Origin of the sequence: Halarchaeum sp. P4 (assembly GCF_051195175.1) — an archaeon.
Classification (GTDB): Archaea; Halobacteriota; Halobacteria; order Halobacteriales; family Halobacteriaceae; genus Halarchaeum.
The window spans coordinates 108,593-326,962 of the sequence record NZ_JBNTKC010000001.1; the positions used below are offsets into that span (position 1 = coordinate 108,593).

Annotated in this window: 231 protein-coding genes, 5 tRNA genes and 1 pseudogene (2 of these 237 only partly in view); 128 read left to right on the forward strand and 109 right to left on the reverse strand. The window is 69.1% G+C overall.

Going from position 1 to position 218,370, the window contains the following annotated elements; genetic code table 11:
- Positions 1–1,503, reverse strand: partial view of a hypothetical protein gene (locus tag ACQUS8_RS00575; RefSeq protein WP_435095354.1) — the beginning only. 1,668 nt of this gene lie to the left of the window's left edge; the window shows 1,503 of its 3,171 coding nt (coding positions 1–1,503); its start codon is at positions 1,501–1,503; its stop codon lies off the left edge, out of view.
- A gap of 232 nt (positions 1,504–1,735) precedes the next feature.
- Here ACQUS8_RS00575 and ACQUS8_RS00580 point away from each other — a divergent pair, with 232 nt between their 5' ends.
- Positions 1,736–2,629, forward strand: a complete 894-nt coding sequence (locus ACQUS8_RS00580; protein ID WP_435095357.1) for a bifunctional methylenetetrahydrofolate dehydrogenase/methenyltetrahydrofolate cyclohydrolase — start codon at positions 1,736–1,738, stop codon at positions 2,627–2,629.
- Positions 2,630–2,697: 68 nt separating this feature from the next.
- Entirely contained in the window at positions 2,698–2,916 is a 219-nt protein-coding gene (locus tag ACQUS8_RS00585) for a hypothetical protein (protein ID WP_435095360.1), read from the forward strand.
- Positions 2,917–2,931: 15 nt separating this feature from the next.
- Here the strand turns inward: ACQUS8_RS00585 and ACQUS8_RS00590 are convergent, their stop codons facing one another.
- Together ACQUS8_RS00590 and ACQUS8_RS00595 are read right to left on the reverse strand one after the other, a co-directional pair.
- The gene (locus tag ACQUS8_RS00590) at positions 2,932–4,047 is read right to left on the reverse strand and encodes a glutamate-cysteine ligase family protein (RefSeq protein WP_435095363.1); all 1,116 of its coding nucleotides are present in this window, start codon (positions 4,045–4,047) and stop codon (positions 2,932–2,934) included.
- A 159-nt stretch (positions 4,048–4,206) separates the two neighbouring features.
- Positions 4,207–4,926 (reverse strand): DUF7117 family protein, encoded by a 720-nt coding sequence (locus ACQUS8_RS00595; protein WP_435095366.1) that lies wholly within the window; start codon positions 4,924–4,926, stop codon positions 4,207–4,209.
- Positions 4,927–5,028: 102 nt separating this feature from the next.
- On the opposite strand from ACQUS8_RS00595, the gene dhaK reads away from it, so the two are divergent.
- The 4 genes from dhaK (at position 5,029) to ACQUS8_RS00615 (ending at position 7,738) form a co-directional block, all read left to right on the forward strand.
- Positions 5,029–6,027 carry a dihydroxyacetone kinase subunit DhaK gene (gene dhaK / locus ACQUS8_RS00600; protein ID WP_435095369.1) on the forward strand — a complete coding sequence of 333 codons (999 nt, stop codon included), beginning with the start codon at positions 5,029–5,031 and terminating at the stop codon, positions 6,025–6,027.
- On the forward strand, positions 6,024–6,722 hold the full coding sequence (gene dhaL / locus ACQUS8_RS00605) for a dihydroxyacetone kinase subunit DhaL (RefSeq protein ID WP_435095372.1): 699 nt from the start codon (positions 6,024–6,026) through the stop codon (positions 6,720–6,722). Before dhaK ends, dhaL begins: the two co-directional genes overlap by 4 nt.
- A complete protein-coding gene (gene dhaM / locus ACQUS8_RS00610; RefSeq protein WP_435095375.1) occupies positions 6,722–7,102 on the forward strand; it encodes a dihydroxyacetone kinase phosphoryl donor subunit DhaM in 381 nt (126 codons plus the stop codon). The genes dhaL and dhaM overlap by 1 nt, the downstream gene beginning before the upstream one ends.
- Before the next feature lie 360 nt (positions 7,103–7,462).
- A complete protein-coding gene (locus ACQUS8_RS00615; RefSeq protein ID WP_435095378.1) occupies positions 7,463–7,738 on the forward strand; it encodes a PadR family transcriptional regulator in 276 nt (91 codons plus the stop codon).
- A gap of 1 nt (position 7,739) precedes the next feature.
- Here ACQUS8_RS00615 and ACQUS8_RS00620 read toward each other — a convergent pair whose 3' ends face one another.
- Both ACQUS8_RS00620 and ACQUS8_RS00625 read right to left on the reverse strand, forming a co-directional pair.
- Positions 7,740–9,305, reverse strand: a complete 1,566-nt coding sequence (locus tag ACQUS8_RS00620; RefSeq protein ID WP_435095381.1) for an SLC13 family permease — start codon at positions 9,303–9,305, stop codon at positions 7,740–7,742.
- A gap of 55 nt (positions 9,306–9,360) precedes the next feature.
- The gene (locus ACQUS8_RS00625) at positions 9,361–9,615 is read right to left on the reverse strand and encodes a hypothetical protein (protein WP_435095384.1); all 255 of its coding nucleotides are present in this window, start codon (positions 9,613–9,615) and stop codon (positions 9,361–9,363) included.
- Positions 9,616–9,689: 74 nt separating this feature from the next.
- On the opposite strand from ACQUS8_RS00625, the gene ACQUS8_RS00630 reads away from it, so the two are divergent.
- Complete coding sequence (locus ACQUS8_RS00630; RefSeq protein WP_435095387.1) at positions 9,690–9,974, forward strand: hypothetical protein; 285 nt, start codon at positions 9,690–9,692, stop codon at positions 9,972–9,974.
- Here the strand turns inward: ACQUS8_RS00630 and ACQUS8_RS00635 are convergent.
- On the reverse strand, positions 9,971–11,125 hold the full coding sequence (locus ACQUS8_RS00635) for an AI-2E family transporter (RefSeq protein ID WP_435095390.1): 1,155 nt from the start codon (positions 11,123–11,125) through the stop codon (positions 9,971–9,973). The genes ACQUS8_RS00630 and ACQUS8_RS00635 overlap by 4 nt on opposite strands.
- 95 nt (positions 11,126–11,220) lie before the next feature.
- Between ACQUS8_RS00635 and ACQUS8_RS00640 the strand changes: the two genes are divergently transcribed.
- Together ACQUS8_RS00640 and ACQUS8_RS00645 are read left to right on the forward strand one after the other, a co-directional pair.
- Positions 11,221–12,552 (forward strand): MgtC/SapB family protein, encoded by a 1,332-nt coding sequence (locus tag ACQUS8_RS00640; RefSeq protein ID WP_435095393.1) that lies wholly within the window; start codon positions 11,221–11,223, stop codon positions 12,550–12,552.
- Between the two features lie 48 nt (positions 12,553–12,600).
- Complete coding sequence (locus tag ACQUS8_RS00645; protein WP_435095396.1) at positions 12,601–13,986, forward strand: aminotransferase class III-fold pyridoxal phosphate-dependent enzyme; 1,386 nt, start codon at positions 12,601–12,603, stop codon at positions 13,984–13,986.
- A 49-nt stretch (positions 13,987–14,035) separates the two neighbouring features.
- Here ACQUS8_RS00645 and ACQUS8_RS00650 read toward each other — a convergent pair whose 3' ends face one another.
- The 3 genes from ACQUS8_RS00650 to ACQUS8_RS00660 are packed head-to-tail and all read right to left on the reverse strand — an operon-like array spanning position 14,036 to position 15,929.
- Positions 14,036–14,689 carry a DUF7504 family protein gene (locus tag ACQUS8_RS00650; protein ID WP_435095399.1) on the reverse strand — a complete coding sequence of 218 codons (654 nt, stop codon included), beginning with the start codon at positions 14,687–14,689 and terminating at the stop codon, positions 14,036–14,038.
- The gene (locus ACQUS8_RS00655) at positions 14,682–15,566 is read right to left on the reverse strand and encodes a GAF domain-containing protein (protein WP_435095402.1); all 885 of its coding nucleotides are present in this window, start codon (positions 15,564–15,566) and stop codon (positions 14,682–14,684) included. Before ACQUS8_RS00655 ends, ACQUS8_RS00650 begins: the two co-directional genes overlap by 8 nt.
- 39 nt (positions 15,567–15,605) lie before the next feature.
- A complete protein-coding gene (locus tag ACQUS8_RS00660; protein ID WP_435095405.1) occupies positions 15,606–15,929 on the reverse strand; it encodes a hypothetical protein in 324 nt (107 codons plus the stop codon).
- Between the two features lie 88 nt (positions 15,930–16,017).
- Here ACQUS8_RS00660 and ACQUS8_RS00665 point away from each other — a divergent pair, with 88 nt between their 5' ends.
- The 4 genes from ACQUS8_RS00665 to ACQUS8_RS00680 all read left to right on the forward strand — a co-directional run bounded on the left by ACQUS8_RS00665 (position 16,018) and on the right by ACQUS8_RS00680 (position 21,620).
- Positions 16,018–16,974: an A/G-specific adenine glycosylase gene (locus ACQUS8_RS00665; RefSeq protein WP_435095408.1), complete on the forward strand. Its 957-nt coding sequence runs from the start codon at positions 16,018–16,020 to the stop codon at positions 16,972–16,974.
- Between the two features lie 53 nt (positions 16,975–17,027).
- On the forward strand, positions 17,028–17,672 hold the full coding sequence (locus ACQUS8_RS00670) for a thymidine kinase (protein WP_435095411.1): 645 nt from the start codon (positions 17,028–17,030) through the stop codon (positions 17,670–17,672).
- A 150-nt stretch (positions 17,673–17,822) separates the two neighbouring features.
- A complete protein-coding gene (locus tag ACQUS8_RS00675; protein WP_435095414.1) occupies positions 17,823–19,889 on the forward strand; it encodes an OB-fold nucleic acid binding domain-containing protein in 2,067 nt (688 codons plus the stop codon).
- 72 nt (positions 19,890–19,961) lie between these two features.
- Positions 19,962–21,620: a tRNA uridine(34) 5-carboxymethylaminomethyl modification radical SAM/GNAT enzyme Elp3 gene (locus ACQUS8_RS00680; protein WP_435095417.1), complete on the forward strand. Its 1,659-nt coding sequence runs from the start codon at positions 19,962–19,964 to the stop codon at positions 21,618–21,620.
- 33 nt (positions 21,621–21,653) lie between these two features.
- Here the strand turns inward: ACQUS8_RS00680 and surE (ACQUS8_RS00685) are convergent, their stop codons facing one another.
- Both surE (ACQUS8_RS00685) and ACQUS8_RS00690 read right to left on the reverse strand, forming a co-directional pair.
- Complete coding sequence (gene surE / locus ACQUS8_RS00685; RefSeq protein ID WP_435095420.1) at positions 21,654–22,430, reverse strand: 5'/3'-nucleotidase SurE; 777 nt, start codon at positions 22,428–22,430, stop codon at positions 21,654–21,656.
- Between the two features lie 47 nt (positions 22,431–22,477).
- Positions 22,478–23,425 (reverse strand): ketopantoate reductase family protein, encoded by a 948-nt coding sequence (locus ACQUS8_RS00690; protein ID WP_435095423.1) that lies wholly within the window; start codon positions 23,423–23,425, stop codon positions 22,478–22,480.
- Between the two features lie 233 nt (positions 23,426–23,658).
- Between ACQUS8_RS00690 and rqcH the strand changes: the two genes are divergently transcribed.
- The 3 genes from rqcH (at position 23,659) to ACQUS8_RS00705 (ending at position 28,081) form a co-directional block, all read left to right on the forward strand.
- Positions 23,659–25,830: a ribosome rescue protein RqcH gene (gene rqcH, locus ACQUS8_RS00695; protein ID WP_435095426.1), complete on the forward strand. Its 2,172-nt coding sequence runs from the start codon at positions 23,659–23,661 to the stop codon at positions 25,828–25,830.
- A 166-nt stretch (positions 25,831–25,996) separates the two neighbouring features.
- Positions 25,997–26,935 (forward strand): DUF4013 domain-containing protein, encoded by a 939-nt coding sequence (locus tag ACQUS8_RS00700; RefSeq protein ID WP_435095429.1) that lies wholly within the window; start codon positions 25,997–25,999, stop codon positions 26,933–26,935.
- A gap of 78 nt (positions 26,936–27,013) precedes the next feature.
- Positions 27,014–28,081 carry an mRNA surveillance protein pelota gene (locus ACQUS8_RS00705; RefSeq protein WP_435095432.1) on the forward strand — a complete coding sequence of 356 codons (1,068 nt, stop codon included), beginning with the start codon at positions 27,014–27,016 and terminating at the stop codon, positions 28,079–28,081.
- On the opposite strand, the gene ACQUS8_RS00710 is transcribed toward ACQUS8_RS00705, so the two are convergent.
- Positions 28,078–28,818 carry an MBL fold metallo-hydrolase gene (locus ACQUS8_RS00710; RefSeq protein ID WP_435095435.1) on the reverse strand — a complete coding sequence of 247 codons (741 nt, stop codon included), beginning with the start codon at positions 28,816–28,818 and terminating at the stop codon, positions 28,078–28,080. The two genes, ACQUS8_RS00705 and ACQUS8_RS00710, sit on opposite strands and share 4 nt — an antisense overlap.
- A 112-nt stretch (positions 28,819–28,930) precedes the next feature.
- Here ACQUS8_RS00710 and ACQUS8_RS00715 point away from each other — a divergent pair, with 112 nt between their 5' ends.
- Positions 28,931–29,620: a hypothetical protein gene (locus ACQUS8_RS00715; RefSeq protein ID WP_435095438.1), complete on the forward strand. Its 690-nt coding sequence runs from the start codon at positions 28,931–28,933 to the stop codon at positions 29,618–29,620.
- On the opposite strand, the gene ACQUS8_RS00720 is transcribed toward ACQUS8_RS00715, so the two are convergent.
- Positions 29,587–32,232 carry an AAA domain-containing protein gene (locus tag ACQUS8_RS00720; RefSeq protein WP_435095441.1) on the reverse strand — a complete coding sequence of 882 codons (2,646 nt, stop codon included), beginning with the start codon at positions 32,230–32,232 and terminating at the stop codon, positions 29,587–29,589. The genes ACQUS8_RS00715 and ACQUS8_RS00720 overlap by 34 nt on opposite strands.
- A 111-nt stretch (positions 32,233–32,343) precedes the next feature.
- On the opposite strand from ACQUS8_RS00720, the gene ACQUS8_RS00725 reads away from it, so the two are divergent.
- Complete coding sequence (locus tag ACQUS8_RS00725) at positions 32,344–32,898, forward strand: hypothetical protein (protein ID WP_435095444.1); 555 nt, start codon at positions 32,344–32,346, stop codon at positions 32,896–32,898.
- 147 nt (positions 32,899–33,045) lie between these two features.
- Here ACQUS8_RS00725 and ACQUS8_RS00730 read toward each other — a convergent pair whose 3' ends face one another.
- Together ACQUS8_RS00730 and ACQUS8_RS00735 are read right to left on the reverse strand one after the other, a co-directional pair.
- Positions 33,046–33,993, reverse strand: a complete 948-nt coding sequence (locus tag ACQUS8_RS00730) for a zinc-dependent metalloprotease (protein ID WP_435095447.1) — start codon at positions 33,991–33,993, stop codon at positions 33,046–33,048.
- A gap of 57 nt (positions 33,994–34,050) precedes the next feature.
- The gene (locus ACQUS8_RS00735; RefSeq protein ID WP_435095450.1) at positions 34,051–34,359 is read right to left on the reverse strand and encodes a hypothetical protein; all 309 of its coding nucleotides are present in this window, start codon (positions 34,357–34,359) and stop codon (positions 34,051–34,053) included.
- Between the two features lie 133 nt (positions 34,360–34,492).
- Here ACQUS8_RS00735 and ACQUS8_RS00740 point away from each other — a divergent pair, with 133 nt between their 5' ends.
- The 7 genes from ACQUS8_RS00740 to ACQUS8_RS00770 all read left to right on the forward strand — a co-directional run bounded on the left by ACQUS8_RS00740 (position 34,493) and on the right by ACQUS8_RS00770 (position 41,057).
- Positions 34,493–35,554, forward strand: a complete 1,062-nt coding sequence (locus ACQUS8_RS00740; RefSeq protein WP_435095453.1) for a M20/M25/M40 family metallo-hydrolase — start codon at positions 34,493–34,495, stop codon at positions 35,552–35,554.
- Between the two features lie 171 nt (positions 35,555–35,725).
- Positions 35,726–35,920, forward strand: a complete 195-nt coding sequence (locus ACQUS8_RS00745; protein WP_435095456.1) for an LSM domain-containing protein — start codon at positions 35,726–35,728, stop codon at positions 35,918–35,920.
- Positions 35,917–36,090: a 50S ribosomal protein L37e gene (locus tag ACQUS8_RS00750; protein WP_435095459.1), complete on the forward strand. Its 174-nt coding sequence runs from the start codon at positions 35,917–35,919 to the stop codon at positions 36,088–36,090. Before ACQUS8_RS00745 ends, ACQUS8_RS00750 begins: the two co-directional genes overlap by 4 nt.
- Positions 36,091–36,486: 396 nt before the next feature.
- Positions 36,487–37,974, forward strand: coding sequence for an amidophosphoribosyltransferase (gene purF / locus ACQUS8_RS00755; protein WP_435095462.1), 1,488 nt, complete (start codon positions 36,487–36,489; stop codon positions 37,972–37,974).
- A 447-nt stretch (positions 37,975–38,421) separates the two neighbouring features.
- Positions 38,422–39,603, forward strand: coding sequence for an orc1/cdc6 family replication initiation protein (locus ACQUS8_RS00760; protein WP_435095465.1), 1,182 nt, complete (start codon positions 38,422–38,424; stop codon positions 39,601–39,603).
- Between the two features lie 458 nt (positions 39,604–40,061).
- A tRNA-Leu gene (locus tag ACQUS8_RS00765) sits at positions 40,062–40,146 on the forward strand.
- Between the two features lie 374 nt (positions 40,147–40,520).
- Positions 40,521–41,057 carry a helix-turn-helix domain-containing protein gene (locus ACQUS8_RS00770; RefSeq protein WP_435095468.1) on the forward strand — a complete coding sequence of 179 codons (537 nt, stop codon included), beginning with the start codon at positions 40,521–40,523 and terminating at the stop codon, positions 41,055–41,057.
- Between the two features lie 383 nt (positions 41,058–41,440).
- Here ACQUS8_RS00770 and cysE read toward each other — a convergent pair.
- Positions 41,441–41,953: pseudogene (gene cysE / locus ACQUS8_RS00775) on the reverse strand (serine O-acetyltransferase); the annotation flags it as partial.
- Between the two features lie 158 nt (positions 41,954–42,111).
- Here cysE and ACQUS8_RS00780 point away from each other — a divergent pair.
- Positions 42,112–42,675, forward strand: a complete 564-nt coding sequence (locus ACQUS8_RS00780) for an HAD family hydrolase (protein WP_435095471.1) — start codon at positions 42,112–42,114, stop codon at positions 42,673–42,675.
- A 15-nt stretch (positions 42,676–42,690) separates the two neighbouring features.
- Here the strand turns inward: ACQUS8_RS00780 and ACQUS8_RS00785 are convergent, their stop codons facing one another.
- Positions 42,691–42,948 carry a DUF5822 domain-containing protein gene (locus ACQUS8_RS00785; RefSeq protein WP_435095474.1) on the reverse strand — a complete coding sequence of 86 codons (258 nt, stop codon included), beginning with the start codon at positions 42,946–42,948 and terminating at the stop codon, positions 42,691–42,693.
- 69 nt (positions 42,949–43,017) lie between these two features.
- On the opposite strand from ACQUS8_RS00785, the gene panB reads away from it, so the two are divergent.
- The 5 genes from panB to ACQUS8_RS00810 all read left to right on the forward strand — a co-directional run bounded on the left by panB (position 43,018) and on the right by ACQUS8_RS00810 (position 49,184).
- The gene (gene panB, locus ACQUS8_RS00790; protein WP_435095477.1) at positions 43,018–43,830 is read left to right on the forward strand and encodes a 3-methyl-2-oxobutanoate hydroxymethyltransferase; all 813 of its coding nucleotides are present in this window, start codon (positions 43,018–43,020) and stop codon (positions 43,828–43,830) included.
- 246 nt (positions 43,831–44,076) lie between these two features.
- A complete protein-coding gene (locus ACQUS8_RS00795) occupies positions 44,077–44,328 on the forward strand; it encodes a DUF7127 family protein (protein WP_435095480.1) in 252 nt (83 codons plus the stop codon).
- Entirely contained in the window at positions 44,325–46,595 is a 2,271-nt protein-coding gene (locus ACQUS8_RS00800) for a CDC48 family AAA ATPase (protein ID WP_435095483.1), read from the forward strand. Before ACQUS8_RS00795 ends, ACQUS8_RS00800 begins: the two co-directional genes overlap by 4 nt.
- A gap of 210 nt (positions 46,596–46,805) precedes the next feature.
- Positions 46,806–47,819, forward strand: a complete 1,014-nt coding sequence (locus tag ACQUS8_RS00805) for a ring-cleaving dioxygenase (protein WP_435095486.1) — start codon at positions 46,806–46,808, stop codon at positions 47,817–47,819.
- 69 nt (positions 47,820–47,888) lie between these two features.
- Positions 47,889–49,184 carry a 5'-deoxyadenosine deaminase gene (locus tag ACQUS8_RS00810; protein WP_435095489.1) on the forward strand — a complete coding sequence of 432 codons (1,296 nt, stop codon included), beginning with the start codon at positions 47,889–47,891 and terminating at the stop codon, positions 49,182–49,184.
- A 107-nt stretch (positions 49,185–49,291) separates the two neighbouring features.
- Here the strand turns inward: ACQUS8_RS00810 and ACQUS8_RS00815 are convergent, their stop codons facing one another.
- Together ACQUS8_RS00815 and purD are read right to left on the reverse strand one after the other, a co-directional pair.
- The gene (locus tag ACQUS8_RS00815) at positions 49,292–49,744 is read right to left on the reverse strand and encodes a ferritin-like domain-containing protein (protein ID WP_435095492.1); all 453 of its coding nucleotides are present in this window, start codon (positions 49,742–49,744) and stop codon (positions 49,292–49,294) included.
- 54 nt (positions 49,745–49,798) lie between these two features.
- Positions 49,799–51,088 (reverse strand): phosphoribosylamine--glycine ligase, encoded by a 1,290-nt coding sequence (gene purD / locus ACQUS8_RS00820; protein ID WP_435095495.1) that lies wholly within the window; start codon positions 51,086–51,088, stop codon positions 49,799–49,801.
- Between the two features lie 148 nt (positions 51,089–51,236).
- Between purD and ACQUS8_RS00825 the strand changes: the two genes are divergently transcribed.
- A complete protein-coding gene (locus tag ACQUS8_RS00825) occupies positions 51,237–53,366 on the forward strand; it encodes a thioredoxin domain-containing protein (RefSeq protein WP_435095498.1) in 2,130 nt (709 codons plus the stop codon).
- 6 nt (positions 53,367–53,372) lie between these two features.
- Here the strand turns inward: ACQUS8_RS00825 and ACQUS8_RS00830 are convergent, their stop codons facing one another.
- A complete protein-coding gene (locus tag ACQUS8_RS00830; protein ID WP_435095501.1) occupies positions 53,373–53,765 on the reverse strand; it encodes a TlpA family protein disulfide reductase in 393 nt (130 codons plus the stop codon).
- A gap of 114 nt (positions 53,766–53,879) precedes the next feature.
- Between ACQUS8_RS00830 and ACQUS8_RS00835 the strand changes: the two genes are divergently transcribed.
- Positions 53,880–54,791, forward strand: a complete 912-nt coding sequence (locus tag ACQUS8_RS00835; RefSeq protein ID WP_435095504.1) for a PLP-dependent cysteine synthase family protein — start codon at positions 53,880–53,882, stop codon at positions 54,789–54,791.
- A 51-nt stretch (positions 54,792–54,842) separates the two neighbouring features.
- On the opposite strand, the gene ACQUS8_RS00840 is transcribed toward ACQUS8_RS00835, so the two are convergent.
- The 5 genes from ACQUS8_RS00840 to cyaB form a co-directional block, all read right to left on the reverse strand.
- Positions 54,843–55,778, reverse strand: coding sequence for a lamin tail domain-containing protein (locus tag ACQUS8_RS00840; RefSeq protein WP_435095507.1), 936 nt, complete (start codon positions 55,776–55,778; stop codon positions 54,843–54,845).
- 108 nt (positions 55,779–55,886) lie between these two features.
- A complete protein-coding gene (locus tag ACQUS8_RS00845; RefSeq protein ID WP_435095510.1) occupies positions 55,887–56,336 on the reverse strand; it encodes a DUF5804 family protein in 450 nt (149 codons plus the stop codon).
- Entirely contained in the window at positions 56,333–57,550 is a 1,218-nt protein-coding gene (locus ACQUS8_RS00850) for a tRNA sulfurtransferase (RefSeq protein WP_435095513.1), read from the reverse strand. The genes ACQUS8_RS00845 and ACQUS8_RS00850 overlap by 4 nt, the downstream gene beginning before the upstream one ends.
- Positions 57,551–57,587: 37 nt before the next feature.
- Positions 57,588–58,808 carry a methionine adenosyltransferase gene (locus ACQUS8_RS00855; protein ID WP_435095516.1) on the reverse strand — a complete coding sequence of 407 codons (1,221 nt, stop codon included), beginning with the start codon at positions 58,806–58,808 and terminating at the stop codon, positions 57,588–57,590.
- A 119-nt stretch (positions 58,809–58,927) separates the two neighbouring features.
- Positions 58,928–59,461: a class IV adenylate cyclase gene (gene cyaB, locus ACQUS8_RS00860; protein WP_435095519.1), complete on the reverse strand. Its 534-nt coding sequence runs from the start codon at positions 59,459–59,461 to the stop codon at positions 58,928–58,930.
- Between the two features lie 125 nt (positions 59,462–59,586).
- Between cyaB and ACQUS8_RS00865 the strand changes: the two genes are divergently transcribed.
- Both ACQUS8_RS00865 and ACQUS8_RS00870 read left to right on the forward strand, forming a co-directional pair.
- Positions 59,587–59,790 carry a DUF7511 domain-containing protein gene (locus ACQUS8_RS00865; RefSeq protein ID WP_435095522.1) on the forward strand — a complete coding sequence of 68 codons (204 nt, stop codon included), beginning with the start codon at positions 59,587–59,589 and terminating at the stop codon, positions 59,788–59,790.
- Positions 59,791–59,843: 53 nt separating this feature from the next.
- On the forward strand, positions 59,844–60,779 hold the full coding sequence (locus ACQUS8_RS00870; RefSeq protein WP_435095525.1) for an FKBP-type peptidyl-prolyl cis-trans isomerase: 936 nt from the start codon (positions 59,844–59,846) through the stop codon (positions 60,777–60,779).
- 96 nt (positions 60,780–60,875) lie between these two features.
- Here the strand turns inward: ACQUS8_RS00870 and ACQUS8_RS00875 are convergent, their stop codons facing one another.
- Together ACQUS8_RS00875 and ACQUS8_RS00880 are read right to left on the reverse strand one after the other, a co-directional pair.
- Positions 60,876–61,502, reverse strand: coding sequence for an RAD55 family ATPase (locus ACQUS8_RS00875; protein WP_435095528.1), 627 nt, complete (start codon positions 61,500–61,502; stop codon positions 60,876–60,878).
- Between the two features lie 27 nt (positions 61,503–61,529).
- Positions 61,530–62,141, reverse strand: a complete 612-nt coding sequence (locus ACQUS8_RS00880; protein ID WP_435095531.1) for an AAA family ATPase — start codon at positions 62,139–62,141, stop codon at positions 61,530–61,532.
- A 73-nt stretch (positions 62,142–62,214) separates the two neighbouring features.
- Here ACQUS8_RS00880 and pyrB point away from each other — a divergent pair, with 73 nt between their 5' ends.
- From pyrB to ACQUS8_RS00905, 5 genes are all read left to right on the forward strand, one after another.
- Positions 62,215–63,120: an aspartate carbamoyltransferase gene (pyrB, locus tag ACQUS8_RS00885; protein WP_435095534.1), complete on the forward strand. Its 906-nt coding sequence runs from the start codon at positions 62,215–62,217 to the stop codon at positions 63,118–63,120.
- 3 nt (positions 63,121–63,123) lie between these two features.
- Positions 63,124–63,588 carry an aspartate carbamoyltransferase regulatory subunit gene (gene pyrI / locus ACQUS8_RS00890; RefSeq protein ID WP_435095537.1) on the forward strand — a complete coding sequence of 155 codons (465 nt, stop codon included), beginning with the start codon at positions 63,124–63,126 and terminating at the stop codon, positions 63,586–63,588.
- Between the two features lie 285 nt (positions 63,589–63,873).
- Complete coding sequence (locus tag ACQUS8_RS00895; protein WP_435095540.1) at positions 63,874–64,704, forward strand: hypothetical protein; 831 nt, start codon at positions 63,874–63,876, stop codon at positions 64,702–64,704.
- 110 nt (positions 64,705–64,814) lie between these two features.
- Positions 64,815–64,997 (forward strand): DUF1918 domain-containing protein, encoded by a 183-nt coding sequence (locus ACQUS8_RS00900; RefSeq protein ID WP_435095543.1) that lies wholly within the window; start codon positions 64,815–64,817, stop codon positions 64,995–64,997.
- 100 nt (positions 64,998–65,097) lie between these two features.
- Positions 65,098–65,511 carry an RNA-binding protein gene (locus ACQUS8_RS00905; RefSeq protein ID WP_435095546.1) on the forward strand — a complete coding sequence of 138 codons (414 nt, stop codon included), beginning with the start codon at positions 65,098–65,100 and terminating at the stop codon, positions 65,509–65,511.
- Here ACQUS8_RS00905 and ACQUS8_RS00910 read toward each other — a convergent pair whose 3' ends face one another.
- On the reverse strand, positions 65,512–65,700 hold the full coding sequence (locus ACQUS8_RS00910) for a DUF7501 family protein (RefSeq protein WP_435095549.1): 189 nt from the start codon (positions 65,698–65,700) through the stop codon (positions 65,512–65,514).
- A 135-nt stretch (positions 65,701–65,835) separates the two neighbouring features.
- Here ACQUS8_RS00910 and ACQUS8_RS00915 point away from each other — a divergent pair, with 135 nt between their 5' ends.
- Together ACQUS8_RS00915 and ACQUS8_RS00920 are read left to right on the forward strand one after the other, a co-directional pair.
- Complete coding sequence (locus tag ACQUS8_RS00915; RefSeq protein WP_435095552.1) at positions 65,836–66,552, forward strand: RNase P subunit p30 family protein; 717 nt, start codon at positions 65,836–65,838, stop codon at positions 66,550–66,552.
- On the forward strand, positions 66,524–67,126 hold the full coding sequence (locus ACQUS8_RS00920; protein WP_435095555.1) for a class I SAM-dependent methyltransferase: 603 nt from the start codon (positions 66,524–66,526) through the stop codon (positions 67,124–67,126). The genes ACQUS8_RS00915 and ACQUS8_RS00920 overlap by 29 nt, the downstream gene beginning before the upstream one ends.
- Here the strand turns inward: ACQUS8_RS00920 and ACQUS8_RS00925 are convergent, their stop codons facing one another.
- Positions 67,127–68,047: a WD40/YVTN/BNR-like repeat-containing protein gene (locus ACQUS8_RS00925; RefSeq protein WP_435095558.1), complete on the reverse strand. Its 921-nt coding sequence runs from the start codon at positions 68,045–68,047 to the stop codon at positions 67,127–67,129. It abuts the gene before it with no gap.
- A gap of 54 nt (positions 68,048–68,101) precedes the next feature.
- Here ACQUS8_RS00925 and ACQUS8_RS00930 point away from each other — a divergent pair, with 54 nt between their 5' ends.
- The 6 genes from ACQUS8_RS00930 (at position 68,102) to ACQUS8_RS00955 (ending at position 72,824) form a co-directional block, all read left to right on the forward strand.
- Entirely contained in the window at positions 68,102–69,121 is a 1,020-nt protein-coding gene (locus ACQUS8_RS00930; protein WP_435095561.1) for a hypothetical protein, read from the forward strand.
- Positions 69,122–69,126: 5 nt separating this feature from the next.
- Complete coding sequence (locus tag ACQUS8_RS00935; RefSeq protein WP_435095564.1) at positions 69,127–69,639, forward strand: hypothetical protein; 513 nt, start codon at positions 69,127–69,129, stop codon at positions 69,637–69,639.
- Positions 69,636–70,568 carry a hypothetical protein gene (locus ACQUS8_RS00940; RefSeq protein WP_435095567.1) on the forward strand — a complete coding sequence of 311 codons (933 nt, stop codon included), beginning with the start codon at positions 69,636–69,638 and terminating at the stop codon, positions 70,566–70,568. Before ACQUS8_RS00935 ends, ACQUS8_RS00940 begins: the two co-directional genes overlap by 4 nt.
- Positions 70,569–70,651: 83 nt before the next feature.
- A complete protein-coding gene (locus ACQUS8_RS00945; RefSeq protein WP_435095570.1) occupies positions 70,652–71,131 on the forward strand; it encodes an Rpp14/Pop5 family protein in 480 nt (159 codons plus the stop codon).
- Positions 71,132–71,137: 6 nt separating this feature from the next.
- Positions 71,138–71,908 carry an archaeal proteasome endopeptidase complex subunit alpha gene (psmA, locus tag ACQUS8_RS00950; protein WP_435095573.1) on the forward strand — a complete coding sequence of 257 codons (771 nt, stop codon included), beginning with the start codon at positions 71,138–71,140 and terminating at the stop codon, positions 71,906–71,908.
- A gap of 190 nt (positions 71,909–72,098) precedes the next feature.
- The gene (locus ACQUS8_RS00955; protein WP_435095576.1) at positions 72,099–72,824 is read left to right on the forward strand and encodes a ribosome assembly factor SBDS; all 726 of its coding nucleotides are present in this window, start codon (positions 72,099–72,101) and stop codon (positions 72,822–72,824) included.
- Between the two features lie 43 nt (positions 72,825–72,867).
- On the opposite strand, the gene ACQUS8_RS00960 is transcribed toward ACQUS8_RS00955, so the two are convergent.
- Entirely contained in the window at positions 72,868–73,188 is a 321-nt protein-coding gene (locus ACQUS8_RS00960) for an FUN14 domain-containing protein (RefSeq protein ID WP_435095579.1), read from the reverse strand.
- A 111-nt stretch (positions 73,189–73,299) separates the two neighbouring features.
- Here ACQUS8_RS00960 and hflX point away from each other — a divergent pair, with 111 nt between their 5' ends.
- Positions 73,300–74,604, forward strand: coding sequence for a GTPase HflX (gene hflX, locus ACQUS8_RS00965; RefSeq protein ID WP_435095582.1), 1,305 nt, complete (start codon positions 73,300–73,302; stop codon positions 74,602–74,604).
- Between the two features lie 41 nt (positions 74,605–74,645).
- Positions 74,646–75,272, forward strand: a complete 627-nt coding sequence (locus ACQUS8_RS00970) for a DUF1405 domain-containing protein (RefSeq protein WP_435095585.1) — start codon at positions 74,646–74,648, stop codon at positions 75,270–75,272.
- A gap of 2 nt (positions 75,273–75,274) precedes the next feature.
- On the opposite strand, the gene moaC is transcribed toward ACQUS8_RS00970, so the two are convergent.
- From moaC to ACQUS8_RS00995, 5 genes are all read right to left on the reverse strand, one after another.
- Positions 75,275–75,784: a cyclic pyranopterin monophosphate synthase MoaC gene (gene moaC, locus ACQUS8_RS00975; protein ID WP_435095588.1), complete on the reverse strand. Its 510-nt coding sequence runs from the start codon at positions 75,782–75,784 to the stop codon at positions 75,275–75,277.
- Positions 75,777–77,219: an NAD(P)H-hydrate dehydratase gene (locus tag ACQUS8_RS00980; RefSeq protein WP_435095591.1), complete on the reverse strand. Its 1,443-nt coding sequence runs from the start codon at positions 77,217–77,219 to the stop codon at positions 75,777–75,779. The genes moaC and ACQUS8_RS00980 overlap by 8 nt, the downstream gene beginning before the upstream one ends.
- 81 nt (positions 77,220–77,300) lie before the next feature.
- A complete protein-coding gene (locus ACQUS8_RS00985) occupies positions 77,301–77,585 on the reverse strand; it encodes an acylphosphatase (RefSeq protein ID WP_435095594.1) in 285 nt (94 codons plus the stop codon).
- Positions 77,586–77,691: 106 nt separating this feature from the next.
- On the reverse strand, positions 77,692–78,576 hold the full coding sequence (locus ACQUS8_RS00990) for a DNA-3-methyladenine glycosylase family protein (protein ID WP_435095597.1): 885 nt from the start codon (positions 78,574–78,576) through the stop codon (positions 77,692–77,694).
- Between the two features lie 122 nt (positions 78,577–78,698).
- A complete protein-coding gene (locus ACQUS8_RS00995; RefSeq protein ID WP_435095600.1) occupies positions 78,699–78,941 on the reverse strand; it encodes a UPF0058 family protein in 243 nt (80 codons plus the stop codon).
- 156 nt (positions 78,942–79,097) lie between these two features.
- Between ACQUS8_RS00995 and ACQUS8_RS01000 the strand changes: the two genes are divergently transcribed.
- Entirely contained in the window at positions 79,098–79,496 is a 399-nt protein-coding gene (locus ACQUS8_RS01000; RefSeq protein WP_435095603.1) for a translation initiation factor IF-2 subunit beta, read from the forward strand.
- A 2-nt stretch (positions 79,497–79,498) separates the two neighbouring features.
- On the opposite strand, the gene ACQUS8_RS01005 is transcribed toward ACQUS8_RS01000, so the two are convergent.
- Positions 79,499–79,684, reverse strand: a complete 186-nt coding sequence (locus ACQUS8_RS01005) for a hypothetical protein (protein WP_435095606.1) — start codon at positions 79,682–79,684, stop codon at positions 79,499–79,501.
- Positions 79,685–79,836: 152 nt separating this feature from the next.
- Positions 79,837–80,229, reverse strand: coding sequence for a DUF2267 domain-containing protein (locus ACQUS8_RS01010; protein WP_435095609.1), 393 nt, complete (start codon positions 80,227–80,229; stop codon positions 79,837–79,839).
- Positions 80,230–80,354: 125 nt separating this feature from the next.
- Here ACQUS8_RS01010 and ACQUS8_RS01015 point away from each other — a divergent pair, with 125 nt between their 5' ends.
- Positions 80,355–81,569, forward strand: a complete 1,215-nt coding sequence (locus tag ACQUS8_RS01015; RefSeq protein ID WP_435095612.1) for a hypothetical protein — start codon at positions 80,355–80,357, stop codon at positions 81,567–81,569.
- On the opposite strand, the gene ACQUS8_RS01020 is transcribed toward ACQUS8_RS01015, so the two are convergent.
- Positions 81,566–81,850 (reverse strand): DUF357 domain-containing protein, encoded by a 285-nt coding sequence (locus tag ACQUS8_RS01020; protein WP_435095615.1) that lies wholly within the window; start codon positions 81,848–81,850, stop codon positions 81,566–81,568. The genes ACQUS8_RS01015 and ACQUS8_RS01020 overlap by 4 nt on opposite strands.
- Positions 81,851–81,985: 135 nt before the next feature.
- Between ACQUS8_RS01020 and ACQUS8_RS01025 the strand changes: the two genes are divergently transcribed.
- Positions 81,986–83,311, forward strand: a complete 1,326-nt coding sequence (locus tag ACQUS8_RS01025) for an FAD-dependent oxidoreductase (RefSeq protein WP_435095618.1) — start codon at positions 81,986–81,988, stop codon at positions 83,309–83,311.
- A gap of 22 nt (positions 83,312–83,333) precedes the next feature.
- Here the strand turns inward: ACQUS8_RS01025 and ACQUS8_RS01030 are convergent, their stop codons facing one another.
- Positions 83,334–83,909 (reverse strand): DUF2391 domain-containing protein, encoded by a 576-nt coding sequence (locus tag ACQUS8_RS01030; RefSeq protein WP_435095621.1) that lies wholly within the window; start codon positions 83,907–83,909, stop codon positions 83,334–83,336.
- A 73-nt stretch (positions 83,910–83,982) separates the two neighbouring features.
- Between ACQUS8_RS01030 and ACQUS8_RS01035 the strand changes: the two genes are divergently transcribed.
- A complete protein-coding gene (locus ACQUS8_RS01035) occupies positions 83,983–84,186 on the forward strand; it encodes a DUF2196 domain-containing protein (protein WP_435095624.1) in 204 nt (67 codons plus the stop codon).
- 161 nt (positions 84,187–84,347) lie between these two features.
- On the opposite strand, the gene ACQUS8_RS01040 is transcribed toward ACQUS8_RS01035, so the two are convergent.
- Entirely contained in the window at positions 84,348–84,473 is a 126-nt protein-coding gene (locus ACQUS8_RS01040) for a hypothetical protein (protein ID WP_435095627.1), read from the reverse strand.
- Between the two features lie 42 nt (positions 84,474–84,515).
- Positions 84,516–86,516 (reverse strand): glycoside hydrolase family 2 protein, encoded by a 2,001-nt coding sequence (locus ACQUS8_RS01045; RefSeq protein ID WP_435095630.1) that lies wholly within the window; start codon positions 86,514–86,516, stop codon positions 84,516–84,518.
- A gap of 112 nt (positions 86,517–86,628) precedes the next feature.
- On the opposite strand from ACQUS8_RS01045, the gene ACQUS8_RS01050 reads away from it, so the two are divergent.
- The 6 genes from ACQUS8_RS01050 to ACQUS8_RS01075 are packed head-to-tail and all read left to right on the forward strand — an operon-like array spanning position 86,629 to position 91,775.
- On the forward strand, positions 86,629–87,963 hold the full coding sequence (locus ACQUS8_RS01050; protein WP_435095633.1) for a glycosyltransferase: 1,335 nt from the start codon (positions 86,629–86,631) through the stop codon (positions 87,961–87,963).
- Positions 87,964–88,011: 48 nt separating this feature from the next.
- The gene (locus tag ACQUS8_RS01055) at positions 88,012–88,875 is read left to right on the forward strand and encodes an NOP5/NOP56 family protein (protein ID WP_435095636.1); all 864 of its coding nucleotides are present in this window, start codon (positions 88,012–88,014) and stop codon (positions 88,873–88,875) included.
- Positions 88,872–89,507, forward strand: coding sequence for a fibrillarin-like rRNA/tRNA 2'-O-methyltransferase (locus ACQUS8_RS01060; protein ID WP_435095639.1), 636 nt, complete (start codon positions 88,872–88,874; stop codon positions 89,505–89,507). The genes ACQUS8_RS01055 and ACQUS8_RS01060 overlap by 4 nt, the downstream gene beginning before the upstream one ends.
- A gap of 48 nt (positions 89,508–89,555) precedes the next feature.
- Entirely contained in the window at positions 89,556–90,629 is a 1,074-nt protein-coding gene (locus ACQUS8_RS01065; protein WP_435095642.1) for a glutamate--cysteine ligase, read from the forward strand.
- Between the two features lie 59 nt (positions 90,630–90,688).
- Positions 90,689–91,252: a helix-turn-helix domain-containing protein gene (locus ACQUS8_RS01070; RefSeq protein ID WP_435095645.1), complete on the forward strand. Its 564-nt coding sequence runs from the start codon at positions 90,689–90,691 to the stop codon at positions 91,250–91,252.
- Positions 91,253–91,292: 40 nt separating this feature from the next.
- On the forward strand, positions 91,293–91,775 hold the full coding sequence (locus tag ACQUS8_RS01075) for a phosphopantetheine adenylyltransferase (RefSeq protein ID WP_435095648.1): 483 nt from the start codon (positions 91,293–91,295) through the stop codon (positions 91,773–91,775).
- 1 nt (position 91,776) lies between these two features.
- On the opposite strand, the gene ACQUS8_RS01080 is transcribed toward ACQUS8_RS01075, so the two are convergent.
- A complete protein-coding gene (locus ACQUS8_RS01080) occupies positions 91,777–92,085 on the reverse strand; it encodes a transcription initiation factor IIB family protein (RefSeq protein WP_435095651.1) in 309 nt (102 codons plus the stop codon).
- Between the two features lie 83 nt (positions 92,086–92,168).
- On the opposite strand from ACQUS8_RS01080, the gene ACQUS8_RS01085 reads away from it, so the two are divergent.
- Positions 92,169–92,253: transfer RNA gene (locus tag ACQUS8_RS01085), tRNA-Leu, on the forward strand.
- A gap of 155 nt (positions 92,254–92,408) precedes the next feature.
- Here ACQUS8_RS01085 and ACQUS8_RS01090 read toward each other — a convergent pair.
- Together ACQUS8_RS01090 and ACQUS8_RS01095 are read right to left on the reverse strand one after the other, a co-directional pair.
- Positions 92,409–92,792, reverse strand: a complete 384-nt coding sequence (locus tag ACQUS8_RS01090) for a DUF2267 domain-containing protein (RefSeq protein ID WP_435095654.1) — start codon at positions 92,790–92,792, stop codon at positions 92,409–92,411.
- Between the two features lie 54 nt (positions 92,793–92,846).
- Positions 92,847–93,254 (reverse strand): PPOX class F420-dependent oxidoreductase, encoded by a 408-nt coding sequence (locus ACQUS8_RS01095; protein ID WP_435095657.1) that lies wholly within the window; start codon positions 93,252–93,254, stop codon positions 92,847–92,849.
- 108 nt (positions 93,255–93,362) lie between these two features.
- On the opposite strand from ACQUS8_RS01095, the gene dacZ reads away from it, so the two are divergent.
- Both dacZ and ACQUS8_RS01105 read left to right on the forward strand, forming a co-directional pair.
- Positions 93,363–94,181, forward strand: a complete 819-nt coding sequence (gene dacZ / locus ACQUS8_RS01100) for a diadenylate cyclase DacZ (RefSeq protein WP_435095660.1) — start codon at positions 93,363–93,365, stop codon at positions 94,179–94,181.
- Entirely contained in the window at positions 94,181–94,957 is a 777-nt protein-coding gene (locus ACQUS8_RS01105) for a mechanosensitive ion channel domain-containing protein (protein WP_435095663.1), read from the forward strand. The genes dacZ and ACQUS8_RS01105 overlap by 1 nt, the downstream gene beginning before the upstream one ends.
- A 6-nt stretch (positions 94,958–94,963) precedes the next feature.
- Here ACQUS8_RS01105 and ACQUS8_RS01110 read toward each other — a convergent pair whose 3' ends face one another.
- Positions 94,964–95,533 (reverse strand): acyltransferase, encoded by a 570-nt coding sequence (locus ACQUS8_RS01110; protein ID WP_435095666.1) that lies wholly within the window; start codon positions 95,531–95,533, stop codon positions 94,964–94,966.
- A gap of 83 nt (positions 95,534–95,616) precedes the next feature.
- Here ACQUS8_RS01110 and ACQUS8_RS01115 point away from each other — a divergent pair, with 83 nt between their 5' ends.
- Positions 95,617–95,841: a TrmB family transcriptional regulator gene (locus ACQUS8_RS01115; RefSeq protein WP_435095669.1), complete on the forward strand. Its 225-nt coding sequence runs from the start codon at positions 95,617–95,619 to the stop codon at positions 95,839–95,841.
- On the opposite strand, the gene ACQUS8_RS01120 is transcribed toward ACQUS8_RS01115, so the two are convergent.
- From ACQUS8_RS01120 to ACQUS8_RS01135, 4 genes are all read right to left on the reverse strand, one after another.
- Positions 95,822–95,998, reverse strand: a complete 177-nt coding sequence (locus ACQUS8_RS01120) for an HEWD family protein (RefSeq protein WP_435095672.1) — start codon at positions 95,996–95,998, stop codon at positions 95,822–95,824. The two genes, ACQUS8_RS01115 and ACQUS8_RS01120, sit on opposite strands and share 20 nt — an antisense overlap.
- 78 nt (positions 95,999–96,076) lie before the next feature.
- Positions 96,077–98,452 (reverse strand): ATP-dependent DNA helicase, encoded by a 2,376-nt coding sequence (locus ACQUS8_RS01125; RefSeq protein WP_435095675.1) that lies wholly within the window; start codon positions 98,450–98,452, stop codon positions 96,077–96,079.
- A 39-nt stretch (positions 98,453–98,491) separates the two neighbouring features.
- Positions 98,492–99,499, reverse strand: a complete 1,008-nt coding sequence (locus ACQUS8_RS01130; RefSeq protein ID WP_435095678.1) for a DUF5784 family protein — start codon at positions 99,497–99,499, stop codon at positions 98,492–98,494.
- A gap of 80 nt (positions 99,500–99,579) precedes the next feature.
- A complete protein-coding gene (locus ACQUS8_RS01135) occupies positions 99,580–99,726 on the reverse strand; it encodes a hypothetical protein (RefSeq protein ID WP_435095681.1) in 147 nt (48 codons plus the stop codon).
- Between the two features lie 120 nt (positions 99,727–99,846).
- Between ACQUS8_RS01135 and ACQUS8_RS01140 the strand changes: the two genes are divergently transcribed.
- Positions 99,847–101,190 (forward strand): MFS transporter, encoded by a 1,344-nt coding sequence (locus ACQUS8_RS01140; RefSeq protein WP_435095684.1) that lies wholly within the window; start codon positions 99,847–99,849, stop codon positions 101,188–101,190.
- Here ACQUS8_RS01140 and ACQUS8_RS01145 read toward each other — a convergent pair.
- The 4 genes from ACQUS8_RS01145 to ACQUS8_RS01160 form a co-directional block, all read right to left on the reverse strand.
- Positions 101,187–102,050, reverse strand: coding sequence for a VOC family protein (locus tag ACQUS8_RS01145; protein ID WP_435095686.1), 864 nt, complete (start codon positions 102,048–102,050; stop codon positions 101,187–101,189). The genes ACQUS8_RS01140 and ACQUS8_RS01145 overlap by 4 nt on opposite strands.
- Before the next feature lie 106 nt (positions 102,051–102,156).
- Positions 102,157–102,230: transfer RNA gene (locus tag ACQUS8_RS01150), tRNA-Thr, on the reverse strand.
- 5 nt (positions 102,231–102,235) lie between these two features.
- Positions 102,236–102,751, reverse strand: coding sequence for a GNAT family N-acetyltransferase (locus tag ACQUS8_RS01155; RefSeq protein WP_435095688.1), 516 nt, complete (start codon positions 102,749–102,751; stop codon positions 102,236–102,238).
- 38 nt (positions 102,752–102,789) lie between these two features.
- Positions 102,790–103,344 (reverse strand): CBS domain-containing protein, encoded by a 555-nt coding sequence (locus ACQUS8_RS01160; protein ID WP_435095692.1) that lies wholly within the window; start codon positions 103,342–103,344, stop codon positions 102,790–102,792.
- A gap of 89 nt (positions 103,345–103,433) precedes the next feature.
- Here ACQUS8_RS01160 and udk point away from each other — a divergent pair, with 89 nt between their 5' ends.
- Entirely contained in the window at positions 103,434–104,069 is a 636-nt protein-coding gene (gene udk, locus ACQUS8_RS01165; protein ID WP_435095694.1) for a uridine kinase, read from the forward strand.
- Between the two features lie 33 nt (positions 104,070–104,102).
- Here udk and ACQUS8_RS01170 read toward each other — a convergent pair whose 3' ends face one another.
- The 7 genes from ACQUS8_RS01170 to aroA form a co-directional block, all read right to left on the reverse strand.
- Complete coding sequence (locus ACQUS8_RS01170) at positions 104,103–104,429, reverse strand: DUF5785 family protein (RefSeq protein WP_435095696.1); 327 nt, start codon at positions 104,427–104,429, stop codon at positions 104,103–104,105.
- Between the two features lie 137 nt (positions 104,430–104,566).
- A tRNA-Ser gene (locus ACQUS8_RS01175) sits at positions 104,567–104,649 on the reverse strand.
- Positions 104,650–104,693: 44 nt separating this feature from the next.
- Positions 104,694–104,834: a rubrerythrin-like domain-containing protein gene (locus ACQUS8_RS01180; protein WP_435095698.1), complete on the reverse strand. Its 141-nt coding sequence runs from the start codon at positions 104,832–104,834 to the stop codon at positions 104,694–104,696.
- Positions 104,835–104,891: 57 nt separating this feature from the next.
- The gene (locus tag ACQUS8_RS01185; RefSeq protein ID WP_435095701.1) at positions 104,892–105,650 is read right to left on the reverse strand and encodes a DUF2064 domain-containing protein; all 759 of its coding nucleotides are present in this window, start codon (positions 105,648–105,650) and stop codon (positions 104,892–104,894) included.
- A 601-nt stretch (positions 105,651–106,251) separates the two neighbouring features.
- Positions 106,252–106,884 (reverse strand): uracil-DNA glycosylase, encoded by a 633-nt coding sequence (locus tag ACQUS8_RS01190; protein ID WP_435095703.1) that lies wholly within the window; start codon positions 106,882–106,884, stop codon positions 106,252–106,254.
- A 43-nt stretch (positions 106,885–106,927) separates the two neighbouring features.
- On the reverse strand, positions 106,928–108,106 hold the full coding sequence (aroC, locus tag ACQUS8_RS01195) for a chorismate synthase (protein ID WP_435095705.1): 1,179 nt from the start codon (positions 108,104–108,106) through the stop codon (positions 106,928–106,930).
- A 252-nt stretch (positions 108,107–108,358) separates the two neighbouring features.
- A complete protein-coding gene (aroA, locus tag ACQUS8_RS01200; protein WP_435095708.1) occupies positions 108,359–109,645 on the reverse strand; it encodes a 3-phosphoshikimate 1-carboxyvinyltransferase in 1,287 nt (428 codons plus the stop codon).
- Between the two features lie 102 nt (positions 109,646–109,747).
- Here aroA and ACQUS8_RS01205 point away from each other — a divergent pair, with 102 nt between their 5' ends.
- Positions 109,748–110,926: a M24 family metallopeptidase gene (locus ACQUS8_RS01205; RefSeq protein ID WP_435095711.1), complete on the forward strand. Its 1,179-nt coding sequence runs from the start codon at positions 109,748–109,750 to the stop codon at positions 110,924–110,926.
- On the opposite strand, the gene ACQUS8_RS01210 is transcribed toward ACQUS8_RS01205, so the two are convergent.
- The gene (locus ACQUS8_RS01210) at positions 110,899–111,852 is read right to left on the reverse strand and encodes a PAS domain-containing protein (protein WP_435095714.1); all 954 of its coding nucleotides are present in this window, start codon (positions 111,850–111,852) and stop codon (positions 110,899–110,901) included. The genes ACQUS8_RS01205 and ACQUS8_RS01210 overlap by 28 nt on opposite strands.
- 52 nt (positions 111,853–111,904) lie before the next feature.
- Complete coding sequence (locus ACQUS8_RS01215) at positions 111,905–112,474, reverse strand: HalX domain-containing protein (RefSeq protein WP_435095717.1); 570 nt, start codon at positions 112,472–112,474, stop codon at positions 111,905–111,907.
- A 95-nt stretch (positions 112,475–112,569) separates the two neighbouring features.
- Here ACQUS8_RS01215 and ACQUS8_RS01220 point away from each other — a divergent pair, with 95 nt between their 5' ends.
- From ACQUS8_RS01220 to ACQUS8_RS01245, 6 genes are all read left to right on the forward strand, one after another.
- Positions 112,570–113,313 (forward strand): prephenate dehydrogenase dimerization domain-containing protein, encoded by a 744-nt coding sequence (locus tag ACQUS8_RS01220; RefSeq protein WP_435095720.1) that lies wholly within the window; start codon positions 112,570–112,572, stop codon positions 113,311–113,313.
- Entirely contained in the window at positions 113,300–114,691 is a 1,392-nt protein-coding gene (locus ACQUS8_RS01225) for a small ribosomal subunit Rsm22 family protein (RefSeq protein ID WP_435095723.1), read from the forward strand. Before ACQUS8_RS01220 ends, ACQUS8_RS01225 begins: the two co-directional genes overlap by 14 nt.
- Before the next feature lie 62 nt (positions 114,692–114,753).
- Positions 114,754–115,518, forward strand: a complete 765-nt coding sequence (gene surE, locus ACQUS8_RS01230; protein WP_435095726.1) for a 5'/3'-nucleotidase SurE — start codon at positions 114,754–114,756, stop codon at positions 115,516–115,518.
- A gap of 93 nt (positions 115,519–115,611) precedes the next feature.
- Positions 115,612–116,082 (forward strand): Lrp/AsnC family transcriptional regulator, encoded by a 471-nt coding sequence (locus ACQUS8_RS01235; protein ID WP_435095729.1) that lies wholly within the window; start codon positions 115,612–115,614, stop codon positions 116,080–116,082.
- Between the two features lie 155 nt (positions 116,083–116,237).
- Entirely contained in the window at positions 116,238–117,731 is a 1,494-nt protein-coding gene (locus tag ACQUS8_RS01240; protein ID WP_435095732.1) for a proton-conducting transporter transmembrane domain-containing protein, read from the forward strand.
- The gene (locus tag ACQUS8_RS01245; RefSeq protein WP_435095735.1) at positions 117,721–120,252 is read left to right on the forward strand and encodes a DUF2309 domain-containing protein; all 2,532 of its coding nucleotides are present in this window, start codon (positions 117,721–117,723) and stop codon (positions 120,250–120,252) included. Before ACQUS8_RS01240 ends, ACQUS8_RS01245 begins: the two co-directional genes overlap by 11 nt.
- Before the next feature lie 3 nt (positions 120,253–120,255).
- On the opposite strand, the gene ACQUS8_RS01250 is transcribed toward ACQUS8_RS01245, so the two are convergent.
- A complete protein-coding gene (locus tag ACQUS8_RS01250) occupies positions 120,256–120,531 on the reverse strand; it encodes a chorismate mutase (RefSeq protein ID WP_435095738.1) in 276 nt (91 codons plus the stop codon).
- Positions 120,528–121,376, reverse strand: coding sequence for a shikimate kinase (locus ACQUS8_RS01255; protein ID WP_435095741.1), 849 nt, complete (start codon positions 121,374–121,376; stop codon positions 120,528–120,530). The genes ACQUS8_RS01250 and ACQUS8_RS01255 overlap by 4 nt, the downstream gene beginning before the upstream one ends.
- A 114-nt stretch (positions 121,377–121,490) precedes the next feature.
- Here ACQUS8_RS01255 and ACQUS8_RS01260 point away from each other — a divergent pair, with 114 nt between their 5' ends.
- Complete coding sequence (locus tag ACQUS8_RS01260) at positions 121,491–121,922, forward strand: DUF5796 family protein (RefSeq protein ID WP_435095744.1); 432 nt, start codon at positions 121,491–121,493, stop codon at positions 121,920–121,922.
- A gap of 5 nt (positions 121,923–121,927) precedes the next feature.
- On the opposite strand, the gene ACQUS8_RS01265 is transcribed toward ACQUS8_RS01260, so the two are convergent.
- Entirely contained in the window at positions 121,928–122,062 is a 135-nt protein-coding gene (locus ACQUS8_RS01265) for a DUF7128 family protein (protein WP_435095747.1), read from the reverse strand.
- Between the two features lie 84 nt (positions 122,063–122,146).
- On the opposite strand from ACQUS8_RS01265, the gene ACQUS8_RS01270 reads away from it, so the two are divergent.
- The gene (locus ACQUS8_RS01270; RefSeq protein ID WP_435095750.1) at positions 122,147–124,240 is read left to right on the forward strand and encodes a CDC48 family AAA ATPase; all 2,094 of its coding nucleotides are present in this window, start codon (positions 122,147–122,149) and stop codon (positions 124,238–124,240) included.
- 68 nt (positions 124,241–124,308) lie between these two features.
- Positions 124,309–124,965 (forward strand): HAD family hydrolase, encoded by a 657-nt coding sequence (locus tag ACQUS8_RS01275; protein ID WP_435095753.1) that lies wholly within the window; start codon positions 124,309–124,311, stop codon positions 124,963–124,965.
- Position 124,966: 1 nt separating this feature from the next.
- Here the strand turns inward: ACQUS8_RS01275 and ACQUS8_RS01280 are convergent, their stop codons facing one another.
- Complete coding sequence (locus tag ACQUS8_RS01280) at positions 124,967–125,983, reverse strand: sensor histidine kinase (protein WP_435095756.1); 1,017 nt, start codon at positions 125,981–125,983, stop codon at positions 124,967–124,969.
- Between the two features lie 99 nt (positions 125,984–126,082).
- Here ACQUS8_RS01280 and ACQUS8_RS01285 point away from each other — a divergent pair, with 99 nt between their 5' ends.
- Positions 126,083–126,646 (forward strand): hypothetical protein, encoded by a 564-nt coding sequence (locus ACQUS8_RS01285; protein WP_435095759.1) that lies wholly within the window; start codon positions 126,083–126,085, stop codon positions 126,644–126,646.
- Positions 126,647–126,677: 31 nt separating this feature from the next.
- Here the strand turns inward: ACQUS8_RS01285 and ACQUS8_RS01290 are convergent, their stop codons facing one another.
- On the reverse strand, positions 126,678–129,524 hold the full coding sequence (locus ACQUS8_RS01290; protein WP_435095762.1) for a DEAD/DEAH box helicase: 2,847 nt from the start codon (positions 129,522–129,524) through the stop codon (positions 126,678–126,680).
- A gap of 88 nt (positions 129,525–129,612) precedes the next feature.
- Between ACQUS8_RS01290 and ACQUS8_RS01295 the strand changes: the two genes are divergently transcribed.
- The 3 genes from ACQUS8_RS01295 to ACQUS8_RS01305 all read left to right on the forward strand — a co-directional run bounded on the left by ACQUS8_RS01295 (position 129,613) and on the right by ACQUS8_RS01305 (position 133,463).
- Entirely contained in the window at positions 129,613–130,389 is a 777-nt protein-coding gene (locus ACQUS8_RS01295; RefSeq protein WP_435095765.1) for a creatininase family protein, read from the forward strand.
- Between the two features lie 95 nt (positions 130,390–130,484).
- A complete protein-coding gene (locus tag ACQUS8_RS01300; RefSeq protein ID WP_435095768.1) occupies positions 130,485–131,843 on the forward strand; it encodes a WD40/YVTN/BNR-like repeat-containing protein in 1,359 nt (452 codons plus the stop codon).
- A gap of 60 nt (positions 131,844–131,903) precedes the next feature.
- Positions 131,904–133,463, forward strand: coding sequence for a WD40/YVTN/BNR-like repeat-containing protein (locus tag ACQUS8_RS01305; protein ID WP_435095771.1), 1,560 nt, complete (start codon positions 131,904–131,906; stop codon positions 133,461–133,463).
- A 3-nt stretch (positions 133,464–133,466) separates the two neighbouring features.
- Here the strand turns inward: ACQUS8_RS01305 and ACQUS8_RS01310 are convergent, their stop codons facing one another.
- Genes ACQUS8_RS01310 through ACQUS8_RS01320 form a run of 3 tightly spaced genes read right to left on the reverse strand, consistent with a single transcriptional unit; the run spans position 133,467 to position 137,134 of the window.
- Entirely contained in the window at positions 133,467–134,204 is a 738-nt protein-coding gene (locus ACQUS8_RS01310; protein WP_435095774.1) for a metallophosphoesterase, read from the reverse strand.
- Positions 134,205–135,863 (reverse strand): hypothetical protein, encoded by a 1,659-nt coding sequence (locus ACQUS8_RS01315; protein ID WP_435095777.1) that lies wholly within the window; start codon positions 135,861–135,863, stop codon positions 134,205–134,207. It lies immediately after the preceding gene.
- Positions 135,860–137,134 carry a Single-stranded DNA binding protein gene (locus tag ACQUS8_RS01320; protein ID WP_435095780.1) on the reverse strand — a complete coding sequence of 425 codons (1,275 nt, stop codon included), beginning with the start codon at positions 137,132–137,134 and terminating at the stop codon, positions 135,860–135,862. Before ACQUS8_RS01320 ends, ACQUS8_RS01315 begins: the two co-directional genes overlap by 4 nt.
- A 107-nt stretch (positions 137,135–137,241) precedes the next feature.
- On the opposite strand from ACQUS8_RS01320, the gene ACQUS8_RS01325 reads away from it, so the two are divergent.
- Together ACQUS8_RS01325 and ACQUS8_RS01330 are read left to right on the forward strand one after the other, a co-directional pair.
- Positions 137,242–137,754 (forward strand): DUF6149 family protein, encoded by a 513-nt coding sequence (locus ACQUS8_RS01325; protein WP_435095782.1) that lies wholly within the window; start codon positions 137,242–137,244, stop codon positions 137,752–137,754.
- A 101-nt stretch (positions 137,755–137,855) separates the two neighbouring features.
- Entirely contained in the window at positions 137,856–138,518 is a 663-nt protein-coding gene (locus ACQUS8_RS01330; protein WP_435095785.1) for a 2,5-diamino-6-(ribosylamino)-4(3H)-pyrimidinone 5'-phosphate reductase, read from the forward strand.
- On the opposite strand, the gene ACQUS8_RS01335 is transcribed toward ACQUS8_RS01330, so the two are convergent.
- Together ACQUS8_RS01335 and ACQUS8_RS01340 are read right to left on the reverse strand one after the other, a co-directional pair.
- Positions 138,503–139,288 (reverse strand): nucleotidyltransferase domain-containing protein, encoded by a 786-nt coding sequence (locus tag ACQUS8_RS01335; protein WP_435095788.1) that lies wholly within the window; start codon positions 139,286–139,288, stop codon positions 138,503–138,505. The two genes, ACQUS8_RS01330 and ACQUS8_RS01335, sit on opposite strands and share 16 nt — an antisense overlap.
- A gap of 7 nt (positions 139,289–139,295) precedes the next feature.
- Positions 139,296–139,589: a DUF7545 family protein gene (locus ACQUS8_RS01340; protein WP_435095791.1), complete on the reverse strand. Its 294-nt coding sequence runs from the start codon at positions 139,587–139,589 to the stop codon at positions 139,296–139,298.
- A gap of 107 nt (positions 139,590–139,696) precedes the next feature.
- On the opposite strand from ACQUS8_RS01340, the gene ACQUS8_RS01345 reads away from it, so the two are divergent.
- A complete protein-coding gene (locus tag ACQUS8_RS01345) occupies positions 139,697–139,870 on the forward strand; it encodes an HVO_2753 family zinc finger protein (protein WP_435095794.1) in 174 nt (57 codons plus the stop codon).
- 2 nt (positions 139,871–139,872) lie between these two features.
- Positions 139,873–140,139, forward strand: coding sequence for an elongation factor 1-beta (locus ACQUS8_RS01350; protein ID WP_435095797.1), 267 nt, complete (start codon positions 139,873–139,875; stop codon positions 140,137–140,139).
- A gap of 88 nt (positions 140,140–140,227) precedes the next feature.
- On the opposite strand, the gene ACQUS8_RS01355 is transcribed toward ACQUS8_RS01350, so the two are convergent.
- Positions 140,228–140,899, reverse strand: a complete 672-nt coding sequence (locus ACQUS8_RS01355; RefSeq protein WP_435095800.1) for an MBL fold metallo-hydrolase — start codon at positions 140,897–140,899, stop codon at positions 140,228–140,230.
- Between the two features lie 112 nt (positions 140,900–141,011).
- Between ACQUS8_RS01355 and ACQUS8_RS01360 the strand changes: the two genes are divergently transcribed.
- From ACQUS8_RS01360 to ACQUS8_RS01400, 9 genes are all read left to right on the forward strand, one after another.
- On the forward strand, positions 141,012–141,302 hold the full coding sequence (locus tag ACQUS8_RS01360; RefSeq protein WP_435095803.1) for a 50S ribosomal protein L21e: 291 nt from the start codon (positions 141,012–141,014) through the stop codon (positions 141,300–141,302).
- Positions 141,303–141,304: 2 nt separating this feature from the next.
- Complete coding sequence (locus ACQUS8_RS01365; protein WP_435095806.1) at positions 141,305–141,664, forward strand: RNA polymerase Rpb4 family protein; 360 nt, start codon at positions 141,305–141,307, stop codon at positions 141,662–141,664.
- A gap of 92 nt (positions 141,665–141,756) precedes the next feature.
- Positions 141,757–142,329, forward strand: a complete 573-nt coding sequence (locus ACQUS8_RS01370) for a DUF655 domain-containing protein (protein ID WP_435095809.1) — start codon at positions 141,757–141,759, stop codon at positions 142,327–142,329.
- A gap of 38 nt (positions 142,330–142,367) precedes the next feature.
- The gene (locus tag ACQUS8_RS01375) at positions 142,368–143,201 is read left to right on the forward strand and encodes a 16S ribosomal RNA methyltransferase A (RefSeq protein WP_435095812.1); all 834 of its coding nucleotides are present in this window, start codon (positions 142,368–142,370) and stop codon (positions 143,199–143,201) included.
- The gene (locus tag ACQUS8_RS01380; RefSeq protein WP_435095815.1) at positions 143,198–144,424 is read left to right on the forward strand and encodes a mechanosensitive ion channel family protein; all 1,227 of its coding nucleotides are present in this window, start codon (positions 143,198–143,200) and stop codon (positions 144,422–144,424) included. The genes ACQUS8_RS01375 and ACQUS8_RS01380 overlap by 4 nt, the downstream gene beginning before the upstream one ends.
- Positions 144,417–145,001 carry a HemK2/MTQ2 family protein methyltransferase gene (locus ACQUS8_RS01385; protein ID WP_435095818.1) on the forward strand — a complete coding sequence of 195 codons (585 nt, stop codon included), beginning with the start codon at positions 144,417–144,419 and terminating at the stop codon, positions 144,999–145,001. The genes ACQUS8_RS01380 and ACQUS8_RS01385 overlap by 8 nt, the downstream gene beginning before the upstream one ends.
- 31 nt (positions 145,002–145,032) lie before the next feature.
- On the forward strand, positions 145,033–145,407 hold the full coding sequence (locus tag ACQUS8_RS01390) for a hypothetical protein (protein WP_435095821.1): 375 nt from the start codon (positions 145,033–145,035) through the stop codon (positions 145,405–145,407).
- Positions 145,408–145,523: 116 nt separating this feature from the next.
- Positions 145,524–146,522 (forward strand): 5-methyltetrahydropteroyltriglutamate--homocysteine methyltransferase, encoded by a 999-nt coding sequence (locus ACQUS8_RS01395; protein WP_435095824.1) that lies wholly within the window; start codon positions 145,524–145,526, stop codon positions 146,520–146,522.
- Positions 146,519–147,580 carry a methionine synthase gene (locus tag ACQUS8_RS01400; protein WP_435095827.1) on the forward strand — a complete coding sequence of 354 codons (1,062 nt, stop codon included), beginning with the start codon at positions 146,519–146,521 and terminating at the stop codon, positions 147,578–147,580. The genes ACQUS8_RS01395 and ACQUS8_RS01400 overlap by 4 nt, the downstream gene beginning before the upstream one ends.
- A gap of 387 nt (positions 147,581–147,967) precedes the next feature.
- On the opposite strand, the gene ACQUS8_RS01405 is transcribed toward ACQUS8_RS01400, so the two are convergent.
- Positions 147,968–148,041: transfer RNA gene (locus ACQUS8_RS01405), tRNA-Lys, on the reverse strand.
- A 135-nt stretch (positions 148,042–148,176) separates the two neighbouring features.
- On the opposite strand from ACQUS8_RS01405, the gene ACQUS8_RS01410 reads away from it, so the two are divergent.
- The gene (locus tag ACQUS8_RS01410; protein WP_435095830.1) at positions 148,177–149,640 is read left to right on the forward strand and encodes a DHH family phosphoesterase; all 1,464 of its coding nucleotides are present in this window, start codon (positions 148,177–148,179) and stop codon (positions 149,638–149,640) included.
- Here the strand turns inward: ACQUS8_RS01410 and ACQUS8_RS01415 are convergent.
- Genes ACQUS8_RS01415 through ACQUS8_RS01430 form a run of 4 tightly spaced genes read right to left on the reverse strand, consistent with a single transcriptional unit; the run spans position 149,637 to position 154,183 of the window.
- Positions 149,637–149,927: a PRC-barrel domain-containing protein gene (locus ACQUS8_RS01415; protein WP_435095833.1), complete on the reverse strand. Its 291-nt coding sequence runs from the start codon at positions 149,925–149,927 to the stop codon at positions 149,637–149,639. The two genes, ACQUS8_RS01410 and ACQUS8_RS01415, sit on opposite strands and share 4 nt — an antisense overlap.
- Before the next feature lie 26 nt (positions 149,928–149,953).
- The gene (locus tag ACQUS8_RS01420) at positions 149,954–151,075 is read right to left on the reverse strand and encodes a pyridoxal phosphate-dependent aminotransferase (protein WP_435095836.1); all 1,122 of its coding nucleotides are present in this window, start codon (positions 151,073–151,075) and stop codon (positions 149,954–149,956) included.
- A 45-nt stretch (positions 151,076–151,120) separates the two neighbouring features.
- Positions 151,121–152,044, reverse strand: coding sequence for a DUF7544 domain-containing protein (locus ACQUS8_RS01425; protein ID WP_435095839.1), 924 nt, complete (start codon positions 152,042–152,044; stop codon positions 151,121–151,123).
- A 51-nt stretch (positions 152,045–152,095) separates the two neighbouring features.
- Positions 152,096–154,183, reverse strand: a complete 2,088-nt coding sequence (locus ACQUS8_RS01430; protein WP_435099240.1) for an acetate--CoA ligase family protein — start codon at positions 154,181–154,183, stop codon at positions 152,096–152,098.
- Between the two features lie 171 nt (positions 154,184–154,354).
- Here ACQUS8_RS01430 and ACQUS8_RS01435 point away from each other — a divergent pair, with 171 nt between their 5' ends.
- Positions 154,355–155,203: a ZIP family metal transporter gene (locus ACQUS8_RS01435; RefSeq protein WP_435095842.1), complete on the forward strand. Its 849-nt coding sequence runs from the start codon at positions 154,355–154,357 to the stop codon at positions 155,201–155,203.
- A 12-nt stretch (positions 155,204–155,215) separates the two neighbouring features.
- Positions 155,216–155,395 (forward strand): hypothetical protein, encoded by a 180-nt coding sequence (locus ACQUS8_RS01440; protein ID WP_435095845.1) that lies wholly within the window; start codon positions 155,216–155,218, stop codon positions 155,393–155,395.
- Here the strand turns inward: ACQUS8_RS01440 and ACQUS8_RS01445 are convergent.
- Positions 155,377–156,927 (reverse strand): uracil-xanthine permease family protein, encoded by a 1,551-nt coding sequence (locus ACQUS8_RS01445; RefSeq protein ID WP_435095848.1) that lies wholly within the window; start codon positions 156,925–156,927, stop codon positions 155,377–155,379. The two genes, ACQUS8_RS01440 and ACQUS8_RS01445, sit on opposite strands and share 19 nt — an antisense overlap.
- Before the next feature lie 117 nt (positions 156,928–157,044).
- Here ACQUS8_RS01445 and ACQUS8_RS01450 point away from each other — a divergent pair, with 117 nt between their 5' ends.
- Positions 157,045–157,791 carry a carbon-nitrogen hydrolase family protein gene (locus ACQUS8_RS01450; protein ID WP_435095851.1) on the forward strand — a complete coding sequence of 249 codons (747 nt, stop codon included), beginning with the start codon at positions 157,045–157,047 and terminating at the stop codon, positions 157,789–157,791.
- Between the two features lie 46 nt (positions 157,792–157,837).
- On the forward strand, positions 157,838–158,134 hold the full coding sequence (locus ACQUS8_RS01455) for a hypothetical protein (RefSeq protein WP_435095854.1): 297 nt from the start codon (positions 157,838–157,840) through the stop codon (positions 158,132–158,134).
- A 4-nt stretch (positions 158,135–158,138) separates the two neighbouring features.
- On the opposite strand, the gene ACQUS8_RS01460 is transcribed toward ACQUS8_RS01455, so the two are convergent.
- Positions 158,139–158,867 (reverse strand): DUF7504 family protein, encoded by a 729-nt coding sequence (locus tag ACQUS8_RS01460; RefSeq protein WP_435095857.1) that lies wholly within the window; start codon positions 158,865–158,867, stop codon positions 158,139–158,141.
- Positions 158,868–159,009: 142 nt separating this feature from the next.
- On the opposite strand from ACQUS8_RS01460, the gene ACQUS8_RS01465 reads away from it, so the two are divergent.
- The 4 genes from ACQUS8_RS01465 to ACQUS8_RS01480 all read left to right on the forward strand — a co-directional run bounded on the left by ACQUS8_RS01465 (position 159,010) and on the right by ACQUS8_RS01480 (position 162,495).
- Positions 159,010–160,116 (forward strand): NADH:flavin oxidoreductase/NADH oxidase, encoded by a 1,107-nt coding sequence (locus ACQUS8_RS01465; protein ID WP_435095860.1) that lies wholly within the window; start codon positions 159,010–159,012, stop codon positions 160,114–160,116.
- Positions 160,117–160,282: 166 nt separating this feature from the next.
- On the forward strand, positions 160,283–160,960 hold the full coding sequence (locus tag ACQUS8_RS01470; protein ID WP_435095863.1) for a DUF7547 family protein: 678 nt from the start codon (positions 160,283–160,285) through the stop codon (positions 160,958–160,960).
- Positions 160,961–160,999: 39 nt separating this feature from the next.
- Positions 161,000–161,230 carry a hypothetical protein gene (locus ACQUS8_RS01475; RefSeq protein WP_435095865.1) on the forward strand — a complete coding sequence of 77 codons (231 nt, stop codon included), beginning with the start codon at positions 161,000–161,002 and terminating at the stop codon, positions 161,228–161,230.
- Entirely contained in the window at positions 161,227–162,495 is a 1,269-nt protein-coding gene (locus ACQUS8_RS01480) for a hypothetical protein (RefSeq protein ID WP_435095867.1), read from the forward strand. Before ACQUS8_RS01475 ends, ACQUS8_RS01480 begins: the two co-directional genes overlap by 4 nt.
- A 7-nt stretch (positions 162,496–162,502) precedes the next feature.
- Here ACQUS8_RS01480 and ACQUS8_RS01485 read toward each other — a convergent pair whose 3' ends face one another.
- The gene (locus ACQUS8_RS01485) at positions 162,503–162,871 is read right to left on the reverse strand and encodes a Zn-ribbon domain-containing OB-fold protein (RefSeq protein ID WP_435095869.1); all 369 of its coding nucleotides are present in this window, start codon (positions 162,869–162,871) and stop codon (positions 162,503–162,505) included.
- Positions 162,868–164,022 carry a thiolase C-terminal domain-containing protein gene (locus ACQUS8_RS01490; RefSeq protein ID WP_435095871.1) on the reverse strand — a complete coding sequence of 385 codons (1,155 nt, stop codon included), beginning with the start codon at positions 164,020–164,022 and terminating at the stop codon, positions 162,868–162,870. Before ACQUS8_RS01490 ends, ACQUS8_RS01485 begins: the two co-directional genes overlap by 4 nt.
- 150 nt (positions 164,023–164,172) lie before the next feature.
- Between ACQUS8_RS01490 and ACQUS8_RS01495 the strand changes: the two genes are divergently transcribed.
- On the forward strand, positions 164,173–164,793 hold the full coding sequence (locus ACQUS8_RS01495) for a VOC family protein (protein WP_435095873.1): 621 nt from the start codon (positions 164,173–164,175) through the stop codon (positions 164,791–164,793).
- A gap of 147 nt (positions 164,794–164,940) precedes the next feature.
- Here ACQUS8_RS01495 and ACQUS8_RS01500 read toward each other — a convergent pair whose 3' ends face one another.
- Positions 164,941–165,720, reverse strand: a complete 780-nt coding sequence (locus ACQUS8_RS01500; RefSeq protein WP_435095875.1) for a helix-turn-helix transcriptional regulator — start codon at positions 165,718–165,720, stop codon at positions 164,941–164,943.
- A gap of 317 nt (positions 165,721–166,037) precedes the next feature.
- On the opposite strand from ACQUS8_RS01500, the gene ACQUS8_RS01505 reads away from it, so the two are divergent.
- The gene (locus ACQUS8_RS01505) at positions 166,038–166,760 is read left to right on the forward strand and encodes an ArsR/SmtB family transcription factor (protein ID WP_435095877.1); all 723 of its coding nucleotides are present in this window, start codon (positions 166,038–166,040) and stop codon (positions 166,758–166,760) included.
- Here ACQUS8_RS01505 and ACQUS8_RS01510 read toward each other — a convergent pair.
- Both ACQUS8_RS01510 and ACQUS8_RS01515 read right to left on the reverse strand, forming a co-directional pair.
- Positions 166,757–166,984 (reverse strand): helix-turn-helix transcriptional regulator, encoded by a 228-nt coding sequence (locus tag ACQUS8_RS01510; protein ID WP_435095879.1) that lies wholly within the window; start codon positions 166,982–166,984, stop codon positions 166,757–166,759. The two genes, ACQUS8_RS01505 and ACQUS8_RS01510, sit on opposite strands and share 4 nt — an antisense overlap.
- 2 nt (positions 166,985–166,986) lie before the next feature.
- Complete coding sequence (locus tag ACQUS8_RS01515; protein WP_435095881.1) at positions 166,987–167,379, reverse strand: DUF2178 domain-containing protein; 393 nt, start codon at positions 167,377–167,379, stop codon at positions 166,987–166,989.
- A 91-nt stretch (positions 167,380–167,470) separates the two neighbouring features.
- Between ACQUS8_RS01515 and ACQUS8_RS01520 the strand changes: the two genes are divergently transcribed.
- The 10 genes from ACQUS8_RS01520 to gfo6 all read left to right on the forward strand — a co-directional run bounded on the left by ACQUS8_RS01520 (position 167,471) and on the right by gfo6 (position 180,650).
- Positions 167,471–167,653: a hypothetical protein gene (locus tag ACQUS8_RS01520; RefSeq protein ID WP_435095883.1), complete on the forward strand. Its 183-nt coding sequence runs from the start codon at positions 167,471–167,473 to the stop codon at positions 167,651–167,653.
- Between the two features lie 75 nt (positions 167,654–167,728).
- On the forward strand, positions 167,729–169,591 hold the full coding sequence (locus ACQUS8_RS01525; RefSeq protein WP_435095886.1) for a DEAD/DEAH box helicase: 1,863 nt from the start codon (positions 167,729–167,731) through the stop codon (positions 169,589–169,591).
- A gap of 312 nt (positions 169,592–169,903) precedes the next feature.
- Entirely contained in the window at positions 169,904–172,084 is a 2,181-nt protein-coding gene (locus ACQUS8_RS01530; RefSeq protein ID WP_435095889.1) for a WD40/YVTN/BNR-like repeat-containing protein, read from the forward strand.
- A 60-nt stretch (positions 172,085–172,144) separates the two neighbouring features.
- On the forward strand, positions 172,145–173,182 hold the full coding sequence (locus ACQUS8_RS01535; protein ID WP_435095892.1) for a zinc-dependent alcohol dehydrogenase family protein: 1,038 nt from the start codon (positions 172,145–172,147) through the stop codon (positions 173,180–173,182).
- A gap of 48 nt (positions 173,183–173,230) precedes the next feature.
- Entirely contained in the window at positions 173,231–175,351 is a 2,121-nt protein-coding gene (locus ACQUS8_RS01540; RefSeq protein WP_435095895.1) for a beta-glucosidase, read from the forward strand.
- A 58-nt stretch (positions 175,352–175,409) separates the two neighbouring features.
- Positions 175,410–176,519 (forward strand): PAS domain S-box protein, encoded by a 1,110-nt coding sequence (locus tag ACQUS8_RS01545; RefSeq protein ID WP_435095898.1) that lies wholly within the window; start codon positions 175,410–175,412, stop codon positions 176,517–176,519.
- The gene (locus ACQUS8_RS01550) at positions 176,516–177,115 is read left to right on the forward strand and encodes a response regulator transcription factor (RefSeq protein ID WP_435095901.1); all 600 of its coding nucleotides are present in this window, start codon (positions 176,516–176,518) and stop codon (positions 177,113–177,115) included. The genes ACQUS8_RS01545 and ACQUS8_RS01550 overlap by 4 nt, the downstream gene beginning before the upstream one ends.
- Positions 177,116–177,300: 185 nt before the next feature.
- Positions 177,301–178,269 (forward strand): sugar phosphate isomerase/epimerase family protein, encoded by a 969-nt coding sequence (locus tag ACQUS8_RS01555; RefSeq protein ID WP_435095904.1) that lies wholly within the window; start codon positions 177,301–177,303, stop codon positions 178,267–178,269.
- The gene (locus ACQUS8_RS01560; RefSeq protein ID WP_435095907.1) at positions 178,266–179,378 is read left to right on the forward strand and encodes a Gfo/Idh/MocA family protein; all 1,113 of its coding nucleotides are present in this window, start codon (positions 178,266–178,268) and stop codon (positions 179,376–179,378) included. The genes ACQUS8_RS01555 and ACQUS8_RS01560 overlap by 4 nt, the downstream gene beginning before the upstream one ends.
- Positions 179,379–179,570: 192 nt before the next feature.
- On the forward strand, positions 179,571–180,650 hold the full coding sequence (gfo6, locus tag ACQUS8_RS01565; RefSeq protein ID WP_435095910.1) for a D-xylose 1-dehydrogenase Gfo6: 1,080 nt from the start codon (positions 179,571–179,573) through the stop codon (positions 180,648–180,650).
- 17 nt (positions 180,651–180,667) lie between these two features.
- On the opposite strand, the gene ACQUS8_RS01570 is transcribed toward gfo6, so the two are convergent.
- The 8 genes from ACQUS8_RS01570 to ACQUS8_RS01605 form a co-directional block, all read right to left on the reverse strand.
- Complete coding sequence (locus ACQUS8_RS01570) at positions 180,668–181,705, reverse strand: tyrosine-type recombinase/integrase (RefSeq protein ID WP_435095913.1); 1,038 nt, start codon at positions 181,703–181,705, stop codon at positions 180,668–180,670.
- Entirely contained in the window at positions 181,702–182,100 is a 399-nt protein-coding gene (locus tag ACQUS8_RS01575) for a DUF5805 domain-containing protein (protein ID WP_435095916.1), read from the reverse strand. The genes ACQUS8_RS01570 and ACQUS8_RS01575 overlap by 4 nt, the downstream gene beginning before the upstream one ends.
- 443 nt (positions 182,101–182,543) lie before the next feature.
- Entirely contained in the window at positions 182,544–183,527 is a 984-nt protein-coding gene (locus ACQUS8_RS01580) for a hypothetical protein (protein ID WP_435095919.1), read from the reverse strand.
- A 63-nt stretch (positions 183,528–183,590) separates the two neighbouring features.
- Entirely contained in the window at positions 183,591–185,294 is a 1,704-nt protein-coding gene (locus ACQUS8_RS01585; RefSeq protein ID WP_435095922.1) for an ABC1 kinase family protein, read from the reverse strand.
- 198 nt (positions 185,295–185,492) lie between these two features.
- Entirely contained in the window at positions 185,493–186,368 is an 876-nt protein-coding gene (locus ACQUS8_RS01590; RefSeq protein ID WP_435095925.1) for a type IV pilin, read from the reverse strand.
- Positions 186,369–186,421: 53 nt separating this feature from the next.
- The gene (locus tag ACQUS8_RS01595; RefSeq protein WP_435095928.1) at positions 186,422–189,331 is read right to left on the reverse strand and encodes a bacterio-opsin activator domain-containing protein; all 2,910 of its coding nucleotides are present in this window, start codon (positions 189,329–189,331) and stop codon (positions 186,422–186,424) included.
- A gap of 299 nt (positions 189,332–189,630) precedes the next feature.
- The gene (locus tag ACQUS8_RS01600; RefSeq protein ID WP_435095931.1) at positions 189,631–191,730 is read right to left on the reverse strand and encodes a hypothetical protein; all 2,100 of its coding nucleotides are present in this window, start codon (positions 191,728–191,730) and stop codon (positions 189,631–189,633) included.
- 90 nt (positions 191,731–191,820) lie between these two features.
- Complete coding sequence (locus ACQUS8_RS01605; RefSeq protein WP_435095934.1) at positions 191,821–192,351, reverse strand: phosphoribosyltransferase family protein; 531 nt, start codon at positions 192,349–192,351, stop codon at positions 191,821–191,823.
- Between the two features lie 194 nt (positions 192,352–192,545).
- Here ACQUS8_RS01605 and trkA point away from each other — a divergent pair, with 194 nt between their 5' ends.
- Both trkA and ACQUS8_RS01615 read left to right on the forward strand, forming a co-directional pair.
- Positions 192,546–193,883 (forward strand): Trk system potassium transporter TrkA, encoded by a 1,338-nt coding sequence (gene trkA / locus ACQUS8_RS01610; protein WP_435095937.1) that lies wholly within the window; start codon positions 192,546–192,548, stop codon positions 193,881–193,883.
- On the forward strand, positions 193,880–195,421 hold the full coding sequence (locus ACQUS8_RS01615; protein WP_435095940.1) for a TrkH family potassium uptake protein: 1,542 nt from the start codon (positions 193,880–193,882) through the stop codon (positions 195,419–195,421). Before trkA ends, ACQUS8_RS01615 begins: the two co-directional genes overlap by 4 nt.
- A 127-nt stretch (positions 195,422–195,548) precedes the next feature.
- On the opposite strand, the gene ACQUS8_RS01620 is transcribed toward ACQUS8_RS01615, so the two are convergent.
- Genes ACQUS8_RS01620 through ACQUS8_RS01630 form a run of 3 tightly spaced genes read right to left on the reverse strand, consistent with a single transcriptional unit; the run spans position 195,549 to position 198,420 of the window.
- Entirely contained in the window at positions 195,549–196,598 is a 1,050-nt protein-coding gene (locus ACQUS8_RS01620; RefSeq protein ID WP_435095943.1) for an iron transporter, read from the reverse strand.
- Positions 196,591–197,862, reverse strand: a complete 1,272-nt coding sequence (locus ACQUS8_RS01625; RefSeq protein ID WP_435095946.1) for a DUF7405 family protein — start codon at positions 197,860–197,862, stop codon at positions 196,591–196,593. The genes ACQUS8_RS01620 and ACQUS8_RS01625 overlap by 8 nt, the downstream gene beginning before the upstream one ends.
- A 51-nt stretch (positions 197,863–197,913) precedes the next feature.
- Positions 197,914–198,420, reverse strand: coding sequence for a PadR family transcriptional regulator (locus ACQUS8_RS01630; protein WP_435095949.1), 507 nt, complete (start codon positions 198,418–198,420; stop codon positions 197,914–197,916).
- 93 nt (positions 198,421–198,513) lie between these two features.
- Between ACQUS8_RS01630 and ACQUS8_RS01635 the strand changes: the two genes are divergently transcribed.
- The gene (locus ACQUS8_RS01635) at positions 198,514–198,861 is read left to right on the forward strand and encodes a helix-turn-helix domain-containing protein (protein ID WP_435095951.1); all 348 of its coding nucleotides are present in this window, start codon (positions 198,514–198,516) and stop codon (positions 198,859–198,861) included.
- Between the two features lie 100 nt (positions 198,862–198,961).
- Positions 198,962–199,228, forward strand: coding sequence for a DUF7521 family protein (locus ACQUS8_RS01640; RefSeq protein ID WP_435095953.1), 267 nt, complete (start codon positions 198,962–198,964; stop codon positions 199,226–199,228).
- Here ACQUS8_RS01640 and ACQUS8_RS01645 read toward each other — a convergent pair.
- Together ACQUS8_RS01645 and ACQUS8_RS01650 are read right to left on the reverse strand one after the other, a co-directional pair.
- On the reverse strand, positions 199,225–200,541 hold the full coding sequence (locus ACQUS8_RS01645; RefSeq protein WP_435095956.1) for an MFS transporter: 1,317 nt from the start codon (positions 200,539–200,541) through the stop codon (positions 199,225–199,227). The two genes, ACQUS8_RS01640 and ACQUS8_RS01645, sit on opposite strands and share 4 nt — an antisense overlap.
- A gap of 120 nt (positions 200,542–200,661) precedes the next feature.
- Positions 200,662–201,210 carry a SprT-like domain-containing protein gene (locus tag ACQUS8_RS01650; RefSeq protein ID WP_435095959.1) on the reverse strand — a complete coding sequence of 183 codons (549 nt, stop codon included), beginning with the start codon at positions 201,208–201,210 and terminating at the stop codon, positions 200,662–200,664.
- A gap of 87 nt (positions 201,211–201,297) precedes the next feature.
- On the opposite strand from ACQUS8_RS01650, the gene ACQUS8_RS01655 reads away from it, so the two are divergent.
- Positions 201,298–201,582 carry a hypothetical protein gene (locus ACQUS8_RS01655; RefSeq protein ID WP_435095962.1) on the forward strand — a complete coding sequence of 95 codons (285 nt, stop codon included), beginning with the start codon at positions 201,298–201,300 and terminating at the stop codon, positions 201,580–201,582.
- Positions 201,583–201,693: 111 nt separating this feature from the next.
- Here the strand turns inward: ACQUS8_RS01655 and ACQUS8_RS01660 are convergent, their stop codons facing one another.
- Positions 201,694–202,458, reverse strand: coding sequence for a CehA/McbA family metallohydrolase (locus tag ACQUS8_RS01660; protein ID WP_435095965.1), 765 nt, complete (start codon positions 202,456–202,458; stop codon positions 201,694–201,696).
- An 81-nt stretch (positions 202,459–202,539) separates the two neighbouring features.
- Positions 202,540–203,436, reverse strand: coding sequence for a hypothetical protein (locus tag ACQUS8_RS01665; protein ID WP_435095968.1), 897 nt, complete (start codon positions 203,434–203,436; stop codon positions 202,540–202,542).
- Between the two features lie 97 nt (positions 203,437–203,533).
- On the opposite strand from ACQUS8_RS01665, the gene ACQUS8_RS01670 reads away from it, so the two are divergent.
- Both ACQUS8_RS01670 and ACQUS8_RS01675 read left to right on the forward strand, forming a co-directional pair.
- Positions 203,534–204,985 (forward strand): ATP-binding protein, encoded by a 1,452-nt coding sequence (locus ACQUS8_RS01670; protein ID WP_435095971.1) that lies wholly within the window; start codon positions 203,534–203,536, stop codon positions 204,983–204,985.
- 30 nt (positions 204,986–205,015) lie between these two features.
- The gene (locus tag ACQUS8_RS01675; RefSeq protein ID WP_435095974.1) at positions 205,016–205,597 is read left to right on the forward strand and encodes a response regulator transcription factor; all 582 of its coding nucleotides are present in this window, start codon (positions 205,016–205,018) and stop codon (positions 205,595–205,597) included.
- On the opposite strand, the gene ACQUS8_RS01680 is transcribed toward ACQUS8_RS01675, so the two are convergent.
- Together ACQUS8_RS01680 and ACQUS8_RS01685 are read right to left on the reverse strand one after the other, a co-directional pair.
- Positions 205,594–206,424: an MBL fold metallo-hydrolase gene (locus ACQUS8_RS01680; protein ID WP_435095977.1), complete on the reverse strand. Its 831-nt coding sequence runs from the start codon at positions 206,422–206,424 to the stop codon at positions 205,594–205,596. The two genes, ACQUS8_RS01675 and ACQUS8_RS01680, sit on opposite strands and share 4 nt — an antisense overlap.
- A gap of 54 nt (positions 206,425–206,478) precedes the next feature.
- On the reverse strand, positions 206,479–206,676 hold the full coding sequence (locus tag ACQUS8_RS01685) for a DUF7576 family protein (RefSeq protein ID WP_435095980.1): 198 nt from the start codon (positions 206,674–206,676) through the stop codon (positions 206,479–206,481).
- Positions 206,677–206,813: 137 nt separating this feature from the next.
- Between ACQUS8_RS01685 and dph2 the strand changes: the two genes are divergently transcribed.
- The 3 genes from dph2 to ACQUS8_RS01700 all read left to right on the forward strand — a co-directional run bounded on the left by dph2 (position 206,814) and on the right by ACQUS8_RS01700 (position 209,171).
- Entirely contained in the window at positions 206,814–207,848 is a 1,035-nt protein-coding gene (dph2, locus tag ACQUS8_RS01690) for a diphthamide biosynthesis enzyme Dph2 (protein ID WP_435095983.1), read from the forward strand.
- Positions 207,849–207,975: 127 nt separating this feature from the next.
- Complete coding sequence (locus ACQUS8_RS01695) at positions 207,976–208,500, forward strand: hypothetical protein (RefSeq protein WP_435095986.1); 525 nt, start codon at positions 207,976–207,978, stop codon at positions 208,498–208,500.
- A gap of 38 nt (positions 208,501–208,538) precedes the next feature.
- Positions 208,539–209,171, forward strand: a complete 633-nt coding sequence (locus ACQUS8_RS01700; RefSeq protein WP_435095989.1) for an METTL5 family protein — start codon at positions 208,539–208,541, stop codon at positions 209,169–209,171.
- On the opposite strand, the gene ACQUS8_RS01705 is transcribed toward ACQUS8_RS01700, so the two are convergent.
- A complete protein-coding gene (locus ACQUS8_RS01705) occupies positions 209,162–210,961 on the reverse strand; it encodes a rhomboid family intramembrane serine protease (protein ID WP_435095992.1) in 1,800 nt (599 codons plus the stop codon). The two genes, ACQUS8_RS01700 and ACQUS8_RS01705, sit on opposite strands and share 10 nt — an antisense overlap.
- A 115-nt stretch (positions 210,962–211,076) precedes the next feature.
- Here ACQUS8_RS01705 and ACQUS8_RS01710 point away from each other — a divergent pair, with 115 nt between their 5' ends.
- Positions 211,077–211,358, forward strand: a complete 282-nt coding sequence (locus tag ACQUS8_RS01710; RefSeq protein WP_435095994.1) for a DNA-directed RNA polymerase subunit L — start codon at positions 211,077–211,079, stop codon at positions 211,356–211,358.
- On the opposite strand, the gene ACQUS8_RS01715 is transcribed toward ACQUS8_RS01710, so the two are convergent.
- The 3 genes from ACQUS8_RS01715 to ACQUS8_RS01725 all read right to left on the reverse strand — a co-directional run bounded on the left by ACQUS8_RS01715 (position 211,351) and on the right by ACQUS8_RS01725 (position 213,368).
- On the reverse strand, positions 211,351–211,656 hold the full coding sequence (locus tag ACQUS8_RS01715; protein ID WP_435095997.1) for a hypothetical protein: 306 nt from the start codon (positions 211,654–211,656) through the stop codon (positions 211,351–211,353). The genes ACQUS8_RS01710 and ACQUS8_RS01715 overlap by 8 nt on opposite strands.
- Positions 211,657–211,782: 126 nt before the next feature.
- Positions 211,783–212,595 carry an imidazole glycerol phosphate synthase subunit HisF gene (gene hisF / locus ACQUS8_RS01720; protein WP_435096000.1) on the reverse strand — a complete coding sequence of 271 codons (813 nt, stop codon included), beginning with the start codon at positions 212,593–212,595 and terminating at the stop codon, positions 211,783–211,785.
- A gap of 68 nt (positions 212,596–212,663) precedes the next feature.
- Positions 212,664–213,368 carry a twin-arginine translocation signal domain-containing protein gene (locus ACQUS8_RS01725; protein WP_435096003.1) on the reverse strand — a complete coding sequence of 235 codons (705 nt, stop codon included), beginning with the start codon at positions 213,366–213,368 and terminating at the stop codon, positions 212,664–212,666.
- Between the two features lie 83 nt (positions 213,369–213,451).
- On the opposite strand from ACQUS8_RS01725, the gene ACQUS8_RS01730 reads away from it, so the two are divergent.
- Positions 213,452–213,586 (forward strand): DUF7550 family protein, encoded by a 135-nt coding sequence (locus tag ACQUS8_RS01730; protein ID WP_435096006.1) that lies wholly within the window; start codon positions 213,452–213,454, stop codon positions 213,584–213,586.
- Here the strand turns inward: ACQUS8_RS01730 and ACQUS8_RS01735 are convergent.
- The 3 genes from ACQUS8_RS01735 to ACQUS8_RS01745 form a co-directional block, all read right to left on the reverse strand.
- Complete coding sequence (locus ACQUS8_RS01735) at positions 213,570–213,935, reverse strand: hypothetical protein (RefSeq protein ID WP_435096009.1); 366 nt, start codon at positions 213,933–213,935, stop codon at positions 213,570–213,572. The two genes, ACQUS8_RS01730 and ACQUS8_RS01735, sit on opposite strands and share 17 nt — an antisense overlap.
- Positions 213,936–213,975: 40 nt before the next feature.
- Positions 213,976–216,120: a phosphoribosylformylglycinamidine synthase subunit PurL gene (purL, locus tag ACQUS8_RS01740; RefSeq protein ID WP_435096012.1), complete on the reverse strand. Its 2,145-nt coding sequence runs from the start codon at positions 216,118–216,120 to the stop codon at positions 213,976–213,978.
- A 107-nt stretch (positions 216,121–216,227) separates the two neighbouring features.
- On the reverse strand, positions 216,228–216,986 hold the full coding sequence (locus ACQUS8_RS01745; RefSeq protein ID WP_435096015.1) for an HpcH/HpaI aldolase family protein: 759 nt from the start codon (positions 216,984–216,986) through the stop codon (positions 216,228–216,230).
- A 121-nt stretch (positions 216,987–217,107) separates the two neighbouring features.
- Here ACQUS8_RS01745 and ACQUS8_RS01750 point away from each other — a divergent pair, with 121 nt between their 5' ends.
- Positions 217,108–217,791 carry a PHP domain-containing protein gene (locus tag ACQUS8_RS01750; RefSeq protein WP_435096018.1) on the forward strand — a complete coding sequence of 228 codons (684 nt, stop codon included), beginning with the start codon at positions 217,108–217,110 and terminating at the stop codon, positions 217,789–217,791.
- A gap of 48 nt (positions 217,792–217,839) precedes the next feature.
- Positions 217,840–218,370, forward strand: the 5' portion of a protein-coding gene (locus ACQUS8_RS01755) for an SDR family oxidoreductase (RefSeq protein ID WP_435096021.1). Its footprint extends 246 nt past the window's final position; 531 of the gene's 777 nt are visible here — the first part of the coding sequence; it begins with the start codon at positions 217,840–217,842; its stop codon lies beyond the right edge, outside the window.

Below are 218,370 nucleotides of genomic sequence, written 5' to 3' on the forward strand. Positions count from 1 at the left end.
GACCGGCCCGGAGGACGCGCGCGTCAGTTTCAGCGCGACGTCGCGCTTCTCAACCGTGACGTTCGTCGTGGCGTTCGTGTAGTCGATTTGTGCGGTGTCGTTCTTCGTCGCGGTGACGGTGTAGTTCCCCGTGCCGTTGAACGCCACCGTCCCCGTGCCGTTCAGCAGGGTGGTGGTGTTGTTGTAGCGGAGGGTGACGTTGGCGTACGTGCTGGCCTGACTGTCCTTCACCGCGAAGGTGACGTTCTCGAACGGTCGGACGGGTTCGCTCGGCGTCGTCGAGAAGGAGAGCGGATGTTCTTCCTTCACGACAGTGACGTTCGTCGTGGCGTTCGTGTAGTCGATTTGGGCGGTGTCGTTCTTCGTCGCGGTGACGGTGTAGTTCCCCGTCTCGTTGAACGTCACGTAGCCCGTGCCGTTCAACCGGGTCGTCGTGTTGTCGTAGTGGAGCGTGACGTTGACGTAGCCCGTCACACCGTCCTTCACGGCGAACTTCACGCTCTCGTTGGGGAGCGCGGAACTCGGCGCCGTCGAGAAGGTGAGGTCGTAGGTCTGCTTCTGGACGGTGAAGTTCTCGTAGTTCGACGTCGTGAAGTTCGTCGTGCGCGTGTCGTTCTTCGTCGCGTAGACGCTGTAGTTGCCTTCGCTCGTGAAGTTGTGCGTCAGCGTCTCGTTGATGGCGTACGTCGTCGTCGTACCGTTCGCGACGACGTGGAGCGTGCCGTTCGTGGTCGTGCTCGCGGTCGCGTCCGAGAGCGTGAACGTCACCGTCTCGTTGGGCAGGACGTTGCTGGACGGGCTCGCGGAGAGTTTCAGGTCGTGCGTCCGCTTGTCGACGTCGACGTACGCGGTGTCGTTCAGGTAGTCCGTCGTGTTCGTGTCCGCCTTCGTGGCGGTGAGCGTGACGTTCCCCGAACGGTTCATCAGCACGGAGGCGCTGCCGCCCTCCGGGACGTGGACCGTCCGGTTGTAGACCGAGACGTTCGCCTCGACCTGAGTGTCCTGCGGGTTGTAGACTTTCACCGTGATCGACCCGTCGACGAGCGCGCTATCGGGTGCGCCGATGCGGAGCGGCACCTCCTTCTTCTGGACGTCGACGGTGGCGGTGTCGTTCAGGTAGTCGGTGCTGTTCGTGTCGGACTTGTTCGCGACGAACGTGTAGGACGTCGCGTTCTGGAACGTGAACGAGACGTTCCCCTGCGTGTTCGTCTGGCCGGAGAAAGAGGCGTTCTGCGCGGCCACTGTCGCACCGCTGACCGGTGCGCCCGTCCCGTTCGTGACGGTGAGCGTCGTGGACTCGTCGACGGTGGCGTTGCCGGCGACGGTGAGGTGTAGTTGTGTGCTGTTCGTCCCGTTCGTGTCAAAGGCGACCGCCGACCCACCCACCGTGGGGGTCGTGGAGTCGCTCGTGTCGACTGCCGCCGCCGCGCCCGCGCTCGCCGGAAATACCGTGCCGGCGACGACGAGGAGCGCGACGAGGACGGCCGTGTGACGGCGTCGCATTGCGGAAGAACTAGTCGGGCGGCCCCCGCATAAGTCCTAACAGGACGGATATAATTACTGGCCGACCTGTCTCAAATCACATACGCGTTGTGGCCGTCGCGGGCGAACGCGGGCCGCCAGCGCGCGCCGCCGCAACGGGTGAACCACGAGTGTGCATATTTTGCCGGCCGTGGACGCTCTTTTGCGCACGTATCCGTGGTGTTAAAGGAGGGCGGGTGCCGACGTAGAGGTGATGACTCACGTCGTAGACGGGAACGCCGTCGCCGCCGACGTTCGGAGCGGCCTGGAGGACGCCATCGAGACGCTGAAGGACGAGGGCGTCCAGCCGGGTCTCGCCACCGTGCTGATGAGCGACGACGACGCCTCCGCCACCTACGTCTCCATGAAGCAACGGGACTGCGAGGAGGTCGGCATCGAGGGCATCCACGTCGAAATCGAGCCCGACGCGCCCGCCGAGGAACTCTACGAGACCATCGACGAGCTGAACGCGGACCCCGACGTCCACGGCATCCTCGTCCAGCTCCCCGTCCCGGACCATGTCGACGACCGGGAAGTCCTCCGGCGCATCGACCCTGCGAAGGACGTCGACGGCTTCCACCCCGAGAACGTCGGCCGCCTCGTCGCCGGCGACGCCCGCTTCAAGCCCTGCACGCCCCACGGCGTCCAGAAACTCCTCGCCTCCGCGGACGTCGAGATGGAGGGCAAGGACGTCGTCGTCGTCGGCCGCTCGGACATCGTCGGCAAGCCCCTCGCCAACCTCCTCCTCCAGCGCGGCGAGGGCGGAAACGCCACCGTCACTGTTTGCCACTCCCGGACGGACGACCTCGAGGCGCACACCTCGCGCGCTGACGTCGTCATCGCCGCCGCGGGCGTCCCCGAGTTCATCGACGGCTCGATGCTCAAGGAGGGGGCGGTCGTCGTCGACGTCGGCACGAACCGCGTTGAGGCGGACACCGAGAAGGGCTATCGCCTCACCGGCGACGTCGACTTCGAGAGCGCGAAGGAGAAGGCGGACGTCATCACGCCCTCGCCCGGCGGCGTCGGCCCGATGACGCGCGCGATGCTCCTCTACAATACCGTGAAGGCGGCCTCTGACCTCGAAGACGTCGACGTCACCCTGCCGTAGGCCCGTCTCGCGTCGGTCGGTCGCCGTCCGGCCCCCGTCTTTTGTCCGCCCGTTCAGTCTGTGAAACCATGATCGACTGGTCCTCCACGGACTTCGCCAACAACATCGATGAGATATTCGACCGGAAAGTGCTCGGCGCCGCCTTCGTCACCTACGCGGCGAACTCCGTCATCGACCACGCGCTGGCCATCGTCGTCGAGAGCGAGGTGACGACGTTCGTTGCGTGGGTCGGCGTCTTCGTCGCCTCGCTCGTCGCCTTCGCCTACTGGAGCAAAATCGTCGGGTGATGCCCGCGCCGCCGCTCACACCCCTTGGGGCGGCCGCGCGTCCCGGACTGCCCGCTCGAGGCGGTCGGCGTACTCCAGCCGGAGGTCGCATACGTCCTCGCGAGTCACCGACCTGTGCCCGCCGACGTCGTGCGTCATCGGCTCGTAGGCCTCGACGTCGAAGCCCATCTCCTCGAGATACGACCGAACCTCGTCGGCCTCCAGTCCGTCCCGAATCGCGGCGTCGACGTGGTCGGTGACGACGTCGAACTCCGGCAGCCGAACAGTGTCGTCGTCGATCGCGCCCGTCTCGCCGCCGATGACGACGTCCGCGTCGCGGATGCGTTCGACCGCGCCGGCGAGCCGGTCGGCAAGTCGGACAACGTCGCCCGGGAGCGCGGTGTCGGGCGAGCGCCACTCGACGGTGGAGAACTCCTCGCGGAGCTGAACCGGCGTCCAGACGGCGCTCTCAGGGTCGAAACAGGTTTCGACGGTGTCGCGTTCGACGCCGGCGTCGACGGCTCGCTCCACGAACTCCGCGTAGCGGCGCTGGAGTCGCCGGTCCCACTCGTCGGTGTCCTCGGCGTACGACCAGAGGCGGCCCTGATGGGGGAGGCCGTCGTAGGCCATCCAGCGGTAGAGCTTCGAGCGCGCGCCCGCGGCCAGTCGCCGGCCCCGGAAGTACGGCGAGGAGTTGACGAGCGCGAGCGCAGGGTCGAGGGCGATGAAGGTGTTGAGCTGGTCGATTTCGCGACCGGGCTGCTGTTCGACGTGGATGTGTGTGCCGGCGCAGTGCCGGACGTACTCGAAGTCCTCGCCGACGACGTCGGCCTGAATCCGCGTCCGCCCGCTCTCCCGGTCCCGTATCTCGTCGCTGCCGACGGGCGTGGCGAGCGGGACGAGGCCCCGGTCGCACTCGTCCGCCCGCCGGACGACGCGCCCGACGCGCTCGAAGAGCTCCCTGCGGAGCGCCGCGGTCGACTCGCAGGGCGTCGTCTTGATCTCGATGAGTGGCTCGACGAACTCGCGCTCGACGCCTGAGGACGCCGAGAGGAGCCGTTCGCCCGGTTCGACGAGCCGGCCGTCGTCGTCGACGACCCAGTACTCCACCTCGATGCTCCGTCGTATCGGTTCGCTCGTATGTGTTCCCACGGTAGTCTCAACTCTCCGTCGGTGCGCTGTCTGCCGCCCCGTCCGACCACCATTGAGTGTGGTGTGCTAACCCTACACACGACATTTGACAGCGGGGTATAATAACTTTGCGCGGGAAGCAGACAGACCCACCGCAACCGCCGCGAGCGCCGGCGAGGGCTACGCGGAGAGCGACGCGAGCGTCTCCCGCGCGGCCGCCCGGTCCGCCTCGTCGCCCTCGCGGGCGTAGTGGCCGATGGCGCGGGCGGCCGCGACGAGCGTGTCGGCTTCGCCCGGTGGGACGTCACCGTCGAGGGCGTGAACCCGGCGGACGTGGTCGTCGAGCGACTCGAGGAGGTCCTCGACGCTCTCGCGGTCGGGGCCGCCGTCGAGGAACCGCCGCACGTCGTCGCGGTAGTCGGCGACGGCGTCCGCGGAGCCGTTCCCCCGCGCGGCGCGCATCGAGTCCGGCACGTCGCTCGCGGCCGGGCGCTCCCCGTCCGGCGCGCCCCGGAGGAGCGAGACGAAGTAGAAGCGCTCGGCCTCGGTGTGGTCGAACGCGCGCGCGAACGCCGAGGCGACGTAGCGCAACTCCCACGCCGCGAGGACGGTGTCGTCGAGGTCCAAGAGCTCGCCCCCACGGAGGAAGCCCCGCGCGTGCGTATACCGGCGCGTGGCCTCGCGGGCGTGTTTCGCGGCCTCCCGATAGTCGTCGCGGCCCGCCGCCGTCACGGCCTCGTCCAACTCTAGCGTCGGCGCGAGGTCGGTCTGCTCGCGGCGCTCGTCCTCGGTGGCGACGCTCCGGATGCTCCCACACGCCGGGCAGGCGATGCTTCCCGTCTCGTAGTACGACCACTCCGTCCCGCAGGCCGTACACTCGCGTTCCCCACGAACTTCCATACGGACACGTGGGCCGGGCGCGCGAAAAAGCGTGTCCCGTCCGACTCGGCGGCGCCTCGCCGCGAACGTTTTTGCCTCCCGCGTCAATTGGTAGTGGTGAACATGGAGAAACTCATCAACGACCCGACCGACTACGTCGACGAGATGCTCGACGGGATGGTCGCGGCACACGACAGCCTCCGACGCCTCGACGGCACCGACGTCGTCGTCCGTGCCGACGGCCCCGTCGACGGGAAGGTCGCGGTCGTCAGCGGGGGCGGGAGCGGGCACGAGCCGACACACGGGGGGTACGTCGGGGACGGAATGCTCGACGGCGCCGCCGCCGGCGCGGTGTTCACGTCGCCGACCGCGGACGAGCTGTCCGAGATGATTCAGGCGGCGGACGGCGGTGCGGGCGTCCTCTGCGTCGTGAAGAACTACGAGGGCGACGTGATGAACTTCGACACCGGCGCGGAGATGGCCGACATGGAGGGCATCGACGTCGAACAGGTCGTCGTGAACGACGACGTCGCCGTCGAGGACTCGCTCTACACGAGCGGGCGGCGCGGCGTCTGCGGGACGATTCTCGTCCACAAGTGTGCGGGCGCGAAGGCCGCCGCGGGCGCGGACCTCGACGAGGTCGCGCGCGTCGCCGAGAAAGTCGTCGACAACGTCGGCACGATGGGGATGGCGCTCACCTCCTGTGTGACGCCCGAGAAGGGCGAGGAGACGTTCGACCTCGATGAGGGCGAGATGGAACTCGGCATCGGCATCCACGGCGAACCCGGCGTCGAGCGCACCGACACCGCCTCGGCGGACGAGGTGGCCGACACCCTCCTCGAGCGCGTGCTGGACGACCTCGACGTCGAGGCCGGCGAGGACGTCGTCACCGTCGTCAACGGCATGGGCGGGACGCCGCTCTCCGAACTCTACATCGTCCAGCGTCGCGTCGCGGAACGCCTCGACGAGGAGGGGGTCAACGTCCACGACGCGTGGGTCGGTGACTACATGACCAGCCTCGACATGAAGGGCTGTTCGGTGACGGTCTGCCGGGTCGACGACGAACTGAAGGATCTGCTCGCGGCGCCCGCCAAGACGCCCGCGCTGACGGTGCGAGAATGAGTGGGGACGTCGACGCCCTGCTGGACGCGCTCGAACGCATCGACGAGCGCCTCCACGACGAACAGGAGTACCTCACCGAGTTGGACTCGCGGGTCGGGGACGCCGACCACGGGAACAACCTCGCACGCGGCATCAGCGCCGTCACGGAGAAGCGCGACGACCTCGCCGAGATGTCCATCGACGAGGCCGTGAAGACGGTCGGCACGACGCTCGTCTCGGAGGTCGGCGGCGCCGCCGGCCCGCTCTACGGCGGGTCGGTGATGTCCGCCTCACAGGAACTCGAGGGCGGCCTCGACGAGGAGACGGCCGTCGCGTTCGCGCAGGCCTACCTCGAGAAACTGACCGACCGGGGCGGGGCACGACCCGGCGACAAGACGATGGTGGACGCGGTGACGCCCGCCGTCCACACGTTCACGCGCGCCGTCGAGGAGGACGAGTTGCCGCCGGTGGACGCGCTCGCGAAGGCCGTGGACGCGGCGCGCCGCGGCGTCGCGTACACGGTACCGCTGCGCGCCTCGAAGGGCCGGGCGTCCTACCTCGGCCTGCGAGCGGTCGGCCACCGCGACCCCGGCGCGACGAGCACGCTCTTCGTCCTCGAGGAGCTGCTCGCGACTGCCGAGGACCGCCTCGGTGAGGCGACCGTCACCGATGCGACGGCCGACGACGCGGCCGTCCACGACGGGGAGGGCGACTGATGGTCGGGTTGCTCGTCGTCTCGCACAGCGCGACGGCCGCCGAAGGAATCGTCGAAGTGGCCGAGCAGATGGCGCGCGAGGTGTCGCTCGTCGCGGCCGGCGGCGACCCTGACGGCGGCGTCGGGACGGACGCGGACGCCATCGCGGCCGGCCTCGAAGCGGCGGACGACGGCGAGGGCGTCGTCGTCCTCGTGGACCTCGGGAGCGCGGTGATGAACGCCGAGCTCGCCGTCGAGATGGCGGACGTCGAGGCCGTGCTCGCCGACGCGCCCGTGCTCGAGGGGACGGTGAACGCCGCCGTCCACGCCGCGGGGTCGAAGGCGACGCTGGCCTCGACGCTCGACGCCGCCGAGGAGGCGCGCGGGATGTCGAAACTGTAGAGTCCTTTTTCAGAATAGTGCCGTCGCTCTTCGATGTTGGTCTTCGAGAAGCGAGCGACGCGGAGCGTCGCTCACGGGTAAACGCAACGGAAATGGAAGCGGTCGGCCGGGAACAGCCCGGCCGACCGCTGCCGCCCTGAATTGGTCCCCGCTGACGCTTCGGCCCTCCAAAGCGAAGCGTCACCTGTACCCAATGCGCCCGTGTTAATAAGTGTGTCGCCGGCAGAACGCGATGCCGGATTCTGGCGCCGCCGAGTCTATACTCACAGACACATCAGTTTGAAATAACGACATATTATCGGTCATGACTGCACCACAGTTATAGTACCAAGCCGCATACGGTCAATTGGCAGTAGTAACATGAACGACCTGACAGGATTCCAGCGAGACCTGATGTACGTAATCGCGGGTGGGGACGAACCACACGGTTTGGCCATCAAGGAGGAACTCGAAGGGTACTACGAGAGCGAGGTCCACCACGGGCGGCTCTACCCGAACCTCGACACGCTAGTCGACAAAGGGCTCGTCGACAAGGGGCAGCGTGACCAGCGGACGAATTACTACACGCTGACGCGTCGGGGGCGACGCGAACTCGAAGCGCGACGAGAGTGGGAGAACCAGTACGTCGACCTCTAGATTACCAGAGGACGACGGGCCAGACGAAGAGGAAGAGCGCGTAGATGAGGGCGGTCAACACGACCGTCATCACGAGGTTCAGGACGACGCCGGCGCGCATCATGTGTTTCTGCTTCAGGTAGCCACTCCCGAAGACGATGGCGTTCGGCGGCGTCGCCACCGGGAGCGCGAACGCGAAGGAGGCAGCGACGGCGCCGGAGACGGCGAGGAAGATGGCGGCCGCGTAGTCCGCGAGGCCGAGCGTCGCGGCGAGCACGCCACCGAGGCTGATGAGGACCGGGACGATGATGGTCGCCGTCGCGGTGTTCGACGTCATTTCCGTGAGGAAGATGATGAGGAGGACGACGACGGCGACGATGAGGACGATGGGCGCGCCCGTGAGGGCGTTGAACACCGTCTCCGCGATCCACTTCGTCGCGCCCGTCTCCGCGAACCCGGCGGCGAGCGAGAGACCACCGCCGAACAGCAGGATGGTGCCCCAGTCGATGTCCTCCAGTTCCTCCCACTCCATCGTGTCGAAGAGGACGAGCGCGGGCACCGCGTAGAGACCGACCATCACGTAGTAGAGCAAGCCCTGATGGCCGTTGGTCGTGCCGAGCAGCGTCTCGCCGCTCCCGCCGAAGAACGTCGTGTAGACGACCGGGGAGAGGTAGGGCTGGAGGAAGTCGCCCAGACCGCCGAGCACCCAGAGTCCCGCCGTCGCAGCGAAGATGGCGGCGACGATGCGGCCCTCGCGGGGCAGGTCGCCCTCCTCGCGGAGGTACTTGCGGGCCTCCGTGCGGGCGTCGCTCACGTCCTCGACCTCCGGCGGGAAGAGGACGTACGTCAGGACGAACCAGACGATGGGGAGCGTGACGATGACGATGGGGAGACCGATGAGGAGCCAGTCGAAGAACGTGATCTCGTAGCCGAGGAGCTGCTGGAGTTGGCCGGCGACGATGGCGTTCGGCGGCGTCCCGATGAGGGTGCCGACGCCACCGACGGACGCGGCGTACGCCGTCCCGAGCAGCATCGAAATCTGGATGTTCGTGAATTCGCCCTCGTCGCTCTGCTCCTTGATTTCCTCACGGCCGATGACCTGCGTGAGGACGCCGACGGCGATGGGTGCCATCATCGCGGACGTCGCGGTGTTCGACACCCACATGGAGAAGAAAGCCGTCGCAATCATGACGGCGCCGACGAGTTTCCGGGGTGAGGAGCCCATCGTCGCCATGAGCCAGAGGGCGACCCGACGGTCGATGTCGTACTTCTGGAGGGCGTTCGCGAGCATGAACCCCGCGATGAAGAGGAAGATGAGGTGGTCGGCGAACGGCGCGAGCGCCTTGTCGATGTCGTTATAGACGCCGAACGCCGTCAACAGGACGGGTATCGAGAGCGCGGTGACGGCGAGCGGGAGCGCCCCACTCACCCAGCAGATCGCCGCGAACACCATCGTGGCGACGGCATACTTCCCGGTGAGCGAGAGCCCTTCCGGGGTCGGTGCGAGTGCGACCAGAACGGTGGCGAGCGCGGCGAACGCGACGACGGCGAGCCGCCCGCGCTGGGTCGAGACGTCTGGACGTATCATTGATACACGGCACCATTGCCTGTACCCGGGTTAATGATTAACGATCTCTGGAGTGTCAGAAATGCTCGACGAGCGCGCGGACCTGCTCCCCGGTGAGTTCGTCCGCGTAGAGTTCGAGGAGGGCGTGTCGTCGCTCGTGCCCGAGCGAGCGCGTCCCGGACTCGAGCATCGAGACGTGTGCCTGCATCAGGCCGTCGAGCTCCCGCTCGACCTGCCGCTGGTCGTAGCCGGCGGCCACGCGGAGGAGTCGCCACGCCGCCGGCGAGACCGCGTCGACGTCGACGGCGTCCGCGGCGTCTGCGGCGTTCATGTGGAAACGCGGGCTACCGGCCCGTATAAATCACCCGTCACCGACAAAACCCTCCTCGCCCAAGGCCCGCCCACATGGGTTCGCGTCTGCTCACCGCGCTCGCCGGCCTGCTCGTCTCGCTCGTCGTCAGCGCCGTGATCTACTACTACACCGGGTGGCTCTTCGGCTTCCTGGTCGTGCCGTTCGTTCCCTTGCTCTTCCGCCGTCGGGGCGACGAGTCGGAGCGTGGCGGCGGCGTCGACCGCGCCGGACCCCCCGAACCCGAGGCGCGCGTCCGGCGCACCTGTCCGGAATGTGGCTACGCGACGACCGACCCCGAGGTGCGCTACTGTCCGCGGGACGGCACCGAACTCGGCTAGTCCTCGCCGCCCGCCTCCCCCCTCTCGCCGTCGGCCACGTCGTCGAGCGACGCCTGAACGGTGTCCGTCGTCGCCAGCGACACCCCGACCGCATGCGGTTCGATGGGTTCGCCCGCGAGCAACTCGGGGAGGACGAGGCGGACGAAGTGGACGACGAGCACGAGGAGCATCGGCCCGAGGAAGATGCCGTGCCACCCGAAGAGGAGCGGCCCGAAGATGTACGCGAGCATCACCATCCCGAGATGGAGGTTGCGCCCGGAGACGTACGGCCGCAACACGAGGTCCGGGACGACGTCGACGACGACGAACGAGATGCCGATGAACAGCGCGGGGAACCAGAACGCGCCCGGCGCGGCGTTCGACGCCCGGAAGAGCAGGAGCAGGCTCACCGGGACGTAGACGAGTTTGATGCCGACGACGGGGACGAGGCTCGCGACGCCGACGAGGAGGCCGACGAGCGCCGGGTACGGGATGGCGACGCCCGCCGGCGCGACGTAATCGAGGAGGCTGTAGGAGATTGCGCCGATGGCCGCTGTCAACACCGCGTTCAGGATGTTCCCGAAGAAGATGTTCGAGAAGTCCTGGTCGACGCGCTTGGCGTACGCGTGGACGACGCCGTCCGCGTCGTCGAAGCGCCGGTGGAACCAGGACGCGAGGCGCTGGTCGTCCCGGAGCAGGTAGAAGACGATGATGAGCATCATGAACGCGTGGAGCGCGGTGCCCCCGAGGAAGCCGAGGTAGCCCTGCGCGGCGTCGAGCACCTGCTGGACCGCCGCGAGCGCGTCCGGCGAGTCCAGAATCGACTGAGGGTCTTGGACGATGCTGGAGACGTCGATGTACGGCTGGAGCATCACCTCCAACTGCTCGAAACTGTCCGGGTGCGCGCTCAGGTAGGCGTTGAGCTCCTGTAGGCCGATGGCGAGGGCGTACGCGAGCAGGAGGAGCGCGGGGAGCGCGAACACGCAGATGCTCACGGCGGCGGCGAGCGTCCGCGGCCGGATGCGGGTGCGCAGGCGCCGATAGACCGGCCGAATCGCGTAGTAGATGAAGACGCCGAAGATGAACGTCCCGATGAACGAGTAGATGACGTAGCCGAGGACGCCGGCGAGGGTGAACCCCATCACCCACCAGCCGACTCGGGCCCGGTCCATCTCCCACCTCGAGTCCATACCGGGGAATCGACGGCCGCCGGCAAAAATCCACCCACCACAGGGGGATTTTTGAAGGGGTGCGAGGTACTGTGGCCGTGGTCGACCTCGCCAGCACGCTCGCCGCTGCCCCCATCGACAGCCGCGTCGTCCGCCTCGCCGTCGCGGTCGGCCTCGGCCTCTTCCTCGGCCTCGAACGCGAGTGGTCGCAGAAGGCCGCCGGCATCCGGACGTTCGCGCTCATCAGCGTCCTCGGCACCGTCTTCACGACGTTCGACGCCGCGATGTGCGGCGTCCCGCCCAGCGACAGTATCGTCGCGTCCTGCACGCCGCTGCTCTCCTTCGCCGGCGCGGGGTTCGTCGTCGTCCTCGCGGGCGTTCTGATGCTCGACGGCCTCCGCCGCGGCTCCGTCGAGGGCGAGGCCAGCCTCCACCTCACCACCGCCGTCAGCCTGCTCGTCGCCTACGGCGTCGGCCTGCTCGTCGGCCTCGGCGAAATCCTGCCCGCGACCGTGGTCGCCGTCACCTCCTCGCTCCTCCTCGTCTTCAAGCGCGAACTCCACGAACTCGCGTGGGGGCTCTCCGCCGAGGAACTGCGCTCCACGACGGAGTTCGCCATCATCGCGTTCGTCGTCTACCCGCTCCTCCCGTCCGGGACGTACACGCTCGGCGTCGAGGGCTACGGCGTCCAGATCGAGCCGCGGGTCATCTGGCTGATGGTCGTCTTCGTCGCCGCCATCGGCATCGCGAACTACGTCGTCGTGAAGACCTACGGGAGTCGCGGCATCGCCGTCACCGGCTTCTTCGGCGGCCTCGCCTCCTCGACGGCCGTCGTCGGCACGATGCTTGACCACGTCTCGCGGGACGCCGACGCCGCCGACTACGCCGTCGCGGGCGTCCTCCTCGCGAACGCCGCGATGGCGCTGCGCAACCTCGTCATCGTCGTCGTCTTCACGCTCGGCTACTCGGACCCGCCGCTCGTCTCCGTCGGCGTCCCGCTCGCCGTCGTCGTCCTCGGGAGCGTCGCCGTCGCCTACGTCGTCGCCGACTGGCGGACCACCGTCGACGTCGACCTCACGAGCCCGTTCTCCCTCCGGAACGCGCTCGGGTTCGGCGTCATCTTCCTCCTCATCGTCGCCGGGAGCGGCCTCGCGCGCGGCGTCTTCGGCGCGCTCGGCTTCTACGTCACCACCGTCGTCTCCGGGTTCGTCTCCTCCGCCGGCGTCGCGACGTCCGCCGTCGTCCTCTACCGGACTGGCGAACTCGGCGCGAACGAAGCCGGTATCGCCGTCATGCTCGCCACCGGCGCGAGCATCGCCGTGAAAGCCGGCCTCGCCGCCGCGAGTTCGAACCGGGCGTTCGCGCGCGGCGTCGTCACCGCGAGCGCCGGCCTCCTCGCCGCCGCCGGCGTCGCCGTCGCCCTCGTCTGACTCCGGTGGGCCCCACGATTTAGGGAGTGGCCGGTACCAGAGTGACGTATGGACAGGGACACCGCCGACGTTCAGGTCGACTCCTTCCCCGGCGAGCGCGCCCGGGAGTGGGTCGAGCGCCACCACCGGCACGCCGCCCCGAGCACCTACGTCTACGACTTCGTCTGGGACATCACCGAGGACGCGGTCGGCCCCTTCTGCACGGACGTCGACGGCAACGTCCTCCTCGACTTCACCGCGCACGTCGCGTCCGCGCCGCTCGGCTACAACAACCCGAAAATCCTCGACAAGCTCGAGGAGTTCTCGCTCGTCGACCCCACGAAGATTGCCGGGCAGGACTTCTACGTCAGCGGCGGCGGGAGCGTCGACGACCCCGACCTCCCCGGTCCCACCCAGCTCTTGGAGCGGCTCACCGACGTCACGAGCCACTACGACCTCGACACCGCGTTCCTCTCGAACTCCGGCGCGGAAGCCGTCGAGAACGCGGTCAAGATTTGCTACGCGGACCGCGGGCATCGCGGCGTCACGTTCGATGGCGCGTTCCACGGCCGCACCCTCGGCGCGCTCTCGCTCAACCGTTCGAAGGCCGTCCAGCGCCGGGGCTTCCCCGAGGTGCCGGGCGTCCTTAGCCTCCCCTACTGCGCCTGCGAGGGCGAGTGCACCTGCGGGTGGAAGACGGACGGGCCCGGCGGGAACCGCCTCGCCGACGCCCTCCACCCCGAGCGCGGCCCCATCCCCGCCGAGGAAGTCGCGTTCGTCATTCTGGAGCCACAGCAGGGCGAGGGCGGCTACCGCGTCGCGAACGACGAGTTCGCCCGCGACATCGCCGCCGCGAAAGAGGAGCACGACTTTGCGGTCATCAGCGACGAGATTCAGAGCGGCCTCGGGCGCACCGGCGAGATGTGGGGTATCGACCACCTCGATCTCGACCCGGACGTCATCACGTCCGCGAAGGGCCTCCGCGTCGGCGCGACTGTCGCGAACGAGGACCTCTTCCCCGACGAGACCGGCCGGCTCTCCTCGACGTGGGGCGCGGGCGACGTCCTCGCGTCCGCGCAGGGCGTCGCCACCATCGACGCCATCCACGAGCACGACCTGCTCGCGAACGTCCGCGAGCGCGGCCGGCAGTTCTCGGAGTCGCTCGAAGACCTCGATAGCGAGTACGTCACGGACGTCCGCGGGCGCGGCCTCATGCTCGCCATCGAACTCGACTCGAAGGACCGCCGCGGCGCGCTCATGAAGGCCTGCCTGAAGCGCGGCCTCCTGACGCTCGGCTGCGGGCACAGGACCCTGCGCCTCCTCCCGCCGCTCGACGCCACCGAGCGCGAAATCGCGCTCGGCGCCTCCATCCTCGCGGACGCCCTCGCGGACCCGCTCGTCGCACGGGCTAGCGCGGGTCCGAGCGCGGGAGGGGACGACGGCGACGCGATTTAGCGACGTCTCGCCGACTTCGTCCGCGAAGTGGTCGCGGAGCGCGCGACCGCTACCGGAGCGTCGGGTCGAACGAGACCCACTCGCGCGGCTGGTCGGAGAGACCGCGCGCCCGGAGTTCTGCGCCGTCGTCCGTCTCCCTGACGTCGATGCGGCCCGTACAGAACTGCGAGAGCGTGCTGACCGTCCGGTCGTCGTGTATCGACGGGTCGACGAGGAAGACGCCGAGGCCGGCGACGCTGCCGATGCGCCCGACGAGCGTGTGGACGAACCGCGAGACCGGTTGGAGGGAGCCGAAGGAGACGAGCGTCGAGAGCGAGCAGACGCCCGTCCGGACGCCCCGCACCCCTGAGCGCTCGAACGACCGGTAGACGTCAGAGAACCGCATCCCGATGCCGGTGAGGTCCGACGGCCCGGAGACAGGCATGACGCGCACGGGTACGTCCTGGTCCTCGCCGCCGACGCAGTCGATGATGGCCGTCCGGTCGGGGTCGAGCGCGATGCCGGCGCGCTCGCAGTCCCCCGCGAAGCGACTCGCGCGCTGGTTCGTCGTGACGACGATGGACCCCTCCTCGTCCGTCCCGGCGAGTAGCCGGAGGGCGAGCGTCCGCGCGCCGCCGTGCGTCGGGCCGGCGACGAGGACGCTCGACCCCGCATTGATGGCGTTCAGCGGCAGGCCCTCGACCGCGTACGGTTCCTCACGCATCGTCGACACTTCCGTCGTCACGGCGCTCGCGCCGCAACTCGAGTTGCTCCATCGCCTCGTCGGCGAGCAGGCCGAGGAGTTCGCGCTCGCGCTCGTCGAAGGACCGTGGCTCGTCGTCGTAGACGCAGAACGTCCCGATCTTCCGCTCGTCGGGCGTGACGAGCGGCGCGCTCGCGTAGAACGCGATGCCGGCCTCCGCGAGTCCCTCGTTCTCCTCGAAGCGGGCGTCGGTACGCACGTCCTCGATGACCGTCACGCCCTCGTCGAGCAGCGCGTACGTACAGACCGTGTCCTCGCGGTCCAGCGTCCCGAGGGAGATCCCGTGGCAGGTGAGGAAGCGCTGTTCGTGCGCGTCGATGAGGCCGACGGCCGCCGCGTCGACGCCGAAGAGCGCCGTCGCGATTTCGGCCAGTCTGTCGAGCGAGTCGCCGAGTGCCGCGGGGTCGAGCGCGTACCGGTCGAGCGCGGCGAGGCGGGCGTCCTCGTCCTCGGGGAGCGGGTAGGCGGTCTGCGAGCGGAACGCGAGCGCCTGCCCGACGGCGTCACGGAGCGCCGCGTGCGCGTCGGGGTCGTCCTTCGAGAGGTAGTCCGCGACGACGTCGCCGAACGCCGCGGTATCGACGTCCGCGACGGGCGTCGCCGTGAAGAGGAGACACGCCGTGTCGGGCGAGCGCTCCCGAACCGTTCGCACGAAATCGAGGCCGGTCCCGTCGGGCAGGACGTACTCGGTGACGACGGCGTCGACGTCGGCGTCGCCGGCGAGCACCTCGCGGGCCTCGGCGACCGATGTCGCTGTCGCCGTCTCGTAGCCCGCGTCCGCGAGCGCGTCGCTGGTCGCCGCGAGCGCGTTCGGGTCGGGATCGACACAGAGAATCATCGTTCGCCCTTCGTCGCCCGAGGTGTTCAATGGCCGGGGCTAGTACTGGTAGCGACGGCCCTCCTCCTCGTTCTGCGGGAGGCCCTGCCCGCCCGCCATCTCGTCGTAGCTCATCCCCGCGAGGTACTCGTCGTAGGTGGCGTCGTACTCGGTGCGGAGGTTGAAGTCGAGCTTGCCGGACTGGACGTAGGAATCGAAGAGCGCGTGAATCGCGCGCCGAACGAGGTCGTCGGGGTCCTCGGGGTCGAGGGCGGCGACGAGCATCGCGAGTTCGGTCCGCGATTCGCGGTCGAGGCTGACGTCGTGGTCCTTCAGCTCGCGGTTCGCGTCCTGAACGTCGTCGACGAGGTCGTCGAGGCTCACGGGCGGCCTTTGACCGCGGGCGGGAAGGGGATTTCGACGCTCCCCGCGTGTCGCCATCCCTAAGCGCGCGCCGACCCGAGGGCGGGGTATGACTGATGCGGACGGCGACGTGGACGCCCGCGAGGGGGGTGGGGACCCGCGCGACTGCCTCCCCGAGGACGTCGCGGCGGTGCAGGACGCGCTCGTCTCGTGGTACGAGGACGACCACCGCTCGTTCCCGTGGCGCGAGACGGAGGACGCCTACGAAATCCTCGTCTCCGAGGTGATGAGCCAGCAGACCCAACTCGGACGCGTGGAGACCGCGTGGCACGAGTTCCTCGAGGAGTGGCCGACCGTCCACGACCTCGCCGGCGCGCCGCGCTCGGAGGTCGTCGGCTTCTGGACGGGGCACTCGCTCGGCTACAACAACCGCGCGCGCTACCTCCACGAAGCGGCCCAGCAGGTCGTCGAGGAGTACGACGGCGACTTCCCGGAGGAGCCCGACGAACTCGAGGAGCTGATGGGTGTCGGCCCGTACACCGCGAACGCCGTCGCGTCGTTCGCGTTCAACAACGGGAACGCCGTCGTCGACACGAACGTCAAGCGCGTGCTCTATCGGGCGTTCTCGGTGCCGGACGACGACGACGCCTTCGAGACCGTCGCGGGCGCGCTGATGCCCGACGGCGAATCGCGTGTGTGGAACAACGCCGTCATGGAGCTCGGCGGTGTAGCCTGCGAGAAGACCCCGAAATGCGACGAGGCGGGCTGTCCGTGGCGACGGTGGTGTGACGCCTACGAGTCCGGGGACTTCACCGCGCCCGACGTCCCCACCCAGCCCGAGTTCGAGGGGTCGCGCCGGCAGATGCGCGGCCGGGTCGTGAAGGCGCTCTCGAAGCACGGCGAACTCCCACTCGACAAACTCGGCCCGCGCGTCCGTGTGGACTACGCGCCGTCGGGCGAGTACGGGCGGGACTGGCTCCGCGAGCTAGTCGAGGACTTGGTGGACGACGGGCTCGCAGACGTCGCGGAGCGCGACGGCGAGACGGTCGTGGAACTGCGCGCGTAGTCGGCGGGAGCGAGCAGTAACCGTTTTGCGCCTCGGCCGCCTCGCGTCGTGGCGTGCACGCCATCACGAACAGCGGGTGGGTGGAGGTCATCACGGGGTGTATGTTCTCGGGGAAGACCGAGGAGATGCTCCGCCGCCTCCGGCGCGCCGAGATCGCCGGCCAATCGGTCGCGGCGTTCACGCCCGCCATCGACGACCGGTACGGCGAGGAGTCGCTCGGCTCGCACGCCGGCTCGACGTGGCGCGCCACCGTCATTGAGGACAGCGCCGCGGGCGTCCACTCCATCCCCGAGCACCTGAACGGCGAGCAGGTGGTCGCCATCGACGAGGCGAACTTCTTCCCCGGCGAACTCGTCGACGTCTGCGAGGCCCTCGCCGCGGACGGCCGGCGCGTCGTCGTCTCCGGCACTGACCAGACCTTCCGCGGCGAGCCGTTCCACCCCCTCCCCGAGCTGGTGGCCGTCGCGGAGTACGTCGAGAAACTGCAGGCCATCTGCACGCAGTGTGGCGAGCCCGCGACGCGGAACCAGCGCCTCGTCGACGGCGAGCCCGCACACTACGACGACCCGACGGTCGTCGTCGGCGCGGAGGAAGCCTACGAGGCACGCTGTCGGAACTGCCACGAAGTCCGGCGCGGCGAGCGTGACGGGCGCGACGAACGCGACGGCGACGCGACGCCCGGCCGTCCTGACGCCTGAAGAACCTGTCCGCTGCTCATCACCGCGTCCGCTGCCGGGTCGCTGGTGGACGGGTACGCACGCTTCCGTGGTCGATTCGACGGGTGTGGCGCGGCTGAGACGCGCGCGTTTTCGACAGTCGTTTAGGGAAGGGGGACTTGTCTCCGCTAAATGGGTTCGTGTATCATCTGCGGCGTCTCCACTGACGGTCATATCTGCGAGACGCACGAGGAGGACGTCGTCTTCGAGTTCCGCGGTTCGAAGCCCGAGCAGCTCACCCCGGGTCGCTACTACCAGGGCAGCGTCGACGGGTTCGCCGAGTTCGGCGTGTTCGTCGACCTCGGAGACGACGTCACCGGTCTGTTGCACAAGAGCGAGATTCCCCAGCGCCTCGACGCGCTCGACTGGGAGCCCGGCGACGACGTCTACGTTCAAGTCGACGACGTCCACGGGAACGGCAACGTCGACCTCTCGTGGTCGATTCGGCAGTCCGAGCGCGAGTTCCGCGGGATGCTCGTCGACGACCCGGACGCCCCGTCGGACGCCGAACTCCCCGAGGACGAGTCCGAGGCGCCGCCCGCGGCGACCGAGGAGGAGCCCGAAGCAGAGCCGGCGGAAGAAGCACCCGAGGAGACCGAAGCGGAAGACGTGGAAACCGAGGAAGCCGCGGAGGCTGAAGCGGCCACCGAGGAAGAAGCAGCAGCCGTCGAAGAACCGGAAACCGAGGCGGAAGCCGAGGCGGTCGAGCGCGTCGCCATCGACGACCTTGATGAGTACGTCGGCGACGACGTCGCCGTCGAGGCAGAGGTCACGGGCGTCCGGCAGACGTCCGGCCCGACGGTCTTCGAGCTGACCGACGAGACGGGTACCGTCGACGCCGCCGCGTTCGTCGAGGCGGGCGTCCGGGCCTACCCCGAGGTCGAGGCGGGCGACGTCGTCCACCTCGTCGGCGAGGTCGAGCGCCACCACGGCGAACTCCAGATCGAGACCGAGGACCTCGAGGTCCTCACGGGCGCGGACGCGCAGGCCGTCCACGACCGACTCGAGGCCGAGGTCACGGAGCGCGCCAGTCCCGACGACGAGACCCTCCTCGTGCAGGACGCCGACATCGACGTCGTCCACGCCGACCTCGTCGACGCCGCGACGGAGATTCGCCGTGCCGTCATCGAGTCTCGGCCGGTCATCGTTCGCCACACCGCGGACGTCGAGGGCTACGTCGGCGGCTCGGCCATCGAGCGCGCGGTCCTCCCGCTCGTCCGCGAGGAGCACACCGCGAGCGACGCCGAGTACCACTACGTCGACCGTCGCCCGCTCGACGACGGCTTCTACACGCTCGACGACGCGACGAAGGACACGACGTCGATGCTGGAGGCCGCCGACCGGCACGACGAGAAGCACCCGCTGTTCGTCCTCGTCGGCTCCGGGAGCACCCGCGAGTCCGTGGACGGACTCGGCCTGCTCGACATCTACGACGCGCCGACCGTCGCGCTCGACGGCGGCTACGCGGACGGCGAGGCCGCGGACGCTGCGGACGTCCTCGTCTCCCCGACCCAGCACGGCGAGTCCCCCGTCTCCACGGGCGTGCTCGCGACGCACCTCGCGGGCATGGTGAACGCCGACGTGCGCGACGACCTCGCCCACCTCCCCGCGATTCCGTTCTGGGGCGACACCCCGGACGTCTACGCGGAACTCGCCAGTGAGGCGGGCTACGACGCGGACGTCGTCGGGAACGTGCGCGACGCGCTCGCCCTCGAGGCGTTCTACCAGGCCTACGAGGACAAGCGCGAAATCATCGCGGACCTCCTCTGGGACGAAGCGGACACGAGCCTCGTCGGTCACATCGGCGCGCAGTTCCGCGAGAAGCTCGAGACGGAGTTCGAGACGGCGGAACCCCACCTCGAGCCGCGCGGCGTCGACGACGTGACCTTCGAGGTCCTCGACGTCGACCAGTACACGCACCGCTACGACTTCCCGCCAGTGGCGCTCCTGCTCGACGCGCTCTACCGTGAGCGCGCGGAGGGCGACTACGTCCTCCTCGGCGCGGACAGCGACGAACTCCGCGTGCGCTCGACGGGCGACGTCGACGTGCGCGCGGTCGGCGAGACCCTCCAGGAGGAACTGCCGGAGGCCGGCGTCGTCCCGCGCGGCGCGCAGGACGGCCGCATCGAGTTCCTCAGCGGCGAGCGCGACGCTGTCGTCGACGCCGCCGTCGACGCCCTCGCCGAGCAGTTCGAGTAACGCCGCTCCATTCGCGGGCGGCGGTGCCCCGCAACGACACGCTTTTCGGGCGCAGCGCTCTTGTGCGTAGTAATGAGTAGCGAGGCCGAGAGCGGCGAGGACGAGGCGTTCGCGGCGGCGTGCGAGGACCTCGTTTCGCGCATCCTCTCGGGAGAGGTCGGCCAGGACGACGTCGAGAGCGCGAAACTCGAGGTGTGCTCGGAGCACTCCGTCGCGCAGGTGCCAAAGCACACCGACTTGCTCGACCACGCGCCCGAGGGCCGGCGCGAGGAATTGGAGGAAGTCCTCCAGCGCAAGCCGGTGCGGACGGCGTCCGGCGTCGCACCCGTCGCGGTGATGACGAGCCCCCATCTCTGCCCGCACGGGAAGTGTCTCTACTGTCCGGGCGGTCCCGCCTCCGAGTTCGGGAGTGCGCAGTCCTACACGGGCCACGAGCCCGCGGCGGCGCGCGGCGAGCAGAACGACTACGACCCCTACGGGCAGGTGACGCTCCGGCTCAACCAGCTGCGCGAAATCGGCCATCCCGTCGACAAAGTGGAGTTGATCATCATGGGCGGGACGATGACGGCGCGGTCGCACGACTACCAGGAGTGGTTCGTGAAGCGCTGTCTCGAGGCGCTGAACGACCACGACCTCGACGTCGAGCCCGCGCCCGCTGAAGGCGTCTCGTTCGCGCAGGACTACGAGGAGTACGAGTTCTCCTACTTGGAGGACGTGAAGACGGAGAACGAGTTCGGCGACATCCGGAACATCGGGACGACGTTCGAGACGAAGCCGGACTGGTGCGACCCCGAGCAGATCGACCGCATGCTCGACCTCGGTGGGACGAAAGTCGAGGTGGGCGTCCAGACGACCTACGAGCGCATCAACCGCGAGATGCACCGCGGGCACGGCAATCAGGCGTCCATCGACGCGAACCGCAACCTCCGGAACGCGGCGTTCAAGGTCGGCTTCCACATGATGCCGGGCCAGCCCGGGATGACGGAGGCGATGGTGGAGGAGGACTTCCGCCGACTGTTCGAGACGCCCGAGTGGCGGCCGGACTACCTCAAAATCTACCCGACGCTCGTCGTGCGCGGGACTCGCGTGTACGACCAGTGGCGCCGCGACGACTTCGACCCGCTGCGCAACGAGCAGGCCGCCGAGCTGGTCGCGCGCGTCATGAAGGACCTCCCGCGATACGTTCGACTCCAGCGCGTCCAGCGCGACATCCCCGCGGACTTCATCGACGCCGGCGTCTGGAAGTCGAACCTCCGCCAGCTCGCGTGGCAGAAGATGGACGAGCACGGCTGGGAGTGCGAGTGTATTCGGTGCCGTGAGGTCGGGATGAACGACGAGGATCCCGAGAACGTCGAACTCGGGGTCATCGAGTACGAAGCCGCCGGCGGGACGGAGCACTTCATCAGCTTCGAGGACTTCGAGAAGGACCTCCTCGTCGGGTTCGCGCGCCTGCGCTTCCCCGGCGAGGTGGCGCGCCCCGAGTTGGAGAACGCCGCGCTCCTGCGCGAGCTCCACGTCTACGGGAGCGCCGTCGGCGTCGGCGAGGAGAGCGGCGAGGGCGACCAGCAACACCGCGGCTACGGGCGGCGCCTGATGGAGCGCGCCGAGACGATGGCGCGCGACGCCGGCTACGACGAACTCGCCGTCATCTCGGGGATCGGCGCGCGCCAGTACTACAAGCGCAAGCTCGGCTACCACCAGAACGGACCGTACGTCTCGAAGAAACTGTAGCCACCGCGAGCGAAGCGAGCGGGCGCGAGGCGATTAGGGTTCGAGCAGTCCGCCCGGCGTGACGTCGCCCGGGACGCTGTGCGGGGCGGTGAGCGGCGTGACGGACACTTCGTTGTCGACGCAGACCCGCCGGTCGGTCCCCTTGGGGTCGGGGACGTCGCGCGCGAGGAACTCGCGCCAGTAGCGGTCGTCGACGTTCACGCCGGACTCGGTCATCGTCGCCTCGAGTTCGTACTCCTCGGAGGGGCGGGTGACGCGCCGAACGGGGTCGTCGGCGATGTCGCTGGCGGGCGCGTTGACGCTGAGGTAGTCCGCACTCGGGAGGACGTCGCCGGCGGCGAAGCGCGGGACGAGGTCGGCGGCGACGTCCGCGGCGACGCCGAACTTCTCGCGGGCCGGCTCCCAGTCTTCCTCGGCGAGCGCCCAGTCGTACATGGAGACGGCGACAGCGGGGAGGTCGAGGAAGCCGGCCTCCATCGCGGCACCCACGGTCCCCGAGCGCCCGAGGACGTGTGCGCCGACGTTCGGACCGTCGTTACACCCGGAGACGACGATGTCTGGGTTGAGGCCGATGCCGGCGAGGCCGACGGCCACGCAGTCCGCGGGCGTCCCCTTGACGGCGTAGCCCCGGTCGTGCTCGTCGTAGCTCACGGGGCCCATCGTTCGCGTCTGCCCGCTGCCGGAGCGCTGGCCGGCGGGCGCGACGACGGTGACGTCGTGGTCGGCGGCGAGGCGTTCGCGGACGGCCTCGAGGCCAGGCGCGTCGATGCCGTCGTCGTTCGTCAGCAGGATAGAGAGGGCGTCGCTCACGCCCGGCCGTACGCCACGACGCGTGTAAGCCGTTGTGGGTCACCCCGTCATTCAGCGGCGTTGGCTTCGGCCTGCGGGGCGAGGATCGCGTAGATGGCCTCGGTCGCGGGGACGTCGACGGCGTGCTCGCGCGCGCGCCGGACGACGCTCCCGTGGAGGGCCTCGAGTTCCATGCGCTTGCCGTGCGTCAGGTCGTAGTGGAGGCTGGAGTAGTTGTCCTCGTTGTCCATTGCCTCCATCGCGTCCAGCCACTTGCTCACGGGGTCCCACTCGAAGCGGACGCCCTCGGCGTGCGCGACGGACACGACTTCCTCGATGACGCGCCGGTAGAGCCGCCACGACTCCTCGTTCGCGTGCACGTCGCCGAAGGGGTGGCGCGTCGTCGCGGTGAGGCCGGCCTGCGCACAGATGAGCGCGAGTTTGTCCCAGAGCGTCCCGTGGACGTTCTCCGTGTAGTCCGCGGTCATCCCCGTCGCGTCTTCGCAGGCGGCGAGGAAGTCGTCGGCGAGCGCCGAGCGTTCGGGCGGTTCGGCCGCGACGTCGTGGTACTGCCCGAAGACGATCTGTGCCGGACCGCCGGTGTGCTCGACCACGCCGGGTTCCTTGATGGTCGAGAAGATGTAGGCGACGCCGCCCCAGACACGTTCGGTGCCCACTTCGTCCGCGAGCACCGCCTCGTTGTCGACGCCGTTCTGCAGGGAGAGCACGGCGGAGTCCTCGCCGAGCATCGCCTCGAGGGTCGTCGCCGCGTCCTCGGTGTCGAAGGACTTCACGCAGAAGAGCACGACGTCCACCTCGCCGACCTCGTCGGGGTCGTCCGTCGCCGGGAGGTCGACGTGGAAGTCCCCTTCGACGCTCTCGACCGTGAGTCCCTCGGACTGGAGGGCCTCACGGTGGTCGCCGCGCGCGATGAGCGTCACGTCGTGGCCCTGCTGGGCGAGGCGGCCGCCGTAGTACGCGCCGACGCCGCCCGCGCCGTAGACAGCTATCTGCATACGCGACGGTGGCGCGCCGAGCGGCAAAGAGGTACGGGAGACGGCGACGACCGTCGGTTCGGCCGGTGGGTCGTTGCCCGCGGGTCGTTCCTCCCCGCTCGCATCGACGTGGCCTCGCCATGCTCGGCCCCGCTGCTCGCGCCTCGCTATCGCTCAGCGCTCGCGTTTCCGCGATTCCTGTGGAATCGCGTAACCGCAGTACAAAAGGGTCGGAACCTCCTAGCCACGGTATCATGGACGAGAAGCGGGAACTGACGAGCGTCGACCTCGTCGCCCTCACCGCCGAGTTGAACGGCTACGCGGGCGCGGTGGTCGACAAGGCGTACCTCTACGGCGACGACCTCGTCCGCCTGAAGATGCGGGACTTCGACGAGGGCCGGGTCGAACTCCTCGTCGAGGTCGGGGAGACGAAGCGCGCGAACGTCGCGCGCCCCGAGCACGTGCCGAACGCACCCGGGCGACCGCCGAACTTCGCGAAGATGCTCCGGAATCGGCTGTCGGGCGCGAACCTCCACGAGGTCCGCCAGCACGGCTTCGACCGGATTCTGGAGTTCGAGTTCCGCCGCGAGGACCAGGACACCACTATCGTCGCCGAGTTGTTCGGCGACGGCAACATCGCGGTGCTCGACCAGAACGGCGAGGTCGTCGACTGTCTGGAGACGGTACGACTCAAGTCCCGAACGGTCGCGCCCGGGAGCCAGTACGGCTTCCCGCAGTCCCGGCTCAACCCCCTCGACCTCGACTACGAGCGCTTCGCCGAGCGGATGCGCCAGTCCGACACCGACCTCGTTCGGACCGTCGCGACCCAGCTGAACTTCGGCGGCCTCTACGGCGAGGAACTCTGTACGCGCGCAGGCGTCGAGAAGACGAAGGACATCGACGACGCGGGCGACGAGGAGTTCGAGGCCATCTACGACGCGATGGAGCGCCTGCTCGACGAGGTGAAGGCGGGCCGCACCGACCCACGGGTCTACTACGACGGGGACACGGAGGAGAACGCGGGGCGGAGCGACGCGACGGCCCGCGAAGAAGCGAGCGGTGAAGCCGCGAGCCAGAAGGGTCAGCGCGTCGACGTGACGCCCCTCCCCCTCGAGGAGCGCGCCGATCTCTACTCGGAGGCGTTCGACTCGTTCAACGACGCCCTCGACGACTACTTCACGAACCTCGAGACCGAGGCCGACGAGGGCAGCGAGGAGTCGACGAGCAAGCCCGCCTTCGAGGAGGAAATCGCGAAGCGAAAGCGCATCATCGAACAGCAGGAGGGAGCCATCGAGAACTTCGAGGAGCAGGCCGAGACGGAGCGCGAGAAGGCCGAACTCCTCTACGAGCACTACGACCTCGTGGACGAGGTGCTCTCGACGGTCCGGCAGGCCCGGTCGGCGGGCTACGGTTGGGACGACGTCGAGGAGCGCTTCGAGCAGGGCAAAGAGCAGGGCATCGAGGCCGCCGAGCACGTCCTCGGTGTCGACCCGGAGAACGGCCTCGTTCGGCTGCGGCTCGACGGCCACACGGTCAGCCTCGACCCCGAGGCGGGCGTCGAGAAGAACGCGGACGCGCTCTACACGGAGGCGAAACGCATCCAGGAGAAGAAGGAGGGTGCGCTCGCCGCCATCGAGGACACCCGCGAGGAACTCGAGCAGTGGCAGCGCCGCCGCGAGGAGTGGAGCGAAGAGCAGGCCGAAACTGAGGAGGAACCCGAGGAGGAACCCGAAGATATCGACTGGCTCTCCCGGTCCTCGATTCCGGTGCGCAAGCAGGAGCAGTGGTACGACCGCTTCCGCTGGTTCCGCACGAGTGATGGGTTCCTCGTCATCGGCGGTCGGAACGCCGAGCAGAACGAGGAAATTGTCGAGAAGTACATGGACGGCTACGACCGCTTCTTCCACGCCCAGGCCCACGGCGGCCCCGTGACCGTCCTGAAGACCTCGGAGCCGAGCGAGCCCTCGAAGGACATCGAGGTGCCCGACTCCTCGCTGGAGGAGGCCGCGCAGTTCGCAGTGACCTACTCCTCGGTGTGGAAGGACGGCCGCGGCGCCGGCGACGCCTACATGGTGATGCCCGAGCAGGTGTCGAAGACCGCCGAGTCCGGCGAGTACCTCTCGAAGGGCGGGTTCACCATTCGGGGCGACCGGACGTACTTCGAGAACACGCCCGTGGACTGCGCGGTCGGCATCACCTGCGAGCCCTCGACGCGCGTCGTCGGCGGCCCCCCGTCGGCCATCGAGGACCAGGCGGAGACGACGGTGCGCCTCGAACCCGGGAAGTTCGCGCAGGGCGACGCCGCCAAGCGCGTCTACCGGGAGTTCCGCCAGCGTTTCGCGGACGAGTCCTTCGTCCGGAAGGTCGCCTCGCCGGACGAGATTCAGAAGTTCATGCCGCCGGGCGGCAGCCGCCTCGTGGAGTAACGCGATTCCTGCGGAATCGCGAATAGACGAGCGTCGAGTACGCGAGGCGCGAGTAACCGCGACGGCCTCCCGTCGCGTAAACACGAACGCCGAGTACGCGAGGCGCGAGTAACCGCGAGCGGCTTCGGGCCCTACGTTTTTCACGTCGCCGGGTGTCGTCTCGCGTATGTTCGAAGACGCCCTGAAGTATCCGTTGCGCGGCGAGGACTCCACGTCGACGCTCCTCATCGGCGGGGGCCTCGGCATCGCGACGTTCGTCGTCGCGCTCGTCGGCGTATTGCTCTCCGTCGTGTTCGTCGGACTGTTCCTCCTGCCGTTCGCGCTCGTGCCGGGCGTGCTCGTGCAGGGCTACTACGTTGACGTGGTGCGCCACCGTCTCGACGGCGACCCGGAACCCCCGACGTTCGACGATTGGACGTCGCTGTTCGTGGACGGCCTGAAGGCGATGCTCGTCGGGATTCTCTACGCGCTCCCGGCCGTCGCGGGCGCGTTCGTCGTCGCGCTCGTCGCCGTCGTCATCTCCTTCGCGACACAGGGATCGCCCGAGTCGGGTGCGGTCTTCGGCGGCCTGCTGACGGCGCTCGCGGTGCTCGCGCTCTTCGTCTACGGCGTCGCCGCCGCCTACGTCTACCCCGCGGGTATCGTGAACTGGGTCCGCGAGGACGACCTGACCGCGGCGTTCTCGCTCTCGACGCTGAAGGCGGCGACGCTGGACACGCGCTACCTCGTCGCGTGGCTGCTCGCGCTCGTCGTCGCGCTGGTCGGCGGCACCGTCGGCGAGGCCCTCATCGTCGTCTTCCTCGTCGGCTTCTTCGTCCTCTTCTACGTCCAGATGGTCGTCTGGTACTGCTACACGGAGGGGTACGTGGACGCGCTCGACCTCGACCGAACGGACGGCGAACCCGAGGCGACGTCCGGCTACGGGGGCATCTCCTACGAGCCGCCGTCCGAGACGGCCGACCGGCCCGCGGACTCGGAGGAGTGGTCGGACCTGACAGACGCGACAGAACCCGCCGACGAGGAGTCGGAACCGGGTCGTGACGAGGCCAATGAGCGAGCCGACGTGGACGGCGACGAACGCGACGGCGAGTCGCGAAGGGAATGACGCGCCTGTCGGCTCGCACGCCGGCCTGCTGGCGTGCGAGTAGCAGGACACAAGGCCCGTGGACTCGGACGTGAGCGTATGCAGATAAAGGACCGCGAGGCGCGCGAGGGCGGGCGTGAGAAAATCACGCTCCTCCCGGAGAGCCTCGACGACCTCTGGCACCTCGCGTACGTCCTCGAACCGGGCGACCGCGTCGCGGGCGACACGACGCGGCGTATCCAGCGCAACGACGACCAGATGCGCGACACGGGCGGGCAGCGCGAGCCGATGTGGATTGCCCTCGACGTCGAGGAAGTCGAGTTCCACAAGTTCGCGAACCGCCTGCGCGTCTCGGGCGTCATCACGGAGTGCTCGCGCGAGGACCAGCTCGGCCTCCACCACACGCTGAACGTCGAGGAGTTCGACGAGCTCGAGGTGACGAAGCGCTGGAAGCCCGACCAGATCGAGCGCGTCGAGGAGGCCGTCGAGACGGCCGACCAGCCCGAAGTCGCCATCGCCACCGTCGAGGAGGGCGAGGCCTACATCCACACCGTCCAGCAGTACGGCGTCGACGAGTCCGGATCGTTCACGGGGACGACGGGGAAGGGCGAGTACGCGCGCGGGCGCGAGGAACTGTTCGCCGAGTTGGGGCAGGCCTTGGAGCGGATGGACCCGGACGCCGTCATCCTCGCCGGCCCGGGGTTCACGAAGCAGGACGCCCTCGACTACTTCGATGAGGAGAACATGGCGTTCGTCGACCGCGTCACCGTCGTCGACACCTCGGCGGCGGGCGGGCGCGGCGTCCACGAGGTCCTGAAGCGCGGCGCCGTTGAGGAGGTGCAGGCCGAAACCCGCATCGCCGAGGAGTCCGAACTCATCGACGAGCTGATGGAGCGCCTCGGTACCGACGAACCCGTCGCCTACGGCATCGACGAAGTCGCGAAGGCCGCTGACTTCGGCGCCGTCGAGACGCTGCTCGTCCTCGACGAACGCCTCCGCAAGGAGCGCGCCGGCGAGGGCGACTGGGACGTGGACATCAACGACGTCATCACCATCGTCGAACAGCAGGGCGGGGACGTAACGGTGTTCAGCCACGAGTTCGCGCCCGGCGAGCGCCTCCGGAACCTGGGGGGTATCGCGGCGATCCTGCGCTACCGCCTGACTTAAACCTCGACCGTCAGGCCGTCCTCAGCAATGGTCACGTCGTCCTCGTAGTGCTCGCGGACGGCGTCAGCCAGTGCGTCCCCCGCGGCGTCGGCGTCCGGGTAGAGGTGGGTGAGGTAGACGCCGCGGTACTCGTGGTCGGCGAGGACCGCGCCGAGTTCGCTCGGCGTCGGGTGGCCGGTCGTCTCGTGGCCGTCCGGGTGCGCGCAGTCGTGGACGAGCGTCGTCCCCTCGGCGAACGCCGCGAGCGCGTGGTCCGCGAGCGTATCGCCGCTCACCGTCAGCGCGCTCTCGAGACGATAGGCGAAGGACTGCATCGACGCGGAATGCTCGGTCTCGTAGCGTTCGACGTCGAGGCCGGCGAGCGCGACCGAGTCGCGGGCGATGTCGCGCGGGTCGACGGCCACGCGCCCGTCCAGGTAGTCGTGGACGTCGAGCAGACCATCGACGAGGGCAATCGTGCCCGGCGGGCCGGCGACCGGCAGCGTGCCGGTGTCGTTGGCGGCGAGCCAGCGCGCCTTCAGCAACGGGAGGAGGTCGCTCACGTGATCGAGATGGTGGTGCGTGAGGAGGACGGCGTCGACGTCAGCCGGGTCCGTGCCGGCGCGCACGAGCGCGTCGAGGACGCCGCTCCCGCAGTCCACGAGGAGCGTCGCGCCCCCGGCCTCGACGCGGAGGCCGGACTGGACGCGCTCGCCGGTCGGAATCGCGCTTCCGGTGCCGAGGAAGGTGACGCGCATACGGGAGACTGCGGGCGGCACGCGGAAAAGTGCTCGCCGCCCGTCATTTCACGGGGTTTTTGCGCTCCGCACCATATCGGAAACCAGTGTCAACGCCTTGGGAGGTGTCGTCGTGACCGGCCGCCGTCCGTTCGCCCTCGTCGCCGTCGGCATCGCCGTCGTCACGGCGCTGATCCTCGCCACCGCGACGCCGGTCCCGTCCGTGGGCGGGCACGGGAGCACGGGGCCGGCGAACGCGTCGCCCACGCAGGTCGCGGACACCACGCGCGCGGACGCGAACGTCACCGTCGGCGTCCTCGACGTCACGGCGTTCGACGCCGGCGTCGCCGGACGAGCAGACGTCGAGGCGGTCCGCGGGTTCGGCGGTCGCGACCCGACGGCTGGGGGCGCGCCGACGCACGGCGGCCGCGTGGTCCGTCTGGTCGAGCGAATCGCGCCGGACGCGGACTACGCGCTCGCGACGGTCGACGGCCCTAACTCCTATCGGGCGGGGCTCTCGTGGCTCCGCGAGCGCGGCGTCGACGTCGTCGTCACCCCGACGTCGTTCTACGGGTTGGCCGACGACGGGACGAGCGCCGTGGAGACCGCGACGACGCTCGCGACGAGGAGCGCGGACGCCGGGGTGCGTCTCACGGCCGACGCACCTCCAGTATGGTGGTCAGCAGGGCTGTACGTGGAGGACTGGGTGCGGGGACGTCGTGCATCCACTCGGTGGATGAACAGGGGACGGGTTAACGGGTGTGGAAGCTCAAACGCCGCGTTGAGCGCTCACCGACGCGCCCAGTCGAGCATCCGCGCGTAGAAGTCGTCGGTTTCGAGCGCCGCCGCGTCCCCGACGAGGACGAGGCTCTTCTTCGCCCGGGACATCGCGACGTTCAGCCGGCGGTAGTCCTCGAAAATCGGGCCCTCAAGGTCCCCGGTGGCGACGAACGACACCAGAATCACCTCCTTCGAGGAGCCCTGGAACCGGTCGACGGTGTCGACGGCGACGCCGTCGGGGACGCGCCGGCCGATTTCCGAGACCTGCGCGCGGAACGGCGCGATGACGCCGATGTCCGCGGGGTCGAGGCCGGCCTCGACGTACGACTCGGCGATGTCGGCGACGCGCTCGGCCTCACGGGGGTCGACGTGCGCGTCCGTCGTCCCGGTGACGTCCACGAAGCCGACGCCGTCCACGACGTCCGGGGCCGCGGCGTCCACGCCCAAATCGGCGAGTGACTGCGTCGCCACCTCGCCGTTCGCCGGGCGGAGTTTGCCGCCGTAGAACTCCGTCGAGGAGAACGCCTGGATGCGCTGGCGCATCCGGTACTGGCTCTCCAGGAGGACGCCCGCCTCGGGGTGCTCCTCGATGAGGCGCTCGAAGAGCGACGTCGAGAGCCGACCGCCCGAGCGGACGACCGGCGGGAGCTGGTGGTGGTCGCCGACGAGGACGAACGTCGCGCCGCGGTTGATGGCGGCGAGCGTTCCGGGCTCGGTGAGCTGGCTCGCCTCGTCGACGAGCACGACGTCGAACTCCTGGGAGCGCATCACGCGCGACCCGCAGGTCGCGGTGGTGGCGGCGACGAGCGGCGCCGCGCCGAGCTTCTCGGCCTGCTCGTGTGGCCCGCCAGCGTTCTCGAGTCTGTAGTCCTGCATGTCCTCGCGGACGCCCGTCTCGGTGCCGACGCGGACGAACGAATCGAAGCCCTGGTCCTCGATGGCCTCGAGGGCGTTGTCCACCGCGCGGTTCGTGAACGCCGAGAGGAGCACCCTGTCGCCGCGCTCGACGAACGCTCGGACGAGCGTCGCAATGGTGTAGGTCTTCCCGGTCCCGGGCGGGCCGTGAACCAGCGCGAAGTCCTCGGCGTTCAGCGCCTTGTTTACGGCGGCGTTCTGCGCTTCGTTGTTCGGGACGAGCTCGCGGTGTTCGTCGCCGAACGCGGGGGCCTCGCGCCCGAAGAGGACGTCCTTCCGCCGGGCGTCGCCCTTCAACACGAAGTCGTGAAGCGCGGTGAGCATCCGCGAGACGGAGAGCTCGGAGGGGTAGACGTCGAGTCGGCGCAGCTCGAGCGGTTCGTCGGTCGTGACGACGACCTCGGACTCGTCAAGCACCTCGACGCGGCCCATCTCGGCGTCGCCGTGGACGGGGTCACCGTCGCTCGCGAGCACCCGGTCACCCTGCCGAATCTTCGAGGACGCCGCGGACGGCCGAGTCGCGCGGAGGCGCCAGCGGCCGTCCGAGAGCTCCTCGCGGCCCGCGGGTTCGAGGCCGATGACCGCCCGGTCGTCGGCCGCGCGCTCCTCCGGGGTCTGCTCCCAGAGTTTCACGTACTCTTCGTGGACTTCGCGGCGCTCGGCCTCGATGGCCTCGTAGAGCTCCTCGAAATAGTCGCGCTCGGCCTCCGGGAGCAGACTCCCGATTTGGCCGGCCTTCGACTCCTGACCGAGCCGGCCGGAGACGACCATACAGGCGTCCTGCGAGAAACAGTACTCGCACTTCGCGTTCGCCTCCTTGCCCGTCGGGACGCTCATCCCGTGCTCCATCGCGGCGAGGCGGTTGCGCGAGCGCACGACAAACTCCAGCAGCCCCGAGCCGATGGAGAACTCCTTGGCGGGCGAGAGGTCGCCACCCTCCTCGGAGCGGTCGACGGCCGCGTTCTTCGTGTAGAGGAGCGTGCCGGTGTCGGCCTCGACGCCGCGCTCCTCGAGCATGAGCGCGTAGCACGCCGCCTGAATCTTGTCGTGGAAGCGGGGGTCGCGGTTCGTGTTCTTCCCGGTCTTCAGCTCGACGGGCATCCCGCGTCGGATGGCGTCACAGCGGCCCTTGATACCGAACGTGTCCGAGATGAGCGTGTACTCTGAGCGCCAGTCGTCCTCCTCGGTGAGGAGGCCCTGGTTCAGCCAGCCCTCGATGGCCGAGGCGTGCTGACGGACCTCCTCGCGGACCGCGTCGGGGTCCTCGCCGAGCAGGCCGAGCTCGAGGCCGGCGTCGTCGATGGCGTCGTCGATGGCGTCGTCGAGGTCGCGCCCGCGTAGGAGGTCGCCGAACACCTCGTGGACGAGCGTCCCCTTCGTCACCGGATACTTCAGCGGGAGGCCGGAGAGCTTCGAGAGGTAGTACTGGCGGGGACACTGCACCCACTCGCGGATGTCCGTCACGTCCACGAGGTAGTCGGGTTCGACGACGACGTAGGAGCCCTTCGAGGTCGAGAACTGCGTCTCGCCGTTCCACTCGCGCTCGTCGGGGTCGGTGACGAGGAGCTCCATGTCCGCCTCGAGATACTCCGCAGTCTCCGTCCACTTCCCCCAGAGCGTCACCGTTCGCGGCGGCGCGGTACCGGGGTCGAGTGTCACCTCCACTATGTCGCGTTCGCCGTACTTCGTGCTCACCGCGCGCACGTCGCCGACGTCCGTCACCGTCCCCCGAATAGTCACGCACGAGCGTAGTCGCGGGCGGCGAAAAACGCTGTCGCTCCCTGTCTCGGAGGCCGCCGACTGTGCCGCTGATGTATCGCTTAAGCCCGCCTGTGTCGTAGCGGCCCGCGTATGCGAGTCAGGGACTGGCAGGACATCCTCGAAGACGTCACGGAGTCCAGCGCCGACCCCGACGGGTGGCGCGCGGTCGCCGGCGACCGCGCGCGTGGCCTCGGCGAGGACCTCTACCTCGGCCACCCCAGCGTCGGCGTTTACCAGCTGAAGACGTACGCGAAGAACCCCTTCGAGGTGAAGGGCGCGGGTGCGCGCGTCGCCCGGCGCGTCGACGAGGACCTCGACCCGCTCTTCCCCGGCCGCGACGACGACGCGGGCCGTTTCGCCGTCCGGCAGGGCGTCGAGGACGAGGAGGAGGCCGAGACGAAAGCCCGCCGCCTCGAAGAAGTCCTCAAGGTCCACGCGGAGGCGCCGACGTCACCAGACGACCTCTTCGAGGACGTGATGGACGTCGTCGACAGCCCCGCGTTCGGCCCCGTCGAGTACGACAGCCACGGCCGCCCCGAAGAGCTGGACGAACTCTCCGAGACCTTCGAGGAGGCCGAGGAGTTGCTGAACAGCGAACTCGACGAGCTCATCGAGGAGGACGACGTCGGGAAGGGGTTCCAGTAGACGCGGAACCTTCGGTTCCGCGAAGGACGCGAGCGGGAAGGAACGACCCGCGAGCAGACGCGACTCCTCGGAGGCGCGAATACACGAACGCTGAGCGCAAGCGAGGTGTGAGTAACTGCGGGTTCGAGCGAAGTGAGGGGCCGATTTCTATTCCGGAATCCGCGCGAGCCACATCGACGGGTCGTCGAGTTCGGCGTCCGTCGGGAGCGTCTCGGGGGAGTGCCAGACGGCACCGGCGGCCTCGACGTCGCGGGCGTCGGCGACGGCCTCGAAGAACTCGCGGCCGCGCTCGTACTGCTCGCGCTTCAGGTGGAAGCCGAGCAGCCGGCGAACGAGGCCACCGAGCGGGCCGTCCTCGGCGCGGCGCTCGTCGAGTTTCCGCCGCAGGTCGTCGTAGTCCTCGTCGAACGCGCGGTCCATCAGGAGTTCGGCGTACCCCTCGACGGCGGTCATCGTCGTCATCATCTCGGAGAACGCGTCGCGCTGGAGTTCGCCCTCGGAGAGCGCGGCGACGCCGTCCCGGAGGTGAGCTTCGAGGTGGTCGGCGAGCCACGGCGCGGCACCGAACTCGGCGGCGTGGGTCACCTCATGGAAGGCGATCCAGCGCCGGAAGCGCTCGAAGTCGGCGTCGAGATTCGCCGCGGCACTCGCGATGTTCGGGTGGACGAAGTAGAGGCGGTGGCCGTCGGCGTCCGCGAGGAGGAGCGGGTCGTACTGGCCGAGGACGCGCCGGGCGACGAACGCGAGCGCGCCCGCCGTCGTCGCGGTGTTGACGGTGCGCGCGACGCCGGGGAGGACGCCGCCCTGTTCGAGCGGTTCGAACGCCCGGCGGAACGTCGAGACGTTCGCGTCGACCCAGTGGTGGCGGTTCTGTATCTCGACCGTCTCGGGGACGTCGAAGGCGAGCCCGGAGACGTCGCGGATGCGCGAGCGGGCGGCCCGGACGTCGGCCGCGTAGCCCTCGCGGTCGGCCTGCGAGAGGTCGAGCGACCCGGGGTCGGTCGCCCCCTTCGCGGCGTCGGCGACGGCGGTCCAGTCGACCGCGTCGGACCCGGAGGCACCGGCGACGGCGCGGGCGCTGTCAAGAAGACTCATACGCGAAATCCGCGCCGAATCGGGAAAGGCCTTGTCCTCGGAGAGAACCGAGCGTCCTCAGGCGTCGATGTCTTCGAGTTCGTCGCGCTCGTCGACGGGTTCGTCCTCGGTCCCACCGCCGAGTTTGCGCTTCACGAGGAGGCCGGTGGCGACGAGGAAGCCGAGGACGACGACGAACCCGAGCGCCGCGGCCTTCGGCGAGCGCGAGTCGGTGGTGTCGACCGGCTCCTCCTCGGCCGTCTCCACGGGTGCGGGCGCGATGCCCGCATCGTCCGCATCAGTCTCCTCGCCCTTCGAGAAGTCCCAGCGGAGGAGGCTGAGTTCGGTCTCGTCGAGGCCGTGAACGTGGATGTCGATGAATCCCATAGTCGTGTGTTCCGTCGGACGACACAAGACCGTTCCGGCACACGGCGTCGGCGGGCGACTCGGACGCCGCGGAAAGCGGGCGAGCATCGGGGCGACCGGTGACTTCTTGCCGCCGCCGGCCGCCGACTCACGTATGTACGACGACCAGCGGCGCTTCCTCGAGGACCTACTCGCGACGGCGAGCCCGTCCGGGTTCGAGACGCCCGCCCAGCGCGTCTGGGTGGAGTACGTCGAGCAGTTCGCGGACGACGTCCACACCGACGAGTACGGGAACGCGGTCGCCGTCTACGACGGCGGTGGCGGCCCCGAACTCGCGTTCACCGGGCACGCCGACGAGATCGGCTACATGGTCGCCGCCATCAACTCCGAGGGCTACCTCCACCTCACGCCCGTCGGCGGGAGCGACAAGTCCGTCTCGAAGGCCCGCCACGTCCACGTCCACACCGACGACGGCCCCGTGAACGGCGTCATCGGGCAGGCCGCGATTCACGTTCGGGACCGGGACGACGACGAGTACGACGACATCGAATCGATGACCGTCGACATCGGCGCCGCCGACGAGGAGGCGGCCCGCGACCTCGTGACCGTCGGCGACCCCGTCACCATCGCGCAGACGCCACATCCCCTCCAGGGGTCGCTGCTCTCCGCGCGCGGCCTCGACAACCGCGTCGGCGTCTGGGTCGCCGCCGAAGCTCTCCGCCGGGCCGCCGAGCGCGGCGCCGACTCGACTGTCTACGCCGTCTCGACCGTCCAGGAGGAGGTCGGGCTCTCCGGCGCGAAGATGGTCGGCTACGACCTCGACCCGGACGCTGCCGTCGCCGTCGACGTCACGCACGCCTCCGACCATCCCGAGTTCCCGAGCGACAAGCACAACGAGGTCAGCCTCGGCGACGGACCGGTCGTCGCGCGCGGGTCGGGGAACCACCACGCCCTCGTCGACGGCGTTCGGGACGCCGCGGACGCTGAGGACGTCGACGTTCAGTACCAGGCGACCGGTATCCGCACGGGAACGGACGCGGACGCCTTCTACACGACCCGCAGCGGTATCCCGTCGCTCAACCTCGGCCTGCCGAACCGCTACATGCACACGCCTGCGGAGGTTGTCGACCTCGAGGACCTCGACCGGGCCGCCGACCTCCTCGCCGCGTTCGCCGTCCGCGAGGCCGGCCGAGACTCCTTCTCGGTCGAGTTCTGAAGCGCCGGCGACGCCACTCGACGGCGGCGGTTCCGGTGTCGGAGCGGGCCATGTCGTCGTCAGCACCGGTACTGGCGGCGCTCGCATCGGTCCCGCCGCCGTGGTGCCCGGTGACTTTCGTTCTGCCGGCGAGTCGGTACGTTTAAGCGTGAGACGGGCGCTCGGTGTGGTATGAGCGGCCGACCCCTCGACGTCCTCGAGGCATCCCTCGAGCAGACTGTGACCGTCGTCCTCAAGGACAGCAAGGAGTTCACGGGCGTCCTCACGGGCTACGACCAGCACATGAACCTCGTCCTCGAGAACACCGAGGAGGGTGAAGACACAACCGTTATACGCGGCGATAACGTCGTCACGATTAACCCATGACCGGATCCGGTACCCCGAGCCAGGGGAAGAAGAACAAGACGACGCACGTCAAGTGCCGCCGCTGTGGCGAGAAGTCGTACCACTCCAGGAAGAAGGTCTGTTCGAGCTGTGGCTTCGGCAAGTCGTCCAAGCGCCGGAGCTACAACTGGCAGTCGAAGCAGGGCGAGTAAGCCCACACAGACGACCGTTTCTCTCTTCCGTTCTTCTCGGCTCTAGCTGACGCTCCGTTCCGTCGACATCTGTTCTTCTGTCGATATTTGTCGTCGGCAGTCGTTCTTCCGTCGACGCACGTCGTGTCGCGGCCGGGTCGGTCACTGGTACTGTCCGCTCGACAGTCCGAGCGCCGGCCGACGCATCCTCGTCGCCAGTTCTAATCGCGCGTCGGCGTCCCGGTCCCGCGTCGCCAGTTCTGGTCGCGCGCCGCCGTCGCTGGCCGTGCCGTGGGGTGGCGTACCGGGGCCGGATCGAGACGCGTATAATGCACACACGTGCATACCGTAGCGGGAATATCGGCGATTAGATTCACAACCACGGGTGTTTTACGTGATGGGGACACAGGAAGCACCATGACCGAGCGGCGGGACGAGACGGTCGAGAGCGGACCGCGGGAGAAGTGCGGTGTCGTCGGTATCTCTCTCGAGGACCGGGCGGCCGCACTCCCCACGTACTACGCGCTGTACGCGCTCCAGCACCGGGGGCAGGAGTCGGCTGGCATCGTCACCCACGACGGCTTCCAGCAGCACAGCCACGTCGAGATGGGGCTCGTCGGCGACGCCTTCGACGAGGACGACGTCGAGGCGCTCAAGGGAAGCGCCGGCATCGGCCACGTCCGCTACCCCACCGCCGGGAGCGTCGACAAGTCCTGCGCACAACCCTTCACCGTCTCCTTCAAGGGCGGCGCGCTCGGGCTGAGCCACAACGGCAACCTCGTCAACGCCGAGAGCGTTCGGGACGAACTCGCGTCCTCCGGCCACGCCTTCACGAGCGACGGCGACACCGAGGTCATCGCCCACGACCTCGCGCGCAACCTCCTCGAGGAGGACCTCGTGCGCGCCGTCAAGCGGACGATGAACCGCATCCACGGCTCCTACGCGCTCACCATCAGCCACGACGACACGGTTCTGGGCGTGCGCGACCCCGAGGGCAACCGCCCGCTCTGCATCGGCGAACTGGACGACGGCTACATCCTCGCCTCCGAGTCCGCCGCCATCGATACCTTAGGTGGCGAACTCGTCCGGGACGTCCGCCCCGGCGAACTCGTCGTCCTCCGCGAGGACGGCAGCGGCTTCGACTCCTACCAGCTCGTCGAGCAGGAACACACCGCGAACTGCTTCTTCGAGTACGTTTACTTCGCGCGCCCCGACTCCACCATCGACGGCGAACTCGTCTACGAGGTTCGGCGCGAACTCGGCCGCCAACTCTGGGCGGAGTCCGGCGTCGAGAGCGACGTCGTGATGCCCGTCCCGGACTCCGGGCGCGCGTTCGCCTCCGGGTACGCGGAAGCCTCGAAGGAGGACGGCACCGGCGACGGCGTCGAGTTCGCCGAGGGCCTCATGAAGAACCGCTACGTCGGCCGGACGTTCATCATGCCGACGCAGGAAGCCCGCGAGCGCGCGGTGCGCCTGAAGCTCAACCCGATTCGCTCCACCGTCGAGGGGAAGTCCGTCACCATCATTGACGACAGCATCGTCCGCGGCACGACGTCGAACCAGCTCGTGAAGCTCGTCCGGGACGCCGGCGCGGAGGAAGTCCACGTCCGCATCGGCGCGCCCGCTATCGTCGCCCCCTGCTACATGGGTATCGACATGGCGACCCGTGAGGAACTCATCGCCGCCGAGAAGTCCGAGGAGGAGATCGCCGAGGAAATCGGCGCGGACAGCCTCTCCTACCTCTCCATCGACGCCGTCACCGAAGCGATCGGAAAGTCCCGTTCTGACCTCTGTCTCGGCTGCGTGACCGGCGAGTACCCCTACGACATCGACGGCGAAACGACCGACCGCGACGTGACGCGCCCCGCCGTCGGCGGCGACGCCGACGTGCCCGCCGACGACTGACTGCGCTCGTAACCGTCGTCCGCGTCCCACCCCTCCGGTTCGGTACCACGTTCCTCTCTGCTGTCCCACGTTCTTCGTCCAGTTACGACGCTGAATCGCGGGCGATAAGCCGCGTGTCCCCGTGCCGTTCCGGTGCCGTCGTCGTCGTTCCCGTCGGCGTGTGAGCCCCTCCCCCCGTTCTGCAAATGTTCGGTGCGACGGCGGTGGGCAACGTTCGGAGGCCGAGAACACGACGGCACGACGCGCTCGATCGCTGTGCGGAACACCCCCACCCCGTTTTGCAAATGTTCTGCTGTTCGAGGGGGTGGTTCGTCGACGTCGTGAGGACGAATGAGGGGGTTGCGGGGCGCGACCCGAGCATTCGAAACGAATGTATCTCGCGAAACTACCGAAACACGAGAAGGAGTAGTTTTATGTTGGCCGGTCGGGAAACCAGAGTAGACAGCGATGGACACGCCGTTCCGCAAGCGCACGGGCGTCTTCACGGACAAGAACGTCCTGAAACAGCAGTACGAGCCCGACGAAATCCTCGAACGCGACGAGGAGATTCAGGGATACGCGAACGCCCTGCAGGACGTCGTGGACGGCTGGGAGCCGGAGAACGTTTTCGTCTACGGGAAGACGGGCGTCGGGAAGACGGCGGTGACGCGCTACATGATGGACATGCTCCGCGTCGAGGCCGACCAGCGCCCCGACGTTGACGACGTCCACGTCGCCGAAGTCAACTGCCACCACCACCCTTCCTCCTACCAGGCGGCCATCGCACTCGTGAACGAACTCCGCGAGGGCACTGACCGGGAGCCCATCACGACCGGGCTCTCGACGTCCGACGTCCTCACCGCGCTCTTCGAGGAGATTGAAGCGCGCGAGGGGACAGTCCTCGTGGTGCTCGACGAGATCGACAACCTCGGCGACGACGACGTCCTCCTCTACCAGCTCCCGCGCGCGAAAGCGAACGGCAACATCGAACACTCGCAGGTCGGCGTCGTCGGCATTTCGAACGACTACACCTTCCGGAACGACCTCTCCTCGAAGGTCCAGGATACGCTCTGCGAGCGCGAAATCAAGTTCCCGCCGTACGACGCGACCGAACTCCGGACGATTCTGGAGGACCGCGCGTCGAAAGGGCTGGCCGACGACGTTCTCGAACCCTCGGTCATCCCGAAGTGCGCCGCGCTCGCCGCCCAAGACCGCGGGAGCGCGCGACAGGCCATCGACTTGCTCCGCGAGGCGGCGAACGTCGCCGTTGAGGACGGCCGCGAGACCGTCGTCGAGTCGGACGTCGACGCCGCGGAGAACCGTGTCGAACGCGGACGCGTGAAGGATTCCATCCGTGATCTGACGACGCACGGTCGCTACACGCTCCTCGCCATCACGAACATCGCCTTCGAGGGCGAGACGCCCGTGCGCGCGAAGCAGGCCTACGAGATGTACGAGCGCGTCTGCGAGGAGAACGCGACTGAACCGTTGAGTCAGCGCTCCGTCCACGACCACCTCATCGACCTCGCGATGCTCGGCTTCTTAGCACAGTACGACCGGAACCACGGCCGCGGCGGCGGGCAGTACTACGAGTACGAACTCGACGTCGAACCCGAGATCGTGACGGCCGTTCTCGGGAGCGAGGAGTAACCGCGTCCCGCCGGTAGCGTCTTCATCCCCTCGACAGTCGCCAGTTGTTTCCGCCAGTCGTCTCGTCAGCCGTCTCGCCAGTAGCCGTTTTCTCCCGTCACTTCCCTGGATCCTGTCGTCATCTTCGGTCTCCTCTCCGTCTCTATCTCCGCTTGCTGCCTCGTCCTTCGTTGCACGGAACACTTGCAGAATGGGGGGAGGGTGTGCGTACTCGTCCCGACATCCCTGGCGCGCCGTGGAACACTTGCAAAACGGGGGTGGGGTGGGTCCGAGTCAATCCGCCCCCCGCTGCGAGTCGCGGAACATTTGCAGAACGGGGGGGGGGTGTGGTGGCGGTTCCGGTCGAAACCGCCGGGAACACGCCGTCGAACCACCCTGTATCAGTCTCGCACGCCGGGGTCGAATCGCAAGTCTCTTACTTAACCCACTAATACAGACTAATGCGAACGCACGAGCGAGCGTGGGTAGCCAAGCTAGGCCAAAGGCGCAGCGTTGAGGGCGCTGTCCTGTAGAGGTTCGCCGGTTCAAATCCGGTCCCACGCATCGCACGTACCCGAGTCCTCAACTCGGGGTCAAGCGATGCACGGTGATTTCCCTCCCGGGACATCACCCACGCACAACTTCCTACTGAAACAACACCGAAGAGCGAGGCGTCCGTCCGTCGAGCGACCGGCAGTCAGCCGGTACGCGACGGCGACGGGCCTCGCGAAGAGCGGTGCGGCCGGTATCCAGTACCCGCAGCGTCGTCGACGCCCATCGTCTCAGTCTTAACGTCGTGACGACCATCGTGGTCGCGACCAATCTCGTGGACCTCGGTCAGTTTCGCCGTCACTCCGCGGTGGCACACGGGCGGCTCTCGCGAGTGACGGCCCAGCACGACCGTTTGGTTGAAATGTTACCTCCGCGTACCGGGGGGTATGGCAAAATACTCCACGGGCGGCTCTTCCGGGGGTAGCGGTAGCGGCACCTGCGAACTCTGCGGGAAGTCGACGGAGTCGCTCACGACGGCGTCCGTCGCGGGCGCACAGCTGTCCGTCTGTCAGAACTGCGCGGACCTCGACGAGAGCAAGAAGCGCAGCCGTCGGGGGCAGAACCAAGGTGGCGACTCGGGGTCGTCCTCAGGCAGCAGCGGCGGGAGCGAGCGCGAGCCCAACAGCGCGGTTCGCGCGGCCGCCGAGCAACTCGACGCCGCCCGTGGCGACTCCTCGCACTGGGAGGAGCACGGCACGAACTACGAGCGCGACCGCCTCCCCTACCTCGTTTCGGGGTATGGCGAACTCGTCGAGGAGGCCCGACAGGAGGAGGGACTCCAACTCTCCGAGCTCGCGGAGGAGCTCGACGTCGACGAGAACGACCTGCTCGCCGTCGAGCAGGGCCGGGCGACGCAGGCCGGCGTCGGCGGGAGCGTCATTCGCGCGCTCGAGGAACGCCTCGGCGTGACGCTCTCGGAGTAACCACACGACCCGCCCTTACGCACGTCTCGGTGCGAGCGGCGGCGCCGCCCCGAACGAAAGCTTGATTATAAATCAGTATAGATTGTGGAGCGACGCCAAACCGGCGTTCTTCATGACCGGGTGGCATCCCGTAACCTGTCACGTGCGGCCATCGCGTTGGCCGCCCTCACACTTCTCCGCCGAGTCACGACGCGAGCGGCATGTAGAGTCGGATAGTCGCCCATCGAGTCCCGAGAACGAACAAGGAGGTCGCGTCGGCGTCGCGCTCAGTCTGCGGACTCGTCCGGTTCGTCATCGGTTCGCTCGCCGCCGTCGCTTTCGGCCGCCGCGTGCTCGCCGTCGTCCGGCGTCGCGACGTCCTCGGCGTCGGCGTTCGGCGTGCGGTCGACGCGTTCCGCGGGGACGCCGACCATCGTCGCGCCGGGTTCGACGTCGGTGGTGACGACGGCGCCCGCGCCGACCTTCGCATCGTCGCCGATCTCGATGTCACCGAGGAGCGTCGCGTCCGCGCCGATGGTGACGTTGTCGCCGACCGTCGGGTGGCGCTTGACGGGACGCTGGTCCGCGCCGCCCAGCGTCACGCCGTGATACATGTGGACGTCGTCGCCGACGACCGCCGTTTCGCCGATGACGACACCCATACCGTGGTCGATGACGACGCGCTCGCCGATGGTCGCGCCGGGGTGGATTTCGACGCCGGTGAGCCAGCGGACGAGCTGGGAGAGCAGGCGGGCGAGGAGCTGATACCCGTGCTCCCAGAGCGTGTGCGTGAACGCGTGCGCCCAGACGGCGTGGAGGCCGGGGTAGCACAGCAGCACTTCGAGACGGCTCTTCGCGGCGGGGTCCTTCTCGAGGACTGCACAGACGTCCTCCCGGACGCGGCTGAGGCTAAGCACGGCGCTCACCGTCGCGTCGGGCGCGGCCGCTCGCGCGGGCGACGCGGCCGTCTACGTGTCTCGTCATGCCCCTGAGTGTGCTCGGGCAGGCAAAAAGGCCAGCGCTTCCGGTCGAGAACGCCGAAGGCGCTATACTCGCCGAGACGTAACGGGCGTCCGTGAGCGACCAGCATCCTGACCGGACGCGCGCGGGCGAGACGGAGTCGTACGCGGGCGTCGTCTACGACCTCGACGGGACGCTCGTCGACCTCGACGTCGACTGGGCGGCCGTCGAGCGCGACCTCAACACCCTCCTCCGCGACTCCGGCGTCGACCCGGAGGGGTTGGTCACGTGGGACCTCCTCGAGGCCGCCGAGGAGGCGGGCGTCGGCGACGAGGCGGAGGCGCTCATCAGCGACCACGAGTGTACGGGCGCGGAGCGCGCCGTCCGCCTGCCGCACGCGGACGAACTCCGGGACGGCACGGTGCCCGCGGCGGTCTGCTCGCTGAACTGCGAGCGCGCGTGTCGCATCGCCCTCGAGAAGGAGGAGTTGCTCTCGCACGTCCACGGCGTCGTGGGCCGCGACAGCCTCGCCGGCCGCGAGCGCAAGCCCGACCCCGAACCGTTGCTCCGGGCGGTGGAGGCGTTAGGGCTCGACCCCGCGGACGTCGTCTTCGTCGGCGACGCCGAACGCGACGCCGAGACGGCGCGTCGCGCCGGCACCGGCTTCCGCTACGTCTGAGAGTTCGGAGCCCGGTCAGTCGCTCGCGCCGGCGTCGACGGCCGTCCGGCGCGCGTAGAGGAAGACGGCGACGGCGGTGAGGAACCAGACGACGGCGCCGACGCGCAGGGCGAACGCGGCTTTCGCCGTCCACGTGGGGAGGGAGACGCCGCTGAGGACGAAGACGGCGGCGACGACGGGCGCGCCGACGACGATGGTGACGACGAACGTCGTCTGCATCACCCACCCGTAGTCGACGCCCTCGGGGTCCGTCTCCTCGACTACCTCTGGCACACGCGTCCGTCGGCGCGCGGCGCGCATAAAAGCCGCGTGTTTAACGGCGCGGCGGCGGTACGCTTCTCTATGACGACGGTTCAGGACATCCGCTCGCGGGCAGACGAGGAGGCGCCCATCACGATGCTGACGGCGTACGACACGCCGACGGCGCGCATCGTCGACGAGGCGGGTATCGACGTGGCGCTCGTCGGGGACAGTATGGGGAACGCCGTGATGGGCTACGACTCGACGCTCCCGGTCTCGATGGATGACGTCGCCTCGCGGACCGGCGCCGTCGTCCGTGGCGTCGAGGACGCCCTCGTCGTCGCCGACATGCCCTTCCTGAGCTACGGCGCGGACGAGGGCGATGCGGTGGAGAACGCCGGCCACCTCCTCAAGGAGGCAGGTGCAGACGCCGTGAAACTCGAGTGCGGTCCGCACACCGTCGCGTTGACCGAGCGCCTCACGGACCTCGGGATTCCCGTGATGGCCCACCTCGGCTTCACCCCACAGCACGTCCAGCAGTTCGGCGGCTACGGCCGTCGCGCGACGACCCGCGAGGCTGCCCGTGAGGTGCTGGAGCTCGCGGAGGCCCACGAGGAGGCGGGCGCGTTCAGCCTCGTCGTCGAGCACGTCCCCGCGAACGTCGCCGCCCAGGTTACGGACGCACTCGCCATCCCGACCATCGGCATCGGCGCCGGCCCCGACACCGACGGGCAGGTCCTCGTCATCACGGACGTCCTGGGGCTCTCCGAGCGCGCCCCGCCGTTCGCCGAGCAGTTCGGCGACGTCGCCGGCGAGATGAAGCGCGCCGTCGAGGACTACGCCGACGCCGTCACGGAGGGTGAGTTCCCCGCTGAGGAGCACAGCCACACCGACGAGGACCTCGACGACCTCTGAGTCTCGGCGACGCCACATCCCTGCTCCGTGCGCGTGCGACGACGAGGAGACTTCTTCGACCCTTCCGCTCGACAACCGCTACCGCGCGGCGGACGTCGAGCGGTCCCCGGCGACCGCTTCGGGTCCAGTGAGAACGCGCTCGATGCTGTGGACCGCAATTCCACCGGACACCCTCTCCTTTATTACAAACACCTTGTTTCTACCAAAGGTTTAAATACTCTCGTGCCTAACCATAGGTTAGCAACAATGCGTCCCCAAAATACACTCACTGACCAGAGCGGACCCGTCGAGCGCTACGACTACGCCGACGAGTCCGTCGTGGTCGCGGACACGTCCTTCGCCGACGAGCAGGTGACCGTCGACGTCATCGACGGCACCGCCATCCTCGTCGTCGAAGGGCACGACGAGGACGCGCAGTACGAAATCGACCTCCCGACCGGGGAGGTCGCCCGCGCGTTTATCAACAACGGCGTCGTCACCGTCGAGGTAGACCGATGAAACTGACGGTCAAACCCCTCAAGCAGGACCAGGCGGGTCGCGGCCTCGCCGCCGTCGACCGGCGCGCGATGGAGGAACTCGACCTCGACAATGGCGACTACATCGTCATCGAGGGCAGCGGTGAAGGCCGCGCCATCGCGCGCGTCTGGCCCGGCTACCCCGAGGACGAAGGGAAGGGCGTCATCCGTATCGACGGCGACCTCCGACAGGAGGCCGACGTCGGCATCGACGACAGCGTCACGGTGGAGAAGGCGGACGTCAAGCCCGCGAAGTCCATCAGCGTCGCGCTCCCGCAGAACCTCCGCATCAGGGGCGATATCTCGCCCTACGTCCACGACCGACTCTCCGGGAAGGCCGTCACGACCGGGCAGACCATCCGCGTCCCCTTCGGGTTCGGCGGCTTCGGCCAGATGAGCGGCCAGCGCATCCCCATCAAGATCGCCGGCACGGAGCCCGAAGGCACCGTCGTCGTCACCGACTCCACCGAGATTCAGGTGAGCGAGATCCCCGCCGAGGAGATTTCGGGCGGTCGCGGCCAGGAGGCCGGCGACAGCACCCCGAACGTCTCCTACGAGGACATCGGCGGCCTCGACGACGAACTCGAGCAGGTCCGGGAGATGATCGAACTCCCGATGCGTCACCCCGAACTCTTCCAGCAGCTCGGCATCGAGCCGCCGAAGGGCGTCATGCTCCACGGCCCGCCCGGCACCGGGAAGACGCTCATCGCGAAGGCCGTCGCCAACGAAATCGACGCGCACTTCCAGACCATCTCGGGCCCCGAGATCATGAGCAAGTACTACGGGGAGTCCGAGGAGAAACTCCGGGAGGTCTTCGACGAGGCCGAGGAGAACGCGCCCGCCATCGTCTTCATCGACGAAATCGACTCCATCGCGCCCAAGCGCGAGGAGGCCGGCGGTGACGTCGAGCGACGCGTCGTCGCCCAGCTCCTCAGCCTGATGGACGGGCTCGAAGAGCGCGGCGACGTCATCGTCATCGCGGCGACGAACCGCGTCGACGCCGTCGACCCCGCGCTCCGCCGCGGTGGGCGCTTCGACCGCGAAATCGAGGTCGGCGTCCCCGACCAGGAGGGCCGCAAGGAGATCCTGCACGTCCACACGCGCGGGATGCCGCTCGCCGACGACGTCGAGGTCGACGAACTCGCGGAGAACACGCACGGCTTTGTCGGCGCGGACATCGAGAGCCTCAGCAAAGAGGCCGCGATGAACGCGCTGCGGCGCATCCGCCCCGACCTCGACCTCGAGTCCGACGAAATCGACGCCGAAATCCTCGAGTCCATCCGTGTCACCGAGGACGACTTCAAGGAGGCGCTGAAGGGCATCGAGCCGTCGGCGATGCGCGAGGTCTTCGTCGAGGTGCCGGACGTCACGTGGGAGGACGTCGGCGGCCTCGGGGACACGAAGGAGCGCCTGCGCGAGACCATCCAGTGGCCGCTCGACTACCCCGAGGTGTTCGAGTCCATGGACCTCGAGTCCGCGAAGGGTGTCCTCCTCTACGGTCCGCCCGGCACCGGGAAGACGCTCCTCGCGAAGGCCGTCGCCAACGAGGCGAACTCGAACTTCATCTCGGTGAAGGGCCCCGAACTCCTCAACAAGTACGTCGGGGAGTCCGAGAAGGGCGTCCGCGAGGTCTTCGAGAAGGCCCGCTCGAACGCACCGACCGTGGTGTTCTTCGACGAGATCGACTCCATCGCGGGCCAGCGCGGCCAGAACCAGAGCGACTCCGGTGTCGGTGAGCGCGTCGTCAGCCAGCTCCTCACGGAACTGGACGGCATCGAGGACCTGGAGGATGTCGTCGTCATTGCGACGACGAACCGCCCGGACCTCATCGACTCCGCGCTCCTCCGCCCGGGCCGTCTCGACCGCCACATCCACGTGCCCGTCCCGGACGAGGAGGCGCGCCGCGCCATCCTCAGCGTCCACACCGAGCACAAGCCGCTCGCCGACGACGTCGACCTCGACGCCGTCGCGCGGCGTACTGAGGGCTTCGTCGGCGCGGACCTCGAGGCGCTCGTCCGCGAGGCGACGATGGCCGCGACGCGCGAGTTCATCAACACCGTCAACCCCGAGGACGCCGCCGACTCGGTCAGCAACGTCCGCGTGACGATGGCGCACTTCGAGCAGGCGCTCGATGAAGTCCACGCCAGCGTCGACGAGGACGTCCGCGAGCAGTACGACGAGATCGAACAGCGCTTCGAGAAGGCCGAGTCGCCCGAGCGCGAGCAGACCTACGGCACGGCCTTCCAGTAAGCCCGCCCGGTCCGCCGACGAGCGCGGCCGCACTCGTGGCTCGGTACCGGCGGCACTCTCGCCGTCCCGTTCTGACGCTCCGTTTCCCGCTTTGCACCGACTTCAAGTGGCGACGTCGGCGTGCAGGCCTTCCGCCGACGTGATACCCGAGCCGGGTGGTGACACGCGGGTTAGCGCGTACTCAAGTTCCTCTGGCTCCTTTTGTCTGTAATGGCTGACCCGAACCCGACGCCGGGAATTCATCACGTGACGTGCATCGCGGGCGACCCCCAGCGCAACCTCGACTTCTGGGTCGAGACGCTGGGCCTGCGCCTCGTGAAGCGCTCCATCAATCAGGACGACCCGGGGACGTACCACTTCTTCTTCGCGGACGCGGAGGGGACGCCCGGGACGAGCATGACGTTCTTCCCGTGGGAGAACATGTCGCAGGGGAAGGTCGGCTCCGGGCAGGTCGCGCGGACGGCGTTCCGCGTCCCCGAGGGGAGCCTCGACTACTGGGAGGCACGCTTCGAGGAGTACGACGTCGACTACGCCGAGCGCGTTGAGCGCTTCGGCGAGACGGTGCTGCCGTTCCGCGACCCGGACGGCCTCCCCGTCGAGCTCGTCGCCGTCGAGATTCCCGAGGACGACCCGACGGTCCCGTGGACGGAGTTCGTCCCCACGGAGCACGCGATTCGGGGCTTCCACTCGGTGACGCTCTGGCTGACCGACCCCCAGCCCACACAGAAACTCCTGCGGACGATGGGCCTCAAGGAAGTCGGCACCGAGGAGTCGCAAGGCGACACGCCCGGCGATCAGCGCACGCGCTTCCAGGCTGCCGGGAGCGTCGGCCAGTACGTCGACACGCTCCCGACCGTCGAGGCGTCCCGGCAGGGCCACGGCACCGTCCACCACGTCGCCTTCCAGACGCCGACCGACGACGAGCAGGCGGAGATGCGGAAGGCCGTCCGCTCGATGGGACTCCGCCCCACCCAGCAGATCGACCGCCACTGGTTCCGCTCGGTCTACTTCCGCGAGTTCGACGGCGTCCTCTTCGAGCTCGCGACGAAGGACCCCGGCTACGCGAGCGACGAACTGCTTGAAGACCTCGGCGGCCGCCTCGTCCTCCCCGGCGAGTTCGAGGACCGGCGCGAGCAGATCGAGGCCGGCCTCGCCGACGTCACGATTCCCGAACCGGACGCGGACGCTGACGCCGAAGCCGCCGGCGCAGAGCGGGACGACTGAAGGACGGGCCCCGCTCTCGCCGCCCCGATGTGCCCACGTTTTTGTCGCCGCGCCACCGAGCAGTAGCGGATGCTACTCACGGGGACTGTCGTCGTGGACGCCGAGACCACCCTCAGTGACGGCGCCGTCGTCACCGAGGGCGACCGCATCGTCGCCGTCGGCGAGCGCGCGGACCTCGTCGAGACCTACCCCGACCACGAGCGCCGCGACTTCGACATCGTCGCACCCGGCCTCGTCGGCGCGCACGTCCACTCCGTGCAGAGTTTGGGGCGCGGCATCGCCGACGACACCGAACTGCTCGACTGGCTCTTCGAGTCCGTCCTCCCGATGGAGGCGTCCCTCGACCGCGAGGGGATGCGTGTCGCCGCCGAGCTCGGCTACCTCGAGTGTCTCGCCTCCGGCACCACCACCGTCGTCGACCACCTCTCCGTCGACCACGCCGACGCCGCCTTCGAGGCCGCCGGCGAGACCGGGATTCGCGCCCGGATGGGGAAAGTCCTCATGGACACCGAGAGCCCGGACGGTCTCGAAGAGGCCACCGAAGCCGGCCTCAACGAGTCCGAGCGCCTGATTGGGGAGTACCACGGCGCGTTCGACGACCGAATTCGCTACGCGGTGACGCCGCGCTTCGCCGTCACCTGCACCGAGGAGTGTCTCCGGGGCGCACGCGCCCTCGCGGACGAGTACGACGGCGTGCGCATCCACACGCACGCGAGCGAGAACCGCGACGAGATCGCCACCGTCGAGGACCGCACCGGCATGCGCAACGTCCACTGGCTGGACGAGGTCGGCCTCACCGGCGAGGACGTCGTGCTCGCACACTGCGTCTGGACGGACGAGACCGAGCGCGAGGTGCTCGCCGAGACTGGCACGCACGTCACGCACTGCCCGTCCTCGAACATGAAGCTCGCCTCCGGCGTCGCACCCGTACGGGACTACCTCGAGCGCGGCATCAACGTCGCGCTCGGCAACGACGGCCCGCCGTGCAACAACACGCTCGACGCCTTCACCGAGATGCGCCAAGCGAGTTTGTTAGGTAAGGTGGACTCGCTCGACCCGACGGCGATTCCCGCCGCGACGGTCTTCGAGATGGCGACCCGGAACGGCGCCGAAGCTGCCGGTTTCGAGCGCGTCGGCGCACTCCGCGAGGGGTGGACGGCCGACCTCGTCGGACTGACCGCTGACGGCCCGCGCTCGACGCCGATTCACGACGTCCGCTCGCACCTCGTCTACGCCGCCCACGGCGACGACGTCGCCCTCACGATGGTCGACGGCGAGGTGCGCTACGACGACGGCGACTACCCCGGCTTCGACGCCGAGGCGACGCTCGCGAAAGCCCAAGAGCTCGCCGAGGAAATCGCGTAAGGAACGGCGGTTCGGCATCCTGTTCGTCGTTCCGCCACCGCATCGCTCGCGCCTCACTTCGTTCAGCGCTCGCATTCTGGTGGCCCCTCGTGTTGCTCGGGCCCGCCTTACTTCTTGTACTCCTTCCGGTACCCGCGGAACTCGGTGCGGTGGGCTTCCTCGTCGGCGAGGAGTGTCACCGCGAGGTCCTCGGTGACCGGGTCGTCGGCCTTCTCGGCGGCTTTGATGAGGTTGCGGTAGGTCTCGATGGCGCCGTTCTCGGCGTCGAGGACGCCCTCGATGACGGCGAGGACGTCCGTGGTGTCCTCGGGCGGCTGGAGGCTGTGCTGGGCGGCCTCGAACTCGCCCGAGCCGGGCGGCGCTTCGTCGAGTTGCTTGAGGCGCTCGCCGAGTTGCTCGGCGTGCCCGAGCTCCTCCTGGATGTCCGTCTGGAGGGATTCCTTGATTTCCTCGGCGCGGACGCCATCGAGGACGATGGAGTTCGACATGTAGTTCATCACGGTCTCGATTTCGTCCTGATACGCCTTCTTCAGCAGCCGCGTGACTTCCTGTTCGGACATACCCGAGAGTTCTCGCGGCTGGTACGTATAAGCAGGGGGCGGTGGGGCGGCCCGTCAGCGGAGGTCGTCCATGTGGTCGATACGCTGCTGGACGAGGGCGGGCTTGCCGACGTCGTGGCGGACGCGGAACCCCTCGCCGAGTCCCTCGAGGGCGGCCTCGGCCTGCTCCTCGGCGGCGCTGATGGAGTCGCCGCGTCCGACGACGGCGAACGAGCGCGACGTCGTCGTGTAAACGCCGTCCGCGCGGGCGTCGACGCTCGCGTAGAAAAGCAGCGCGTCACCGACGGAGTCCTCGTCGAGTGTGACTTCCGCGCCGGCCTCGGGGTCGGTCGGGTAGCCGTCGGGGACGGCGTACTTGCAGACGGTGGCGTCGCCCGAGAACGCGAGCTCGGGGAGGTTCTCGCCGTCGCGGGCGGCGGTGAGGACGTCGATGAACGGCGTCTCGAGGACGGGAAGGGTGTTCATCGCCTCGGGGTCGCCGAAGCGCGCGTTGAACTCGACGACCTTCGGGCCGTCGGCGGTGAGCATGAACTGGCCGTAGAGGACGCCGCGGTAGTCCTCGAGGGCGTCGACGGTCGCCTCGATGACGTCGACGGCGGCGTCGTAGTCCTCGCCAGTCATGAAGGGGAGCGTCGCGTCGGTGTCGCTGTAACTACCCATCCCGCCGGTGTTCGGGCCCTCGTCGCCCTCGTAGGCGCGCTTGTGGTCTTGGACGGCGAGCGTCGGGCGGACCTGGCCGTTTGCGACGAACGCCTGAATCGTGAGTTCCTCGCCGACGAGGCGCTCCTCGACGACCCACTCGTCGTGGTCGCTCTCGCGGACGTACTCGGCGGCTTCGGCGTGCGTCACTTGGTCGCCGGTGACGCGCACGCCCTTCCCGCCCGTCAGCCCGGCGGGCTTGACGGCGGCGTCCTCGCCCTCGTCCGCCAGTTCTTCGACGAACGCGGCGGCCGCCTCGGCGTCCGAGAACGTCTCGAACCACGGCGTCCCGGGGATGTCGTGCTCGGCCATGAACTCCCGCTGGAACTGCTTGTCCGTCTCGATGCGGGCCTCGGCCTGCTTCGGGCCGAACGCGTAGATACCGACGTCTTCCAGGGCGTCCACGACGCCTGCCGCGAGCGGGCTCTCGGGGCCGACGACGGCGAGGTCTGCCCCGACGTCCTCGGCGTAGGCGACGACGGCCTCGGGGTCGTTCTCGTCCAGCGTTTCGACGTCCTCGGCGAGGTCGACGATGCCGGGGTTCCGGTTCGACGCGCAGGCGTAGAGGTCGCAGTCGTCGGCGAGCGAGCGCGCGATGGCGTGCTCGCGGCCGCCGCCGCCGACCAGCAGGACGGTCTCGGTCATGGCCGGAGAGAGTGAGCAAAAGAGTGTAAAGGTTGCTCTTACGGCTTGGAAAGTTATGCACGTACGTGAGGGGATCGATCCGTCGCGTCCCGCGGACCGATTTCGCCCACTCACGACCCTTTACCCGCCTCCGGCCCAACTGTCACGCATGAGTGACCCGACGGACCACAACCGCCTCGGCGAGGAGGCGAGTCCGTACCTCCAGCAGCACGCGGACAACCCCGTGAACTGGCAGCCGTGGGACGACGCGGCCTTCGAGGCGGCGGAAGAACGCGACGTGCCAATCTTCCTCTCCATCGGCTACTCGGCCTGCCACTGGTGTCACGTGATGGCCGAGGAGTCCTTCGAGGACCCCGAGATTGCGGAGTACCTGAACGAGCACTTCGTCCCCGTGAAGGTCGACCGGGAGGAGCGCCCGGACGTCGACGAACTCTACATGACCGTCGCGCAGCTCGCGACGGGCGGCGGTGGGTGGCCGCTCTCCGTCTGGCTCACCCCCGACAAGCGCCCGTTCTACGTCGGGACGTACTTCCCGCCAGAGTCGACGGAGCGCCAGACTGGCTTTCAGGACGTCCTCCAGTCGCTCCATCAGCGCTGGGAGCACGAGCGCGAGGCCGTCGAGGAGCGCGCCGACCAGTGGGCGGCGGCGCTGCAGGGCGAAGTCGAGGACGTGCCGACGCCCGCCGAGGAACCACCGGGCAGCGACGTCCTCGACGCCGCGGCGAGCGAGGCTGTCCGGCGCGCCGACCGCGAACACGGCGGCTGGGGGCAGAACCAGAAGTTCCCCCAGCCCGGCCGCCTACACGTCCTCCTGCGCGCGGCCGCGAACAGCGGCGAGGACGAGGTGAGCGACGACGGAGATAGCGACCTCGCGGACGACGCGCGCGCCGTCGCCACCGAGACGCTGGACGCGATGGCGAACGGTGGCCTCTACGACCAGCTCGGCGGTGGCTTCCACAGGTACTGCGTGGACCGCGACTGGACGGTGCCCCACTTCGAGAAGATGCTGTACGACAACGCCGAACTCGCCCGGGTCTACCTCGGGGCCCACCAACTCCTCGGTGACGAGCGCTACCGGGAGGTGGCGGCGGGCGCGCTCGACTTCCTCGCCGACGAACTCTCCCACCCCGACGGTGGCTTCTACAGCACGCTCGACGCCCGCAGCGAGGGCGAGGAGGGGAAGTTCTACGTCTGGACGCTCGACGAGGTGAGTGACGCCGTCGAGGACCCCGCGGACGCCACCGTCTTCGGCGCGTACTACGGCGTCGGCCAGTCGGGGAACTTCGAGGGGAGCACCGTCCTGACGCGCCGGCGCGACCTCGCGGACGTCGCCGACGACCTCGGGATGGACGTCGAGGAAGCCCGCGAGCGCCTCGACCGCGCCCACGCACAAGTGTACGAGGCGCGCACCGAGCGCACGCGGCCCGCGCGCGACGAGAAGGTCATCGGCGCGTGGAACGGCCTCGCGATTCGCGCGTTCGCCGAGGCCGGCCTCGTCCTCGACGAGTCGTACGCCGAGCGCGCCGCCGAGAGCCTCGCCTTCGTCCGCGAGCACCTCTGGGACGCCTCGGCGAACCGGCTCGCCCGGCGCTACGCCGACGGCGAATCGAAGGGCGAGGGCTACCTCGAGGACTACGCCTTCCTCGCGCAGGGCGCGCTCGCGACCTACGAGGCGACCGGCGACGTCGAACACCTCGCGTTCGCGCGCGACCTCGCGGACGCGCTCGTCGCGGAACACTGGGACGCCGAGGACGAGACGCTCTACTTCACGCCGGCGAGCGGCGAACAACTGCTCGCACGGCCGCAGGACCTCGCGGACCGCTCGACGCCCTCCCCGACTGGGGAGGCCGTCGCCGCCCTCGACGCGCTCGCCGCCTTCGCGCCGGACGCCGACTACGACGAGGTGGTCGACGGCGTCCTCGCGACGCACGCCGAGACCGTCGAAAACCGCGGTTTCACGCACCCGACGCTCGCGCTCGCCGCCGTCGACCGGGACTGCGGCCACCTCGAACTCACGGTCGCCGCCGACGAGGTTCCCGCGGAGTGGCGCGACGCCGTCGCCGAGCGCTACCTGCCCGACCGCCTGCTCTCGCGACGCCCGCCGACCGAGGATGGCCTCGGCGAGTGGCTGGACGCGCTCGGACTCGCGGAGCCACCCGCAATCTGGGCGGGTCGTGCGGCGCGCGACGGCCCGACCGCCTACGTCTGCCGGCGCGCGTGCTCGCCGCCCGTCACCAGCACGGCCGACCTCGTTGAGTGGCTAGAAGAGTACCGCTGACGCCGTTCAGGCCGACGCCTCGAGCTCGTCGAGGCGCTCGGCGAGCCAGACCGCGATGGGGCGGTCCTCCTCCTCGACGAAGCGCGCGAGCTCGTTCCCATCGGCGTCCTCGACGACGACCGTCGGGATGAGTTCGATACCGTACTCCTCGACGCCGGGGCCCTGCTTCTCGCCGTCGACGCGCTCGACGGGGTAGTGTTCGACGTCCTCGACGCCCGCCGCGTCGAGCGCCGCCGCGAAGTCGGGGAGCTGGCCGCGACAATCGCCACACCAGTCGCCGCCCCAGACCTTCACCGTCACGTCGTCCGCGACGCGTTTCCACGTCGCGACGGTGTCCTCGTGCGCCTCGGCGTCCCACGCCGGGTTGGGCTCCATCGTCTCCAGTTCGTGTTCGGACATACACCCTCGTAGGCGCTCGACTGGCTTAACCGGCGTGCCACCCGCGGAAACTTGCCCGTACCGCCGTTCCCGGGAGCGCCACCGGTTTAACCCCCTCTCACATACCACCCCGTAATGATAGACAGCATCCTCGACGCGATAGGCACGCCCCTGTTGCGCCTCCCGTCGCCCGAGGGCGCGACCGTCGCCGCGAAACTGGAGTCGTTCAACCCCGGCGGCTCCGCGAAGGACCGCCCCGCTCGTGAGATGGTGCTCGCCGCCGAGGAAGCCGGGAAAATCGAGCCCGGCGACCGGCTCGTCGAGGCCACCAGCGGCAACACCGGCATCGGCCTCGCCGTCACCGCCGCCGCGCGCGGCTACGACCTCACTATCGTCATGCCCGCCGACATGTCCCAGGAGCGGCGCAACCTCCTGCGCGCCTACGGCGCCGACCTCGAACTCGTCGAGGGGTCGATGACCGACGCGAACGACCGCGCCGCCGCCATCGCCGAGGACACGGACGCCTACCCGATTCGCCAGTTCGAGAACGACGCGAACCCCCGCTCGCACTACCGCACCACCGCCGAGGAAATCCTCGAGCAGGTCGACGGTCGCGACATCGACGCCTTCGTCGCCGGCGTCGGTACCGGCGGGACGATCACCGGGACGGGCCATCGCCTCCGCGAGGAGTTCCCCGACATGGAGGTCGTCGCCGTCGAACCAGCCGGGAACGCCGTCCTCTCCGGCGAGGAACCCGGCGAGGACGCCTTCCAGGGGATGGGTCCGGGCTTCGTCTCCGACATCCTCGACGTCGAACTCATCGACACCGTCGACACCGTCGAAGTCGAGAAGGCCGAAGCGGAATGCCGCAGTCTCGCGCGCGACCAGGGCGTCCTCGTCGGGCAGTCCTCCGGCGCCGTCTCCATCGTCGCCCAGCGCGTCGCCGAACGCTACGCCTACGAGGCTGACGAGGACGACGACCCCCTCGTCGTCACCGTCTTCCCCGACAGCGGCGAGCGCTACCTGAGCGCCGGCGTCTTCGACTAGACGTCAGCCACCAACGACGCCGCGTACGAAAAAACCGTCCGACGACCTGTGTCAGTACGCGCGCTCGGCGACGACGGTGCCGTTCGCGGCGGTGAGCGTCGCGGTGTCGCCGCCGTCGTTCCAGACTTCCTGCTCATAGCCGGCGTAGCGGTCGTTGGAGTCGCCGCTGCCGTCGCCGGTGTGGACCCAGACGGAGCTGTCGGCGGCGAGCATGAAGCCGTCGGGGAAAGTGTAGCTGTGGCCGGCGGCGTCCGCGAGCGTGTAGCCCGAGAGGTCGAGCGTCTCGCTCCCGGTGTTCCGTATCTCGACGCGTTCCTCGTTCAGCGAGTCGGCCTCGGCGTAGACCCACTCGATGGCGGGGTCGCCGCCCGTCGTGCCGTCGCTCCCGTCGCTCCCGCCGCTACTGCCGTCGTCGATCGTCCGGCACGACCAGAGGCCGCGCGTGGCGTTCTGCGCGTCGTCCTCGGCGGCGTAGAAGGAGGCGTTCTTGCTGAAGTTGCTGTCGTAGACGCGCGCGTGCCCGCTGTCGACGAGCCGGTAGTCGAAGTTCGACCCGTTCACGTAGACGTAGGCGAGCAGGCGGCCGTAGTAGCCCCGCCGGTCGGTGTTCGAGTCGTACTTCAGCGTGACCGTCTCGCCGTCGAGGGCCTGTTTCGTGAACGCGCTGGCGTTCTTCCCGGCGCTCCGGAGACACTCCTTCCCGGCGGTGGTGTTCGGGACACCCTCGAACTCCCCGGGGGTGTTCTCGGCGTGGACTTCGGGAGTGTCGACGCCGAGCAGTCGCACGGTGTCCGTCGATCCGTTCGGGTAGCGGACCGAGACGGTGTCGCCGTCGGTGACGTTCGTGACAGTCACCGTCGTCGTGCCGGTGACGGACGCCGGCCCGTTGCCCGGACCGGCGACGAGTGCGCCCGCGACGGACGCCGTCGCGCCCGCGGTCAGCAGCGATACGACCAGTACGGCCGACAGTATGTGTGTCTGTCGCACGCCCGTAGCGTCAGTTCTTGCACGGATGAATCTGTATAATATTACTGTATACTCTCGTATGTGTCAAACGTACCCAGACGGGAGAGAAATTGATACTGCGGCGACCAGTCAGAAGAACTCGTCGTTGGTCACGCGGACGACGACGGTGTCGTCGTACTCCGAGCGCTCGTAGTCGCCCTCCTGGGCATCACCTCTGAGAACCATCGTCGGGTCGACGAGGCGACCCTCATCGACACCGTAGACTTTCAGGCGGTTGATGCGCTCCTCGGGGTCGGCGTCGCCGTCGCGCAGGGCGCGCGCCAGCGGCCGGGAGAGCCACTCCGTCTCGCTGACGCTCGGGTCGCGGACGAACGCGTCGGCGGCGACGCGCGCGAGGTACCAGTCGAGGTCGTTGAGGAGCGACACCGCCGTCCCGAGGCTGACCGTCTCGACGGTGAGCGCGTTCTCCCACGGGTAGTCCGCGTCGTACGTCGCGAGCGCTCGATACGCCGTCTCGTAGGTGTAGAGGTCGCTCGGAAGGCGCTTGCCCTCCTTCGCGACGATGCAAACCTCCGTCATCGTGCGCCCGACACCTCCGCAGCGTCCGCGACGTCGAACGGCGACCCGACGGGAATCGTCTCCCGCGCGTCCGCGGCCTCCGCGGCCCACTCGAGCAGGTCGTCCGGTTCCGCTTCGAGGACGCGCGCGCGGTCGGCGCTCGTCGCCGGCTGGTCGGGCGCGAGGCGGTCACAGCCCACGTCCATCGTCGCGTCCGTGTACGTCCCGAGGGCGCGGGCCTTCCCGACCACCTCCTGTTTGTCCCACGCGAGCAGCGGCCGGTGAACGGGCAGGTCAGTCGCGCCCGCGACCGCCGCCATGTTCGCCGTCGTCTGGCTCGACTTCTGGCCGATGGCCTCCCCGGTGACGACTCCGACGGCGCCGACGTCCTCCGCGACGCGCTCGGCGACGCGGTACATGAAGCGCCGGAAGGAGAGCATCCGGGTGTTCGCCACCGTCTCGCCGAGGCGTTCGAGCGCGTCGCCCGCGGGCACCCGGCGGACGTCCATGTCGAAGTTCGGCGCCCACGTCGCGAGGTCCCGAACCGTCTCGACGGCGCGCGCCTCGTGGTCCGGGCCGCCGTACGGCCCGAGTTCGAGGTAGACGGGCACGACGGGCGCGCCGCGCTTCATCGCTAGCCACGCCGCGACCGGCGAGTCGATACCACCCGAAACGAGCGCGACGAGTGGCTCCTGCGTGCCGAGCGGCATCCCGCCGGGTCCCTCGCGCTTCTCGAGGAAGACGAACGACCGGTCGGCGCGACACTCCACGTAGAACGGCACGTCCGGGTCGTCGAGGTCGACCTCGGGGTCGAAGGCGTCCTCGACGGCCTCCCAGACTGCCTGGCCGCCCTCGCGGCCGATGTCGTGGCTGTCGAAGGCGTGCTGACCGGCGCGGCGCGCGTCCACGCCGAACGTCCCGCCGTCGTAGTGCTCGCGCGCGGCCGCCGCGAGCGCCTCACAGATGGCGTCCAGCGACGGCTCGACGACGGCCGCGGGGCTCGCGGAGACGACGCCGAACGTCTCCGTCGCGGCCTGCGTCGCCGCCTCCACGTCCTCGGCGTGGACGACGAGTCGGCCGTACTCCGTCTCCACCGACCCCTCGATGCCGCGCGCGTCGAGTTGCGCCCCGAGGTTCTCCGCGAGGCGCTCCTCCATGCGTGTCTGCACGGAGGTGCTCTTGATGCCGACGTCGCCGTGCCGGACCAGCACGGCGTCGGCGTCGGGCGGATGCATACCGCAAAACACGGGCGCGCCCACTAAAGGCGCGTCGCTAGAAGGTGGAGAGCTCGCCGTCGATGACGCGCTGCGTGATGTCGGTGACGTTCGCGAGCTCCTCGTCAACGATGGCGCGAACGTCCGCCTCGATGTCGGAGACGGTCACGCCCTCGTCGGTGACGACGTGGACGTCGGCGACGTGCGGTTCGTCGATGGGGCGGCCGATCTGGCTGAGGAGGCGCACGCGGAGGTCGCGGATGCCCTCGACGTCGGCCACGACGGACTCGGCGATCTGCGTGGAGAGGAGGTTGTAGATCTTCCCGATGTGGTTGACGGGGTTCTTCCCGGAGGTGGCCTCCATGCTCATCGAGCGGTTCGGCGTGATGAGGCCGTTCGCGCGGTTGCCCCGCCCGACGGAGCCGTCGTCGCCCTGCTCGGCGCTCGTGCCGGTGACGGTGAGGTAGATGGAGCCCTCCTCGTAGTCGTCGGCGGTGTTGACGTGAACGGTGACGTCGCGGTCGGTGTACTCCGCGGCGAGGTCCTCGACGTACTCGCGGACGCGCTCGACTTCGGCCTTGTAGGCCTCCATGTCGGGGACGTAGGCGTCGACGAGCGCGGCGGCGACGGTGAGGTCGATCTGGTCGCCCTCGCGCTTGCCCATGACCTTCACGTCCTGCCCGATGGCCGGGTGGTCGTCGTGGTAGGGGCCGTTGAGGTGGCGCTCGGTCTCGAGGACAAGCGTCTCCGTCTCCGTGAGCGGGGCGTGGCCGACGCCGAAGGAGGTGTCGTTGGCCTCCGGGACGGTCTGTTCCTCCTCGCCGAAGACGTCCTGGAGGTCGCCCGAACCCTCACCGAGCTTCACGTCGACGATGACGTCCGTCTCGAGGTCGAGGGCGGGGAGCGTCTCGTCGAGGTAGTCGCGCGCGGCCTCGAGGGCGATGGAGTCGACGGGGATGTGGTACTCGGTGCCGTCCTCGTCGACGTAGTGTTTGGTCGCGCGGCCGACCACGAGGAGATAGATGGGTTCGACGACTTCGCCGCCACCGAACTTCGGCGCGGCGGTGCCGGCGACGAGCTGTGTCTCGTCGGTGTTGTAGTGGAGGACTTTGCCGACCCGGTCGAGGTACGCCTGCGCGAGGGCTTCGGAGACGTGCTCGGCGACGCCGTCGCAGATGGAGTCGGGGTGGCCGATCCCCTTTCGCTCGACGATTTCGACCTCCTCGTCTTCGACGGCTCCGCGCTCGATGGGCTGGACGCGGATGTTCCGCTCGGTCATTACCGTCACTTGGCCGTCGGCGGTTCTATAACTTGCGGAAAGGAAAGCCGCCCAGAATATTCCTGTTAGTTATTCCCAGTGGGTGCCGGCGCGCGGTGTCCGTCACCCGTCGAACGCCGTCATTCGAGGAGGAGGCCGAGGTAGGACGTCCGAATCTGCTCGGACGGGTCGAGGCCGAGGCGTCGCAGGACGTCGAACGCTCCCTCGCGCGCGCTCTCGACGTCTTCGCTCTCGCGTTCGACTTCCACGAACTGCCCGAGCCCGTCCACGTCGTCGAGGACGACCGTGTAGCCGTCGTACGCATAGTACGTCCGGGTCTTGCGTACGGTCGCCGCGGGCGCGAAGCCGAGCGCCTCGAAGATGGCGCCCGCGTCCGCGCCGTCCTCGACGCCGGTCTCGATTTCCTCGCGGGCTTTCGACGCCGCGTCGACCTTCGGGCCCTTGTAGGTGATGCGCGCCTCGGCCGACTCGTTGCCCGCCTCGCGGACGCGGCGCACGCGCAGCGCTTCGTCCGTCTCCGCGAACTCGCGGTGGGGCGCGTCGTAGTAGGTGTCCTCCTGTTCGACTGTCCGTCGCTCCTCGGCGCCGACCGATTCGAGGGCGTCGCGGACGTCGCCGTGGTCCGCGGGGACCTTCACCTCCACCTCGTACATACTCGCCCTCACACCGGCGCGCGGAAAAACCGTCCGGAAGCACGCCCGGAATCGGGACGACTATAGAGACGACCATACGGCTCTTAGCAGCCTTCATGGGTCGCGATGGTGCCTCTCCGAGTGGGATGTCCGCAGACTCCACTGCTGACGACGCGGCGTACACGACTGTCCCCGCTCCCGACTACGCGCTCGAGGCCGTCACGGTCCACCAAGAGCGCGGCCCGGACCGCTGCACGGTCTACCCGAGCGACGCCGACGAGGAAACGCGTCTCACGACGTGGCTGTCGCTCGACGCCGACGCCACCCGCGACCTCGCGGCGATGCGCTGAGGTGACGGCCTAGAAACGTGATTCTTAAGGGCCGAACGGGAGTTCGTGTGCGTATGAGCGACCAGCAAGAGGCCGAGGCGGCCGACGAATCCGCGTCCGAGGAGTCCGAAGGGCTTCAGACGGGCGACTTCATCAAACTCTCCTACACCGCGCGCACCGTCGAGGGCGGTGACCTCGTCGACACGACCGACGAGGAAGTCGCGGAGGAGGAAGGCGTTGACACCGAAGAACAGGACTTCTCCCCACGCACGCTCGTGCTCGGAGAGGGTCACATCTTCGAGCCCGTCGAGGAGGACATCATCGGCAAGGACGTCGGCGACACCGGTACCGTCGTCGTCCCCGCCGAGGACGCCTTCGGCGAGTACGACGAGAGCGAGGTCCGCACGGTGAGCACCGACAAGATCCCCGAGGACGACCGCTACCCCGGTGCCCACGTCGACATCGACGGCCAGCACGGTCACGTCGAGACCATCATCGGCGGCCGCGCGCGCGTCGACTTCAACCACATGCTCGCCGGTGAGGACATCGAGTACCAGTACGAGATCGTCGGCGAGGTCACCGACCGCGTCGAGAAGGCCCAGGGCCTCCTCAGCATGTACTTCGACGTCGAGCTCGACATGCACATCGAGACCGACGAGGTCGAGGAGGAAGTCGAGACCGAGGAGGGCGAGACGGAGACGGAAACCGTCGAGAAGGAGACGCTGTACATCGAGCAGAGCCCGCAGCTCCAGTTCAACCAGCAGTGGATGATGGGCAAGCAGCAGATCCTCCAGCAGGTCATGGACCAGATCGACGTCGACCGCGTCATCGTCCAGGAAGTCATCGACGGCTCCGGGATGGGCATGATGGGCGGTATGGGCGGCATGATGGGCGGTATGGGCGGCGGCGCCGGCGGCGAGGACCTCGGTGACATCGAGGACGCCCTCGAGGACGCCGACGTCGACGCCGACGAAATCGTCGAGGAGCTCGACGAAGAGCTCGACGAATAACGCCGTCCCCGCAGACGACGGACGACCCGATTTTCACACGTTTTTCACGGCCGCGTAGCGACGTGTCCGCCGACGCGGACCGCGAGAAAGAGCCTCTCAGGCGATGTCGCGCGAGGTGTCGATACTCACGCGGTTGCCGAGGTTGAGCTTGACCGTCTCGTCGAGCGCGCGCCCGCCACGGAACTTCGGGACGGAGAGCGTGTTCTCGACGTCGCTCCCCTTCGTCGACATCTCGAGGCGGAAGACGACGTCCGACATGTGGATGGTGGTGTCCCGGAGTTCGGGGACGCGCGACCCGCGGAGGCCGTGGAGGACGGCGATGCCGCCGGTGTTGTGCATGTGGTTCTGCAACTCGGAGAGGAACGTCTCGTAACGCGCGCGCTCGGTTCGTTCGAGGGCGTCGACGGGGTCGATGATGAGCGTCTCGCCCTCGCCCATGTTGCGAAAGAGGCGCCGGCCGTTATCGAGGGGTGCGTCGTTCGCGAGGAACCGGACGTCGGGCTCCTCGACGGGAACGGTCGTGTTCGCGAAGGCATCGGTAACGGCGCTCTCGGTGCGGTCCGCGGTCAGATAGAGGGTGTCGCGGGGGCGCGCAAGTTCGTAGAGCAGTAGCTCTCCCTGACTCGCCGGCGGAGATTCGTAGACGAGGACGCTCCCGCCCGGAAGCCCGCCGTCGAGTTTCCGGTCGAGGACGTCAATACCCGTCGGGAGACGGTCCGCCATGTGGTCGTTGTAGGGCCGGTGGCGTTGTTAAGGGTTCGGCCCCGCAGATGTCGCCAACCTGTCGTATGCGGCCGCGACGTCGGCGTCTTCGAGTGGTACGGCGGCGCGCGGAACGGTCGTGACGGGTGCGTCGAGCGCCGCCGCGACACTAGTCGTGTCGTCGCGGGTGCCGACGACGACACCGGCGACGACTGGCGTGCCGAGCGCGCGAGCGAGCGCGGCGCTCTTGAGTGCGTCCACGACCGCCTCTCTGTCGGGTGTGGTGACGACGACGGCGGCGTCCGCGGCGGCGAGCGCGGCCCCGACGTCCGCGCCCGCGCCCGCGGCGGTGTCGACGACGAGCGGCCTGTCGCGCGGAAGCAGACCGAGGTAGGTGTCCGGGGCGGCGTCGCCGCCGGCGAGTACGTCCACGCCGGGGAGGGCGCGCGCCTGCTCGACGGCGCGCGCGTAGGGGACGCCCGCGGCGACGTCCGAAACGCCGCGCTCGCCGGCGGTGTCCGCGTAGAGGTGGCAGTTCGGCATCCCGTGGTCGGCATCGACGACGAGCGGCCGGCGGCGACGACGAACGTAGGCGGCGGCGAGGCAGAGTGCCGTGGTCGTCTTCCCCACCCCACCCTTCCCGCCCGCGATGGCAAGCATACCCACGGGTGGTCGCCCCATCCGTCAAGAAGGTTCGGGAGGTTGAAGGCGTCAGCCCGCGGGTGTTGTGACGATGCGCCACGACCACCTGCTCACCGCGAAACAGCTCTCGCGGGCGGACATCGAGGAGGTCCTCTCGCGGGCACGGGAGTTCGCGGACGACCCGGCCGCGCACGCGGACCGACACCCCGGGGCACTGCTCGCCCTCTGCTTCTTCGAGCCGAGTACGCGCACGAAGATGAGTTTCGAGACGGCCGCCAAGCGCCTCGGCGGCGACATCATCGACATGGGCTCCGTCGAGTCCTCGTCGGTGAAGAAAGGCGAGTCGCTCGCCGACACCGTCCGCGTCATCGAGGGCTACTCGGACGGCATCGTCCTCCGGCACCCGAGTCAGGGCGCCGCGCAGATGGCGAGCGAATTCGTCGACGTCCCGCTCGTCAACGCGGGCGACGGTGCGGGCCACCACCCGAGCCAGACGCTCCTCGACCTCTACACCATCGACCAGCACGCGGGTCTCGATGACCTCACCATCGGCGTGATGGGCGACCTGAAGTACGGCCGGACGGTCCACTCGCTCGCACACGCGTTGACGAACTTCGACGCCCGCCAGCACTTCATCAGCCCCGAGAGCCTGCGTCTCCCGCGCTCGGTGCGCTACGACCTGCACGAGGCGGGCGCGAACGTCCGCGAGCACGAGGAGTTGGAGGCCGTCCTCTCCGAACTCGACGTCCTCTACGTGACGCGCATCCAGCGCGAGCGCTTCCCGGACGAGGAGGAGTACGAGAAGGTCGCCGGCCAGTACCGCATCGACGCGGCCACGCTCGCGGACGCGCGCGACGACCTCGCCGTGATGCATCCGCTCCCGCGCGTGGACGAAATCGACCCCGAGGTGGACGAACTACCGAACGCGACCTACTTCGACCAGGCGCACAACGGCGTCCCCGTCCGCATGGCGCTCCTCGACCTCCTGCTCGACTGACCCATGACTGAGAAAGACACCGAACTCCGCGTCTCCAAGATCCGCGACGGCACCGTCATCGACCACGTTCCCGCCGGCGAGGCCCTGCACGTCCTCGCCATCCTCGGCATCGACGGGAGCGGTGGCGAGAGCGTCAGTCTCGGGATGAACGTTCCCAGCGGCCGGATGGGGCAGAAGGACATCGTGAAAGTCGAGGGCCGCGAGATGAGTCAGGCCGAACTCGACGTCCTCTCGCTCATCGCGCCGGACGCCACCGTGAACATCGTCCGGGACTACGAGGTCGCGGAGAAGACCGAAATCGAGCCGCCCGAAGTGGTCGTCGGCCTCCTGCACTGCCCGAACCGCCACTGCATCACGAACGCCGGCGAGCCCGTCGAGACACGCTTCGAGGTCATCGAGGAGGGCGTCCGGTGTGCCTACTGCGAGACCATCGTCCGCGAGGACATCACGGACCACCTCGCGGTCTGAGGGCCACCCCTTCGGCGTGTTCCCGAAAAGGTATAGTGGACCGATACGTACGGCCGCATATGCGCACCACCGTCAAACTCGCCCTCGCACTGGCCCTGATCGTCCTCGTCTATAAGCTCGTCTCCAGTAGCGAGCCCGCGCCCGCCGAGGACATCGACCGCATCGACTGAGCAGCATCTCCTCCCACGGCGCGCCCGCGCCGTTTCGCGTTCTCGTGTTCCCGACTTCCCAGCGACGCGTCCCGGGAACGAACGCTTTAGGCGGCCGGCGGCCCCCACGTGAGGTATGTACGGTGTCGTCACGCGGAACGCCGAGGAACTGGAGTGGTCGGAGTTCGACGTGGGCTTCTACGAGGTGAAGCGCGTCACCGGCGAGCACGTCGACCCCGAGGCGGACGCGGTGAACCTCGTCTCCTGTTTCGGCGACACCGCCACCGCGGAGACCGACCCGCACCTCGCGCCCGTCGACGACGAGGGCCGTCGCGCCACCAAGGACCATCCGGACCTCGACTGGGGCTACGTCTGTCCGAGCATCGAGCACTACCGCAACGGCCTCCACGAGGTCATCGACGCCTGCGTCGAGGCGAACGACGACGTCCGACTCGACGAAGTCGGCTTCCCGAACGCGTCCTTCTGTCACTGCGAGCGCTGCGAGGACGCGTTCGCCGAGAGCGAGTACGACGACCGCGAGACGTGGCGCGCCGCTGTCGTCTCCTCGTTCGTCGCGGACGCCCGCGAGCGCGTCCCCGGTGACCTCTACCTCACCGTCCACCCCGACCCGTATCCCGGCCACCTGCTCGCACACTCCGGCGTCGACCTCGCCGCAGTCGCCGAGCACGCCGACGAGCTCGTCGTCCCGCTCTACGACACCGCCTACGAGACGACCTACTGGCTGGAGAGCCTCCTCTCGGGGTTCGTCGACCGTCTCGAGGGCCTCGACGTCCGCCTCGGCGTCGAACTCTACGCGGCCGACCCCGACGTGGACGCCCTCGCGGAGGCCGCCGAAACCGTCGAGGAATACGCGGACAACGTCTACTTCGGGTACCACGCCGGGAACGCCCGCGCGGTCCTGCGGCGTTGGGACGCCGAGGCGCGCGAGGGCGTCGAGTGGGGGTGAACGCGGCGCTGAACGGCCGTTCGGCCGCGGAGACGACGGCGGTGATGCCCCGAGCGCCCTGACGCGGAAAATCGCGGGTCTTTTGCGTGGCCCCCACCGAACACCGGGGTATGAGCTTCGAAGAAGGCGACACCGTGATTCTGCACGACGAGCACAGCGAGTTCGACGGCGAGACCGGCGAAATCACGCAGAAGATCGAGACGATGTTCGGTGACGCGAACTACACCGTCTCCTTCGAGGACGGCCAGGAGCAGGGCGTTCCCGAGGACAACCTCGAAGCAGCTGACGAATAAGCCATTCCGCGCGACTCGCGGCGTGCCGTGCGACGACGCCGCGGACCGTGACCCGACCGGAGTGGAGCGCTTTTCCCGTTCCGGCCCCTAGACGCGACTAATGAGTGTCCCCTTCCACTACATCGACCTGCGGACGTTCTGCTACGACACGGAGGATGAGGCGCGCGTCGAGCGCGCGCTCCGGCACTTCCTCCCCGAGGAGTTCGAGATTCAGCGCGCGGAGAGCACCGGCCACAACGGCGACCGCATCGTCGTGCTGTCGGCGCGCGTCGAGAAAGCGAGCGAGATGCGCCACGTCATCGAGCGCCTCCGCGAGGGGGCGGACGTCGAGCGCCTCCGCGAGGAACTCGACCAGCGCGTGAACGAGAACTGTGCGTTCATGGCGCACCTCGACAAGCAGGCGGCCTTCTCGGGTGAGGCCCGCCTCGGCGACGGGATCTCCTTTCGCGCGAAGGTCGAGGCCTACCCGGCGAAGCGTGAGGCGGCGGTACAGAACGCGCGCGAGGCCCTGTAGTCAGCCCATCCACTCGCCGCCGATGTCACCGGCGACGTTCTCGCGCCACGCCTCGAAGGCCTCCTCGCACTCGGGATTCGCCTCGACGTGCTCCATGAACCCGGGGCCGCCGTTTTCGATGTCGGCGCCACACCACGGGCATGTCTCGGGGTTCTCCCAGTCCACGTCGACGGGGTCGATGTCGGTCATGTGCGGCGCTTCTCCCGCCTGACCCAAAACCGTAGTGGCGGCGCCGCTCGCTCGGATGCCCGTCGACGGGCGTGACGGGACGCCGCTCGCGGCAACCGCACGGGTTTTACGGTGCGGCGGGCGTATTCTCGCGGTATGTACGAGGCGGTAGCGGCGACGCCGGCGGGCGAGAGCACGGTGCGGCGGTTCGCGGCGACGGCCGGCCGGCGGGGCTTCGACGGCCTCGTCGTGCGGAACGCCGACGACGCCGACCCGGGGTTCGACGCCGCCGACGTCCGCGAGGCGTACGACGTGGACGCCGTGGACGCCGTCGAGCTCGTCGCGGACGACCCGACGACGTTGAGCGGCGGCCTCACGGAGGCGCGCCGCGAGCACACGCTCCTCTTGGTTCGGGGCGGGACGGCGAAACTGAACCGCTTCGCGGCCGAGGAGGAGCGCGTGGACGTTCTCACCAAGCCGATGGCGGGCCGGGGCGACGTGAACCACGTCATCGTCCGGGCGGCGGTGGACCACGGCGTGCGCGTGGAGTTCGACTTCGCGCCGGTGTTGCGCGAGTCGGGCGGCCCGCGCGTACAGGCACTGCGGGGTCTGCGGAAACTGCGCGAGCTCGTCGAGCAGTACGACGCGCCCTACGTCGTGACGGGAACGCCCGAGTCGCACCTCGAACTCCGGGCGCCGCGCGAGCTGAAGGCGGTCGGCGAGACCATCGGTTTCGACGCCGAGCAGGTCGAACGTGGCCTCGCGGAGTGGGGGGAGCTGGCGGCACGCAACCGACACCGGTTCTCCGAGGATTTCATTGCGCCGGGGCTCGAACGTGGACGCTATGACGAAGGACGTCGAGGACCACGCTGAACGGTTCGACGAGATTGCGGCCGAGTACGACGAGTCCTCGGGCGACGTCTACATGGAGTGTCTGCGCCTCGTCATCGAGCACGCGGACCCGACGGGCGACGACGTCGTCCTCGATTTAGGCTGTGGGACGGGCGCCGTCGCGCTCGCACTCGCGGACGAGGCCGGCCGCGTCGTCGGCCGGGACGTGAGCGAGGGAATGCTCTCGAAGGCGCGCCAGAAGGCCTCCGCCCGGAACCTCTCGAACGTCGAGTTCGGCGAGGGCCGCTTCCGCGACCCGGGCTATGACGGGGAGGCGACCATCGTCACGTCGAACTTCGCGCTCCATCACCTCGACGACGAGGCGAAGCGTGAAGCCATCGCGGTGATGGCGGGCTACGGGCCGCGCCGCATTGTCCTCGGCGACGTGATGTTCTTCGGCGAGCCGAACCCGGAGGAGCCGTTCTACGACCCCGAGGTGGACGACCCGGCGACGGTCGGCGTGCTGGTGGACGCGTTCACGGACGAGGGCTACGCCATCACGGCGGTCGAGATGGTGCACCCGCAGGCGGGCGTGCTGGTCGCGGAGAAACGCTGATTACTCCTCGGGCTGGCGTTCGAGAATCGTCCCCTTCCGACCGACAGCGACGGCGGGGTCGGTGACGGCGGCGGCGCGGAGAGAGGCGTCGACGGGCGTGGGGTGTGTCTTCCAGTTCGCAGGGCCGTTGCGCGCGTAGACGAAGCCGTCGTCGGCGGCGGCGATGAGTGATTTCCCGGTGCCGGCGAAGCCCCGAACGGCGGTGTCGCCGACGTCGACGGTGGTCCAGTTGTCCTTTTCGGGGTCGTAGCGGAAGACGAGGCCGCCCGTGTTCGCGGTCCAGACGTAGTCGGCGGTGGCGTGGACGGTGGTGAGCGTACTGGTCGTGCTGGGGACGCCGACCTGCGTCCAGTCGTCGGTGGTGGTGGTGTGGAAGACGTCGCCGCCGGTGGTGGTGGCGTAGGCGGTGCCGTCGGGGGCGGCGGCCATGGCGGTGACGGCGTTCGACCCGGGGAGGTCGACGGCGTCCTCCCACGTGGGGCATTGGTCGTCGACGTAGCCGGCGTGGACGGTGGTGCCGGTGGCGTAGAGGATGCGTTCGTCGCCCGCGGTGCCGGCGACGACGAGGGCGTCGACGCCGCCGGTGTGTCCGTTCGGCTTCGAGTAGTCGTGTTTCTCGGTGTTCTCGACGTCGTAGAAGCCGAAGGCGCCCTTCGCGCCGGCGACCCAGACGCGGCTGTCGTCCGCGGTGGCGGCCGCGTGTGTGAGCGTTCGGTTCTGTGCTGCGGGGCCGTCGTCGAAGACGGGGTGCCACTGTTCGTCGCGTGTCAGGAGGAGGCCGTCCGCGCCCACGACGTAGGGTCCGTCGGTGGTGGTGACGGCGTCGTGGAGGTCGACGGAGACTTCGGTGACGGGCCGCCAGCGGGGCGTCTCCTCGATGCCGAGGTGCCACATATCCGGGAGTGTATCCGTTCGGGCCACTTGTTAATTACGACGTAACTTTTTTCGAAAAGTAGAGTGTACTGTTTGAGCGCAATGTGGCATCTCGGTCCCCAATCCGACGTCGGGAACTGGTACGAAGTCGAGTCGCCCACGAGCAAGACCCTCCACGAAGTCGTTTCCACCACTGACGGCCCCTATGCCGTCGGTGACAAAGGCCTCCTCGTCCACCGTCAGAACGACGGCGACTGGGTAACGACGTTCGACGACGGCCCCGCAACTCGCGACAACGCCCTCTACGCGGCTGCCGCGACCGACGACGGCAAGCGCGTCTGGTTCGCCGGCTCCTCGGGCGCGCTCGGCTACTACGACGTCGAACAGAAAGAGAAACACGACTACACCGCGCCGATGGGCAAGACCTCCACCTGGGAGGCCATCGCTGTCTCCGGCAAGCGCGGCTCCGAGAAACTCCTCGTCGCCAACGGCAGCGGCGAGGTGCTTCCGGGGTACGTCGACGGCTGCTGCCCGCAGTGGGGGCAGGTCTCCAAGCCCGACGGCACCGACTCCTCCACGGGTGGCTCCGGTGCGAGCATCGCCGCCCTCGCTGCCTCGCCCGACGGCGTCGGTTACGCCGTCAACACGAGCGGGAGCGTCTTCATGACCACCGCCGACGAAGCCTGGGAGAAAATCGGCATCGAGAACGCCCAGGTGAAGTTCACGGACGTCTACGCCGACAAGAACACCGTCCTCGTCTCCGCCGGCGGCGGGCGCATCTACCGCTACGAGCCCAAGTGTAAGAACTGGACGCCGCTCGGTGTCGCCTCCGTCACGCTCAACGGCATCGGCAACTACAAGAAGGAGATTCTCGCCGTCGCCAACGGCGGGAAGATCTACCGCCAGGCCGGCGACCACACGTGGACGCAGCGCCCCACGCCCGTCACCGGCGACCTCACGTCCATCACGGACAGCTCCGGCGTCGACGTCGCCGTCGGCAAGAGCGGCGTCATCATCGAGCGTGGCGAGGCCGAGAAGCAGAAGAAGAACGGCAACCAGCAGACCGGCGACAGCGGCTCGTCGTCCGGTGGCTCGTCCGGCGGCTCCAGCAGCAGTAGCTAACGACCATGACAACTCCGAACCCCACCCCGCGTGAGACGTCGATTCGGCTGTTCTCCACCCTCCGTGACCGGGCGCACCGCGACGGCGGTGGGTCGGAGGACTACCAGGCCGTGACGGACGTCGCCACCGAAGCCGGCGTCGACGTCGAAACCGCCACCGACCACCTCGACGTGCTCTGCGCGCTCGGCGCTGCCGACGACAGCGACGACGACACTGTTGCACACGTCCCACAGGACGTCCCCGTCGCGACGGTGTCGCGGCGACTCGACGCGCTCTACGCGCTCCCCGACGAGCGCCGCGAACGCGCCGTCGAGCGACTCCACGATGGCACCATCGACCCGTCCTCGCTCGTCGGCGTCGTCGAGATCGTCGGCGCCGAGGAAACGCAGTCGAACGCGCAGGACGGTGACGCCGACGAAGCGACTGCGAGCGACGAGCAGAACGACGAACGGAGCGACGACGGCCTCCTTGAGACGATCGTGTCTCACATCAGTGCGCCCGTCCGGAGGGTACTATGAGCAGCAGCGGCAGCGGCACGTGGCAGTTCGAGACGAAGGACGCGACGGGCTCGTGGACGTCGGCCGAAGCGCCGATGGGCAAGACGCTCAACGGTGTCACCGGCACCGTCCGGGGCCCCGTCGCCGTCGGCAAATCCGGGTACGTCATCGCGCGCTCGATGGACGACGGCAACTGGGGCGTCCTCTACGAGTCCGGCCCTGCCGCCGAGAACAACGTCCTCTCGACCGTCGCGTCGACGGACGACGGGAAGCGCGTCTGGTTCGCCGGCCAGGGCGGCGCGCTCGGCTGCTACGACATCCCGGACGACCGGAAGTACGACTTCTCGGACCCGAACGGGAAGACGCGGTCGTGGGAGTCCATTGCCGTCGCCGGCGACCGAGGGAACGAGAAACTCCTCTTGGGTAGCGGCAGCGGCGAAGTGCTCCCCGCCTACATGGACGGCACCGTCGCCTCATGGGACGTCCTCACGAATCCCGGCGGCAGCACCACCATCGTCGCCGCGGACGCCACTCCGGACGGCGTCGGCTACGTGGCCGACTCCACCGGCGGCGTCTACAAGACCACCGTCCACGAGGGGTGGAGTCGCATCGGCATCGAGCCCGCCGGCTCCGTCCACGGCCTCACCGCCACAAGCGACGGCGTCCTCGTGGTCTCCAGCGCCGGCCGCGCGTTCGACTACGCGCCCGACGCCGAGCGCTGGACGCCCTACGACGTCGGCTCGAAGACCCTCTACTCGGTCGCACACACCGACGGGACGGCTGCGCTCGCCGTCGGCTCCAGCGGGAGCCTCTACCGGCACGCGAACAGCGGCTGGATTCGCGCTGACACACCCACGGGTAACACGCTCAACGACGTGACGCTCGGCCCCGTCGACGTCGCCGTCGGCTCCAGCGGCACCATCATCGAGCGGAACAACGACGTCTCGTAACTCCGCTACCGAGTCGGCCCGTCGCCACCTCGCGCGACGACCACCCGAAACGCCTTCCCGGGCGCGGGCCGCTCTTTTGAGGTATGAAGCACCTCCCGAAGCACCTGCGCCCGCGCTGGCGCTACCTTCTCGTCGGCATCGAGGCGTGGCCCGACGCCGCGATCACCCGGCGGGACTTCCAGCGCAGCGTCTGGTTCGCCGCGCAGAACCTCCTCGGCGACGCGGCCAGCGCCGACGCCGACTTGCGCGTCCTCTCCTACGAGTTCGGCGACGGCGAGGGCGAGGCCGTCGTCCGTGCGCGCCGCGGCCACGTTGAGGAGGCCCGCGCCGCGCTCGCGTGCGTCGACTCCGTCCGCAACGACCCTGTCGGCGTCCACGTTCGGGGCGTCTCGGGCACGGTACGTGCCGGTGAGGAAAGGTATTTAGGACGCGCGGGACAAAATTCGACAGAGGAAGACGTCGTGTTCAGGAACGCCACCCGGCGAGCCGTCACCCGTGACGGCCTCGTCGACGTCGACGTCGAGGGTGGCTTCGTGGGCGCGACTCGCTCTGATTTGGAGTGACACAACATGCAAGGTCAAGCCCAACAGCAGGCGTACGACCGAGGTATCACTATCTTCTCGCCAGACGGCCGACTCTACCAGGTCGAGTACGCGCGTGAAGCCGTCAAGCGCGGCTCGGCCTCCATCGGCATCCGCGCCGAGGACGGCGTCGTGCTCGTCGTCGACAAGCGCATTCGCTCCCCGCTCATGGAGGAGACGAGCGTCGAGAAGATTCACAAGGCAGACGACCACATCGGCATCGCCTCCGCGGGCCACGTCGCCGACGCGCGCCAGCTCATCGACTTCGCGCGCCGCGACGCGCAGGTCAACCGCGTCCGCTACAACGAGCCCATCGGCGTCGAGAGCCTGACGAAGGACATCACCGACCACATCCAGCAGTACACGCAGGTCGGTGGCGCCCGTCCGTTCGGCGTCGCGCTCCTCATCGGCGGCATCGAGAAGGGCGAACCGCGCCTCTACGAGACCGACCCCTCGGGCACGCCGAACGAGTGGAAGGCGCTCGCCATCGGCTCCGGTCGCGACGACATCCAGCAGTACCTCGAGGACAACTACAGCGAGGACGTCGCGCTCGAGGACGCCGTCGGCCTCGCGCTCGCCGGTCTCGGACAGGTCCACGACGAGGGCCTCACCCCGGAGGGCATCGGCGTCGCCACCGTCGACGCGGAGTCCGAGTCCTTCATCGAACTCACCAACGACGAGATCGAGGAATACCTCGAGTCCAACGACCTCCTCGCCGAGGAGTCCGAGGAGTCTGAGGACGACGAGTCCGCCGAGTAACGTCGTCACCCCACCTTCCCCGCTTTTTCGCGCCCTCCCAGTCGCATCGCTCGGATACGCCTGCTGTCGCGCTTTCCGGCGCTCGCGCTTCACGCACGTTCAGCGCTCGCGCTCCCGTGGGTTCCCCACTCCGTTCGGAACTACGCTTTCCCCGGAAAGGCCTTTGAGCCCCCCGGCGTAACCTCCGAGTATGATTTCGCTGGACGAGGCCGTGACGGCGCGCCTAGAGTCGCACGGCGAACGCTTCGAGGTACTGGTCGACCCGGACGCTGCGCTCGCCATCAAGCGCGGGGAGTTCGAGGGCGAACTCGAGGACGTCATCGCCGCACGCGACGTCTTCGAGAACGCCAGTCGGGGCGATCGGCCGGCCGAGGAGGACCTCGAGGAGGTCTTCGGCACGACGGACCCGATGGAGATTATCCCGGAAGTCATCAAGGACGGGGAGATTCAGATTACGGCCGAGCAGCGCGAGGAGATGCAGGAGCGAAAGCGCAAGCAGCTCATCAACACCATCGCGCGCAACGCCGTCAATCCGCAGATGGACAACGCGCCCCACCCGCCCGAGCGCATCGAGTCCGCGCTCGAGCAGGCGGGGTTCACCGTCGACCCGATGGAGCCCGTCGAGTCGCAGGTCGACGACGCGCTCGACGCTCTCCGGCCCGTCATCCCGATTCGCTTCGAGGAGGTGACGGTCGCCGTCAACCTCCCCGCCGAGCATGCCGGGTCGGGGCAGGCCCAGATTCGGGAGTTCGGCGAGCTCGAACGCGAGGAGTGGCAGAGTGACGGCTCGTGGGTCGGCGTCCTCACCTTCCCCGCGGGGATGCGCAACGAGCTCTACGACCTCGTCGCCGAGGTGACGAGCGGCGAAGGCGAGACGCGCGTCATCAAGGAGAAGGACGAACTCAGCACGCGATAACGTCGAGAACAGACCTGTCCGGCCGAACCACCGCGAAACCGGCCTATCCCTTCCTGAAGCCGACGAGGAAGCCACCGGTGAAGCCCGCGGAGACTGAGAGCGTCGAGAGGATGGTCATGAGCCACGACGGGGGCGTCTGCGAGGCGGCGTCCTGACTCGCCTGCACGAGGCCGGCGGTGAGGCGGTCCCACTTGACGGTGAGGATGCCGCGCGATTCGAGGAACGCGAAGATGGCGAGTTCGATGCCGATGAGGACGGCGATGAGCTTCGCGACCTTCTTCGCGGCGAACCCGACGAGCCCGCCGATGACGGCGCCCGACCCGAACTGGAGGCCGAGTTGCTGCGGGTTGAGGTCGATAGCCATACCCGAACCGTGGTCTCGGCCAGGCATCACTCTTGTGGAGGCCTCGACGGCTGTAGGGCGGTCACCGACACGGATTGGGCTTAAGTGGATTCGGGACGTAGACTATCGTGAGTGACAGGCGCAACTACCGGAACCGCCGTCGTCGCGAAACGCGTCGACGACGGGGAGCCAGACACGGACGAAATCAGGGAGCTCGTCCGCGCCGCCGGCTACGAGGTCGCGGGCGAAGTGACGCAGAGCCGGACGGCCGACCCAGCCCTCCAACTCGGCGAGGGGAAGGTCGCGGAGCTCGCGACGCTCGTCGCCGACACGGGCGCGGACACCGTGGTCTTCGACAACCGCCTCGGCCCCTATCAGCGGTTCAACCTCGGCGGCCACCTCCCGGACGGCACCGAGGTCATGGACCGATTCACGCTCATCCTGGAGATTTTCGGCCAGCGGGCGAACACCCGCAAGGCCCAATTGCAGGTCGAGCTCGCGGAGCTCCGCTACGAACTCCCGCGCGCCGAGGCGAAGGCCAGCCTCGCGAAGCGCGACGAGCGCCCCGGCTTCATGGGGCTCGGGGAGTACGATGAGTCCCGCGAGAAGGACATCAAGGCCCAGATTTCGCGCATCCGCGACGAACTGGAGAGCATCGAGACGACCGAGCGCCAGCGCCGCGAGCAGCGCCGCGAGTCCGGCTTCGACCTCGTGGCGCTCGCCGGCTACACGAGCGCCGGGAAGTCGACGCTGATGCGCGCGCTCGCCGAGGACCTCGAGTTGGACGAGAACGAGGAACTCCACCCGGACCTCGACACCACCGCGGAGTCGCGCGACGAGCTGTTCACGACGCTCGGCACGACGACGCGCCGGATGGACATCGACTCGCGGGACGTCCTCCTCACGGACACCGTCGGCTTCATTAGCGACCTGCCCCACTGGCTGGTCGAGTCGTTCAAGTCGACGCTCGACTCGGTCTACCAGGCCGACCTCGTCCTGCTCGTCGTGGACGCAAGCGAGCCCGTCGAGGAGATACGCGAGAAGCTCGCGACGTCTCACGACACGCTCTACGAGCGCAACGAGGCACCCATCCTCACCGTCTTCAATAAGGTGGACAAGGTCGAGGAGGCGGAGCTCGCGGAGAAACGCGAGGCGCTCTCCGCGCTCGCGCCGAACCCCATCGCGGTGAGCGCCGTCGAGGAAGTCGGCCTCGACGAACTCCGCGACCGCATCGACTACGCGCTCCCGCGTCGCGAGCACGAACGCCTCGTCCTCCCGATGACCGAGGAGACGATGAGCGTCGTCTCGTGGGTGCACGACAACGCCTCCGTCGAGGACGTCACCTACGGCGAGGAGGAGGTCGTCGTGGAGTTCGAGGCGCGCCCGAAGGTCATCGAGCAGTCCCGCGCGAAGGCGAGCGACCTCGCCTCCGCCTGAGTCGGGAAAGGCTACAACGGCGGCCGGCGTAGCGCCGCCATATGCGGACGCTCATTCCCGAACGGATTGCCGTCCCGTATCTCAACGTCGAGGTCTCGCGCTTCTTCCTGCTCTGTGTGAACGCGCTCGGCGTCCTCGTCGGGCTGAACTTCTACCTCCCGCAGATGAGCGCGCACGCTGCCTTCCTGTGGCCGCTCCTCATCGACAGCCCGCTCGCGCTCTGCTGGATGACGGCGAGCCTCCTCACCCTCTGGGGTGTCGGGCGCCACGACTACCCCTCGACGCCGTTCCTCGATACGCTCACTACCGTCGCGTTCGCCTCGATGGTGAAGTACGGACTCTGGACGGCGTTCACGCTCAATTACTTCGTCGGCGCCTACTACCCGCACGTCTGGGACTACTGGGGCATCCTCTTCACGCACCTCGTGATGGTCGGCGAGGCCTTCCTGCTCCCCTACTACGGCCGGACGAGCAAACTCGCGCTCGGCGTGACGGCCGGCTGGTTCCTCGTGAACGACGTCGCGGACTACGCCTTCGGCCTCCACCCACACCTGAAGGTGGCGACGACGGGCCCGCTCCCGTGGGTGACGCCGCTGCTCTCGCTCGGCGCGCTCGCGCTCGCGTGGTACTGCCTCGATGGGGGCAGGGACGACCTGCGGACGACGTAGGCTCAGTTGAGCGCGCGTTTCTCCTTCGAGACGACTTCCACGCCCTCGATGGCGGTGCCGGGATACTGGCCCTCGTCGTTTTTTTCGGCGGCCTTCACCATGTCCCAGACGACGTTCAGCCCCGTCGTCACGCCTTCGAGGGCCTCCATCTCGCAGCCGGTCTTCCCCGTGGTCTCGACGGCCACCTCCAGGACGACGCGGTCGTCCCGAACGTCGAAGTCGGTGTCGACGTTCGTGATGGGAATCTGGTGGCACATCGGAACCGTCTCCCACGTGTGCTTGACCGCCTGAATCGCGCCGATGCGCGCAGTGGTGAGGACGTCGCCCTTCCCGATTTCGTCCGCGCGAATCGCGTCGACGGTCGACTCCTGAAGGCGGATCTCGCCCCGTGCGACCGCCCGGCGCGCCGTGTCCTCCTTCGCGCCGACGTCCACCATCTGGACATCACCCTCCGCGGTGGTGTGGGTCAACTCGTCGCTCGCCTCGGCGTCACCCGCGCGCTCGTCACACATCGCGCTCACCCCAGAGCGCCGTCGGGATTTCTCCGAGTAAGTCCGACGCGAGCAGGCCGTAGCCCTGCTCGTCGACGACGACGTCACCCGCGGTGCCGTTCGCGTACGCCGCGACGCTCGCCGCCTGCACGGCCGGCTGCGTCGAGAACAGCGCCGCCGTAATACCTGCAAGAACGTCACCCGTCCCGCCGACGGTCATCCCGGGATTGCCCGTCCGGTTCACGCGCGTGGCGTCGCCGTCCGAGACGACGTCGTACGCACCCTTCACGAGGAGCGTCGCGTCGAGGTCCGCGGCGAACTCGGAGACGAGCGTCGCGCGCTCCTCCCAGTCGTCGCTCCGGGGGCCGCCCATCTTCGCGAGTTCGCCCTGGTGGGGCGTGCAGACCAACTCCGCGTCCGTCTCGACGTCCGGGACGACTTGGAGGGCGTCCGCGTCCACGACGGCCCGCCCCTCGTAGTGTTCGAGGAACTCCCGGACCGCACGACGCGTGTCGTCCGCACCACCCAGACCGGGCCCGATGACGACGACGTCGCGGTCCGCGGCGGCGTCGAGCAACGAGTCGACGTGCTCCGGTTGGAGGCGCGTCCCGACGTACGGCTCGACGATGAGGTCCTCGGCGTAGCCCTGTACTTCGTCCGCGATGGGCTCCGGGCACGCGACGTACGCGAGGTCCGCACCCGCCCGGAGCGCGGCCTGCGCGGTGAGCGCCGGCGCGCCCGTGTATGGACCGCCCCCAATCACCATCACGCGCCCGAAGTCACCCTTGTGGGCCTGCGGGTCGCGCTCGAGCGAGAGCAAATCGCCCGGCCCGACGAACGTCTCGGCGGCCTCCGGGATGCCGATGTCCGCCACCGTGACGTCCTCGTGCCCCTCGAGTCCGGGCTTCAGGTCGTGGAACGTCACGACGTGGTCGGCCTCGACGGCGATGTCCGCCACCTCGCCCGTGTCCGCGTCCATTCCCGACGGGACGTCCACGGAGATGACGGTGGCGTCCGCGTCGTTCATCGCGACGATGGCCGAGCGCTCGGGTTCGCGCGGCGCGCCCGTCACGCCCGTCCCGAGCACGCCGTCCAGAACGACGTCCGGGTTGCCGATGTCGAGCGCCTTCGAGTCGAGGACGCGCTCCGTCGTGATTTCGGCGGACTGGAGCGCCTCCCAGTTCTCGGAGGCGATGTCCGTCGTGATCGTCTCCGGGCGGCCGAGCAGGGAGACCGAGACGTCGTAGTCGCCCGCGAGGAATCGCGCGGCGACGAACGCGTCCCCGCCGTTGTTCCCTCGGCCCGCGACGACGGCCACCTCGTCGCCCTGCGCGGCGACGTCGCGCACCGCGCGGGCGAGGGCGTTCCCGCTCGACTCCATCAACTGCTTCGTCGAGACGTCGAGGGCGGCCGCGTTCCGGTCGACGGCCGCCATCCGTGCTGCGGTGATGGTCACACGACGGGATTCGCGCGAGGGCGCCCTAAATCCTACCGCCACGCGGACCGCGCTCTCGTGGCGGTCGCTCAGGTCCCTCAGTTACCGGTGAATCTCGAACCCGTCCAGTCCCTCCGGCTCCTGATACCGGACCTCAACGCCCTCGACGGACGCGGCGCGACTGCCCGTGTGACACCAATCGACCATCTCCTCGACGGCGGCCTCCGGGCCCTCGAAGACGGCTTCGACGCGGCCGTCATCGAGGTTCTTCACCCAGCCGTCGACGCCGTGCTCCTCGGCGGCGTCGCGGGTGCTCGCCCGGTAGAAGACGCCCTGGACAGTGCCGCTGACGAAGACGTGCGCGCGAACGCGCTCCGTGTCGCTCATACGCCACCCCTCGCACGCCCCGGCCTAAAAACGTCCGCCGCCGACCCCCGGTTTGCAAGTGTTTTCCACGCCCGCTCTCGCCGGCGGGCGCTGCTCCGGGACTCTGCTACTCCTGATTCCGGAGGTGGTGGAAAACATACGTCTGCGTGTAGCCGGCGTTCGGCCCGAACGCCTCGCGGACGGCGCGCGACGTCTCCGCGTAGTTCCCCCTCGCGCAGTCGGGGTAGTACTCCTCGATGGCGTGTCGAATCCACGTGTCAAGCGGCACCGCCTCAAGTTCGCCGAGTGAGAAGAGCGCGACGCAGTCCGCGACTTTGTCGCCGACGCCGACGAACCCCTTGAGGGCGTCGCGCGTCGCCTCCAAGTCCTCACCGCGGACGTCCGCCTCGGTGAGTTCGCCACTCGCCACCAGCTCCGCGCTCCGGGCGACGTAGGGCGCGCGATAGCCGAGGCGCAACTCGCGCAGCTCCTCCTCGCTCGCCTCCGCGAGGGCCTCCGGGGTCGGGAAGGCGTGGTAGGTCCGCCCGTCGAACTCGATGGCCTCACCGTACGTCTCGCGCAGCGCCTCCTGCATCGCGAAGATGCGCTCGACGCGCATCTGCGCCGAGCAGATGAACGAGATCAGACAGCCGAAGAAGGGGTCGTCGACGATGCGCAGGCCCCAGTAGCGCTCGTAGGCCTCGGCGATCAGGGGGTCGTCGCTCGCGGCGTCCCGAATCGCGTGGAGGTCGTCGTCGAGTCGCAGGAGCTCGACGAGGAGCGACTCGGCATCCGTCGTACTCTCCCACTCGAGGACGCCGTCGTGCTGACGGACGCGCACCACGTCGCCGTCGACGACGGTGCTGTACCACGCGTCGCCGCCGTAGGCCGCCGCGTCGCCGTACGTCTCACCGTCTTCACGGGTCCAGAGGTAGGTCTGACCGCTCTCCAGCGTCGCCTGCAGGTCGAACCCGCCGGCGACGTCCGTGAGCGGCAGCGATCCGGTTCGCATTCGCCCGAACTTCGGCACCGACGCTCAAACGGATGTCGGATTGGGGAGTAATCGCTCGATAATACCGGTCGCTACGCGATGTCGGCGTACAGTGTGATGCGGACCCGCTCCGCGTCAGAGTCTCAGTCGGCCTGAGCCGCGACTTTCTCCGTCGTCTCGTCGGAGTCCATCGCGGTCGTAATGTCGTCAGCCAGCGCGAAAACAGCAGCCTTGTGGTCAGTCTTCGATTTGTGAATCGATGTCGGTCGGATACCGAGTTCCTCGTACTCGTCCAGAGCCAGGGAGATGTCGCCCTCACACTTCGCATAGTAGTTCCCTACCTCTGCGAGAAGCCCGTGAAGATGGATGAGCTCCTGTTTCTTCATGACAACATCTCCTATCGGCCGAAGGGTTATAGTATTATCCTGATAACCGTTAACACACGTTCTCGCGGACGTTACAGACCGTGAGAGATTTTGACTACGTGGGGTGTCGGGCGCCGGCCTGAAACGCTTTTAGGCCGGCGCTGGTAATAGTGGGCTATGGGATACGACGAGCAACTCGAACGTGCGATGGCGGAGACGTCCGACGCCGACGCCGAGGCCTCTCGCTTCGACGTACCCGACCCCGAGGTCCGTACCGAGGGGAACTTCACTGTCTACGAGAACTTCCAGGAGACGCTCGACCGCCTCGACCGGAGCCAGCGCCACGTCCTCCAGTTCATCCAGAACGACCTCGGGACGGCCGCCCAGATCGACGAGAACGGCCGCGCGCGCCTCACCGGCGAGTTCTCGCAGGACCGCATCGCCGAAGCGCTCGATGAGTACGTCGAGGAGTACGTCCTCTGCCCGGAGTGTGGCCTGCCCGACACGAACCTCGTCCACCGCGACGACGTCACACAGCTGAAGTGTGACGCCTGCGGCGCGCGAACGACCGTCTAGAATCAGGACTGCAGTTGCTTCAGGTTCTCAAGGTCGCGGTCGGTGCGCATGAATTCGCTCGTCCGGTAGGTCGCCCCGCAGTCCGGACAGTCGTAGTTCTTCTCGGGTTTCGGGAGGTCCTTCGGGGACTCCTCCCAGTGCTTGCTACAATCAGGGCACAGCAACTGCACGTAGGCTGGCTGTGGCATACATAACTCCTGCACCGGCCGACGAAAAAAGGCTGTTGGCGGGATGACCCAGCCGGGCCCGACCACCGTCGCGGTTGCACACCGCGCCGCCGTGACTGTGCGACCGTCAGTGGGCGCGGGCCGCGAAAAGCGCTGAGGTGCCGGCTGGCGGCTCAGTAGTAGTCCTCGGAGCCGATGAGCTCGAACAGCTCGTCGTAGTCGTCGGGCAGCTGGGCGGTGACATCGTCGAGCTCGGTGTCGGGGACGCAGTCCTCGACGACGTCCATGACCGCCTGCCCGTAGAAGGCCGCGTCGGCCTCCTCGACGCGAGCGCGCTGGGAGACGCGCTCGACGAACTCCTGGTAGTCGAAGATCTGCCCGGAGTCCGCCTCGTGGAGGAACCGGTCGATCTCCATCGGGAGCGGGCCGGCGAGGTCGGCCGCCTCGTCCGCCTGAAGGCGTTCCCCGAGGGTCGTCAGGACCGCTCGAGTCGCACGGATAGCCTCCCCGCGGGACGCCAGTTCGAGACGATGCTGGACTTCGCCGACGAACTCGTCGTGTTTCATTGCACGTTGGCCTACCGACGGCCCCCCGTTAATCGTGATGGCCATTCGCGCTGCTCGCACCCGCTGCGTCACGCCTGGCGCGACGACGGAGGGTTATTTACGCGTCGCGACTGGAGGACGTAGCAATGGCGGGACAGGACGACCGTGGGGTATCGACGCTCGTCGGCGCGATTCTCCTCTTCGGCATCATCCTCGTCGTCTACGCGACGTGGCAGGCGGCCGTCGTACCGGCAGAGAACAAACAAGTCGAGTTCGACGCGTTCCAGGAGGCCGGCGAGGACGTCACCGAACTCCAGAACGCCCTCCAGCGCGCGGGCGCGTTTGGCGTGCAGACGAGTACCGTCGTCCACGCGGGCGCACGATACCCGCCGCGGGTGCTGTTCGTCAACCCACCGCCGGCGACGGGAACGCTCTCCACGCAACCCGCCGGCGACGTCACGTTCTCGAACGTCGCCGCGACGGACAAGGACGTCCGGGACTACTGGAACAGCAGCGAGCGTTCCCTCGCCTTCCAGACGCACCACGTGGTCCTCCGGACGGACTACAACGAGCTGCGCGCGAACGACCTCGGCATCGACCCGTCCGGCGCCGTCTACCTCGCTGCGGGCACCAACAGCGTGATGCGCGACGCCCAGTCGCTCGTGAACGGCAACCGCATCACGCTCGTCACCGTCGCCGGCGGCTACCGCGAGGGCGGCGTCACCGTCTCGCCCGCCGTCAGGCCCGTCAGCGTCAGTACCGAGACCATCAGTATCCGGAATACGAGTGGTGACTTCACGATGACCGTCCCGACGCGTCTCTCCGAAGATGCGTGGGAGTCGATAAACCGCTCACAGGCCACGATAGACCGCGTCAGCGTCTCCGGAAACAACGTCACTATCACGTTCCACGATGGCTCCTACCAACTCCGTCTCTCGAAGGTCGCGCTCCGCGAGCCGACGGACGCAGCTATAGACACGAACACGTCGGCGCGCTACATCACGGCGGCGAACTCGGATGCTGTAACTGTTGACACGTCGCCGGTTCGTCTCGTCACATACACTCGCGATAAGTACAACAACCCACGCGGGCACGTCAGCGTCAGGTTCAACATGACGAATACGTCTCGGAACACGAAGATAGCCGACCCGAACGGTGGTTCGTGTACCGCCGTGGACTGGAACGACGCTACTTCAACGTCAACGGTCCGGTCTGACGCTGATGGGACAGCAATCGCGTGTCTGAAGCCGACGAAGAAGAACTCGAAGGAAATCCGCGTCCGAGCGACTATGCAGGATCATCTCGCATCGGACATTAGTACTGACGCACGGAGCGTACGCTTCAACGTCACCGTCGTCTAAACGGTGAACAGGTGCCCTTCCTCGGGCACGTCGAAGAGGCCGATGCGTGCGCCGGCGTCCATCCACGCGTGGCCGTAGGAGAAGGACGCGAGCGCGTTCACGGGGTCGTCGTGCTCGCGGAAGTGCCGGCCGTCCTCGAGGTAGGAGCGCGCCATCTCCTCGTACTCGGCGGCGGCCTCGGCGAGCGGCGTCCCTTCGGGGGCGACCAACTCCGCTTCCTCGAGGGCTTGGGCGAGCAGGGCTTCGTAGCGGTCCGTCTTCTCGGCGAGGTCGGCGGGCATACCTCTCCGTGTGCGTGTCGGGAGGGTAAGCGTGTCGTCGTCGCGGGTCGCGTCGCCGGCGGGTCCGCGCACGCGACACCGGCTAGCTTCCCTGTCAGCGCAACCTACAAACCCCCGAATCCCCTTCGTCAGAGTATGAGCGACCAGCCCCACGTGGAGATATACACGAAGACGGCCTGCCCCTACTGTGAGAAGGCCAAGGACCTCTTCGACGAGAAGGGCGTCGAGTACGAGACGTACAACGTCACGGGCGACGAGGAGCTCTTCGAGGAGATGACCGAGCGCGCGAACGGCCGCGAGACGGCTCCCGAAGTCTTCATCGACGACGAACTCATCGGCGGCTGGGACGACACGTCGGCGCTCGATGCGACGGGCGAACTCGACGAGAAACTCGGCCTCGCGACGGACGGCGGCGAGGACGTCGTCGAGCACCGCGAACTCATCATCGCCGGGACGGGTATCGCGGCGCTCACCGCCGGTATCTACGCGGCGCGGAGCGACAACGACCCGCTCCTCTTCGAGGGCGACGAGCCGGGCGGCCAGCTCACCCTCACGAGCGACGTCGAGAACTACCCGGGCTTCCCGGAGGGCATCAACGGCGCGACGCTCGTCAACGACATGAAGGAGCAGGCGAAGCGCTTCGGTGCCGACATCGAGCACGGCATCATCGAGGACGTCGACGACTCCGAGCGTCCGTTCCGCGTCACGCTCTCGAACGGCGACGTCTACACGGCGGACTCCGTCATCGCCGCCTCCGGCGCGTCCGCACGCACGCTCGGCATCCCCGGCGAGGACGAGCTGATGGGCTTCGGCGTCTCGACGTGTGCGACGTGTGACGGCGCGTTCTTCCGCGGCGAGGACATGGCCGTCGTCGGCGGTGGCGACGCCGCCGCCGAGGAGGCCGTCTTCCTCACGAAGTTCGCGGACACCGTCTACCTCGTCCACCGCCGCGACGAACTGCGCGCGGAGGACTACTGGGAGCAGCGCGTCCAGGAGAAGGTCGATGAGGGCGACATCGAAGTCCTCTGGAACACCGAAGCCACCGAAATCCACGGGAGCGAGGAGGACGGCGTCGAGTCCGTCGACCTCGTCCACCATCCGGAGGGCCACCCGACTGAGAAGCTCGACGACGAGGACACCGAGGAGCGCAGCCTCGACGTCGGCGCGTTCTTCGTCGCCATCGGCCACACGCCGAACACGGCCTACCTCGAGGATACGGGTGTGGAACTCGACGACGAGGGCTACATCCAGACGGCCGGCGGCCACGGTGCCGGTCAGACGGCGACGGGCGTCGACGGCCTCTTCGGTGCCGGCGACGTCGTCGACTACCACTACCAGCAGGCCGTGACGGCCGCGGGAATGGGCTGTAAGGCCGCCCTCGACGCCGACGAGTACCTCGAGAACGAGGTGCCGGAGGCCGCGGAAGCCGAGGGGAGCGCGGAAGCGCCCGCGGACGACTAAACCCGGATAACGGCTTCTTTCGTTACGACCCGGGGAGGATGTCCCCGAGCGCGGCGCCGATCGCGGTGGGTGCCCACGCGACTGAGACGACACAGAGCGTCAGCCACGGGTCGCTCGCCCACTGTGATTGCCCCCAGCCGGTGAACAGCGCGGCGGTGACGCCGAAGGAGATGCCGATGACGCCGGCGAGACGGCGGGGGACGAACCCGAGTATCGGGTCCTTCACGCGAACGTCCTGAATCTCCGCGACGTAGAGGATGCCGTAGACGACACCGATGGTGACGGCGACTGTCGCGAGCAGGTTGAGCGGATGGGTGGCGACGAAGGCGCCGACGTCGTACGTTCCGCCCTCGACGACCATCGGCACGGCGAAGAGTGCGCCACCGATGCCGGCCTCCGCGGCGTCCGCGCGGTCGAACCCGCGAATGACACGGCCGAACGTCCCGGGTTCCTGGAGGTCGGTGATAGTGTCCATCGCGTCCTGCACGACCTCCCGACCCTCGGGGCTGTCGACGTGCTCCTCCAACTCCTCGAGGTGGTCCATGAGGTCGGAAACGTCGGACGATTCCCGCTCGGTCGTCGCGTCCGCATCGCTCATGGGGGAGGTGACGGCGCGCCCCCACAAAAAGTCGGCCGCCACCTCTTTCGGGAGTCGGGACGCACCGTCGGGTATGTCCGAGTTCCCGGACCGACCTGACTACCCGGAGCCGCGCAAACTGGACAAGGGAATGACCGTCGAGATCGAGCAGGGCGAGGGGAAGGAGCCCATCGTCGGCGAAGTCGGTGCCGTCCTCGAGGAGGCCGACTCCGAGGGCGCCATCGTCCAGCTGAAGTCGGGCGCACAGGGCCGCGTGCGCAAGATTACGCACGAGTAATCCGACTCGACGCCCGACACACCTCGCACCCGACGGCCGCTCGTCGGGCTATCCGTCCTCGTTTTCTCACGCCCGCGGAAGCGACTCACGGCCGCCGCACGGACAGTCGAGCGGGCGGGTGGACGGCCGCACTCGCCGCGGCGGTGAAGAACGGGGGCTGGTTAGACGACGTCACCGACGCGCTCGATGACGCCCTCGACGTCGCTGACCTGTGGTGTGGGGAGTGTGACGGACTGCTCGACGATGCGCTCGGTCGCCGACCGACTCCCGTCCTCTGCTGTCGACATCACTACCCTGTGGTGTCGCCGACCACAAAATCGTGGTGGCGCTCACTCCCGGGGGTTGACGGCGTCCCGGTAGGTGTCGTAGGCGAGCGTCGCCGTCTCGCCGTCGAGCGAGCGCAACCCCATCGTCGAGACGCCGTTGTACTCGAAGCGGTTGTAGTTGTTGCGCTGCTTGTAGTCCCGCAGGACCCAGAACGTGTAGCCGGCCATGTAGTCGACTCGTTCGACGTCGGTCACCTGCTGCCAGTGCGAGCGGAGCGCGGCGGCCTGCCACTCGGGCGTCCCCGCCTCGCTCGCGGCGTTCGACGGCGGTCCGCGGAGTTCGGGCGCCGACCACGTCCCGTTCTCCGTCACCAGAATCGGTTTCTGGGGGTGTCGCTCGTGCAGGGCGTCGAGCGCCGGGCCGAGGTCGTCGTTCTCGCCGTAGAAGAACCCGAAGTACTCGTTCAACCCGAGGACGTCCGCGAACTCGTAGGCAGGGTCGTCGGGGTGCGCGGCCGCCCACGTGATTGGCCGTGCCTGCCTGTCGAGCGTCCGCGCGGCCTCGCGCAGGTCCCGAATCCACTCCGCGTACACCCAGTCGTTCGCCGTCGACTCGTTCTGGAGCGACCAGAGGGCGACCGACGGGTGGTTGTGCTGATGCCACACCATCGCGGCGACGAGCGCGCGCGAGAGGCCGTAGTCGCGCAACTGCACCCACTGCTGGCTCGGGCGGAGCCAGACGTTCTGCGCCTCGTCGACGACGTGGACGCCGCGCTCGTCCGCCGTCTCGTAGAACGCCGGGTGGCGCGTGTAGTGGCTGTTGCGCAGCATGTTCACCCCGAGGTCGGCCGCCCGGTCGAGGACGCGCTTGTAGCCCCCGTCGATGAGCGAGCGAGCGCGCGGCGGGTCCTCCTCGTGCCAGTTTGTCGCTTTCAGGAAGACGGGGTCACCGTTCACGCGGAGGCGACTGCCCGCTGTGGCGACCGTGCGGACGCCGTACGTCGTCGCGAGGCTGTCCGTCTCGGTCCCGCCGTCGAGTGTCGCGCGCGCCTCGTAGGTCGTCGGGGAGTCGAGGGTCCACGCGTCGGCGTCGGGAATCGACGCGGTGAGCGTCGGCACGCGCACGTCGCCCGGCGCGATGGTGACGTCGCGCGTCACTACTTCGCCGCCCGTTCCGTCGCCGGGGTCGAGGCGGAGCGTCGTCGTGACCGCTTCCTCGCGGTGGTTGACGAGCACGGCGTCTACGGCGAGTTCGCCCTCTCGGGCGTCCACGAGGAGTTTGCGCACCGAGACCCGGGGCGTGGCTTCGAGGTAGACGCCGCGCACGAGGCCGGCGTACGGCCAGTAGTCGACGGGGTTCGGCGGGACGTCCGTCGCGTCGCTCACCGGCACCGGCACCGACGCGGTGTACGACGACCACCAGCGCCGGCGGTGACAGCGCACCGCGAGGACGTTCTCCGCGCCCGGACGGAGCGCGCGTTCGGCATCGAGGACGAACGGCACGTCCGCGCCCTGATGCGTGCCGAGGTGCACGCCGTTCAGGTAGACGTCCGCGGTGACGTTCGCGCCGAGGAAGCCGAGCTGCGTCGTCATCCTCGCCCACGACTCGGGCGCGTCGAAGCGCGTCCGGTACCACGCGTACCCGTCACGGAACGCCGTCCCGACGCCGTAGGTGCCGTCGTACGACCAGAACTCGGGCGTGTCGTAGAGGTCCCACGGCTCCGGCACCGGCACCGTTCGCCACCCCGAGTCGTCGAACGCGGGGGCCTGCCAGCCCGCGTCGAGGCCCCGGTTCTGCGGGTCGAAGTGGAAGCGCCATTCGCCGTCAAGCGAGCGGTGGTCGCGCGACGGGCCGTTCCCGTCCCACGTGTCGACGCTCGGGACGGGGCGGCCGAACTGGAAGAGCACCGGCGAGCCGTCGATGCGGTGGACGGCCGTCCCCGCGGGTTCGTCCTCGTCGCCCGGCCCCTGTCGGTCGAGCGGACTCGCCGTCGCGGCGAGGCCGACGCTCCCGAGGGCGGCGAGGAACTCGCGGCGCCGCAGCGTCGTGTCGAGGCCGGCCATCGCGACCCACCACCTCCTTCGGAGGGTGGCGGAAAAAACGTCCCGGGAATCCTGACTTTCCTGCTCCGCAGACACTAAGTATACCGACACTGAGGCTACGCTACAGAGAACTATGGAGTCGACGACTCTCGACAGTAGCGGCGTCTCGGTCCGCGCCTTCCTCCCCTACGCCGGGGCTGCGGCAGTGCTCTTCGCCGTGGTGTCCTTCCCGGCGCTGTTCGACGCGACGTACCCGAGACTCGTGAACACCGCCCTCCTGCTCGGGGTCTGTGGCCTCGTCGCTCGCGCCGCCGTCTCCCCGCTCCTCTCCTTCGAGTCCGCACGCCCGCTCCCGCCGGTGGACGAGCATCCGATGGTGAGCGTCGTCATTCCCGCCTATGACGAGGAAGCCGTCCTCGGCGCGACGCTCGAGGCCTGCGAGGCACTCGACTACCCGAGTGACAAACTCGAAGTCATCGTCTGCTACGAGTCCGACTGTAGCGACCGCACGCCCGAAATCGCCGAGGAAGCCGCGGCGAACTCCGACATCATCCGCGCCGTCGAGCGCGACGAACCCGGCGGCGGGAAGGCCGCTGCGGCGAACTACGCGCTCCGCTACGCGAACGGCGACGTCATCGCGAGCATCGACGCCGACCACCGCTTCGAACCGGACGCCATCGAGCGCGCCGTCCGCTGGTTCGACGACGAGGACGACGTCTGGTGCGTGAAGGGGCGCTGCTACGGCGACAACCCGACGGACTCCATCGTCGCGCTCCTCGCCACCGTCGAGCGCCACGTCACCGAGAAGGCCGAACTGTTCGCCCGCGACGTCATGGGCGGATTCACCATCTTCGGCGGCGGCCAGGCGTTCTTCCGCCGTGAGGTCTTCGAGGAGTTCGGTGGCTTCGACGAGGAAATCCTCGTCGAGGACATCGACATGACCTCCCGCATCCACACCGTCGGGAAGGATATCCGTATCGACCCCGCCATCATCACCTACGAGGAGCAGCCCGTGAGCCTGCGCGGCCTCTGGCACCAGCGCCTGCGCTGGACGCGGGGATGGATGCAGGTCGCGCGCCGCTATCTTCCCTCCTTTCCGCTCCGTGCCCGCGCCTCCGTGCGCAAGAAGGCCGATGCCGTCTACACCTACGTCTACGCGGTGCTTCCCGCGTTCTTCGTCGTCGGGATGCCCATCACGCTGTTCAACTGGAGCCCCGCGTTCGAGGCCCGGACCTACCTCCCGAACGACGCCGCGTTCTGGACGGCGTTCACCGTCATCCCGATGCTCGCCGCCGTCCTCGTCTTCCTGCAGGACGCCCGCGACGGCCACGACCACCACTGGAGCGAGTACCTCGTCGTCTTCGCCCTCCCTGCCTACTACTCCGTGCAGTCGATCCTCTTCTTCGTCGCGTTCGTCCAGGAGTTCGTCCTCCGGCGCCCGAACGTCTACGTCAAGACGGACCGCTGACGTCGAGCGTTCGGGAACGCCTATACGACCGGGCGGCCTAGCGACCCCATGAGCGAGCAGACACCCGCGCAGGGCGCGGGCTGGTTCGCGGGCCTCGACCCCGAGGACGCGGACGCAGCCGCCGAATCCGTCCGCGAGGGGCGTTCCGAGGAGCCCGCCGACTGGCCGGCACGTGCCGTCAACGCCGGGTTCGCCGAGTCCGAGGAGGAGTATTACGAGACGCTCCACGAGGCGACAGTGGCGGCGACGCGTCGCGCCGTCCGCGAACGCGAGCGCGCCGACGACCGACAGGTCATTCACGCGGTTCGCGCGATGGACGACCTCGCGAGCACGACGAACGAACTCGCGGAGCGCCACGCCGAGTGGGCGGGCGCCGTCTTCGACGACGCCGGGACGGGCGTGGGGTACGCCCGCGACGTCGCCGACCGCGTGCCCGAGACGGACGCCGAGGAGCGCGTCGTCAGCCTCGCGCGGCGCGTCGTCAGCCTTGCGGACGAACGCGACGCCGAGCGGGAGTTCCTTGACCGACAGGTGCCGGCCGTCGCGCCGAACCTCGCGTCGATGGCCGGCCCCGTTCTCGCCGCGCGCCTCATCGAACTCGCTGGCGGTCTCGAGGACCTCGCGAAGATGCCGTCGGGCACCGTCCAGGTGCTCGGCGCGGAGGACGCGCTCTTCGCGCACCTCCGCGGGAACGCCCCCTCGCCCAAGCACGGCGTCATCTACACCCACGAGTACGTTCGGGGCACGCACCCCGACGAGCGCGGGTCGGCGGCACGTGCGCTCGCCGGCAAACTCACCATCGCCGCGCGCATCGACCACTATTCGGGTGATTACCGGCCCGAACTGGAGGCGGAACTCGACGAGCGCATCGCCACCATTCGAGAGCGCCACGAGGGAGGTGACGGCGAATGAGCGACGACCTCCCCGCGGGCGTCGACCGGCACGACTTCGGTGACGGCCCCGCGCTCGCGACGAAAGGCACGCCCGAGTACGGCGAGCGTACCGACGGCGAGTGGCGGCGCTGGGACCCGAACCGCTCGAAGCTCGGCGCGACCATCGAGAAAGGCCTCGACACTGGCCTCTCGGGCGGCGACTCGGTGCTGTATCTCGGCGCCGCGAACGGGACGACGGTCAGCCACGTCGCGGATTTCGCCGGCCCGACCTACGCCGTCGAGTTCGCGCCGCGCTCCGCGCGCGACCTCCTCGACGTCTGCGAGTCCCGCCCCTACCTCTTCCCGCTCCTGAAAGACGCCCGGAAGCCCGAGACGTACGCGCACGTCGTTGAGGCAGACCTCGACTGTATCGTACAGGACATCGCGACGCGGGGGCAGGCCCGCGTCGCCGCCGAGAACGCGCGTTTCCTCGGCGATGGCGGCCGCCTCGTCGTCGCCATCAAGGCCCGGAGCGAGGACGTCACCGCCGACCCCGAGGACGTCTTCGAGGACGTGCTCGCCGAACTGCGCGAAACCTACGTCATCGAGGGGCGCGCGCGCCTCGAACCCTACCACGACGACCACCTCGCCGTCGTCGCGTCGCCGCGCTGATAGCCGGGTTCGGTACGCATAAACCCGCCCCACACGAAAGCCGGACGAATGACGACGGGTTCGCCGGACGCCTTCACGGACCTCGGGACGCTCGGCGTCGAGGAGGAGTTCTTCGTCGTGGACGACGACGGCCTCCCGACTGCCGGCAGCGACACGCTCGTCTACGAGGCCGAACCGCCCGAGATTCTGTCGGAGCGCATCGACCACGAGCTGTTCAAGTTCGTCGTCGAGACGCAGACGCGACGACTCGACGGCCCCCACGAGGTGGGCGAGGCCGTCCGCGAGGTGCGGGACGCGCTCGTTCGCTACGCCGCCGAACACGGCTACGGCATCTCGGCCGCCGGCCTCCACCCGGGCGCGCGCTGGCGCGAGCACGAGCACGCCGAGAAGCCGCGCTATCGCTCCCAGCTCGAGCGCATCCAGTACCCACAGCACCGGAACACGACTGCCGGCCTCCACATCCATGTCGGCGTCGACGACGCCGAGAAGGCGATGTGGGTCGCGAACGAGGTCCGGTGGTTTTTGCCCGTGATGCTCGCGCTCTCCGCGAACTCGCCGTTCTGGAACGGCCATGATACCGGCCTCGCGTCCGCGCGCGCCAAGGTCTTCGAGAACCTCCCGACCACCGGGATGCCGACCGCCTTCGACTCCTACGACGAGTTCGACGCCTTCGAGCAGACGATGGTCGAACACGGCTCGATGGAGGACCGCGGCGAAATCTGGTGGGACGTCCGCCCGCACTCCGCGCACGGCACCGTCGAACTCCGCGCGCCGGACGCCCAGCACGACCCCGCCGTCGTCGACGCCCTCGTCGAGTTCGCCCACGCGCTCGTCATCGACCTCGCGGAACGCTACGAGGACGGCGGCGAGGGCTACGGCCACCGGCGCGAACTCCTCGACGAGAACAAGTGGCGCGCCGTCCGGCACGGCCACGACGCCTCCTTCATCGCCCGCGACGGTTCTGGTACTGTTTCGCTCGGCGAGGTCGTCGACCGGGAGTGCGAGCGCCTCGGCGTCACGGGCATCCGGGATGTCTACGACGCCGAGAGCGGTGCAGCCTTCCAGCGCCGCGTCCACGAGACGGAGGGCGCGAGCGCGCTCTACGACGCGATTCGCCTCTGAGTCCGACGAGCAAGGGCTTTTTACGCACACGGGGCTTTCGTTCCCTCGAAGACAACGCTATGTCCGAGGACACACCCGACACCCCCGAGGACGAGGGCGAGCGAAGCGCTCGTGACCGTATCGAGGAGGGCGCCGACCGCGCGCGCTCCGGGTTCGACGACCGCGTCGTCGACATCCTCTCCTGGATGCTCGACACCGAAACCCGTGCGCGCATCTACGTCTACCTCCGCCAGCACCCCTGGAGCACGAGCGAGGAAGTCGCGGAAGGGACGGGTCTCTACCCGAGCACCGTCCGCGAGGCGCTCGCCGAACTCGCCAGCGAGGACACCGTCGAGCGCCGCAAGCGCGAGAGCGAGGGCGCCGGCAACAACCCCTACGAGTACACCGCCATCGCGCCGAGCGAACTCGTCGGCGGCGTCGTGGGGAGCGTACAGGACGAACTGAACACCGTCTTCAACCTCGGTCGGGACTCCGAACCCGAGAGCCAGCCCGTCCGCATCGAAGTCGAGAGCGACGAGGAGGGCGCGGCGGAATCGGAGGCCGACGACGCGGACGCCGAGACGGACGCCGGCGCCGACGAGTCCTCCGAGGAGGGCGACGAGGACGGCGCTCGGAACGCCTGAGAACCCAACGGATAAACCCGGGGGCCACATCGTCGGGGACATGAACGTTGCGCTGGGCGGGACGTTCGACCCCATCCACGACGGCCACCGAGCGCTCTTCGAGCGGGCGTTCGAACTCGGTGACGTCACCGTCGGCTTGACGAGCGACGACCTCGCCCCGAAGACCCGACACGAGGAACGCTACGTCCGCCCGTTCGAGGAGCGAAAACGCGACCTCGAGGACGAACTCGCGGAGTACGCCGCGGAGTACGGTCGCGACTACGAGGTCCGCGAACTCACCGAGCCGACGGGCATCGCCGTCGAACCCGAGTTCGACGCGCTCGTCTGCTCGCCCGAGACCGAGGCGAACGCCGAGCGCATCAACGAGATTCGCCGCGAGCGCGGCTTCGACCCGCTCGACATCGAAGTCGTCCCGCGCGTCGAAGCCGAGGACGGCGGCGTCATCTCCTCGACGCGCATCGTCAAGGGCGAAATCGACGAGCACGGAAACCTCACGCCGAACCGTTCCCCTCGCGAGAAGTAGCCTACCAGCTCGGCGGTTCGAGTCCCGCCCGCTCGAGCAGGTCCTTCCAGCGGTTCTGAATCGTGAGCCGCGAGACGTCGGCCGCCTCCGCGACGGCGCTCTGCGAGCGCTGGTCGCCCGCGACGAGCGACGCCGCGTAGAGCGACGCCGCGAGCGCCGCCCGCTTCGAGCGCTCCTCCTCCGGGAGCGTCGAGAGGAAGAGGTCGCGTGCCGTCGAGCGTGTCTCCGAGTCGAGCTCGAGTCGGTCACCCACGTGCTCCAGTTCCGCCAGCCACTCCTCCTGGTCGAGAGCGTCCCCCGCGCGATACATACCTCACGTGACGGGACGCATCGACATAAGCGCACGGCGAAGGCGACACGCTCTTAGGGTTCTCGCCCCGACAGTCAGAGTGCGCACGGGTAGCCAAGCTTGGCCAACGGCGCAGCGCTTAGGACGCTGTCCCGTAGGGGTCCGCCGGTTCAAATCCGGTCCCGTGCACTGTTCTGTCCGAGCGACGCGAGGACGAAGCGCGTTCGGAGCGGAGTTGCACCCAGCGAGTCGCAGCGCGACCGGGGGAGCGACGTCTCGCGATGGTTCAAATCCGGTCCCGTGCATTTTCTGCGCTCCCCGTCGGGAGAGCGACGATGCCGCCCTCAGGCTTCGACGAGGAGGCGGTCGTAGCCCGGCGGGAGTTGGGACGTGATACCCTCGAACTCCTCGTCGGGGAGAACGTCGGCGAGCGCGCCGAAGGTGGCCTCGACGTAGTCGTAGGCGCGGTCTGACTCCGTCTCCGCGAGGCTGGCGACGTCGGCGACCTGTGCGACGAACTCCTCGTGGGAGAGTTCGACCGGTTCTGCGGGTTCGTCGGGAACGACAGCGTCTGCGAACTCGTCTGGAAGGTAGTCGGCGACGTCCTCGGCTTCGCCGCGCGCGATACGTTTACCGAGGACGGTGAGCGTCGCGCGGGCGGCGACGCGTGCTTCGTCGTCCGTTTCGAAGTCGCCGTGGCGCTCCAGCGCGTCGATGAACGCGGACATGGATACGCCAGTGGCGTCGGGGCGCTGGTAGTTGAGTCTGACGACCGTTCGGCCTCAGTCGCTCACATCGCTCGCGTTCACGTCGGTGGGACGGATGCGGAGTATCACGCGCTCGCTCTCGACGGGCGTCGGGTACTCCTCCTCGCCGAGGTAGCGTCGTGCGAGTTCGTCGATGTGCTCGCGCGCGCCCTCCGCGGACACCGACTCGACCTCGCCGGTCACCGAGAGGAACCGATAGGGGTTCTCCGGGTCGGTCATACTGACGGCGACGTCCGGGGTCCGCTTGGCGTTACGGGCTTTGCGGCGATGACGTTCGGTGTTGATGAGGAGGTCCCCCTCGTCGGGGTCGTAGCCGATCCAGACGGGCGTGGCCTGTGGCGTCCCGTCGGGATTCATGGTCGTGAGGTGGGCGATCGTCCGCTTCTCGAAGAGGTCGTGGAACGCCTCGGGAATCTGCTCCATACGCCAGCCTCGTCCGACGCCGAGTTAGCTGTTGGGTGCAGCCAGCCGGCAGTCAGGCGTCCGACACCGTCACAACCCTTTTCCCGAATCGCCGAGTCCGTAGACGTAATGGCCGCGCTGAAGGACCTTCTCGGTGACCTCGTGACGGACGTCGACGCGCTGGTGTTGTTCTCCCCCAGCGGGTCGTACTACGAGCGGGCGACCGAGGCCGTCGGGAGCGAGACGGACCTCGTCGTCGTCGGCGCGGAGAACTCCGTCGGTGCCGAGGCGTTCGTCGAGCTGCCGCTCTCCTTCGCGGAGGTGTCCGAGCGCATCCGCTTCGGTATCGAGGGCGCCCTCGACAACGAGTACGTCGAGGACGGCGACGACCTCGCCTGTGTGACGTCGATGTTCGGCGACGGCGAGGACACGGTCTCTCGCGTCCGCGTGGACGCCCAGCGCCACTCCGGTATCTACGATCTCTTCGTCCACTCGCGCGCCGACCCGTCGGTCATCCGTGACGTCCTCGACGTCGTCATCGAACTCGGCCGGAAGGGCCAGAAGGGCAAGCCCGTGGGCGCGCTCTTCGTCGTCGGCGACGCTGGGAAGGTGATGAACAAGTCCCGGCCGCTCTCCTACAACCCCTTCGAGAAGAGCCACGTCCACGTCGGCGACCCCATCGTGAACGTGATGCTGAAGGAGTTCTCGCGCCTCGATGGCGCGTTCGTCATCTCCGACTCGGGGAAAATCGTCTCCGCCTACCGCTACCTTGAGGGGTCCGCGGAGGGCGTCGACATCCCGAAGGGCCTCGGGACGCGCCACATGGCGGCGGCCGGTATCACGCGCGAGACGAACGCCATCGCGGTGGTGTTGAGCGAGAGCGACGGGCTCGTCCGGGCCTTCAAGGGCGGCGAGCTCGTCCTCGAACTCGACCCGGAGGAGTATTGATGCCGGTCGACTGGCAGACGTTCGTGGCCGAGGACTTCGACTACCTGCTCGCTGTCGGTGTGCTCATCGTCGGCTTCGTGGCGGGCTATCTGATGGGGCGAGTGAACGACCGGGTGTTGCGCGCCGTCGGCGTCCCGGAGGCCGTCGAGGGGACGAGCGTCGAGCGGACGGCGCGGCGCTTCGGGACGGACGTCGTCTCGATACTCGCGCACATCTCCTCGTGGGTCATCTACGTCGTCGCGGTCGTGCTCGCGCTCGCGGTGACGGACCTCGTGGTGCTCCGGGCGCTCTGGTATCGGCTCGTCGGCTACGTGCCCGCGGTGGTGTTCGCGACCGCCGTCCTCGTCTTCGGCGTCATCGTCGGTGACAAGGTCGAAGTCGTCGTCTCCGAGCGCCTGCGCGGCGTGAAAGTCCCCGAAATCGGCGTCCTGCCGAGCGTCGTGAAGTACAGCGTCGTCTTCGTCGCGGTGTTGGTGGCGCTCGGCCAACTCGGCGTCGCGACGTTCCCGCTCGTCCTCCTCTTCGCGGCGTACGTCGTCGCCGTCATCGTCTTCACCGTCGTCGCGACGAAGGACCTCCTCACGTCCGCGGCCGCCGGCGTCTACGTCCTCCTCAACCAGCCCTACAGCATCGGCGACCGGGTCCGCATCGGCGAGATGCACGGCATCGTCCAGGAGATGGACGTCTTCGTGACCTACATCGAGGACGACGGCACCGAGTACGTCGTGCCCAACAGCCTCGTCTTCGAGCACGGCGTCGTCAAGGAACGCGACTGACGCTGCTCACTCGTCCGCGCCGTCGTCTTGCTCTCCCTCCGCTTCCCTGCCCCCGTCGTAGCGTACCGGCTCGGCGGGGACGCCGGCGACGGTCGTTTCCGGCGGGACGTCCTCGGTGACGAGCGAGTTCGCGGCGACCTGTGCGTCGTGGCCGATGGTGACGCCGGGGAGGACGATGGCGCCCGCGCCGACCATCGCGCGCTCGCCGACGACGACTTCGCCGGTCCGGTACTCGTCCTGCAGGAACTCGTGGCAGAGGAGGGTGGTATCGTAGCCGACGATGGCGTCGTCCTCGACGGTGACGAGTTCCGGGAAGAAGACGTCCGGCGTCGCCTCCAACCCGAAGGCGACGCCGGCGCCCACCGTCATTCCGAGGAGGCGATAGAGGAGGACTTTGAGGCGGAGGCTCGGCGAGTGGCGCGCGAGGACGATGCAGGCGTAGTTGAGGGCGACCCGAAGCGGGCCCTTCGCCTCGCGCCAGTGGCGGAGGGCGTTGTGCGCTCCCGGGGTGGGGTGGCGCTCCAGTCGGTCGTGGCGGCGGTCACTCACGTCCCGTGGTTCGTCACGCCACGGCATGAAATCGGCGTTTGCGCCCGAGATTACGACGGTTGTCGTAGCCGGGATTTATGGTCGTCGTACCCCTCTGTGTGTGTAACGAGATGCAAGCGCGACAACTGCCGAAGGGACTCCCCGAAACCGTGGAATCGCCGCGTGGAAAGCTCGTCTATCTCTACCTGCAGTTCCACGAGGGCGCGACCGTCGAAGAACTCCGTGACGGCCTCGACCTCCAGCGGATTACGCTGTTCAGCGTGCTGAAGACGCTCGAAGAACGCGGCGTCGTCGAACAAGACGACGAGGAATACGTTACCGCTCGACCGGCCTGAACTCGCCCGTTACGTCCCAGTCGTGGATACACGCTACTTCTCCTTCCTCACCGTCGGGTACGCGCCATGCCTCGGCGTCCTCGTCCCATGCTTCTCGTCGTCCGCATCGGTCACAGGACCGCTCGTTCGGCGCACGAATGGTGACACTCATACCCATAGGAATGGCGTGGACGCGTAAAAGGGTAACCTTCCCCGGCAATGATTGTCACGCCGCTGAACCGGTTCATCACGGTCGTTAATCCCAAAACCGGTCGAACTGCGGTGAAAGAAACTCCGGTGTCATCCGGACGAACTCCTCGCGCTCTTCCGGCCCGAGATACTCGTAAACCGACCGCGGGGCGTCCGCCGTGTAGCGCTCGCCGACGAAGATGCGTACCCCGCGCTCGTCGCGCCCGCGGACGACGCGCCCGATGGCCTGTCGGGAGCGACGCACCGCGGGGACGGTCAGCGCGTACGCGAAGGCGTTCTCCTCGCCGAACGCGTCCGCGTACGCCCGCCGGACCGCCCGGACGCGCGGCGAGGCGACGTTCACCAGCGGCACGCCGACCACCGCACAGCAGTGGAGCTTGTCGCCGTCGTAGTCCACGCCCTCCGTCAGCGTCCCTCTCGTGGAGGTGACGAGCACCTTCCCCGGCCCGCGGAAGAACTCCCGCTTCAGGCGTTCGGTCTCCTCGTCGCTCGAACTCGCGTCCACGAGCACGTCCTTCTCGGTGGCGTCCGCGAGGTAGTCGCCCGCCCACGCCGCCTCCCGGTAGTTCGGCATACAGACCATGACGTTCCCGTGACTGCGCGCCACCGTCCGCAGGACGTAGCGGTACTGCTCGCGCGTCGAATTCGTGTTCTGACCCGTCGGCTCGCCCCGATTCCGAGCGGTGAACGGCGTCGCCGCCACCGTCCACGACGCCCGGTTCTCCTCGGGGAACGGCAGGTCGTACGTCCGCTCCGTGACCGGACGGGGGTCTTCCGGGTCGTTCGCGAGCGCGTTCAGGCCGACAACGTCGCGGAAGACGTCGATGGGCTCGAGCGTCGCGGACATCAGGACGCCGCCGCCCAAGCCCGCGAGGACGTCGCGGACGGCGTCGCCCGGCATACAGTTGTACATCACGAGCCCCGCCGTGTACTGGGCCTCCCACGGCTCGCCCGAGCCCGCCTCCTTCGGCGCGTGCTCCAACTCGATTTCGCGGAAGTAGGTCGCGTGGTCGCGCTCCCACCAGTTCGTGAACGTCTGCCCGACGGCCCCGGCGACCGTCGCGCGGTCCTCCTCCTCGAGGACGTCCTCGACGGCCGACCCGACGTGGACGAGGCGCCGCCAGAAGTCGCCCGTGTAGCCCTCTTCCTCGGCCCAGCGCGTCAGCGCGTCTGGTTCGTCGACTGTCGGGTCCCGCAGCGGGAACTCGACGTCGCGCTCGGGCCACTCGCGCTGGCCGTCGAGCTCATCGGCGAGGCGCTCGCTCACCTCGCCGGTGAGCCACGCGCCCACGTCGTCGTAGAACTCCCGCGCGCGCTTCACGTCGTCCAACGTCACGTCGAAGTCCGCGAGGTGTGCGGCGAGCTCCTCCCTGTTGCCCTCGCTCTGAGTCGCCTGCGCGACGAGTTCGCTCATGTCGTTGCGCGCCCGGCGGAGCGTGTGCCGGCCCACGCGGTCGGAGAGCAGGTCGCGGACGCGCTCCTCGATGCGGTGGGCCTCGTCCACGATGACGAAGGTGTCCTCGCCGACGACGCCCTCGATGAGCGGGCGACTCTGCGGGTCGAAGAGGTGGTTGTAGTTCCCGACGACGATATCCGCCTCGCCCAGCAGGACGCTCTGCACGCGGTGGGGGCACGTCCCCGCTTCGACAGCCGTCGGCAGGAAGTCCTCGGAGGTGACGACCGAGTGCTCGCCGACGTCGAAGCCGACCGGCGATCCGCGATTCCGGCCGTACCAGTCGGCCTCGAAGGGACAGAACAGCGGTTCGTCCTCGTCGATTTCTGCATCTGCGCTCGGCTGGACGGGAACGTAGGGCGAACTCGCGCCCGCGGTTTCGAGCGTGGACTGGTCGATGGCCTCGCGCCCCGGACGCGCGGACTTCGCCAAATCCCGGGCCCGAACGGGGTCCCACCACGCCTCCTCGACGTCCTCGTCCGTCCGAATTTCGGTGAGGTCCTCGATCTCCTCGCCGTCGTAGCGCGCCCCCTCGCTTCCGGCCTCCACGAGGCCCGCCGTCGTCTCCCGGAGGTCCTCACACCGGTCGTGTGTGCTGACGTCGTCCGGGAAGACGTCCTCCCGGCCGTACGGGCAGAGGTCGCGCTTGCCGACGAGCGCCACGCTCTTCAGGGGGTCGTCGCTCCCCGCGTTCATCGTCCGCAAGTCCTCGACGAACTGCCGGAGTTGCTGTTTGACCGGCGTCACCACGAGGACGTTCTCGTAGACGCCGTCGTCGAGCAGGGTCGCGGCGGCGGTCAGCGCCGCCATCGTCTTCCCCGTGCCGCAGGGCCCCTCCATCGCGAGGTAGCCGTTGTCCCTCCCTGCGTCGAGCGCGGCCTCGATGGCGTCCGCCTGGTTGTCGTACGGCTCCTCGAAGCCGAAGCGCTCGCGCCACGCGGCCCCCGTCTCGCCGTCGGCGTCGCTCATTCACAGGAAGTGGGGCCCGCTCGCATTTGAGGGTGCGGATTAGAAATCGAAGTCGAGATCGAGGGGCACCGCGCCCTTCGTGTAGCCCTCGACGCGGCCGCTCGGGCGCACGCGGAAGACGACCGCGGGGCGGTGCTGGACGTCCGGGCGCTCGCCGAGGAGCGCCTGCCAGTCGTCGTCGGGGAAACTCGAGCAGTCCACGAAGAGCGTCGCGCCACCGCCGTGTTCGGCGAGTTGGCCGCTCGTCTTCGTCTGGACGGTGTCGCGAATCGCGGCGGCGGGCGTCCCAGCCGAGCGTTCGTTCACGGGGAGGGGGCGCGTCACCTCCACGAGGTAGGCGCCGTCCTCGCCGGGGCGTTCCGCGCGGAAGTCGAGCGAGTGCCCGGTCGCCACCTCGATCTCGGGCGTTATCTCGTAGCCCGACTCGTGGAGGAGCCACGCGGCGTCGAACTCGCCCATCGCCGCGCTCGTCCGCGTCAAGTCGAGGTATTCGGAGGTGCCGAGTTTCCCCGCCATCACGTGCCGATAGGGCTCGAGGACGCCGCTCTTCAGGAAGCCGTCGTAGAACGCGAGCGCCTCGTCGCACTCGGCGTCCGGGAAGCCCGCGGCGTGCTCGCGGAAGAACTCGCGGGACGTCTCGCGGCCGTCCTTCGAGTAGAACACCGGGAGGAAGAACCACGAGAGGTAGGTGTACTCCGCGAGCCACGGCTCCTCCTCGTGGAGGCCGGCGAGCAACTCGCGTTGCGCCCACCGCGAGACGTCGAACGGCGCCTCCGCGAAGGTGTGCTTGTCCGTGCGCCAGAGCGCGCTCGGCGTCTCGGTGTTCCCGAGCCAGTACGCACCCCCACCGGTCTCGTCGTAGGCGAAGAGTGCGAGGTCGCCGTTGTCCATCTCGAAGCGCCGCGCGGAATACCCCGCTGGCGGCGTGAACCACGGCGACGTCGCCGTCGCTCCGATGTTGCTCTCGAGGTCCGAGAGCAGCTGTGAGCGGACGCGCTCGGCCGACCACGTCTCGGGAGAGTATCGGAATCGGAGCGGATGTGCCACACTAGATCTAGTCTTCCGTGGGGTTTACGTCTTCCGTCACCCCTGAGAATCGCGGTTCTTGCCGGCGCGAGCGACCGTTCTCACCGCCCGGCGAGCGGTCGATAGAGGATGTCCTCGCAGTCGGGACAGCGGAGCACGTCGGCGCCCTTGTGCGTGCCCTGCGTGCCGGGCGTCTCACACGCGCTGCAGACGGGGACGATGTCGGGGTCGGTAACGTCGAGTCGCATCGGCGGAATCGACGCGACCCATTCCCTTCTATTCACCGGCCACGAGGCGGGAACGAGGTAGACGGGCGTCCGACACCCATGGGGCCGCCGACACGTCGAGCGTCCTTCACGGGGTTTTTGATGCCGACACTCCGAACTCTCGGCGTGTCTCAGAACGCGAGCGACCGCTGGCTCTACGCGTGGGCGGGCGCGAACGTCGCCATCGGCGCAATCTCGCTCCTCGTCCCGCTCTTCGTCGTCGGCCTCGGCGGGAACGCCTTCGACCTCGGCGTCCTCTGGTTCGCGACGTCCGTCGCGATGGTCCCCGGTGCGCTCGGCGTCGGCGCGCTCGTCGACCGGACGGGCCGTCACCGTCCATTCGGCCTCGCCGGCCTCGCCGGTATCGCCGTCGCCACCGCGATTCTCCCGCTCCTCGATAGCGTCATCGCCGTCGTCCTCGTGGACGCCGTCCTCTGGCTCTGCGTCGCGAGCGTCAGCCCCGTCTTCACGACGCTCGTCCTCGCGGACGCCCCGGAGCGCGAGTGGAGCGGCCGCATCGCCCGCCTCAGCAAGTATCAGGGCTACGGCTGGGCCGGTGGGCTCGTCCTCGGCGCCGTCTGGACGCGTGTCGTCGGGACGATGCTCTCGCCCCTGGCCGTCCAACGCTCCCTGCTCGTCGTCTGCGCCGGCCTCCTCGTCGCCGCGACGCTCGCCGCCGCGCGCTGGCTCCCCACCGCCGGTCGCGTGCCCGACGCGGACGACCTCGGCCGCCGGCCCCGCACTCTCCGCACGGTCCGGGGCACGCTCAGCCCGCTCCTCCCCGGGCGGCTCGTCTCGCTCGCGCGCACCTCCGACCCGAAGGCGCTCCTGCACGGCGTCAGCCGCCCGCTCGCCGTCTACCTCGCCGCCGTCTCCGTCTTCTTCGCCGGCTTCAGCGTCTTCAGCGCGCCCCTCCCCGACTTCCTCGCCGGCGTCGGCTTCGGCGACGACGCCGTCTACGTCCTCTACGTCGTCTCCAGTCTCTCCTCCGCCGCGTTCTACGTCGGCGCCGGCGCGCTCGCCGACCGCTACAACATCCGGCGCCTCCAGTCCGGCGCGCTCGGCATGCGTGTGCTCGCCTTCCCCGCCATCGCCGTCGCCGCCTACGCGCTCGGCGCGCCGTCGCTCGGCAGCCTCATCGGCGTCGCCCTCCTCAACGTCGCCGTCGGCCTCTCGTGGGCCGTCATCGCCGTCACCGCGAACACGCTCGTCGCGCGCTACGCCGCCCCCGGTCGGCGCGGCGCCGCCCTCGGTCTCTACACCGCACTCTCGTCGGGCGCCGGCGGCATCGGCGGCCTCTTCGGCGGGTGGCTCGCCGCCCGCGCCGGCTACCTCGTCACCTTCGAAGTCGCCGGTGCGCTCGTCCTCATCGGTGGCCTCGTCGTCCTCGGCCTCGGCTGGCTCACCGGCGGCGAGCGGGCCGGAGCGAGCGCGGGTGCCGACTAACGCCGTTCAGTGACGAACCGCACCCACATCCCGTCGGGGTCGACGGCCTCGACGGCGTCCCGCTCCGTCTCTCGGACCTCGTAGCCCGCGTTCTCGACGCGCTCGCTGACGACGGTCCGACTCGTCTCGTCCGGGAGCATTATCTCGAACCATCGGAGGCCGCGCGCCGCCGGGTCCGCGGGCGCACGGCGCGACTGCCACGTGTTCAGCGCGACGTGGTGGTGGTAGCCGTCCGCCGCGACGAACACCCCGCCGTCGATGCGCTCCTGTATTCGGAAGCCGAGCGCCCCCACGTAGAACGCCGTCGCGCGCTCGAGGTCGGTCACTTCGAGGTGGACGTGTCCCACGTCCGTCCCCACCGGGAGCGCACGCCGCCCGGTCGTCGCTGACGCGAGCCCCGAGCGGTCGAACGGCAGCGTCCCGATGTCGGGGCTCCCGTCCTCGTCGCGCGGCCACTCCGCCCGCGGCCGGTCGCGATACACCTCCACGCCGTTTCCCTCCGGGTCGCGCAGGTAGAGCGCCTCACTCACCAGATGGTCGGACGCGCCCGTCAGCGCCGCGTCGCTCGCCTCCACGCGAGCGAGCACGTCTGCGAGCGCCGCCCGGTCCGGCACCCGGACCGCGACGTGGAACAGCCCCGCAGCATCGCTCGCGCGCGCCGGCGCGCCCGCGTCCTCGACGAGCACCAGACACGGCCGGTCGCCCGCCGACAGCGTCGCCCGCGCACCGTCGCGCGACACCGTGAACCCCAGCACGTCCCGATAGAACGGCAGGACGTCCGACAGCGACCCCACAGTCAGCGCCACCCGGCCGAGACGCGTCCCCGCCGGTAGCTCCTCGCCCGCACCACCCTCAGTCATGCCCGTGTGTAGGGGTGACCCCCTCTCTAGTGGTTCGGTTTCCGGAGCATGTCGCAACTGGGACGGTCGGGAGAAGGCAGAATTGGATTCTAAACGAGAAGTCGGAAGCCAAGGGGGGGATTTGAACCCCCGAATTCTCGATTACAAATCGAGTGCTTGAACCGCCCAAGCTCCCTTGGCGCACGCTACTCTTCGTCGTCCCCCTTTGTTTGCGTATCGCTTTCCGCCGATTTCTCCATGACGTGGCGGTGGGGGCCGTAGCCGCGCGACTCGTAGAGTTCGCGGGCGCGCTCGTTGTCCGCCATGACGGAGATCGCGAGGACGTCCGCGCCCGCCTCGCGGAGGGCGTCCTCGGCGGCGTCGAGGAGCCGCGACCCGACGCCCGCCCCGCGGTAGGGTAGTTCGACGTAGACGTTGTCGACGACGCCGCGCTGGGCGTCCTCGTCGTAGAGGCCGCTCTCGACGTGATACATCACGAACCCGACAGGATCCTCGCGGGCGGGGTCGCGCGCGACGAACACGCGGTCGGTGGCGACGTACTGTGAGAGGACGTCGCGGGCGGTCGAACGGTTCTCCTCGGGCAGCAGGTGGGTTCCGTGGGCACGCTGGTCGGCGACGAGCGCGACCCAGAGGTCGACGAGCGCGTCGAGGTCCTGCATCGTCGGCCGTTCGACACGGATGCCCGCGGCGCGTCGCACCATCGTCGGAGACTGCCGTTCGGGCGACTTATGTCCGTCGTTCAGTACTGGTGGCAGTCCGCACAGACGAGTTGGCCGTTGACGTTCGCGAGCGACTCGGCGAGGCCGCCACAGACCTCGCAGACGCTCTGGGCCGAGAACTCCTGGCTCTCCGCCCCGCGTCGGTCGTCCGGCGGGCCGTTCTCGACGGCGGACGCCGCCGTGTCGGGAGCGGTTTCGACGGTGGCGCGCGACGCCGTCGTGACGTCCCGGACCCCGACGACGCCGAGCAGGCCGGTGCCGTCCGCGACGAGCAGGTAGTCGCTTCCCGTGCGCCGGATGGCGCTCGCGGCGTCCGCCAGCGTCGCCTCCGGTCTGAGCGTCACCGGTGGGTCGGCCATCGCGTCGCCCACGGTGACGTCGTCGACGTCGCCGGCGGCCACGTGGTCGAGGACGTCGCGGGCGCTCAGCAGGCCGACCGGCTCGTCGCCGTCGAGGACGACGGCGGCGTCCGCCTCGTTCTCGCGGAGGAGGCGAACCGTCTCGCGGAGGTCCTCGCCCTCGCCGACGCCGACGTATTCGCGGGCCATCACGTCACGGAGTGGGACAGGTGTCATGACCACAGGTACCACACCCCACGGTAAAAGCGTATTCCCCACGAGCGAAACCGAGTCGTTCAAACGCCTCTGGCGGGTTCTACACGGCGATGACAACGCCGTCGTTCGCCATCGGTATCGCGGGGGGTACCGGTGCGGGCAAGACCACGCTCGCGCGCGAGATGGCCGCCGGACGCGCCGAGGCCGTCACGCTCGTCCCAATCGACAACTACTACGACGACCTCGGCCACCTCCCCTTCGAGGAGCGCGCGGACGCCAACTACGACCACCCCTCCGCCTTCGAGTGGGAGCTCCTCCGCGACCACCTCGAGACCCTCCTCGGCGGCGACCCCGTCGAGATGCCCCAGTACGACTTCACCGAACACCGCCGCACCGACGAGACGGTGCACGTCGAACCCACCGACGTCATCGTCGTGGAGGGCATCTTCGCGCTCTACGACGAGGAGATTATCGACACCCTCGACCTCTGCGTCTACGTCGAGGCCGACGCCGACGTCCGCATCCTCCGCCGCATCGAGCGCGACGTCGTCGAGCGCGGACGCGACATCGAGGACGTCATCGAGCAGTACCGCGCGACGGTGAAGCCGATGCACGAACGCTACGTCGAGCCCACGAAGAAGAACGCCGACATCGTCGTCCCGGAAGGCGCGAACGGCGTCGCTGTCGACCTGCTCGCGGAGAAAGTGCGCGCCGAGTCCGTCCGCGAACTCGGCGTCGAGCGCTAACGTAGACGGCGTCTCGCCCCGCAGTACGACGGCTTACTCGCCGCCCGGGTGGTAGTCCCAGAGGTCGCCGGCGCGCATGCCCTCGCCGACCTGCTTCCAGAAGTCGACCTTGTCCGAATACTCCTCGGCCTCGACGTGCTCGAAGATGTCCGCGACGGAGACGACCTTCTGGTAGTTGATGCGGACCGGGTCGTCGCCGTACTCGGCGACGAACTCGTCCTTCTGGAGGGGGAAGTCCTCGTCCTCCTCGACCTTCTTCGAGAGGACCGCCATACCGTACTTGCGGCCGCCCTCGCTCCCCTTCTCGCCGTCCGGGTCGTGGGGCCAGTCACGGCCCGACTCGTCGTACATGTCCTCCATACTTCGACGTGCGGTAGGGGTACCCAAAACGGTTACTCTCCGCGGACGCGACGCCGCGCCACCGACGACTGTGCGTCTCGGCGGCGAGAGGGACGGCGACACGGAGTCACGACTCCACGTCGCAGTTCTCGGTAAAACGGCGAGGCTGGGATTCGAACCCAGGAGGCTGAATGCCACCGGTTTTCAAGACCGGCGCGTTAGGCCGCTCCGCCACCTCGCCGCGCATCTGATGGTGAGTGCGCGGCCCCCTAATCGCTGTCGGTTCTACAGGTCGCGCTCGCGGCCGAGGTTGCGGAGCGTGCTGTCGCAGTCCGCACAGACGCGTCCGTCCGGGTCGGCGACGCGCGCGCCACACTCCAGGCATTCGTACTCCTGTACGCCATCGACCTCGACTGTTGGCCGCATGACCAACGATACTCGACAACCGACAAAAATTGTTGTCCTTAATGACGTATTACTGCGCTAGTCACGTTCGAGGACGCGATTGCCCATTCGTTCAGTAAGGTGGACCGGGAGGTCCGCGAGGAACTCGGTGGTGTGCTGGGGGACGACGCGGCCGGCGCGGCGGCGGGCGTCGACGCGCGCGATGAGCGTCCGGAGGTCGGTCGGGGTGTGGACGGCGACGGACTCGTGGATGAAGTCGACGTCGAGGCCGGCGTCGCGGGCGCGCGCGGCGAGTGTGTCGAGTTCGGGGACGGCGTACGCGCCCGCGAAGTCGATGGGCTCGGAGAAGGCGGCGTAGTAGACGCGGCCGTCCGCGGCGGGCCCGAGGACGACGTCGCGCCGGCGGAGCTTCATCGCGGCGGAGTCGAGGTCCTTGCGCCCGAGGAGGGGCGCGATGGGGTCCGCGACGGCCACCGAGGACTCCTCCTCGCGTTCGAGGAGGTGGGTGACGGTGTTGCCGACGCGCGCGTCGTAACTCGACCCGACCTGCACCTCGAAGCGGGTCTCCTCCAACTCGTCCTCGTCGAGCGCTTCGGCGGCGAGTTCGCGGACGGCGGCCTCGCTCGATTTCGCGCGCCGGTGGGATTCGGGGAGGAGGTCGTCCGGCCGGTAGTTGACGAGGAGGTCGCCGCCGCTGTCCGCGCCGGCGCGCAGGAGGTCCTTCGTCATCGCGCGGTAGAGGTCGACGGTTTCGGCGGGCGTGAGCACGCTGTCCGCGAGGCCGGGGAGCACGAGGCCCTCGCGGGGCGGGTCGACCATAGCAACGAGGAGCGTCATACGCACCCGTCGGCGTCGTGCGGCCTTGAAAGCACGCTTTCGGGCGGCGGACACGGAGAGAACTGCCGGCGATCGAGTGGCCGCCGGCACGGACGACGAGGGCTGGGGAGGGCCGCGGGGGACACGGTGGGAGCGTCGCGGAGGGATGCGACGACTGCGGCAGCGGACGCGGTGGGTGCGTCCGTGGTGTGCGGCGGGCGAGTGAGGGCCGTCGCCCGGTGCGGTGACGGGTGGGTGAGGGCGTCCACCCGATGGCGCGGCGGTGAGGGCGTCGCCGCGTGCGAGTGCGGATGGGGAGGGGGCCGTCCGCGAGCGTGACGGGCCGACCCGGAGGGGCGGGACGGCGCGTCGGGCGTCCGTCGTGACGAACCACGTCGAGGGAGGCGTGGGTCGCCGGGCGTCGCACGGAGGGACGGTGCGACGGGAGGGCGTGCGACCGGGAGGGAATCGGTCGCGGGTGGCCCGCGCGGGCCGTCAGCGGGTGACCGCAGAGCGGTCGGAGTCGTCCGCCGGGGAGGGGCGCTCCGGCGGGACGCATTCCTACGTATGTCCCGCACCGGGATAAAATTACTGGCTACAGTAGTGTGAAATAAAGTCCGCGCTACCGGCCGCGACGCCCCTTCGTCTGCCGGTAATCCGTCCCGAGAAGGTCCAGAAATGCCGTCACGAACTCGTCCTTCTGCTCGTCCGTCATCGCGCCCGGATGCACCATCGGCATCAACTCGAAGCCGCGCCCGCGGATGCGCTCCGCGTGGTGCGTCACGACGTCGAGGTCCGCCACCGGAGTCGTCGTGTACTCCTCGCCTATTTCCGCGAGTGCGCGCTCGCCGACCGGCACGATGACCTCCGGGTTGATCATCCGTAGGTCCGCGTTCAGGAAGGGTTCGCACGTTGCCACCTCCTCGTCGCTCGGCGGCCGTTCGGGGTGGCGACACCGCGTCAAGTACGCGAGATAGGCGTTCTCGAGCTCGGGCTCCTCGCTGTCCGGGAGCGAGTTGTTCAGCCCGACCTGTCCGAGGATGTCCTGGAACCGCTCGCCCACCGCGTCACCCGTGAACGGTACGCCCGTCCGCTCGGCCGCCTCGCTCGGCGCCTCGCCGACGAAGACGAAGTCCGCACCCACGTCGCCGTAGCCGTGCACGACGCGCTCGCGGACGTCGCAGACCCGCTCGCAGTTGCGACACGTCTCGTCCATCCCGAACGGGTTGTACCGGCTCTCCTGCTCGGCGTCCATCGGATCAGGAATCGCGGTGCGCCGGGAAAGGCGTGCCGACTCCCTATTCGACCTTCGTCTCGGCGTCCTCGGGGTCGTTCTCCGGGCTCGACGGGTGATAGTCGGTGTCGTACTCGCCGGGCTGGTCGTCCAGCCGGTCCGGGTTGATGCGCCCGCCGAGGAGCATGAAGTCCAGAATCGTCAGCCGGCACATCGCCTCGACGACCGGCACGCCGCGCGGCGGCAGGACGGGGTCGTGGCGGCCGATAACCTGCGCCGACTTCTCCTCGCCCGTCTCCCAGTCGACCGTCGTCTGCTCCTGCGGGATCGAGGTCGGCGCGTGCAGCGTCAGCTCGCCGTAAATCGGCTGGCCGGTCGTGATGCCGCCCTGAATCCCGCCGTGGTCGTTGCCGACGGGAATGGGGTCGCCGTTCTCGTCGAACGTCCAGTCCTCGTTGCGCTCGCTGCCCGCGTACTCGCGGGCTTCGCGGCCGAGACCGAACTCGAACGCCGTCGCGGCCGGCACCGCCATCAGCGCCTGCCCGAGCCGCGCCGGCACGCTGTCGAAACGCGGTGCGCCGAGGCCCCGGGGCGCGCCCCGAATCTCGAAGTAAATCGAGCCGCCGATGGAGTCGCCCTCCTCCTGGTACTCCGCGATGCGCTCCTGCATCGCCTCGGCGGCGTCCGGGTCCGCACACCGGACGTCGTTCTCCTCGGTGTTCTCGAGCATCTCCTCCCACGACACGTCGTCCGCCTCGATGTCGTCGATCTGGTTCACGTGGGCCTTCACGCGGACGCCGTGCTCGCGCAGAATCTTCTTCGCGATGGCGCCTGCCGCCACCCAGTTCACCGTCTCGCGCGCCGACGAGCGCCCGCCGCCGCCCCAGTTGCGCGTCCCGAACTTCGCGGAGTACGTGAAGTCGCCGTGCGAGGGACGGGGTGCCGTGATGAACGGCTCGTACTTCCCGGAGCGTGCGTCCTTGTTCTGGATGGTCATCCCGATGGGCGTCCCCGTCGTGTAGCCGTCCTGAATCCCGGACTGGATGGTCACTTCGTCCGGCTCGCCGCGCGAAGTCGTGATCATCGACTGGCCGGGCTTGCGCCGGTCGAGTTCGTACTGGATGTCGTCCTCGTCGAGTTCGAGGCCGGCGGGCACGCCGGAGACGGTCACGCCCATCCCCTTGCCGTGGCTCTCGCCGTACGTCGTCACCTGAAAGAGTCGCCCGAAGCGATTCCCGTTCATTACTACCGGCTTCGGCCGCCCGAGGTTAAAGGCCTTGCAAAACGCGCAAAATCGGACCCCGATTGCCGGCGGTTCATACCCGAGGACGCGACGAGTGCGTCGCATGCGCTGACGACTTCCTCGGGGCGGGCGAGCGAAACTCGCCGGCAGCCCGCCCGACGCTCGCCGCCGGCGTGTTCGCCCCCACCAGACGCGTCTCCCGTCGTTTCTCGGGCGGTTTCGCGGCGCCCTCGCAGTGCTCGGTTGCCGCGTCTATTCGCGCCCGACGTTCACACCGAGTTCGTAGAGCACGTCGAAGAACCCGGGGAAGGAGACGTCGACGTCCTCCGCGCCGCTGATGGTCGTCTCGCCCTCCGCGACGAGCGCCGCGACTGCGAGCGCCATCACGATGCGGTGGTCGCCGAGCCCCTCGACGTCGGCACCGTGGAGGTCGCTCTCGCCGCCGTGGACGACGAGCGCGTCGCGCTGCTCCTCGACTTCGGCACCCATCTTCGAGAGCTCCGCCGCCATCGCGCTCACGCGGTCCGTCTCCTTGTAGCGGACGTGCTCGGCGTTCACGATTTCCGTCGTCCCGTCCGCGGCCGCGCCGAGCGCCGCGATCGTCGGGAGGAGGTCGGGTGTGTCCCCGACGTCCACCGTCGTCCCCGTCAACTCGGAGCGCCGCACGACCGCACGGCCGTTCTCCCGGTCCCACTCGAGGTCCGCGCCCATGTCCTCGAGAATCCCGAGGATGGCGCTGTCGCCCTGCGCGCTCGGGAAGACTTCGTGGACCTCGACCTCGGGGTCGCCCGCGAGCGCGCCCGCAGCAAGCAGGTAGGACGCCGAGGAGAAGTCGCCCGGGACGGTGTACTCGCCACCCTCGGGCTCGTAGGACTGCCCACCCTCGACGCGGTAGCCCGACTCGGTCCGCTCGGCGGCGACGCCGAAGTCGTCCATCACTTCGAGGGTGATGTCGACGTACGGTGCGGACTTCAGCTCCGTCGAGAGCTCGACGTCGACGCCCTCCTCGGTCACCGCGCCCGCCATCAGGAGCGCGGAGACGAACTGCGAGGAGACATCGCCCGGAATCGTCACCGTGCCGCCCTCGATGGGGCCCTCGACGACGAGCGGTGCCTGTCCGTTCCCGCGCGTCGAACGCGCCGACCCGCCGAGCTGGTCGACGGCGTCCAGAAGCGGGCCCTGTGGGCGCGAGCGCAGCGACTCGTCGCCCGTGAGAACGGTGATACCGTCCGCGAGCGCAGCTGCGGCCGTCGTGAGACGCATCGTCGTCCCGGAGTTCCCGCAGTCCACGACGTCCGGAGGTACCTCGGGCCGACCCGCGAACCCCTCAATTTCGAGGACGTCCTGTACTTCGGCGGCCGAGCCACCGAACGCCTCCACGGCGCCCATCGTCTCGCGGGTGTCCGCGGAGCCGAGGGCGTGGTGGACGAGCGCACCGTCGGAGTAGCCGGCGGCGAGGATGGCGCGGTGCGTGTAGCTCTTCGACGGCGGTGCGTGAGCGTCCCCGTGGACGCGGGACTGGGGGACTGTGACCTTCATACTCGGTGACGACGGAGGTGCCGTCCGTAAGCGTTCCGGGGTGGGCAAGACCCCCGCCGCCGTGCGACAACGCTTTTCGGGTGCGCGGGCACACCACCGACTATGGACCCGGACCTCTCGGCGCTCGATTCGTTTCTCGATGACGCGGGCCACGACGGCTATCTGCTCCACGCGGGCTCGGACCTCGCCGACCAGTACTACCTCTCAGGCTTCGACGCGCCCGACCCGTTCGTCACTCTCTACACGCCCGAAGAGACGGCGCTCCTCGTCTCCGGGTTGGAGTACGGCCGCGCGAAGAACGAGGCGCGCGCGGACGCCGTGAAACGCCACGCCGACTACGACCTGCGCGAGAAGGCCGCCGAGTACGGCCGCGAGGAGGCACGCATCCGCGTCCTCGCCGAATTCCTCGCCGAGTTCGGCGCCACCGACGTCGCGACGAACGAGCGCTTCCCGCTCGGCGTCGCGGACGGCCTCCGCGAGCACGACATTTCGGTGACGGCGGACCGCGACGACCACGTCGGGGACGCGCGCGCCGTCAAGACCGACGCGGAAGTCGAGCACGTCCGCGAAGCGCAGCAGGCGAACGAGGCGTCGATGCGCGCCGCCGAGGACCTCCTCCGCGAGGCCACCGTCGAGGACGGCGTCCTCCACTACGAGGGCGCCCCGCTCACGTCCGAGCGCGTGAAGGAGGAGATCGAGGTGACGCTGCTTCGGCACGGCTGTGCGCTCGACGAGACCATCGTCGCCTGCGGGGCGGACGCGGCGGAACCGCACAACCGGGGCTCGGGACCGCTGCACGCGGACGAGCCCATCGTCGTCGACATCTTCCCACGCGACAAGGAGTCGCACTACCACGCGGACATGACCCGGACGTTCGTGAAGGGCACGCCGAGCGACGAGGCCCGCGAGTTCTACGACGTCACCGAGGCGGCCTTCGAGGCGGCCTTCGACGCGCTCGAACCGGGTGCGACGGGCCGCGAGGTCCACGCCGCGGCCTGCGAGGTCTACGAGGACGCGGGCTATCCGACGCTCCGCTCGGACCCGAGCACCGAGACGGGGTTCATTCACTCGACGGGCCACGGCGTCGGCCTCGAAGTCCACGAGGGGCCGGGGGTGAGCGACAGCTCGGAGACGGAGCTCGAACCCGGCCACGTCGTCACCATCGAACCCGGCCTCTACGACCCCGACGTCGGTGGTGTTCGCATCGAGGACATCGCCGTCGTCACCGAGGACGGCTACGAGGACCTCACCGACTACCGGGTGGAGTTCGTCGTCGAGTAGTCCTCCTCTCTTGCGAGCGTGATGGAGTGGGTGACGAGGTCGTCCATCCGGTTGAGGGCGGCTTCGACGTCCTCCAGGCCCTCGACCTCCGGATGGGAGGCGCGCGTCGCATTGAGCGCGGCGCGCGCGTTCTCGATGGAGTCTTCGAGGTCGTAGGCGAGCACGTTCGTCAACTCCATGAGGTGGGCGCCGCGCGTCGTCTCGCCGGCGACGGTCTGCTGGAAGTGAATCGAGAGGCCGTCCTCGGAGGGGTAGGCCCGCACCTCGAAGTGTTTGTCCAGCGGGTCGAAGGTCTCGTCGAACGTCACGGGGTTCTGCGTCGCGATGGCGCGGTGGAACTCCGTGTAGAACGTCGACCCGACGGCCTCCGGGAAGACCTCCCAGACGTTCTCGCCGATGACGCGGTCGGCGCTGACCTCGAGGAGGCTCTCGGCCTCCTCGTTGATGTAGGTGAAACACCAGTCCCGGTCGAGCGCGAAGAAGGCGTCCGTGATGCGCTCGTAGACGTTCCGCGCGAGGTCGTTGAGGAGCGCGACGTCCTGCTCGGCCCGATAGCGCCGCGAGGCGGAGACGAGCGTGTCGGCGAGCTCCGTGAGACTGTCGCGGTCGTCCGCCCGGATGTAGTCGGTGACGTCCGCGGAGATGGCGTTCGCGGCGAGTTCCTCGGAGCCGTTCGAGACGTAGAGGACGACGGGAATCGCGGGGTGTGTGTCGCGGACGAGGCGAAGGACGCCGACGGCGCCGATGCCGTCGCGACCGTCCTCGCAGACGATACAGTCGACTTCGCGCTCGGAGAGGACGTCGACCACCGCCGACCCGTCTTCGACGGTCTCGACTTCGGCGACGTCGTCGAAGTCGGCGAGGTCACTCGCGCGTTCGTCGTCGGACCCCCCACCGACGTAGAGTACGCGAACGCCGTCCTCCATTCTGTGAGAAGTTACTCGTCAATGCTGAAAAACGCGTCGGCAGACGCGAGACTCAGTCCTCCTCGCTCAACGACTTGAAGACGGCGACGACGTCCTCGTCGCTGAGCGCGCCGAGCTCGTCGTCGAGCGTCGCCTCCAGCGCGTCGAGGTCCGCGAGGAGGCGCTGGTACTCCTCGTTCTCCGCGAGCGCCTCCGGGTCCTTGCGCGCTTCGAGTGCCGCGCGCTTCGAGGCGAGCGCGAAGTACTCGCGGACTTCGACGGTGTAGAGGCGCCGTGCGAGCAGGCGACTGACGAGGTCGATCAACTCCTCGCGGGTGACCGGCTTGACGAGGTAGGCGTCGAACCCCATCTCGATGATGTCGAAGTCGGGGTCGACGGCGCTCACCATCGCGACCTGTGCGTCGCTGCCGGTCTCGCGAATCGTGGTGAGCACCTCGTCGCCGGAGGACTCCGGGAGGCGGCGGTCGAGTAGGACGACGTCGACGTCCTCGTCGAAGCGCTCGATGGCCTCGCTCGCCGTGTTGGCGATACGGACCTCGTGGTCGCCTTGGAGCCACGCGGCGTAGAGGTCTGCGAGGTCATGGTCGTCCTCGACGACGAGGACGGTCGGCCGGTCGGTCATTCAGGGAATGCTTTGGCGTCACGACGCTTAAATCCCCCAGACGTGGTGAGGGGAGCGAACGTCTTTTGCCCGCGCGCGGGCTACCGCAATCCGATATGGAGGTACTCGTCGTCGGGGCGGGCGAGATGGGGCGCTGGTTCGCGGCCACCGTCACGTCCGACGTCGCGTTCGCGGACGCCGACCCCGCGCGAGCCGAGGCCGCGGCGGACGCGCTCGGCCGTCGCGGGCGCGCCGTCCCGCTCGATTCGTCGGAGTCGTTCGGCGTCGTCTGTCTCGCCGTGCCAATGCGCGTCGCCACCGAGGCCGTCGCGGAGCACGCCGAGAAGGCCCAGCAGGCCGTCGTGGACGTCACGGGGTCGATGCGCGCGCCGCTGGACGCGATGGCGCGGGCCGCCCCCGCGCGGGAGCGCGTGAGCTTCCACCCGCTGTTCGCGGCGGACGCCGCACCCGGCACGGTCGCGGTCTCGACGGGCGCGGGCGGGCCCGCGACGGACGGCATCCGTCGTGACATCGAGGCGGCGGGCAACGACCTCGTGGACGTCGCGCCCGAGGAGCACGACGACGCGATGCGCACCGTGCAGGGGCGCACGCACGCCGCCATCCTCGCGTTCGCGCTCGCGGCGGACGCCGCGGACTCCGAGGTGCCCGACGAACTCGCGACCCCGGTCTACGAGCAGCTGTCCGCGCTCGCCGAGCGCGTCCTCGACGGGACGCCGCGCGTCTACGCGGACATTCAGGCGACGTTCGACGGTGCGGCCGACGTCGCCGCCGCCGCCGAGCGCCTCGCCGACACCGACCCCGACGACTACGACGCCCTCTTCAGTGATGTCCGTAAATAGAGACGAACTCCGAGCGAACGCGAAGTACCTCCGGGGTGTCCGCCCCATCGACCCGGAGGAGATCTGTGAGTACCTCTCGCGCCCGCGCCACCCGGCGGTCGTCCGGCAAGCGCTCCGCGAGGAGGCGGTCGACCTCGGCCTCGTCGAGCGCGAGGACGGCACGTTCGTCCCCGTCGAGGAGGGTCCCGCGGCGGTGCCCGACACGGCGATTACGGCGTTCCCGGCCGAGCACGCGCGCGTCCTCGAGGACCACCTCGTGGACACCTACGGGCCGGACTGGCACCGCGGGGAGAGCGGTGACGCGCTCCGCAAGGCCATCCGCCGTCTGAAGGAGGACTACTACCACGAGAACGACGTCACGTACGACGAGACGGCGGCGCTCGGCTACGCGATTTACCACCTCCCGGACTACTACGCGGTCGGCCGGTACGTCGCCGCGGACCTCGCACGCGACGGCCTCCTCCCGCGGAACGCGCGCGTCCTCGACATCGGTGCGGGCGTCGGCGGCCCCTTCCTCGGGCTCGCAGACGCCGTCCCGGAGGACGGCCTGCTCGACTACCACGCTGTGGAGCCGAGCGCCGCCGCGGACGTCCTCACGGACTTCTTCGACGAGGCACCCAGAAACGTCCACGGGACGCTCCATCCCCACACGGCGGAGGCGTTCGAGCCCGCGGGCGAGTTCGACCTCGTGACGGCGTTCAGCGTCCTCAGCGAACTCGATGACCCCGTTGCGGTCGCCGAACGCTACCTCGACTGTCTCGCGGACGACGGGACGCTCGTCCTCGTCGCGCCCGCCGACCGGAACACGAGCATTCAGCTCCGGGAGGTCGAGCGCGAACTGGAGGACCACGGCGTCACCGTCTACGCGCCGACCGTCCGCCTCTGGGAGGGGGAGCGGCCGAGCGACCGCGGGTGGTCGTTCGTCGAGAAACCCGACGTCGAGGCCCCACCCTTCCAGCGACGCCTCGCGGAGGCCGCCGAGCGTCCCTCGGAGTTCCTGAACGAGACGGTGAAGTATAGCTATAGCTTCCTGCGGACGGACGAGAAACGCCGTCACGACGTCTCGCTCCCGATTTCGCGCTACGCGAAGCTCGCCAACGCCGAGGAGTACGTCTCGAACCGCGTGGACCTCGTCGCCGCGAAACTCTCGAACGACCTCTCGGAGGGCGGAAACCCGCTCTACAAGGTGAGCGACGGGAGCGAGGCCGTCGACTGCTACGCGGTGCTCGTGAACCGCACGGCATTGAACCGCGACCTCCTGCGCGCCGACTACGGCGACCTGCTGGAGTTCGAGTCCGTCCTTTGCCTCTGGAACGCTGACGAGGGCGCGTACAACTTCGTCGTGGACGAGGACACCGTCGTCGACCGTCTCGTCTGAGGGAAGCGGTCGAAGCGGGCCGAGACGGGAACCGTTTTGCCCGCCGGCGCGCGAGCGAACGCATGGACATCGTTCTCACGAACGACGACGGCATCGAGAGCCCGGGCTTGGAGGCGCTCTACGAGGAACTCTCCGCCGTCGCGGACGTCACGGCGGTCGCGCCCGCCTCGGACATGAGCGCGACGGGCCGCGCGCTCTCCCGTGAGGTCACCGTCGACGAGCACTCGCTCGGCTACGCGGTCCACGGCACGCCCTCGGACTGCGTGGTGGCGGCGCTCGAATCGCTCGTACCCGACCCCGACCTCGTGGTCTCCGGTTGCAACCGCGGGGGAAACCTCGGGATGTACGTCCTCGGGCGCTCGGGGACGGTGAGCGCGGCCGTCGAGGCGGCGTTCTTCGACGTGCCCGCCATCGCCGTCTCGCTCGCGCTGACGAGCGAGGACTTCGAGGCGGGCGCGACACCGAAGGAGGACTACGCGGAGGCCGCGGCGGCCACGCGCTATCTCGTCGAGGAGGCGGTCGGGTCGACCGTCTTCGAGCGCGCGGACTACCTGAACGTGAACGCGCCGCGCCCCGGCACCGAGACCGGCGAGCTGGCGGTGACGACGCCGACCCACGACTACGACATGACGGTGGAGCGCGACGGCGCGCACCTCCGGCTCGTCGACCAGATGTGGCGGCGGATGGACGAGGGCATCGTCGCGGGCGAACCCGACGACAGCGACCTGCGCGCCGTCGTCGAGGGCCGGACGAGCGTCTCGCCACTCACCGCGCCGCACACCACGGAGCACCACGAGGTGCTGGACGCGCTCGCGGAGTCCTACTGAGCGGCGCCGTCGAGCGCCCGCGCCGGTCGTGCATCGCTAGCGCGGGTGCGCGGAGGCGAAGTCCCTTTGTCGGCCACGGGACAACAGTTCGGTATGTCCGCCGAAGACATCGACGCCGTCGACCAGGCCATCCTGTACGCCCTGCAGGAGGACGCGCGGAACCTCTCCTCGAGCGACATCGCGGAGCGGACCGGCACCTCGGGAAGCACGGTCCGGAAGCGAATCCAGCGCCTCGAGGAGGCGGGCGTCATCAAGGGGTACAGCGCCGAAATCGACTACGAGCGCTCGGGCTACCCGATCCGGATGCTCCTCTTCTGCACGGCGTCCATCCACGAGCGCAGCGATCTCATTCCCGAGGTGCTGGCCATCGACGGCGTCGTCTCGGTGCAGGAACTCATCACGGGCGAGGAGAACCTCCTCGTGACCGCCGTCGGCCACTCGGACAGCGACATCACGCCCATCGCGGAGGAGCTCCTCGACATGGGCATCACCGTCTCCGACGAGGTGCTCGTCAAGAGCCACGTGACGACGCCGTTCGGCCAGTTCGAGAACGCCGAGGAGTGAGTGTCCGGCGCGGCCCGCGACGAATCCTTCACGAAAGATAATACGACTGAACGAACGAATTGGTACCAATCCAAGCCTTTATTGACCAATCTGTTCGTATAGTGGGGTAGGTGCGACCGGGGACGCCAGTCCTCGGCCACGACACGAACAGACCCATGCCGGACACACCCCACACACGCACGGTCGGAGCGCTCTCGGACACCGCGTCGGACGCGCCGTCGCGAACGCCCGAGCGACTCACCCGACTCGTGTGGGTGCTCTGGGTCGCGAGCGTCGGCGTCCTCGCCGCCCACGTCGCCACGGGCGCGACGTGGTCCGTCCCGGGCGTCGCCGCCGTCGACGGCCTGAGTGCCGTGATGTGGGTCGCCGTCACCTTCTTCAGCGGCATCGTCCACAGCTACTCGCGGCGCTACATGGCCGGTAGCGAGCGCGTTACGGCGTTCTTCGCGCGGGTCTTCGGCTTCACGCTCGTCGTGATGGCGCTCGTCGCCGCCGCGAACCTCGCGCTCTTCGTCCTCGCGTGGCTCGCGATGGGCCTCCTCATGGCCGACCTCATCGGCTACGCCCGCGACTGGCCTCAGGCGCAGGCCGCCGCGACGCTCGCACGCCGCTACTTCCTCGCCAGCAGCGCGCTCGTCGGCGTCGCTGCCGCGACGCTCTGGGCGACGACCGGTGCGACAACGTTCGCCGACGTCGCCAGCGCCGCCGGCACGCTCTCCGAGACCGCCTGGCTGGTCGTCGCCGGCAGCCTCCTGCTCGCCGCGATGGTGCAGTCCGCGCTCGTCCCCTTCCACGGCTGGCTCCTCTCCTCGATGACCGCGCCGACCCCCGCATCCGCGCTCATGCACGCCGGCTTCGTCAACGCCGGCGGCGTCCTCCTCCTCCGCTTCGCGCCCGTCGTCACCGCCGACACGCGCTTCATGCTCCTCCTCGTCGCCGTCGGGGCCGCGAGCGCGCTCGCCGGAAAACTCCTGCGCACCGTCCAGACGGACGTCAAGGGTCGGCTCGGCTGCTCGACCACCGGCCAGATGAGCTACATGCTCATGCAGGCCGGCCTCGGCTTCTTCGCCGCCGCCATCACCCACCTCATCCTCCACGGCTTCTACAAGGCCTACATGTTCCTCTCCAACGGGAGCGGCATCGAGCGCACGACGCCCGGACACGGCCACGACGCGACGCCGTCACTCACCGCCACCGGCGCGCTTGCCACCGGCGTCACGGCCGTCGCCGGCGGCGCGATCTTCGCGCTCATCACCGGCGAGGGCCTCCACGCCGACAGCGGCCTCCTGCTCGCCGGCCTCGTCGTGCTGACGACGCTCCACGCGGCGCGCCAAGCACTCGGCCGCACCGGCGTTTCCCCGGCCGTCCGCTACGGCGCGGTGGCGCTCGTCTTTCTGCCCGCGATTACCGTCTACGGCTTCGTCTACGCCGGCATCGAGCACGTCCTCGCCGGCTCGACCATTGCGACCGCGCCCACCGAGTTGAGCGCCGTCCACGTCGCCGTCGCCGCGGCGTTCGCCGCCGTCTACCTCGCCATCGAGACCGGCGCGTACCGCCGGAGCACGCGCCTCTACGTCGCGCTCCGCAACCTCGCCCGCCCGAATCCCCGCACGCTCCTGACGAACACGGAGGACTACAATGAGTACTGAGCACGACACCGATGTCGTCCGCGACTGCGTCGAACAGGCCGCCGAGACGGTCGGCACGAACTGGCCGCTGCACTCGTTCGTGACCGCGAACCCGCTTTCGGGCTACGAGGACCGCCCGTTCCACGAGGCAGTCGAGCGGGCCGAAACCCTCCGCGGCGGCCGCGCCTACCCCGACGCGGAGACCTTCCGCGACGCGTGGCAGCGCGGTGAAATCGACCCGGACGTCCTCCGGGCCGAACTCGCCGAGCACGGCTACGACGCCGACCCGGAGACACTCCTCGCGCGGCTCGCCGACCGCGAGACGGACGGGGACGACGGCGTGCGCGCCGCCCGCGACGGGGCGACGGCGCGCGTCGACCGTGCGCTCTCCTCGTGGCTCGCCGCCTTCCTCGACGAGGGCGAGGCGTCGTGGCCGATGCCGAACCGCGAGGCCGGCTTCTACGACGCCTTCCGCGCCACGGCCCGCCACGACGACCGGATTCCGGACGCCGCCTCGCTCGCCGACGCGCCCGACGACCCCGCCGCTGCCGTCGCAGCCGTCCTCAACGGCCACTCCCGCGAGCGCTGGACGGCCGTCTTCGAGGCCCAGTTGAACGCCCTCCCGGGCTGGACCGGCCTCGTCAAGTACCGCGCGGAGCGCGGCGACGAGTGGCAGGACGCCTACCCGATCACGCTCGTCGGCTACCTTGCCGCCCGCCTCCTCCTCGTCGAGCGCTTCGACGCGCCGCTCGACCCGCTCGCCGACGCCGAGCACGACGCCGCCGTCGCGGACGGAGCGGCGAGCATGGACGACGTGCCGCTCGAAGAGGTGTGGCTCCGCGCGTGGGAATCCTCCTACCGGAGCGAAGTCGTCGACGCCGTCGCGGACGCGAGCGCGGCGCGCGCACGGTCCCGGACCGCCGACGCGGACGCCGCGGACGGCCGCCCCGACGCGCAGCTCGTCTTCTGTATCGACACGCGCTCGGAGGTGTTCCGCCGCCACCTCGAGGCCGCGGGCGACTACGAGACCCACGGCTACGCCGGGTTCTTCGGCGTCCCGATGCAGTACGAGGGCTACGACGGCGACGCGAGCGCCGACGCCTGCCCGCCCATCGTTGAGGCCGAACACTACGTCCGCGACCAACCCGACGGCTCTCACGAGCATGACCACGAGGCCTACGACCGCTGGACTGGCCGCGTCACGGCCGGCGAGAAAGTGCTGAAGGCCGTGAAGTCGAACGCCGCGACGGCGTTCAGCTTCGTCGAGAGCGCGGGGGCCGCCTACGGCGCGGCGCTCGCCGCCCGGACGCTCCTCCCCGAGCGCGTCCACGACCTCCGCGACGCCGTCGAGGACCGCTTCCCGAACGCCTACGAGTTCTGCACGCCGACCGTCGACCACGACGGCGAGCGCGCCGGCGTCCGCGACCTCCCGGTCGGCATGTCGCACGAGGAGAAGGTCGAGTACGCCGCGGCCGCCTTCGAGACGATGGGCTGGGAGGAGTTCGCCCGCCTCGTCGTCTTCACCGGCCACGCCAGTGAGACGACGAACAACCCGTTCGACGCCAGCCTCGACTGTGGCGCCTGTGCCGGCCAGCCCGGCGGCCCGAACGCGCGCGTGCTCGCCGCCATCTGCAACGACGACGACGTCGTCGCGGCGCTCCGCGAGCGCGGACACGATATCCCCGAGGACACTGTCTTCCTCGCCGCCGAGCACAACACGACGACCGACGAGGTGACACTCTACGACGGCGACATCCCCGAGAGCCACGCAGCCGACGTCGAACGGCTCCGCGCCGACCTCGAGGACGCGCGCGCCGGCGCGGCCGCCGAGCGCGCCGAATCGATGGGCGCCGACCCCGAGCGCGGCGTCCGCGAGACCGAGCGCCGCGCCGCCGACTGGGCCGAGACCCGCCCCGAGTGGGGGCTCGCCGGCAACGCCTCGTTCGTTATCGGACCGCGCGAGCTCACCGACGACGTGAACCTCGACGGCCGCGCGTTCCTCCACTCCTACGACTGGCAGCAGGACGACGAGGCCGACGCACTCGACGCGATTTTCGCCGGCCCCGTCGTCGTCACCCAGTGGATCAACAACCAGTACTACTGCTCGACCGTCGACAACGCCGCCTACGGCAGCGGCTCGAAGGTCACGCACAACCCGGTCGGGAACGTCGGCGTCTACCAGGGCAACGGTGGCGACCTCATGACCGGCCTCCCGCTCCAGTCGCTCATGGCCGCCGACGACGCCCTCCACCACCGCCCGCTCCGCCTCTCCGTCGTCGTCCACGCGCCCGTCGAGCGCGTCGAAGACGTCCTCGCGGCGAACGACCACGTCGCGACGCTCTGCGAGAACGGCTGGCTCTCGCTCACCGTCGTCGACCCGACGCGCGGCCACGACGCCTACGAGTACGACGGCGAATTCGCCGTCGGAGACGAGACGGCCGAACACGCGACGCTACGTGTGGACGAACGGGCGTCCGAGCGCGCCGACGAGCACGAGCCGGCGCGCGAGCGCGAGGTGCGCGCCGTCGCGACCGACGACTGAGAACTACTGCTCTTCGCGCTCGCTGCGCTGTTGGATCTTGTTCAGCTCGATGAGCAGGCGGAACACCGCTTTCACGAGGTTCGAGTCGAGGTCGAACTTCTCGGCGTTCCGGCCGGCACGCGCCATGACGGCCTGCTCCTGCTCCTCGTCCGTGGTGGCGAGGTCCTGCTGTTCTTTGACGTCGGCGACGGCGTCCGCGACGTAGGTGCGTCGCGCGATGAGTTCGACGATGTCCTGGTCGATCGCCTCGATCTGCTCGCGGAGCTCGTCGAGGCTCATCTCGTCCGTGCGCCGTCGTGCTGTGTCGTCGTGAGGAACGTCGTTCCCGGTCTCGTCTCCCATGATTCCTGTAGGTCTTCGAGGGTCGCCCGGTCGCCGACGGCGACGTAGCTCGGGCCGGTCCCGGAGAGCGAGACGCCGTCGACGGCGGGCATGGCTTCGACGAGCGGGTCGCTCGAGAACCCGAGCGCCCCGCAGTAGGCGAAGCCGTTGATTGTCATCGCGAGGCCGTAGCGGCCCGCGAGCGCCAGTTCTTCGACGTGTTCGGCGAGCGGTGCGATGTGCGCACAGCGCGCTGCGTCGGCGTCCGCGCTGAACGCCTGCCGATCAGGCGTCCAGACGAGGACGTCCCACGCGGGGTCGTCCCGAGCGAGGAGGACGTCCCGGTCGTTGTCGGTGACGGTGAGGCCGCCGAGCATGCTCGCGCTCGCGTCGTCGTACGCGCCGGTGACGGTGACGCCGACGTCGCGGGCGGCCTGCACGCCCAGCAGGGCGGCCTCCTCGCGCGAGACGGCCTCGACCTGCCCGAGCGCGTCGAGCGTCGCGAGCACGGTGGCGTTCGCGGCGGCGCTCGAGGACTTGAGGCCGGCCGCCATCGAGATTTCCGAGTCGGTCTCGACGTGTCCGCCCTCGCCGTCGCCGTACTCCTCACAGACGAGTTCGACGCAGCGCTCGACGAGGCGGGTGTCCGCATCAGGTTCGCCGACGACGGTCGCCGACACCTCGCTCCCGCCGAGTTCGACGTCCGCGCGGACGTATCGGTCGATGGCGAACGCGGCGCCGCGGCCGGTCGCGAGCGCGTTCAACACGGTGCCGGCCGCGGGGGCCTCGGCGCTGCCGTCCATGCGTGTGAGTAGCCGACGTGGCACTTACCGTTGGCGGTCTCGACAACCCTCGGTGGCGCGCCGGGAGCGCGCCGGGAACGCGGCGCTTTTGCGCGTGAGGCCGTACCTCCCGGTATGAGCTATCGGAACGACGTCGCGCCCGAGACGATTCCCGTCGAGTTGACCGAGGACGGCGTCGTCGTCGAGTACGCGGACGGTCGCCGGACCTTCTACCACGGCGTCCCGGAGCGCCACCACGGCACCCTGCGGACGAACCCCGGGATGCACGTGCAGGTGCTCGTCTGCGACCCGACGGAGACGGAGGGCGTGATGCTCTACGTGAACGACCGGAACACCCACGACGACATCCTCGAAGGGACGGGCGTCGGGCGCGTGATGCTCGATCCCGGCGAGGAAGAGGAAATCTTCCCGGGCGTGACGGTGGAGATGGACGGCCACGCCGCCGAAATCACGGCGGACCCGGAGGTGGCGCGCGGGCGCGTCTTCGTCTTCGAGGAGGACGAGATGAGCGAGTACAGTTTCGAGCTGTTCGCTCCCGAGGAGTAGCGTCGCTACTGCAGGTAGGAGGGCTCTTCGGCGTCGCAGGTGTCCTCGTGGGCCTCGGCGTCGTCCTTCGCGTCGAACATCAGTCCACACTTCTCACAGCGGTACCAGGTCATCTCGTCCCGCTGGGTTTCCTCGACCATACGCCAACCCTCGGGGGCCGCCGTGTTAGGCGTTTTCCCCGCCGCACCGCAACCATTTACTCGCGCGCCACGAACCCCACGCCAATGAGCGAGGACTCGGGCCGCCGACTCGTCGTCCGGGAGGCCACCCCTCGGGACGCGGGTCGGGGCATCGTCCGGCTCCCCGACGCGGTGCGCCGCGACCTCGGCGTCCTCAGCGGGGACACCGTCCGTATCGTCGGCGAGGGTGCGACCGTCGCGAAGGTGTGGCCGGACCCGACGCTGGACGACGACGAACTCCGCATCGACGGCGCGACGCGCGCGAACGCCGGCGTCTCGGTGGGGGAGACGGTGCGCGTCGAGAAGGCCACCGTCCGGGAAGCCGAGCGCGTCGTCGTGACCCCATCCGTCCCGCCGGCGCGCGAGCGCGACGCCGTCGAGGACGCCGTGCGGGACGCGCTCTTCGACCGGCCGGTGAGCGAGGGCGAGACAGTGCGCGTGGACGCCCTCGGCGACATCGGCGAGTTCCGTGTGACCCACACCGACCCGGGCGCGGACGTCGTCGTGACGGACGCCACTACCGTCGACATTGAGGTCGAAAAACCCGGCGCGAGCACCGGGACTGGGGACGAACAGGGCGAGTCGGGCGTCGGCGTCACCTACGAGGACGTCGGCGGCCTCGGCGAGGAACTCGCGGCGGTGCGCGAACTCGTCGAACTCCCCCTCACTGACCCCGGGCGCTTCCGCCGCCTCGGCGTCGAACCGCCGAAGGGCGTGCTGCTCTACGGGCCGCCCGGCACCGGGAAGACGCTCATCGCGCGCGCCGTCGCCAACGAGGTGGACGCGCACTTCGTGAGCGTCTCCGGGCCCGAGATTACCTCGAAGTACAAGGGCGAGAGCGAGGAGCAACTTCGGGAGGTGTTCGAGGAGGCCCGCGAGAACGCGCCGGCCATCGTCTTCTTCGACGAGTTCGACGCCATCGCCGGCAAGCGCGACGAGGCGGGCGACATGGAGAACCGCATCGTCGGGCAACTCCTCAGCCTGATGGACGGCCTCGAAGGCCGGGGCGAGGTCGTCGTCATCGGCGCGACCAACCGCGTGAACGCCATCGACCCCGCGCTCCGCCGGCCCGGTCGTTTCGACCGCGAAATCGAAATCGGCGTCCCCTCCAAGTCCGGGCGCGCGGAGATTCTGGACGTCCTCACGCGCGGCATGCCGCTCGCCGACGACGTGACCCTCTCCACGTTCGCGGAGCGGACGCACGGCTACGTCGGCGCGGACCTGCGCGCGCTCGTCACGGAGGCGGCGATGGCGGCGATTCGCGACGACCGCGAGGTGGTGACCCACGCCGACCTCGAGACCGCGTTCGCCTCCACGGACCCCTCGGCGATGCGCGAAGTCGTCGCCGAATCCCCGGACGTCTCCTTCGACGACATCGGCGGCCTCGAGGAGGCGAAAGCCACCCTGCGCGAAGCCGTCCAGTGGCCGCTCCAGTACGGCCCGCTCTTCGAGGCGGCGCACACCGACCCGCCCACCGGCGTTCTGCTCTACGGGCCCCCGGGGACGGGGAAGACGATGCTCGCGCGCGCCATCGGACACGAGAGCGGCGTGAACGTCGTCCGCGTCGCCGGCCCCGAACTCGTCGACAAGTACGTCGGCGAGTCCGAGAAAGCAGTCCGTGAGGTCTTCGAGCGCGCGCGGCGCACCGCGCCCTGCGTCGTCTTCTTCGACGAAATCGACGCCGTCGCGAGCGCGCGCGGCCCGGACACGAGCGAGTCGACCGAGCGCGTCGTCAGCCAACTCCTCACCGAGTTGGACGCCGCCGCGGAGAACCCGAACCTCGTCGTGCTCGCGGCGACCAACCGCCGGGACGCCCTCGACCCCGCGCTCCTCCGGCCGGGTCGCTTCGAGACGCACGTGAACGTCCCGCGGCCGGACGAGGCGGCGCGTGCGGCCATTCTCCGCGTCCACACCGAGGGCAAGCCGCTCGCGGACGACGTGGACCTTGATGCCGTCGCCGAGCGGACTGATGACTATACGGGCGCGGACCTCGCCGCCGTCGTCCGCGCCGCCGCGCTCGACGCCATCCGGGACACCGTCGAAGCCCACCCCGAGGACGCCGCCGACCACCCCGAGGACGTCCTGATTCGCCGCCGGCACTTCGAGGACGCGCTCGAACGCTACGCGTCGAGTCGGTAGGGGTGCGACTCTGCGCGCGGGCCGCGGACGGCGACAGATAGAGAAACCCGTACCGCCTTCCCCCGACTATGACCATCGAGGCAGTCGTCTTCGACATGGACGGCGTCGTCGTGGACTCGGAGGACTACTGGCGCGAGGAGACCGCGAACATCCTCGCGGAGGCTGTCCCGGACGCCGACGTCGACCCCGCGGAGGTCGTCGGCATCAACGTCTACGACCAGTACGAGCTGCTCCAGGAGGCGGGCCACGACCTCGCTGTCGACCGCGAGGGCTACTTCGACCTCTACAATCGGCACGCGAGCGACCTCTACACCGAGAAAGCGGCGCTCACCGACGGCTTCCACGACCTCCTCGCGGACGTCGAGGCGCGCGGCCTCCCCGTCGGCCTCGTCACCTCCTCGTTCCCGTCGTGGGTGGAGATGGTCTTCGAGCGCTTCGAGCTCGACCCGTACTTCGACGTCGTCGTGACCGCTGGCGGTGAGGACGTCCCCGGCAAGCCGGAACCCGACCTCTACGAACTCGCCGCACAGCGACTCGGCGTCGATCCGACGGCGATGCTCGTCGTGGAGGACTCCGAGCACGGCGTCGCCGCCGCGTCACGCGCCGGCGCGCACGTCGTCGGCTACAGTCACGGCGCGAGCGCGGACATGGACCACTCCGAGGCGGACGCCGTCGCGACGTCGCCCGCGGAGTTCCGCGAGCGCGTGCTCGCCCGCCTCGACTGACTCAGGCCGACGGGAGCGTCACCGTCACCGCCGTCCCGCCGAGGTCGGAGTCCGCGAAGGAGAGCGACCCGCCGTACTCCTCGACCGTCCAGCGGACCAGCCAGAGGCCGAGGCCGCTGCCGTGTTCGAGCTGGGTGATTTCGCGCTCGCCGGTGAGGAGTTCGCGCTCCGTCTCCGAGATGCCGGGGCCGTCGTCCGCGACGGTGATGGCGACGTCTCGGTCGCGGCGCTCCCCGCGGACCTCGACCGTCGGGGTCTCGGCCTCGTTGTGCTCGATCGCGTTCTCGACGAGTTCTTCGAGTGCATCCTCGAGGTGCCTGCCGGCACGCACCGGGAGTTCCTCGGGGACGTCGAGGCCGACGTCCGCTTCGGGATACTCGTCGCGGGCGTCCGTGACGACGCGCTCGCAGACGGTGCTCGCGTCGACGCGGTGTGGTTCCTCCTCGAAGGCGTCCTCGACGGCCTGGACGTTCTCGTTCATCTCCGAGAGGTCGTCGGCGACGCCCTGAATCTGCTCGGCGGCGTCCGGGGCGGCGTCGCGAACGTCCTCGACGGCGAAGATGAGTTTCTGCGCCTCGTGGCGGAGGTTGTGTCGGACGAGCGTGTTCAGGACCGCGAGGCGCTCGCGCTCGGTCGCGAGCTCCTCGGCGCGAATCCGCCGGACGTCGTAGACGCCGATGATGACGTGTGCGACCGCGCCCGCGGAGAGCGCGACGGCGAAGAGGAAGCCGGCGTCCGCGACCGGGCGGTACGTGAAGATGAGCGTGAAGACGACGCCGAGGACGACGATGCCGAGGAAGTTCCATCCGGCGATGCGGACGGCGTTCGTCTGCGAGACGTCGAGCCGATAGACGACGGCCCCGACGGCGACGAGCCCGAGCGAGACGAGGACGCCGACGACGCCGAGGACGACACCGAGCGCGGCCGGCCCGGCGAGCAAGTGCTGGAGTATCGGAACGAGGAGGACGGCGCCGGTGAGCGAGAGCGACCCGGCGGCGACGAGTCGGAGCGGTTTCATGTAGGTGCTCCCCCGTTCGCTCGCCGACGGATTAAGTGTGTTCGCAGGGCATGGCGCCCCGACAAAGCACTTACCGCCCGTCGCCACACAGAGTCGTGTATGCGATTCGACGCGACTCGCGCGCTCGCCGCACTCGGCGTCGCCTTCCTCGCCCTCGCTGGCGTCTTCGCCGCCGCCCGCGACTGGCAGTACGGGGCGAAGGCCACCGTCGCGTTCGTCTTCGGCCTCTCCTATCTCGCCGTCGGCCTCCTCGCGCGCGACGACCCCGTGCCCCGCGCGCTCCGCCGCTCGCTCGCCGGCCTCCCGGTCATCGTCGTCGCCGTCTTCTGCGGCGTCGAACTCGCGGACGTTGCCGCCGCTGGGACGGCCTCGCCGACGCCCTACGACGCCCTGCAGGCGGGCTATATCGCCCTCCTCGGCTTCCCCGCGGGCCTCGGCCTCCTCTACGGCCGCGGAGCCACCGAGTCCGAACGCCTGAGCGTCCTTCTCGTCGCGGCGTGCTGTCTCCTCCTCGGTACGCTCCTCGCGGGCGTCGTCTGGACGTCCGTCTGGCCGTCCTCACTCGTTATGCGCCTCGGCCTCGTCGGCGTCGTCTCCGCCGTCGTCACCGGCGTCGGCGCGACGCCGGCGTACGCTCTCGCGCGGCTAGAGCGACCCGACTAGCGTGCTCACGCGAACGCGCGAAAACGGTTCGTCACCAGAAGGCCTTGGTGCGGGCGTACTCGCGTTCGCGTTCGAGGATGTCGCGGTAGAAATCCGAATCGTCCTCGCGGTGATTGTTGATGACGCGGGCGGCGTTCTGCGGGCCGACGCCGCGCGCGGCGAGCGCGATGACGGCCTTCTTGCCGTGACTCTGCACGATGCTGGCGTTCCGGTAGGCGCGCTCGACCATTTTTTCCTGCTCGTCGTCGCGCGCCTCGGGGTCGGCGTTGAGCGCGCGCACGACGTCGTCGGCCCACGGGGAGAGCGCGGCGATTCTGGTCGAGCCACAGCGCGGGCACTCGGGTTGCTCGCGCACGCGCTTGACCTTCGTCTCCTGCTCCCACCCGGAGCAGTGCAGGCAGACGAGGTTCACGCGGTCGTCGAGCAGGCGCTCCTTCACGGCGTTGACGACGCTCGCGTCGGCGTTCTGCGGCGTGAGGAGCTCCTGCCCGGAGGAGCGCCCGCCGACGCCGATGGCGGTGTGTTCGCCGTGGCGGACGAGGTCGAGGTCGCCCGACTGGAGGCGCTCGAGGACGTCGCTCGCGCCCGCGACGTCGAGGTCGGTGTGGAACACCTCGCGGAGCGCCTCGTCGTAGACGGGGGTGTCCTCTAAGGCGCCCATGATGCGGTCGAGTCCGACGCCGTCGCGGCCCTTCCACCGTTTGAGCGCGCCGAACTTCGCGGCGACCTGCGCGAGCGTGAACTTCAGCGTGTCCGAGCGCTTCAGGGAGAGTTCGAGGAGCGCCGCGACGTGGTCGGGGTCGGTCTCGCGGAGAATCGCCTCGACCTCGCTCGCGCGGACGCCCTGGGGGACTTCGAGTTCGATGCGGTAGGGGCCGCTGTCGAGGCCCACGGACGACCCGGTGCGCTGGCCGAGGAGCGCGGAGAGGAGCCGGCCGAGTGTCTCGTTCACCTCGTGGCCGAACGCCGCGTTCAGCCGGATGGTCCGGCCTTGCGCCTCGACGACGATTCGGTCGTCCGTCGGGACGGGCGCGCCCGACTCGACCTGTCGCGCGACGGGTTCGAGGCCGGTCGCGACCGTCTCCGCGTCGGCTGGATAGCGACTGGCGACGTCGCGCGCGACGGCGTCAAGGCCCGCGCCCGCGTCGAACTGCGCGCCCGCGGCGGCGCGCATCTCCCCGACTTCCTGGGCGACCTCGTAGGGCACCGGAATCTCGGAGCCGGTCCACGACGGCACTTCGCCGCTCGGGTCGGCGATTGGCGAGACGTTGACTCTCCCTTCCTCCTCGTCGATTTCGGCGATGCGCCACATCTCGCCGCGCTGGATGAACGTCTCGCCGGGTTCCGCGAAGTTCACGACGAAGCGCTCGTCGAGCGTCCCGACCTGCCGGCCGGCAGCCATGTCGTAGACCTCGTAGGTCTCCTCGTCGGGAATCATCGAGAGGTTCGCGTAGACGTACTGCCACGTCCCGCCGGATTTCGAGAGTTCGTCGTCGGCCTCGTTCAGGTAGAGCACGCGGTTGCCGTGGAGTTCGCGGACGACCTCTCGGAACGCCTCCTCCTCCAGATCGCGGAAGGGGTAGGCGCGCGTGACGATGCGGTAGGCGCGCCGGGCGGAGACGTCCCCGAAGTCCATCGCGATGCCCGCAATCTGGTTCGCGACGGTGTCGAGGCTGCCGTGATGGATGTTCACGGTCTCGACCTCGCCGGCGCCGGCGCGTCGGGCGATGGCGAGCGCCTCCATCACCTCGTCGGGGTGCGTCGCGACGATGGTGCCGGACGAAACGGCGTCCCGCCGGTGGCCGGCCCGGCCGACGCGCTGGAGGAGGCGCGCGACCTCGCGAGGGCTGTTGTATTGGACGACGTGGTCGATGTGGCCGACGTCGATGCCGAGCTCCATCGAGGACGTACAGAGCATCGCGTCCAGTTCGCCGGCCTTGAACGCCTCCTCGACCTCGATGCGGGCGTCCTTCGAGAGGCTGCCGTGGTGGACGCCGATGTTCGCGCCGAGTTCCTTGAAGCGCGAGCCGAGCGCCTCGGCGGTCTGCCGGGTGTTCACGAAGACGAGCGTCGAGTCGTTCGCGTCCACGATGTCCCGAATCGCCCGGACGTGACTCGCCATCTCCGGCGTCGTCATCAGTTCGTTGCTCAGTCGCTCGTCGGCTTCTGTCACTTCGGGCGCGACGACGTCGAACTCGACCTTCGAGGTGACGTCCACCTCCACGACGTCGAACTCCCGACCGCCGGTGAGGAAGTTCCCGACCTCCTCGGGGTCGCCGACGGTCGCCGACAGGCCGACGCGCTGGAACGCACCCGAGAGTTCGCGCAGGCGTTCGAGGCCGATGGCGAGTTGCGCGCCGCGTTTCGCGCCCGCGAGTTCGTGCACCTCGTCGACGACGACGTGCTCGACGTCGCTGAGCGCGGTGCGGAGTTTCTCGCCGGTCAACATCGCCTGCAGGGTCTCGGGCGTCGTCACGAGGACGTCCGGCGGGTCGTTCGCCTGCTTCGTGCGCTGGTACTGCGTCGTGTCGCCGTGACGAACGTCCACCTCGACGTCCAACACCTCGCCCCACCAGTCGAGGCGTTCGCGCATGTCGCGGTTCAGCGCCCGCAGCGGCGTGACGTAGAGCGCGCTGATGCCGTGGACGTGTCCCTCCTCGTTCTTGCGCCGCACGATGGCGTCGAGCACGGGGAGCATCGCCGTCTCGGTCTTCCCGGTGCCGGTCGGCGCGACGACGAGCGCGTTGTGGCCGGCGACGAGCGGCGGAATCGCGCGTCGCTGTGGCTCCGTCGGGGTCGTAAAGCCGCGCTCGGAGAGCGCGTCACGGACGGCGGGCCCGAGGCGGGCGAAGGCGTCCACGACGCCGGTCTCACTCATTGTCGGAAGAAGGGCCGCAGACCGGTTAAGCCCCTCGCCGCCGGCGACGACCCCAAGCTTTCTCGCCCCCGCCGCCGTGGCCTCACCCATGCATCTCGCCGACGAGGCGTGGCCGGAGTTGGAGGCGTACTTCGAGGAGGAGTCGCTCGCAATCGTCCCCCTCGGAAGTACCGAGCAACACGGTCCACACCTCCCGGAGGGCACCGACCACCTCATCGCGGAGGCGTTCGCGGACGAGGCTGCCGCGCGAACGGGCTACCTCCGCACGCCCACCGTCACGGTCGGCGTCAGCCCCCACCACCGCCAGTTCCCGGGGACGGCGTGGGTGGACGCGCCCGTCTTCCGGGACTACGTGGAGAGCTACGTCCGCAACCTCGCCTACCACGGCATCGACCGCGTCGTCTTCGTGAACGCGCACGGCGGGAACGTCCAGCACCTCCGCGAAGTCGGGCGACGGCTCCGCGACGACGACGTCGCCTACGCGGTCGAGTGGATGTGGGACGAGTCGATTCCGGACCTCGTGGACGAGGTCTTCGCGCACAACGGCCCGCACGCCGGCCCGAAGGAGACCGCGCTCATCCAGCACCTCCACCCGGACCTCGTCCACGAGGACCGCCTCGAAGAAGCGCGCGACGGCGGCGCCATCGACCCCGAGGCGTCGATTCGCACGCGGAACGGCTCGCGGACGTTCTACGACTGCGTGGAGAACTCGTCGAACGGCGCGTTCGGCGACCAGACGGACGCGTCTGCGGAAAAAGGCGCGGAGCTGTTCGACGCGGCGAGCGACCAACTCGAGAAGCTCTGTGAGTGGCTCGCCGCCCGCGACTGGGACGAACTCCGTGCGCCCGAGCGCGTGACGGCCTGACCGTCGTCCGTGGCGTCCCGTGTGCGCCGCCCGACCGGCTGCAGTCTCACGGTCCGCGGCACGTTTTTTACACATCTGCAACATTGGGAATTAGCGTGACGCACACCGAACCCGAAGGCGAACGCCCAGAGTGGGAGCCCGTAGACACGCCGTTCGACGTCGACCTCTTCGACGTCGTGCAGTCCGCGCACGGCCCGTACGCGGTCGGCGCGAGCGGGACCGTCGCCGCGAAACGCACGGGTGACTGGACGACCGTCGTCGAGTCGGGCCCAGGTGCGAAGAACCGGACGCTGCGGGCGGCCGACGCGACCGACGACGGCGAGCGCGTCTGGTTCGCGGGCGCGTCGGGCGCCGTCGGCGCCTACGACGTGACGAAGGGCAAGAAGTACGACCACTCGAACGCCGGCCACAGCGTGACGAGCTCGTGGGAAGCGATCACGGTCACCGGGAAGACGGGTGAGGAGCAGGGCTACGTCGCCAACGGCAGCGGCGCTGTCATCCCGTTCTCCGTGAACAGGGCCGAGGTGACGTGGAGCGACCCCGTCGAACCCGGCGGCGGCGCGAACATCACCGCCATCGCCACCGCCTCCGACGGTATGGCCTACGCCATCGACAACGACGGCAAGGCCTACCAGACGAAGGTCGGCGCTGGGTCGTGGGAGAAAATCGGCGTGCTGAACGCACAGGTGTCGTTCACGGACATCTACGCCGGCCCCGGCGGTCAGGTCTACGTCGCGGCGGGCGACGGCCGGCTCTATCGGTACGACCCGAGCGCGAAGAACTGGACGCCGGTCGACGTCGCGAACACCGCGCTGAAAGCCGTCGACGTCTTCCAGAACCAGGTCGTCACCATCGCCGCCGACAACACCATCTACTGGCGGAACGTCGAGAAAGCCTCGCGCTGGACGCAGGCGAAAGCCCCCGTCGGCTCCGACCTGCTCGCGCTCGCGCTCGGCTATCCGGACGTCGCCGTCGGGAAGGCCGGGACGGTCATCCACCGCGGCCCGATGCACCCGCCGGAAGCCGAATCGAAGGAGAAAGTCGACCCGAAGAAGAAGCAACAGGGCGAGCGCCTGCTCTCCTGTGAGGTCATCGTCGAGGAGCTCCTCACGCGCCTCGAACGCGAGGAGTTGATTCGCCTCCTCGAACTCCGCGAGAACTGCGACCCGATGCTCCTCGAACACCTGAAGACGATGCAGGAGGAGGAGACGCTCGAGCTCGAGGAGCTCATCGAGGGCAAGGAGGTGCTCCCGCTCCTCCTCGCCGGCGAGTGCGAGGGCCGTGAGCGCGTGGCCACCCGCGAACGACGCGAGCGCGTCGAGGACGACTACGTCCTCGTCCCGCGCGAGGAAGTCGAGGCCGTCGAGACGCGGGCGGAGACCCGGACCAAGACCCGACGCGACTGTGGCGGCGAGGTCGACATCGAGACGCTCCTCGAACGACTCCGCTGCTGAGGCCGCCGCCCGCGACCGTCCAGCCTTCCTTTTAACATTCTTTCTGGCGAAAATAGTGTCGTGAAACACGCCAGTACCCGGTCCGCTGCCAGCGCCGAGTGGCGCGTCGTCGAGACGCCGTTCGACGAGGCGCTCCACGACGTCGTCCAGACCGTCGCCGGCCCGCACGCCGTCGGTGCGAGCGGCACGCTCGTCGCGGACACCGGCGACGGCTGGGAGGTCGTCCTCGACGACGGCCCGACCGCCTCGAACAACGTCCTCACCGCCGCCGACGTCACCGACGACGGGACGCGCGTCTGGTTCCTCGGCGGAGGCGGTGTCCTCGGATGCTACGACGTCGAGACTGGCCGGAAACACGACTACTCCTTCCCCAAGGAGATGACCACGTCGTGGACCGCCGTCGCCGTCTCCGGGAAGGCTGGGAGCGAAAAGGCCCTCGCCGCGAACGCCAGCGGCGAGGTCCTCCCGTTCGTCGTCGACGGCTTCGACGTCGACTGGGCACCCGTCACGAAGCCCGGCGGGAGCGGCGCGACCGTCGCCGCACTCGCCGCCTCCCCGAACGGCGTCGGCTACGCCGTCGACCACTCGGGGAACGCCTACGGCACGACGGACGAGGGGTGGGAGGACATCGGCATCGTGAACGCCCAAGTCGCGTTGAACGGCATTACCGCCGGTGCGGGCGGGCGCGTCTACGTCGCCGGCGGCGACGGCCGCCTCTATCGCTACGACGACTCCTATCGGTCGTGGACGCCCATCGACATCGCGAGCGCCGCCCTGCGTGCCGTCGGTATCGACGGGGAGCGCCTCCTCACTGTCGGCGCGAACGGTGCGCTCTACCAGCGCGACGGCAACACCCGCTGGCGGAAATCTGGGACGCCGACCGACGCCGGTCTCCACGACGTCGCCCTCGGCGAGACGGACGTCGTCGTCGGCGACCACGGCGTCGTCCTCGAACGACCTGGAGCGCCCGGCCGCGCGAGCAGTGACGCGGACTCCACCACCGGGTCGGGGACCGGCGGTACGGCGGAATCGGGTGGACCGAAGCAGTCCAGCGGCGGGCAGCAGTCCGGCGGCACGAAGAAATCGAGCAGCGAGAAGAAGTCGGGCAGTGCGAAGAAATCTGGCAGTGCGAAACAGTCGGATAGCACGAAGAAACCGGGCGGCGGGAAAGCGACTGGCGGCGAGAATAAGTCGGGCGGTGCGACAGAGTCCGGAAGCACGACGCAGTCCGAGAGCGGGGAGCAGACGAAGGAGGCGACGGAGTCCGGAAGCACGACGCAGTCCGGTGAGACGAAGCAGTCGAGCGGCGGACAGCAGTCCGGAAGCACGACGAAATCCGGCAGCACGAAGCAGTCTGGTGGTGCGAAGAAATCCGGTAGTGCGAAACAGTCCGGCGGGACGAAGACGCGCGACGAGGCGACGAAGGCTGGGCAGGCCGGTGGCGGCGAGCACCGACACGAACACGGCCACACCCACGAGCGCGAGCGCCTCGACCGGGTTCGCGACGACGCGCGCTTCGTCGTGGCCGTGGCAGACGCCGAACGCCTCGCCGCGGGCGTCGCGGACCTCCTCGTCGCGGAGGACGCCTGCGGGAACGACTACCTCGTCGTGCTCGACTAGGCACTAAATCGCGTCGTAGCGCCCGAGTCGCGTGCCGTCACACAGGTAGGCCTCGGCGTCGGGGCAGGCCTCCGGGAGGAACGGTGCGAGGAACTCCTGTCCCTCGATGTTCACCCACGTCCCGCCGCTGTAGTCGTTGAACGCCGGGCAGACCACGAGCTCGCCCGAGAGATCGAGCGACTCGCCGTGGTGCTCGGCGAACGGCGCGCCCGCCAGCGGGCCGCGGAGCCAGACGCGCTCGACGCGGCTCCCGCCGACGTCGTCCTCGAGTCGAACCGCCGGATGCTCGTGGCCCATGCAGACGACGTCGGCGCTCAGGACGTCCTCGCTCGGCCACGTGTGGCCGTGACAGAGGCCGACGTCGCCGAAGCGCGCGCCGTCCGGCGGTGTGACGTCAAGGTCGAGGACGTCCGCGATGCCGCCGTCGTGGTTCCCGCGCACGAGCGTCACGGGCACGGGGAGTTCGGCGACGAGCGCCTCGAGTTCGGCCAGTTCCGCGCCCTCGGGTTCGCCGATGTGGTGGCCGAGGTCGCCGAGGAAGACGACGCGCTCGACGCCCGTCTCGACGACGAGCGAGAGCACGCGATTCCGGCGTTCCTCGGCGCGTGAGGGAGCTTCTAACCCCTCGCGGCGGAGCGACTGCTCGATGCCGGCGTGGTAGTCCGCGACGAGGAGGGCCGACTCGTCCCCGAAGTCGGCGACGGCGGCCGGCCGGTCGGGAACGGGGTCGACCCGCGCCATCTAGATGGCCTTCAGGTGGTCGTCGCCGGACTCGTAGCAGCGCCCGCTCATCAGCGCGGACTGGATGGCGTCCGCGATTTCGTCCTCGTCGGCGTCCGTCTCCTCCAGCACGGTGCGCACGAGTTCGTCGCGGTCGGCGCCGTTGCCCTCGTCGAGCGTGTCCATGTAGTCGACGACGACGTCCTCGAGGTCGAGGTCCGCCGGCGGGGATTCGGCGTCCTCCGTCTCACTCTCCGGTTCGTCGTACTCCGACTCCGTGAACTCCGCGGCGGTCTCGTCGGACTCCTCCTCGAAGTCGCCGCCGGCCTCGAAGTCGCCGAGGGACTCCTCGGCTTCGTCCACCTCGTCGCCCTCGGAGAACTCCGTCCCGCTGGAGAAGCCGACGTCGAACTGCTCCTCGACTTCGGCGCGCGTCTCCTCGTCCATCTCCCACTCCTCGTCGGGTTCGACGGCGCCCTCCTCGGACTCGGCGTCGAAATCGTCCGGAGAGGGCTCGCTCTCCGCCGTCGCGGGTTCGCCCTCACCCGTCGCTTCCGTTCGGGCTGTCGCGACCTCCTCATTCGTGGACTCGCTCGCAGGTTCGGCCTCTGTCTCCTCGGCAACCGACTCGGCCGGCTCTGACTCCGTTAGGTCGTGCGTCTCGGCCTCGACGTCGAAGTCGTCGGGGGAAGGCTCGCTCTCGATGGTGGCCGACTCGTCCTCGCCGGTCGTTTCGGTTCGGGCTGCCTCGGTGTCCGGCGACGTGGCCACTTCGGCCGCCTCCGGCTCCGATTCTGCGGTTCCGGTCTCGCTCTCGGCCTCGGACGCCTCGGTCTCGAAGTCGTCCGGGGAGGGTTCGCTCTCCTGTGAGACCGTTTCGCCCTCCGGCGTGACCTCGGCGCGCTCCTCGACGGGCGCGCTGGATTCGACGTCACCGAGTTCCGCGCCGGCGTAACTGAGGTCGGCGTCCGTGCCGTCGCCCTCGCTCGGCGCGAGCGCGAGGTCCTCGACTTCGTCCTGCTCGCCCGCGACGACGCGGGTGGCGTCGAGCGCGAGTTCGCGGACGGCTGCGAGGTAGGCGGGCGTCGTGCCGTAATGCTGGATGGCGTGCGAGATGCCGGACGCGAGCCCGTAGGGGACGTCGCGCTCGGCGAGCGCGTCCGTCAGGTCGTCGCCGCGCTCGGGGAGTTCGAGGGCGTCCGCGAACGTGCTGACGCGTGCGAGCGTTCGCTCGGCGGTCGTGACGACCCAGCGGTCGCGCGTTTCGGGCGTCACCGCGTTCACGCTCTCCGGGCGAACCGACGTGTAGACCTGGTCGGAATCGTCCGGGCTGAACGTTCGCGCTTTGCCGGTGACGGCGACGAACGACGGCACGTCGGCGTTCTCGAGCGACGCGAGCGCATCGGGTTGATACTGGCCGGCGTAGACGACGAACGCGCCCGTCGGGTCGACGACCCGCGCACGGACGACGTCCTCGTTCACTTGCTCGACCGACGTGAGGACGCCGACGACGAACAGGCGGTTGACGCGCGCGCCGGTCGGCGTGACGACGTAGTTCGGCGCGCGCTCCTCGTCGCTCTCCGCGAACTGGTAGTCGGCGTCGTCGAACTCCGCGGCGAAGAGCCGCCACGCGACCTCGCGACGCGGCCGGTCGTCCTCGCCGCTCTCGCTCGAACTCATGCGGACACCTCCGTGAGGAGGGCGTGCGCACGCTCAGTCGGGTCGTCCGCGCTCTCGCGGAACCGGACCGCCTCGAGGTTCGCGCCGTACTCGTCGACCGAGAGGTGCCCACGCACCTCGAACTCCTTCCCGACGACCTCCTCGCGGATGTCGTCCGCGACGACCTCTTGGTCCATCGCCTCGCGGGCCGCGTCGAGGGCGTCCTCGAGCGTACCCCCATAGACGTCCTCGGTCATCTCGCGGTCGAGGACGGCCGTCGCCGTCCCGGTGCCGTCGTCGAGGATGGCCTTCACGCGCAGGTCGTCCTCGCCGTCGACCTGGCCGTGCGTGCGACACTGACCCTTCTGGATGACGCGCCCGCAGTCGGGACAGCGCTGGATGAGCCCGGAGCCGTCCCGGACCTCGATGACGTTCCCGACGAGCTCGACGTCGTACGCACCGCCACCGGAGACGGCCTCGCGGACCGTCATGCGGGTCGGGCCGCCGACCTCGACAGGGTCGTCGCGCGGCGCGACCACGGAGAACTCCGAGACGTTCACCTCGGGGACGCCGCGGAACTCCCGGACGTAGGCGTTCTCGACGTGGACGCTCGCGCCCTCCTCCTCGAGCGCGGACTGGGGGTTCCACGCCGTGAACGGGAGGCGCGCGGACTCGTCGCCGAGCACGCCGGAGAGGATGTCCGTCTCGCCGTCGCGCCCGTCGATGGTCTTGCGCTCCACCTCGACGACCTGCACGTCGAGGGTGACGCCGCGGTCGCCGGGTTCGAGGTCCGCGAGGTCCGCCTCGCCGCCCGCCTCGTACGGGACGTCGAGGTCCTCCTCGAGCGTCTCGACGGTCGAGGACTCGCCGAAGTTCAACTCGGGGTGGCCCTCGTACTCGCGGACGCCCGCGTTGCCGATGCGGACGACGTCGCCCGCCGAGAGGCCGAAGTCCTCCCACGCCGTGTAGGAGAGCTTGCCCGTCTCGTCGGCGAGTTCGCCTTCGAAGATGACGTGGTCGTCGCCGTTGTAGCGGATCGAGCGCTTGCCCACGGTCAGCACCTTCACCGTGACGGTGACGTTGCCCGAGTCGGGCGTCACGTCGGCGAGGTCCGCGGACGTCGGGGCGGACGACCCGCCCCCAGAATCACCACCGTACTTCCGGCGGAGGCTTTGCTTGGCCTCCTCCATCGGCACGCTGTACTCCACGAGATTGCGGAGTCCCTCTGCGACCTCCTCTTTGTCGACACCGAGGTCGGAGGCGAGTTCCTCGGCGTGTTCGTCTACATCCATCACCGGGAATTGGGCCGGGGGACGTAAAAGCGTTCCTCGCGCGGGCGCGCGTGACTGAAACGGCGACGGCCCGAACGGCCTTCCGGCGCTCGCGTCTCACTCCACGTATGCGGCTCTACCAGACGTGGCGGAACTACGCGGCACAGCTCGCGCTCGGCACTCCGCTGGAGTCGTTCGTCCGGTCGTGGCTCGTCGACTTGCACACTGATTTCTTCGTGGAGGCCAGCGAGCGCGACGCCGCCGCGCGCGAACGCCACCTCCGCGCCGTCTTCGAGACGTCCGTCGACGTCTACGAGCGCGCGCTCGCCGAGGGCTACCCGGAGAGTCACGCCCGCGAAATCACCCACATTCAGGGTGCGTTCGACTTCACGAACCACGGCTGGGGCGAACTCCTCGAGTTCCCGCCCGAGGAGCGCGACGCCTACTACGAGAAGTACCGGGACTTCTTCGAGCGCCACGACTGCACGCTCGCCGACCCCTTCGGCGAGTTCGCGCCCGACGAGGGGCTCCCCGCCGCCCCGGAGACGCCCGACCGACTCGAAGGCGAGTTGCCGTTCGCCGAGGCCGGCTACGTCGACGGTATCTACCTCCATACCGCCGCGGAAGACGTGCGGGAGTAACGCGACGACTGAGCGAAGCGAGGGCGTCGCGAGAGCGCGAGCGCGACCAGCGGTCGCCGCGAACCGAACCGTCTTTCCACGCGCCGCCCGCGAGGGCGGGTATGCACGTCCTCGTGAACGCCGCGACGAGCGTGGACGGGAAACTCGCCTCGCGGCGTCGCGAACAGCTGACGATCAGCGGCCCCGAGGACTTCGAGCGCGTGGACCGCCTCCGGGCGTCCTGCGACGCCGTGATGGTCGGCGTCGGTACCGTGCTCGCGGACGACCCCTCGCTCACCGTGAAGGACGAGACGCTCGTCGCCGACCGGGACGCCCGCGGCGACCCGCCACAGCCGGCGCGCGTCGTCGCCGACTCACACGCCCGCACGCCGCCGGACGCGAGCGTGCTCGACGACCGCGCGCGAAGTATCGTCCTCGTCGCGGAAGCCGAGCCCGCCGAGCACGTCACGGCGCTCGAATCAGCGGGCGCCGACGTCGTCGTCGCCGGCGAGAACCGCGTCGACCTGGCCGGCGCCCTCGCCACCCTCGAAGAGATGGGCATCGAGCGCCTCATGGTCGAGGGCGGCGGCGAACTCATCTTCTCGCTCTTCGAGGCGGGCCTCGTCGACGAACTCTCCGTCTACGTCGGGAGCATGCTCGTCGGCGGGCGGGATGCGCCGACGCTCGCGGACGGCGACGGCTTCATCGAGTCCTTCCCCGACCTCACGCTCGAGGACGTCGAGCGCCTCGACGACGGTGTCCTCCTCTCCTACACCGTCGAATAGGCGTCCTCGAAGGCCGCGCGGACGAACTCATTGACCTGCTCGCGCTCGACTCCACGCACCGCGTGCACGTCCGGGTCGACCTCCCGCGGAAGGTCGAGCAGACCGTCGGGAACGTCCGCGATGTCGTCCTCGTCCGTGTCGCCGAGCGTCGCGCCCCCCTCGCCCGCGCGCTTGCGGTCGCAGAGCGTTCGCGCCGCCGCCACCCACGCGTCCGGGAAGCGCGCACCCTCGGCGTCGAGAAAGTCGGGAAAGACGGGGTCGGGGAACTCGTGCGTGTCCAGCACGTAGCGGGCGTAGAGCGCCGCACGGACGACGTGCAGCCGTCGCGAGACGGGCGCGTCCGCCTCGTGCTGACTCGTCGCGAGCGACCGGTAGTGGTGGTAGACGTCGATGGGCGAGAAGGACGCGAGCGCGTGCTCGCGGACGGCCTCGGCGCCCGGGCACGTCCGGTAGACCGTCGGGCTCGCGAGGAACTCGAGAGCCGTGGGGTTCGACTCGACGAGGAGTTCGGCGAACCGCGTGAGGTTCCACGCGCGGACGTCAACCCCCGCGTACTCGTCGTGTATCGACGGCGTATAGCCGTCGAGGACGACGTACTCGGGCGGCCGCTGCGCGTAGACGACGCCGACGTCGTGGTCGCTCGCCGGGCCGGCGTAGCCCCACGCGCGGCTCCCGACCTCTGCTGCGACCCGGACAGAAACGTCGTGTTCGACGCTTACACACTCGAGCGCGGCCGCCACCGGCTCCGGTTCCGGGGCCGACGGCGCCATCGCGTCGTTAGTGGGAGTGGCCGGTCGCCTCGGCGTAGGAGACGCCGAAGCGCTCCTCGAAGAGCTCGAGCGTCTCGGACTCGATGGCCTCGAGCTCCTCGCTCGCGTCGCCCTCACCGTGGTGTGCGAGGGTGTGTGCGCGGTTCGCGAAGCCCATCAGCGCGATGTCCGCGACGACCTGCGCCATCGACTCGTCGTCCTCCTCGCTGAGGAGGGAGACGAGCCCCTGCGGGAGTTCGACTTCGTCGGAACCGTCCGGACCGTCGACGGAGAACGTCACCGTCTCGACTTCGTCAGTCATGCCTCACGGGTTCTCGGCTCTGGTGGAAAAGCCTGCCGAAGCCCCGTCTCGGAGGGGCCCGTGCAAGAGGCAAGAGTTAAAACTGCTCGCGCGGCTACCGTATTCGTATGAGCGAAGCTCGGCAGGCGCGCAAATGCGTCTCCTGTGGGATCAACATCTCCGGGACGAACGCCGCGGCGTTCAAGTGTCCGGACTGCGGCAAGCAGATTTACCGCTGTGCGAAGTGCCGCAAGCAGAGCAACCTCTACGAGTGTCCTGACTGCGGGTTCCGGGGGCCGTAACGATGGGGAAGGTCGCTGCCGTCCTCAAGGTCATGCCGCAGAGCCCCGAAATCGACCTCGACGAGCTGAAGGAGCGACTCGAGGACTCCCTCCCCGAGGGCGCGAAGCTCCGCGGCTTCGAGCAGGAAGAAGTCGCGTTCGGCCTCGTCGCGCTCCTCCCCACCGTCGTCGTCCCCGACGACGCGGGCGGCACCGAAGCCGTCGAGGAAGCCTTCACGAACGTCGAGGGCGTCGAGTCCGTGCAGGTCCAGGAGACGGGCCGCATATAACGCGCGCCGGAATTTTCGCGCGTCCCCGAAACGAGTTACTTCTCCCGAGCGACCGTCGCTCGGTTATTCACGCCCCACAGCGACTGCGTTACTCCGTCGCGAGCTCGTGTAGCCGCGCGGGGTCGGCCTCGACGTGCCCGCCGTGGAAGCAGAGCACGTCGGTGAACGCGAGGTCCGCGAGCGTCTCCAGCGACTCGTGGGCCTGCTCGAGGTCCGGCGTGAAGCGCTCGTCCGGCCCGACGAGTTCGCCGTCGTCAGCGACGCTCGCGTCCGCGGCGAGGAGGACGCTCGCGTCCGGCAGGAAGAGCGAGACGTGGCCGGGCGTGTGCCCGGGCGTCGCGACGACCTGTAAGGGGCCGGCCGCGGTGCGAACCTCGACGCCGTCCACCACCTGTACGTCGACCGCGACGGGATCGTAGCGGTCGCCGTCCGGGCCCTTGATGGGGTCCTCAGCGCCCTCCATGACAGGCGTGTCGTCGCGGTGGGCGAACACCGTCGCGCCCGAGCGCTCGACGACTTCGGCCGCGCCCCCGACGTGGTCGCCGTCCTGATGGGTGAGAATCAGGTATTCGACGTCGTCGTAGTCGAACCCCTCGTCGGCGAGGGCGTCCTCGAGCACGTCGACGGTGTTGGGGAAGCCCGCGTCGATGAGGGCGAGGCCGCCGTCCTCGAGCTCGACGCCTGCGGGATGGATGGTGATGTCGCGTTCGGGCTGCGTGATGGTGAGCGGGAAACTGTAGACGCCGTCTGCGAGTTCCATACGCGTCGGTGGTGGCGGCGCGCGTAAAACGGTTGAGGCGTCGGCACCCCTCGTGGCGAGTCGGGAACGTGCGTTTTATAACCGAGACGCCAGTACGACTCCTCATACGACTATGCCGAGCTCCAACGGACCCCTCAACAGTACGCGGAAGAAGCTCGCCAACAAGCCCCGAGAACGCGGTACCTCCCCGCCGCAGCGCGCCGTCGCGGAGTACGATGAGGGCCAGAAGGTCCACATCAAGATCGACCCCTCCGTGAACGAGGGTCGCTGCCACCCCCGCTTCTCCGGTCACACTGGCACCGTCGTCGGGAAGCAGGGCCGCGCGTTCAAGGTCCAGATCAACGACAACGGGAAGGACAAGACGCTCATCATCAAGGCCGCGCATCTCCGCGCGCAGGAGTAAGCGTGACCATCTTCAAGGAGACCGTCGACGAGGAGTTCCTCACCGTCTCCGAGGCGCGTGACCTCCTCGCCGACGTCGAGGCCGAACGTGCGGCCGACGAGGAGCGCGAGCTTCGGTACGAACTCGCCCGCGCCGTCGAGCACGTCGACCGGTTCGCGGTGCTCGAGGCCGAGGAGTCCCGCGAGCTCGTCGAGGAACTCATGGAGTTGGAGCAAATCGCCGAGACGGCGACCGCCGTGAAAATCGCGGACCTGCTCCCGCGCAACCGCAACGAACTCCGCGCCGTGTTCGCCCAGGAGCGCTTCGCGCTCTCCGGGGACGAACTCGATGAGGTGCTGGACGTCGTCGCGAAATACGCGTAACCCTTCCCCGTCGGCTACCCGGCCGACCACACCGCCCGCGGAGCGGTGCTACTGGCCGACCCTTTAAGAACTCCCTCGTCGTACGTTCGCCCATGAGCGACACCCATTCGGACGACGGGACGGACGCCGTCGTCCTCGACGTGCTCCGGCATGGCCGCTCCGACGACGACCGGGCGGCATTCCGACGCCAACAGGTCGGCCTCGCCGTCGCGACGGACGACTTCACGCTCTACGAGTTCGTGATGAGCGACGGCGCGGACGTCTCCATCGGCGACCGCGTGCGCGTCGACCCCGACCCCGAGTCGGGCATCGAGCGCGTGAACGTCGTCGACTACGAGGACCTCTCCGCGGGTGCGCAGTCCGAACTCGAGTACGTCGTCGAGGAGCTCGTCGAGGAGAACGAGGAGCGCTACGTGGACTTCTTCAACGACGCGCAGCCGATTTCGCTGCGCCTCCACCAGCTGAACCTCCTCCCGGGCATCGGCGACACCCTCCGGGACAACATCCTCGACGAGCGCAAGCGCGGCCCCTTCAAGAGCTTCGAGGACCTCGAGGAGCGCGTCTCCGGCCTTCACGACCCGAAGGACACCATCGTCGAGCGCGTCCTTCAGGAATTGCGGGGCGAGGACGTGAAGTACAACGCGTTCGTGCAGACCGAGCGGTAAGAGGAGGCTTTACACCGCACGGGGGCGTAGCGCCGCCAATGACCGAGCGACGCGACCCCGACGCCCTCATCCGGCGTGCGGGACGCGGCAACCCGGACTTCGACCAGCACTTCCTCGTCGACGACCGCGTCCTGAATCGGATTCCGACGTACGCGGAGTCGTTCGACCGCTCGCACGTCCTCGAAATCGGTGCGGGGCCGGGCGCGCTCACCGACCGCCTCCTCGACGTCGCCGACCGCGTGACGGTCGTCGAGCGCGACCCCGATTTCGCCGCGTTCCTCCGCGAGGAGTTCCGCGCGGCGTGTGACGCCGGCGACCTCACGATTATCGAGGGCGACGCGCTCGACGTCGCGTTCCCCGAGTATACCTGCTGTATCTCTAACCTCCCGTATTCGGCGTCGAGTGAGCTCGCCTTCCGCCTCCTCCCCGAGAAGAAACCCGCGATACTGATGTTCCAACAGGAGTTCGCCGAGCGGATGGCGGCGGGCGTGGACGACGACGCCTACGGGCGCCTGAGCGTGACCGCCCAGCACTACGCGGACATCGAGGTGGTCGAGACGGTCCCGAAGGAGGCCTTCGACCCGCAGCCGCGCGTCCAGTCCGCCATCGTGCGGGCGACGCCGCGCGACCCGGACTACGAGGTCGAGGACGAGGCATTCTTCCTCGATTTCGTGAAGGCGCTGTTCACTCAGCGGCGCAAGAACGTCCGGAACGCGATTCGGAACACCGCGCACATCTCGCACCTCGAGAACCCGGAGGCGGTCGTGGACGCCGTCGACGAGGACCTCCTGCGCAAGCGCCCCGGGAACCTCGCGCCGGAGACGTTCGCAGAGCTCGCCGCCCTCGCCGCCGAACACGGTGAGCCGATGTGACGCTCCCCCTCATCACGTTCGCGGACGTCGCCGCACACCGGGCCGACCTGGCGCTCTCGCTCGGGTCGCTCGTCGCGTTCGTCGCCTTCTGGTGGGTCGTCCGGAAGGTCGCGGACCGCGTTCGTGGGGCGTTCGGCGCGCGCCTCCTCGACCTCCTGCTCGGGCTGCTCCTGCTCGGCCTCCTCGTCGCGGAGGGGAGCGCGCTCGTCTACATCTGGAACGCGGAGGCCCGAGTCTACGCGACGCTCGAGCAGATCGGTGACCCGATAACGCTCGGCGCGCGCGCGTTCGTCTCGCTCGCCATCGTGGTGCTGACGTACGTCGCGACGGGCGTGGTGAAGCGCGCCATCGAGAACCTCGCGAAGCGCCGCGACGGCATCAGCGACCACGAGGCCGAAATCGCGTTCCGCGTCGTCCAGATGAGTATCTACCTCGCGGTGTTGCTCGCGCTGCTCGGCCTCTGGGACGTCAACCTCTCCGGCCTCCTCATCGGTGCGGGGTTCCTCGGCATCGTCCTCGGGATGGCGGCGCGCCAAACGCTCGGCGCGGTACTCGCGGGGTTCGTGTTGATGTTCGCGCGGCCATTCGAAATCGGCGACTGGGTGCAGGTCGGCGACAACGAGGGAATCGTCACCGAGATCAGCATCGTGAACACGCGCATCCAGACGTTCGACGGCGAGTACGTGATGCTCCCGAACGACTACGTGGGCGCGCGGGAGGTCATCAACCGCTCGCGGAAGGGGCGACTGCGCCTGCACGTCGAGGTCGGCGTGGACTACGACGCGGACGTCGACGAGGCCGTTGACGTCGCCGAGGAGGCGATGCGCGACGTCGAGGACGTCCTCTCGGTGCCGCGCCCGCAGGCGGTGCTCACGGAGTTCGGGGCGTCGGCGGTCACCATCGACCTCCGGTTCTGGATCGACAAGCCGAGCGCCCGCCGGAAGTGGCGCGCGCACACGGCGGTCATCTCGGCCGTCCACGCGGCGTTCGACGAGCACGACATCAAGATCCCGTTCCCGCAGCGCGAACTCTCCGCGCGCCCCGAGACCGAGGGGTTCCGGGTGCGCGACGAGGTGCCGTCGGACGCGCCCGACGCGCAACGGGACGCAGTCGACGGTGCGCGGGATGTGAGAACCGCGGACGAGGACGGTACCGTCGGCGACGCGCGCGACGGCGAGACGGACACCGGAGACGAAAACACGGCGGGGTCGAACGATGAGTGACGAGTCGGATCTCGCGGCGCGCCGCGGCGTCGAGACGGAGGTGTACGACCCCGCGGAGGACTCGCGCCTCCTCGCGGATGTCGCCTGCGAGGAGGTGGCGGGCGACGACACCGTCCTCGACGTCGGCACGGGGTCGGGGTACGTCGCGGCGACGGTCGAGGAGGAGACTGGGGCACGCGTCGTCGGGTGTGACCTAAATCCCCACGCGTGTCAGCGGGCCCGCGACGCCGGCATTGAGGCGGTGCGCGCAGACCTCACGACGCCGTTTGCGGACGGGGCGCTCGACGTCGTGCTGTTCAACCCGCCCTACCTGCCGGCGGACGCGGCGGCGGCGCGCGAGGACTGGATGGAGGTGGCGCTGACGGGCGGCGAGACGGGACGCGAGGTCATCGAGGCGTTCCTCGACGACGTCGGTCGCGTGCTCGCCCCCGAGGGGTACGCGCTCGTGCTCGTGAGCACGCTGACGGGCGTCGAGGAGGTCGTCGACTACGCGGGCGAGCGCGGGTTCTCCTGCGTGGCGCTCGCGGACGAGTCCTTCCCGTTCGAGACGCTGACGGTGCTGAAACTCGTCCGGTAACGGTTTGTCCGCTTCCGGTCTACTCGCTGGTATGAGCGATGCGTCGGCGGACGTCGACTCGCGGTGGTGGCTGCTCGTTCTCGCGATGCCGGCCGTGACGGTCATCGAGGCGTGTCTCGGGTTTCTTCTGGTCGGGTTCGCATACGAGTCCATCGGTAGCATGGACCCCGTGTTGCTGTTGGCGCCGGCAGCGCCGTTCCTCGGTGCCGCGATACTGGTGCGCCTCCTCCTCCCCGTCGCGCTCTACAAGGACGCGACGGCGATTCGGGACGCGGACCTCGACTGGAACCCGGACCCGGCGAACTGGGGGTTCCTGGGACTGGGCCTCGTCGTCGTCCCCGTCCTCGACTCGATACTCGCCATCACCTACCTCACCCTGCGCTCGCGGGCGCTCGCCGGCGAATGACCCCGTCCAGCCGCTGGCCGTCACGCTCGCCGGGTCGGTTGGGTCCGCGATGAATTACTGCCGGTGATAAACACGGAGAGAAAATATTAACAGTAGGGGTGTCGAACTCCGACTACATGGAACTCGTCGCGACGACGGCCGGCCTGTTCCCGCTCCCCGACGACCAGCGGGACCGACTTGCCGACCTCAAAGGACACCAGAAGTCCGACCTCATCAGCGGTGACGAATCCGCGGACGTGACCGCAACCTACGACGCCGCCCGCGAACGCCTCGTGAGCGTCCAGCAGGACGCCGGCCTCGACCGCGTCGTCGAGGGTCAGGCCCGGTGGGACGACATGCTCGCCCACCCGCTCTGTGTCCACGACAACGTCCGGACCGAAGGCATCGTGCGCTACTACGACAACAACAACTTCTACCGCGAGCCCGTCGTCGAGGACGAGCTCACCGAGGACGGCGACCTCGCCGCGGACCTCGCGAAGGCCGCCCGCCTCACCGACGACCTGCAGGCCGTCGCGCCCGGCCCCTACTCGCTCGCCGACCTCGCCACCGACGAGCACTACGGCGACGAGGCCGCGTTCCTCGACGGCGTCGCCGACTTCCTCGCCGGCGAAGTCGCGCAGTTCCCCGAGGAGACCGAGACCGTCTTCCTCCTCGAGCCGAGCCTCGTCTTCGACGCGCCCGACGAGGACACCCACGAGCGCGTCCGGGACGCGATTCAGACCGTCAGCGAGGCCGCCGACGCCGACGTCGTCGTCCACACCTACTGGGGCGCGCTCGGCGAGAAACTCCACGCCCACCTCCTCGACACGAGCGTCGACGCCCTCGGCTACGACCTCGTGAACGCCCACGAGGAGTCGGTCTACCTCGTCCAGGAGTACGGCACCGCCGACTCCGTTGCGCTCGGCCTCGTCGACGGCCAGAACACGCTCGTCGAGGACGCCGAGACGGTCCGGGAGCGCGTCGAGTGGTTCCAGGAGTCCGTTCCCGTCAGCGACTTCGACACCGTCTACGCGACCCCGAACACCGAGCTCTTCTACCTGCCCGTGAACAAGTTCGAAGCCAAACTCCAGACCCTCGCCGAGGGCGTCGCCCTCACGACGGAGGCCAACCAATGAGCGACAACCGCGCACAGTTCCGACCGCCCGAGCACGAGCACGATCACTTCCTGCTGACCACCGTCGTCGGCTCCTACCCGAAGCCGACGTGGCTGAACCGCGCCCGCGACCTCCACGAGGAGGGCGAGAGCGAGCAGTTCGACGAGTCCGACTGGGAGGAGGCGACCGAGGACGCGAGTCGCCTCATCACCCACGAGCACGAGCGCTCCGGCCTCGACGTCGTCTGCGACGGCGAGATGCGCCGCGAGGAGATGGTCGAGTTCTTCGCCGAGCGCATCGAGGGCTACGAGTTCAACGGCCCTGTCAAGGTCTGGGGACACAACTACTTCGACAAGCCCAGCGTCGCCGACGAGGTCGCCTACGACGAACCGTGGCTCGTCGACGAGTACGAGTTCACCGCCGGCGTCGCCGAGCGCCCCGTCAAGGTCCCCATCACGGGGCCGTACACGCTCGCCTCGTGGAGCTTCAACGAGGCCTACGAGACCGAGGCCGACCTCGCCTACGACCTCGCCGACCTCGTCAACGAGGAGATTGAGAAGCTCGTCGCCGCCGGCGCGCGCTACATCCAGATCGACGAGCCCGCGCTCGCGACGACGCCCGACGACCACGCCATCGTCGGCGAGTGTCTCGACCGCATCGTCGCCGACCTCCCCGACGACGTCCGCATCGGCCTCCACGTCTGCTACGGGGACTACTCGCGCATCTACCCCGAAATCAACGACTACCCCATCGACGAGTTCGACGTCGAACTCGCGAACGGCGACTACGAGCAGATCGACGTCTTCACCGACCCCGAGTTCGGGCCCGACCTCGCGCTCGGCGTCACCGACGCCCACGTCGCCGAAGTCGAGTCCGTCGCCGAAATCAAGGAGAACATCCTCGAAGGCCTGAAGGTCGTGCCGCCGGAGAAACTCACCGTCAGCCCCGACTGCGGGCTCAAACTCCTGCCGCGCGACGTCGCCTACGGCAAGATGGAGAACATGGTGCAGGCCGCGCGCGAAATCGAAGCCGAACTCGACGCCGGCGAGATCGACGCCGAAGAAATCGCGGAATACTGATTCGTCAGTCGCTCGCCGACGTCTGACACTTCGGCGAGCAGTACCCGTTCTGCGCGGCGTTCGAGTCCTCGTACGCCTTGAACGACTCACCACAGTTCGTACAGTCGTAGGTCTCGAACGGCATACACGGGGCCGTATGCGACTCGGGGAAGTTGTCGCTTTCGGCACGACACGGTGGCGGGCGGACTGTAGAAGCTTGCTCCACCATCGAACGACCGAGTGACGGAGGACTGTCCCGAGGACGGCGACTCCTCTCTCCTGACTGAGTACGAAAGGAAGCGGGTCGGGAGGGAATTGAACTGGGCGAGATGGTCCTCGCCTCGCTCGGCTGCGACTCGCTTGCTCAATTCCCGGCCGCTTCGCTCCTCACGTAGTTCGTCGCAAAAGCGGGCCGGGAGGGAATTGAACCCCCGACCGTCTGATTAAGAGTCAGACGCTCTGCCTAACTGAGCTACCGGCCCAACGCATTCACCACTTACTGCGGGGTAGTCAAATAAGTTTCTTTCCGGGGGCGTCGTGCGTCGAGGTGGCACGCGGCGTGGGAGGCGTCTTTCGTCGGGGGGATTAAGTAACGTGGGGCGGTATCGAGGCCTAACATGAGTAGCCGGGCTACGATTTCGTCCATGTCGACGTACGCCATCCTCGGCTGTGGGAGCGTCGGGCACGCGGTGGCCGAGGAGCTCGTCGAGCGGGGGAAAGACGTGCTCATCGTCGACAAGGACGAGTCCCGGGTGGAGGCGCTGCGCGATCAGGACCTGAACGCGCAGGCGCACGACATCCGTGACGAGGAGGTCGCGGACCTCGTCTCCGAGCGCGACGTCGTGCTCGTGATGGCGTCGGACGTCGAGGCGAACGAGGCGGCGGTGCGGAACATCCGCGCGCGCAACGACGAGCAGTTCCTCGTGGTGCGCGCGAGCGACCCCGTCTCGAGCGACGAACTCACCGACCTCGGCGCGGACGTCGTCGTGAATCCGTCGTCGGTCATCGCGGACGCGGCGCTCCACGCGCTGGAGTCGGGCGAACTCGAGTACAAGGCCCGCCAGCTCGCGGACGTCATCGAGACGACGACCTCCCGGATGGCCATCGTCACGCACGACAACCCGGACCCGGACTCGATTGCCGCGGCGGCGGCGCTCCAGTCCATCGCCGAGCACCTCGGTATCGAGGCGGACATCCTCTACTTCGGCGAGATCGGCCACCAGGAGAACCGGGCGTTCGTGAACCTCCTCGACATCGAGTTGACGCCGTACGACGACGTCGACATCGACGAGTACGACACGGTGTCGCTCATCGACCCGGCGAAGGCGGGCGAGATGCAGGTCGAGGGGTCCATCGACATCTTCATCGACCACTACGAGGCCTCCGGCGAGGTGGACGCGGAGTTCGTTGACGTCCGCCCGAACGTCTCCGCGACGTCGACGATTCTCACGAAGTACATCCAGGAGTTCGACCTCTCGGTCTCACAGGAGGTGGCGACGGCGCTCCTCTACGGGATTCGCGCGGAAACGCTCGACTTCCGACGCGAGACGACGCCCGCGGACCTGACGGCCGCCGCCTACCTCTACCCGTTCGCGGACCACGACGTCCTCGAGCAGGTGGAGTCGCCGAACATGAGTCCGGAGACGCTAGACGTGCTCGCGGAAGCCATCACGAACCGTGACGTCCAGGGGAGCCACCTCGTCTCGGATGCGGGCTTCATCCGGAACCGGGACGCGCTCGCGCAGGCCGCCCAGCAACTCCTCAATCTGGAGGGCATCACGACGACGGCGGTGTTCGGCATCGTCGACGACACCATCTATCTCGCGGCACGCTCGAAGGACATCCGGATGAACATCGGGAAGGTCCTCCAGGACGCCTTCCGCGACATCGGCGAGGCGGGCGGGCACTCCACGCAGGGCTCGGCGGAGATTCCGCTCGGCATCTTCACGGGCATCGAGACGTCGGAGGAGAACCGCGAGACGCTCCTGCGGCTGACGGAGGAGGCGGTGAAACGCAAGTTGTTCAACGCGATGGGCGTCGACCAAGAGGCGACGTCGTCCTCGCAGAACGGCGGCAGTTAGACGAGCGCGCTCTCTTCTTCGGAGGTGGTCTTCAGTCGTTCGACGACGTCGTTGATGAGGATGACGTCGCCGACGGCGCGCACCCAGCGATAGGGGACGATGACGCCGCGCCGGCCGGTGTCGTAGTTCTCGAAGAGTTCGGGGTTGAGTTCGCCGAGCGCGAGGCCGTTGACGACTTCGGCGTCGAGGTCGAGTCGGATGTCCTCGACTTCGCCGACGAAGACGCCGTTGTTCGAGTAGACTTCCCGGCCGACGAGCGTCGTGATTTCCTGCGGGGTCTCGTCCATGTCCGTGGCGAACGGTGCGCCGCCTCTTAAGTGTTGGAGCTATCCGGGCCGTCGAGCAGGTCGCCGAGGACGCGGAGGGCGGCGGCCATGTCCGGGGGCGCGCGCCCGAGGCTGACCCGAACCGCGTCCTCGTCGTCGAAGAAGCGCCCGGGGACGAGCAGGAGGCCGTTCTCCCACGCGTCCTCCTGGAGTTCGTCGACGTCGTGGCCTTCGACGCCGAGGAAGGCGAAGGTGCTGCCGGGCGCGACGAAGCCATCGAGGTCGTCGCGCTCCGCGACGAAGTCGGCGAGCAACTCGGTGTTCTCCTCGAGCATCGAACGCTGCTCGGCGACGATGTCCTCGAGGTGGTGGAACGCGCGCATCCCGTAGGCCCGCGCGACGTCGGAGACGGCGGGGACGTGGTGGGAGACTTCGCGGGCGCGCTCGACGAACTCGGGGTCGGCGATGAGCCACCCAACCCGTAGGTCGCCGAGGCCGAGGAACTTGGTGAGCGACCCGGTGACGACGGCGCCCTCGATTCCGGCGGCGGTGGGGCCGCCGATGCCGCCCTCGGTCGTCTGCTCCTCGGTGACGAACGGCGCGTATACCTCATCGACGAGGAGGCGGGCGTCGTACTCCCCTGTGAGGTCGGCGACGTCCGCGAGCGTCTCGCGCTCGGCGAGCCGGCCCGTGGGGTTGTGCCGGTTCGTCACGGTGACGAGCTCGGTGTCCTCGGTGAGTGCCTTCTCGACGCGCGCGGGGTCGAGTCGGAATTCGTCCTCGCGGAGGAAGCGGTCGACGGCGGCGCCGAACGCCTTCGGGGTGCGCCGGTGTGGCTCGTAGCCGGGTTTCTCGACGAGCGCGCGCCGCCGGTCGTCTTCCTCGCGCTCGCTCTCGGGGTCGGCGTCGAGCGCGGTGGCGGTGGCGAGGAAGTTGGCGTGGCTGGCGCCGGCGGTGACGAGGACGCACTCGGGGTCGACGCCGTATTCGCCCGCGATCTGCATCTCGAGCGTCGCGCCGACCGGCGGGTCGTCGCGGCCCTCGAGGGCGGGCGGCGTGGTCGACGGGCGGTCTTCGGTGACGCCGCGGAGGTCGGTAGACCCGAGGTCGTACATCGCGACGTCGGGCCGTCCCTGCATCCACTCGAGATACTCGATATGGGGGAACACGTCGCGGGGTTCACGCCGGGCGAGTAAAGCCGTTGTCGCTCCGGCCTACTCTTCCCGGAACGCATAGGGGGCGTTCGTGGCGTCGAGGACGAGCAGGGAGTGATAGCGGAGGTAGGCGGTGGCGGGACCGCGCACGCAGACGAGGAAGACGACGCTGCCGACGGCGGCGACGAGGAGCGCGGCGACGCCGGCGAGGAAGCCGGCCTGTCCGCCGACGACGGTGAGGCCGTACGCGGCGGCGAACGGCAGGACGAAGGCTCCGACGACGACGCTGGCGGCGACGGCGTACGCGATGCCCAGACAGACACGCACGAGGACGTAGACGGCGACCTGCTCGGCGTCGGCGACGAGCGCGGGCTGGAGCGCCCGCCATCCCTCGAGGACGCCGTAGCCCTCGCGGTGCATGAGCGGGACGACGAACGAGGAGGTGAGCGCGGAGACGAGGAGGACGGCGAGGACGAGGCCGCCGACGACGGGGACGAAGACGAGCGCGACGAGGAGGCCGGTAATCGAGCCGGCGCTCGCGGCGCCGATGACGCCCGTGAGGAGCGCGACGAGCGGGACGACGACGACGGCGCCGAGGACGAGACGGAACCCGAAGAGCCGGAGGCCGGGGCCGAGCGCGCGGCCGACGGCGGGGAGAATCGGGGTGCCGCGCTCCTCGACGAACGTGACGAGGGCGAACTCGCAGGCGGAGGCGAGCACGCCGAGCAGGACGACGAGGACGGCGGCGGTGGCGAGGAAGGCGAGCGTTCGCGGCGTATCGAATGCGGGGTGGAGCGAGGGCGCGCTCGCGACGTTCAGCGGGACGCTCCCGAGGCCGACGCCGGGCGGCCGGACGGACGCCCCACCCGCGAAGAGCGCGAGGAGCGCGAGGCGCGCCCAGACGGCGGGCGTGACGGGTCGGAGGAGGTCGCTCGTCTCCGCGTACGCCCGGCGGAGGACGGCGACCGCGTACCACGACGACATACCTCTACAGTCCCGTCGGGGGCGGTAAAAGTGCGACGGCAAGCGACCGGCCTACAGGTTCTCGGCGTCGACGCTGACGCGCAGGTCGAGCGCGAGTGGCCCGCCTGCGTCGGCGGGGCGTGCGAGCAGCGGGTTGACGTCGAGTTCGGCGATGGCGGGGAAGTCCGCGACGAGCGCCCCGAGGCGTTCGAGACACTCGCGGAGCGCGGCCTCGTCGACGCTCGCCCGGCCGCGCGCCCCGCGCAGCAGCGGCGCGGCGTCGAGTTCGTCGACCATCTCGCCGGCCTCCTGCTCGCTCACGGGTGCGACGCGGAAGGTCGTGTCCTCGAACACCTCGACGAACACACCACCTAAGCCGAACATGAGGAGCGGGCCGAACTGCGGGTCGCGCGTCGCCCCGAGGATGGTCTCGACGCCCGCCTCGGTGTCGACGCGCTCCTGCACGTGGACGCCGAGGACGGTCGCGTCCGGGTCGTGCGAGCGCGCGCGGTCGAGGAGCGTCTCGTAGGTGGCCGCGACCTCGTCTTGGGGGACGCCGACTTCGACGCCGCCGATGTCTGACTTGTGGGTGATGTCCGGACTGACGATTTTCATGACGACGTCGTCGCCGAGGTCGGCGGCTATCGAGGCGGCGTCGTCGGGCGAGTCGGCGACGCCGCCCGCGGGCGTCGGAATGCCGTAGGCGTCCAGCAGCTCCATCGCCTCGACGCCGAGCTGGCCGGAGTCGTAGTCGGCGGCGCGCTCGAGGACGGCGCGGGCGCGTTCACGGTCGACGTCGAACTCGCGGGGTGCCTCGTAGTCGCGCTCGCGGACGGCGGCGTACTCGGCGAGGGCGTCGAGGCTATCCACCGCCCGCGCGGGGTCGAAGTAGTTCGGGATGCCGGCGGCCTCGAGCGTCTCCTCGGGCGCATCGACGCGCTCGCCGCCCATCAGGCAGGCGACGACGGGTTTGCCGTGCTCGCGCTGGCAGTCGACGATGGACTCGGCGAGGGCCTCGTAGTCGAGGACGGTCGTCGGGGCGGCGACGACGACGGCGGCACCCACGCCGCCGTCCGCGAGCACGGCGTCGAGCGCGCCCTCGAAGCGCGCGACGTCGGTGTCGCCGATGACGTCCACGGGGTTGTGGACGTTCGCGTTCGCGGGGAGCGAGTCGGAGAGCCTCTCTTGGGTGTCCTCGCCGAGCGTCACCATCGAGAGCCGGGAGTCGCCGACGGCGTCCGTCGCCATCACGCCGGGGCCGCCCGCGTTCGTCACGACGGCGACACCCTCGTGCTCCGGGACGGGGAGGCCGTCGAGTGCGCGCGCGAAGTCGAAGAGCTCCTGCACGCTCTCGGCGCGAACCACGCCCGCCTGCGCGAAACCGGCCTCGTAGGCAGCCTCGCTCCCCGCGAGCGCGCCCGTGTGGCTGGACGCGGCCCGTGCGCCCGCGCCCGTCCGTCCGGACTTCACGGCGACGACGGGCGTGTGTTCGGTCACCTCGCGGGTCGTCTCGATGAACGCGCGGCCGTCGACGACCGACTCCAGGTAGGCGAGGACGACGTTCGTCCCCTCGACGGCGGCGAGGCGTTCCACGAAGTCCGTCTCGTCGGTCGCGGCCTTGTTCCCGAGGCTGACGACGTCCGAGAAGCCGAAACCCTCGTCGGCCGCCCAGTCGAGGACGGCGGTGACGAACGCGCCCGACTGGCTCATGAACCCGACGGAGCCGGGGCGCGCCATCGTCGGCCCGAACGTCGCGTTCAGCCCGGAGCGCGTGCTCATCACGCCGAGGCAGTTCGGCCCGACGAGCGTCAGGCCGTACTGCTCGGCGAGGTCGGCGAGTTCGCGCTCGCGCTCGGCGCCCTCGGCGCCCGCCTCGCTGAACCCGGCGGTAACGACGACGACGTTCGGGACGCCCGCCTCGCCCGCGTCGGCGACGACGTCCGCGACGCGCTCCGGGGGGACGACGACCACGGCGAGGTCGACGCGGCCGGGGACGTCCGTGAGGCGGTCGTAGCACGTCCTCCCGAGGACGCTGTCGTGTTTCGGGTTCACGGCGACGACGTCGCCGTCGAACGACGCGAGGTTCGTCAGGATGGAGCGCCCGACCGACCCTTCGCGCCCTGTCGCGCCGACGACCGCGACGCGCTCCGGGGCGAACAGGCCGTCAGGAGCGGCGTCCCGTCGCGTGCCCGACCTCGCGTCCGTGTCCGCGTCTGCGTCTTCCGTCACACTCGCCATCTCTCCCGGCGCGCGCTTAAGCGTCGGGGCGGGGTCCCGACCCGTGAGAGCCGGCGGTCAGCCCTAAGTCCCGGAGTCGTCTAGGGTCACGTAATGGTCGCCTTCGAGGCGCTGGCCTTCGTCTTCCTCGCGGGGCTGGTCACGGACCTCGCGACCGGGCTCGGCGCGCTCCCGTTCTTCTACGTCGACGAGGTTTCGGACCGCTGGACGGTGGCGCTCTGGGGCGTCGCCTCTGGCATCATGCTCGCGGCGTCGTTCTTCGGCCTCGCGCGCGAGGGCCTCGCCTACTCGAGCGGGTTCCCGACGCTCCTCGTCGCCGGCGTCATCGTCGGCGTCGTCCTCGTCGAGGCGTCCGACCGCCTGCTCGACAGGCTCCAGCTCGCCGACGGCGAGGGCGCGCTCAGCCCCGACGTCGACCCGGCGGCTATCGCGTCGGGTGACTGGCGGACGCTCGTGCTCGTCCTCGGCGTGCTCACCGTCCACTCCTTCCCGGAGGGCGTCGCCGTCGGCGTCTCCTTCGCCGAACTCGGCCTCGCGTCGGGCGTGCCGATTTTCGGCCTGACGGTGCCACCGCTCGCCGTCCTGATGACCGTCGCCATCAGCGTCCACAACATCCCGGAGGGGCTCGCGGTGAGCATCCCGCTGAAGGCGATGGACGTCGGCGAGTGGCGGATGGTCGGCGCCGCCGTCTTCTCCAGTCTCCCGCAGCCGATCGGTGCCGTCGTCGCGTTCGCCTTCGTCCGTCTCGCGCGCGCCTTCCTCCCGTTCGGATTCGGGTTCGCCGCCGGCGCGATGGTCTACCTCGTGCTCACCGAGTTCGTCCCGGATGCCCTTGAAGCCGGACGGGACCTCCCCCATCGCGGGATTCTCCCGTTCCTCGCCGGCGTGCTCGCCGGCGTGGCGGTGATGGTCCCGCTGCTGTTCATCCACGTCGGTCCGTAAGGGCGACGGCGGATGTCGCCGCGACGCCGGTCGGGCGAGCACTACACGTGTGGGGTCACGAGCACCGTCCTCGGCGCCGTCGCCGTGATGGCGTGCACGTGGCTGGTGCTCGAACTCGTCCGGGAGTGGCGACTCGGCGGGTTCGCCGTCGGGTCGAAAACGGATCGGGTCGCTCAGTCGCCCTTCACGTAGCGCTCGTAGGCCGACCGGAACTCGCCTTCCGCCTCGGTGAGTTGGTCCCACTCGTCGAGCCCGCGCTCCTCGCGCGTGCCCTCAACGGTGTTGTCGAGGACGAACGCGACGAGGCCGCCGACGGCCATCCCGGTGCCGCCGACGACGTAAATCGTGTCGGAGACGACCTTCAGGCCGAGGAGCCAGCCGACGACCGGCGTGCTTGCCATCCCCTGCTGGAAGGCGCTCGCGCTCCCGACGTTCCCCATGTAGGCGGGGAGCGCGAGGCCGAGGAAGAGCGCGATGCCGATGATGAAGACGTTCCGCGAACTGTCGAGGTCGACGTGCTTCAGGTTCGAGAGGCCGACCGCGGCAATCTGGCCGAACATCGCGATGTAGAGGCCACCGACGATGGGGTCGGGAATCGTCGTGATGAGTGCGCCGAAGTAGCCGACGAAGCCGACGACGAGCATGAGGAGCGCGCCGATCTGGATGACGTAGCGGCTCGCGACGCCCGTCAGGCCGATGGCGCCGATGTTCTCGGAGTAGGACGTCGAGCCGTTCCCGGTGCCCATGACTCCCGCGAAGACGGACGCGAGCCCCTCCATGCCGATGCCGTGGTCGATGCGGCGTGCGGAGGGCGCGCGCTCGCCGGCGAGGCGCGCGACGGCGTGGTAGTCGCCGAAGGACTCGATCATCGAGGCGAGGACGCCCGCGAACATCCCGATGATGAAGGACGTCTGGAAGGTCGGCATCCCCCACTGGAGGGGCATCGGCACCTGAATCAGGCTGGCGTTCGCGACAACGGAGAAGTCGACGAACGCGGGTGACCCCGAGGCGATGACGCCGGTGAGGGAGAGCACGGCGGCGATGGCCCACGCGGCGACGATGCCGAGCAGGACGGGGTAGAGCCGGAAGACGCGGTGCGTGTCGTCGAGGTACTGGCTGAACGCGACGATGAGGAGGACGGTGAGGCCGACGAGCCACCACGCCTGCGTCGACGTGACGACCTGTGGGGCGCTGAAGAGCGAGAGCCCGATGAGCGCGATGGTGGGCGCGATGACGACGGGCGAGAGGTACTGTTTGAGCCACCCCATGACGCCGAGATACCCCATGACGAACTCGACGACTCCGCCGACGATGACCGCGCCCTGCAGGGCGAGGATGGCCTGCTGCCAGTTTCCGGTGCCGACGAAGCCGATGATGGCGATGGCGGGGGCGAGCATCGAGAACGTCGCGCCCTGCACGATGGGGTAGCGGTTCCCGAACGTCGTCTGCAGCAGGGTGCCGACGCCGGAGACGACGAAGAACGTCCCGACGTAGAGGGGGATGTACTGGTCGGGCATCCCCATCGCCGCCGCGAGCGCGAGTGGGACGGCGATGTTCGCGCCGACCATCGTGAGGTAGTGCTGGAGGCCCAGCAGCGCGGACTCACCCGTCGGCGGGCGCTCGTCGATGCCGTACTCGACGTCGCTCGACTGTTCGACCGACTCGGTCCCGGGCTGGCCCGCCAACCCTTCCGGCGGCGCCTCCGGGTTCTCGTCTCCTGTCATGCGTGCCTCTGTTCACGCAGTGAGTGCCCGCGACGCGGCATAAGGGTATTCGTGTCGGCCGTCCTCGTCGCGTGGGACCACACCGCTCTTGTCGGTAGACTGGCTACTCTCGCGGCGATGGCCGACCCTACTGTCGCCGCCTGCCAGCACGCCGTCGTGGACGCCGACCCGGACGCGAACGTCGCGACGGTCCGCGAACGCCTCGCCGACCTGCCCGTGCGCGTCGACGTGGCGGTCTTCCCCGAGTACGGCCTCACGGGCTTCGACGCGGACGACCCTGACGAGTGCGCTATCGCACGCGACGGCGCCGAACTCGCGGCGGTCGAGGCCGCCGCGGCCAGCCACGACGTCGCCGTCCTCGTCGGGTTCCTCGAACGCGCCGGCGACGCCTACTACAACACGCTCGCGTACGTCGCGCCGGACGGCGAGCGCACCCACTATCGCAAGCGCAACCTCTGGGGCGACGAGGCGGCCGTCGTCACGCCGGGTGAGGAGCGCGTCGTCGTCGAGACGCCCGCCGGCCCGACTGGTCTCCTCACCTGCTACGACCTGAACTTCGTCGGGGAGAGCGCGGCGTTCACCGAGCGGGCCGTCGACGCGCTCTTCGTGCCGGGCGCGTGGCCGGCGGCGCATGCGGCGAACTGGGACCTCCTCCTGCGGGCGCGGGCGCTCGACGGCGTGCGCTGGGTCGTCGGCTGTGGGCGGACGGGTGAGAACGCGCACGGCCGCTACGCGGGTCGCTCGGCGGTCGTCCGACCCGACGGCACCGTCGGCGCGCGCCTCGGGCGGGGCGAGCGGGACCTCGTCGCGACGCTCGATGGCGACGTGCTGGCCGAGCAACGCGACCTCGTGGGCGTCCCCTGAGCGGTGAGCCACCACGCTGTAGTGGATTGCGGGCACACTCGCGAGTATGTCCGACGACGTTGACGTCGAAGTCGAGGTAGAGGTCGAAATCGACCGGGACGAACTCGAAGTCGAACTCGGCTCCTCGCGGGAGGCCGAGGCGGAACTGGAGGTCGCCGGCGCGGAGGTCGAGGTCGAAATCGAGGTCGAGCGCCACGGCGAACCCGAGGTGGAGCACGAAGGCGAGGACGAGGAGCACGAAGCGTCCGAACCGGAGGAGACCGAGTCCGAGGGCGACGACATCGAGGTCGGGGAGATGGAGGAAGCCGAGAGCGAGGAAGAGTCTGCAGCGTCCGAGGACTGACGCCTTAGAGCGCGAGCCAGCCGGTCGAGAAGCCGAGGTCGGGGACGTGCCAGCGCTGTTTCGCCCGCCCGTCGTAGTCGACCTCGACGACGGCATCGAAGGCGTCGCCGAGTTCGTCGATGGGTGCGGCGTGGACGTCCGCGGAGAGGTGTGCGTGACACATCCCGTCGTGTGCGAGGACGACGTCGCGGACGTCGTGGAGGAACTCGTGGACGGCCTCGGTGCCGTCGTGTGCGAGCAAATCGTCGAGGGTGTCGACGCAGACGCGGAGTTCACCCGGGTCGAGTCCGCCGGCGCGGGCGTCGAGTCGCCCGATCTCGTCCTCGACGCCGTCGGCGAGCGCGTCGAGGCCCCCCCGGATGTCCGCGCTGGGGACGCGTGCGGCGAACGAGTCCGTGTCCGGGCCGCTCGGACCGCCCGACCCCATCGAACTGTCGGCGGTGACGCTTCGGGCCTCGGTGTGATAGCGGAGGACGCCGGTGTCCGCCGGGTCGCCGTGCTTGCCGAGGCTCGTTCCGGGGTGGTCGCTCGCGTCGCTCTCGGTGAGGACGAACAGCCGTTCGCGCTCGGTGAGCAGTTCGTCGCCGAGCATCCGCCGGCAGGCGGCGGCCGCCGCGTCGTGGTCGGGCGGCGTGACGAGCAACAGCATACAGCCGTCGCGTTTGAGAGCCCCGAGCCTGTCGGTGAACGCCGACACGCCCTCGGTCGTGTCACCCTCCATCTCTGCTCCCATAGATATAAATTTACACACGAACGCAGAGGATAAATAGGTTGTCCCCGCGGACGCGACGCCCGAAAAATAACGCGCGGTCGAGTCTCGGCAATCGGCCCCGCCTCCACTACCCCTTTTTTCGGCGCGCAGATAGATGGGGACGATGGCAGACCTCTTCGACTCTCTCACGCTCCGCGAGACGGAGCTCCCCAACCGCCTGATGGTCTCCCCGATGTGTCAGTACTCCGTGGACGACCGCGACGGCGTCGCGACGCCGTGGCACCACGTCCACCTCGGCTCCCGCGCCGTCGGCGGTGCCGGCCTCGTCATGGTCGAGGCCACCGCCGTCGAAGCGCGCGGCCGCATCACCCCCGAGGACCTCGGCCTCTGGAACGACGAGCAGGCCGACGCCCTCGAACGGACCACCGAGTTCATCAAGAGTCAGGGCTCCGTCCCCGGCATCCAGCTCGCCCACGCCGGCCGCAAAGCCTCCAAGTCCCGCCCGTGGGAGGGCAGCGAACCCCTCCAGCCCGACGAGGGCGGCTACGAGGTCGTCGCGCCCAGCGACAAGCCGTGGCCCTACGAGAAGGAAGCCCCGCCGACGAAGAAGATGGACGAGGACGACATCGCGGGCGTCATCGAGTCCTTCCGCGACGCCGCCGAACGCGCGCTCAACGCCGGCTTCGAGGTCGCCGAAGTCCACGGCGCACACGGCTACCTCCTCCACGAGTTCCTCTCCCCCGTCACCAACGACCGCGACGACGAGTACGGCGGGAGCTTCGAGAACCGCGCGCGCCTGATTCGTGAAGTCACCGAAGCCGTCCGGGACGTCTGGCCGGACGACAAGCCCGTGTTCGTCCGCCTCTCCGGCACCGACTGGTTCGACGACCGCGACTCGTGGACCGTCGAACAGTCCGCCCGCCTCGCCGACGTCCTCCACGAGGCCGGCGCCGACCTCATCGACGTCTCCTCCGGCGGTATCGCCCCCGACTCCTATCCCGACCAGGTCGGCCCGAACTACCAGCTCGCGCTCGCCGAGCACGTCCGCGAGAACGCCGAGAGCGACGTCCGCGTCGGGACCGTCGGCGGCGTCACCACGCCCGAGCAGGGCGAAGCCATCGTCGCGAACGAGCGCGCAGACCTCGTCATCGTCGGCCGCGAATTCCTCCGCGACCCCTACTTCGGCCTTCACGCCGCCGACGAACTCGGCGCGCTTGAGGACGAGATGGTGCCCAACCAGTACCTCCGGGGCTTCAACGAGCGCCTCTGACGCGCCGGTAACCCTTTCCTCGCGGGCGTCCCTCTCCCCCGTATGCCCGTGCCCGAGTGCCGTCCTGTCCCCGACTCCCGACTCGCAGAGTGCCAGGCGTACGCCGCCTCCGGATTCGCGCCCGAGAACGTCCCTCTCGCTTCCTCTCTCGGGGTAGGAGTCTGAGATGGCCGACCACGAACACGACGACGCGGACGCGGAGTTGGCCGAGCGCGTCGCCGCACTCGAACGCGCCGTCGAGCGTCTCGAAGAACGCGAGCGCGAGCGAGGACACGGCCGCGATATTCCCCGCGGGCCGCTCGGCCTGCCGCGCCCGCCGACCCCGCGCGAAGCCATCGAATTCGCCACCGAGGACGCGATTCCGGCCGCCGTCGCGGTGCTCGACGCGCAGCTGCGCGCGCTCGAAGCCCTCCGCTCCGCGCTCCGCCTCCTCGAACCCGGGCTTCGCGCGGCCGAGTCGGGAGACAGACGGGAGCGGGACGCGGACGCACGCCGGGAGACGCTCGCCCGCCTCGACGCCGCCATCGACGACCTACGTGCGGCCGCGAGCGGCGACGCCCTCCCGTCGGACCGGACGGCGCGCGACCTGCTCACCGAGGCGCGCGAACTCACCGCCGACCTCGAAGCCGAAGTCGAGGCGGCGCGCGAGGCGCGTGAAGCCCGCGAGACCGAGCGGCGCGAGGCCGCCGAGCGCGAACGTCGGGCGGACCGCGAGGAGCGCGCCCGCCGTGTCGAGGACGAACTCGACGTGCTCCGTGAGGAGTACGACGATGGGGAGGACGACACGAGCGGCGATGCCGACGAGGAAGGTGACGACGGCGACGGCGAGCGCCCGTCGGGGTGAGGACCGCGCCTTTTGGGCGCTCGTCGGGTATACTCGCGTATGACCGAGCGCGACACCGACGGGGCGAACGACGACGACCGGCCGGACGGCACCGTCGAGCGCTTCGTCGTGGACGTCCAGCGGCGCGTCGAGGCGTACAACGACCGACTCGACGACGACCCGTCGCCCGCGACCTACGTCCCACCGCTCGACCCGCTCTTCGATTGGTTGGAGCGGCGGACGAACGCCCTCCGCACGCGCGTCGTCGAGGACGGGGGTGAGGACGCGTGAGCGTTCTCGAAGCGCTGCGCGACCGCTACGATGACCTCCGCGAGTGGTGGTCGCTCGACATCGATACCGACGACGATGACGACGGCGACGACGGTGGCCTGCTCGCCTTCGACGGCGGCGACTCCGATTCGGACGACGATGATGACGACGACCCGGACGATGACGACGAGGACTCGGACGGCAACGGGGACGGCGACTCCGATAGCGACGACGACAGCGATTCGGACGGCGACGACGATAGTGACTCGGGCGACGATGACGAGGACGGCGACGTCGACGCGGACGAGGACGACGAACCCGACAGCGATGACGATGACGAGGACGACGGCGATGGCGATGGCGACTCCGATGCAGATCGCGACGACGACGAGGACGAAGACAGCGATTCGGGCGACGACGACGCGGACGGCGACGTGGATGCGGACGAGGACGACGAACCCGACAGCGACGACGATGACGAGGACGATGACTCGGACAGCGACGAAGACAGTGACTCCGACGAGTCGTCTGGAAGCGACCGTGAAACCGCCGCTGACGGCGGCTTCTCCAAGGACGAGTTCGAAACCGTCCCCGAGGACGAGGAGGACGAGGAGACGTCGCACTCACTCACGCCGGACGACGCCGACCTGACGTCGCCCGCGGAGACGGCGGACGACGCGGCGGGCGACGCGTCGAGCGAGGACGCCTCGAGTAGTGCAACCGTGAGCGACGACACGCCCGCGGAGGACGCGTCCGGCGACGCGGGCGACGACGGGGGGAGCGCGGGATTCCTCTCCGGCGCCCTCAGCGGTGTGACTGGCGGGAATGACGACACAGCACAATCGAACGCCGCCGAGACCGACGAACCCGCCGATACGTCCGCCGACGCGGCGAAAGGCAGCGATGCCGGTCGGTCGAACGGCGACATGGGGACGACGAACACCGAGAGCGCCGGCGAATCGGGCGATGGCACCGACGCGTCGACCGGCGGTACTGACGCGGCGAGCGGCGAGCCGGCCGGTAAGTCCGGCAATTCGGACACCGGAACCGCCGGCTTCGTCAAGGACCAGTTCACGCGGACCGCCACGCCCGACGACGCCGACACATCGCTGCGTCCCGAGACGGACGACGACGGGAACGACAACGACGAAGCGGACCCGGACGACGACGATTCCGACGCGCCGGACGAACCTGACGAGCCCGACGAATCGGGTGACGGCAGCGACGAGGACGAATCGGACGATGACGACCCGGACGAACCCGACGAGCCGGACCCCGACGAGTGAGCGCGCGTTACGCGTCCTCGGCGGGTGCGAACCGGTAGCCGTCCCACTCCTGACTCTCCGCCTCGCGGATGCCTGCCTCGGGGTCGCGCAGTTCCTCGCAGTAGACGGGCGTCACCGCGGTCCCGCTCTCGACGGGCTCGGTGAGTTGGCCGAGCGCGCGCACCGTCTCGCCCTCGACGTCGAACTCGATGATGCCGAGGTGGTTCGGCTCGCGGACGCCGGGCGGCGTCGCGGTGCTCGTCGTCCACGTGACGACCTCGCCAACCTCGTCCGTGAGGTCGACCGTGTCGGTCTGTTCTTCGCCGCACTCCGGGCAGACCGTGTGTGCGGGATACGTGACGTGACCGTTCGGACAGCGGTAGGCGTCGAAGCTCATGACGTGGCCTCCAGAATCGTGGTCGTGACGCAGTTCCCGAACCCGCCGACGTTGCAGGCGAGGCCGACGTCCGCGTCGACCTGCCGTTCGCCCGCGCTGTCGGTGAGTTGCTGGTGAATTTCATAGACCTGTGCGACGCCGCTCGCGCCGAGCGGATGGCCCTTCGACTTGAGGCCGCCCGAGGTGTTCACGGGCAACTCGCCGTCTCGTGCCGTGATCCCCTCGCCGGCGGCCTTCCAGCCCTCGCCCTTCTCGAAGAAGCCGAGGTCCTCGCTCTGGAGGACTTCGAGGATGGTGAACATGTCGTGGAGTTCCGCGACCTCGACGTCGTCGGGGCCGAGACCGGCCATCTCGTAGGCGTCCTCGGAGGAGTCGACGACGCCGCCCATCACGGTGGGGTCCTCGCGCTCGTGGACGACGTGGGTGTCCGTCGCGCCGCCGATGCCCGAAATCACGGTGTAGTCGTCCGTGTACTCTGCCGCGACCGACTCGGGGCAGAAGAGCAGCGCGGCGCTCCCGTCCGTAATCGGGCAGAAGTCGTAGAGGCGCAGGGGGTCGGCGACGATGGGCGACTCCAGCACCGTCTCCTCATCGACCTCCTTCCGGAACTGGGCGTGTGGGTTGTCCACGCCGTTCTTGTGGTTCTTCACGGCGATTTTCGCGAGCGACTCACGGGGCGCGTCGTACTTTTCCAAATAATGGCGCGCAGTCATCCCCGCGAAACTCGGGAGCGTGACGCCGTGCTTGTACTCGACGGGGTGGGTGAGCGAGGCGATGACGTCCGTCGCTTCGGCGGTCGTGCGGTGTGTCATCTTCTCGCCGCCGACGAGCATCGTCAACTCGCTCGCGCCCGACGCGACGGACTGCCAGGCGGCGTAGACGCCGGCACCGCCGGAGGCGCTCGTCTGGTCGACGCGCTGCGTGTAGGCACCGAGCGCGCCGAGGTCGTGGGCGAGGGCGTTCGGAACGCCGGTCTGGCCCTCGAACTCGCCGCTCGCCATGTTCGAGACGTAGAGGTGATCCAACTCGCTCGCGTCGACGTCCGCGTCGGCGAGACAGGCCTCGCCGGCCTCCGCGAGCAACTCGCGGACCCAGGCGTCGCGCTGTCCGAACTGGGTCATCGACGCGCCGATGACGGCTACCCGATCCATATTCGCCCTCTCTCGGAGGCGACCCTTGAGCGTTCGGTTCCGCCGTCGCTCGCTCCGCTCGCCCTGGTGACACCGACGTCACCCGCTAACCTCGCCGTCCGCGAGGGTTTATCCGGTTCGCACACGAATCAGGTAACACGACGATACTCCATGACCGACGACTCAGACATCCCCGTCACCGCAGAACTCCCCGACAGCGCGATGCACATGACTGGCGTCGACCACATCACCCTCATCGGGTCGAACGAGGAGGACACCGTCGCGTTCTACCGCGACATCCTCGGGATGCCCCTCGTGTTGCGCCAGCCGAACCTCGACGCCCCCGAAGTCACTCACCTCTTCTTCGACACGGGTGACGGGCGCATCCTCACGTTCTTCGTCGAGGAGTCGCGCGAGTCGAACCCCCAGCCCCAGCGCGTCGGCATCGGCGGCGTCCACCACCTCGCGTTCAGTTTCGACCCCGAGGACTTCGAGGAGGTCCGCGAGGGCTTAGAGGAGAACGGCCACCGCTACAGCGTCTTCGACCGCGGGGTCTTCCACTCGCTCTACACGCGCGACCACAACGGCCTCACCATCGAACTCGCCGCCGATAAGTTCGACATCCCCGACGACCGGCGCGGCGAAGTGCTCGCGCGCACCCACGCGAACCGCGTCGCCGACGGCGCCGAGTACGCCCAGGAGGAGCACATGGTCGACGCCCTCGAAGAACTCGGCCTGCCCGTCGAGCGCGCCGACCTGCCCGACGCCGCGTCCGGGTCCAGCGGGCTCTGAACGGCGCGAAACCCACTCCTCCGCAGGCCGTCACGGCGTCCCGTTCGACACCACTGTGAGTTGGTCCGCCGCGTCTTCGACGGGCGACGTCGTCGTCGAGACGCTCGGCGACGCGGACTCCCGTCTTGACGTCGCCCGCTTCGACGGTTACCCCGTCTGAGTGACCTTCTCGGCGGCCGCCTTCTCCCGGTCGTAGCGCTCGCGGGCCCACGCGTGGACGTCCGCATCGTCCGTCCAGACGACCGCGCTCAACGCCTGCGTCTCGTCGATGGCGCCGAGGCACACCTCCTCGTCCGTGAGGACGAGCGCGTAGTCGAGTTCCTCGGGGCGGACGTAGAGGTCGAAGGTCGGGAGGGCGAGCGAGCGCGCGACGTTGTCCGGGCGGACGTCGCGTTCGGCGTCGAGCACGGAGTCGGGACAGACGAGTTCGACGCTCGCGCCGTCCTCGATGCGGGCGCCGAACGCGTCGATGTAGAGCTGCGTCATCGTCGGCGAGACACAGTCGTACTGGTCGGCACCGCACTCACGGACGTGGTCCGCGAACGCCTGGGCGGCCCGGTGTGGCTGTTCGCGCGTCGCGGTCACGATGTCGGTGTCCGCGAGGCCGGCGGGCGGGAGCGGCGGGTCGAAGGGCGGCAGGTCGGCGAAGAGCGCCTCCTGCTCGTCGAGGACGCCGAACTCCTCGAGGAGGCCGAGCGCGCGCTCGACGACTCGTTCACCGACCGGGGTTAGCTGGTAGTCGCCGTCGACGCGCTCCACCCACCCTTCGTCGGCGCACGTCCGGAGACAGCGCTGTGCAGTGGCGCGCGAGACGCCGACACGGTCGGCGACGCCTCGGGGGCGGCCCGGCTCGGTGCGGAGGGAGCGGAGGACGGAGAGCCGGTTCCGCGACCCGAAGACGAAGTTCGCGGCCTCGTACGCGTCCATATCGTCGTGTAGCGCGGCAGGGACTAATTAAGGTCCCGGAGAGCGCGGACCGCCGCCGCGCACCGCGGGTGTGCACGGTATGAACAACCGTTCACGACGTAACGCTAACTACCCGCACTCCGAAGGAGACGATGGGGTAGAACGGGACGGACACTCTCGGACGTCGCCACTGCCCCCATTTCGGCGGCGTCCTCTCGCGGTGGTCTCCGTATCGGCCCTCCACCCCGTCAGTCGCGTCGCGCGTCCCGCCTCCGGCCTCCCCCACCGACGCGCGACGCGAAACTATTTGTCGAGCGAGTCAAATAGTCCGACAACTGATGGGTAGTCTGTTCCCGTTTCAGTCTGACGTCGACGCCGACACCGACGGGTCGCGTCTCCTCGGCATCGACGAGGAGGCCGCGGACGAGGTGTTCGACGCCCTCTCCTCGCGGACGGCACGCGCCATCCTCGCCGCGGTCTACGAGGAACCGCGTCCGGCCTCGGACCTCGCGGACGCCGCCGACACGTCCCTCCAGAACACCCGGTACCACCTCGACAGCCTCCGCGACGCCGGCCTCGTCACCGTCGCCGACACGTGGTACTCCGAGCGCGGCACCGAGATGAAGGTGTACGCCCCCGCGAACGACTCCGTGGTCGTGATGGCGGGCGACGAGGAGACGACGCGGAGCGCCTTCGACGCCCTGAAGCGCTTCCTCGGGAGCGTCGGCGCCATCGGCTTCGGCGCCCTCGTCGTGCAGGCCGTCGCCGCCCCCGGGACGGTCATCCCGACGATGGGGTCGGCCGGCGACGCGGACGGCACGAGCGGTGCCGGCACGACCACGACGACCACCGAGGGGTTCAGTTCGATGGACGTCGGCGAGACGACGACGCAGGTGAGTACGACGACGGCGACGCAGACGAGCACGACGATGACGTCGGGCGGCCACGCCGTCGGCCCGGTCGATCTCGTGCTCGGCCTCCTCTCCCAGCCCGGCGTCGCGTTCTTCGTCGGGGGCGTCTGCGTCCTCGGCGCGCTGGTCGCGTGGAGCCGCTGGCGCTAGGCGTCGAGGTCGCTCGCCGTCTCGTCGAGGTCCACGTCGGGGTGGAAGAGCTCCTCGACGGGACACTCGAAGAACGCCGCGAGCGCGAAGACCAACTCGACCGACGGGTCGTAGCGGTCGCGCTCGACGGCGTTGATGGTCTGTCTGGTGACGCCGACGTGCTCGGCGAGTGCGCCCTGACTGAGGCCGTGGCGCTCGCGGTAGTCGCGTAGCGAGTTCTCCATCGTCAGCCCCGCACGGCGACGGCGTAGTTGAGCGCGCCGTACGTCAGGTAGAGCGCGGCGGTGGCGAACGCGAGGGCGACGCTCCACGCCGGCCAGTCGAAATAACCGAGCCCCCACGCGACGGTGAGCGCGGGGAAGACGACGGCGGCCGTGTAGCCGAAGAGTCGGAGGGTGAGGTCGGCGGCGGTGCGGGCGTGCGCGCGGTCGCGTTCGTCGTAGAGGACGGCGTCGCTCCGGTACTGGACGGCGACGGCGCCGACCATGCCGAGCGCGTAGACGCCGACGCCGACGAGCGGCCGCCGGAGGACGGTCAGCACGCCGAGCGCGAGGCCGGCGACGACGGTGAGGCCGGTGACGAGGCGGCGCGCGGTTCGTGGGGTGAGAGTGGCGGACATTGTAAACACCTCTTTACAGTAAAGACGTCTTTACATAGTCAAATAAGTTTTCCGTCGAAAAACCGATATATGTGGCGACGCGACTTCCGGTGTGCCCGTCCTCGACCCCGCCGACCGTCCCACCGTTCTCCTCGGCCTGCTCACCTGCGCGCTCGGCGTCACGGCGGCCTTCGCCCTCCTCCGGGACGCGACGGCGCTGGCCACCGTCGCCGCGACCGGCATGGCGCTCGTCGCCGCGACGATGGCCGCCCGTAGCGTTCGCCGCGCGTCGTAACGCTCGCGTCACCACTCCCGCTGTGCGCCGCCGACGACGCAAACCGTTTCAACGCCAGTCGCCTACTCGCGTGTAGTGAGTGACGAAGCCGACAGCCCAGAGCTCTCCGTCGACGCGTTCTACGACGCGCTCGAATCGGTCGGGCGCCCCGTCGTGACGGCGGGCCGCCTCGCGAGCGTCCTCGGGTGGACGCAGGCCGACGCCAGCGACGCCCTCGACGCCCTCGCCGCCGACGAGGGCGCCGTCGAGCGGGTCGACGTCTCCAACGACCCGGTGGTCTGGTTCCCCACCGACTGGGCGCAGACGACCGAACGCGAACGCGTCGTCGTCTTCCCGGAGCACCGCGAAGTCGTCGCCGACCAACCCACGCAGTTCACGCGCGCGCAACTCGCGCAGTTCGCGACGCTCACCGACACCACCGGCGAGAACGCCTACCGCTACAAGGTACGCGCGGAGGACGTCTGGGGCGCCCCCCACGACGACCTGGAGGGATTGCGCCGCACCGTCCGACAGGCGCTCGGCGAGCACTACCCCTCGCTCGAGGAGTTCGTCGCCGACCAATGGCGGCGCGCGCGCCAGTTCCGCCTCTACACGCACGAGGAGGGCTACGTCGTCCTCGAGGCGAACACCCCGGAGATGATGGGGAACGTCGCCGAGCAGAAGCTCTCCGAGGGCACGATTCGCGCGCCAATCAGCGACACCGAGGCGTGGGTCGCCGCCGAAGCCGTCGCCACCGTCAAGCGCGAACTCTACGAGGCCGGCTACCCCGTGCAGGACGACCGGACGCTCGACGAGGGCGCCGAACTCGACGTCGAGTTGCAGCTCTCGCTGCGCGACTACCAGCGCGGCTGGGTGAAGCGCTTCGTCGAGTCCGGCTCCGGCGTGCTCGTCGGCCCGCCCGGGAGCGGCAAGACCGTCGCGTCGCTCGGCATCATGGAGTCCGTCGGGCGCGAGACCCTCATCCTCGTCCCGGGGCGCGAACTCGTCGGCCAGTGGCGCGACAGCATCCTCGAGTACACGACCCTCACGCACGCCGACGTCGGTGAGTACCACGGCGGCGTGAAGGAGGTCGGTCCCGTCACCATCGCCACCTACTCGACGGCGGGGATGGAGCGCCACCGGCGACTCTTCGACGAGAAACGCTGGGGGCTCGTCGTCTACGACGAAGCACACCACATCCCGAGCGACGTCTTCCGCCGCACCACGGACCTGCAGGCCGCCCATCGGCTCGGTCTCTCCGCGACACCCGTGCGCGGCGACGACCGCGAGACGGACATCTACACGCTCATCGGCCCGCCCATCGGCACCGACTGGGAGGCGCTCTTCGAGGCAGGGTTCGTCCAGGAACCCGAGGTCGAGATTCGCTTCGTCCCGTGGCAGGACGACGAGCACCGCTACGAGTACGCGAGCGCGGACGGCCACGAGCGCCGGATGCTCGCCGCCTCGAACCCCGCGAAGGTCGAGGAAGTCCGGCACATCCTCGAGACGCACCCGCAGGCGAAGACGCTCGTCTTCGTGGACTACATCGACCAGGGCGAACGCCTCGGCGAGGCGCTTGGCCTCCCGTTCGTCAGCGGCGAGACGCCCCACTCCCGCCGCGAGCGTATCTTCCACGAGTTCCGTTCGGGCGCGCGCGACACCCTCCTCGTCTCGCGCGTCGCCGACGAAGGAATCGACCTCCCGGACGCCGAATTGGCGGTTATCGCCTCCGGCCTCGGCGGGTCGCGCCGGCAGGGCGCACAGCGCGCCGGTCGGACGATGCGGCCCGCTGGCCGCGCGCTCGTCTACGTGCTCGCCACCCGCGGTACCGAGGAGGAGGACTTCGCGCGCAACCAGACGCGCCACCTCGCGGAGAAGGGCGCGCGCATTCGCGAGGCCGACGCCGAGGCATTTACCGACCCGAACACGAGCGAGCAGCCACGAGAAAGCGAGCAGTAGTAACACGCGAGCAACGCGACGACTGACACCCATCCCGACCCGCGTCGCCCGGACGCGAGGACGTGACCGTGTCAGCGCGCACCACTCTCGACAGTACTGACAACTACTGTATACGTCGTAGAGATGTCTAAACCCGACCCGGATACGGGGAGTTCGTTCGCCCTGTATCAGGTTCGTAACGTGCCGTACGTCCACTCATCCACCAATAATCCCGGTATTGATTTCCGTCCGGACCGTTCACCCGACGTCACCGCTCATCCGTAATCACTCTGTTGGCTGACTATTTTGGGGGCGCGGCGTGAGGCGCTGACCGTGACTGAACATTCCTTCAGCCGACGGACGTTCGTGCAGACGCTCGCCGCCGGGGCGGCGGGAAGCGCACTCCTCGGCGGCGCGGACGCCGCGAGCGCGCTCTCGTTCTCGCGCGTCGAGTCGCCGACGCAGAAATCCATCCAGGCCGTCACGATGACCGAGGAAGGCCCGTACGCTGCCGCGGGGAGCGGCGACCTCGTCGCGCGGCGCGTCGGCGGCTGGGAGCAGGGGTACGAGAAGATACTGGACGCCGGCCTCACCGCCCAGTCGAAGGACTTCCACGGCGCGGACGCCTCTGCGGACGGCCGGAACTTCTGGGCCTGTGGCGGAAGCGGCATCGTCGGTCAGTACGACGTCGTCGACGAGCAGTTCACCGACTACTCGCACCCGGACGGCCTCACCGACACCTTCCACGACGTCGCCGTCACCGGCTCTGCGGGCGAGGAAACCGTCCGCGTCGTCACGGGGAGCGGCGAACTCGTCACCGGTCAGAAGACGGCCGAGGGCGGGATGGACTGGAGCAGCCCCCGGCAGGTGAACGACGGGAACACGATTCGCGCGCTCGTCGTCCATGGGGACGGCACCGGCTGGTTCTGCGACACCGCCGCGAACGTCTACCAGACGACCGACGGCGGAGACACGTGGACGAGAATTGGTGTCGACGCCGCCTCCGTCTCGCTCTACGATGTCGACGGTGCCGGCACCGGCGACGTGACGGCGGTCGGCTCCAGCGGCTACGTCTACAGTTACGACGGGAGTTCGTGGACGGAACACAAGCCCGGAGAGGCGAGCGTTCGCGCCGTCGAGTACGCGAACGGCGACGCCATCGCCGTCGGGTCGAGCGGATACGCCTACACGCGTGACGACGCGGGCGCGTGGACCGCCCACGACGTCGACTCCTCGAAGACGTTCCGCGACGTCGCCCTCGACACCACCGGCACCTACCCGGACGTCATCAGCGGGAACTCCGGGCGACTCTTCGAGCGCGACGACTTCACCACCTACCCGGACACCGTCACCGTCGCCTCGAACGCCGACGCGACGACGACCTACGCGTTCGACGTGACGGCGCGCACCCGGAAAGCCGCGAGCGCCGACAGTACCGACACCGTGGAGACGACGAGTTCGGGCCACCACGTCTCCGGCACGGTCGGCGGGAGCGACAGCAAGGACGCCTACGACTACGGCGGCGACGTGTCGGGCTTCACCGTCACCGACGGCACGGCCGCGGACCTCACGACGAGCGTTTCGGGCACCGAGGTGTCCGTCGAGCGCCTCGCCAATCGCTCGTGGACGCGCGTCTCGACGCCCGTCTCGAAGACGCTCTACGACGTCGTGGACTCCGGCGCTGGCCTCTACGCCGTCGGCGGCTCCGGGCGTGTCATTGCGCGCAACGACGGCTCGTGGGAGGTCGTCCTCCGAAACGGCCCGACCGGCGGCGGGAACAACCTCCTCGGAGCGGGCACGACCGACGACGGCAGCGTCGTCTGGTTCGGCGGCGGAAGCGGCGCACTCGGCCGCCTCGACACGACCACTGGCACCATCACGAACCATACCGCACCCGACGGCCACACCTCGACGTTCCGCGACCTCGCCGTCACGGGCACCGCGGGGAGCGAGTCGATTTACGTCGTGAACGGCTCCGGCGAGTTCATCCGCGGGACGAACGACGGCGGGACCTACACGTGGAGCACGCCCGTCAAACCCGGGAACGGCTCGACCATCCACGCCGTCACCTTCCTCGACGAGGCGACGGGCTACGTCTGCGACGGCAACGGCCGTCTCCACGAAACCACCGACGGCGGCGACACGTGGACGGACATCGGCGTCGATGGCGCGGGCGTCACCCTATACGACGTCGCCGTCCAGTCCCGCGACGACATCACGGCCGTCGGCGGCAGCGGGAAGCTCTTCCGCTACAACGGCGCGGTGTGGACGACGACGAAGCTCGGCGGGAACTCCCGCTACGGCGTCGACCGGCAGGCCGACCGCGGGGTCACCGCCGGGGGCGGCGCGCAGATCTTCGAGCGCGAACTCCGCGGGTGGAGTCTCGCGCGCGACGACGCCAGCGACGTCGGACTCCGCGCGACGCTCATCACCGACGACCCCGACGTCCCGAAGATCGCCGTCGGCGGCAGCGGCGTCGTCCTCGAACAGTCCTTCGATGACCCGCTCTACTGACTGCCAGTAGCGTTCGCCGCGGCGGGTGGCTTTTTCCTCGTGCCCGTGGAAGCGCCGCACATGAAGGCCGCTGTCTACCACGGCGAACGCGACGTGCGCGTCGAGGAAGTGCCCGACCCCGAAATCGAGGAGCCGACGGACGCCGTCGTTCGCATCACTCACACCGCCGTCTGTGGCTCCGACCTCTGGTTCTACCGCGGCGAGCGCGACTACCCGACGCCCGGCCGCACCGGCCACGAGCCGATGGGCATCGTCGAGGAAGTCGGCGAGGACGTCACGAGCGTCCGACCCGGCGACCGCGTGCTCGCGCCGTTCGCCATCTCCTGTGGCGAGTGCGAGTTCTGCCGGAAGGGGCTCTACACCTCCTGCGTCGAGGAGGAGGGCTGGGCGGGCGAACACGACGGCGCGCAGGGCGAGAAGGTCCGCGCGCCATTCGCCGACGGCACGCTCGTCCGTGTCCCCGAGCGCTACGCGGACGACGAGGACGTCCTCGAATCCCTCTTGCCTCTCACTGACGTGATGTGCACCGGCCATCACGCCGCCGTGAGCGCGGGCGTCGGCCCCGGCGACACCGCCGTCGTCGTCGGCGACGGCGCGGTCGGTCTCTGCGGCGTGCTCGCCGCGAAACGCCTCGGTGCCGAGCGCGTCATCGCGATGGGTCACCACGAGGACCGCCTCGAAATCGCCGAGGAGTTCGGCGCGACCGAGACCGTCGCCGCGCGCGGCGAGGAAGCCGTCGAGCGCGCGAAGGAGCTCACCTACGGCGGCGCGAACCACGTCCTCGAGTGCGTCGGTGCGGAGTCTTCGATGGACACCGCCTTCGACGTCGCCCGCCCCGGCGGGACCGTCGGCTTCGTCGGCGTCCCCGCCGGCGTCGACGAGGGAAAATTTCTCGACAAGGCCTTCGGGAAGAACGTCGGCCTCGAGGGCGGCGTCGCACCCGTCCGGAAGTACGTTGATGACCTGATGGACGACGTCCTGCAGGGCACCCTCGACCCCTCGCCGATTTTCACGAAGACCGTCGACCTCGAGGGCGTCCCCGAGGGCTACCGCGCGATGGACGAGCGTGAGGCCGTGAAGGTCCTCGTGAAACTCTGAGACCGCCGCCACCCGAACGGCTTTGGTGTCGGTCGTGAATACGCCACTATGGCTGACCATTCAGTCAGCGACCTCGTTGCAGAACTCACCCTCGCGGAGAAAGTCGCGCTGACGCACGGCGCGAACGACCCAGACGGCCGCGCCACCGGCTACGTACAGGGGATCGAGCGCCTCGACGTTCCGCCGCTCCGCATGGTCGATGGGCCGCTCGGCGTCCGCGTCCCCGGTGAGTCCGCGACGGCGTTCCCCGCGCCGCTCGCGCTCGCCGCGACGTTCGACACCGCCCTCGCCGAGGAGTACGGCGCGGCGCTCGGCCGCGAGACGAAGGGGATGGACGCCGACGTCCTCCTCGCGCCCGGCGCGAACCTGATTCGCGTCCCGCAGAACGGCCGGAACTTCGAGTACTATAGCGAGGACCCCGTGCTCTCCGCGGCGTTCGCCGCGCGCGTCACCGCCGGCATCCAGTCCGAGGACACGATTGCGACCCCGAAACACTACGTCGCGAACAATCAGGAGACCCATCGCGCCAGTGTCAGCGCCGACGTCTCCGAGCGCGCGCTCCGCGAGCTCTACCTGCCGTCGTTCCGCGCCGCCGTCGAGGCCGGCGCCGGGTCGGTGATGACCGCCTACAACAGCGTGAACGGCACGCGGATGAGCGACCACGAGCGCCTGCTCCGGGACGTCCTGAAGGACGAATGGGACTTCGAGGGCTACGTCGTCTCCGACTGGTTCGGCACCGAGGACGCCGCGGCCGCCGCGAACGCGGGTCTCGACGTCGAGATGCCCGGCGTCACGATGGCGGAGATGGCGGGCGCGCTCGACGAGGAGGGCGAGCAGGAGTTCGAGATTCCTGAGGAGCTCGCGCGCGGGATGCCCGACCACGAGTCCTGCGAGCGCTTCGCCGAGGTGCTCGCTGACCGCGTTCGCGAGGGCGCGCTCGACGAGGCCCGCCTTGACGACATGGTGACGCGCGTCCTCACCCAGATGGACCGCATCGGCCGCCTCGACGGGACGCGCGGCGACGGCGCCGTCGACACGCCCGAGCACCGCGCGCTCGCCGAGCGCGTCGCCACGCGGGGGAGCGTCCTCCTGAAGAACGACGACGACGTCCTCCCGCTCGCCGACGACGCCGCCGTCGCGCTCGTCGGGCCGAACGTCGACGAGACGGTGCTCGGCGGCGGCGGGTCCTCCGAGACGACGCCCGTCACCGAGACCACCCCCGAGGACGGTATCACCGCGCGCGCCGACGGCGACGTCACGGTCGAATACGGCCTGCCGCCCGTCGAGGCGGTCTCGATGCTCGAGATGATGGTCGGCGGCGAGCAGGGCGACGACCAGGGGGAGTCGCCGAACGAGCCGACCCGCGAGGCTGACGTCGAGGGAGCGGTCGCCGCCGCGACGGACGCGGACGTCGCCGTCGTCTGCGTGCGCGACACCGCGACGGAGGCAATCGACCGCGACTCCCTCGCGCTCCCCGACCGGCAGAACGAACTCGTGGTGGCCGTCGCCGAGGCCGCCGAGCGAACTGTCGTCGTCTGCAACACGAGCGGTCCCGTCGAACTCCCGTGGCGCGACGCCGTCGACGCCATCGTCCAGAACTGGTACCCCGGGCAGGCCCACGGCGACGCGCTCGCCGCCGTCCTCTACGGCGATGCCGACCCGGGTGGCCGCCTCCCCGTCACGTTCGCGCCCGAGGAGGCCTACCCGACGAGCGGCGACGAGCGCCGCTATCCCGGCGTGGACGGCGTTGTCCACTACGACGAGGGCGTCTTCGTCGGCTATCGACACTTCGACGACGCGGCCGACGTGCCGACCTACCCGTTCGGCCACGGCCACTCCTACGCCGAGTTCGCCTACACGGACGCCGCCCTCGAGGGCGACACCGTCCGCGTCACCGTCGAGAACACCGCCGAGCGCGCGGGCCGCGAGGTCGTGCAGGTGTACGTCCGCCCGCCCGAGCGCGACGACCGGCCGGTGCGCGAACTCGCCGGGTTCGCGAGTGTCCCCGTCCCCGCCGGTGCGAGCGAGACGGTCGCCATCGACCTCGACGACCACGCCTTCGAAACCTACGACGAGGACGACGGCTGGGTGACGCCCCCGGGCGAGTACACCCTCGAAGTTGGCCGTTCGTCGCGCGACACCCGCCTCGAACTGTCGACGTCGCGCTGAAACGCCGAAATAGGTTTACTCGTCGCGCCGGTTGCTAGACCACGCGGCTCAGACCCCCATGTCATCCCCAGGCCCGCCGTCGGACGCCGACGAGACGACTCGCTCCCCGATGTTCGACGAGAGCGGGAACGTCGAACCCGGCGTCCTCGATAAGGACTTCTTCGAGGTGCTGGTCGAGAACGGCTCCGACGCCATCGTCTCCATCGACGAGAACAGTCGCATCCTCTTCGCCAACCGCTCCGTCGAGCGCGTCTTCGGCTACGAGCGGGACGAACTCGTCGGCGAACCGCTGACGAAAATCATGCCCGAGCGCTTCCACGACGCGCACCACGAGGCGCTCGCGCGCTACCTCGACACCGGCGAGCGCACCCTCGACTGGCGGGACGTCGAACTCCCCGCCGAGCACGCGGACGGCCACGAAATCCACCTCTCTATCACCTTCGAGGAGCACCGCTACGACGGCGAGCGGGTGTTCTCCGGCATCATGCGCGACGTCAGCGAGCGCGTTGCGCGCGAGCGGGAGCTCGAACGGCAGAACGAACAGCTCGAACGCTTCGCGTCCATCGTCAGCCACGACCTGCGCGACCCGCTCCAGACTGCGAAGGCCGACGTCGCGGTTCTCGAATCGCAGTACGGCGAGGACGACCTCTTCACGGAGCTCGACGAGACGCTCGACCAGATGGACGCCCTCATCGGCGACGTGCTGACGCTCGCCAAACAGGGCAGGAGCATCGGCGAGACCGAACCGGTCGCGCTCGAAGACGTCGTGCGCGCGGCGTGGCGGACCGCGGGCGCCGAGACGGCGACGCTCACGATACGCGACGACCTCCGCGAGGTGGACGCCGACCGCGAGCGACTCGCGGCCCTGCTCCAGAACCTCTTCCGAAACGCCGTCGAGCACGGTGGAGCGGACGTGACTGTTCACGTCGGGTCACTCGACGACGGGTTCTACGTCGAGGACGACGGGCCGGGGTTCGACGTCGAGGACCCGAGTGACCTCTTCGAGAGCGGCTATACGACGAGCGAGTCCGGGACGGGGTTCGGGCTCAACATCGTCGAACAGATCGCGGACGCGCACGGCTGGACGGTCACGGCGCTGGAGGGCGACCGTGGCGCGCGCTTCGAAATTCACAACGTCAGCGCGATATACACGGAGCACAATCGATGAGTGCAACAGAGATGGAGGAGCAGTCAGCGGGCGACGAGGAGACGCCGGTCGTCCTCGTCGTCGACGACGAAGAGCGCATCCCGCAGGCGTTCGACGTGTGGCTCGACGAATACGAGGTTCGTGGCGCGACCAGCGGTGAGCAGGCCCTCGAGCTGATGGACGACGACGTCGACGTCGTCCTCCTTGACCGCCACATGCCCGGGCTGTCGGGGGACGACGTCCTCGAACGCATCCGCGACGCCGGCTACGACTGCCGCGTGGCGATGGTGACGGGGGTCGACCCCGACTTCGACATCGTCGAGATGGACTTCGACGACTACCTCACGAAGCCGGTGGGGCGTGAGGAACTCCGGTCGGTCGTCGAGCGCCTACTCTCGCTCGGCGAGTACGACCGCGTGGTCCGGGAGTACTTCGCCGCCACGCAGAAACGCGCCTTGCTGGAGTCGGAGAAGCCAAGCGAGACGCTCGAAACCAGCGAGGAGTACGACGCGCTCCGCTCCCGACTTGACGAGTACGAGCAGCGGCTCAACGAGATGCTCACCGACCTCGACCCTGCGGAGTACGAGACGCTCTTCCGCGACCTTCTCGACCAGTAATTCCGCCGGTTTCTGCTTCACCTGCGCCGGGAGCCGACGGCTCGCGCCACCGCCGAATTCTCTATAGCGAGATAAAGTTTAGGCGTCCGCCATCGCACACCACTATTTCCGCCGTGAGCGGACGGTAGGACACGAGAGTAACCGTCATGAAAATCCTTATCCAATACTGCATGGATACCCCTCACATGGATATCGGTGTACTCACCGTCCCACTCGGGGACCAACCGCTCGAAGAGGCGCTGGACTACCTTTCCGACCTCGGCGTCGGCGCCGTCGAAATCGGCACCGGCGGGTTCGTGGGCGACGACCACCTTGAGCGCTCCGAGTATCTCGGAGACGAGGAGGCACAGGCTGACCTCCTGGAGGCCGTCGAATCCCGCGATCTCCGGATCTCCGCGCTCGCGACGCACAACAACCCGCTCCATCCGGACGAGGGCCGCGCCGCGCGCGCCGACACCGAACTCCGCGAAGCCATCGAGCTCGCCGCCGAGCTCGGCGTCGACACCGTCACGACGTTCTCCGGGCTCCCTGGCGGCAGCCCGGACGCGAGCGTGCCGAACTGGATCACGGCACCGTGGCCGCCCGAGCACGAGGACGCGCTCGACTACCAGTGGGAGGAGGTCGCCATCCCCTATTGGCGCGACATCGCCCAGTACGCCGACGAGAAGGGCGTGAACGTCGCCCTCGAGATGCACCCGAACATGCTCGTCTACGAGCCCGAGGGTCTGCTCGCGCTCCGCGAGGCGACGAACGAGCGCATCGGCGCGAACTTCGACCCCTCGCACCTCTACTGGCAGGACATCGACGTCGTCGAGGCCATCCGCTTCCTCGGCGAGCGCGACGCCATCCACCACTTCCACGCGAAGGACACGAAGGTCTACGAGGCCAACGCCCGCACGAAGGGCGTTCTCGACACCACGAACTACGCGGACGTCGCCGAGCGCTCGTGGCTCTTCCGCTCCATCGGCTACGGCCACGGCGAGGAGCACTGGAAGGACGTCGTCTCCACCCTCCGCATGGTCGGCTACGAGGGCGCGCTCTCCATCGAACACGAGGACGCGCTCACGTCGGGCCGTGAGGGTCTCGAGAAGGCAGTCGACGTCCTCCAACGCGCCGTCTTCGAGACGCAACCTGGGGAGGCCTACTGGGCATGAGCGAGGACGACCCGCTCTCCGTCGGAATTTTGGGGTATAAGTTCATGGGGAAGGCGCATGCGAACGCGCTCGCGCGCCTTCCGATGTTCTTCCCGGACGCCCCCGAGGTGTCGCGCGACGTCGTCTGCGGGCGCGACGAGGAGGCCGCGAGCGAGGCCGCCGACCGGTTGGGCTTCGACCGCGTCGTCACGGACTGGGAGGACGCCATCGACCAGGTGGACGTCTTCTACAACCTCGGACCGAACAGCGTCCACGTCGAGCCGTCGATTCACGCGCTCGAGAACGACGTCCACGTCCTCTGCGAGAAGCCGCTCGCACCCACGCTCGAGGGCGCCGAGCGGATGGCCGAGGCCGCCGCGGAGAGCGACGCCGTCGCCGCGACGGCGTTCAACTACCGCTTCGTGCCCGCCATCCAGTACGCGAAGAACCTCATCGAGGCCGGCGAGCTCGGGGAGATTCGCCACGTCCGCGCGAGCTACCTGCAGGACTGGCTCACCGACCCCGAGGCGCCGTGGTCGTGGCGTCTCGACGCCGAGACCGCCGGGAGCGGCGCGCTCGGCGACCTCGGCGCGCACAGCCTCGACCTCGCGCGCTTCCTCGTCGACGACGTCACGAGCGTCTCCGGGCACCTGAAGACGTTCGTGGACGAGCGCCCCGTCCCGGGCGAGGACGAGACGCGGCCCGTCACGGTCGACGACGCCTACAGCGCGCAGGTCGAGTTCGCGAACGGCGCGATGGGGACCTTCGAGGCGACGCGCTACGCGAACGGCCGGAAGAACGCGAACACCATCGAAATCAACGGCTCGAAGGGCTCGCTGAAGTTCGACCTCGAGCGGCTGAACGAACTCGAGGTCCTCTTCGAGGGCGACCGGGGCTTCCAGACGGTGCTCGTCACGGACGAGGACGACCCCTACATCGAGCACTGGTGGCCGCCCGGCCACGTCGTCGGCTGGGAGCACACGTTCGTTCACGAGAACTACGAGTTCCTCTCGGCGGCCGCCGCGGGCGACACCGACTACGCGCCCGGGTTCGTCGAGGGCCTCGGCGTCCAGCGCGTCCTCGACGCCATCGAGCGCAGCGACGAGCGGCGCGAGTGGGTGGACGTCTGAGCGCCCATCGCGCGTCGCCGCAGCGCTTTTCGACTTCCCTCCGTCCCTGCCGGAGTCGAAACCGTTAGGGACTACTCGAATCCGAGTAATCATTAATCACGGAGACACACACGCACACATGCACCACTCCCATACGCCGTACCCCGACAGCCACGCACAGCCCGCGAGCACGCCACAGACAGGTGAGTCGCGATGAGTGACCTCCACGAGTACCTCGACGGGTTCCGCGCGCGCGACTGGCAGGAGGCCAGCGCCGAGGACGGCCCCGTCCGCTTCGCGATGGTCGGCGTCGGCTGGTGGGTGACCGAGCAGGCCGCGCCCGCCGTCGCGGCCAGCGAACTCTGCGAGACCACCGTTCTCGTCTCCCGGGGCAAGGAGAAGGCCGAGGAGGCCGCCGCCGACCTCGGCGTCGAGCACGGCCTCTCCAGCGAGGAGTTCCGCGACGGGAAGGCCGTCGAGGACTACGACGCCGTCTACGTCTGCACGCCGAACGCCGCACACCTCGAAACCGTCGAGGCCGCCGCCGAGCACGGCAAGCCCGTCCTCTGCGAGAAGCCGATGGAGGCGGACGTCGAGCGCGCCGAGGCGATGGTCGAGGTCTGCGAGGAGGCCGACGTCCCCCTCATGGTCGCCTACCGGATGCAGACCGACCCCGCGATTCGTCGGGCGCGCGAACTCGTCCAGGCCGGCGCTATCGGCGACGTGACGCACGTTCATGGCCACATGAGCCAGCGCCTCCTCGCCGACGTCAACTCGAACCCGGACCAGTGGCGCCTCAACCCGGCGCTCGCCGGCCCCGGCGCGTCCGTCACCGACCTCGGCGTCTACCCGCTGAACACGACGCGCTTCATCGTCGACGACGACCCCGTCGCCGTCCAGTCCATGCTCTACAGCGAGCACGAGGGCTTCGAGGACGTGCCCGACGAGCGCGCGGCGTTCACCGTCCGCTTCCCCGATGGGGTCCTCGCGTCGTTCTCGGCGTCCCAGCGCGCCCACGAGACCGGCTTCCTCCGCATCGTCGGCACCGAGGGCGAACTCGAACTCGACCCCGCGTTCTTCAACCGTCACGACGCCGGCTTCACGCTCACGCGTGGCACGCAGACCGCCGACGTCGACTTCGAGGCCGTCGACCAGATGGAGGAGGAGTTCGACTACTTCGCCGACCGCGTGCTCACCGGTCGGGACATCTACCCGGACGGGGAGCACGGCGTCGTCGACATTGCGGCCATCGAGGCCGTCCTCGAGGGCGAGACCGAGGCGCGAAGCCTCTAACGCCCGCTTTCGCGTTTTCAGGTGAGCGAGTAGACGTTCGCGAGATAGACGTCGCGCACCCGGTCGCCCCAGTTGTGCGTGTAGGTGTCGATGACGTCGTCCGCGACGTCGCCACGGAGGTACTTCACGACGCCTCTATCACCAGTTCTGTCCCGGAGGTGCGTCGTGAAGAAGTGCCGGAAGTAGTGGGGCGTGACGTTCTCCGCCGCACCCCCGCCCGTCCGGTACCACCCGGCGTCGCGGGCGTAGGACTCGACGGTCTTGCGCACCATCTCGGGGGTGAGGCGCTTGCCCCACGCGTCGCTCGTCGAGCAGAAGAGCGGTTCGGCGGGCGAGCGCGCGTCCGGCCGAATCGCCAGCCAGCGCGCGAGTGCGCGCCGCAACTCGGCGTCTACGGGCACGAGCGTCACGCGCTTTCGCTTGTTCGAGGCTGCCCGGACCTCGCCGTTCGTCGCCTCGCCCGCCGAAATATCGGGGTCGACGAACAGCGTGTCCGGCCGGCCGTCGAGGCGGCCGCGCGTCCCGAGGTCGGAGTAGGCCGCCCGCGCGCCCGGGTGGTCGAGCGCGACGTCCCGTACGTCCAGATTGCAGAGCTCGCCGACGCGCAGGCCGGTCTTCAGGAGCGTCAGAATCACCGCGCGGTCGAGCGGGTGCGTGACGGTGGCGACGAACTCCCGCATTCGTGGCACCGTCACCTCGCGTCGCGTGGGGTCGGCGTCGATGGTCTCGTCCATCTCCTCGACGACGAGCGTCATCGGGTTAGCGTCGAACGCCCCGACCTGCGTCATGTAGGAGTAGAACCGGTTGCAGTAGGAGGCGTACGTCGCCACCGTCGAGTCGGCGTACTCCTCGCGCAGCGACGCCACCCAGGCGAGACACGCGCGCCTGTCGGCTCGTGACGGGCCCTCGATGCCGCGCGAGTCGAGGAAGGACTCGAACCCCCGGAGGACCCGCTCGTAGGCGGCGCGCGTCCGCTCGTGTTTCCCGTGGTAGCCCATGTCCTCGAGGAAGTACGCTACGGGGTCTTCGACGTCGCCCGCCTCCTCCGCGCTCATTCGGCGTCCTCCCGGAGGACGTAGCCCCCGTCGCGTGGGCTGTACTTCACGACGCCGTCGTCGGAGAGCGACTCGAGCGCCGCTTCGAGGCGTTCCTCGAAGTCGCCGGCGAGCGCCTCGCGGAGCGCGTCCCAGTCGGCGACGCCGCGTTCGCGGAGTTCCGCGACGACGCGCGCGTCGAGGGCGTCCTCCTCGTCGTCACCCGAGGAGTCCGCCGCCGTGTCGCTCGCCTCGTCGTCGAGGCCGAGTTCGCGGACGCCGGCCTGCACCATCGTCCGCACGAACTCGCTCTGCGTCATCCCGAGTTCGTCGGCGCGCTCCCGCCACGCCTCCTTCTGGTAGCGCGGGACGTAGGTCTTCACCGACGTCCGCTCGGTGTCGGCGTCCTCGCTCACGCGAGCCACCCCCAGTGGCGAGCGTGGGTCAGCGAGACTGCCGGTCTCGCGCTACTCACGCACACCACCTCCGAAACCGAAGTAGGTTTTCTGACCATTTCGAGAGTTCGAACGCTCCACGGTCTGTATGTTCAGTCGAGTGGAGAATCACGGATCGGCGTCGAGAATCGATGCCGTCGAGCCCGGTTTCGGGGGCGTTCACCCCACCCGTGACGGGTCGAAGACGGTGGTGTCTCGATATCGGGTGCATCGGTGGTCGTACGTGGAGGGTCACGCCCCACCACCAAGAAGGTGACCCTGGACAGCGGATAAAGTACCTTATCGGATTGAGTAGGTCCATCCATCCGCCAATTTGTGGTATCATTTTCCTGGATATCCCCTACTACAGTACTATTTTGAAGCATCTTCCTCCATGCCGTGGGTGGCCTATATTCGCGGATAAGTCACATCGGTGCGAGAAGGAGGGCCGCAATGCCGACGGTGAGGGCTGCGAGGCCGAGCGTCCAGACGAGGCCGCGAAGCACGCTGACGCCCGCGGCGAGCGTGAGGAAGCGGCGGCCGCACGCCGTGACGACGCCGTCGACCACGCGCACCGTCTCGCCGTCCGCCTCGACGCGGCCGAGTATCCAGAGTCGCTCACCGGGGGCGACGTCTCGAACGCAGGCCCGCGCCGTCCCGGGCGGGTCGGCGGTGTCGCTCGCGGCCCGGACGTCCTCGGGCACCGCGTCGTCGGAGGGCGAGACGACTGCGTCCCAGTCGCCGACGAGTGCCGTGTCGTGGCCAACCTTCACGACGCCGACGGCGAGGGCGTATCCGGCGAGGACGGCCCAGACGAGCGGCGTCGAGGCCGCCCACGAGAGGAGCGTCGGGAGGAAGAACGCGACGACGGGGAGCACGAGTAGGCCGACGGCCAGGACGAAGAACGGCAGCGCACAGAGCAGGAACGGGACCGCCTCGCCGTCGGCCTCGAGGCGCTGGAGCGGATGGCCGTCCTCGCCGAGCGCCAGTCGCGTCCGCTCGCCCGCGGCCCGCACCGGGAGCGGGGAGGGCGACAGCAGCGTCGCGCGGCGCCTGTCGGGGTCCCTGCGGCCGTCGGCGTCGCCGTAGCGGAGGCGCAGGAGGAGGTGCCCGAGCTGTGTGTAGCCGTTCGTCCGCGCGCCGGTCGCCCAACTGTGCAGACACCAGTAGCCGACGGTGTCAGTCACGGCCGCGAGAGACCGGCGCTCGCCGTCGGCGTCCGCGCCGCCGACGCTCGCCGCGAAGAGGCCGTCAGTGCGGTCCTGGACGGCCGTAATCGGAGTGGCGTCGGCATGCACGACGTCGCGCAGGCGGTGCACTCGTGCGACCGTCCGCGCGGCACTGACGAGCGCGCCGGCCGCGAGCAGGAGCGCGAGCCCGCCGAGCACCAGCGTCGACACGATGGACATGTCCGTGGCCAGCACGCACACCGTGCTAACCGTTGTGGTGGTGTCAGCCGCTGTGGGCCGGGGTCAGCGCCGACCGCCGCGGTGCTCGAAGGAGCGCTGGGCGACCTGCCCGGCCTCGCGGACGGCACGCTGGCGGCCCGAGGACTGGAAGGAGCGATAGAGGAGCGCGAGGCAGGCGAGCGTCCCGCCGCCGACGGCGAGCGTCGCGTCGAACAGGCCCGCGGTGTAGAGGAGCGTCGTGGTGACGACGCCGGCGCTCGCGGCGACGCCGAGGACGAGGCGGCGCGCGAGGCGATGGAGGACGGCGTTCTCGTCGGCGACGTCCGTCCGCACTTCGAGGTCGTCGCGGTCGAGGCGGTCGAGGGCGCGCTCGGCCTTCGGCGGGAGGCGGGAGGCGGCGCGCGTCGCGTCGACGGCGTCCTCGCTCACGTCACGCAGGGCGTCCGTGAACTGTTCGCGCAGCATCGCCTCGCGCTCGGCCGCGACGTATTCCTCGACGACGGCGACGGTGTCGAACTCGGGGTCGAGCGTTCGGCAGACGCCCTCGAGGACGGTGGCGACGCGGACGACGAGCGCGAGGTCCTGGGGCATTCGGAAGGGAACCTCGTGGAGCGTTCCCTCGAAGCCCCGGACGAGTTCGCGTATTTGGGCAGTCTCGACGTGCTCGCCGCGGAGGTGCTCGACGGCGAGCGCGAGGACGTCCGTGACGAACGCGCGGTCGGCCGCGGGGTCGAGCGCGCCCATCGCGACGAAGACGTCCGCCATCGCCTCCGCGTCGTCGTCCGCGGCGGCGACGTAGAACTCGTGGAGTTGCTCGCGGCGCTCCGCGGAGAGCCGGCCCGTCATCCCGAAGTCGTAGAAGACGAGCGTGCCGTCGTCTTGGACGGCGAGGTTCCCCGGATGGGGGTCGGCGTGGAAGACGCCGTCCTCCAGAATCATCCGGATGTAGACGCGCTCGAGGCGTTCGGCGAGCGCCGACCGGTCGACGCCCATCGCGTCGAGCGCCTCGACGTCGTCGATGCGCGTCCCCTCGACGTAGTCCATGGTGAGGACGCGCTCGCCGGAGTGCGACTCGACGGACGCCGGTACGGCGACGCCGGGGTCGTCGGCGAGGTTCGCGCGCACGGCCTCGAGGCGCTCGCGTTCGTGCGTGTAGTCGAGCTCCTCCCGGAGCGTCTCGGCGAACTCCGCGGCGACGTTCTCGAGCGTGAAGCGCTGGCCGGGCGACGCGAAGCGCATCGCGACCGGCATGACGGCCTCGAGCACCCGCAGGTCGGCCTCGACGGCGGCCTCGATGCCGGGGCGTCGGACCTTTACGGCGACGTCCTCGCCCTCGAGCGTCGCCGTGTACACTTGGCCGAGGCTCGCGCCGCTGATGGCCTCGGTGTCGAAGTCGTCGTACGCCTCCTCGACTGGTCCGACTTCGGCTTCGAGGACCTCGCGCGCCGCCGCCCAGTCCGCTGGTGGCACTCGGTCCTGTAGCTGGGCGAGTTCGCGGGTGTATGTCGGCGGGAGGACGTCCGGGCGCGTCGAGAGCAACTGCCCGAGTTTGACGAACGTCGGCCCGAGGTCATCGAGCGTCGCGCGCAGTTCGCGCGCCCGTCGCTCGTGCGCGGCGTCGTCGACGGCGCGGCCGCCGCCGACGAGGAGGAAGCACCGCCTGTCGCGCAGGAGCGCGAGGACGAACGGCGCGAACGCGGCGGCAACGGCGAGGAAGCGCCGGCAGACGAGGAGCGCGGTGCGGACACGGCCGGGGTCCCGGACCATCGTCGGTGGTTCGCCCGCACACCCTAAAGCGGTGGCGGAGAATCTGCTACCGTGTCTTCGACCGAGGTCACTTGCCTACGTCGTGGGTGAGAGGAGTTACGGCGCATCTCGTCACTTCATCGGGGACGGAATTCTCGTCGCCACGCGGACGTGTAAATCGCATCTCGCTATATCAAACGAGTGGGTGTCGCGGTGTGTTCACCCCCTGATTTCGAGGGTGCCGGTCTCGGCGTCGCCCGCGTGGTAGTCCGGTGTAATCCGGACCGTGTAGACGCCGGCGCTCGGGTTCTGGACGTCCGCGTAGCGGACGACAACCCGGTCGCCCGCCTGTAGTTGATAGGCGACGCCGCTCACGTCGATGACGAGCGTGTGGCCGCCGTCCCGTGTGTCGACCGAGGATATCTCGGCGAGGTAGTCCTTCTCGACGTCGGCGTCCCCGTCCGTGTCGACGCCGAGCGTATCGATGTCGCCACTGGCGTTCGACACCGCGGAGACGTCCGTCCCGTTGTAGGCGACGCGCACGCCATCGAGCGGGTCGCCGACTTCCGACTCGCCCGCGGCGAGCGTCTGCGAGACGACGTGCGTCGTTGTCGCGCCCGGCGACGCGTCGAGGGCGTAAATCGTCTCGTTCCGGTGTGGGTGTGCGCTCGCGAGCGAGAGCGCGCCCGGCGACGGCGAGGCGAGCACCGTGCTGATGTCGCCGCCGTCGGAGCGCCAGACGACCGTGAGGCGCTCGGAGTCGCGGATGGCAGCCGCCGGGACGGCCCCCGCGACGGTGTCGCCCGCGCCGAACTCGCTCGGGGAGGCGGTCAGGAGTGTCGTCGTCCGGTTGCGGACAGCGAGCGTGCCGCCGGTGAGCGTCTCGCCGCCGCCGTGACGAACCACCAATTGGCCGTCGCTCGCGTCGTAGGAGCACTCGAGGAGCGCCGTCGGGGTGTCGCTCGTCGCGGTGTCGAGGTGCAACACGAGCAGGCCGGCCGTCACGGCGAGGGCGGCGACGATGGCGACGAGGAGGACCGTCCCGATGACCGGGCTCAACCCTCGCTCGTCGCGCGAGACGGTGGTCTCTCGCACGGCTGTCAGGTTCAGCCGTCAGCCGAAAAAGGTCGGTGGCCGGACAGGTCGGGCTAGCGCGCGTGGCCGCCGTTCTCCTCGAAGAGGAGGGTGAGGAGTTTGCGGTGGGCCGTCCGGAGGTGGCTGTTGAAGGTCGGTTGGGAGACGCCGAGCGAGTCCGCGACCTCCGTCCCGGTGCGTTGGCGTGGTGACTCGAAGAACCCGCTGAAGTACGCCGTTTGGAGGGCCTCGAGTTGGCGCTCCGTCAGGCGGTCCTCGACGGCCGCGCGGAACGTCACCGGCGACATCGACGAACGCTCGCGCTCGCGTCGCGCCGCCAACTCCGCGGACGGGAAGAGGCGCGTGAACGTCTCGACGAACTCCCGGACCTCGCGCGACGCCGGGTACCAGACGCGGACCGTGCTTCCCGACGGCGTGGCGACGACGTCCCGAACGACGCCGCCGTGTTCGAGGACTGACGCGTGGATGAAGGTCTCCGAGAGCGTCACCTCGAAGGACTGCTCGTCGGGCGCGCCGTCCGTGCCGGGCGCGGTGGCGATGTGGGAGACGTCGACGACGTTCGGCGGGGCGTGTGACTCGAGGTCGTCGCACTCGAGGCCGTACGTCGTGACGAACGCCCGATAGCTCCCGTCGGAGCGTGGGACGACGTTCTCGACGGAGAACTCCACGCCGAGGTCGGCGGCGAGCCGGGTGACGCGCGCGTCCGTCCCGAGGTCGAACTCGAGTTCGGTGACGCGGTCGTCGACGAACCCGCGCTTCGTCTCGACGGCGTTGATGGCGTACGCCACCGTCTCGCTGAGGTCGGCAAGCACCGAGCGCTCCAGCTCGGAGAACGCCCCGGTCTGCCCGGCGTAGACGACGAGCACGCCGTAGACGGACCCCTCGTAGGTGAGCGGGAGCGCGATGATCGAGCGGTAACCGCGGTTGAGCGCGGCCTGCCGCCACGGGCCGAAGTCGGGGTCGGAGAGGACGTCGTCCGTCACCTGCGTTTCGAGCGTCTTCACGGCGCGTCCGGCCGGCCCCTGTCCGGTGGAGTCGCCGTCGACGGTGAACGTCGCCTCGTCGAGATACCCCTTCTCGTTGCCACGCCACGCTCGCGGGACGATTTCGTCGCCCTCGACGGTACCGACCCACGCGAGCTCGTAGGGGCCCTTGTCGCCGAGGTGGCGACAGACGACCTCCTCGATGTCCGCGCGCGACGCCGCGCTCACGAGCCCCTGGTCGATGCCGCGGATGATGTCGTTGACGCGGTTGAGCCGTTCGAGCGCCTCGTTCTGCTCGGAGAGTGTCTCCTCGCGTTCCTGCAGCAGGCGTTCGTGCTCGATGCGGTCGAACACCGTCTCGACGGTGGAGGCGAACGTCTCGACGAACTTCGTCTCCGCGTGGCGGCCGGCCTCCTGTGCGACGAAGAGGACGCCGCGGCGGCCGATGGGGACGGCGGCGACCTGTGCGAGCGTGTCGTCACGAGCGTCCTCGGTCGCGTGTACCTCGCCGTCGACGAGCGCGCGCCAGCCGGCCCCGCCCTCCTCGCAGAGCGAGTCGAGCGCCACGCCCTCGAGGTCGGTCGTGCGCGCCGCGATGTCAAGCGACCCCTCCTCGTCGAGGCGCGCGACGGCCGCGAGGCGGATGTCGAGGCGGTCCTCGGCGGTGGCGACGACGCGCGCACAGAGGTCGTCGGCGTCCTCGGCGTCCATCAGCTCGCGGGTGACCGCAGGGAGCGATTCGAGGCGGTTCTCGTAGCGCTCGCGTTCGAGTTCGCCGCGAAGCCACTCGCCCATCAGGCGGTGGAAGGTCTGTTCGGCCTCGGTGAACTCGCGCTCGCGATCCTCCATCGAGACGAAGAAGAACGACCCGTATACGTCACCGCCGAGTTGGATTTTCGTGCCGAGGTAGCTCTCGACGCCGAACTGCTGGTAGCAGGCGGCGTCCTCGAAGCCGGCGTCCGCCGGGTCGGAGATCGCGACCGGGCCGTCGGATTCCGGGAGGAGGCGGCAGTAGGTTTCCGAGAGCGCGACCCGCGCGCCGGCTTCGAGGAACTCGTGGTCGCCGCGAACCGCCTCGACGCGGAACGTGTCCTCCTCGGGGTCGATGTGGGCGAACCCGCCGAGGTCGGCGTCGAAGCGCTCCATCCCGAGTTCGAAGAGCCCCTGCAGTTTTCCCTCGAAGTCCCGGTCGGTATCGGCGGTCACCTCGTAGAGACGCCGGAGGGAGCGTTCGCGCTCGCGGAGTGTCTGGAGTTGGCGCTCGCGTTCGGTGTCGTCGCGGACGACGCAGACGAGGCCGCCCTCCTCGGTGACGGCGAGCGAGTGCTGTTCGGGGAAGGTGGAGCCGTCCGCGCGGACGCCGGTCGTCTCGCCCGACCAGAACCCCACCTGGTGGACTTCCTCGAGGACGTCCTCGATGTACTCGACGTCCTCCTCGGGGTAGAGCGTCCGCCAGTGTTTCCCGACCATCTCCAGAGAGTCGTAGCCGTACATGTTGGCGTAGGCCTGATTGACGTGCGTGAAGTGGCCCTCGGCGTCGAGGAGGGCGATGCCCTCGCCCGCGGTGTCGACGGCGAGGCCGACGTTCCGGAGGCGGCGCTCGGTGCGGTAGTTCGAGACGACGTTCTCGACGCGCTTGGCGAACGTCACGCCCGTCGTCTCCGTCACGCGGACGTAGTCGGTGACACCTATCGAAATCGCGTCGCTCGCGAGCGCTTCGTCCCCGTCGTCGGCGAGGAGGACGAACGGCAGGTCGGGCCAGCCCTCGCGGACCGACCGGAGGACGTCGAGGCCCTGGCCGTCCGGCAGCTGGGCGGCACACACGACGCAGTCGGCGTCGTCGAGCGTCTCGGGCAGTGTCGTAGCGTCCGTGGTGAACGTCACCGTGAACGACGGGCGGGCGGCGAGCGTCGACGCGAGGGCGTCGACCGTCCCGTCGACCGGGCCGACGAACCGGACGACTGTCTCCACGAAATCCATCTACGACCGAAGACGGGACCATCACACATGAACTGTTCGCTGACACGCTACATGTATAGCCCCTCGCTCGACGCCGTGACTACGTGTGTAGCAGAAAGGTAGACGCCCCTCAGGAGCGTTCGTCTAGATGCCGTCAGCACCCCGGGACGTCGGAACCACATGAGAGGGGGGAGGTGTCCCGGGGTCACGACGGACGGGTGCGGTTTCGCATCCGTTCTCGCCGCGGCGGACGAACTCGCATCGCGTGGGAGCGTCACTGTTCGTCTCGCCGCGCGCCGAAAAAGAGTGTGACGGAGCCGTTACCGGTCGCTGTTCTGGTCGCCGTCGAGCGTCTCGCGGACGTATTTCTCCTCGTGCTTGTACTTGTGGTCCTCCAGCGTCGCGTCCGAGAGCGACTCGTTCTCGACGTGGAGCTCTTGGAGCGTGACGTTCCGGTGGTCGACGCCGGACTCGGAGACGTTGTGGAACGCCGAGTCAGTCATCGTCGAGTTCGTCCACGTCGCGTTCGTTACCGTGACGTTCGTCAGCGCCACATCGTGAACCGTCACGTTCGTCCACGTGACGTTCGCGAAGGTGACGTTCGTCAGCGTGACGTTCTGGAAGGTCACGTTCTGGAACGTCGCGTTCGCCGTCGACGTGTTCGCCCACGTCGTGTTTGCGAGCGAGGAGTTCGCCCACGTCACGTTCTGGACCGTCGCGTTCGTAATCGTGGTGTTCACGACGCTCGTGTTGGTCAACGTGCTGTTCGTGACAGACGTGTTGGTCCACGTCGCGTTGCCCCACGTGCTGTTCACGACGCTGGCGTTCGCCCACGTGCTATTCGTCACGGACGCGTTGGCGACGCTCGTGTTGGTCCACGTTGCGTTCGTGAACGTCGAGTTCGCGACGCTCGTGTTGGTCAGTGAGGTGTTCGTCCACGTAGTGTTGGCCCACGTCACGTTCTGGAGCGAGGCGTTGGTGAGTGTCGCGTTCACCACCGACGTGTTCCAGACGGAGGTGTTGGTCCACGTTGCGTTCGTCCACGTGCTGTTCGCGACAGTGACGTCCTCGAAGCTCGCGTTCGTCAGTGTCGCGTTCACCACCGACGTGTTCCAGACGGACGCGTTCGCCCACGTCGCGTTGGCGAGCGTGGCGTTCGTCAGGGTCGTGTTCGCCCATGTGGTATTCGTCAGCGTCGCGTTCGTGAACGTCGCGTTGGTCCACGTGCCGTTCAGGACGGTGGTGTTCGCGAGCACCGTCCCGTTCTGCGTGACGTTCGTCCACGTGCTGTTCGCCACCGTCACGTTCTCCCACGTGCCGTTCAGCACCGTGGTGTTCGTGTAGGTGGTGTTCGTCGCGGTGTAGTTCTGGATGCTCGTGTTGCGGAACGTGAAGTTCGCGAGGACGAGCGAGCCGGTGCGCGGGTTCTGCGTGGACTGGACGTTGATGTCGGCCTCGACGGAGTAGTTGCCCGCGTCGTTCGGGTTCGCGGCGTCGCCGTAGACGACAACGACCGTGTAGTCGTCCTTAATGCCGTAGTTCCCGCCGAAGTCGAAGGTGACGGTCTCGCCGACGTTGTTCGTCGAGACCTCCTTCAGGTCGTCCATCGTCGAAATCTCGATGTCGCCGTCACCGTCGACGTCGAAACCGACCTTCTTCACGTCGTTGATGCCGACGTCCTGTACCGAGCCGTCGTAGCTCCCGTCGGCGTGGTAGTTCACCTGCACGTCGGAGAGGGAGTTACCGACTTCGTTCGAGGACGTCGCGAGCGCGACGTGATGCACGGCCGTCGCGCCGGGTTTCGGCGGCGCGGGGTCGATGATTTCGTTGTGGTTCGACGCCGGCTCGTAGCCCGTCACCGTCGTCGTCTCGTTCTCGTAGTCGGTGACGTTCGAGCCGGTGGTGAGCGTCGCGTTCACCGGGTCGAACTTGCTCTGATGGTTGACGTCGAGCGTGACGTTGTACGACCCCGTCGTCGGGTTCGTCACGTTGTCGTAGGTGACGATGACCGACTCGTTGTAGTCGATGTCGGTGTCGCCGCCGAAGTCGAAGACGACGGTGCCGTTCCGGTGGAGGACGTTCTTCAGGTCCGTCGCGTTCCGGTCGATGTCGCCGTCCTCGTCCATGTCGATGCCGACGGCGAGGACGTCCGCCGTCGTGACGTTCGAGACGTCACCGTCGAACGCCGGGTCGGCGGAGTAGTTGACGTACACCGTACTCAGCGAGTTGCCCGCTTCGTTCGATGTGACGTCGACACTGACCGTGTGCGTCGCGTTCGCCCCGGGGTCCGCCGGGTCGGTGTCGATGGTCCCGCTCGCCGCGGCCGCGACCGTGCCTGTGAATGCGATACTGCCTGCAACGACTGACAGCGCCACCAGCGCCGCGAGAGCGACGCTCCGTGCCTGTGACTGTCGTGTCATGAATTGGGGGTAGAGTGCGGGTCGGACTCGGTCCGCCGCGCACAGACATTCACTCGCTCGCCGAAAAGCGTTGGTGGCCACCCGCCCGAATCATGCGCCCTCGCGGAACGGTTTGACGGAGTGGACGCCGTACTCCTCGTCGAGGCGGCGCGTCGTCTCGGTCTCCGCGGCGGCGAGGACGGCGATGCCGCCGACGGTGCCGCCGGCGCGCTCCAGCAACTCGATGGCCGTCTCGACCTGCGAGGCCGTCTCCATCCAGTCGTCCACGAGGAGGACGGGGCCGTCCTCGGGGACGTGCTCGACGTTCACCTCCAAGGTCTTCTCCTCGCCGGTGTAGTCGACGAGCGAGTCCGCGACGCGGTTCTCCTCGCGCACGGGGAGTTTCTCGTCCTTCCGTATCGAGACGAACCCGACGCCGAAGTGGCGTGCGAGCGCCGTCCCCGGGATGTAGCCCATCGCGTCGATACCCGCGACGTAATCGAAGTCAGCGGGGTTGAGCAGGCCCGCGAGGTCGGACACGAACTCGTCGAACACCGCGGCGTCCGTGAAAATCGCGGGGACGTCCGTCCGGTACTCTCCGGGCGGGCTCTCGATGCGCTCCTCGTACGCCTCCCACTCCATATCCCATCGTTTCTGTGCGCCCGGCAAAGTCACGTCGGCCGCGGCGACGCGGAGACGGCGGACCGAGAGGACTCGATGGCCGCTACAGCGACGTGTGAGCGCCGTACGTCCGCGTTCGTCTCCCGCCGTCGGTCGAAACCGATTTTTCCCGGGCGCGTATTGGAAGCGCGTATGCACACACGGAGGGCTCGACAGTGCGAGTCGTAATCGTCGGCGCCGGCGAGGTCGGCTCGAGTATCGCTGCGAGTCTCGCGGGGAGCCACGAAGTCGTCGTCGTCGACGTGGACCCCGAGCGCACCGAGGAACTCACCTACGAGCACGACGTGCTGACCGTCGAAGGCGACGGCGCGTCGCTCGATACGCTCGAGGCCGCGGACGTCGCGAAGGCGGACATCGTCATCGCCTCGACGGACGACGACGAGACGAACCTCGCCATCTGCGGGACGGCGAAGACGGCGAGCGACGCGTTCACCATCGCGCGCGTGCAGAACCGCGCCTACCTGCAGACGTGGCGGCGCTCGCACGGCGTCTTCGGCGTCGACTTCATGGTCTGTACCGACCTCCTCACCGCCCAGTCCATCGTCCGCATCGTCGGCCTCCCGACGGCGCGCGACGTCGACCCGTTCGCGGACGGGCGCGTCCAGATGGCGGAGTTCGAGGTCGTCGAGGGGAGCCCGATCGCCGGACAAACGGTACAGGAAGCCGACCGCTTCGACGCGCTGACGTTCGCGGCCGTCATCCGCGAGGGCGAGGTCGAGATCGCGAGCGGCGACACGCGCATCGTCGCGGGCGACGAAGTGGTCGTCATCGGCCGCCCGGACAGCGTCGAGGCGTTCGCGGCCGCCGTCGTCCCCGAAGGCGGCACTGGCGACGTCGACGGTGTCGTCATCATCGGGGGCAGCTCCGTCGGCGCACTCACCGCCCAACTGCTCTCCGAGCGCGGGTTCTCCCCGCGGCTCATCGAGCAGAATCCCGAGCGCGCGCGCGAACTCGCGGAAAACCTCTCGAAGGCCACCGTCCTCGAACACGACGCGACGGACGCCGACTTCCTCGAACGCGAGCACATCGGGGAGGCCGGCCTCCTCGTCGCCGCGCTCGAAAGCGACGAGCGCAACCTCCTCGTCTCCCTGCTCGCGAAACGCCTCGGCGTCGAGCGGACCGTCGCCATCGTCGACAACCCGGCGTACGTCCCGCTCTTCGAGGCCGTCGGCGTCGACATCGCCATCAACCCGCGGGAGGTCACCGCCGAGGAGATTACGCGCTTCACCCGCGAGCGCCGCATGGAGAACGTCGCCATCGTCGAACCGGGCGCCGCGGAGGTCCTCGAAGTCGAGGTCGACGAGGAGAGTATCCTCGCCGGCCGGACGATTCGGGACGCCGCCGCCGACCTGCCGGATGGCGTCGTCGTCGGCGCCATCACGCGCAACGGCACCTTCGTGACGCCGCGCGGCGACACCGTCGTCGAAGTCGGCGACCACGTCGTCGCGTTCGTCCGCGAGGACGCCCTCGACGCGGTGACCGCGAAACTATGAGTGCGACAGTCCGGGTGGACTGGCGCGCGAGCGTCAGCCTCACCGGCCGCGTCATCAAGTGGCTCAGCGTCCCGATGCTGTTCCCGCTCGCCCTCGCCCTCTACTACGGGCGGGGCCTGCTGACGTTCGTTGTCAGTATCGCCGTCGCGTTCGCCGTCGGCTTCGCCCTCGAACGCCTCCACGACGACCCTGCTGAGGCACTCGGCACCCGCGAGGGCTTCCTCATGGTGGCGTTGACGTGGCTCCTCATCAGCGTCGTCGGGGCGGTGCCCTACCTCGTTGAAGGGAACCTCACCGCGTACGGCGCGCCGTCGACGCTCCGGTTGCCCGTGAACGCGCTCTTCGAGACGATGAGCGGGTTCACCACCACCGGGTCCACCGTTATGGGAACCATCAGCTTCGAGAATCACTCGCGCGCCCTCATGATGTGGCGACAACAGACACAGTGGCTCGGCGGGATGGGAATCGTCGTCCTCGCCGTCGCCATCCTCCCCGAACTCTCCGTCGGCGGCGCGCAACTGATGGACGCCGAGGCGCCCGGGCCGGGCATCCAGAAGCTCACGCCGCGCATCGCCGAGACGGCGCGCACGCTCTGGGGAATGTACGTCGGCCTCACCGTCATCGAAATCGTCGGCCTCTATACCTTCCACGTGCTCGGGATGGCACCCGAGATGACGCTCTACAACGCCGTCGCGCACGGCTTCACCACCATGCCGACCGGTGGATTCAGCCCCGAGGCGCGCTCCATCGAGGCATTCAGCGCCGTCGTCCAGTGGTTCGTCATCCCGTTCATGGTCGCCGCGGGTGTGAACTTCGCGCTCTTCTGGCATCTCTGGAATCGGGACTTCGAGACCGTCTGGGACGACGTCGAGTTCAAGGCATACCTCGGCTCGATGGGTGTCCTCACGGCGCTCGTCGCCGGCCTCCTCTTCACGACGCCGGGCTTCGAGATGCTGACCGACGCGCTCGAACCGTCGCTGCGCCACGCCGCCTTCCAGGTCGTCTCCATCGTGACGACGACCGGGTACGCGAGCATGGACTTCAACAACTGGGGCCAGCACGCGAAGTACGTCCTGCTGTTCGCGATGTTCATCGGCGGCTCCGCGGGGAGCACCGGTGGTGGCATCAAGGTCATCCGCTGGGTGGTGATTCTGAAGACGCTGCGCCGCGAGCTGTTCACCGCCGTCCACCCCGAGGCGGTGCAGCCGATCCGTCTCGGCTCGAACGTCATCGACGAGAGTGCGGTACGCGGTATCTACACGTTCACCCTGCTCTACCTCGTCATCTTCGCCGTCGGGACGCTCGCTATCGTCGTCATCGGCGTCCCCGGACACGAGCTGTCGGCGTTCGAGGCGACGAGCGCCGTCGCGGCGACACTCGGGAACGTCGGGCCGGGTATCGGGCTCGTCGGCCCGATGAACAGTTTCCTGCAGTTCCCACGGGTCTCGAAGCTCCTGATGGTCTTCTTCATGTGGGTGGGCCGGCTCGAAATCTTCCCGGTGCTCGTCCTCCTCACGCGCACCTACTGGCAGAGCTGAGCCCCACCTATTTACTCCTCCTCGTGAAGCAGGTGACCGGCCGTCGCTACTCGGATTCGCGACCGTCGTGAGGAGGACGGCATCACGCCGCGGGACAACGCCGAACTCCACGCCGGCGGCGGCGTGCCTATCCGACGGTGACCGTGCCCGTCGAGAGGAACGCCGTCTCGTAGCCCTCGTGGCGGGCAGCCTGCGACGGCACCGTCACCTCGAGTGAGAGCGGTCCCGGTGCTGTATCGAGCACCGTCCCGTAGTGGTGACCGAGGTCGGCGTCGAGCGTCTCCGTGAGGTCACGGGTCGTCCCACCCATTTTCGCACGGAGGCCGGTCATCGGGAGCGGAATCCGATTGCACGGCGTGCGAACGGAGACGGCGAGATAGGTCTGGGACTCGCCGCCGCCGAAGCGCGTGGCGTCGTCGATGACGGTGGCGACGAACGTCGCGTCGCCGCTCGTCCCCTGCCCGAGGACGCGCCCGGACAGGTCCTCCGCGGGGGGGACTTGCGCCACGGGCATCTTCATCTCCGTCGGGTCGACGGCGCCGCGCTCGCCCGCCGTCCGGACGAAGCGCCGCGAAACGGCCTCGAGTTCGGACTGCGAGTAGGCGAGCGAGAAGTCGAACGTCACGGACTCGGGGGCGTCCGCGAGCGTGCCGACGCGACGGGCGGCGGGCGCGCCCACCCGCACCGACACCTCGTAGGACCCGCCATCACCGGGGAGCGCGACGTTGTCGCCGAAGTGAAAGCCCATCGACTGGGAGAGCATCGGCCACGGCGCGTTCGACGTGACGAGCTCGCCGTCCGCGCGGAAACGAACCACCGGGTTCAGGTCGGTGAGCACCGTGTTCGTCGCGGCGTCCCAGACGACCGGCATAACGTGCAGCGAGTCCTCGGCGCGCACCGAGACGCGCTTCGTCTCCTCGCCGACGGTGAGCCAGAAGCGGTGCGGGACCGTGTAGGTGAGCGCGCACGCGTAGCCGCCGCGCGTCTGCATCCCCGACATCAGCATGCCATCGACGTGCGAGGGGTAGTAGACGGCGTTCGGGCGGTCCGGGAGCGGCGGCTCGCTCGACCGGCTACTCTGCGTCTCCTCGCGCGTGAGGTTCAGCGCCGAACAGCCAGCGAGACCCGCGAGGCCGCCCGCGCCGAGCGTCCCGAGGAACGCGCGGCGACTAGGCATCGCCCTCGGGCGTCGGGAGCGCGCGCTTCGAGCGCGGCGGCACGAGGTAGTTCCCGCGGCGCGTGACGTCCATGTACTGGAGGATGCCGTTGTTGTTCCGCCGGCCGACCGGCGTTTCCGCGGCGAGGGCGTCGCCCGTCATCGCCTCGCGGGTGCGGACGAAGTCGTCGATGGCGCGCTGATAGCTGACGAAGTGGAGGCCGGCGTGCCCGCCGTCCGTCGAGTCGAAGTCCCGCCGGAGGATGACCGGGCGGCCGTCCTCGCGCAGCGAGAACATCTTCTGACTGTGGCCGACCACGCCGTCCTCGCTTGCGGCCCGTTCGGCGGGTTTCGCTTTCTCCATCTTCGCGTCCGTCCCGAGGTTGTCGCCCGCACCCTCGACGACGTCGTTTTCGGCGTGATAAGGGCAGAACATCTTGCCGACGCGCGCCTCCCGGTCGTCCTGCTCGTACCACTGGTGGAGGTTGAGCGTCATGTGCGAGACGTGCTGTGTCGTCCCGCCCGCGAACGGGCCCTCGGGGATGGTGACGCGGTCCTCGGTGGCCTGGGTCTTCTCGAAGGTGGACTTGAACCCCATGTAGAGCGGCGCGTCCTCCGGAACGGGCTCGGAGTCCGGGACGCCGCGCGCGTCCTGGTTCTCCGCCGGCAGGCCGTCGCCGGTGAACCCGGTGCGTCGCTCCGCGACGGTGAAGACGTCCGTGAGCATCCCCTCCACGGCGACGCCGTTGAGAGTGTCCTTTTCGCCCGTGAGCGCCTGCTCGGCGGCGAGGAGGACGTGGGCGTGGTCGGACGCGAGGTGGAGGGCGGCGTCGTACGTGTCGAGGTCGGGGGCCTCGAAGGACGCGAGCGCGCGCGGTTCCGGCAGGTCCACCGAGTCGGACAGCGCGCCCTCGAAGCGCGCGAAGTACGCCGGGGAGTACGCCATCGTCGAGAGGAGGCCGTCGTGACTCCACGCGTACGCCGCATCGAGCGTGTCGAGCGCCGCCGCGACGGTCTCGCGCTCGTCCGCCGTGGGCGCGCCCTCGCCGTCGTAGTCGAGCATGAGGAGCAGGCGGTGCGGGACGGGCACCGCGTTCCCGTGGTCGTCGCGCGCGACGTAGTCGTGCCACGCGTGCTGGCGCTCCGGGAGCGAGTCCGACCCCGTCGGAACGCTCGGGTCGTCCGTCCGGTCGAGACACGCCGAGAGCGCGCTTGCGCCGCCGATGGCGAGCGCCGACTTCACGAACGCGCGGCGGTCGATACCGCGGTCCCGTCCTCCGGTCATGGCCGGAGTTTGGGGACGCGACGTGAAATGCCGCGCGGTCGGGCCGCGCCGCTAGAAGAGGTCGCCGTCCGCCAGCGCGTGCTGGAGGAAGCGGCCGATCGCGAGGTGCTGGTTCATCGCTTCGCGCACGCGGGCCTCCGCACCGGTCTCGTCCGCGATGGTGTACTCCTTCGTGCGCACCATCTCGTGGACGGACACCGTCCCCTGGTCCTCCATATCGTGGAGGCGCGGGTAGACGGTGCCGGGACTGAGGCGCGCGTCGAACAGGCGCGCGAGGTCGTCCATCAGCTGTTTGCCGTGCGTGCCGTCCGCGTGCAGCGCGATGAGGACGAGCAGGAGCTCGTCGAGGCTGTGCTTGACGACGCCCTCGTCGAAGTGGAAGCCTTCATCGCCCGCGTCGAGCGTGCGGAGCGCGTCGTCGAGTATCTCGACGGGCCGCGCGTCCGTCGTGTCTTCCGAGCGCGAGCCGGTCTCGATCTCGCGAAGCAGGCTCTCGACGGTAATCTGTTCGGGCTTCGAACCGGCCGATTCCAGAGTTCCTCCCCAGGTCTCCTTCATACCTCTCCCGACGCTCTAGTGGTAGTTAAGCAGGTGAGAGTGGTTTCATTGTTTGAGAAAGCTTAATCTAGAGCCGTACCCACGACTTGAATTGTGTCATTCGTGGGGGCCGACGAACTGCTCGACACTCTCGGAGACAGCCGTTCTCGTGCAGTACTTGCAGCAGTGAACGACGAGCCGCGCTCGGCGAAGGAAGTCGCCGACGCGCTCGACGTCTCGCTCCCGACGGTCTACCGTCGCCTCGACGACCTGGAGGCGTGCGATCTCGTCGCCGCGCAGACGGCCGTCGCGCCCGACGGTAACCACTACAAGCGCTACTCCTCGACGTTCGAGGAGCTCTCGGTTCGCCTCGAGGATGACGCGTACGAGGTGGACGTCCGCCGCGACGAGGACCTCGCCGACCGCTTCAGCGACCTCTGGTCGGAGCTCGGCGGCGAGTGACCCGGCGCGCCGGAGCGGCGGCCGACCCCGGCGGCGCGCGTTCGCGCAGGCGAAGAAGGAGTACGTTTATGCGCTCCGTCACGAACGTTCCACCCGTCTGATGTCGCTCGCGAGCATCGTCCTCGTCGCCCTCCGTCTCGTCCTGTTCGCGCTCACGCTGGGTCTGACGCTCATCAGTTTCGAGGCCTACCGTCGGAACGGGACCCAGCGCCTCGAATACGCCTTCATCGGGTTCGCGTTCGTCAGCATGGGCGTCGGGCTGACGGTGCTCTCCGACCAGTTGACCGTCGGGCCGGTGTTCGAGATCGGCGCGACGCTCCCGTTCATCGTCGGGTTCGCGACGCTCTACCTCTCGCTCTACCGTTAGTCCGCCGCGCTCGCTGGCTCGGGCGCCTCCTCGCTGCGAACCGTGTCCTCGACTTGCGTGTGGACGAGCAGCGCGCCGAGGAGCGCGAGCACGCCCCCGAGGACGAACGGCGCCGCGTAGGAGATGGCGGCGAGCGCGCCCGAGGCGAGCGGGCCGATGGCGACGCCGAGGCCGAACGACATCGTCAGCACGGAGAGCTGCGTGCCGGACTGGCCGGCGCGGGCGTAGTCGCCGGCGAGCGCCATCGCGGGCGCGAAGACGGCGGCACCCGCGATGCCCTGCACGAAGCGCGCGACGATCATCATCCACGGTTCGGTGACGAACCCCTGTGCGGCCGTCGACGGCGCGAGCAACAGGAGGCCGCCGAGGATGAACGGTTTGCGGCCGTAGGTGTCGCTCGCGTCGCCGATGGGGGCTTGCAGGAGGACTTGCGCGAGCACGAACGCCGCGAACTCGATGCCGAAGAGGAACGCCGTCTGGTTCAGGCGGGCGTTCACCTGCGTCTCGATGGCGGCGAGGAGCGCGATGCCGATGGCCATGAAGAGGGAGGCGACGCCGAGCGTGAAGACGGGGTCGAGGAGTTTCCCCTCGCGCTCGTGGTCGAGGACGGCGATGGAGAGGTCGTCGCCGGCGTCCGCCTCCACCGTCTCGGGGTCCTCGACGAGCAGCGTGACGAGGACGAAACTGAGGAGCGCGCCGGCGGCGGCAATCGTGAACGCGGCGTTGTAGCCGGTGAGCGCGCCACCGAAGTAGGGGCCGCTGTGGACGAGGCCGCCCGCGAAGATGGGTCCGAGGCCGAAGCCGAGCAGGCGGAAGGTGTTGAAGACGCCCATGTTGTTCCCGCGGGTCTCCTGTGTCGCGAGTTCGTTCACGAGCGCGATGGTCGCGGGCACGGTGAACGCGACGCCGAAGCCCTGTATCGCGCGAATCGTGAACAACTGGAGGTAGCTCCCCGCGAACGCGTAGGCGACGTTCGTCACCGCGAGGACGCCGAGGCCGAAGAGGACGAACACGCGGCGCTTCCCGGTGCGGTCGGACCACCGGCCGGTGAACGGTTGGCCGAAACTGTTGAGAAAGCCGAACATCGAGAGGACGACGCCGACGGCAAGGCTCTGGGCGAGCGAGACCTCGAACCCGGGGACGCCGACGGTGACGCCCGCTGTCGCGCCGCCGGCGATGACGTCCCCGATGAACAGCGGGAGGACGACGATGAGGAAGGAGTTCCCGAGCGAGTCCATCGCGCGCGCCAGCGCGAGAACGAGCACGCGCCGGTCGACGGCGAAGAGGTTCTGAACGTAGCGGACTACGCCCATCGCGACCCTCCGCACGGCGGAGCGCGCGCTACGTGAGATGGTCGGAACGCGTACATAATCGACTGCTGAACACTCGGTCAGGAGCCACTAAAAGTAGTTTGGCTTCGGCAGAGGCGAGCGCTACTCGGGCGCGCACTCCTCGACGGTGAGCGCCGCCGAACAACACCCCGTCCGGTAGTTCTCCGGCGTCTCGACGGTCGGACAGCGCCGGTAGCGCCGCCCGACGACGTCGCCACAACGCGCACAGTAGAGCCGATACGCGGGGTCGGCGAACGGCGGGCAGGTGAGCGGGACCTCAAGCGCGGCGGCGCGCTCGCGGAACGCGGGGCCGTGGTCGGTGACGCCGTAGGCCTGCACCTGCTCGGCGTGGAGGAGTTCGTGGCGGACGACGTCGTGGAGCGTCGCCTCGTCGAAGGCGTCGGCGGCGCGCCGAGCGAGCACGAGCGTCGCCTCGCGGTGGCGGTCGTCCACCGCGTCCCAGTCGGGTCGGGTGCCGACGGCGCCGTCGGGGAGCGGGACGTGTCTGCACGCGCCCGCGCGGCGCTTCGCGTGCGCCGACACCGCGACGTCCACGAGCGCCGGGTCGAGGGCGACGAGGTCGCGCTCCGCGGCGGCGCGGACTTCGTGGCGTAGCCAGCCGCGGAGGGCGGCGTCCGAGTCGAACTCCATCGGGCGTGGGTGGGGCGCCTCCACACTTGAACGCTCGGTGTCCGCCGGTGTCCGTGCGTTTTTCCGCGCGCCGCGCCACCTGCGAGTATGAGCGAGAGCGAGACGACGCAGTTCGAGGAGGTCCGCGAGCAGGCCGCCGAGGCACTCGAACGCGAGGACTTGACGTCGATTTACCTCGGCGTGCTGGACGAGGGCGGGGAGAACGAGTTCTTCTTCGGGAACGACACGGACGACCCGCGCGAACTCCAGCAGACGGCGGCGACCCAGCTCGGGATGCTCTGTCGCGTGCTCGCGAACCAGTCCGACCTCAGCGTCCAGCAGGTGGCTGACCTCGCCGTCCGGCGCGCGAACGAACTCGGCGTCGAGCACTGACTCCGGAGCCCTCCCGAGACGTCAAGAGACCACATACGAACGCCTTTGCTGGCGCGAGAACGAGTGTCCGACGGACGCGGGAGCCACATCCTGCGCCCCCTGCACCCGCTTTCAGTTCCGCATCTCGCGCATCGACACGGGATACGCGGGGACGAACGGGGTGCGTGACGTCACTTCGAAGACGCTCTTTCTGACGGCCCCCTTGGCGTACTGGCTGACGCTCCGCCGGATAGGCGTGCGTTTGCCGTCGACGGCCGTCGCGCCGGTTCGGATGGCGTCGACGACGTCCTCGGCGTCGATGTTCGCGGGCGCGTCCGGGCCGGGGACCTCGATCTCGGTGTAGGCGCGCCCGACGTTCATCAGGTAGTGGGCGTCGCTCGACCCGATGGCGGGGAGACCGCGACTGCGCGCGAAGCGCCGCGCGCGGCGGTTCCGGTAGCCAGTGAACAGCATCGAGTTGTAGACCTCGACGGCGTCGACCGGGTGGTCGGCCTCGGGTTCGTCCGGGACGAGGTGGCGCCGCTTGACGCCGTGGCGACTCCGCTGGAAGGGGTGGGCCGCGACGGCGACGCCGCCCAGTTCGCGGATCGTCCGTGCGGTTTCGCGATACCCCATTCCGGGGTCCGGACACTCGGTGACGCCGATGGCCAGCAGGTGGCCGTGCTGGGTGGAGACTTCGACGCCGGGCACGCCGACGAGGCCGTAGTCGGGGGCGAGGCGGGCCGCGCGGAGGGACGCCGAAATCTCGTCGTGGTCGGTGATGACGACGCCGTCGAGGCCGATGTCGGCGGCGTGCTCGAGGATAAGCTCCACGGGCTCGTGGCCGTCGTAGGAGGCGTCCGAGTGGACGTGGGGGTCCAGTCGGAGAGTGGACATACTCGAGAAGTAGGTGGGCCGCACGTATAGCCTTGCTTCCCGACGACGGGGCACGTTCACACTCGACAGGAGACGGCCGCGTCAGGCGACGGGGAGTTCGGTGTCGACGCCGGCGGCGACGGCGTCACGGACGCGTTCGAGCGCCTCGCCGTCGCCGACTTCGCTCACGTTCTCCATGAGCACCGTCTCGCTCGGGAAGAGGCGCTCGCCGAGTTCGAGGCCGTGCTCGCGGGCGGTGGAGCCGGTGACGGTGAGGTAGACGCCGAGGCCGACGTCGGCGATGGCGGCCTCCTCCTCCTCGCCCTCCTCGGGGTAGACGAACTCCACGCCCTCGAGCGCGTCGAGGCCGATGACGGCCTCGACGAGGCGCTCGTAGCGCGGCGAGATGCAGAGCGGCCCTTCGTACTGGGCGAGGAACGTCCGGTCGAGGGCGTCGGTGCCGAGCTCGGCGGGCTTGCCCATCAGCGTGTGATACACCGTGTCGCCGAGGCCGGTGACGACGCGGACGTCGGTGTCCTGCGGGTCGATGCGGGCGTTGAGGTCGGCGATGGTCGCGAGCGGCTCCTCGCGGAGGCCGACGACTTCCTCGAGGACGAGGTCCGCGCTGTCGAAGCCGAGCGCGAACTCGTGTTTGCGGAGCGCGCGGAACGGCTCCTCGCGGCCGACGAGCCGAACGGGGACGTCCGCGACGTCGAGGGTGAGGCTGTCGAAGACGACGCGCCGGGGTTTGCCCGCCCGGTCGTCGCGCAGGAGCGTGTAGTCGGGGCTGTACGGGTCCCCGGGGTCGCTGTAGGCCGCGAGGCGCTCGTAGACGCCGTCCTCGGGGTCGGCCTGTCCCTTGGTGACGGCCTTCTCGTGTCGAAGCGTCTCAGTCACCTCGTCGACGACCCGTTGTGCGGACGGATGGCCCGCGAGCCGGTCGAGGACGGCTTCGAGCGGGCGACCCTTCCGTGGGACGGCGACGGTGACTGGCTCCATCGTTGTCGGACACTAGCGACCCGCCGGCTTACGGGTTGTGTTTCGTGCGAATCCGTCTCCACCAACCCTTTTCTGCATACGATTGTTAGGAGAAACTATGTCCGCGAGACAGAAACAGGGGGCAGCAGCCGTACTCGTCGGCCTCGTGGGATTTGCGCTCATCTGCGTCTTGCTACTCGACTCCTTCGCGAGCACCTTCCGGGGGTCCAGCGTCGGCCTCGGACTCGTCGAGAACGTCGTCCCGCTCTCCCTCGCCGCAATCCTCGTCTGGATGTCCTATCGTATCGCGACGACGAACAGCGACGTCGAATACCTCACCGTCATCGCGAAGTGGGTCGGCCTCGGCACCCTCGTCGGCGTCGGCATCATCGCGTGGACGCTCGGCGTACAGGCCATCGAAGGCCACCTCGACCCCGCCGCCGTCGTCATCGACATTCTCGCGCTCGTCGTCGGCCTCTCGCTCCTCGGCGGCGTCCGGGAAGCCCAGCGCCGGGGCGAACACAAGCGCTTCCAGGGGCTCTTCGAGCACATCGACTCCGCCATCGCCGAAGTCACCGTCTCCGGGACGGACGTCCGCATCGAGCGCGCGAACGAGTCCTTCCGCAAGACCTTCGGCTACGACCGCGAGGAGGGCGGCGACCTCACCGACATCGTTGAGGCCGACCTCCCCGACATCGCCACCGAACTCCGCGCCGGCCGCGACGTCGACGCCGAAGTCCACGTCGAGACCGAACACGGCGAGCGCGACTACCTCCTCCGCACCGCGAACCTCTTCGCGGGCGACGAAGGCATCCACGCACACGCCGTCTTCATGGACATCACCGCGCAGAAGGAGCGCGAGCGTGCACTCCAACGCGAATCCAGCGCCCGCGAGCAGGCGCTCGAGGAGCGCACCACGCAACTCGAGTTCCTCCATAGCCTCCTGCGCCACGACGTCCAGAACGGTATGATGGTCATCCGTTCGCGCGCCGAATTTCTCTCGAACGAGCTCGACGGCAAACTCGCGGGCTACGCCGACACCATCGCCGCGCGCAGCGAGGACATCACCGACCAAATCGACCGGATGCGAACCACGCTCGACGCGCTCACTGACGAGGGCGCCGGCCACGACCGCGTCGACCTCAGCGCCGTCCTCGACGGCCGCGTGGAGGCGCTCCGCGAGACCCGACAGGAGGTGACCGTCGAGTCCGAGGTCGAGGACGGCCTCGCCGTCGAAGCTGACGACATGCTCGACGACGTCTTCGACAACCTCCTGCGGAACGCCGTCGTCCACAACGACAGCGACCACCCCACCGTCCGCGTCACCGCCGCCGAGACGGATGACGAAGTCGTCGTCCGCGTCGAGGACGACGGCCCGGGCGTCCCCGAGGAACACCGCGAGAACGTCTTCCGGCGCGGCGTCTCCAACCCGAACGACGGCTCGGGGTCCGGCTCCGGCTTCGGGTTGTTCTTCGTCGACACGATGGTGAACAGCTACGGCGGCGACGTCCGCGTCGAGGACAGCGACCTCGGCGGCGCCGAGTTCGTCGTCACCCTCCCCGCCGTCTGAACTAAACCCCAGCCACTCCATCCCCCACCCATGTCACCCGATTCATCCAAACCCGTCGTACTGGCCGTCGAGGACGACGTCGACGTGCTCGAAACCTACGAAATCTGGCTGTTCGACGCCTATGACGTCCGCACCGCCGAGACCGGCGACGACGCCATCAAGGCGTTCGACGACGACATCGACGCCGTCGTCCTCGACCGCATGATGCCCCGCACCTCCGGCGAGGACGTGCTGCGCGAGTTCCGCGAGCGCGGCTACGACGCCGGCGTCGTCATGGTCTCCGCGCTCGAACCCGACGAGAGCGTCGCCGCCCTCCCCTTCGACGCCTACCTCACGAAGCCCATCGACAAGGAGGAACTGCGCGCGGCCGTCGACGCGATGGTCGAGCGCGCCGACCTCGATGAGGCCCGCCGCGAGCACGCGATGCTCGCCGAGCGACACGCGGCGCTCCGCGTCTACAACAGCGACGCCATCGCCGACACCGAGGCGTTCGAAGAACTCGAGGCGGCCACCGAGGCGGCCGCTGAGCGCCACGGCGAACCCCTCGACGCCGACGACCTCGTCGTCGACCTCTCCTCGGGGGTCGAACCGCCGCCGGGCGTGGAGCCCTAGAGGTCGAAGCGGTCGCCGATTTCGACGATTTCGAGGTCGGCGGGGTAGTCGAAGCTCTTCGCGTGGTGGTGGAGGACCTTCGGGTCAGAAGTGAGGCCCTTCCACATGTCGTAGTGCGTCGGCACGAGCCGGTCGAGTTGGAGGTCGCTCGCGCACTCGATGATCTGGTTCTCGTCGTTGTACCAGCGCGTGCGCTTCGGGACGCCCGTCTCCTTGTCCGGGACGTTCCCGACGGTGCCGAAGGCCAGCGCGCCCGCGTCGATGTCGAAGCGCTCGCCGACGTCGCTGAAGGAGTCGCTGGGCTTGCTGTCGCCCGCGTGGAAGAACGTCCCCGCCTCGTGCTCGAAGACGTAGCCGACCGGGTGGGTCGCGTCGACGTCGTCCGTCTCGACGACATGGACGGTGAAGGAGCCGACCTCGAGGGTGTCGCCCTCCGTGACTTCGACGAACTGCTCCTCACTGACGTCGTAGTCCTCCCGCCACCCCTCCTCGGCGACGACGTCGAGGGAGTCGTCGGGCGCGTAGTAGGTTGCGTCGTGCGCCTCGAGGACGGGTGCCTGACTCTCCTCGTCGACGTGGTCGGTGTGCTCGTGCGTCGCGAACACCGCGTCCGCGTGCTCGACGTCGTCCGGGTCGAACGGCACGGGAATCATCCGAATCGTCCGCGGCGGGCTGCCGGTGCCTACGTAGGGGTCGACGAGGACGGTGGTGCCGTCGCTCGCCTTCAGGAAGAAGCCGTTACAACCGAGGTACCACGCGGCGACACCGTCCGGGTCGGCTTCGTCGACCGCGCGGGGGAGCCAGTCGCCCCAGTCGCTCGTCGTCATGGTCGGACGTGTGCGTGCGCCCGCCCTAAGCGTTCCGGGAGCGACTAACCCGTCTCACTCCTCGACGTCGAAGTCGCGGGCGTGCGCGTCGCGGCAGGCGTCGTCGCAGAAGGCGTAGAAGGAGAGCACGCCGTCCTCGCCCTCGACGGTCGAGACTGGCTGCCACTCGTCCATCCCGAGTTCGGAACCGCAGTTCGCACAGCGGTCGAACTCGACGTCGCCGGGCGTGTCTCGCGCTCCCCGTTTCGCCATCTCTTGCTTCTCTACGCCCCTGCGTCGATTAACGCCCGTGGCTGGGTAATCAGGGTCGTCAAGTACCCCCGCGGGACTCTGTTCGCACACCACCCGGAACGCCGAGGTTATACGGCGCGACACAGTATACGGTCCTAATGAGTCAGGAAGGGCGGTCGGCGGGCGACCTCCGCAACACTGGGATGTCGCTCAAGCACGACCGAACGTGGGACTACGAACTCGACCGCATCGTCGAGGCCGTCGAGGAACGCGACGCCGAGAAGGTCGGCCTCCAGTTCCCCGAGGGACTGAAGCGCCGCGCGCCGCACGTCGCCGACGACCTCCGGGACCTCCTCCCGGACGACACGCGCGTGATGATTTCGGGCAAGCCGTGTTACGGTGCCTGCGACCTCGACACCTACATGATGCGCCGGACGGACGTCTTCGTCCACTTCGGCCACTCCCCGATGAAGGAGTCGGAGAAGATCATCTACGTCCCGCTCTTCTCGAACGTCGACGTCCTCCCCATCATGGAGGAGTCCCTCGAGGAGCTGGAGACGGGCGACGTCGGCCTCGTCACGACGGCCCAGCACATGAACAAGTTCGACGAGATGCGCGAGTACCTCGAGGAGCGCGGCTTCGACGTCCACACGCGGCGTGGCGACGAGCGCCTCACCCACGAGGGCCAGGTCCTCGGGTGTAACTACGCCTCCGCGGACATCGACGCCGACCAGATTCTCTACGTCGGCGGTGGGAAGTTCCACCCGCTCGGACTGGCGATGGAGCACCCCGACAAGGACGTCGTCATCGCGGACCCCGTGAACAACGTCGTCACGCTCGCGGACACGGAGCAGTTCATGAAGCAGCGCTACGCCTCGGTGCATAAAGCGATGGACGCCGAGAAGTGGGGCGTCATCTTCTGCACGAAGATCGGGCAGGGCCGCTGGGAGACTGCGAACGAAATCGTCGAGAACAACGAGAACGCTTACCTCATCACGATGGACGAGGTCACGCCGGACCGCCTCCGGAACTTCGACATGGACGCGTTCGTCAACACGGGCTGTCCGCGCATCACCACGGACGACGGCCCGCGCTTCCACAAGCCGATGCTGACGCCCGGCGAGTACGAGTGTGCCGTCGGCAACAAGCCGCTCGAGGAACTCTCCTTCGACACGTTCCACGGCACCTGGTAACCCGACTCCGCCCGAACGGGCGGGTTCGGGGTAGCCCGAACGCCGACAGTGAGGGCGTGAGAACGCGAGAACTACTGCGGCGCGGCCGACACAACGCTTTTCGCCGGTCCGCGAGTCTTCGGCGGGTATGAGTACACTCTTGCTCCCGCTCCAGCAGGTTGACGTGTTCAGCGTCCAGCAGTCACTCGGCGTCGTCGGGCGCGCCGTCGGTGCGTTCGTCGGGACGCTGCTCGTCGGCGGCCTGCTGCTCGCGCTCGCCGAGGACTGGTTCGAGCGGCTGCTCGGCGTCGTTGACGAGGAGCCGTTCCCGTCGTTCCTCTGGGGGCTCGGGACGCTCGTCGTCTTCGTCTGCGTGGGCATCGTCTTCGTCCTTACCGTCATCGGCATTCTCCTCGTCATCCCGCTCGTCGTCGTCGGCCTCCTGCTGAAGTTCGCGGGGGACGCCCTCGTCTACGTCTACGTCGGCGGGCGCGCCGCCGAGGGGTTGGGCTGGGAGACGACGCGCTGGGGGCACCTGGTCGCCGGCGCGGCGTTCGCGGGTCTCGTCGCCGCCGTCCCGGCGGTCGGGTGGCTCATCAGCTTCGTCGTGAGCAGCGTCGGCGTCGGCGCCGTCGTCCACACGTGGTACCGGAAGTACGACGAGTCGGCGTAGGCGACACCGCTTTCACCGCACACCTACTTCTCTCGTGTATGAAGCGCGCGCTCGAGCAGCGACTCGCGGCCGTCGAGGGGTTTCGCGACCCGAACGTCGAGCGCGAGCAGTATCCGACGCCCGCGGGCCTCGCGGCGCACCTCCTCCACACGGCGGACCTACAGGGCGACCTGGCGGCGCCCGTCGTCGACCTCGGGACGGGCACGGGGATGCTCGCGCTCGGCGCGGCGTGTCGCGACCCGCCGCGGGTCGTCGGCGTCGACGTCGATGCGGCGGCACTCGCAGTGGCGCGCGAGAACGAGCGACGGGTCGCCCCGCCGGAGCGGGTCTCCTGGGTGCGCGCGGACGCGACGCGCGACCTCCCGCTCGCGTTCGGCGACGAGGCGCCGACGGTGGTGATGAACCCGCCGTTCGGCGCACAACTCGGAAACCGCCACGCGGACCGGCGGTTCCTGGAGACGGCCGCCGCCCTCGGGGGCGTCTCGTGGTCGATACACAACGGCGGGAGCCAGTCGTTCGTCGAGTCGTTCGCGGCGGATGCGGGCGGCGACGTGACGCACGCGTTCGCGGCGGAACTCGACCTCAACAACCAGTTCGAGTTCCACACGGACGCGCGGGCAGCCCTCGACGTTGAGGTGTTCCGCGTCGAGTGGGGCGGGCCTCAGGCGTAGGATTCCTTCGTCGCGACGGTGACGCGGGTGGCGCCGTCGCTGGCGGTGATGCGCGTGCCGTTGCGGCGGAACTGGAGGTCGCCGGCGCGCGTCGTCTCGTTCTCCCCGGGGAGCGGCGCGCGCCCGAGCGTCCGGTTCGCCCGGGAGACGACGAGCGAGAAGTTCTCGTCGACGCTCGCGACGGTGACGTGCTGGCCGTCGACGACGAGCGCGGCGGTCGCGTTCTCGGAGGCGTAGACCTGATTCCACGCGCCCGTGGCGTTCGTCATCTCGATTTGGTAGACGGTGGCGGCGTCGACGGGCGTCCAGCCGGTGCGTCTGATGCGGATTTGCTCACTCCAGCCGACGCCACCGACACGGACGGCGGCGCGGCCGGAGAAGGCGAGTGACCCCTTCGAGACGGCTTGCGTCCAGAGGTGTCTGTCGGGGTTCGAGACGATGACGCCGCTGGCGTTCACGCTCGTGGACTCGTTCAGCAGCGAGATGTCGACGGCGCCGACGCGCTTGTTCGGGACGTCTTCGGCGTAGGTGACGGCGTAGTCCTGGACGTGGACGGCGTCGTCGGCGTTCGCGGGCGGGCCGTCGGCGACGGTGGTGAGGTTGATGGGGACGGCGACGACGGCGGTGACGAGGAGGGGAAAGAGGAGGCAGAGCGCGGCGACCTGTCGGCGGGTGACGCCGAGGTCGATGCGGGAGGAGAGCGGCCGCGGGCGGGCGTGGACGCCGGCGGCGACGAGGAGCGCGAGCGCGACGACGAAGAGGACGCCGAGGCCCCGGTAGAGGACGTAGGTCGCGGGGCCGCGGTACCACCAGATGATGTAGAGGGGAACGCTCGCGGCGTAGACGACCGCGGCGCCCCAGAGGCGGAAGGCCCGGGGGCGGTCGTCGCGCGCGGCGACGAGGAGCGCGCCGAGGAGCACGCCGAGGAAGACGCCGGTGGCGTGCCCCTGAACGGCGACGCCCGCCCACCACGGGCCGCCGTACGAGGGGCTGGCGGACGCGACGACGATGGGGTCGCGGAGGGCGTAGTACACCGTGGAGACGAAGCTCTGGGCGGCGACGGCGACGACGGTGGCGACGGGGTAGCGGGTGAGTGCGAACGCGCCGAAGGCGAACACGACGCCGGAGAAGCCGATGATGGGGCCCCACGCGAGGACGCTGGTGGCGACGGCGACGACGGCGACGACGAGCGGGACGGCGAGGACGCGGGCGAAGGGGTTGGCACGCCACGACCCGAAGGACGTGTCGCCGCGCCGGGTCGGGTAGTGGCTCCACGCGTACTCGGCGAGCGGCGCGTAGACGAGCGTCCCGATGAGGTTCCCGGTGACGTGCCCGAGGTTGGCGTGCGCGAACGGTGCGGTGAGCACGCCGAGCGGGTAGAGGTAGGACCACGAGGTAAACGGGAGCGAGAGCGGGCGGTAGGGGTGCGCCCAGCCGCCCTGCACGACCCAGTAGAAGAGCGCGACGCCGAGCACCGTGAGGAGCGTCCCCCACGGGACTCCGAAGAGGAAGCGCGCGCGGAGGTGGCGTCCCCACTCGCTCGTCACGCCGTCGAGCGCGCGGACGCACGCGAGCGAGAAGAGGATGAGGAGGGGGACGGCGGCGGCGAGCGCGGCGCCGAGCGGGAAGCCGAGCGGCAGGAGGACGAGGAGGCCGACGAGCGGGCCGGCGGGGAGGCCTGCGCGGAGCGCCGTCCCGGGGCGGACGGCGCGGACGGCGGCGAGCGCGACGACGAACGACCAGCACGCCACCGTCGCGAGCGCGCCGGCGAGGAACGCGGGCGAGACCATATACACTTCGCGGGTTGCCCTGCGGACCCTTAAACGCCCGCGAGTCGGGGGCGCGGCGGCGCGGCGACGCGGGGGGACCGCAATGTTGAAACCGCGCAGAACCCAGAGTTCGGGTATGGACCTCCGGGTCGTCGAACAGCAGGACACAGAGCTGACTATCGAGATCGCGGGCGAGGACCACACCTTCATGAACGTCCTGAAGGGCGCGCTGCTGGAACTCGACGACGTCGCCGCGGCGACGTACGACCAAAACCCCGAGCAGTCCGGTGGGCAGACCGAACCCATCCTCACGCTGAAGACCGAGGGTGCGGACCCCATCGACTGTCTCGAACAGGGCGCGGCGCTCGTCGACGAGCAGATGAGCGAGTTCCGCTCGGCGTTCGAAGCGGCTAGGTAGGCCGGTCGACGTCGAACCGGAGCGGTTCTCCCTCGTATTCGTACGTTCTCGGGAGCGACGCGTCCGTCGCGAGCGCGCCGACGTCGACGGTGGTCGTGCGGACTCGGACCGTCGTGACGCCGTCGCCGAGGTAGGCGAGGGCGGCGGCGACGGCCGGCCGGTCGGCGAGTGCCTCGGGAAGCGATGGATGCGTGCCCTCACCCTCGACGCGCCGACAGACGAGGAACGCGGCTTCCTCGGCGTCCGCGTCGGCGAGTTCGACGTAGCGGGCGGTGTCGACGCCGACGGCGCGCCTCACCGCGGGTGGGTCGTCACCGGGGCCGTCGGGGGGAACGGGTACGACTGACCGATCGCGTGCTGGTGGAGACACACACGGACCGTCTACCTCGTTGACAAAAAGACTCGGGGAGGGCGGCTCCCGCGTTCAGCGACGGACCGGAATCCCGTTCTCGTCGAGGTACTCCTTGACCTCCTCGACGGTGTACTCGCCGAAGTGGAAGATGGACGCCGCGAGCGCCGCGTCCGCGCCGGCCTCGAACGCCTCGCGCATGTGCTCCGGCTCGCCACAGCCGGAGGAGGCGATAACCGGCGTCGAGACGGCGTCGCAGACCGCACCCGTCAGCGGGAGGTCGTAGCCGTCCTTCGTGCCGTCCTTGTCGATGGAGTTCACGAAGAGTTCGCCCGCGCCGCGCTCCTCGGCCTCCTGTGCCCACTCGACGACGTCGACGCCGGTGCCCTCGCGGCCGCCCTTCACGGTGCACTCGAACCAGCAGGACTCGCCGTCCACCTGCTCGTAGTGCTCGCCCGCCTCGTCGAAGCGCCGGCGCGCGTCGACGCTGATGACGATGCACTGGCTGCCGAAGGCGCGCGCGCCCTCCGTGATGAGTTCGGGGCGCTGGAGCGCGCCGGTGTTGATGGAGACCTTGTCCGCGCCGGCGCGCAGCGTCTCCTTGATGTCGTCGGTGTCCCGGATGCCGCCGCCGACGGTCAGCGGGATGAACACCTCGTCGGCGACGTTCTCGACGACGTTCAGCATCGTGTCGCGGCCCTCCGCGCTCGCCGTGATGTCGAGGAAGACAAACTCGTCCGCGCCCGCCTCGTTGTACTTCTTCGCGAGCTCGACGGGGTCACCCGTGTACTCGAGGTCCTCGAAGTTCACGCCCGTGTAGACCGCCGCGTCCCCGTTCTCGTCGAGGTCCACGTCGATACACGGGATGACGCGCTTCGTGAGAGTCATGGCGAGTAGTACGAAACCACCCCCTGAAAAGGTGTCCGACTCGACAGCCAGCGGGCGGGTGCGGGCCGTTACCCGTCGGTGCGTGCGACTTCGCGCACGTCGCGCGCCGTCACCGCGGACACCGACCCGTCACGGAGTGCGAGCGTCACGCCGTACGTCCACGACGCCGTGCGCTCGCCCGTCGTCGTGCCCGCGCTGACTGACACCTCAGTCGACGCGCGGTAGTCCCCGTCCGGGAAGCACGCGTCACTCCCGTACGTGTAGACGTCGTAGGCGACGCTCGCGGACTCGTCGGGGGCGAGCGTCGGCGTGTACGCGATGGCGTTCGTCGCGAAACTCCCGACGACGCGCCAACAACCGTCGACTCTGCCATCCGGCGGGAGGGGCGTCGTCGACGTGTCCGTCTGGTTGGTATCGACGCCGCGCACGTGCCGGCGCGCGTCCTCGCCGACGGGGTAGCAGAAGAGTTCGGCGTCGCCCGCCGACGCCTCCATCGTCGTCACGGCGAACGGCGGCGCGAACCCGCAGACGAGCGTGAACGCCTCGTCGCCGACGTTCGTCAGCGTCGCGGCGAGGCGCGGCGGGTGCTCGTCCGTCAGCTCCCGCACCTGACTCGCCTCGAAGCGCGCGGCGTCCGCCGAGTGTGGCGGGCCAGTCGTCGTGCTGGTCGTCCCGCCCGTCGTGGTCGGCGTATCGGGCTGACTGCACCCGGCGACGCCGGCGAGCGCGGCCGCACCCGCGGCGGCGAGAAAGCGGCGTCTGCTGGAGGGCATCGTGTCGTCTCGTGGTCGAGTCCGGCATACGTCTTGTGGGGCACTCCGAAAGCGGAAAGTGCCTCCTCGCCGCCTACCCGCGTATGGACACGACACACGAGGGCCGCACGACGTCGCCGATGCAGTCCTACTCGAAGACGCAGGTCGCCTACGGCGCTGTCGTCTTCGCCGTCGGCGCGTTCCTCACCTACGCCCTGCCGCTCAGCCTCGGCCTCTGAGGAGGACGAAACAGCAGAGCGCGTCCGCCCATACCGCCGCGAGGAGCGCCAGCGACGCCGACGGTTCGAGGTCCGCGCCGAGCACGAACCCGAACGCGAGCGCGCAGAGGAGGACGAGCCACGCCCCGGAGGCGGCGGGCAACTCCTCGCGGACTTCCGCATAGCCCAGCAGGGTGCCGAACGCGATTCCGCCAGCGACGCCGACCGCGAGCGCCGCGAGCGTGAACCCGGGGAGCGTCCGGCCCCAGAGGACGACGTAGACGTAACCCGTGACGAGCACCGCGATGCCGAGCGTCCACGCGAGCGAGCGACGCGGCGCCGCAGCGTCCGCCGTGATGGAGAGCGTCACGTCCGACTTCTCGGGCGCGTGGAGGAAAAGTCCGCTCCCGTCAGTCCATCGCGGCCGCGATGGTCTCGCGGAACGCCGCGACGTCCTCGTAGTCGTAGTCGACGGCGTCGCCGTCCACGTCGAGGGTGAGCGTTCCGGAACTGTCACTCTCGCCGAGTTCGACGACGTCCGCGACGCCGTCGAACGCCGACTTCACGGCGTCGGGGTTGGTCGTCTCGACGACGGCGCGCCCGGGCGCCTCGGAGAAGAGTGCGGCGAGCGACGGCACGGAGACGTCCGCGCCCGCGTCGCCGGTGAGGCCTTCGGCGAGTGTGACCGCGAGGCCGCCGTCGCTGACGTCGTGGACGGCCGTCGTCGCCTCGTCACCCGCGACGTCGACGAGCGTCTCCACGATGTCCGCGGCGTCCGCGGGGAGTGCGGGGAACGAATCGCTCCCGCCGAACTCGGCGAGGAGCTCGGAGCCACCGAGCAACTCGTCGTGGCCCCCGACGAGGAGGAGCGTGCCGTCGCCGGCGAGCGCGCTCCCAGGCGCGTCGAGGTCCTCGGTGGTGCCGAGGACGGCGAGCGTCGGCGTCGGCGGAATCGGGCCGGCGTTCGAGTCGTTGTAGAGCGAGACGTTCCCGCCGACCACAGGAACAGAAAGGTCGCGGCAGCCGTCCGCGAGGCCGTCGACCACGGCGGCGAAGCCACCGTAGACGTCGGGTTTCTCGGGATTCCCGCCGTTGAGGCAGTCGACGGCGGCGACGGGCGTCGCGCCGACCGCCGCGAGGTTCGTCGCGTTCTCGACGGCGGTGGCGTACGCGCCCGCGTAGGGCTCACAGGCCGTCCAGTTCGGGTTCGCGCCCGCGGCGAGCGCGATGCCGGGCACGCCCGTCACTTCGGGCGCGGCACTCCCTTCGACGGCCTCGTGGAGCGCGATGACGGCGCCGTCCTCGCCGGGTCGGACGGCGGTCCGCGCGCCGACCTCGTGGTCGTACTGGCGGTAGACCCAGCGCTTTGAGGCGGCGTTCGGGCTGGCGACGACGGACTCGAAGGCCTCCGCGAGCGACGGGAGGTCGTAGTCCGTCTCGGGCGTCTCGGGTTCGCCCTTCGGCAGGTCGTTGAGGGGCGCGCCGTCCGCGAGGAATTCCGCGGGCGCGTCGACGACGACGTCGCCCTCGAACTCGCAGACGTAGCGGCCGTCCGAGGTGATTTCGCCGATGTCCGAGCAGCCGAGGTCGTACTTCTCGGCGATGGCCTCGACGGCCTCGACGTTCCCGGGCGCGACCTCGTAGACCATGCGCTCCTGGGACTCGGCGAGGAGGATTTCGGTCTCGTTCATCCCGGGTTCGCGCTGGTGGACGTCGTCGAGCGTGATGTCGCAGCCGAGGTGGCCCTTCGCGACGAGTTCGCAGGACGCCCCGCCGAGGCCGGCGGCGCCGAGGTCGCGCGCGGAGACGACGAGGCCGGCGTCGACGAGTTCTTCGTTCGCCTCGATGAGTCGCTTCTCGGCGTAGGGGTCGCCGACCTGCACCGCGGGCCGGTCCTCGGTCTCGGCGTCCTCGGCGAGGTCCTCGGAGGCGAAGGACGCACCACCGAGACCGTCGCGGCCGGTCGCGTTCCCGACGAGGACGAGGCGGTTGCCGGGGCGCTGGGCTTCCGCGGTGACGAGGCGGTCGGGGCTGAGGAGGCCGACGCAGGCGACGTTCACGAGCGGGTTGCCCTCGTAGCCCTGGTGGAACGCCGTGCTCCCGGTGACGGTGGGGACGCCGATGGCGTTCCCGTAGTGGCTGATGCCCTCGACGACGCCCTCGAGGAGGTAGCGCGAGTGTTCGCGCTCAAAGTCCCCGAAGTAGAGGCAGTCCGCGAGCGCGACCGGGTACGCCCCCATCGAGAGGGTGTCTCGGACGATGCCGCCGACGCCCGTCGCGGCGCCGTCGAACGGGTCGACGTAGGAGGGGTGGTTGTGCGACTCGACGCCGAAGGTGGCGTAGAGGCCGTCGCCGACGTCGACGACGGCGGCGTCGTCACCGGGCCCGATGACGACGTCCTCGCTCTCCGAGTCGAAGGCGGAGAGCAGCGGTAGCGAGGAGCGATAGGCGCAGTGCTCGCTCCAGAGGTTCTCGAACAGCGCGGCCTCGGCGCGCGTCGGGTCCCGGCCCAGCTCCCCGACGACGCGTTCGCGGTCCGACTCGGCGAGAGTCATTCACCTTCATGGTTCGTCGGGCCGGGTTTATGCGTTTCTATATGCACGTTCGTGACTAAACAGGGGTGACGGCGGACGCGGACCGCGACCACCCCGCCGCCGTCCACTCAGTTCCCGTTGGCGGCGTCGAGGCAGGCCCGCGCGCCGTCGGCGAGCATCGAGGTGTCCGTGCCGGCGACGACGAAGTCCACGCCCCACTTCTGGCGTTCCGTGACGGTGTCGGGGTCGCCCGCGAGCGTCCCGACCGCCGTCTCCTCGCGCTCGCCCGCGCCGACGACCGCTTCGACCGCCGCGGTGAAGACGCCGCTCTCGTACTCGCCGTACACACCGAGGTCCGCCGAGAGGTCGTTCGGCCCGAGGAAGACGGCGTCCACGCCCTCGACGGCCGCGATGGCGTCCGCGTTCTCGACGCCGGCCTCCGTCTCGATCTGGACGACGACGGCGACGTCCGTGCCGGAGGTCACCTGCCGGTCGAGGTCCGCGCCGTAGTCGTTCGCGCGGGCGCCCGCGACGCCGCGCGACCCCCGTGGGCGGTACTGGCAGGCGTCCACGACGGCTTCGGCCTCCGCAGCCGTCTCGACTTCGGGCACCATCACGCCCGCCGGCCCGAGGTTCAGCACACGCTGGAGTTCGACGCCGTCGGCACCGGAGACGCGGACGAGCGGTCGGGTCGGCGCGCGCGTCCCGTCCACGGCGCGCACCATGTCCGCGAGGTCCTGGTGGGTCGCCTCGCCGTGTTCGCCGTCGAGCACGAGGAAGTCGTACGTCAGCGACCCCAGCAGTTCGGCGACGGCGGGATGCGGCACCGACACCCAGCCGCCGACGACGGGTTCTCTCGCACGGAAGTCGTCTCTGAGCGAGGTCATGCGACGGGGTACGCCCCCGAGGCTCTTAGCAGTCGGTGGCCATCGCACGCCGCGACGGCCGCGACGCGGCCGTCCGGGCCGGACCGTGGTGTTTTTGCCGAGGCCCGCACAAGAGCGAGTCGTGCTGTCGGTCGAGCTCCACACTCACTCGTCACTCTCCTATGACGGCCGCGACCCGATCGAGATGCTCCTCGAGCAGGCCGCCGCCGTCGGACTGGACGCCCTCGCCGTGACCGACCACGACGAGTACGAGGCCAGCGCCCGCGCCGCCGAACTCGCCCCCGACTACGGCCTCGTGGGCATCCCGGGCATGGAGGTGACGAGTGCCGCCGGCCACGTCCTCGCGCTCGGCATCGAGGAACCCGTGCCGGCGGGTCGGCCCTTCGAGGCGACGCTCGACCTGATTCGCGATGCCGGCGGCATCGCCGTCGTCCCCCATCCCTTCCAGGAGTCCCGGAGCGGCGTCGCCGCGAACGTCACCCGCGAGGCGCTCGCGTCCGCGGACGCCGTCGAAGTCTACAACTCCCGACTCCTCACGGGTCGCGCGAACCGGCAGGCCGAGCGCTTCGCCCGCGACCACGACCTCCCGATGACCGCGGGGTCGGACGCCCACATCGCCGAGATGGTCGGGCAGGCCGTCACGCGCGTCGACGCCGAGGAACGCGACCTCCAACACATCCTGGACGCGATTCGCGCCGGCCGGACGAGCGTCGAGGGCCAGCGGACGCCGTGGCGTATCAGCTTCCGGCAAGCCGCCGGCGGCGCGAAACGCCGCGTCAAGAACCGCCTGCGCGAGTTCTTCTGAGGCCGGGCCGCGACAACAGTTACGGGCGTCGCGTGCGACGCCACGAGTATGCCCGGACCACTACTCGAGGGTGAGACTGCCGTCATCACCGGCGGGTCGAGCGGTATCGGACGCCACGTCGCCGAGACGTTCGCCGAGGAGGGCGCGCGGGTCGTCGTCGCGGACGTTCAGGAGGAGCCGCGCGAGGGCGGGACGCCGACCCACGAACTCGTCACTGCGGACTACGGCGTCGACGCCACCTACGTCCACTGCGACGTCTCGAACCTCGAGGACATCGAGACGGCCGTGGACGCCGCGGACGCCTTCGGCGGCGTGGACGTCATGGTGAACAACGCGGGCGTCTTCCGCCAGCAGTCGTTCACCGAGGTCGAAGAGGCGGACTTCGACTGGATGATGGACGTGAACGTGAAGGGCGTGTTCTTCGGCGCGCAGTACGCCGCGCAGAAGATGCTCGAAAACGACGGAGGAACCGTCATCAACATGTCGAGCGTCGCCGGCCTCACCGGGAGCGCGGGCTTCGCCACCTACTGCATGACGAAGGGTGCGGTGCGACTCCTGACGTACGCGCTCGCCGCCGAA

Coding starts and splice junctions, on each gene's coding strand:
- ACQUS8_RS00580 (WP_435095357.1), top strand. CDS start 1,736: ATGACTCACGTCGTAGACGGGAACGCCGTCGCCGCCGACGTTCGGAGC.
- ACQUS8_RS00585 (WP_435095360.1), top strand. CDS start 2,698: ATGATCGACTGGTCCTCCACGGACTTCGCCAACAACATCGATGAGATA.
- ACQUS8_RS00595 (WP_435095366.1), bottom strand. CDS start 4,926: ATGGAAGTTCGTGGGGAACGCGAGTGTACGGCCTGCGGGACGGAGTGG.
- dhaK (WP_435095369.1), top strand. CDS start 5,029: ATGGAGAAACTCATCAACGACCCGACCGACTACGTCGACGAGATGCTC.
- dhaL (WP_435095372.1), top strand. CDS start 6,024: ATGAGTGGGGACGTCGACGCCCTGCTGGACGCGCTCGAACGCATCGAC.
- dhaM (WP_435095375.1), top strand. CDS start 6,722: ATGGTCGGGTTGCTCGTCGTCTCGCACAGCGCGACGGCCGCCGAAGGA.
- ACQUS8_RS00615 (WP_435095378.1), top strand. CDS start 7,463: ATGAACGACCTGACAGGATTCCAGCGAGACCTGATGTACGTAATCGCG.
- ACQUS8_RS00620 (WP_435095381.1), bottom strand. CDS start 9,305: ATGATACGTCCAGACGTCTCGACCCAGCGCGGGCGGCTCGCCGTCGTC.
- ACQUS8_RS00625 (WP_435095384.1), bottom strand. CDS start 9,615: ATGAACGCCGCAGACGCCGCGGACGCCGTCGACGTCGACGCGGTCTCG.
- ACQUS8_RS00630 (WP_435095387.1), top strand. CDS start 9,690: ATGGGTTCGCGTCTGCTCACCGCGCTCGCCGGCCTGCTCGTCTCGCTC.
- ACQUS8_RS00635 (WP_435095390.1), bottom strand. CDS start 11,125: ATGGACCGGGCCCGAGTCGGCTGGTGGGTGATGGGGTTCACCCTCGCC.
- ACQUS8_RS00645 (WP_435095396.1), top strand. CDS start 12,601: ATGGACAGGGACACCGCCGACGTTCAGGTCGACTCCTTCCCCGGCGAG.
- ACQUS8_RS00650 (WP_435095399.1), bottom strand. CDS start 14,689: ATGCGTGAGGAACCGTACGCGGTCGAGGGCCTGCCGCTGAACGCCATC.
- ACQUS8_RS00655 (WP_435095402.1), bottom strand. CDS start 15,566: ATGATTCTCTGTGTCGATCCCGACCCGAACGCGCTCGCGGCGACCAGC.
- ACQUS8_RS00665 (WP_435095408.1), top strand. CDS start 16,018: ATGACTGATGCGGACGGCGACGTGGACGCCCGCGAGGGGGGTGGGGAC.
- ACQUS8_RS00675 (WP_435095414.1), top strand. CDS start 17,823: ATGGGTTCGTGTATCATCTGCGGCGTCTCCACTGACGGTCATATCTGC.
- ACQUS8_RS00680 (WP_435095417.1), top strand. CDS start 19,962: ATGAGTAGCGAGGCCGAGAGCGGCGAGGACGAGGCGTTCGCGGCGGCG.
- ACQUS8_RS00690 (WP_435095423.1), bottom strand. CDS start 23,425: ATGCAGATAGCTGTCTACGGCGCGGGCGGCGTCGGCGCGTACTACGGC.
- rqcH (WP_435095426.1), top strand. CDS start 23,659: ATGGACGAGAAGCGGGAACTGACGAGCGTCGACCTCGTCGCCCTCACC.
- ACQUS8_RS00700 (WP_435095429.1), top strand. CDS start 25,997: ATGTTCGAAGACGCCCTGAAGTATCCGTTGCGCGGCGAGGACTCCACG.
- ACQUS8_RS00705 (WP_435095432.1), top strand. CDS start 27,014: ATGCAGATAAAGGACCGCGAGGCGCGCGAGGGCGGGCGTGAGAAAATC.
- ACQUS8_RS00710 (WP_435095435.1), bottom strand. CDS start 28,818: ATGCGCGTCACCTTCCTCGGCACCGGAAGCGCGATTCCGACCGGCGAG.
- ACQUS8_RS00725 (WP_435095444.1), top strand. CDS start 32,344: ATGCGAGTCAGGGACTGGCAGGACATCCTCGAAGACGTCACGGAGTCC.
- ACQUS8_RS00730 (WP_435095447.1), bottom strand. CDS start 33,993: ATGAGTCTTCTTGACAGCGCCCGCGCCGTCGCCGGTGCCTCCGGGTCC.
- ACQUS8_RS00735 (WP_435095450.1), bottom strand. CDS start 34,359: ATGGGATTCATCGACATCCACGTTCACGGCCTCGACGAGACCGAACTC.
- ACQUS8_RS00740 (WP_435095453.1), top strand. CDS start 34,493: ATGTACGACGACCAGCGGCGCTTCCTCGAGGACCTACTCGCGACGGCG.
- ACQUS8_RS00745 (WP_435095456.1), top strand. CDS start 35,726: ATGAGCGGCCGACCCCTCGACGTCCTCGAGGCATCCCTCGAGCAGACT.
- ACQUS8_RS00750 (WP_435095459.1), top strand. CDS start 35,917: ATGACCGGATCCGGTACCCCGAGCCAGGGGAAGAAGAACAAGACGACG.
- purF (WP_435095462.1), top strand. CDS start 36,487: ATGACCGAGCGGCGGGACGAGACGGTCGAGAGCGGACCGCGGGAGAAG.
- ACQUS8_RS00760 (WP_435095465.1), top strand. CDS start 38,422: ATGGACACGCCGTTCCGCAAGCGCACGGGCGTCTTCACGGACAAGAAC.
- ACQUS8_RS00770 (WP_435095468.1), top strand. CDS start 40,521: ATGGCAAAATACTCCACGGGCGGCTCTTCCGGGGGTAGCGGTAGCGGC.
- panB (WP_435095477.1), top strand. CDS start 43,018: ATGACGACGGTTCAGGACATCCGCTCGCGGGCAGACGAGGAGGCGCCC.
- ACQUS8_RS00795 (WP_435095480.1), top strand. CDS start 44,077: ATGCGTCCCCAAAATACACTCACTGACCAGAGCGGACCCGTCGAGCGC.
- ACQUS8_RS00800 (WP_435095483.1), top strand. CDS start 44,325: ATGAAACTGACGGTCAAACCCCTCAAGCAGGACCAGGCGGGTCGCGGC.
- ACQUS8_RS00805 (WP_435095486.1), top strand. CDS start 46,806: ATGGCTGACCCGAACCCGACGCCGGGAATTCATCACGTGACGTGCATC.
- ACQUS8_RS00810 (WP_435095489.1), top strand. CDS start 47,889: ATGCTACTCACGGGGACTGTCGTCGTGGACGCCGAGACCACCCTCAGT.
- ACQUS8_RS00815 (WP_435095492.1), bottom strand. CDS start 49,744: ATGTCCGAACAGGAAGTCACGCGGCTGCTGAAGAAGGCGTATCAGGAC.
- purD (WP_435095495.1), bottom strand. CDS start 51,088: ATGACCGAGACCGTCCTGCTGGTCGGCGGCGGCGGCCGCGAGCACGCC.
- ACQUS8_RS00825 (WP_435095498.1), top strand. CDS start 51,237: ATGAGTGACCCGACGGACCACAACCGCCTCGGCGAGGAGGCGAGTCCG.
- ACQUS8_RS00830 (WP_435095501.1), bottom strand. CDS start 53,765: ATGTCCGAACACGAACTGGAGACGATGGAGCCCAACCCGGCGTGGGAC.
- ACQUS8_RS00835 (WP_435095504.1), top strand. CDS start 53,880: ATGATAGACAGCATCCTCGACGCGATAGGCACGCCCCTGTTGCGCCTC.
- ACQUS8_RS00845 (WP_435095510.1), bottom strand. CDS start 56,336: ATGACGGAGGTTTGCATCGTCGCGAAGGAGGGCAAGCGCCTTCCGAGC.
- ACQUS8_RS00850 (WP_435095513.1), bottom strand. CDS start 57,550: ATGCATCCGCCCGACGCCGACGCCGTGCTGGTCCGGCACGGCGACGTC.
- ACQUS8_RS00855 (WP_435095516.1), bottom strand. CDS start 58,808: ATGACCGAGCGGAACATCCGCGTCCAGCCCATCGAGCGCGGAGCCGTC.
- cyaB (WP_435095519.1), bottom strand. CDS start 59,461: ATGTACGAGGTGGAGGTGAAGGTCCCCGCGGACCACGGCGACGTCCGC.
- ACQUS8_RS00865 (WP_435095522.1), top strand. CDS start 59,587: ATGTCCGCAGACTCCACTGCTGACGACGCGGCGTACACGACTGTCCCC.
- ACQUS8_RS00870 (WP_435095525.1), top strand. CDS start 59,844: ATGAGCGACCAGCAAGAGGCCGAGGCGGCCGACGAATCCGCGTCCGAG.
- ACQUS8_RS00875 (WP_435095528.1), bottom strand. CDS start 61,502: ATGGCGGACCGTCTCCCGACGGGTATTGACGTCCTCGACCGGAAACTC.
- ACQUS8_RS00880 (WP_435095531.1), bottom strand. CDS start 62,141: ATGCTTGCCATCGCGGGCGGGAAGGGTGGGGTGGGGAAGACGACCACG.
- pyrB (WP_435095534.1), top strand. CDS start 62,215: ATGCGCCACGACCACCTGCTCACCGCGAAACAGCTCTCGCGGGCGGAC.
- pyrI (WP_435095537.1), top strand. CDS start 63,124: ATGACTGAGAAAGACACCGAACTCCGCGTCTCCAAGATCCGCGACGGC.
- ACQUS8_RS00895 (WP_435095540.1), top strand. CDS start 63,874: ATGTACGGTGTCGTCACGCGGAACGCCGAGGAACTGGAGTGGTCGGAG.
- ACQUS8_RS00900 (WP_435095543.1), top strand. CDS start 64,815: ATGAGCTTCGAAGAAGGCGACACCGTGATTCTGCACGACGAGCACAGC.
- ACQUS8_RS00905 (WP_435095546.1), top strand. CDS start 65,098: ATGAGTGTCCCCTTCCACTACATCGACCTGCGGACGTTCTGCTACGAC.
- ACQUS8_RS00910 (WP_435095549.1), bottom strand. CDS start 65,700: ATGACCGACATCGACCCCGTCGACGTGGACTGGGAGAACCCCGAGACA.
- ACQUS8_RS00915 (WP_435095552.1), top strand. CDS start 65,836: ATGTACGAGGCGGTAGCGGCGACGCCGGCGGGCGAGAGCACGGTGCGG.
- ACQUS8_RS00920 (WP_435095555.1), top strand. CDS start 66,524: ATGACGAAGGACGTCGAGGACCACGCTGAACGGTTCGACGAGATTGCG.
- ACQUS8_RS00930 (WP_435095561.1), top strand. CDS start 68,102: ATGTGGCATCTCGGTCCCCAATCCGACGTCGGGAACTGGTACGAAGTC.
- ACQUS8_RS00935 (WP_435095564.1), top strand. CDS start 69,127: ATGACAACTCCGAACCCCACCCCGCGTGAGACGTCGATTCGGCTGTTC.
- ACQUS8_RS00940 (WP_435095567.1), top strand. CDS start 69,636: ATGAGCAGCAGCGGCAGCGGCACGTGGCAGTTCGAGACGAAGGACGCG.
- ACQUS8_RS00945 (WP_435095570.1), top strand. CDS start 70,652: ATGAAGCACCTCCCGAAGCACCTGCGCCCGCGCTGGCGCTACCTTCTC.
- psmA (WP_435095573.1), top strand. CDS start 71,138: ATGCAAGGTCAAGCCCAACAGCAGGCGTACGACCGAGGTATCACTATC.
- ACQUS8_RS00955 (WP_435095576.1), top strand. CDS start 72,099: ATGATTTCGCTGGACGAGGCCGTGACGGCGCGCCTAGAGTCGCACGGC.
- ACQUS8_RS00960 (WP_435095579.1), bottom strand. CDS start 73,188: ATGGCTATCGACCTCAACCCGCAGCAACTCGGCCTCCAGTTCGGGTCG.
- ACQUS8_RS00970 (WP_435095585.1), top strand. CDS start 74,646: ATGCGGACGCTCATTCCCGAACGGATTGCCGTCCCGTATCTCAACGTC.
- moaC (WP_435095588.1), bottom strand. CDS start 75,784: ATGTGTGACGAGCGCGCGGGTGACGCCGAGGCGAGCGACGAGTTGACC.
- ACQUS8_RS00985 (WP_435095594.1), bottom strand. CDS start 77,585: ATGAGCGACACGGAGCGCGTTCGCGCGCACGTCTTCGTCAGCGGCACT.
- ACQUS8_RS00990 (WP_435095597.1), bottom strand. CDS start 78,576: ATGCGAACCGGATCGCTGCCGCTCACGGACGTCGCCGGCGGGTTCGAC.
- ACQUS8_RS00995 (WP_435095600.1), bottom strand. CDS start 78,941: ATGAAGAAACAGGAGCTCATCCATCTTCACGGGCTTCTCGCAGAGGTA.
- ACQUS8_RS01000 (WP_435095603.1), top strand. CDS start 79,098: ATGGGATACGACGAGCAACTCGAACGTGCGATGGCGGAGACGTCCGAC.
- ACQUS8_RS01005 (WP_435095606.1), bottom strand. CDS start 79,684: ATGCCACAGCCAGCCTACGTGCAGTTGCTGTGCCCTGATTGTAGCAAG.
- ACQUS8_RS01010 (WP_435095609.1), bottom strand. CDS start 80,229: ATGAAACACGACGAGTTCGTCGGCGAAGTCCAGCATCGTCTCGAACTG.
- ACQUS8_RS01015 (WP_435095612.1), top strand. CDS start 80,355: ATGGCGGGACAGGACGACCGTGGGGTATCGACGCTCGTCGGCGCGATT.
- ACQUS8_RS01020 (WP_435095615.1), bottom strand. CDS start 81,850: ATGCCCGCCGACCTCGCCGAGAAGACGGACCGCTACGAAGCCCTGCTC.
- ACQUS8_RS01025 (WP_435095618.1), top strand. CDS start 81,986: ATGAGCGACCAGCCCCACGTGGAGATATACACGAAGACGGCCTGCCCC.
- ACQUS8_RS01030 (WP_435095621.1), bottom strand. CDS start 83,909: ATGAGCGATGCGGACGCGACGACCGAGCGGGAATCGTCCGACGTTTCC.
- ACQUS8_RS01035 (WP_435095624.1), top strand. CDS start 83,983: ATGTCCGAGTTCCCGGACCGACCTGACTACCCGGAGCCGCGCAAACTG.
- ACQUS8_RS01040 (WP_435095627.1), bottom strand. CDS start 84,473: ATGTCGACAGCAGAGGACGGGAGTCGGTCGGCGACCGAGCGCATCGTC.
- ACQUS8_RS01045 (WP_435095630.1), bottom strand. CDS start 86,516: ATGGCCGGCCTCGACACGACGCTGCGGCGCCGCGAGTTCCTCGCCGCC.
- ACQUS8_RS01050 (WP_435095633.1), top strand. CDS start 86,629: ATGGAGTCGACGACTCTCGACAGTAGCGGCGTCTCGGTCCGCGCCTTC.
- ACQUS8_RS01055 (WP_435095636.1), top strand. CDS start 88,012: ATGAGCGAGCAGACACCCGCGCAGGGCGCGGGCTGGTTCGCGGGCCTC.
- ACQUS8_RS01060 (WP_435095639.1), top strand. CDS start 88,872: ATGAGCGACGACCTCCCCGCGGGCGTCGACCGGCACGACTTCGGTGAC.
- ACQUS8_RS01065 (WP_435095642.1), top strand. CDS start 89,556: ATGACGACGGGTTCGCCGGACGCCTTCACGGACCTCGGGACGCTCGGC.
- ACQUS8_RS01070 (WP_435095645.1), top strand. CDS start 90,689: ATGTCCGAGGACACACCCGACACCCCCGAGGACGAGGGCGAGCGAAGC.
- ACQUS8_RS01075 (WP_435095648.1), top strand. CDS start 91,293: ATGAACGTTGCGCTGGGCGGGACGTTCGACCCCATCCACGACGGCCAC.
- ACQUS8_RS01080 (WP_435095651.1), bottom strand. CDS start 92,085: ATGTATCGCGCGGGGGACGCTCTCGACCAGGAGGAGTGGCTGGCGGAA.
- ACQUS8_RS01090 (WP_435095654.1), bottom strand. CDS start 92,792: ATGTCCGCGTTCATCGACGCGCTGGAGCGCCACGGCGACTTCGAAACG.
- ACQUS8_RS01095 (WP_435095657.1), bottom strand. CDS start 93,254: ATGGAGCAGATTCCCGAGGCGTTCCACGACCTCTTCGAGAAGCGGACG.
- dacZ (WP_435095660.1), top strand. CDS start 93,363: ATGGCCGCGCTGAAGGACCTTCTCGGTGACCTCGTGACGGACGTCGAC.
- ACQUS8_RS01105 (WP_435095663.1), top strand. CDS start 94,181: ATGCCGGTCGACTGGCAGACGTTCGTGGCCGAGGACTTCGACTACCTG.
- ACQUS8_RS01110 (WP_435095666.1), bottom strand. CDS start 95,533: ATGCCGTGGCGTGACGAACCACGGGACGTGAGTGACCGCCGCCACGAC.
- ACQUS8_RS01115 (WP_435095669.1), top strand. CDS start 95,617: ATGCAAGCGCGACAACTGCCGAAGGGACTCCCCGAAACCGTGGAATCG.
- ACQUS8_RS01120 (WP_435095672.1), bottom strand. CDS start 95,998: ATGGGTATGAGTGTCACCATTCGTGCGCCGAACGAGCGGTCCTGTGAC.
- ACQUS8_RS01125 (WP_435095675.1), bottom strand. CDS start 98,452: ATGAGCGACGCCGACGGCGAGACGGGGGCCGCGTGGCGCGAGCGCTTC.
- ACQUS8_RS01135 (WP_435095681.1), bottom strand. CDS start 99,726: ATGCGACTCGACGTTACCGACCCCGACATCGTCCCCGTCTGCAGCGCG.
- ACQUS8_RS01140 (WP_435095684.1), top strand. CDS start 99,847: ATGCCGACACTCCGAACTCTCGGCGTGTCTCAGAACGCGAGCGACCGC.
- ACQUS8_RS01145 (WP_435095686.1), bottom strand. CDS start 102,050: ATGACTGAGGGTGGTGCGGGCGAGGAGCTACCGGCGGGGACGCGTCTC.
- ACQUS8_RS01155 (WP_435095688.1), bottom strand. CDS start 102,751: ATGGTGCGACGCGCCGCGGGCATCCGTGTCGAACGGCCGACGATGCAG.
- ACQUS8_RS01160 (WP_435095692.1), bottom strand. CDS start 103,344: ATGACACCTGTCCCACTCCGTGACGTGATGGCCCGCGAATACGTCGGC.
- udk (WP_435095694.1), top strand. CDS start 103,434: ATGACAACGCCGTCGTTCGCCATCGGTATCGCGGGGGGTACCGGTGCG.
- ACQUS8_RS01170 (WP_435095696.1), bottom strand. CDS start 104,429: ATGGAGGACATGTACGACGAGTCGGGCCGTGACTGGCCCCACGACCCG.
- ACQUS8_RS01180 (WP_435095698.1), bottom strand. CDS start 104,834: ATGCGGCCAACAGTCGAGGTCGATGGCGTACAGGAGTACGAATGCCTG.
- ACQUS8_RS01185 (WP_435095701.1), bottom strand. CDS start 105,650: ATGACGCTCCTCGTTGCTATGGTCGACCCGCCCCGCGAGGGCCTCGTG.
- ACQUS8_RS01190 (WP_435095703.1), bottom strand. CDS start 106,884: ATGGACGCCGAGCAGGAGAGCCGGTACAACCCGTTCGGGATGGACGAG.
- aroC (WP_435095705.1), bottom strand. CDS start 108,106: ATGAACGGGAATCGCTTCGGGCGACTCTTTCAGGTGACGACGTACGGC.
- aroA (WP_435095708.1), bottom strand. CDS start 109,645: ATGAAGGTCACAGTCCCCCAGTCCCGCGTCCACGGGGACGCTCACGCA.
- ACQUS8_RS01205 (WP_435095711.1), top strand. CDS start 109,748: ATGGACCCGGACCTCTCGGCGCTCGATTCGTTTCTCGATGACGCGGGC.
- ACQUS8_RS01210 (WP_435095714.1), bottom strand. CDS start 111,852: ATGGAGGACGGCGTTCGCGTACTCTACGTCGGTGGGGGGTCCGACGAC.
- ACQUS8_RS01215 (WP_435095717.1), bottom strand. CDS start 112,474: ATGACCGACCGGCCGACCGTCCTCGTCGTCGAGGACGACCATGACCTC.
- ACQUS8_RS01220 (WP_435095720.1), top strand. CDS start 112,570: ATGGAGGTACTCGTCGTCGGGGCGGGCGAGATGGGGCGCTGGTTCGCG.
- ACQUS8_RS01225 (WP_435095723.1), top strand. CDS start 113,300: ATGTCCGTAAATAGAGACGAACTCCGAGCGAACGCGAAGTACCTCCGG.
- surE (WP_435095726.1), top strand. CDS start 114,754: ATGGACATCGTTCTCACGAACGACGACGGCATCGAGAGCCCGGGCTTG.
- ACQUS8_RS01235 (WP_435095729.1), top strand. CDS start 115,612: ATGTCCGCCGAAGACATCGACGCCGTCGACCAGGCCATCCTGTACGCC.
- ACQUS8_RS01240 (WP_435095732.1), top strand. CDS start 116,238: ATGCCGGACACACCCCACACACGCACGGTCGGAGCGCTCTCGGACACC.
- ACQUS8_RS01245 (WP_435095735.1), top strand. CDS start 117,721: ATGAGTACTGAGCACGACACCGATGTCGTCCGCGACTGCGTCGAACAG.
- ACQUS8_RS01250 (WP_435095738.1), bottom strand. CDS start 120,531: ATGAGCCTCGACGAGCTCCGCGAGCAGATCGAGGCGATCGACCAGGAC.
- ACQUS8_RS01255 (WP_435095741.1), bottom strand. CDS start 121,376: ATGGACGGCAGCGCCGAGGCCCCCGCGGCCGGCACCGTGTTGAACGCG.
- ACQUS8_RS01260 (WP_435095744.1), top strand. CDS start 121,491: ATGAGCTATCGGAACGACGTCGCGCCCGAGACGATTCCCGTCGAGTTG.
- ACQUS8_RS01265 (WP_435095747.1), bottom strand. CDS start 122,062: ATGGTCGAGGAAACCCAGCGGGACGAGATGACCTGGTACCGCTGTGAG.
- ACQUS8_RS01270 (WP_435095750.1), top strand. CDS start 122,147: ATGAGCGAGGACTCGGGCCGCCGACTCGTCGTCCGGGAGGCCACCCCT.
- ACQUS8_RS01275 (WP_435095753.1), top strand. CDS start 124,309: ATGACCATCGAGGCAGTCGTCTTCGACATGGACGGCGTCGTCGTGGAC.
- ACQUS8_RS01280 (WP_435095756.1), bottom strand. CDS start 125,983: ATGAAACCGCTCCGACTCGTCGCCGCCGGGTCGCTCTCGCTCACCGGC.
- ACQUS8_RS01285 (WP_435095759.1), top strand. CDS start 126,083: ATGCGATTCGACGCGACTCGCGCGCTCGCCGCACTCGGCGTCGCCTTC.
- ACQUS8_RS01290 (WP_435095762.1), bottom strand. CDS start 129,524: ATGAGTGAGACCGGCGTCGTGGACGCCTTCGCCCGCCTCGGGCCCGCC.
- ACQUS8_RS01295 (WP_435095765.1), top strand. CDS start 129,613: ATGCATCTCGCCGACGAGGCGTGGCCGGAGTTGGAGGCGTACTTCGAG.
- ACQUS8_RS01310 (WP_435095774.1), bottom strand. CDS start 134,204: ATGGCGCGGGTCGACCCCGTTCCCGACCGGCCGGCCGCCGTCGCCGAC.
- ACQUS8_RS01315 (WP_435095777.1), bottom strand. CDS start 135,863: ATGAGTTCGAGCGAGAGCGGCGAGGACGACCGGCCGCGTCGCGAGGTC.
- ACQUS8_RS01320 (WP_435095780.1), bottom strand. CDS start 137,134: ATGGATGTAGACGAACACGCCGAGGAACTCGCCTCCGACCTCGGTGTC.
- ACQUS8_RS01325 (WP_435095782.1), top strand. CDS start 137,242: ATGCGGCTCTACCAGACGTGGCGGAACTACGCGGCACAGCTCGCGCTC.
- ACQUS8_RS01330 (WP_435095785.1), top strand. CDS start 137,856: ATGCACGTCCTCGTGAACGCCGCGACGAGCGTGGACGGGAAACTCGCC.
- ACQUS8_RS01335 (WP_435095788.1), bottom strand. CDS start 139,288: ATGGCGCCGTCGGCCCCGGAACCGGAGCCGGTGGCGGCCGCGCTCGAG.
- ACQUS8_RS01340 (WP_435095791.1), bottom strand. CDS start 139,589: ATGACTGACGAAGTCGAGACGGTGACGTTCTCCGTCGACGGTCCGGAC.
- ACQUS8_RS01345 (WP_435095794.1), top strand. CDS start 139,697: ATGAGCGAAGCTCGGCAGGCGCGCAAATGCGTCTCCTGTGGGATCAAC.
- ACQUS8_RS01350 (WP_435095797.1), top strand. CDS start 139,873: ATGGGGAAGGTCGCTGCCGTCCTCAAGGTCATGCCGCAGAGCCCCGAA.
- ACQUS8_RS01355 (WP_435095800.1), bottom strand. CDS start 140,899: ATGGAACTCGCAGACGGCGTCTACAGTTTCCCGCTCACCATCACGCAG.
- ACQUS8_RS01360 (WP_435095803.1), top strand. CDS start 141,012: ATGCCGAGCTCCAACGGACCCCTCAACAGTACGCGGAAGAAGCTCGCC.
- ACQUS8_RS01370 (WP_435095809.1), top strand. CDS start 141,757: ATGAGCGACACCCATTCGGACGACGGGACGGACGCCGTCGTCCTCGAC.
- ACQUS8_RS01375 (WP_435095812.1), top strand. CDS start 142,368: ATGACCGAGCGACGCGACCCCGACGCCCTCATCCGGCGTGCGGGACGC.
- ACQUS8_RS01385 (WP_435095818.1), top strand. CDS start 144,417: ATGAGTGACGAGTCGGATCTCGCGGCGCGCCGCGGCGTCGAGACGGAG.
- ACQUS8_RS01390 (WP_435095821.1), top strand. CDS start 145,033: ATGAGCGATGCGTCGGCGGACGTCGACTCGCGGTGGTGGCTGCTCGTT.
- ACQUS8_RS01395 (WP_435095824.1), top strand. CDS start 145,524: ATGGAACTCGTCGCGACGACGGCCGGCCTGTTCCCGCTCCCCGACGAC.
- ACQUS8_RS01400 (WP_435095827.1), top strand. CDS start 146,519: ATGAGCGACAACCGCGCACAGTTCCGACCGCCCGAGCACGAGCACGAT.
- ACQUS8_RS01410 (WP_435095830.1), top strand. CDS start 148,177: ATGAGTAGCCGGGCTACGATTTCGTCCATGTCGACGTACGCCATCCTC.
- ACQUS8_RS01415 (WP_435095833.1), bottom strand. CDS start 149,927: ATGGACGAGACCCCGCAGGAAATCACGACGCTCGTCGGCCGGGAAGTC.
- ACQUS8_RS01425 (WP_435095839.1), bottom strand. CDS start 152,044: ATGTCGTCGTGGTACGCGGTCGCCGTCCTCCGCCGGGCGTACGCGGAG.
- ACQUS8_RS01435 (WP_435095842.1), top strand. CDS start 154,355: ATGGTCGCCTTCGAGGCGCTGGCCTTCGTCTTCCTCGCGGGGCTGGTC.
- ACQUS8_RS01440 (WP_435095845.1), top strand. CDS start 155,216: ATGTCGCCGCGACGCCGGTCGGGCGAGCACTACACGTGTGGGGTCACG.
- ACQUS8_RS01445 (WP_435095848.1), bottom strand. CDS start 156,927: ATGACAGGAGACGAGAACCCGGAGGCGCCGCCGGAAGGGTTGGCGGGC.
- ACQUS8_RS01450 (WP_435095851.1), top strand. CDS start 157,045: ATGGCCGACCCTACTGTCGCCGCCTGCCAGCACGCCGTCGTGGACGCC.
- ACQUS8_RS01455 (WP_435095854.1), top strand. CDS start 157,838: ATGTCCGACGACGTTGACGTCGAAGTCGAGGTAGAGGTCGAAATCGAC.
- ACQUS8_RS01460 (WP_435095857.1), bottom strand. CDS start 158,867: ATGGGAGCAGAGATGGAGGGTGACACGACCGAGGGCGTGTCGGCGTTC.
- ACQUS8_RS01465 (WP_435095860.1), top strand. CDS start 159,010: ATGGCAGACCTCTTCGACTCTCTCACGCTCCGCGAGACGGAGCTCCCC.
- ACQUS8_RS01470 (WP_435095863.1), top strand. CDS start 160,283: ATGGCCGACCACGAACACGACGACGCGGACGCGGAGTTGGCCGAGCGC.
- ACQUS8_RS01475 (WP_435095865.1), top strand. CDS start 161,000: ATGACCGAGCGCGACACCGACGGGGCGAACGACGACGACCGGCCGGAC.
- ACQUS8_RS01485 (WP_435095869.1), bottom strand. CDS start 162,871: ATGAGCTTCGACGCCTACCGCTGTCCGAACGGTCACGTCACGTATCCC.
- ACQUS8_RS01490 (WP_435095871.1), bottom strand. CDS start 164,022: ATGGATCGGGTAGCCGTCATCGGCGCGTCGATGACCCAGTTCGGACAG.
- ACQUS8_RS01495 (WP_435095873.1), top strand. CDS start 164,173: ATGACCGACGACTCAGACATCCCCGTCACCGCAGAACTCCCCGACAGC.
- ACQUS8_RS01500 (WP_435095875.1), bottom strand. CDS start 165,720: ATGGACGCGTACGAGGCCGCGAACTTCGTCTTCGGGTCGCGGAACCGG.
- ACQUS8_RS01505 (WP_435095877.1), top strand. CDS start 166,038: ATGGGTAGTCTGTTCCCGTTTCAGTCTGACGTCGACGCCGACACCGAC.
- ACQUS8_RS01510 (WP_435095879.1), bottom strand. CDS start 166,984: ATGGAGAACTCGCTACGCGACTACCGCGAGCGCCACGGCCTCAGTCAG.
- ACQUS8_RS01515 (WP_435095881.1), bottom strand. CDS start 167,379: ATGTCCGCCACTCTCACCCCACGAACCGCGCGCCGCCTCGTCACCGGC.
- ACQUS8_RS01535 (WP_435095892.1), top strand. CDS start 172,145: ATGAAGGCCGCTGTCTACCACGGCGAACGCGACGTGCGCGTCGAGGAA.
- ACQUS8_RS01540 (WP_435095895.1), top strand. CDS start 173,231: ATGGCTGACCATTCAGTCAGCGACCTCGTTGCAGAACTCACCCTCGCG.
- ACQUS8_RS01545 (WP_435095898.1), top strand. CDS start 175,410: ATGTCATCCCCAGGCCCGCCGTCGGACGCCGACGAGACGACTCGCTCC.
- ACQUS8_RS01550 (WP_435095901.1), top strand. CDS start 176,516: ATGAGTGCAACAGAGATGGAGGAGCAGTCAGCGGGCGACGAGGAGACG.
- ACQUS8_RS01555 (WP_435095904.1), top strand. CDS start 177,301: ATGGATATCGGTGTACTCACCGTCCCACTCGGGGACCAACCGCTCGAA.
- ACQUS8_RS01560 (WP_435095907.1), top strand. CDS start 178,266: ATGAGCGAGGACGACCCGCTCTCCGTCGGAATTTTGGGGTATAAGTTC.
- gfo6 (WP_435095910.1), top strand. CDS start 179,571: ATGAGTGACCTCCACGAGTACCTCGACGGGTTCCGCGCGCGCGACTGG.
- ACQUS8_RS01570 (WP_435095913.1), bottom strand. CDS start 181,705: ATGAGCGCGGAGGAGGCGGGCGACGTCGAAGACCCCGTAGCGTACTTC.
- ACQUS8_RS01580 (WP_435095919.1), bottom strand. CDS start 183,527: ATGTCCATCGTGTCGACGCTGGTGCTCGGCGGGCTCGCGCTCCTGCTC.
- ACQUS8_RS01585 (WP_435095922.1), bottom strand. CDS start 185,294: ATGGTCCGGGACCCCGGCCGTGTCCGCACCGCGCTCCTCGTCTGCCGG.
- ACQUS8_RS01595 (WP_435095928.1), bottom strand. CDS start 189,331: ATGGATTTCGTGGAGACAGTCGTCCGGTTCGTCGGCCCGGTCGACGGG.
- ACQUS8_RS01600 (WP_435095931.1), bottom strand. CDS start 191,730: ATGACACGACAGTCACAGGCACGGAGCGTCGCTCTCGCGGCGCTGGTG.
- ACQUS8_RS01605 (WP_435095934.1), bottom strand. CDS start 192,351: ATGGAGTGGGAGGCGTACGAGGAGCGCATCGAGAGCCCGCCCGGAGAG.
- ACQUS8_RS01615 (WP_435095940.1), top strand. CDS start 193,880: ATGAGTGCGACAGTCCGGGTGGACTGGCGCGCGAGCGTCAGCCTCACC.
- ACQUS8_RS01620 (WP_435095943.1), bottom strand. CDS start 196,598: ATGCCTAGTCGCCGCGCGTTCCTCGGGACGCTCGGCGCGGGCGGCCTC.
- ACQUS8_RS01625 (WP_435095946.1), bottom strand. CDS start 197,862: ATGACCGGAGGACGGGACCGCGGTATCGACCGCCGCGCGTTCGTGAAG.
- ACQUS8_RS01630 (WP_435095949.1), bottom strand. CDS start 198,420: ATGAAGGAGACCTGGGGAGGAACTCTGGAATCGGCCGGTTCGAAGCCC.
- ACQUS8_RS01640 (WP_435095953.1), top strand. CDS start 198,962: ATGTCGCTCGCGAGCATCGTCCTCGTCGCCCTCCGTCTCGTCCTGTTC.
- ACQUS8_RS01645 (WP_435095956.1), bottom strand. CDS start 200,541: ATGGGCGTAGTCCGCTACGTTCAGAACCTCTTCGCCGTCGACCGGCGC.
- ACQUS8_RS01650 (WP_435095959.1), bottom strand. CDS start 201,210: ATGGAGTTCGACTCGGACGCCGCCCTCCGCGGCTGGCTACGCCACGAA.
- ACQUS8_RS01655 (WP_435095962.1), top strand. CDS start 201,298: ATGAGCGAGAGCGAGACGACGCAGTTCGAGGAGGTCCGCGAGCAGGCC.
- ACQUS8_RS01660 (WP_435095965.1), bottom strand. CDS start 202,458: ATGTCCACTCTCCGACTGGACCCCCACGTCCACTCGGACGCCTCCTAC.
- ACQUS8_RS01665 (WP_435095968.1), bottom strand. CDS start 203,436: ATGGAGCCAGTCACCGTCGCCGTCCCACGGAAGGGTCGCCCGCTCGAA.
- ACQUS8_RS01670 (WP_435095971.1), top strand. CDS start 203,534: ATGTCCGCGAGACAGAAACAGGGGGCAGCAGCCGTACTCGTCGGCCTC.
- ACQUS8_RS01675 (WP_435095974.1), top strand. CDS start 205,016: ATGTCACCCGATTCATCCAAACCCGTCGTACTGGCCGTCGAGGACGAC.
- ACQUS8_RS01680 (WP_435095977.1), bottom strand. CDS start 206,424: ATGACGACGAGCGACTGGGGCGACTGGCTCCCCCGCGCGGTCGACGAA.
- ACQUS8_RS01685 (WP_435095980.1), bottom strand. CDS start 206,676: ATGGCGAAACGGGGAGCGCGAGACACGCCCGGCGACGTCGAGTTCGAC.
- dph2 (WP_435095983.1), top strand. CDS start 206,814: ATGAGTCAGGAAGGGCGGTCGGCGGGCGACCTCCGCAACACTGGGATG.
- ACQUS8_RS01695 (WP_435095986.1), top strand. CDS start 207,976: ATGAGTACACTCTTGCTCCCGCTCCAGCAGGTTGACGTGTTCAGCGTC.
- ACQUS8_RS01700 (WP_435095989.1), top strand. CDS start 208,539: ATGAAGCGCGCGCTCGAGCAGCGACTCGCGGCCGTCGAGGGGTTTCGC.
- ACQUS8_RS01705 (WP_435095992.1), bottom strand. CDS start 210,961: ATGGTCTCGCCCGCGTTCCTCGCCGGCGCGCTCGCGACGGTGGCGTGC.
- ACQUS8_RS01710 (WP_435095994.1), top strand. CDS start 211,077: ATGGACCTCCGGGTCGTCGAACAGCAGGACACAGAGCTGACTATCGAG.
- hisF (WP_435096000.1), bottom strand. CDS start 212,595: ATGACTCTCACGAAGCGCGTCATCCCGTGTATCGACGTGGACCTCGAC.
- ACQUS8_RS01725 (WP_435096003.1), bottom strand. CDS start 213,368: ATGCCCTCCAGCAGACGCCGCTTTCTCGCCGCCGCGGGTGCGGCCGCG.
- ACQUS8_RS01730 (WP_435096006.1), top strand. CDS start 213,452: ATGGACACGACACACGAGGGCCGCACGACGTCGCCGATGCAGTCCTAC.
- purL (WP_435096012.1), bottom strand. CDS start 216,120: ATGACTCTCGCCGAGTCGGACCGCGAACGCGTCGTCGGGGAGCTGGGC.
- ACQUS8_RS01745 (WP_435096015.1), bottom strand. CDS start 216,986: ATGACCTCGCTCAGAGACGACTTCCGTGCGAGAGAACCCGTCGTCGGC.